Below are 230686 nucleotides of genomic sequence, written 5' to 3'. Positions count from 1 at the left end.
GCCGGCATCCAGTTGCGCCCGGGTGACCCGCGCCAGGCGCGTCCCCAGCGCCCGGGCGAGTTGTTTCTCCTCCTCGCTGAGCGGCAGATCGCTGTCGGGCCCGGCCAGATGGCTGGCCCCGTAGGGCGTGCCGCCGCTGCGCGTGGTGTGCAGGGCGGTTTCACTGTAGGGCAGGCCCACCAGCAGCATGCCGTGATGCAACAGCGGCAGCATCATCGAGGTGAGGGTGGTCTCCTGGCCGCCGTGCATCGAGGCGGTGGAGGTGAACACCGCCGCCGGCTTGCCGACCAGTGCGCCCTGCAGCCAGAGGGCGCTGGTGCTGTCCAGAAAGTATTTGAGCGGCGCGGCCATGTTGCCGAAGCGGGTCGGGCTGCCCAGCGCCAGACCGGCACACTCCTGCAGATCCTCCAGCCGGGCATAGGGGGCGCCGCTGTCAGGCACAGGTGGCTCCACTGCCTCGGGGGTGGGAGAAACCGGTGCCGCACTGCGCAGGCGAGCCTGCATGCCCTCCAGTTGTTCGATGCCCCGGGCGAGTTGACGGGCCAGTTCGGCGGTGGCGCCGTGACGGCTGTAATAGAGCACCAGAATTTCACTCATTCGAGGATCTCCAGCACGTTTTCCGGCGGCCGGCCGATGGCAGCCTTGCCGTTGGCCAGCAGGATGGGCCGTTCGATCAGTTTGGGATGACGCAACATGGCATCGATCAGCGCGTCACGCCCAAGGGATTGATTATCAAGGTTATTTTCCTTGTATTCGGGCTCCTTGCGGCGCATCAGATCGCGCGGTTCCAGTCCCAGCAGATCGAGAATCCTGACCAGGGTGGCCCGTTCCGGGGGCGTTTTGAGGTATTCCACGACCTCGGGCTGGTGGCCGTGCTGTTGAAGCAACTCCAGGGTCTGCCGGGATTTGGAACAGCGGGGATTATGATAGAGCGTAAGCGACATGACTCCCTGACCTTGTATAAAAATGTTTGCAGGCTATTCTACCGGCTGTTGTCTTGACAGCCTATAGGGGCGGGGATACATTCGATGGACTCTGTATTTACCCGAATCTGTTAAATGCGCCTACCCTCTCTGTTTCTGGTTTTTGGCTGGTACGTTGCCCTGGTTCTCACCGGCTGTGCCATCTCTGCGCCTGTTCAGGAAATGAGCAACGCTCGCCAGACCATCCAGGCGGCCAAGGACGTCGGCGCCGGGGAATATGCCCCCGAACTGTTGTCGATTGCGGAAAAACTGCTGGATAAGGCGGCCCGCAAGCTCGAGCAAGGCGACTACGCGGTGGCCCGGGATTTTGCGCTCGAAGCCCAGGAGCAGGCGATGTTGGCCCGGCAAAAAGCGGTGGATAAAAGCGGAAACAGGCCTCAAAACGACTGATCTTCGCTTGCTATATGGGATCAAGTCACTAAACTTGGGTGAAAGCGCCTTGCTTCGAAGTTTAAAAGTTGCTGCCTTGACAGTCATTTACAGCGAATGCTAGGTTGCAATAAGTAAAAATGCCTTTTTTATATGAATTCAAATCAACTGGAGTCCATAACAATGAAAATAGTCAACTCGCTGAAAATCGCAGGACTGCTGATCACTGCGGTCAGTTTTTCTGTCGGTTGTGCGGGCACTACTGAGGAAGCACAGGAACCGGCTCCCACTGAAACCACCTACGAGCCGGAACCCCAACCCACTGAAACGAGTGATTCCGGGCTGCTCGGGCCGGATACCGGCGCCATGTCGGAATACACCGTAGTGCGTGGTGACAACCTGTGGGACATTTCCGGCAAGTCGGAAATCTATGGCAATCCTTACCAGTGGCCGCTGATCTATAAACAGAACAGTAATCAGATCGACGATGCGGATCTGATTCACCCCGGTCAGGTACTGGATATCGACAACGATCCCTCCAGTGCGGAAGTTGACGCGGCTGTACGTCATGCCAGAACCCGCGGCAGCTGGTCTCTGGGTGTGGTCGAGGATTCCGATAAGGATTACCTGGCACGCTAAACCAAGTTCCGGAGTCATTCCGTAACTGCAAAAGGGCCCTTCGGGGCCCTTTTTGTTTGTTCGCTTTCTGCTTAGTTCACTGTTTCGTCTCCCCCCCTTGCCCGTGAGGCCGTTATCCGTTCGGAACCCCCGGCTGTTTTGTTTTACGAATGTTAAAGCTCGCTTGAAGGCGGTTGCCCGCTTTGGTAAATCCGGGAACGGGTTTAAAACTCCGGGAAACGCGATAGAATAGCCGGCGGATAAGTCCTGTCGGGCGAAAAGGGAATTTTTGCGCCTGTCGCGGGTCATACATTGTGGAATCTCAGAGAAGTGGTGTAATCATGCGTAAACTGATTGGTCTTTTTTCCGTCCTGTTGCTGTTATTGCCATCCGTGACGCTTTCGGCGGAGACCCGGGATCCCTACAAGCATTTCTTCAACGAAACCTGGGGAAATTTTCAGGAAGAGCTGGATAATGCCCGGGAACAGGGCAAGCAAGGCGTTCTGATATTTTTCGAAATGGATGAATGTCCGTTCTGCCATTACATGAAGGAAAATGTCCTGAACCGCCCGGAAGTACAGGAATATTATCGTGAGCACTTTCTGAACTTCCCGATCGATATCGAAGGGGATGTCGAAATCACCAACATGCAGGGCGAACAGACAAAACAGAAGGATTTTGCCTTCCGTGAGAATCGGGTACGGGCAACCCCCGTTTTTGCCTTCTTTAACCTGGAAGGGGAACGAATTCACCGTCATACCGGCAAAACCTCGGGTGTCGAGGAGTTTATGTGGATGGGGGAATATGTTGCCGAGGGGATCTACAAGGATACGTCCTTCACCCGTTACAAACGTGATAAACGAAAAGAATAATTGCGCCACATGCTATCAGATACCGCGTTTCGCCAGACCGGCTGGCTGGCTCTGCTGTTGTTTTGCGGGCTGACAACCGGTTTTGCCCAGCAACAGGCTGATGAAAAGCCGGCGCCGTTACCTGAACCCCTGACGCTGGAAAAAGCGCTGGCGCTGGCGGACGAGCCCCATCCCGAGTTGCAAATTGCCGAGGCGCGAATCAGGGCGGCGGAAGCGGAGCTGCAGGGGGCGCGGGCCGGTGATGATACGGCAATCTATGTGGATGGTGCGCTGGCCTATGTGGCGCCCCCTGATTACGCACTGAATCAGGATAATGACGATCATCGCCTGATCCTGAACCTCGACAAGACCCTGTACGACTTCGGGCGTACCCGTTCGGCCAGTGATGCGGCCGCCCGGCAACTGGACAGCAGTAAATTATTGCAGGTCAACACCCGTCAGCAACGGCGGCTGGCGATTATGCAGCGGTTTTTCGACGTGGTACTCGCCGATCTCCAGTACTATCGCTACAACGAAGAGATGGCTGTGGAGTTTGTGGAGCTGGATAAAATGCGCGATCGCCACGAGCTCAAACAGATTTCCGATCTGGAGCTGCTTGAACAGGATGCCGTTTTCCAGCGCGCCCGGCATCTGCGGGCGCAAAGCCAGAACCGTCAGCGCGAAACCCGTGCCCGGCTGGCGCAGGCCCTCAACCGCCCCGGACAACTGCCCCGCAATGTCGTCCCGCCCACCCTGCCGACTATCGAGCAGGAACTGCCGGAAGTGGAATCGCTGCAGACCCTGGCCTTGAGGGAAAATCCGGTGGTCCAGTCCCTGCGCGAACAGGTCGAGGCCACTCGCGCGCGGGTGGCCGAAGCCCGGGCTGGCAATAACCCGACCATCCAGGGCAAGTTGCAGGCGGGCGCCTACTCGCGTGAGCGCAACAGCTACGACGATTTTCGCGCTGAATTGCAATTGACGGTCCCCTTGTATGACGGCAGCCGCACTGATGCCGGCGTAGCCCGGGAAAAGGCCCGGTTGTTCGAGACGCAATCACGCCTGACCCTTGTCGAGCGCGATGTACGCCAGCAGGTGCTGGAACTGTGGTTGCAACTGGATTCGCTCAAAGCCAAGCGGGAACAGCGAGAAACCGAGAAACGGTATCGTGAACTCTATCTGGATCGCAGCCGCGCACTCTACGAACTGGAGGTCAAAGCCGATCTGGGTGACTCCATGGTGCGTTATACAGAGGCGGAACGGAATAGCACCGAAACCGACTATGAAACAGCGCTGGCCTGGGCGCGTCTGAATGCGTTGCTCGGCCGGCTGGATCTGGACAAAGCCTTTGTTCCTCCGAAGAATTTATCGCAGAAGGACGAAACGGATGCACAAGCAGAGTAACTCAATCGCGGCGCCCGGCTGGGCGATCTTGCTGCTGATGATCAGTGGTCAACTGATGGCGGCCGACTACGAGGCGCGACTTGAATGGGAGCGGCGCGTTGAACTCGGTACGCCGGTACAGGGGGTGATCACGGAAGTCAGGGCGCAGACCGGCCAGCGGGTCGAGGCCGGAGACGTACTGGTGCAACTGGATGATCGCGGATTCCGGGCCAATGTGTCCAAGGCGCATACGCGCTTGCAGAGTCTGGAAGCGGTACGTGAGGAAGCCCGGCGCGAACGGGATCGGGCCGAGGAGTTGTATGACCGTACGGTCCTCTCGGATCACGAGCTGCAAGTGGCACTAAACGACGCCAGGCAGACCGAAGCCGACTACGCCGCGGCGCGTGCCGCTTTGGTTCAGGCGCGTCTGAATCTTGAGTACAGCGCGGTACGCGCCCCGTTCGATGCCCTGGTTATCAATGTTCAGGCTGCCCAGGGACAGACGGTGATCAATGATCTGCAGCCGGTCACCCTGGTCACTGTGGCCGATGCCAACTCCATGATTGCCCGTGCCGAACTGAGCGAAGGCCAGGTCGAGCCTCTCGAGCTGGGTCAGGCTGCGACGGTCAGGATTGGGGGGCGCGAGCATATCGGTCGCATTAAAAGTATCGGCCTGGAACCGGTCGAAGGCAGCGATCGCTACGCGGTCGCGGTCAGCTTCCCGCAGGAGGGACAGCGTTACCGGGTCGGACAAACCGCCACCATCGAACTGCCATGAATCTGTGTCGCCAATGCCGGGTTACAGGCCGGGTACAGGGCGTGTTCTTCCGCGACAGCACCCGCCACGAAGCACAGCGCCTGGGCCTGACCGGTTACGCCCGTAACCTGGCAGACGGTTCGGTCGAAGTCTTCGCCTGCGGCTCCGACGCCAAGGTCCGCCAACTCTGCGACTGGCTCCGGGAAGGCCCGCCTATGGCGCAGGTCGACCAGGTCGACTGCCAGACCATCGACACCCCGCCCCCTTCGCATTTCACCACTGAATAGCATTATTCCATCACGTCTCTTTTCGGGAGCATCTGGAACAAACGCGGAGGACGCAGAGCCGCAGAGTCGCGGAGAAGAATAATAAAACTGTGGGAGGGGCTTTCAGCCGCGACACGCTTGCCGCCGATGAAAGCGCCTACCACATGTTAATTAAAATCTTTTTCCTCTGCGCCTCCGCGACTCCGCGACCTCTGCGTTAATTCCCAGTAAACCGGAGAATTAATACCGCCGCCAGCGGTTGTCGAGGGCGGTGTAGATTTTGGTGGTGTAGCGGTGGCTGCCGTAGCTGCCGTTGTAGCGGGCCAGGGCGGGGGTGAGGTTGCCGTTTTCCTTGTCCAGGTAGTACTTGAGAATGGTGCAACCCATGCGCAGGTTGGTACGAATGTCGAACAGGTTGTCGCCGGGCTGACCGATCTCGTCCAGCCAGAAGGGCATCACCTGCATCAGGCCCATGGCGCCGGCACTGGAGATGGCAAAGCGGTCGAAGTTGCTTTCCACCTCGATGACCGCCAGCACCAGTTCGGGCCACAGATCGGCGCGGGTGGCTTCGTAGTGGATCTGTTTGAGCAGGGCAAGGCGGCGCTGCGGATCGGGCACTCGGGCTTTGAGCCGGTGGGACATGTCGACCAGCCACACTTCCGCGTCGAACCGATCCTCGAAACTGTCGTTATCGTTGATGGCCTGCTGTAACAGCTGGCGCAGTTCGGGATCGACATGGCCGTTGTCCGCCGCCAGCGACGGGCCGGTGAACAGACCCGCGACCAGCAGCAGGACGCTCGCCCGGATTATCGATGCAGCATGCAGCATCCTCAGCCTCATGTTGGATCCCTGTATAAGATCGTTATAGCAGATTAGCCGTTCGTCTGGAGTTGCTGTTTAAGCCGCTCGACGATCTGATCGACGGGAATTTCCCCGGCTTCGGTTTCCCGGCGGGTCTTGTATTCGACTACGCCCTTGTCCAGGCTGCGCTCACCGATCACGAGGCGGTGCGGAATCCCGATCAGTTCCATGTCGGCGAACATCACCCCTGGGCGCTCCTTGCGATCATCCACCAGCACATCGATACCGGCTTGCTGTAACTCGCGGTAGAGCTGATCGACCGTGTCGCGCAAACGCTGCGACTTGTGCATGTTCATCGGCAAAATCACCACCTGCCACGGCGCGATGGCGTCGGGCCAGATGATGCCGCGTTCGTCGTGGTTCTGCTCGATGGCGGCGGCGACCACGCGGGAGACGCCAATGCCATAGCAGCCCATGGTCATCACCACCGACTGGCCGTTTTCATCCAGGACGGTCGCTTTCATGGCTTCGCTGTATTTGGTGCCCAGCTGGAAAATGTGCCCGACTTCGATGCCGCGTTTGATAGACAGGGTGCCCTGGCCATCGGGCGAGGGATCGCCCTCCACGACGTTACGAATGTCGACCGTCTGCGGTTGCGGCAAATCGCGGCCCCAGTTGACGCCGGTCAGGTGTTTGTCGGCGAGGTTGGCGCCGCAGACAAAATCGGCGATCAAAGCACCGTGATCCACATGCAACGGTACACTCAGGCCTACCGGACCGAGGGAGCCCACCTCGCAATCACAGGCCTGCCTGATTTCCGCGTCGCTGGCAAAACGCAGCGGCGGAGCCATGCCGTCGAGCTTCTCGACCTTGAGCAGGTTCAGCTCATGATCGCCGCGCAGTACCAGCGCATGGGTCTGCTCTTCGGCATCAACCACCAGCAGGGTCTTCAGACACTGGCTGGCGGGGACGTTGAGAAAGGCGGCCAGCTGTTCGATGGTGTGCTGGCCGGGCGTCTCCGCGGTCTGCATCGCCGCGCCGGCGGACGGCAGGCTGTCGCTGGCCGGCAGCGTGGGCGCCAGTTCCACGTTGGCGGCGTAGTCGCTGTCGCTGCTGAAGGCGATGGCATCCTCGCCCGATTCAGCCAGCACATGAAATTCGTGTGACAGCTTGCCGCCGATAGAGCCGGTGTCGGCCTGGACCGGGCGGTAGTCGAGTCCCAGGCGCGAAAAGATGCGGCAATAGGCCTCGTGCATCTGGTGATAGGTTTCATCCAGCGAGGCGTCGTCCAGATGAAAGGAGTAGGCGTCTTTCATCAGAAATTCCCGCGCCCGCATCACCCCGAAACGGGGGCGAATCTCATCGCGAAACTTGGTCTGGATCTGGTAGAGGTTGGCGGGCAGCTGTTTGTAGCTGCGGATCTCGCGGCGGATGAGATCGGTGATCACCTCTTCATGGGTGGGACCAAAACAGAATTCCCGGCTGTGGCGATCGGTCAGGCGCAGCAGCTCCGGCCCGTACTGTTCCCAGCGGCCCGATTCCTGCCACAGCTCGGCCGGCTGCACCGCCGGCATCAGGACTTCCTGGGCGCCGGCGCGATCCATCTCCTCGCGGATGATGTGCTCTACCTTGCGCAACACCCGCAACCCCATCGGCAGCCAGGTATACAGCCCGGAGGCAAGCTTGCGAATCATCCCGGCGCGCAGCATCAGCTGATGGCTGAGTACCTCGGCATCGGCGGGGGTTTCCTTGAGGGTGGAGAGCAACAAACGGGACGTTCGCATAGTTTTTCGCTTTGTTATGTGATTGAGAACTGGTTGCTAGTTTATCCCAAACTGTCAGTCAGGGACGAGGGCCGAGGGACGAGTTACGAGGAAAACAGCACAAAATCTCACCACCAGGACACAAAGACACCAGGAATAAGTTGTTGATCTGTTTCGCGCGCCTTCGAGGCTGATGGTGATTGTATTGCCGGTTGGCCATCCCTGAACACATCATCATTCCGGGCGGAGCGCAGCGATGACCCGGAGTCCAGCGTTTCCAACCCGATACGGATTCCGGCCTTCGCCGTAATGGTAACAGGCAGTTAATCAAGCTATCTCTAACAAGGAAGAGGAGCTTGGGTCTGCGACATCCACATTAACTTGGTGTCTTCGTGTCTTGGTGGTTAAGGTTTTTGGCGGAAATGGCATCCTGGCCGGAGGCATCTAGTCCTGTTTCTGCTCGGTCAGGTTTTCGGACGGGATGACATTGGTGTCGGGATCGTATTGCAGGGTCTCGTAAGCGGTTCCGACCGGGGGTGGCTGGTCGGTTACCTGCCATTGCCCCTCGGCATCCTGCCAGCGATAGAGACGGTGGGATTGGTCGGCGCCGGTCAGTTTATCGAGCTGCTGACGGGCCTGGCGCTGGAGATCGGGCTCGGTATAGAGATACAGCCCGGCGCCAAGGAGGAGGCCCAGCAGGATAAGCAGGGCCTTTTTCATGCTCGTGACAGCTTAAAAGGTGCCACTGTTCCAGCCCCACATGGCGCGGGGGCGTCGGCGAATTCGATGTAGACCCGTTCGGGATCGATGCCCAGCTGTTCCTGGATGAGGCCGCAGAGGGCCTCGGACAGGGCCGGGGTCTTGTCCTGCGGCAGGCCGATGCTTTTCAGTTCCAGGTAGGCCAGCGGGTCGGTGCTGCCGCCGAAGGACATGGGGACCGGCGGCTCCAGGGCCACCATCACGTAGCGCTCGGGCTTGCCCAGTTGCCCGGCCACCAGGGCGGAGGCGGCACTAACCAGCTGTTCGGCCCGCGCCGGTTCGACGGCTTGATTGCTCTGAATCTTGAGTAGCGGCATGCTAAAACTCCCTCACGCAGGTCAGTCCCCGTAAGTCAGTCACAGAAATCCCGGATCGCCTGTTTGGCTTCGTCGATCTTCTGTTGACGTTCCTCGTCGTCGATACGCACCACCTCGCCCTCTTCATTGCGAATCCGGCGATAGACGGTGTAAATCTCCAGGTTCTTTTTCGCGGCTTCGCAGTTTTCCTCGCGCATCTGTTCGGCCTGTTGCTGCTCCCGGGCGATCGTGTCACTCTGCTCTTCATCCTGCTGCAGCGATGGCGCAGAGCTGGTATTGTTAAGTGGCGGAGAGTCGCTGCCGGGCTTGGCGCGGGAAGGGATATCACCCATCACCTCGTAAGGGATGTCGCGATTTTCGGGCGGATTCTGGGAGTAGACGGTGTTGCCCGACTCATCCTGGTACTTGTAGGTCGCGGCCAGGGCGGCTGGGCTCGCCAGAGCGAGGATCAGAAGCAGGCCGAGTATCTGACTGACTGTTTTCATGACCGTATTATGCGCCGGTTGCGGTTGAGTTGTTGTTAAGCCTATCACAGGAGCGGTTTTTCAACATAGCGTTTCCGAGACCGGTTACCTGGCCCAACAACCATTGCCGGGACCGGGAAATGGCAACATCGGCCAGGTTTCTGCGGCAACTTCGTGTATTTATACCGGTTTACTGATTATAATGGGCGTTTCTGCCCGTTGTGACGGGTATTTTTTTCGTGCCGACGCCAAATTGCTGGAAAGTATCTGGGAGTATATAACGTGAAACTCAGTGGAGCCGAAATCGTAGTCCAGTTCCTGAAGGACGAGGGCGTTGAATACGTCTTCGGCTATCCGGGCGGTGCGGTTCTGCATATCTATGACGCCCTGTTCAATCAGGATGAAGTCAAACACATTCTGGTGCGCCACGAGCAGGGTGCGACCCATGCCGCCGACGGCTATGCCCGCGCCACCGGCAAGCCGGGCGTGGTACTGGTGACCTCCGGACCGGGGGCCACCAACGCGGTGACCGGGATCGCGACTGCCTATATGGACTCCATCCCGATGGTGATCATCACCGGGCAGGTGGCCACTCAGTTCATTGGCAGTGATGCCTTCCAGGAAGTCGATGCGGTCGGCATTACCCGCCCCTGCGTGAAACATAACTTCCTGGTGAAAAATGCCGAAGACCTGGGCGATACCCTGCGCAAGGCATTTCATGTGGCCACCACCGGGCGTCCGGGACCGGTGGTGGTGGATATTCCCAAGGATACGACCGATCCGAATATCAAGATCGACTATGTCTACCCCGGTGAAATCGAGATGCGCTCCTATCAACCGGTGGTCAAGGCGCACCCCGGCGAGATCAGCCGGGCGATGGAACTGATCCTTTCGGCGCGCCGGCCGATGATCTATACCGGCGGCGGGGTGGTGTTGAGCAATGCCGATGCCGAGCTGATCGAATTCACCCGCACCCTGGGCTATCCCATTACCCAGACCCTGATGGGGCTGGGTGCCTATCCGGCCAGCGACAAACAGCACCTGGGCATGCTCGGCATGCACGGCACCTATGAGGCCAACATGGCCATGCACGAGTGCGATGTGCTGATTGCCATCGGCGCGCGCTTCGACGATCGGGTGACCGGCGACGTCAAACAGTTCTGTCCCGATGCGAAGATCATTCACATCGATATCGACCCCTCGTCCATCTCCAAGAACGTGCGGGTGGACGTCCCCATCGTCGGCGACATCAAACATGTGCTGGCGGATATGAACAAGGCGATCAAGGCATCGAAGAAAAAACCGGATGCCAAGCTGCTGGAGCAGTGGTGGCAGCAAATCGATGCCTGGAAGAGCAAAAACTGTCTGCGCTACGATCGAAACAGCGCGCTGATCAAGCCGCAGTTCGTGATCGAAAAGCTGCACGAGGTGACCGGTGGCGATGCCTATGTGACCTCCGATGTGGGGCAGCACCAGATGTTCGCCGCCCAGTTCTATCCGTTCGACAAGCCGCGGCGCTGGATCAACTCCGGCGGCCTGGGCACCATGGGCTTCGGCCTGCCGGCCGCGCTGGGTGTGCAGCTGGCCTATCCCGACAGTCAGGTGGCCTGCGTCACCGGCGAGGCGAGTATCCAGATGTGTATCCAGGAGCTGTCCACCGCGCTGCAATACATGCTGCCGGTCAAGATCGTCAATCTGAACAACCGTTACATGGGCATGGTGCGTCAGTGGCAGGAGTTCTTCTACGACAGCCGCTATTCGCACTCCTATCTGGATGCGCTGCCCGATTTCGTCAAACTGGCGGAAAGCTACGGCCACGTGGGCATGCGCATCGAGCAGCCGGGGGATGTGGAAGGTGCACTCAAGGAAGCCTTCGCCATGAAGGACCGGCTGGTCTTCATGGACTTCATCACCGATCAGACCGAAAATGTCTATCCGATGATTGCCGCCGGCAAGGGGCACCACGAGATGCACCTGTCACCGGAAAGAGAGCTGGCCTGATGCGACATATTATTTCACTGTTGATGGAAAACGAAGCGGGGGCCCTGTCCCGGGTGGCGGGGTTGTTCTCGGCGCGCGGTTACAACATCGAATCATTGACTGTGGCACCGACCGAGGATCCCTCCCTGTCGCGCATGACCGTAGTCACCAGCGGTTCGGAGGAGATCATCGAGCAGATCTTTAAACAACTGAACAAGCTGGTCGACGTGGTCAAGCTGGCGGATATCTCCGAGGGCAACCATATCGAGCGGGAGCTGATGATGGTCAAGGTGGCTACACCAACGGACAAAGTGCGTGCCGAGCTCAAACGCATGGCCGATATTTTTCGCGGCCGGATTCTGGATGTGACCGATGAGACCTACATCATCGAGCTGACCGGCAACGGCTCCAAGCTGGACGCCTTTCTCGGCGCTATTGACGCGGAGCTGATTATCGAAACGGTTCGTTCCGGTGCCACGGGTGTCGCACGCGGCAGCCGGGCACTACGCATTTAATTTTAAATCAATAAACTGGATTGGCAGGTATTACGTATGAATATCTATTACGACAAAGATTGCGATCTCTCCATCATCAAGGGCAAGAAGGTAGCTGTTATCGGTTACGGCTCCCAGGGCCACGCCCATGCCAACAACCTGAAGGATTCCGGCGTCGATGTGACTGTCGGCCTGCGTGAAGGTTCGGCTTCCGCCAAAAAGGCGCAGGAAGCCGGTCTGAGCGTCAAGAATGTACCCGAGGCCGTGGCCGCTGCCGACGTGGTGATGGTGTTGACCCCGGATGAGTACCAGGCCCGGATTTACAAGGATGATATTGAGCCGAGTCTGAAAAAGGGTGCGACCCTGGCGTTTGCCCATGGCTTCAGCATCCATTACAACCAGGTGGTGCCGCGCGAGGATCTCGACGTGATCATGATTGCGCCCAAGGCGCCGGGCCATACCGTGCGCAGTGAATTCGTGCGCGGCGGCGGCATTCCCGATCTGATCGCCGTGTTCCAGGACGCCTCCGGCAAGGCCAAGGAGACCGCCATGTCCTATGCCTCGGCCATCGGCGGCGGTCGCACCGGCATCATCGAAACCAGCTTCAAGGACGAGACCGAAACCGATCTGTTCGGCGAGCAGGCCGTGCTCTGCGGTGGCGCGGTGGAGCTGGTCAAGGCCGGTTTCGAGACCCTGGTGGAAGCCGGTTACGCGCCGGAGATGGCCTACTTCGAATGTCTGCACGAGCTGAAGCTGATCGTGGATCTGATGTACGAAGGCGGCATCGCCAACATGAACTACTCCATCTCCAACAACGCCGAGTACGGCGAGTACGTCACCGGCGCCAAGGTGATCAACGAGGAGAGTCGCTGGGCAATGAAAGAAGCCCTGCACAACATCCAGACCGGTGAGTATGCCAAGAAGTTTATTCTCGAAGGCATGACCAACTATCCGGAAATGACCGCCATGCGCCGGCTCAATGCCGAACATCCGATCGAGCAGGTGGGTGAGAAGCTGCGCGAGATGATGCCCTGGATCAAGGCAAACGCGCTGGTAGACAAGAGCAAGAACTGAGGCGGTCACGCCACCGGGCCCTGACAGACAGGATTGAATGCCAGGGCGATTCTGCAAGGCCGGTTCGGGTAACCGGTCTTGTCATGTCTGGCACCGGGAAAAACGCGACAACGGATCCGGGCAAAGCCCGCTTCACAGCATCGCGGATTACGTTATGATGGCAATCTCACTTTTATTTGTATACACGTAAGCATGACCCGAAAAACCACTACAGACTCACGTCGACGCGGTATCTACCTGCTGCCCAACCTGTTTACCACGGCGGCGCTGTTCTCCGGGTTTTATGCGATCGTGGCCGCCATGCACGGCCGCTTTGAGCCGGCGGCGATTGCCATTTTCGTGGCCATGTTGCTGGATGGCGTCGACGGGCGGGTGGCGCGCATGACCAACACCCAGAGCGACTTCGGCGCCGAGTATGACAGCCTGTCGGACATGGTCTCTTTTGGTCTGGCCCCGTCACTGGTGATCTACGAGTGGGCCCTGTCGGATCTGGGCAAGCTTGGCTGGCTGGCCGCCTTCATCTACACGGCCACCGCCGCGTTGCGTCTGGCCCGTTTCAACACCCAGGTGGAGCATGCCGACAAGCGTTACTTTCAGGGGCTGGCCAGTCCTTCGGCGGCGGCGATCATCGCCGGCAGTGTCTGGGTCGGCGAGACCTACGAGATGGTGCCGGGCCAGCTCAGTTATCTGGCCTGGGGGCTGACGGTGGTAATCGGCCTGCTGATGGTCAGCAATGTGCGCTATTACAGCTTCAAGACCTTCAACCTGCGCGACAAGGTCCCGTTTGTGGCCATTCTGGTGATTGTCCTGATTCTGGTGCTGGTTTCCTCCAACCCGCCGGTGGTGCTGTTCAGTGTCTTCTTCGCCTACGCCCTGTCCGGGCCGGTACTGACCCTGGTGCAACTGCGCCAGCGGCGCGCCGAACGGGATCAGGCCCATCGGCACCCTGATGAAAAAGATGAGCAGGACTTGGAAAATCCCTGATCAGGCGTTATAGTAATTTGTAATGACTGAGCGAAATACCATGACATTGACGGACCCGACTTCTCGCGACATCTCTGTCACTGCACCGGCGGTGCAGGGTATGCCCCTGTTCGCCCGGTTCACCTCCCTCGATTCTCTCCTGAATCTACGACTGCTGCCCTGAGGGGCAAATAACAGCAGACGACGCGCCGGGCTGGGCGCCACAACCTCACAGCCCAACAAGCACAGAATTTTCAGGTTAACTGCCAACCCATGCCATAATGGGTAATCAGGAGAGAGACAATGAGTGACGACAGATTAATCATATTCGATACCACCTTGCGCGATGGCGAACAGAGCCCCGGCGCCTCCATGACCAAGGAGGAGAAGATCCGAATCGCCCGCGCCCTGGAGCGCATGCATGTGGATGTGATCGAGGCCGGTTTCCCCATCGCCAGTACCGGCGACTTCGATGCCGTACGTGCGGTGGCCCGCAGCATCAAGGACAGCACCGTCTGCGGTCTGTCGCGGGCGCTGGACACGGACATCGATCGTGCCGGTGAGGCATTGAAGGAGGCTAACAGCGCGCGCATCCACACCTTCATCGCCACCTCGCCCATCCACATGAAGATGAAGCTGCGCATGGAGCCGGACCAGGTGGTCGAGCAGGCGGTACGCGCGGTCAAGCGCGCGCGCCAGTACACCGACAACGTCGAGTTCTCCGCCGAGGACGCCGGACGTTCCGAGCTGGATTTTCTGTGCCGCATTGTCGAGCAGGTAATCGACGCCGGCGCCACCACCATCAATATTCCCGACACCGTCGGCTATAATGTGCCGCAGCAGTTCGGCGAGACGATTCGCAGCCTGATCGAACGGGTGCCCAACTCGGACAAGGCGGTCTTCTCCGTGCATTGTCATAACGATCTGGGTCTGGCCGTGGCCAACTCCCTCTCCGCGGTGTTGAACGGCGCACGCCAGGTCGAGTGCACCATCAACGGCCTGGGCGAGCGGGCCGGCAACGCCTCGCTGGAAGAGATCGTCATGACGGTCAAGACCCGCAAGGACATCTTCCCCTGCAGTGTCGATCATCTCGATACTCGCGAGATCGTCCCGACCTCCAAGCTGGTCGCCGGCATCACCGGCTTTGCGGTGCAGCCCAACAAGGCGATCGTTGGTGCCAACGCCTTTGCCCATGAGTCGGGTATTCATCAGGACGGTGTGCTCAAAAGCCGCGAGACCTACGAGATCATGAGCGCCGAGGATGTCGGCTGGTCGGCCAACCGCATGGTGCTGGGCAAGCATTCGGGGCGTAACGCCTTCCGTTCGCGGCTCAAGGAGCTGGGCGTGGAATTCGATTCCGAGGACGAGTTGAACGACGCCTTCGCCCGCTTCAAGAATCTGGCCGACAAGAAACACGAGATCTTCGACGAGGATCTGCAGGCGCTGGTGACCGAAACCGGCATTTCCGCCGAGAACGAGCATATCCATCTGGTCGCCATGCGGGTTTGTTCCGAAACCGGCGAGACCCCGCACGCCAACGTCACCCTCAATGTGGATGGTCAGGAACAGCAGGCCGAGGCTGACGGCGGCGGGCCGGTGGACGCGGCCTTTCGGGCGATTGAGCAGGTGATCAACAGCGGTGCCGAGCTACTGCTCTACTCGGTGAACAACATCACCAGCGGTACCGACGCCCAGGGCGAGGTCACCGTGCGCATGGAAAAAGACGGGCGTATCGTCAACGGCCAGGGCGCCGATACCGATATCGTCATCGCCTCCGCCAAGGCCTACATCAACGCGCTGAACAAGATCGTCTCGCCGGTCGAGCGGGAACATCCGCAGGCCGCGGATGTGTAACACATCCGCGGCCAGGGACGAGGTACGAGTGACGAGGGACGAGGAAAAGCGTTAACCACGAAGACCCGAAGACCCGAAGACACGAAGAAAACGAATTGATTGCTTCGTGACTTCGGGTCTTCGTGGTGAATTTTTGTGCTCTTTGCCTCGTTACTCGTCACTCGTACCTCGTCCCTTTTCTGTCGGAGGTGGTAAACTCATCCCATGTCTCCTGTCACGCCACAACAACGCCGCTACCTGGACGCGATGGGGATCGATGTCTGGGTGCGGCGGGATCGGGTGATGCCGGCCGAGGAGATGGCGCCGCTGTCACAACCGGCCACGGAACCGGCGGTGCCCGCGGGCGAGGGGCGGCCCGATGTCAGTGAACTGGACTGGTCGGCGCTGCGCCAGCAGGTGGCGGTCTGTCAGTTGTGCGAGTTGCACCAGAGCCGGACCCAGACGGTATTCGGGGTGGGCAATGAGCAGGCCCGCTGGCTGATCATCGGCGAGGCGCCCGGAGTTGATGAGGATCGCCAGGGCGAGCCGTTCGTCGGCCGGGCCGGCAAGCTGCTCAATGCCATGCTGCAGGCGGTGGGGCTCTCCCGCGAGCAGGTCTATATCGCCAACATTCTCAAATGCCGTCCGCCCAACAACCGGGATCCCCGCCCGGAAGAGGCGGCGGCCTGTTTTCCCTATCTGCGGCGGCAGATTGAGCTGATCCAGCCCGATCTCATTATCGCCCTGGGCCGTGTCGCCGCACAGCGGCTGCTGGATTGCACGACCAGCCTGGCCCGGCTGCGCGGCACGGTACACCGGCTCGAAGCCACCGGCACCCCGGTGGTGGTGACCTATCACCCGGCCTATCTGTTGCGGACCCCGGCGGACAAACGCAAGGCGTGGGAGGATCTGTTGTTTGCCCAGTCACTGACCCGCGACCACTAGGTCGAAACGGAGACGAGCATGAGCGCGGTATTCAAACAGGCTGATGACGGAATACGCTCCATGGGGATCGCCGATCTGGACGCGATCATGGCGATCGAAAAGACGATCTATAACTTTCCCTGGACCCGGGGGATATTCCGCGATTGCCTGAACGTAGGCTACAGCTGCCGGGTGTTGCAAGTCGAGGGGGAAGTACAGGCCTATGCCATTCTCTCGGTGGCCGCCGGCGAGGCGCATATTCTAACTCTCTGCGTCAATCCGGATGCGCACCGTCGCGGTTACGGCCAGCTGATGCTCGATGATCTGCTGCAACTGGCCCGTGAACGCCACGCCGGATCCATCTATCTTGAAGTGCGTCCCTCCAACCAGGGGGCCATTCGTCTGTATGAGAAAACCGGTTTTCAGGAGATCGGCATCCGCCCCGATTACTATCCCGATGCGTTCGGCCGCGAGGATGCGATGGTGATGGCGTTGACGTTCGGCAACTGATTCCTTCTTTTTAACGGATTGGTTTTTATGAATTCAGACACGATGACATCGCTTGTGCGCATTGCCGCGCGCGAGGAACTGATGACCCGCTTTACCCACGTCAAACGCGGCATCAAGGCCGACGGTAGTTTTCTGACCGAGGCCGATCTCGCCATGCAGGAACGGCTCGCCAGTGAATTAAGCAGTCACGAGCCGGATATATTATTCCTGGGTGAGGAGATGCCCGCCGAAGAACAGCAGGGATTGTTGCAAGGTGGCAAGCCGCTATGGGTGCTGGATCCGCTCGATGGCACCAGTAACTATGCTTCGGGCATTCCCTGTTTCTCGGTATCGTTGGCGCTGATCGAGGCGGGCGTGTTGAAACTCGGCCTGGTTTACGATCCGGTGCGTGACGAATGCTTCTTCGCGCAACAGGGCCAGGGCGCCTGGCTCAATGGCGAGCGGCTTGTTCCCTTCGACACCGGTCTGAGTCTGAAACAAAGTACCGGCCTCATCGACTTCAAACGGCTGGCACCAGAGCTGGCAACCCGGCTGGTTAGCGAGATCCCCTATTCATCGCAACGCAGTTTCGGTTCGGTGGCGCTGGACTGGTGCTGGATTGCCATCGGCCGCAGTCATGTCTATCTGCACGGCAAGCAAAATCTGTGGGATTACGCCGCTGGCCACCTGATTCTGGCCGAAGTGGGGGGACGGTCGTGCACCCTGGAGGGGGAGGCCGTGTTTAACAACAGTTTGCAACCGCGCTCGGCGGTGGCGGCACTGGATCCCGCGTTGTTTGCCGCCTGGACCGACTGGCTGGGAATCCACTGCTGAGACAAGGGCTTCGGACACGCATTCCGAGTCCCCTTGCAAACGCTAGCTGATCGACTGTTCGGAACGCTGTTTTGCGCAAAAGCGGGTAACGGATCGTGTTGTGGGTCTACCTTGGCTGTTATAGTCGCCAGGACGAATCATTACCCTTGCCGGTTTCGCCGTTTGGCCAGCAGGAGAGCACTATGTCTTATCTATGGAAGAACGTTTTAAAAGGGCTGGCCACGGTACTGCCGGTGGCATTGACCCTGTATCTGATTTACTGGCTGGGACTGACTATCGAAAACGGGCTGCATCCGGTGATCACCTCGGTTGTGCCGGAGGCGTACTATATTCCGGGGATGGCGCTGGTGGCCGGCGGGGTGGTGCTGTTTTTCCTGGGACTGGCGGTCAATGCCTGGGTGATCCAGCGCTTGATCTGGCTGGTGGAGAAGCTGCTGGAGCGGATTCCGCTGGTCAAATCGATTTACGGTTCGCTGCATGATTTCATGGACTATTTCGCCGCGGGCAAGAGCCGGGGCGGGCTCAAGCAGGTGGTGCTGGTATCGATCGGCGAGGCAAAGTTACTGGGTTTTTTGACCCGGGAGCGGATCGAGGATATCCTCGGCCTGAGCGCCGAAGAGGGGGATGATATTGTGGCCATCTATCTGCCGCTTAGTTACCAGATTGGCGGTTACACCCTCTATCTGCCCCGCTCCAAAGTGGAGCCGGTACCCATGTCGATGGAAGATGCCATGCGCCGGGTGCTCACTGCCGAGTTGTCCAAGTCCGGTGCCACGGCCAAACCGTGAGCTGACAGGCGTTTGACAATCAGGCCGTTTGCAGGCACGGCAGATCCGGTTGATGCCACTTCCGGGCAGAGGCCTCTGCCCAACCCGACCGCTTTTTTGTACAATAGCGCTCTTTTAATAGCTGGACCCTTCATGAGCCGTTATCTCGACGAAACCCACCGCCGGCGCACCTTTGCGATCATCTCCCATCCCGACGCCGGGAAAACCACCGTGACCGAAAAACTGCTGCTGTTCGGCCGCGCCATCCAGCAGGCGGGGACGGTCAAGGGGCGCAAGTCGGATCGCCACGCGACCTCCGACTGGATGGCGCTGGAGAAGCAGCGCGGCATCTCGGTGACCTCGGCGGTGATGCAGTTTCCCTACAAGGAACGCATTATCAACCTGCTGGATACCCCGGGCCATGAGGATTTCTCCGAAGATACCTACCGGGTACTGACCGCGGTGGATTCGGCGCTGATGGTGATCGACAGCGCCAAGGGTGTCGAGGAGCGGACCATCAAGCTGATGGAAGTGTGCCGGCTGCGCGATACGCCGATTCTGACTTTCATCAACAAACTGGACCGGGAAGGCCGCGAGCCCATCGAGCTGATGGACGAGGTGGAGGAGGTGCTGAAAATCCAGTGCGCGCCGATCACCTGGCCGATCGGCATGGGCAAGGGATTCAAGGGGGTCTATCACCTCTATAACGAGAGCATTCATCTTTTCAGTGCCACCCATGGCGGCAAAATCCAGACCGGGGAAGTTATTCAGGGGCTGGATAACCACCGGCTCGATGACCTGCTCGGCAGCGCGGCCGATGAGCTGCGCGAGGAGATCGAACTGGTGCGCGGTGCCAGCCATGAATTTGATCTCGACACCTTTCTGGCCGGCAAGCAAAGCCCGGTGTTCTTCGGCTCGGCGATCAACAACTTCGGTATCCAGGAACTGCTGGATTATTTCGTCGAGATTGCGCCACGGCCCCAGGCGCACGAAACCCGGCAACGGATTGTCGAACCCGAAGAGGAAAAATTCACCGGCTTCGTGTTCAAGATCCAGGCGAATATGGATCCCCAGCATCGCGATCGGGTGGCCTTCCTGCGCGTCTGTTCCGGCACCTACGAAAAGGGCATGAAAGCCCGTCAGGTGCGCCTCGGCAAGGATGTGAAACTGGCCAATGCCATTACCTTCATGGCCAGCGAACGCGAGCATGTGGAAACCGCCTATCCCGGTGACATTATCGGACTGCACAATCATGGCACGATTCAGATCGGTGACACTTTCTCGCAGGGCGAGGATCTCAAGTTTACCGGTATCCCCAACTTCGCCCCGGAACTGTTCCGCCGGGTACGTTTGCGCGATCCCATGAAGAACAAGGCCCTGCAAAAAGGCCTGGATCAGCTAAGCGAGGAGGGCGCCTCGCAGGTCTTTCGCCCGCTCAATAACAACGACATTATTGTCGGCGCGGTGGGCGTGCTGCAGTTTGACGTGGTCGCCTTTCGCCTCAAAGAAGAATATAACGTGGAATGCAGTTTCGAGGCGGTGAATGTGAACACCGCCCGCTGGGTCACCTGCACCGATGAGAAGATGCTCAACGAGTTTCGCAAAAAAGCCGCGGATAACCTGGCACTGGATGCCTCGGGCAGTCTGACTTACCTGGCGCCGACACGGGTCAATCTGGATCTGACCATCGAGCGCTGGCCGGATATCGAGTTCCACGCCACCCGCGAACATTAACAGGCCGTTGAAAAACTGCTTGCGTTGCTGCTGCGGCGTCAACAATGCCCTCAAAATGCTCATTTATTGTCTATAAACGCCGCTTTTTCGGCCATTTTTGTCTTGCATCGGCGGCCTCGCTAACGTTTTTCAACTGCCGGTTAAAAGACAGTACGTAAAGCCCTTTACAAACCGGGCAGTGACCCGGTATCAATAGCGAATGTTAACGCTACTCAAGATCGTTTTCCGCACCTTACTCAGATTGCTCTATCGGGTCGAGGTGCAGGGACTGGAAAACCTGCAGCAGGCCGGTCCGCGCACCCTGCTGATAGCCAACCATACCTCCTTTCTCGACGGTCTTTTGCTGACGGTGTTTCTGCCGCGGGAGTTGAGTTTTGCCATCCATACCCGCATGGTCAATCAATGGTTCATACGTCCGTTCAAGCCGCTGGTGACGCTGTTTGTGATGGACCCGACCAGTCCGTTTTCCCTCAAATCGCTGATTCGCTATATGCAGGACGACCACAGCGTGGTGCTGTTTCCCGAAGGACGGATCACCGTGACCGGGGCGTTGATGAAGATCTATCACGGCCCGGGGCTGGTGGCGGACAAGGTCGATGCCGATGTATTGCCGGTACGCATCGATGGTGCCCAGTATTCGCCGTTCTCCCGCCTGCGCAAGCGGATCCGGGTGCGCTGGTTCCCGCGCATTACCCTGACCGTTTTGCCACCGCGCAAGATCAGGGCGCCGGCCGAGGTGCGTGGGCGCGCGCGACGGATCTACGCCGGCGAGCAGCTGACCGACATTATGACCGAGATGATGTTCGCCACCAGCCATTATCGTTGCACGATTTTCGAGGCATTACTGGATGCGCAGCGCATTCACGGCGGCCGGCACAAGATCGCCGAGGACTTCGAGCGGGTGCCGATTAACTATCGTCAGCTGATCCGGCGCAGTTTTATCCTGGCAGACGCCCTTGCTGCCCGTACCCGGCGAGGCGAGAACGTCGGTATTTTGTTACCCAACACCACCGCGACGCTGATCACCCTGTTTGCACTGCAGATCTATCACCGGGTGCCGGCGCTGCTCAATTATTCCGACGGGGTGAAAAACCTGCTCGAGGCCTGTCGCATCGGGCGCATCAACACGATCTATACCTCGCGCCAGTTTGCCGATTATGTCCGTCTGCATGAGCTGCTCACTGAACTGGGTCGGGAAGTGAAGGTGATTTACCTCGAAGAGGTCGTCAGTGCGCTTCGCTGGCACCATAAACTGCGCGGCATGTTCGCGGCCTGGTTTCCGCGGCTGGGGTATCGCGGTCGTGCCGGCGAGGCCGGGCCGGACGATCCGGCGGTGCTGCTGTTTACCCCCGGCTCCGAAGCCGAGTCCAAAGGCGTGGTGCTGTCGCACGCCAATCTGCTGGCCAACTGTTCGCAGCTGGTCAGCCGCACCGATTTCAGCTCGCGGGATGTGGTACTCAATACCATGCCCATGTTCCATGCTTTCGGCCTGACTTGTGGCACAATATTGCCGGTGATATCCGGAGTGCGGGTCTTTTTCTATCCCAACCCGTTGCACTATCGCATCGTTCCGGAGATCGCCTACGACATCAATGCCACCATCCTGTTCGGTACCGACACGTTTCTGGCCGGCTATGCCCGTTTCGCCCATCCCTATGATTTTTACAGTGTTCGGTATGTGTTTGCCGGCGCGGAAAAACTGCAGGCGACAACCCGCCGGATCTGGAGCGAACGGTTCGGGGTGCGCATTTTCGAAGGTTACGGTACGACAGAGACCAGCTCAATGATTGCCATCAATACCGCAATGGAAAATCGCCCCGGCACGGTCGGTCGACTGCTCCCGGGCATGGAATACCGGCTGGTGGCCGAACCGGGAGTGGAAGTCGGCGAACGCCTGTGGGTGAAAGGGCCCAACGTGATGCGCGGCTATCTGCAACCCGACCAGCCCACAACGGTTCAGCCGCCAGCCACCGCCGCCGGACCGGGCTGGTATGATACCGGCGATATCGTAACTATGAATGAGCGCGGGTTTTTGACCATCATTGGCCGGGCCCGGCGTTTTGCCCGGATCGACGGCGGGACGGTGTCACTGGCGCAGATGGAAGAGTTTGTCAGCCGTGTCTGGCCGCGGGCGACTCATGCCATCATCAGCGTGAGCGATGACCGTGGCGGCGAACAACTGGTACTGGTTACCACACAGTCACGGCCGCAACGCGATGAGCTGCTGGATACCGCGCGCGAGCAGGGTATCCCCGAGGCCGGTGTGCCGCAGAGGCTGGTCTCTGTGACGAAGCTGCCGCAACTGGGCAGCGGCAAGATCGATTATCGGCAATTGCAACAGCAATACGGTCAATCGCCAGCGGCCTGATCGATACCCGCAGGGTATGAGCCCTGCGGGAATAACAACAAACGCACAACGAGACCGGCATGTGGAAGCTGCTTACCGAGAAAAAGGTTCTTTCCTGGGCATTGTATGACTGGGCCAATTCGGCCTTTGCCACGGTCATGCTGGCGGGACTGTTTCCGGTCTTTTTCAAACAGTACTGGAGTGCCGGACAGGCGGCGACCACCAGTACTTTTCACCTGGGAGTGGCCAACTCCGCCGCCGGTATCGTGATTGTCCTGCTGGCACCGATTCTCGGCGCCATCGCCGATGCCGGTCAGGCCCGCAAGCGGCTGTTATTGTCGTTTGCCGCGCTTGGCATGATCATGACCGCGGCACTGTACGGCGTGGAAAAAGGCGCCTGGCTGGCGGCGGCCGTCCTGTATGCGCTGGGTGTGATCGGCTTTATGGGCAGCGTGATCTTCTACGATGCACTGATCGTCAAGGTCACCCGCCCGGAGCATTATGACCTGGTCTCCGGTTACGGTTTTTCCCTGGGGTATCTCGGCGGCGGATTGTTGTTTAGCCTGGATGTGCTGATGACACTCTATCCGGCCTGGTTCGGTTTTGCCGATACCAGCGAGGCGGTGCGCTTTGCCTTTATTACCGTGGCCATCTGGTGGGCACTCTTTACCCTGCCGCTGGCATTCAACGTGCCGGCCGATGAAGGGTTGCGGTTGCCGGTGTTTAAGGCGGTGCGCGGCGGCTTTCGGCAATTGCGCAATACCTTTGCCGAAATTCGCCGACTGAAAGTGGTGTCCCTGTTCCTGGTAGCCTACTGGCTCTATATCGACGGGGTCGATACCGTGGTGCGCATGGCGGTCGATTACGGCATGTCGATCGGCTTTGACAGTAACGATCTGATCGTCGCACTGCTGATCACCCAGTTCGTCGGTTTCCCCGCCGCCTTGTTGTTTGGCATACTGGGACAGAAGATCGGCGCCAAGGCAGGGATTCTGATTGCTTTGTGTGTCTATTTTCTCGTGACCACCTGGGCCTATTTCATGCAAGAGGTGTATGAGTTCTATCTGCTGGCCGTGGTGATCGGTCTGGTGCAGGGGGGCGTGCAGTCACTGAGCCGATCATTGTACGCGCGTATCATCCCGCCAGAGAAATCCGGCGAGTTTTTCGGCTTTTACAACATGATGGGCAAGTTCGCCGCCGTGATCGGCCCGGTGATGATGGGGTCGGTCGCCGTATTGACCGACAGCTCGCGTCTGGCGATTCTTTCGATCACGGTGTTATTCATGATTGGCGGCGGACTGTTACTACTGGTCAACGTCAAGGAAGGCGAGCGCATGGCGCGGCAGTTATGAAATGGATGATATAATCAGACTTCGAATCCAGAATAGTCAAAGAAGGCAGGTGTTGTAGTGGATAAGGATAATAACCAGGCCCCGAGTTTATGGGATGTTGCCAAGAGCGTCATGGCGGGGTTTCTCGGCGTACAGAAAAGCAGTCATTATGAGCGGGACTTTACCCATGGCAAACCCTGGCAGTACATCACCCTGGGTATTGTCGGGGTAGTGATCTTTATCGCCATAATCATCGGCATTGTCAATCTGGTGCTGTCGATGGCCGGAGTGTAAATCAGTGCCGAGTTCTGAGTACTTATTACCAAGTCGGGTAGGTCAGGGTGCGCATAGCGCTCCCTGACAAACTGGCTAAATGATAGCTTGTGGTCAATTAAAAATTAATTTTGTGCCCGGCTCTTAGTACTTAGTACTCAGCACTCAGCACTCAGCACTCAGCACTCAGCACTCAGCACTCAGCACTCGATATGTCCTCCGGGTAATCCACATCCCGCAATACACCCGGATCGTTGACCGGAATCAGCGTCAGATGTTGCCGGTTGGCGTTGAGAATGGAACGGGCGCCGTTGTCCCCGTCCAGGGCCAACAGATCCCGGACATAGGCGCTGCCGAAGCCGACCGGATGGCCGCGGCGATCGCCGTAGAGGGGGGCAACGATATCCCGGGGTTGTTGCACGGCCGTGGCGACCGTGCGGATCGTTTGTTTGTCGATCCAGGGCATGTCGGCGAGGGTGATCAACCAGCCCGGGGCGTCATGGCTGGCGCGGATGGCGCAGGCCAGGCTGCGGCCCATGCCGGCTTCGGGCTGCGGGTTGATCACAATCTGCAGGCCTTCTTTGCTTAATAATTCCGCGGTGCGCGGATCATCGGGGCCGATCACGGCCACGCTTTCGGGTAACACGGCTTTGAGTTTGCGCGCGGCCTGCACCACCATGGGGATCTGATCGGGGAGGGGCTGCAGCAGTTTGTTGCTGCCAAAGCGCCGGCTGAGGCCGGCGGCCAGCAGGATCCCGGTCACGGGGCTCATGCCACGCTGACCGCATCCGGGTTGCGCACGACCGCGGTGGCGGCATTACGCAAGGCGGTGATCTCGGCGAGGATGGCCACGGCGATCTCCGGCGGGGTGTGACTGCCGATGTCCAGTCCGACCGGGGCGTGCAGGCGGCGGATCTGCGTCTTGCTCAGCCCCAGTTCCCGCAGGCGCCGGCGGCGGGCGTCGCAGTTGCGCTGCGAGCCGATGGCGCCGATATAAAAGGCGTTGGAGCTGAGTGCATCGAGCAGGGCCATGTCGTCCAGCCTGGGATCGTGGGTGAGGGCCAGCACGATGCTGCGCTCATGCTCGGCGTATTCGTCGACCGCCTCGTCGGGCATCATGCCGATCAGCCGGGTGCCGGGAACCTGCCAGCCGGCGGCATACTCCTCGCGCGGATCGCAGACGATCACCCGGTAGTCGAGCATCAGGGCCAGTTGCGAGACATAGTGTGACAAATGGCCGGCGCCGATCAGCAGCATCTGCCATTGCGGTCCAAAGACCTTGCTCACCGCGTCCTCGGTGTAACTGAATTCCTGATCGGCGCTGGCCGGCGCCAGGGTGACTTCGCCGCTGGCCAGATCCACCCGACGCGCCATCAGCTCGGCCTGTTCCATGGCACTCAGCAACGGCTGCAGCTGATCCGGATCGTTTAACGGTTCCAGCAACAGCTCCAGCCGCCCGCCGCAGGGCAGGCCGAAGCGGGTCGCCTCCTGGCGATCGACCCCGTAATCGAGTCGAACGGGCAGCTCGCTCAACTCATTCTGCCGATAGCGGGCCAGCAGGTCCTCTTCCACGCAACCGCCGGAGACCGAGCCGGCATGCACGCCGTCCGGGCGCATCACCAGCAGCGAGCCGGGCGGGCGGGGCGAGGAGCCCCAGGTTTTCAATACGGTCACCAGTACCAGCGCATGGCCTTCTTGCAGCCACTGGTGGGCGGTCTGGATGACTTCACGGTCGGTTCCCCAGGTTTCCATGGCTGTTTCTTCCTCAGGCGGACAGTGTCCATGGCCGCCGTTGACGCGCCGGGTTGGACTGGCCATCGCTACCCGGCACCACGTCGTGTTTCTCCCTGACACTCTGCACCGCCTCGGCGACCGGTGAGCTGACTTTTTCGATGGGGGTGATCGACTTGTCCAGCACGGAGGAGGGGCCACAGACCGCGATGGCGCAACCGTATTGGGTGCCGATCAGACCCGGTGCATCGTGCAGTGCCCAGAGCAACGGCATGTCGGCATCGACATTGAGAGAGTGGGTGTCGCCATTAGCGAAAAGTGTGACCAAGGGGAGACTCCTTATCTTCATTGTATGAAGTCCTATTAGCCTAGCATGCCTTTTCGGGATGTCACACCGGGCTCGTCTATACGCTTTGTGACAAATCCGCGACACGTTGCGAGTTTGTGATACACCGGACCAGCCATTAGCCGTATTGAGGGATCAGGACGGGCTGCGCAGGGTGTGCCGGCGTTGAAGTCCGGGGCAGGCTTTCGAGCAGGGATTAAACCGGTGTTTTTTGCTATTTTGTGGTCTGGAGGCTTGTAATGCTGATTTTTGGCTCAATATAGTAAAAATGTGTAGTATATCCGGTTAAATTTCGGTGTATAATACACTCACGCTACATCTCTCTGGTTCTTGTCAGTATTTCTTTCCAAGATAATACCTGTTGAAAACCTCGCAAGACGTGTATCGGACTTTTATTAATAACTTTTGAATAGGTAAATTATCATGGCAACAGGAACCGTTAAATGGTTTAACGAATCCAAGGGCTTCGGCTTTATCGCTCCTTCTGATGGAAGCAATGACGTATTTGTTCACTTTTCGGCTATCACCGGATCAGGCTTCCGTACTCTGACTGAAGGTCAATCAGTGACTTTCAACGTCGAGAACGGCCAGAAGGGCCCGCAAGCGACAGATGTCCAGGCCTAAGCCTTAAACATCTGCTGTCTTAAAAATGCCCCGCGAGAAATCGCGGGGCATTTTTTTTTGACTGTGGAAAACAGGGCTGCTAATCAAAGTTTGGCGATTTTCTCTTTCTGGGATTTGAGCTGTTGCAAAGAGCTCTGGATATCCTGGAGCTTGTCGCGCTCTTTTTGCACCACCACCTCCGGCGCCTTGTCGACAAAACTCGCGTTGCCGAGTTTGCCTTCGACGCGTTTGGCGTCACTTTCCAGCTTGTCGATCTCCTTGTTCAGGCGTGCCAGTTCGGCATCCTTGTCGATCAATCCGGCCATGGGGATGAGGATCTGCATCTCACCGACCAGGGTGGTGGCCGACTCCGGCGCCTCTTTCTCATCGGGCAGCCAGTCGATGGATTCGATCCGGGCCAGGTTTTGCAGGTAATGATGATTGCGTTCGACGCGGGCTTTGTCCTGGTCAGTGTAGTGCTGCAGGATCACCGGCAGCGGTTTGCCCGGCTTGATGTCCATGCCGCTGCGGATCTGGCGAATGCCGACGATGAATTGCTTGACCCACTCCATTTCCTCGACCGCGGGATGATCGATCTTGCTGTCGTCCGCCTCGGGATAGGGCCGGATCATGATGGTCTCGCCTTCGCTGGCGGCCAGCGGCGCGATGCGTTGCCAGATTTCCTCGGTGATGTAGGGCATGATCGGGTGAGCCAGGCGCAGCACGGCTTCCAGCACGCGCACCAGGGTGCGGCGTGTCCCGCGTTTGGCCGCCTCACTGGCGGCGTCGCTCATCAGTACCGGTTTGGACAGCTCCAGATACCAGTCGCAGTATTCATTCCAGGTGAATTCGTACAGGGCGTTGGCGGCACGATCGAAACGGTACTCGCCGATCGCCTTGTTGATCTGCTGCTCGATCTCCTGCAGGCGACTGATGATCCACTTATCGGCGATGGACAGCTCTATCTCGCCACCGTCCTGCCCGCAATCCTGATCCTCGGTGTTCATCAGCACATAACGGGCCGCGTTCCAGAGTTTGTTGCAGAAGTTGCGGTAGCCTTCGATGCGCCCCATGTCGAAGTTGATGTCCCGCCCGGTGGAGGCGAGCGCGGCGAAGGTGAAGCGCAGGGCGTCGGTGCCGAAGGCGGGAATGCCGTCGGGGAAATCCTTGCGGGTCTGTTTGGCGATCTTCTCGGCCAGATGTGGCTGCATCATGCCTTTGGTGCGCTTTTCCACCAGGGTTTCCAGTTCGATGCCGTCGATGAGATCGATCGGATCGAGCACGTTGCCCTTGGACTTGGACATCTTCTGGCCGTGGGCGTCGCGCACCAGACCGTGGATGTAGATTTCACGGAACGGCACATCGTCCATGAACTTGAGCCCCATCATGATCATGCGCGCCACCCAGAAGAAGATGATGTCAAAGCCGGTGACCAGCACGCTGGTGGGATAGAAGGTCTTCAGGCGCTCGCTCTGCTGCGGCCAGCCCAGGGTGGAGAAGGGCCACAGGGCTGAACTGAACCAGGTGTCGAGCACGTCCTCGTCCTGTTGCAGGGCCAGCTCGGCCGGCAGTTTGTGCTGTTCGCGCACTTCCTGTTCGTCGCGACCGACATAAATATTGCCATCCTTGTCGTACCAGGCCGGAATGCGATGGCCCCACCAGATCTGGCGGCTGATGCACCAGTCTTCGATGTTGCGCATCCACTCGAAATAGGTGTTCTTCCAGTTGTCGGGGACGAACTTGATTGCACCGCTTTCCACGACCTGGATGGCCGGCTCGGCCAGCGGTTTGACCTTGACGTACCACTGGTCGGTCAAAAACGGTTCGATGGCCGCGCCGGAGCGATCGCCGCGCGGCACCATCAGCTTGTGCGGTTCGATCTGCTCCAGCAGGTCCTGCGCCTCCAGATCGGCAACGATCCGTTTGCGCGCCTCGAACCGATCCAGGCCGATGTAGGCGGCCGGCAGCAGCTGACCTTCCTCGGGCAGGTTGTCGCGCACGGCGGCGCTGTCGGTGAAGATATTGATCAGCCCGCCATGCGGTTGGTCGGCGATGGGTGTTTCATCGCGATGGCGTTGCCAGACCTGGTAGTCGTTGAAATCGTGGGCTGCGGTGATCTTGACACAACCGGTCCCGAATTCGGGATCGACATAGTCGTCGGCGATGATCGGAATGCGCCGGCCGGTCAACGGCAACTCGACGAATTCGCCGAGCAGGTGCTTGTAGCGCTCATCGCCGGGGTGGATGGCCACCGCACAGTCACCGAGCATCGTCTCCGGACGGGTGGTGGCGACGATCAGGTGGCCGGTGCCGTTGCTCAATGGATAACGCATGTGCCACAGCTGGCCGTTTTCTTCCCCGGAGAGCACTTCGAGATCGGAGACCGCGGTGTGCAGCACCGGGTCCCAGTTGACCAGCCGCTTGCCGCGATAGATCAGTCCCTCTTCATACAGGCGGACAAAGACCTCCTTGACCGCGTCGGAAAGGCCGTCATCCATGGTGAAACGTTCGTGCCGCCAGTCGGGAGATGCGCCCATGCGCCGTAACTGGCGAGTAATGGTGCCGCCGGACTCTTCCTTCCACTCCCAGATCTTCTCGATGAACTTCTCGCGGCCGACGTCGTGGCGGGTCTGGCCTTCGGCGTTGACGATGCGTTCGACCACCATCTGGGTGGCGATGCCGGCGTGGTCGGTGCCCGGCTGCCACAGGGTGTTGTCACCCCGCATGCGATGGTAACGGGTCAGGGCATCCATGATGGTGTCCTGAAAGGCGTGACCCATGTGCAGACTGCCGGTGACATTGGGCGGCGGGATCATGATGCAGAAAGGCTCACCCCTGCCCGAGGGGGCGAAGTAGTCATTCTGTTCCCAGGTGTCGTACCAGCGTTGTTCGATGGCTTGCGGGTTATATGTCTTGTCCACGAAAGATCCGATTCGGTTGCTTGCGAGTTGATGGCCGGAAAACCGGCATTATACCGAATCACGCCGTGCGGCCATATGCTGCGGTGGCCGAAAAGCCCAAAATTTCCGCCGCGGGCTGCGGGCCATGCTAAACTGCGCCGTTATGAATGTGCTGGCTCCCGATTTACACTTCTGGCACACGCGACTGTGGGTGTATCTGCTGCTGACCCTGGTGGCGAAGCTGGTGCTGGCCCATTACCTGCCAATGACCGGGGATGAGGCCTATTTCATTCTCTGGGGTAATTATCCCGATTACGGCTATTACGATCATCCGCCCATGGTGGGCTGGTTGCTCTCCGCCATGTTGGCGGTCAGCGATGCACCACTGTGGCTGCGTCTGCCGCAGATATTGCTCACCAGCTTTATCGGTCTGGCGATTTATCTGTTGCTGCGGCGCACTCATGAGGCGGTCGCCGTGGCGGTGGCGGTGCTCTATCTGGTGGCACCGGTCAATGTGCTGGGTGTGTTGACCACCACGGATACACCGCTGATTTTCTGGTCCTTCCTCTCGGCCGTCAGTTTCTATTTTGCCCGGCGCCGCGATAATTTCTGGTGGTATCTGCTGTGTGGCCTGTTCCTGGGCGCGGCGTTTTTCTCCAAGTTCTTTGCCGGGCTGCTGGGTATTGCCTATTTCCTGTATATCGTGCTGTATACCCGTCGTGGCTTGCGACCCTATCTTGGTCTGCTGCTGATTATCCTCGGCACCTTGCCGTTTATCGGACTGAACCTGTGGTGGAACTATAACAACTGCTGGAACAACTACCTGTTCAACCTGGTCAATCGCACCGCCGGATCAGGAGTCTCACCGGAGCTGACGCTCAAATATCTGGTCTTGCTGGTTTATCTGGTGACACCGCCGATTCTCTATTACCTGATACGCCAGTGGCGGGAGTTCAGGGAGAGTCTGACCAGCCGCCAGAGCGTCTTCGGCGGGCTGTTTTTTATTCCCATCGGGCTGTTCTTTCTGCTGTCATTCTGGAAGTCCATCGGGCTTCACTGGCTGTTGAGTTTCTATCCGTTTCTGTTTCTGGCGCTGGCACCGATTCTGAGCACCCAGCAGCTGCGCAAATGCTTCTATTTCATGTTGCCGTTTACGATCCTGCATCTGGTATTGGTGGGGGCGCTGCTGATATTGGCGCCGGGGGTTTTCAAAGGTTACAGCGAGAATACCTATCGCGATGTGGTGTTGGGTATGCGCACCTCACAAATCCTTGAAGCGGCGGCGGAATATGAGGATTTTGTATTGATGACAGACAGTTACAGCGAGTCGGCGCTGCTGGCCTATCACTCGGGCCGACACATTCCGGTATTCGGTATCAGCTCCTATCATGGCCGGGAAGATGACAAGATTACCGATTTTCGCCGCTTTGATGGCAAGAATATCCTGGTGTTCAGTCATCATTCAAAAGAAGCGTATCGACCCTATTTTCGCGAGTCGACAATCAAGCAGCTCCATATCGAACAAACGCACTATCACCTGTTTGTCGGCAAGGGGTTTGATTACCAGAAATACCGCGAGGAAGTCCTGAGCGATATCGTTCAGCGCTACTACCGCATCCCCGATTACCTGCCGGTGGGCAGTTGCTATATGTACGAACGCTACGGCTTTAAATAATTTTGAATGTTGAATTTTAAATTTTGAATTGCGGGTTGGTACTTAATTCAGCATTCAAAACTCAACATTTAAAATTATCTTTTCATTCCTTGTTGCGGATTTGTTCCCGAATGGTGTCCAGCTGTTCGGCGATGGTTTTTTTGACCTCTTTTTCAATGTTGACCACGGTGCGCATCAGCGTGTTGCGGACCTCTTTTTCCAGGCTTGCCTGCAGATGATCGAGAAACTCCAGCATGGTGTCGCTGTCGGTTTGGGTCGGATTGCTCATGGTCGCAGGTTCTTCACTGTTGGGTGAGAAAGTTCCGTCGTTTGCAATATCGGCTTCGTCGGTAATTTCCGGGATTTCCATCTGCTCGGCCGGCGCTTTATAGGTGCCGGGCTCAATAATATCCTCCAGCACCGGCACGACCGGCTCGTTACCGGTTTGCCGACGGGACTTTTGCAAGTCGCCGGGTTCATTGGCACGTGTGATACTGTCGCGCGCGGCAGTGAGCTTGGTCTCGCTCTGTTCGAGCAGACTCTTGATCGACTCCAGCGCATTGAGCAGGTTATCTTCTGTGGCCGGGTCGCTTTTGTCGTTCTGTTTGCTCATGATGTCTTGTCATCAAGGTTATGGGTGTTAAGTTCATAACCACGGTCACGATAAAACCGAAAACGCTTCCGTCCGGCCTGCCGTGCCTGTTCATCCCCGGCGATGAGTTCGGCCACCCGTTCGAAGCGGCTGAAAAAGGATGGGACCGTTTCGCCAAGATTGATCAACACCTGATTGTGCTCCTGCGGCTCATTGTCATAGCCGATCACAATGGCGGCCTGGGACGCCACTTTATCACTCTGCAGGCTGTGCGGGATGAAACTGCCGTCACGAAACGTCCACAGCAGTTGATCGAGCTGTTCGGCCTGCCGCCGGTCGTCGGCGTGTATATATATAGTATGGTTCATCGCGTAGGCTTTTTCAGCCAGGCGACAGGCCAGGCGCTGGCGGGCCTGAGCGTGATTATCCTCGACGATGTAGAAATCGACCCGGGTCATCAGAGCTGGTATTTCTTGCCGCACTGGTCAAGCAGGTACTGGGTCAGCAGCGGTACCGGACGACCGGTGGAGCCCTTCTCATTGCCGCTTTTCCAGGCGGTGCCGGCGATGTCCAGATGAGCCCACTTGAACTTTTTGGTGAAACGGGAGAGGAAGCAGGCGGCGGTAATGGTGCCGGCCTCGCGGCCGCCGATGTTGGCCATGTCGGCAAAGTTGCTCTTGAGCTGCTCCTGGTATTCCTCCCACAACGGCAATTGCCAGGCGCGATCCTGACTGGTCTGGCCGGCGGCAAGCAGGGCGTCGGCCAGCGGCTGGTCATTGCTCAGTAGCCCGCAGGGGTGGTTGCCCAGGGCAATGATGCAGGCACCGGTCAATGTGGCGGTGTCGATGACGGTTTTGGGTTTGAAGCGCTCGCTGTAGGTGAGGGCGTCGCACAGGATCAGTCGGCCTTCGGCGTCGGTGTTCAGGATTTCGATGGTCTGGCCCGACATGCTGGTGACCACGTCGCCCGGCTTGTTGGCGTTGCCATCGGGCATGTTTTCACAGCTGGGCACGATCGCCACCACATTGATCGGCGGTTGCAGTTCGCCAATGGCCTGCATGGTCCCGATGACCCCGGCGGCCCCGCCCATGTCGTATTTCATCTCGTCCATGGTGGCGGCCGGCTTGATGGAGATGCCACCGGTATCGAAGGTGATGCCCTTGCCGACCAGCACATACGGGTTATCGCCTTTTTTACCCCCGTTATATTCCATGACAATCAGTTTGGGGGGCTGGCGGCTGCCTTTGGCCACCGACAGGAAGGCACCCATCTTCAGCTCCTCAATGGCCTTTTGATTGAGTACCTTTACTTTCATGTTGTTATAGCTTTTGAGCTGCTTGCTGGTCTGGCTGGCCAGATAGGTGGGCGTGCAGATATTGCCGGGCAGATTCCCCAGGTCGCGGGTGAAGTTGGCGCCCTTGCCGATGGCCTCGCCAATCTGCAGCCCGGTGCGGGCCGCTTTGAGCGCCTTGTCCTCTACACACAGCTGCAGTTTGCCTAGCGGGTAATCGGGCTTCTCGGGTTTGCTGAATGTCTGGTGGTAGCGATAAAGTGTCTGGTAGACCAGCTCCGCCGCGCGGCGCACATTCCAGGCGCGCGAGCGATCCTTGACCGGCAGATCGGTCAGATAGCAGGCGGCGTCGCGGGCGCCGGAATCGTGCGCCGCCTTGATGGCGGCGGTGATCGTTTTGGCGTACTGAGCGGCATCGAATTCATCCGCTTTGCCGCAACCGACCAGCAGGACACGGGCGGCCTTGATGCCCGGCAGTTTGTGCAGCATCAGCGTCTGGCCGACCTTGCCGTCCATATCCCCCTGTTTCAGAATACGGTTGATCTCGCCACCACTGGCCTTGTCCAGCGATTTGGCGTGAGGATCGGGCTGGCGTTTGTCAAAGACGCCGACGATGAGGCAACTGCCGGCTTGTTGTTCGACCGGTGTCGATTTGAGCGTGATATTCATACGGATTCCTGTTTTTGCCTGCTTTGAACGGATTTGACGGATCGTAACCCCGTTACTGCCTTGCTGGCCAACCGGTAAAAAAATCGCCAAACACAGGGTTAATTCATCGTGGTGCGCAATATAATACAGTATTGTTTGTGTATATAAAGAACGAACCGGCTTTCAACCCCTGATTCTAACGTGATTATAGCCCGCTATCTGGTCAAGGAAATTTTTATCACGCTGCTGGCCGTGGTGCTGGTGCTGTTGCTGATTGCCCTCAGTGCGCAACTGGTCGGCCTGTTCAGTGACGTGGCCAGCGGCATGCTGCAGGTGGACACGGTGCTGTATATCTTTGCCCTGCGCACTCTCAGTATTCTGGTGTTTATTCTGCCGCTGGCGCTCTATCTGGCGATTCTGCTTGCCCTGAGCCGGCTGTACCGGGACAGTGAAATGACAGCCATCGCCGCCTGCGGCATCGGCACCGGGTATATTCTGCGTGCCGTGTCGGGATTGGCGTTGGTGGTCGCCGTCCTGCAGGGCTTGCTCAGCCTGCAACTGGCGCCCTGGGCCGAGCATCAGGTCCAGTTGCTGACCGCGGCGGCGCAAAGTCGGGGGGATATCCAGGGTATTGCACCCGGCCGCTTCCAGGAAATGCGCGAAGGGGATGGCGTGCTGTATGTCGAAGAGCTGAATCGCGAACAGAACCGGATGCGCAATGTGTTTGTGCAGCAACAACGGGCGCAAGGCAGTTCACTTATCCGTGCGGAATCCGGACACCAGATGCTGGATGAGAAAACCGGGGATCGGTTTATGGTGCTGGAGACGGGTTTTCGTTATGACGGAAAATCGGGGCAGCAGAATTACACTGTGATTGAATTTGAGAAGCACGGCATTCGTATTCAGGAAAAAGCACCGGAAGTGGCCAGTCGCAAGCACAAGGCGATTCCCTCAATCGAGCTCTGGAAGGAAGATAAAAGGGGCTATGCTGCCGAATTGCAATGGCGCATCTCCTCGGCGCTAATGTGTCTGGTGCTGGCGGTTCTGGCGGTACCACTGAGTGTGACCTCGCATCGACAGAATCGTTACGGCAGGCTGGCGATCGCCATCGTTTTGTACATGCTGTTGACCAACCTGTTGACGGTCTCCCGCAACTGGCTGTTTGACGACAAGATTTCACCTTACCTGGGGCTGTGGTGGGTCCACGGCACGGTGCTGGTGATTGCGATTGCATTGCTGCTGCGCCAGAGCGGTATCCGGCATCTGCTGAACAGGAGCACGGCATCTCGATGAAGATCCTCGAACGTTATATCGGACAGGCGATCACTAACGGCGTTTTGTCGGTGCTGGTGGTATTGGTAGCCCTGTTCGCCCTGATCGGTTTTGTGGATGAGCTCGATCAGGTCGGTCGCGGAACCTACTCTCTTTGGCATGCGCTGGTCTATACCCTGCTCAGCATGCCGCGACAGATGTACGAGATCTTCCCCATGGCGACGCTGCTGGGCACCATGCTGGGACTGGGGATGCTGGCCAACAATCGGGAACTGGTGGTGATGCGTACCGCCGGACTCTCTTTGAACCGTATCGTCTGGGCGACGATGAAAACCGCGGCGATGCTGATCCTGCTGGCCATGGTGATCGGTGAGGTGGTGGCACCGCCGGCACTGGAATACGGTTCGCAGAAACGTTTGCAATTGATGGGGGCGAAGATCAGCCTCAATACCCAGTATGGCTTGTGGGCCCGGGACGGGGACACCTATATCAATGTGCGGCGTGTCGACAGTCAGGCGCAATTGCGGGGTATCCACCTGTATACCTTCGAAGGGCAGCGCATGCGCACCCTGCTGCGGGCCAAAAGCGCCCGTTATGACGGTGAGCAGTGGTTGTTAAACAAGGTGACGCGTTATGATTTCGAGGGGCTGGCGGTTCGCCAGGAGACTGTCAAGGAATTACCCTGGCAGACCCTGCTGGATCCGGCCCTGATCAATGTTGTCTCGGTGGACCCCGATACCCTGGCGGTCTGGAAGCTGGAAAGTTATATCGACTATCTCAAAGAGAACGGCCTGGATTCGGGGCAGTATGAGCTGGCGATGTGGGGCAAACTGGTCATGCCGTTTACACTGGCAGCCATGGTCTTGCTCGCGGTGCCGTTCGTGTTCGGCGCACAACGTCACACCAGTATCGGGCAACAGATTCTGATCGGTTTTTTGATTGGTATTGTGTTTTACATCGGCAACCGTCTGGCCGGGCAAATGGGACTGGTCTATAACCTGCCACCGGCCCTGGCGGCGGCCCTGCCGACTGCACTGGTGATCGGCATTACCCTGTTCTGGTTCCGGCGATTACGCTAGACCGCCATTCGCATACTTTTCTCAGATGCTCTGGAAATTAACGCGGAGGACGCAGAGGCGCAGAGTCGCAGAGTCGCAGAGTTTTGATAATGACTTCATTGAGCGACAATGGTACCGGGAAGAACGAAAAACGAGCCGTGAACCGGGCGTTACAAATCATTTTCTCCGCGCCTCTGCGTCTCCGCGAACTCTGCGTTAGTTTTCAGACTTGGCGAAAAGGGGTCAGGATTTGAGTAGGAGAACGACGCGGGTGTGGGTCACGCGTTCCCGCCAACCATTGGGCCAGTTGTCGAATCCCAGCCAGATCAGACCGATCAGGGCCACGCTGCCGTGGGGCAGGCTTTGCAGCCAGTGCAGAAGTCCCGGCAGTTGTAATTGCGGGTTGAAGTACACCGCCAGCCCCAGAATCAACACCAGCCAGCCGGGCAACCCGCTAAGAAAACGCAACAGGGCAGCGCGCCAGTCCAGCGCGCCAGCATGGTCTTGAACCAGTTGCAGACGCCAGGCCCGCATGCCCAGCGTTTGGCCGCCGTGGGTCCAGAACCCGCCAAAAAAGCCGAAGCAGATGAGCAGAAAGTAACCGGTCAATAGCAGATTGTGTCCCTCGATCGCCTCACCACCGGTGAAAATCAGGGGAATGGCCGAGGCGATAAGCAGTACTGCCAAAAGCAGCAGACCGTCGTAGAGCATGGCAAACAGGCGCCGGTAAAGCGGCGCAGGCGAGGGTGTTGATGTGGTCATGGTCAAATCCTGAGCAGCAATAAACGGTGCGGGTCCGACAGCCTGCCGAAAAGCCGCCCTATTTTATAGGGACCTATAAAAAAACTCTATATGGCATTCTCTGTCGGTGTCTGTTATTAATTAAAAAACGGTTGTCATTGATCCATATCAAGCAATGGCAATCAGCCGCAACTTGCCAGGCGGCAACATAACTATAAAACACAAGAGGGGACTGCATGAGCGTCATATCCGATCTGGTGGCGACACCGGGCGTCATCGCAGCAGGCGAGTATACCTACCGGGGCGATCGATTTACCTACGACGGCCAACTCGATTATGAAACCGCACGCATGGCGTCGATCATGTGCCGCGCCACCACCATGGCCGTGCATATGGAAACGGACATGCTCAAACATCTCAAATCCGATTGTGGCTGTGCGCCGGCGCGCGGCTGGGTGGTTCGCGGTGACAAGGTTACGGTCTGTGTCATGGCCAACATCTTCTGCTTCATCGACAATGCTTCCAGTTCACTGAATGAAGTGATGGAGTATATGCGTGAACATGTGGCGGGCCCGGAAGAGATGCTGGTCTGAGCGGCTGCAATAAAATAATAAACCAATCAGTCTTGAAGGAGTTAGCAATGGCCGATCTGGAGAAATTGATCAACCTTGACGGTGCGGTTGCCGCATTCAGTTTCAGCAGCAAAGGGGAGTTACAGGAATCCCGCCTCAGTGCGGACAGTGAAATGAATGACACGATTCTGGATCTGGTCGCGCATGTCTGCGTTGCCAATACCTCGATTGCCACCATGCAGGCCCGTGGCTGGGAGAATGTCACCGGTTCCGGCGGGTTCTATCCGGTCAAGGGTTTTTCATTAATCGGGTTTGACTGGACGGTCATCGCCAACGAAGAGGCCGGGGTGATCATGCCCAATGACAAGGTCGATTACGAAGCAGCTTATGCGGCGCTGGAAGCCTGAGGGGTGCCATGATTAAACAGATCATGATCATTGACGGGGTGATGGCGGTGGCACACTTTCGGGACGACGGTGAGCTGGTCGAAGGCTACGGCATGGGCGGACAGGAACAACTCGCGAGTCTGGCCCATTTCGCCCACGACTACAAACGTCTGGTGCAGGGCAATGCCGATCAACTCTCCATGTTTACCGGCATCCGCGGCTGGACGCCACCCGGCGGTTGGGTGGTTCGCGGCGAACGCTACACGGTCTGCAGTGTCGGCAATGTGGTTTGCCTGTTCGACGGCACTGAAGGTCGTCTCAATGAAGTCATGCAGGAGCTGCGCAGCGCCTCGCAGTGGTAGTTCCCGGGACGCAAAGTCCGCCAGCAAATCACACCACCAGGACACAAAGACACCAAGGGCTAATGAAATCAAACGCCTGTGGTGTTCCGGGTCGTCTTTTTACGCGATTTGATGAGGCTTGCCCGGGACAGTATCAATATCTTTACCTGGCGTCCTGGTGTCTTGGTGGTTGGATTTTTTCTTTAGCACCTCCCTCGGGCTATCTCGATACCTGACCCCGAGATGGTGTATCATTGGCACTCACCGTCAACATCCATCAATTCCGGGATTCACGCGCATGTTGCAACTCCGAGGTGGCTCGGCTCTGTCCTCTTTTCGTCTGGAAAAATGCCTGGTCGCCCTGCGGGCCGAAGTGCCCGAGGTGGCGGATTTGCAGGCGGTCTATCTCCATTTTGTTGACCACGAACGGCGCCTGGATCCCGAGCAGCAACAGCTGCTGGATAGCCTGCTCAATTACGCCGAGGCACCGGCCACACCGCTTGAAGGCCATGAATTTCTGGTCATCCCCCGTCCCGGTACCATCTCGCCCTGGTCCAGCAAGGCCACCGATATCGCGCACAATTGCGGTCTGCAAAATGTGCTGCGGATCGAACGCGGGATTCTCTATACCCTGACACTTACCGACGGCAATGAACTGACCGCGCAACAGGTTCATCGCCTGGGTGCGGCGTTGCATGATCGCATGACCGAATCGGTATTCCGCGACGTCGACGAGGCCCAACGGCTGTTCCGTCACCCGGATCCGGCGCCGCTGACCGAGGTCGATGTGCTCGGTGGCGGGCGCGACGCCCTGCAGCGGGCCAATGCCGAGCTGGGACTGGCGCTGGCCGAAGATGAAATTGATTATCTGCTGGAGAATTTCCAGGCTCTGGGACGCAATCCCAGCGATGTGGAGCTGATGATGTTCGCCCAGGCCAACTCGGAACATTGCCGGCACAAGATTTTCAACGCCGATTGGGTCATCGACGGCCAGGCCCGCGACAAGTCCCTGTTCGGGATGATTCGCAACACCTACCAGCGGCACAGTGACGGTATTCTTTCGGCCTACAGCGATAATTCGGCGGTGATCGAAGGCCATGTGGGTCGACGGTTTTATCCCGAGTCCGGTACCCGCGAGTACGCCTATCATGCCCAGGACATCCACATCCTGATGAAGGTCGAGACCCATAATCATCCCACCGCCATCGCGCCCTTTCCGGGGTCGGCCACCGGGGTCGGCGGCGAGATCCGCGACGAGGGGGCAACCGGCCGCGGCTCAAAGCCCAAGGCCGGCCTGTGCGGTTATTCGGTCTCCAACCTGCGCCTGCCCGATTGCCCCCGGCCGTGGGAGACCGATCACGGCAAGCCGGGACGCATTGTCTCGGCTTTGGAGATCATGCTCGAAGCCCCCATCGGTGCGGCCGCCTTCAATAACGAATTCGGCCGGCCCAACCTGTGTGGCTATTTTCGGACCTACGAGGAGCGGGTGCCCGGGCCGCAGGGCGCGGAAGTGCGCGGTTATCACAAGCCGATCATGCTGGCCGGTGGGCTGGGGAATATCCGTGACGATCATGTCGCCAAGAACGACATTCCCCCCGGCGCGCAGATCGTGGTGCTTGGCGGCCCGGCCATGCTGATCGGCCTGGGGGGCGGGGCGGCCTCGTCCATGGCCACCGGGGTAAGTCTGGAGGATCTCGATTTTGCCTCGGTACAACGCGGCAACCCGGAGATGGAGCGCCGTGCCCAGGAAGTGATCGACCGTTGCTGGCAGCTGGGCGAGGCCAATCCCATCATCAGTATTCACGATGTCGGTGCCGGCGGCCTGTCCAACGCCTTGCCGGAGCTGGTCAATGACAGCGGTCGCGGCGGGCGCTTTGAACTGCGCGCGGTGCCCAACGACGACCCGGGCATGTCGCCCATGGCGATCTGGTGCAACGAGGCCCAGGAGCGGTATGTGCTGGCGGTGGGCCCGGAGGATCTGGAGCACTTTGCCGATATCTGCCAGCGGGAACGCTGCCCCTGGGCCGTGGTCGGCGAGGCCACCGGGGAGCGGCGGCTGGTGCTGGGCGATGGCCATTTTGACAACACGCCGATCGACATGCCGCTGGAAGTTCTGCTGGGCAAGCCGCCGAAGATGTTGCGCGACGTCCATCATGCCCCGTTTACCAAACCGGACTTCGACACCGCCGGGCTGGATCTGGCGGAAGCGGCCGAACGGGTGCTGGCCCTGCCCACGGTCGCCGACAAGGGGTTTTTGATCACCATCGGCGATCGCAGTGTGACCGGGCTGGTGGCGCGGGATCAGATGGTGGGACCCTGGCAGGTGCCGGTGGCCGACGTGGCGGTGACCGCGACCAGTTTCGACAGTGAGTGCGGCGAGGCCATGGCCATGGGCGAGCGCACGCCAGTGGCGCTGCTGCACCACGCCGCCTCGGCGCGCCTGGCCGTGGGCGAAGCACTCACTAACCTGGCGGCCGCCCCGGTCCCCGAATTGTCGCGCGTGGTCCTGTCGGCCAACTGGATGGCCGCCGCCGGCCATCCGGGCGAGGATGCCGGCCTGTACGAGGCCGTGCAGGCGGTGGGCATGGAGCTGTGCCCGGCGCTGGGTATCACTATCCCGGTGGGCAAGGACTCCATGTCGATGCGCACCGTCTGGCAGGAGCAGGGCGAGACTCGCTCGGTGACCGCGCCGCTGTCGCTGATCGTCTCGGCCTTCGCGCCGGTCAGCGATGTGCGCCAGACCCTGACCCCGCAGTTGCGCACCGACCGGGGACCAACGCGGCTGATCCTGATCGATCTGGGCAAGGGCGCCAACCGCCTGGGGGGCTCCTGTCTCGCGCAGGTCTATAAACAGCTCGGCCACCATCCGGCCGATCTCGACGATCCGCTGGCATTGAAACACTTCTTTGATGTTATTCAACGGCTTAACGAACAAGGGCGCTTGCTGGCCTATCATGACCGGGCCGACGGTGGGTTGTTTGCGAGCCTGTGCGAGATGGCCTTTGCCGGGCGCACCGGCCTGCAGATCCGGCTCGACGAGCTGGGCGATGACACCGTTGCCAGCCTGTTCAGCGAGGAGCTGGGCGCGGTCATCCAGGTGCGCGACAGCGAGCTGGCGGCGGTGCAGGAGGCGTTGCATGAAGCCGGCCTGGGCCATTACAGCCATGTGCTTGGCACGCTGCGCGACGATCAGCGGCTGGTTTTCGAACACCGGGGCCAGACGGTACTGACGGCGACACAGACCGACTGGCGGCGTGTCTGGAGCGAAACCAGCTACCGGCTACAGGCACTGCGCGATAATCCCGAGTGTGCCCGGGAAGAGTACGACAATCTGCTGGATGAGTCCGATCCGGGGCTGTCGGTGCAATTGAGTTTCGATCCCCGCGAGGATATTGCCGCACCGTATCTGAACCTGGAGTACCGTCCGCGGGTGGCCGTATTGCGCGAGCAGGGGGTCAACGGCCAGATCGAGATGGCCGCCGCCTTCGATCGGGCCGGCTTTGCGGCGGTGGATGTACACATGAGCGATATCATTGCCGGGCAGGTCTCGCTCAACGACTTTTCCGGGCTGGCCGCCTGTGGTGGTTTCTCTTACGGGGATGTGCTGGGGGCCGGCGGCGGCTGGGCCAGTTCGATTCTGTACAATTCGCGCGCCCGCGACGAGTTCGAGGCGTTTTTCAACCGTCCGGACAGTTTCGGGCTGGGGGTGTGTAACGGTTGCCAGATGCTCTCCCAGTTACGGGATCTGATTCCCGGCGCCGGCCACTGGCCCCGCTTTGTGCGCAATCGCTCCGAACAGTTCGAGGCGCGACTGTCCCTGGTCGAGGTACTCGATTCGCCCTCGATCCTGCTGGCCGGCATGGCCGGCTCGCGGCTGCCGATTGCCGTGGCCCACGGCGAGGGGCTGGCGCATTTTGACAAGCGGGCGCAAATCGGGCGTGTGCAGGCTGAACAACTGGTCGCCTTGCGCTATATTGATAATTACGGTGAGGCTAGTGAACGGTATCCCTTCAACCCCAATGGTTCCCCACAAGGGATTACCGGCCTGACCACCACGGATGGACGCTTCACCATCATGATGCCACACCCGGAGCGCGTGTTTCGCAGCGCTCAGTACTCATGGCATCCTGATGAGTGGGGCGAAGAGGGTCCCTGGCTGCGCTTGTTCCGCAACGCACGCCGCTGGCTGGATTAATACATTGCGACAGACTCATGCCTGTATGCTGAGCAGACTGTTTCGGGGTATGGCGAACGATGAAGGTTAAACTCGATGTCGGCAGTCTCAAGGAGGGGATGTTTGTTAGCGACCTGGATTGCGGTTGGTCACAAACCTCGTTTTTACTCGAGGGCGTGCTGGTTTCCGGTGAAGAGGAGCTGGCCGAGCTCAATCGTTGTTGCACCCATGTTTATGTCGATACCGAACGTTCCCATGAGTCGGTGATCCCCGAGCTGCAAACACTGGCCAGCCGCCCGCCACCGGCGGTAGCCACACCGTCGAAATTCGAGGCGGAAAAGGAAGCCGAACGCGAGGAGAAACATTTTCAGGAAGCGTTAGAGGAAGCCCGGCCGATCCACGGTCGGACCAAAACCTATATCGAAACCCTGATGGAAGATGTGCGCCTGGGAAACAGCCTGGATACCAACACGGCCCGTCATCTGGTTACTGAAATTACCGAAAGCATTACCCACAGCCCCAATGCCATGGCCTGGCTGTCGCATCTCAAACATCGTGATGAATATACCGTCACCCATTGCATGAACACCTGTATTCTGGCGGTTACCTTTGGCCGTTATCTGGGGATGGATAAGGAAGAGCTGGAATTGATGGGGCTGGGTGCGCTGTTACACGATATCGGCAAAATGCGCATTCCACTGGAGATACTCAACAAGCCTGCTCGACTGACGCCGGAAGAGTTCGAGATCGTCAAGACTCATGCACCAAAAGGTCACGAACTGCTGGTGCCCAAGGGGGATATTCCGCAGGAGTCGCTCGACATCGTCCTGCATCACCATGAACGGGTCAGTGGCAAGGGCTATCCGCACGGATTGAATGGGGATCAGGTTAACCAGATGACCAAGATCGTCTCTATCGTCGATGTGTACGACGCTATTACCAGTGATCGTTGTTACCACGACGGCATGCCGCCCTATGAGGCGCTGAAAAACATGTACGAATGGATCAGCGAAGACTTTGAGCAGGAGCTGGTCGAGCAGTTCATCAAATGCCTGGGCATCTATCCCATTGGCAGCATGGTGCAGCTCAATATGGGCCAGACCGGTATCGTGGTCTCCGCCAGTGAGAAAAGTCGCCTGCGCCCCATTGTGCTGCTGGTTATTAACAGCAAGGGCGAGCGCTACGTCAAACCCAAGCTGATCAACCTGGCTCATCCCCGCTGGCGCGAGGGCAAGCAGAAACTCGAAATCCGTAAAATCCTCCACAACGACGAATGCGACATCGACCTGCCGGCCGTCATCCAGGACGAATCGCTGATCTGAAGCCTCACCGCAGAGACGCAGAGAACGCAAAGAAAATATTAACCACGAAGACACCAAGACACGAAGAAAAGATTGTTAATAACAAGGCTATTTCTGGTTGTTTCGTATCGACTCAGATCACTTTATAAAGATAAAGCTCTGCGTCTCTGCGGTAAAATATTTTTTATCCCGGGTATTACGCTGAATTGGGTACTTGTATGTATTCAATGGAATGTCTTTTGCTAGAATACCCGCCGGTTCGGTTTTTCTAGTGAGTTTATGTCCAACGCGCTGACCATCAGAGGTTTGACCAAGACCTATCGCGGCGGGGTGCAGGCCCTCAAGGGGGTCGATCTGGATGTGCGCGAGGGGGATTTTTTTGCACTGCTCGGGCCGAACGGGGCGGGCAAGTCGACCATCATCGGAATTGTCTGTTCGTTGATCAACAAGACGGCGGGTACGGTGGAGGTATTCGGCCACGATATCGATCGCGAACTGGAAGCGGCCAAAAGCTGTATCGGACTGGTGCCGCAGGAATTCAACTTCAACCAGTTTGAACCGGTGGTGGAGATCGTGGTTAACCAGGCGGGTTATTACGGTATCGAGCGCAAGCTGGCCTACGAGCGGGCGGAAATCTATCTGCGCCAGCTGGAGCTGTGGGACAAACGGCATACCATGGCGCGCGAGCTCTCGGGCGGGATGAAGCGCCGGCTGATGATCGCCCGCGCACTGGTGCATGAACCAAAGCTTTTGATACTCGATGAACCGACCGCCGGGGTGGATATCGAGATCCGCCGTTCCATGTGGCAGTTCCTCAGCAAGATCAACGCCCAGGGCACCACGATTATTTTAACCACCCATTACCTGGAAGAAGCCGAACAGCTGTGCCGGCATATCGCCATCACCAATCATGGTGAAGCAGTCGAGCATACCGAGATGAAAGCGCTGCTGATGAAACTGCAAGTGGAAACTTTTGTGCTGGATCTGCGCGAGACCATCGATACGGTGCCGCAGGCGGAAGGTTATAATCTGTCTATGCTCGACAAGAGCACACTTAGTGTCGATATCAGCAAGGTGCAGAGTCTCAATCAGCTGTTCGAAGCATTGAGCCGCCAGGGGCTGCACGTGCTGAGCATGCGTAACAAGACCAATCGCCTGGAAGAGTTATTCGTGCGCATGGTCGAGGAGGACAACGCGTGAAGTTGTCGCAGCAATATGTCGCCTTCAGCACTATTCTCACCAAGGAGTTTCTGCGCTTTATCCGCATCTGGATCCAGACGGTATTGCCGGCGGCGATTACCACCGGGCTCTATTTTATTATCTTCGGTAACCTGATCGGTTCCCAGTTGTCGGACATCGGCGGTTTGACCTACATGGAATATATCGTCCCCGGGATCATTCTGATGGCGATCATCAACAACTCCTACGCCAACGTGGTCTCCTCGTTCTACGGTGCCAAGTTCCAGCGCCACGTGGAGGAGATGCTGATCTCGCCCATGCCCAATTATCTTATCGTGCTTGGCTATGCCGTCGGTGGCATGGCACGCGGTCTGGTAGTGGGGCTGGCCGTCGCGGCTGTCTCCCTGATCTTCGCCGAGCCGCAACTGCATCACCTTCTGGTGACATTGTATGTGGTGCTGATGACCTCACTGTTGTTCGCGCTGGGCGGTTTCGTCAACGCCGTCTATGCCAAAAGCTTCGATGACATCTCCATCATCCCTACCTTCGTGCTGACGCCGCTGACCTATCTGGGCGGGATTTTCTATTCCATCGACATGCTGCCGCAATTCTGGCAGAACGCGTCACTGATCAACCCGATCCTCTACATGATTAACGCCATGCGCTACGGCATGCTGGGTGTCTCCGATATTGAAATCAGCGTGGCCCTGCTGATCATCACCGGCTTCGTCGTGGCGCTCTACCTGTTCTGCCTCTACCTGCTCAACAAGGGCGTCGGCATCCGGACCTGAATGACAAAAGCGTTTTACCGCAGAGGCGCAGAGGACGCAAAGACGCGGAGGAAAATAATTTTGAATTTTAAATGTTGAATTTTGAATTAGATGCCGCGTCGCAATCCAAAATTTAAAATTCAACATTCAAAATTATATCTTTACGTCCTCTGCACCCAAACAACGGGCATAAACGTCTCTGCGGTGAAATTATAGATTCATTCCTAAACTCTTGAGAGCAGTTTGTCCATGAGTCGGGTAGATAGAAAACGCTTGAGGGTGCCGAACAGGTAAGTGGGGAAGGTGACGTAATAGCGCGGTCTGGGGCGGGGGCTTTCCAGGGCGTGGATGGCGCGTTTCAAGACCGCCTCCGGTGGCAGGGTGAAGGGCACCGCGGGCCCTGCTTTTTGCAGGCGTTGTTCCATGGCCAGGTAATGATCCCGGAATGGACTGCTGTCGCGGTCGATGTTCTGCTGATAGGCAACGAAGGAGTTGGCGCGAAAGCGACTTTCGATCGGGCCGGGTTCGATGAGTGAGACATAAATGTCGGTATCACGCAGTTCCAGGCGCAGGGTGTCGGACAGGCCTTCCAGGGCATACTTGCTGGCGTTATAGGCGCCGCGAAACGGCAGGGCGATCAGTCCCAGGATGGAACTGTTTTGAATAATCCGCCCGTAGCCCTGTTGGCGCATGATGGGCAGGATCCGGCAGGTCAGTTCATGCCAGCCAAACAGATTGGTCTCAAACTGTCGACGCAGAACATCACGGCGCAGATCTTCCACCGCCCCGGCCTGACCGTAAGCGCCGTTATTGAACAGGGCATACAACGAGCCGCCGGTGCGCTCCAGGACTTCATCTACCGCGACATTAATCGAATCCGAATCATCCAGATCCAGCCGCAGTGACTCCAGTCCTTCGTTATTGAGACGCTCGACGTCTTCCTGTCGACGCGCCGTGGCAAACACCCGGTAACCGCGTTGTTTTAATCCCCGCGCCACGCACAGGCCTATGCCGGACGAACAGCCGGTAATCAGAACGCTTTTATTGTTCGTATTCATAATCTAACGCCGCATCACTTTATGAAAAAGAACTCTAACGCAGAGGCAAAAAAATATAATGTTGAATGTTGAATTTTAAGTTTCGGCATCACATACCATTCAAAATTCAACATTTAAAATTCAAAATTTTTTCCTCTCTATGCCAGCAGCACGGCGATGATGCCGGTAAAAAATATTCCGTCGAAGGTCCCCGCGCCGCCGATGGAGGCGAGGGGCGCGCCGAGTTTGGGGATGTCCTTGAGTCGCAACAGATCGGCGCCGATCAGCACGCCCAGGGTGCCGCAGATATAGGCCAGTGGCGGGCTGTGTTCCGGCGCGAGCAGCAGGGCAACCACGGCGGCGGTCAGGGGCGCGATGAAGATCGGCATGCCGATGCCCAGCCCGGCAACGGGCCGGCTGAAGCCGTAACTGATGGCGCTGACGATACCAATGGCCAGCAGGACGCTTGGCAGCGGCAGCGGCTGGCTGAGAAACAGATAGAGGGAGAACAGGATCGGCACCATGGCCCCGCCCACGTTGATGGCGATGACGGTATAACCGGTGAACGGCGGCAGTTTGAACGGCCAGTAAGCCGGCGGTTGCGGTGGCGGTTCGGGCGGCTTCTCGGCTTTGACCCTGGCCAGTGGCAAATTGACCGCGCTGCCCAGCAGGGTGGTGATCAATAACAACGCGGCCGAGTGGGGGGACAGCCCGAGCTTGCTCAATACCAGCGAGAAGATCTGGATCTGGATGAACAGGATCACCACCAGGGCGACAAAAAACAGCAGCAGATAATTGCCGGGGGAACGCATAACCTAGTTGAGTATCTCCGTGAAGCTCTCGGCCAGTAGCGGAGCCAGTTGTACCGCATTACTCGGATGCTGGACGCTGTCGCAGCTCCAGATGGTCTCAATCCCGGCCTGTTTTAACATCCGGGCTGCCTCAAGGTCATACAGGGCATGGGTGCACAGGGCGTCGACCTTGCCGGCCCCGGCGCGGTACAGCTGGCCGGCGGTTTCCGCCAGGGTGTGGCCGCTGCTGATCATGTCATCCACCAGCACCACATGCCGCTGCCGGTAATCCAGATCGGGCAGGCGAATCTCCACCTGACGATCGCCGTGGCGCACCTTGTCGGCGACGCCATACTCAAAATCGCCTTCGCTGGCCACCTGTTCCACCCACTGGCGGGACTCTTCGTCCGGACCGAGCAGCAGGGCGTCACGGGTCTGTTCCAACAAAAACTGCCCCAGCCGTGGCGCACCACTGAGATTCCGGGCCTGGGGCAGGGGTATCGCTTCATTCAGGTGAGCAATGCGATGCAAATGGGCATCAACGGTGATCACCCCGTCCACCAGCTCGGCCAGGAAACGACCGATGATTTGCTGACTGACGGCCTCGCCGGGATGAAAGGCCATGTCCTGGCGCATGTAACACAGATAGGGGCAGACCAGGATAATCCGTTCGGCGCCCAGCTGACGGGCGGTTCGGGTTGTCAGTAGCAGCTCGACGAGTTTGGCATCGGGATGATCCAGACTGCGATACAGCAGCACGCTCGGCGGCAGGGCCGGCGGCAGGGTGAGGCGGCTTTCGCCATCGGGAAAACGGTGCAGCTCGATGGTGGCATAATCGAGCTGCAACGCCGCCGCCAGCCGTTGCGCCGGTGCCCCTTCGTCGGGAAAACCGAGGACGAGTGTCATACGTCGATCCCCATCGGGTCAGATTTCCATGTATGTGTGGCTGATCTCATCCGGGTGACCGATCCGGTAGCCACTGTCCTGCTCGGCCAGATGGCGGGCGAAATTGAAGTCGGCGCTGAAGGCGGCGTGGATGCGATACAGCGGCTCGCCCCGGGTCACTGGATCGCCCAGCTTTTTAAGCAGATCCACCCCGGCGGCCCGCTCCATCGGCGCGCCGGCCAGGCTGGCGATTTTGGCCAGTCGGAAATTGTCGATGTCGGTGACCACACCGTCTTTCTCGGCTTTGATCTCGATATTCAGGGGGCCGGCAATAAAGGCGTAGTCGATCTTGCCCTGGGCGACGATGATTTCCTGCATCTTGCGCAGGGCACGGCCGTCCTCGAGGATGTCACGGGCGATGCCGTAGCCCTGGCCGCCGCGCACGTCCGGGTCGAATTCCAGTATCCGGCCCGCCAGGCGCAGCGATTTCTGGCGCAGGTCGCTGGGGGCATCCGAATCGCCTTCGAGCACCTGCATGACATCGCGGGCTTCGAGCATGGGGCCGATGCCGCAGCCGATGGGCTGGCTGCCGTCGCTGATCACCACCTCCAGATGAATACCGATGCGATCGCCGATGTATTCGAACAGTTTGCGCAGGCGCAGCGCCTGACTCATGTGACGCACCTTGGCGGTGGGGCCCACCGGGATATCGATCAATAAATGCGTGGCGCCGGCGGCCAGTTTCTTGGACAGGATGGAGGCGACCATCTGCGCCTCGGAGTCGATGCCCAGCGGCCGTTCCACCGAGATCAGGATGTCGTCGGCCGGGGCCAGATGCGCGCGGCCGCCCCAGGCCAGGCAGGCGCGGGTTTTGTTGACCACCTGGTGCATGCTGCGCGGACTGAGATCGACCCTGGCCAGCACCGACATGGTGTCGGCGGTGCCGGCCGGCGAGGTGATGGCGCGGCTGGACGTTTTTGGCATCAGCAGGCCGTGGGCGGCGACGATCGGGACGATCAGCATGGTGGTGCGGTTCCCGGGCAGGCCGCCGATGCAGTGTTTGTCGGTGACCAGCGGAGCGTCCCAGTGCATATGTTCGCCGGTGTCGGCCATGGCGCGGGTCAGATAGAGCGTCTCCTCGCGATCCAGCCCCGACTGGGTGCAGGCCACCAGAAACGCGGCCATTTCCATCTTGGAATAGCGGCTGGCGGCGATGTCACTGGCGATGTCCTGGTAATCCTCGCGCAACAGCCGCTCACCGCGAATCTTGCGACGGACCGCATCCATCGATTCGACCGGCTCGGCATGGATCACCCAGGCCGGCTCCCCCGGCTGCATGTCCAGCTGGGCGAAGGCCTGTTCGGCCAGGCCGAGTTCCTCGGTGCCGACGATGGCCTCGTCATCCACCACGTTCAGCACGGCGTGGATGCGCCGGCCATTGGCCTGGATGACGATCTTGCTCAGGGCCTGAAAGCCCTCGGCGCGGTAGAGTTCGCAATTGCGGTGCAGGTAGGCGACGTTTTCGTGATAGGTGTCGATGGCCACGCGACGCAGTTTGAGCCGGGCCTTGTCGTCGTTGTCGTCCGGGGAAGGGGATTGTGTCATGCTATAACCGCTTGAAATAAAGGGATTGTGGCACACCGGGCGGCGAATCCCAACTGCCCGGTCGAGCCTTGAATTTGATAAATCCGGCCCTATTTTGAATTAAACAGGTGTGTCCGCCTCAAACCGGTTATATAATAACCTGACTTTGGTCCGTTAATCCGCTTGCGTACGAGGAACTGCCCCATGCCGATTTATGAATACCAGTGTGAGCAATGCGATCACGTTCTGGAAGCGATCCAGAAAATGAGTGATGCCCCACTGAGTGAGTGCCCCGCCTGCGGCAAGCCGGCGCTGAAAAAACTGATCTCCGCTTCCGGTTTCCGGCTCAAGGGCAAAGGCTGGTATGAAACCGATTTCAAATCGGGCAATCGCAAGAATCTGGCCGGCGAGGGTGGCAAAAGCAGCAGCGAAGGCAAGAAAACCGCCTGAAACCCGCCCGGTTGTGCCCCGAACCCGTGCAACCGGGGTGATTCCCCGGTTGCACAGACCCCCGCCAATCCGTAAGATTCCCGCCTTGTCCCAAGCACAAGGCCCCGAATTCTCATGCGTAGCCATTACTGCGGCGAGATCAACGAATCTCATATCGATCAACAAGTCACCGTCTGCGGCTGGGTTCACCGGCGTCGCGATCACGGCGGGGTGATTTTTATTGATCTGCGCGACCGCGAAGGGCTGCTGCAGGTGGTCTACGATCCCGACAAGCCCGACTCCTTCATGCTGGCAGAGAAGGTGCGCAGTGAGTATGTGCTGCGGGTTACCGGTCGGGTGCGCCGCCGTCCCGAGGGGACCGAGAACGCCAACATGCCGACCGGGCAGATCGAGCTGCTGGGCCTGGAGCTGGAGATTCTCAATCACTCGGAAACTCCGCCATTCCAGCTCGATGATGAGGATGTCTCCGAGGAGCACCGCCTGCGCTATCGCTATGTCGATCTGCGCCGGCCCGAGATGCTACAGCGCATGAAGCTGCGCTCGAAGATTACCACCGAGTTTCGCAATTATCTGAACGACAACGGCTTTCTCGAGATCGAGACGCCCATGCTGACCCGGGCGACCCCGGAAGGGGCGCGTGATTACCTGGTACCGAGTCGCACCCACGATGGCGCCTTTTTCGCCCTGCCGCAGTCGCCGCAGCTGTTCAAGCAGCTGCTAATGGTTGCCGGCATGGACCGCTATTACCAGGTTGTCCGCTGCTTCCGCGATGAGGATCTGCGCGCCGATCGCCAGCCCGAATTTACCCAGCTGGATATCGAGACCTCGTTCCTCGACGAGGAGGCCATCATGCAGATGATGGAGGGTATGCTGCGCCACGTCTTCGCCCATGTGCTGGAAATCCCGCTGCACGATCCTTTCCCGCGCATGACCTGGGCCGAGGCGATGCGCCGTTTCGGTTCGGACAAGCCCGATCTGCGCATCCCGCTGGAGCTGGTGGATGTGGCGGATGTGATGCAGAGCGTGGAGTTCAAGGTCTTCAGCGGCCCGGCGAAGGATCCGGCCGGCCGGGTGGTCGCCCTGCGGGTGCCCAAAGGCGGCGAGCTGACTCGCAAGGAGATCGACGATTACACCGATTTTGTCGGCATCTACGGCGCGCGCGGCCTGGCCTATATCAAGATCAACGACATGGACAAAGGCCGCGAAGGGCTGCAATCACCGATCCTCAAATTCCTGCCGGATGAGGCCGTCGAGGCCATATTGCAGCGCACCGGTGCCGGGAACGGCGATCTGATCTTCTTCGGCGCCGACAAGGCCAGCGTGGTCAACGAGGCGCTCGGTGCCCTGCGGGTCAAGCTGGGCCACGACAAGGGGCTTCTGGAGCACGGCTGGCAGCCGCTGTGGGTGGTCGATTTTCCCATGTTCGAGTGGGACGAGGGGACCCGGCGCTGGTATTCCCTGCACCACCCGTTTACCTCCCCTGCAGAGGTCGATCTCGACAAGCTCGAATCGGATCCGGGCAACTGCGGCTCGCGGGCCTTCGACATGGTGCTCAACGGCACCGAGATCGGCGGCGGGTCCATGCGTATCTATCGCGAGGAAGTCCAGCGCAAGGTGTTCTCTGCTCTGGGTATCGGGCAGGCCGAGGCGCAGGAGAAATTCGGCTTTTTGCTGGATGCGCTGCATTACGGCTGTCCGCCCCACGGCGGCATGGCCTTTGGTCTGGACCGGCTGGTGATGCTGATGGTCGGTGCCCAGTCGATCCGCGACGTGATGGCCTTCCCCAAGACCCAGAGCGCCAGCTGCCTGCTGACCCAGGCCCCGTCAGCGGTCAGCGAGGCCCAGTTGCGCGAATTGCACATCAAACTGCGCAATCCGCCCGGGAAGGACAAGCCAACCGGTTAATTCCTGGCCATCGCCGGCGCAGCACCTCTCAAGTTGGTAAATTCCACCTTTATTAATGGGTGCGCTCATGTCATTCTCTTTTCTGCCGATAATCTGTAGAGGCGAGACCCGGCGGCCACGGTGTCGTTCGGCGGGCATAAACAGATAACTAGAAGCCCGAGACACGGAGCGAGAGTGAAGCAAACATCCTACTGGAAAACAGACTGGTTTCTCGGTTTGATCGTGACCGGGCTTTTCCTGCTGGCCAGCCTGGCGGATGTCACGCGCCCGCTGGAAAATGCCGGCTATGACCTTGGCGCCCGGTTTGCCGCCACTCAGCCCGCTAATCGCGATGTGGTCGTCATCGCCATTAATGAGGACGCCATTGAACAGCGCGGGGCCTGGCCCTGGCCACGGGATCTGCTGGCCCGGGCGACCCGTCAACTGTCGGCCATGAAACCCGCCGTCATTGGTTTTGCTCTGCCCTTTGAAAGCGAGCAACGGGCGATCGGTCTGGAGTCACTGCAGGCGCTGAAAGCGGAGTTGGAGAAACAGGGCGGCAGTCGACGTTTGCTGGAGCTGGCCAACCAGACCGAAGATCGCATGCAGACCGATCGGGATTTCGCCAATACCCTGCGTTATGCCGGTCGGGTCGTTCTGGCCATTCCCTATGCGCACAATGGCGCGGCGCGGAAAAACCGCATGCTGGCCGATCACCTGCTCAAATACCAACTGGATGATGTGAGTGGGATACCGGATGAAGAGCTCTGGTATCAGCGGTTTTTGCCCGAACCGGTTCCGGTAATCGATCGCATCTATCCACCTATCGAGACTCTCGCCGAATATGCCAGTGGCGCCGGCGTTATCAATCTGGGTAACGGCAGACAGAAGGCGTTGCGGGCCGAGCCGATGGTATTCCGGTATGGAGAACACTACCTGCCCTCATTCACGCTGATGATGGCGGCACGCACCCAGGATATGAACACCTCACAAATCAGCGTGCATCTGGGCCATGGCGTCGAACTGGCCGATCAGCGAATCAACACCGATAACGACTTGCGTATTTATCCACGTTTTTATCGCGGCAAGGAAGGGAAGCCGGCGTTTAACGTGATCTCCGTTCTAGATCTGCTGGAAGATCAAATCGACAGCGAACTCGTTCGTAATAAAACCGTTCTGATCGGTTTGACCGCCGCGCAATATACCCGTTTTCTGGAGACCCCTATCGGTGAGATGATGCCTCCGGTATTGGCCTCGGCGCACAGTATTTCCAGCCTGTTAAGTGATGATCTGTTTGAAGTACCGCACTGGGCCAATTGGGCGCAATGGTTGCTGATTATCGTGATGGGTCTGTATCTGATGTTTGTTTTGCCGCGGTTTCGTATGAGTACCGGGCTGGCCCTGACTGCGCTGCTGTTAATCGGTCTGCTAAATGCACACTTTATCACCATGCTGGCCAAGTCGAGCTGGTTACCGTTAATGACGCCGCTGGCGGTGCTGCTGGTTGGTCACCTGGTCCTTTCGGCGAAGCATTTTCTCCAGGGTCAAATTCACCATATGCATCTGGAATTGTCCGAGGCCAATCAGGCGCTGGGGCAGCAATATCATACCCAGGGGCAACTGGATCAGGCATTTGAAAAATATCGTCACTGTATCGTTGATGCCTCCCTGCTCAATCAGCTGTATAACCTGGGCCTCGATTACGAACGCAAACGGCAATATAACAAGGCCGTAGCCGTCTTCAAGTATATTGAATCCCATGACGCCAATTTCAGTGATGTTCAGGAAAGGCTGCAACGTAACCGCGAAGTATCCGAACAGTTTGTCGTTGGCAATAACAAGAGTAACGCTCCTGCTGACGGTACACTGATTATCAGCAATCCCGGCGTGCAAAAACCGATGATTGGCCGTTATATGATTGACCGTGAGCTGGGTCGAGGCGCCATGGGGATGGTTTATCTGGGTCATGATCCCAAGATTGGTCGTAGTGTTGCGATCAAAACCATGAGTCTGTCCCAGGAGTTTGAAGGCGACAAGCTGGCGGATGTCAAGGAACGGTTTTTCCGCGAGGCAGAGACTGCCGGGCGTCTGCACCATCCCAATATCGTTACGATTTATGATGTTGGCGAGGACCAGGAACTGTCTTATATTGCCATGGACTATCTTAAGGGTGAAAACCTGCTGGCCTATGCCAAGTCCGACAATCTCCTGCCGGCGCAGGAAACTTTCGATGTCATTGTGCAGATAGCTGAAGCGCTGGATTACGCACATAATGAGAAAGTCGTGCATCGTGACATCAAACCGGCCAATATGATTTACGATCGAGATGGCGGTGTTGTCAAGGTGACTGACTTTGGGGTGGCCTGCCTGACCGACACCAGCAAAACCAAGACCGGGACGATTCTGGGTAGCCCTTCCTATATGTCGCCGGAACAGCTGGCCGGCGCCAAGGTTGATGGTCGCTCCGACTTGTTTTCCCTTGGGGTCATGCTTTATCAAATGTTGACCGGGGAATTACCATTTATTGCTGATTCACTGGCCAGCCTGATGTATAAAATAGCAAATGAAAAACATCCGGATATTCGTATGTTCCGTCCGGATATTCCTTCCTGTGTTAGTCAGGTGGTTAACAAAGCGCTGCACAAGGAGCTGGAACGTCGTTTTCAGAGTGGTTCACAGATGGCCAAGGCCCTGACCCGTTGTCGGGAACGGTTAACCAAGAAGCATTAGGATGATAAAAATGTTGGGTGATTCGGCAAAACTGGTCATCTACGGTGTCTCGGATGTCGGGCGGATGCGCGAACATAACGAGGACCATATTGCCTGGGATAAGGATATGGGCCTGGTAATCGTGGCCGACGGGATGGGCGGGCATAATGCCGGTGAGGTGGCCAGTGAAATCGCCGTTAACAGTATTCGGGAAGCGCTACATGATGTATTGAATCCCGACATGCAAGGCAGCCATAGCATCGCTCTCAGTGATGCTGTGCGCGAGGCAATCTGTTACGCCAATGACGAAATCAATCGGCAGGCAAGAGAAAACCCCGCCTATAATGGCATGGGTACGACAATTGTCCTGAACCTCTTCTATGACGATCGCGTGATCGCCGCCCATGTCGGCGATTCCCGGGGCTACCGGTTGCGGGATGATAAGCTCGAGCAAATCACCACTGACCATTCTCTGGTCCAGGAGATGGTGGATAACGGTTACCTGAGCCAGGAAGAAGCGCAGTTGTCGGCCAGCCGGAATCTGATTACCCGGGCGCTGGGGATTGCCGATACGGTCGATGTGGATGTTACCGAGTCAAAGGTCGATTACGGAGACATATATATCATGTGCACCGATGGTCTGACCGACCTGGTGAGTGATGAGGAAATCGTGGGCCTGCTCAGGGACCATCGCTCCGAGACGAATGGCTGCAATCTCGAAGGGGCGACCGAGGCGTTGATTGCACTTGCAAACGACAAGGGTGGTAAGGACAATATTTCCGTGGTGCTGGTTTGTCTGCAGCAGGCATTTTCAGACTCCAGCGGTATAGAAGATTAATCCTGAGCGGAGTTCTCTGTTAACTATGACAAGAATCATACTGACACATAATGGCACCGTCGTTAAGGAATATCCGCTGACCAAGGAGAGGCTGACTGTCGGACGCAAGCCCAGTAATGACGTGCAGCTGGATGATCCGACCGTAAGTGGTACACATGCCGCGTTTTTAATGTTGCAACATGCCTATATCGAGGATTTGCACAGCACCAACGGCGTGCTGTTAAATGGCAAGAAGGTCAGCAAACGGCAGCTGAATCATGGCGATGTGGTACGTATCGGGCGGCATGAATTCAAGTATGTCGATGACAATGCCGAGGATTTTGAAAGTACCGTGATCATTTCCGCGGACGCCTCCGCCGGCTCCCGAGCCGCGTCGTCACAACCCGCTGCATCGCCCCAAAGCTATGTGGTCAAGGTACTGTCAGGCAATAAGGCCGGCGAGAGTCTGGCGCTGACCAAGCCCTATACCACTGTGGGGACGCCGGGTTCACAGATGGCGGTCATCGCCCGGCGTGGGCAGAACTATTTTCTGATGCGTATGAGCGGCAGTGGCACCGCCAGCCAGCCACCGCTCATCAACGGGGAAGCCCTGAAGAAGGAAAGCCAGCAACTCAATCCCGGCGATACCATCGAAGTGTCCAATACCCGGATGCGTTTCGAGGAAGCCTGAGCGACGGACGAGCAGAGATTATGCCGGCAAAATTGTTACTCAAGCACGAGGGACTGACCCTCAGCAGTTATGAGTTTGATAAGAAGGTGCTGAATATCGGTCGCCAGGGGGATAACGAGATTCAACTCGATGATCCGGCGGTCAGTGGACGTCATGCGCGTCTGGTTCTGAAGCCCAATGACTATCTGGAAAATTATTACGACGTGTATCTGGAAGACCTGGGCAGTACCAACGGCACCATTGTCAACGACAGCAAAATCATCCGCCAGCTACTCAAGCACGGCGATGTTATTCGCATCGGCGGTCACGAGTTCACCTTCGACAGCGGCGCCGACGAGCATTACGAACAGACCGCGATCTATCTTCCCGATAGTTAGTCGTCAGTTTGCAGTCATCAGATGGCAGTTGACAGCAAAAAACTGAATTAGAATTCTACCAACTGCCAACTGCCAACTGCCAACTGCCAACTGCCAACTGCCAACTGCCAACTGCCAACTGCCAACTGCCAACTGCCAACTGCCAACTGCCAACTGCCAACTTTAATGTTAAGATCCCGCTATTGAAAGCTAACGGAACATCAAGAGGTAACCCATGGCCGGACACAGTAAGTGGGCCAATATCCGTCATCGCAAGGCCGCGCAGGACGCCCGTCGCGGCAAGCTGTTCACCAAGCTGATTCGTGAGATCACCGTTTCGGCCCGGGAAGGGGGTGGCGATCCGGAAACCAATCCGCGCCTGCGTACGGCCATCGACAAGGCCCTGTCGTCCAATATGACCAAGGACACCATTGAGCGGGCCATCAAGCGCGGCAGCGGTGACCAGGATGGCGCCAATTATGAAGCGGTCCGCTACGAAGGTTACGGCCCCGGCGGGGTGGCGATCATGGCCGACTGTCTGACCGACAACCGTAACCGGACGGTCTCGGAAGTGCGCCATGCCTTTACCAAAAACGGCGGCAACCTCGGTACCGACGGCTCGGTCGCCTATCTGTTTTCCAAGCTCGGCAGCTTGAGCTATCCCGCCGGCAGCGACGAGGACACCATCATGGAGGCGGCGCTGGAGGCGGGCGCCGAGGACGTGGTTACCAACGAGGACGGTGGTATTGAAGTGACGACCGCCCCGGAAGATTTTCTCGACGTCAAAAGCGCCATGCAGGCGGCGGGTCTGGAGCCGGAAATGGCGGAAGTGACCATGCGCGCTGCCACCAGCGTCGATTTGCCGCTGGAAGAAGCCGAGCAGGTGATGAAACTGGTGGACATGCTCGAGGATCAGGACGACGTGCAGAACGTCTACACCAACGCCGACTTCTCCGACGAAGTCCTCGAACAACTCGGGCAATGAACTTGTAATTTTGAATGTTGAATTTTAAATTGCAAACCCAGATTCCATTCAAAATTCAACATTAAAAATTCAAAATTGCCCGAATATCTCTGCGTTAAAAAGCCGACCTCTGAGCTGCCTCGGACGTCGAAGCAGCCTGAAAACCGTTTTCTCCGCTGCTGGTATCCTGTATCTTTTTGTTATGACACGCATTCTGGGCATTGATCCCGGTTCCCGGCTGACCGGTTTTGGCATCATCGAGATGCAGGGATCGCGCGTCCTGTGGATCGGCAGCGGCTGCATCCGTACCGTGGAGGGCACGCTGGATACTCGCCTGAAGACCATTTGTCAGGGGCTGGATGCCCTGCTTGAGGAACATCAGCCGCAGGAAGTGGCGATCGAGCAGGTGTTCATGCACCGCAATCCCGATTCGGCGCTCAAACTGGGCCAGGCCCGCGGCGCGGCCATCAGTACCGTGGCCCTGCGCTCGCTACCGCTGAGCGAATACAGCCCGACGGAAATCAAAAAAGCCATCGTCGGCAAAGGCAATGCCGCCAAGGCGCAGGTCCAGCATATGGTTCAGCATCTGCTGGGTCTCAACAAACTGCCCCAGGAGGATGCCGCCGATGCCCTCGCCACGGCACTTTGCCATGCCCATTTGCGCCAGACCATGCAACAATTATCGCCCCGGTTGCCGTCGGGGATGCGCCGTTTGCGGCGGCGGCGTTAGAAAAAACTCTGGAAATTAACGCGGAGGACGCAGAGGCGCGGAGCCGCAGAGGAACATGAACCTGTTTCAGGTTTTGACCCGATAAATATGCCTGTGAGGCGGTTCACCGTGTGCCAGATTCAGATATTCTTTTCCTCCGCGTCTCTGCGCCTCCGCGAACTCTGCGTTAATCCCAGCGGTGTGGATAAGTGGTACAGTTAGACAAAATCGAGGCAGGAGTGAACAGGTGATCGGGCGTATTCAGGGGATTCTGGTCAGCAAGCAGCCACCGCAACTGCTGGTGGATGTGCACGGGGTGGGATATGAAATCGAGGCGCCCATGTCGACCTTTTACCAGCTGCCGGAGGTGGCGCAGCCGGTGATCCTGCACACCCATCTGGTGGTGCGCGAGGATGCCCAGCAGCTGTACGGCTTTGCCAGCGAGCACGAGCGACGGCTGTTTCGCAGCCTGATCCGGGTCAACGGGGTCGGAGCGAAGCTGGCGCTGGCGATCCTCTCGGGAATGAGCGCCGATGAATTTGCCCGCTGTGTTCATGATGACGACAGCCGCACTCTGGTGCAGTTGCCGGGGGTCGGCAAAAAGACCGCCGAGCGGTTGATCATGGAGATGCGGGACCGGCTGGCCGACTGGGAGAGCGACAGCCCGGCCCCGGCCGACGGCACTGTGCAGCGGCCGCCGGCGGCCGGTTCACGGGAGGCCGATCGCGAGGCGGTCAGTGCCCTGATCGCCCTGGGCTATAAACCCCCGGAGGCCAGCCGCATGGTGCAGTCGGTGGACAGCGAGGGGCGAAACAGTGAAGATATCATTCGCGCCGCGCTCAAGGCGGCCGTAAGCCGTTGATTATATAAACAAAGACTTATCGCAGCCATGATTGACAACGATCGCCTTATCGCCGCCCGGCAGCAGGGTACCGAGGATGCCCTGGACCGGGCCATCCGGCCGGCCAGGCTGGCCGATTATGTAGGCCAGGCGGCGGTGTGCGAGCAGATGGGGATTTTCATCGAGGCGGCGCGTAGCCGCGGCGAATCGCTGGATCATGTGCTGATCTTCGGCCCGCCCGGGCTGGGCAAGACCACCCTGTCGCACATCATCGCCAACGAGCTGGGTGTGAGCATGAAGCACTCCTCCGGCCCGGTGCTGGAGCGCCCCGGTGACCTGGCGGCGTTGCTGACCAATCTGGAGCCCCATGATGTGCTGTTCGTGGACGAAATTCACCGTCTCAGTCCAGTGGTGGAGGAGATCCTCTATCCGGCCATGGAGGACTACCAGATCGATATCATGATCGGCGAGGGGCCGGCGGCCCGCTCGATCAAGCTGGATCTGCCGCCATTTACCCTGGTCGGTGCCACCACCCGTGCCGGCCTGCTCACCTCGCCGCTACGGGATCGCTTCGGCATCGTGCAGCGGCTGGAATTCTACAGTCCCGAGGATTTGATCCGTATCGTGCGCCGTTCCGCGCAGATTCTGGAGGTGGAGCTCGAACCCGAGGGGGCGCTGGAGATCGCCCGCCGCTCCCGGGGCACGCCGCGGATTACCAACCGGCTATTGCGCCGGGTCCGCGATTACGCCCAGGTCAAGGCTGACGGGCGCATCAGCGCCGCTGTAGCCCATCAGGCGCTGGATATGCTGGATGTGGACAATCACGGTTTTGACATGATGGATCGCAAACTGTTGCTGACCATTATCGAGAAATTCGGCGGCGGTCCGGTGGGTATCGACAATCTGGCGTCGGCCATCGGCGAGGAGCGCGGCACGATCGAGGATGTGCTCGAACCTTATCTGATTCAACAGGGTTTTATGATGCGCACCCCGCGCGGGCGCATAGCGACCCGCCACGCCTATCTCCACTTCGGCCTGCCCGCGCCGACGACAGAGCCTGCGGCCGCCGCCTCCCTGGATATGTTCGACAGTCAAAAGGATTAAGCGAAAAGCTTTTTTACCGCAGAGACGGCAGAATATAATGTTGAATGTTGAATGTTGAATTTTAAATTTTAAATTTTAAATTTTGAATTGCAGAGTCAGATTTAATTCAAAATTCAACATTTAGAATTCAAAATTATTTCTTTCTCTGCGGTGAAATATTTCTGGGAGTAATTGAAGCGTGAACGAGTTCCTATGGCCGGTGCGGGTTTATTACGAAGATACGGATGCCGGCGGCGTGGTGTATTACGCCAATTATCTCAGGTTCATGGAACGGGCCCGTACCGAGTGGTTGCGCAAGCTGGGCTTTGAACAGGATGAACTCATTGCGCAACACAATGTCCTATTTGCTGTGCGTCGGGTACAGGTGGATTACCGGCAGCCGGCGCGGTTTAACGACAGACTCGTGGTCAGCGTCAAGGTGATGGAAACCGGTAAGGCCAGCCTGACCTTTGCACAAGCCATTCGTCGTGAGTCGGACAATATCCTGTTGTGTGACGGTGAAGTTAAAATCGCCAGTCTCGAAGCGAACAGTTTCAAGCCACGTGCTATTCCGGCTCCGCTGCAACAACAACTTTAACCGCCGGGGGATAACAGTTTGCCTGAAATGTCATTAACTCATCTGATTCTTGACGCCAGTTTCGTCGTTCAACTGGTCATGCTGTTACTGCTGGTGGTATCGGTACTATCCTGGACCCTGATCTTTTTCAAATATTCCGTTATAAAACGGGCGCGGGCCGGGGCCGATCAGTTCGAGCGACGCTTCTGGTCCGGCGTCGACCTGGGTGAGTTGTACAAGCGCCTGTCCGGTCGCCGGAATCAACTGGATGGCATGGAACTGATTTTCGAAGCCGGTTTCCGGGAGTTTGCTCACCTGCGCAAAAGCCGTAACGTGGAACTGAGCGCGGTTGTCGAGGGCACGCAACGGGCCATGCGGGTGGCGCTCAATCGCGAAATCGATCGGCTGGAACATCATTTGTCGTTTCTGGCGACGGTGGGTTCCACCAGCCCCTATGTCGGACTGTTCGGCACGGTCTGGGGCATCATGAATGCCTTCATGGGATTGGGTGCTGTCAGGCAGGCCACCATTGCCACGGTCGCGCCGGGTATCGCCGAAGCATTGATTGCCACGGCGATGGGACTGTTTGCCGCCATACCGGCGGTGGTGGCCTATAACCGTTATTCCAATGACGTGGAACGGTTGATCAGCCGCTACGATATTTTCGCCGAGGAATTCTCCTCCATCCTGCAGCGTCAGACCCATACCAGCATGGAAACAGGTCAGTCATGAGGGTTATCGCAGGACGCGTCAAACACAAGCGTATGTCCGAGATCAATGTGGTGCCCTACATTGATGTCATGCTGGTGTTGCTGATTATTTTTATGGTCACCGCACCTCTGCTGAGCCAGGGTGTCGAGGTCAGCCTGCCCCAAAGCGGGGCCAGAACGCTGGAAGAGACGCAGGAAGAACCTCTGGTGGTGTCGGTCAATCGCGAGGGCGATTATTTTCTTAACCTGGGGGAACAAACCGATACGCCGTTGGCAGCCGAGGCGCTGGTACAACGCGTCAGGGCGGTATTGCGCCAGCGCAGCGACAAGACGGTTTATATCAAGGGTGATCGGGATGCCAGTTATGGCCACGTGGTGGCGGTGATGGCAACCTTGCAGGAGGCGGGCGTCAGGGATCTGGGCCTGGTCACCCGCTCGCCGGATGAGTCTGATAACTGAGTATGTGGCAAATTATCAAAAGTTCTCCGCTGGCGGTGCTGGCTGCCGTGCTGGTGCATGTGTTGCTGGTGGTGGTGTTGATGATCAACATCGACTGGCCCACCGAGGAGGCCGCTTCCGGCAAGCAAGAAGAGATAGAGGTCATCGAGGCCAGGGCGGTTAACGAGCGGGAGTTTGAAGCCAGGGAACAACGACTGCGCGAAGCGGAAGAGAAAAAACGCCAGGCCGAGCAGGAACGCCGGCGTCAGGCCGAACTGAAAAAACAGCGTGAAGCAGAAGCAAAAAAACGCCGCGAGGAAGCGGCGCGGCGGCAACGCGAGAAGGCGGAGGAGAAGAAACGCATGGAAGCGGAAGCACAACGTCAGGCCGAACTGAAAAAGCAGCGTGAGGCGGAAGAAGAGCAACGTCGTAAAGAGGAGGAAGCGCGCAAGCAGCGCGAGGCGGAGGAACAAAAGCGGCGCGAGGAAGAGGCGCGTAAACGACGCGAGGCGGAGGAACAAGAACGGCGCGAAGAAGAGGCACGTAAGGCGCGCGAGGCAGAGGAACAGAAACGCCGTGAGCAGGAACTGCAGGCGGAACTGGAAGCGGAAGCCGAGGCCCAGGCACGCCGTGAGTGGCTGGCGCGCCATGGTGATGAAATTAACCGGTATAAAAGCCGGATCAAGGAGAGTATTACCCGGCATTGGCGGATACCCGCCACGGCCGGCAGTGGCATGCGTTGTGAAATTGTGGTGAGATTATTACCCGGGGGCGAAGTGGCCAACGTGAGAATTACCCAAAGGAGCGGCGATGCCGCGTTTGATCGATCGGTGGAAGATGCGGTCTACAGCGCGGCGCCCCTGCCGGTTCCCGGTGTGGATTCGGGACTGTTTGACGAGTTCCGGGAAATCGAATTTGTTTTTGCGCCGGAGGATAAACGCTGATGAACTGGATTAAGCGAGCTTGTCTGTTCACGACACTGTGGCTGTTGATCAGTTTACCGGCCCGGGCTGTCCTGACCATCGAGATCACCCAGGGGGCGGACGATGCCATGCCGATCGCCGTGGTGCCCTTTGCCTGGGGGGGAGAGGGTGAGGCACCCGAGCAGATTGATGGCATTGTTGCCGCCGATCTGCAGCGCAGCGGTTTTTTCCGGCCACTGGATAAAAGTGATCTGATTGCCCGTCCGCATCAGGCGTCGCAAGTCAACTATACCGACTGGCGGGCATTGAAGGTCAATCATCTGGTTGTCGGCAAAGTGTTGCCACGCGAGGACGGCAGTTATACCGTGCAGTTCCAACTGCTGGATGTGAACCGACGACAGCAACTGGCCGGTTACAGCATGCGCACCGGGGAGACGGGACTGCGGCGTACGGCCCATCAGATCAGCGATATCATCTATCAAAAGATTACCGGCAAGCGCGGCGCGTTCGATACCTTTATCGCCTATATCACCGTAACCGGCGATCGGACCGATAAACCGACTTATCAACTGGCCATCGCCGACTCCGACGGGCACAATGAACAGATTGTCTATCAATCCCGTCAGCCGGTGCTTTCGCCAGGCTGGTCCCCGGATGGCAAGCAGCTGGTCTTCGTCTCTTTCGCCCGCGGACGCTCGGAGATCTATATACAGAATATTGTCAGCGGTGAGAATCGGCGGCTTGCGGCGTTTAACGGCCTGAACAGTTCCCCGGCCTGGTCGCCGGATGGCAAATATCTGGCCATGACCCTGTCGCGCGACGGCAATCCGGAAATCTATGTGATGCATATCGAAAGCCGGTCATTGCAGCGGATTACCCGCAACAGGGCGATCGATACCGAACCGGCCTGGCTGCCTGATGGCAAGGGACTGGTATTTACCTCGGATCGCGGCGGCTCACCACAGCTGTACGAGGTGATGCTGAACAACGAGATGCGTCCGACCAATCGGCCCGGGCGGCTGACCTTCCAGGGCCGTTATAATGCGCGCGCCAGTGTCGCGCCGGACGGGCGGCATATCGCCATGGTGCACCGGGAGGAGGGCAATTTCCGGATCGGGGTTCTGGATCGGGACAGCGGACTGTTCCGGGTATTAACCGATTCGCGGCTGGATGAGTCGCCCAGTTTTGCGCCAAATGGTAGTATGATTATCTATGCAACCGAGGCAAATTATCGCGGTATCCTTGCTGCCGTGTCGGTCGACGGGCGTGCTCAGCAGCGACTGAGTTTGCAACAGGGTGATGTGCGCGAACCGGCCTGGTCGCCAATGCGGCCCGAATAATCACGGGAAAACATCCAAGGAGAATATGATGCGCCAGTTTCTGACTTATCTTGTATTGCTTTCAGTCCTGTTGACTCTGGGTGGATGTCGCTTTGGCCCGGTCAAACCCCCCGGCGACGAGGGGGCAGCCGATAGCCGTGACGCGGAAACGACACAGGAGGAGGGTGATCGGCGGTTCGCCGGGGACCTTGGCCGCGGCGCCCGGATGGAAGAGCTGAACGATCCGGACAGTCCGCTCTCCAAACGGGTTCTCTATTTTGATTTTGACAGCAGCAAGATCACTGACGAACAACGCGAAGTGATCGATGCTCATGCGGCTTTTTTGAGCCGTAATCCCGATGTCGATGTGGTTCTGGAAGGGCATGCCGATGAGCGCGGTACCCGGGAATACAATCTGGCGCTGGGCGAACGCCGGGCACAGGCGGTGGAGCAATTGTTGCAAGTGCAGGGTGTGTCATCCGAACAGATCCAGGTGATCAGCTTTGGCGAGGAGCGTCCGGTGGCATTGGAACATAATGAATCGGCCTGGCGTCTGAACCGGCGGGTCGAGATCCTTTACTCCGGGTTTTGATATGAAAACTCTGTATTATCGTGGCTTGTTGTTGCTTCTGGTCGGTGTGATATCGACGCCCGCCCTGGCGCAGGACAGCGGCAATCGATCAACTGAACAACGGTTGGAGCGGCTGGAACGGCTGGTCGACAGCCAGGGGCTGGCGGATATTCTCATCCGCCTGAACAGTCTGGAGCAGGAAGTTCGCGAATTGCGTGGTCAGAACGAGGAACAGACCCATACTATCGAGCAGCTGAAAAAGCGCCAACGTGAATTGTATATCGATCTCGATCGTCGCTTGTTACAGATTGAGCGCGGCGATGCTCGTGAACAGTCCGGGACTCCGCCAGCCGGTTCCGATGGTCGATCCGCCTCCACGCCCAAATCCGTCCCGCGCACTGGCACCGGCATGACGGAGACGCCCCGGCCGGCTGCCGGGGGCGCCCGGGAAGTGCCGCTTTCCGTCAACAAGACAGAACAGGAGGCCTATAAGGAAGCCTTTAACCTGTTGCGCGAGCTGGAATATGACAAGGCCATTGCCGCGTTTGGCAAATTTTTACAGAACTATCCTGACGGGCGTTATGCCCATATCGCCCGCTACTGGTTGGGCGAGGCCAACTACGCGCAGCGCAATTTCCGCGCGGCAATCGGTGATTATAAAAGTCTGATCGAGCATTATCCCGATAGCCCCAAGGTGGCCGAAGCCATGCTCAAGATTGGTTACAGCTATAATCAGTTGCAGGAGTATCAGGCGGCACGGGATATCCTCGAGCAGCTGGCCGACGACTATGCGGGCACCACCGAAGCGAGCCAGGCCCGCAATCTGTTGCAGAAAATCCGTGCCAAACTGAGCAACGGGTAAATGTCACAGAACACGGTCAACGCCGCCGGTGATCGCCTGCGAATCACCGAGATATTCTATTCCCTGCAGGGCGAGGCCTGCCAGGTCGGTCTGCCGACGGTATTCATTCGCCTGACCGGCTGTCCCCTGCGCTGCGGTTATTGCGATACCAGCTACGCCTTCAGCGGCGGGCAATGGTATGAGCTGTCCGATATCCTCGCCGAAGTGCGCCGTTATAACACCCGCCACATCACCGTGACCGGCGGCGAACCCCTGGCACAGAAAAACTGTCCGGCCCTGCTCACCCAACTGTGCGATCACGGTTACAGTGTCAGTCTGGAAACCTCCGGCGCCCTGGATGTCTGCCAGCTGGATCCGCGGGTGATCAAGGTGATGGATCTGAAAACGCCTTCTTCCGGTGAGAATGACAAGAACCTGTATACCAATCTCGACTGCCTGAATCCGCAGGATCAGGTGAAATTCGTCATTGGCGACAGGGCTGATTACGACTGGGCGGTGGAAATGCTGCGCAAGTACAACCTGGCCGGGCGTTGCGAAGTGCTGTTCTCGCCGGTGTTCGAAACTCTCAAGCCCGCCCAACTGGCCGACTGGATCCTGCAGGACCAGCTGCCCGTGCGCTTTCAACTGCAACTGCACAAACTCCTGTGGGGCGACGAGCCGGGACGTTGAAAGAAAATTTTGAATTTTGAATGTTGAATGTTGAATTGGCAATAAATTATAAAGTATCAGATAGCAGGACATGCTTCTGGAAGCGGTTTAATATGTTTGCGTTTCCGAGTCCGACATATGTGAATTGAAAATTCAACATTCAACATTCAAAATTCAAAATTTTCTGAATGCCTCCGCGCCTCTGCGTTGAAATTATTATGAGGATAAGGTTATGAAAAAAGCGGTGGTGCTGGTGTCGGGCGGGCTGGATTCGGCGACGGCGCTGGCGCTGGCCCGCGAGCAGGGGTATGACTGTTATGCGATCAGTTTCGATTACGGCCAGCGCCATAAGTGCGAGCTGGAAGCCGCGCAGCAGGTGGCCCGGTTACTCGGGGCGGTCGAGCACAAGTTGCTGCAGCTGAACATGAACGATCTGGGTGGCTCGGCGCTGACCGATGAGAATATCGATGTGCCGGATGAAGGCGTCGGGGAGGGGATTCCGGTGACCTATGTGCCGGCCCGCAACACGGTGTTTCTCTCCCTGGCGTTGGGCTGGGCTGAGGTACTGGACGCCGAGTCCATTTTTATTGGGGTCAACGCGGTCGATTACTCTGGCTATCCGGATTGTCGGCCCGAGTATATCGACGCCTACCAGCGACTGGCCGATCTGGCTACCCGACGCGGGGTCGAGGGCCGGCCGATTCGGATCGAGGCGCCGTTGATTCGCCTGAGCAAGTCGGAGATTATCCGCGAAGGAGCGCGCCTCGGAGTCGATTACGGCCTGACGATCTCTTGCTATGCGCCTGACGCGCAATGCCGCGCCTGTGGCCGCTGTGACGCCTGCCGTTTGCGCAAGGCCGGCTTTGAGGCCACCGATATCCCGGATCCGACCTGCTACCAGATCTGAATCTTATATAAATCATTCACTTATATTAAGGTGCAAAATGCACCGGTGGTGAAGTGCGGGGTTGTGAAACTGGTCACTTTTGGGGGAAGTCCGTACAATGCCGCCATTTGGTCGGACTTGTGCGGAGGAGGTACCGGTCGGGCCTGGGGCACCCGCGGACTGCGGACAAATAATATCTTGCGTAAATCGAGAGGGTTGTATCATGACATTTGAAAGCTTTGCCGACGCGCACTGGACGATATTGTGGCTGGGCTTTGCCATTGCCTTCATTATGGGCGCGGTCGTCAACAAAACCAATTTCTGCACCATGGGCTCGGTCTCCGACATGGTCAACATGGGCGACAGCGGCCGGTTCCGGGCCTGGCTGCTGGCCATTGCCGTGGCCATGCTTGGTGTGGCTATTATCGAAGGTAGTGGATTGATCAGCGTCGATCAAACCGTGCCGCCGTATCGGGGTAGCAACTTTGCCTGGCTGGAATATATCCTGGGCGGTGTCCTGTTCGGGATCGGTATGACCTATGGCAGCGGCTGTGGCAGCAAGACCCTGATCCGGATCGGCGGCGGCAATATCAAGTCGATTATTGTGTTTGCGGCTATCGCCGTCTGTGCCTATTTCATGCTCAACCCATTCCCGGGCACCGACCAGACCATTTATTCCCTCCTGTTCTACCCCTGGACCAACCCGACTACGGTCTCGCTGGCTTCCCAGCAGGATCTGGGGACGCTGCTCGGTCGTGCCTTTGGCAGCGAAGCCGGTGTCACCCGTGTTGTGGTCGGGTTGTTACTGGTCGCTTTGCTGGCCTGGGTTTTGTTCAAGTCGGCGGATTTTCGCAAGAGTTTCGATAATATCCTGGGCGGCGCGGTTGTCGGCCTGGCCATACTGGGGGCCTGGTATGTGACTGACGCCGCGATCATCGATGTCGGGGGTGAAACCTTCACCTGGTCGGGCTATGCCGAGCCCAATAACTGGAGCTTCATGGAGTCGGGTCAGCCACCGCGCTCGGTCGGGACCCAATCCTATACCTTTATCAATCCTGTCGGCCAGACTCTGGGGTATGCCTCCGAGGGCTTTGCCAGCCGTTACCTGACGTTCGGGGTGATGGCGGTATTCGGCGTGATCCTGGGTTCCCTGTTCTGGGCCATCATTTCCCGGGGGTTCCGGGTTGAATGGTTCGTCAATTTCCGCGACTTTATCAACCACGTGATCGGCGGGGCCCTGATGGGCATCGGCGGCGTACTGGCCCTGGGCTGCACCGTCGGCCAGGCGATTACCGGCGTCTCCACTCTGGCCCTGGGTTCCTTCCTGGCCTTCGGCGGCATCGTGCTGGGCAGCGCCATGACCATGAAGATCCAGTATTACAAGATGGTCTACGAGGATGAAGCCAGCTTCGCCAAGGCGTTCGTGACCGCGCTGGTGGACTTCAAGCTGCTGCCCGAGGGCATGCGCAAACTGGAGGCTGTCTGAGACTGACAGCCGGCCTGTGGTTCACCGGGGACGGGGTTGCCATTCCCGGTGAGTCCGGTAAAATGCGCGCTTCCTGTTACATCCGGCCCTCACAGGGCCTGTGACAGGTTCTCCGGGACGTTAGCTCAGTTGGTAGAGCATCCGGCTTTTAACCGGCTGGTCGAAGGTTCGAGTCCTTCACGTCCCACCATATCAGGGCTATCCCAGCGGGTAGCCCTTTTTTCTTGTCTTCGCGAAGTGCTCAATTTCCCGTTATTTATTTACAGGGGCTAGTTTCTAGGTACTAGGCTAGTGCTGAGTGCTGAGTGCTGAGTGCTGAGACGAGTAGGCAGTTGGCAGCCAGCTACCTCTCGCAGAGTCGCTACGAGGTAGAGAAAACCAGCCCCGTTGGTTTTATTGTTTGCGGTTTAGCGTTGGTCCAGACGTCTACCGGCATAACGAGGACATTCGAACAGTCGGCTATCTGCCAACTGCAAACTGCCTACTTGCACCTCAGCCCTTTAGAACACCAGGTTCAGCATCGGGATCGAGACCAGCAGGAACAGCACGGTCATGATGCCGCCGGCGCGCATGTAGTCGGGTACGCGGTAGCCGCCCGGTCCCATGATCAGGGCGTTGACCTGGTGGGTCGGGATCAAAAACGAGTTGGAGGTGGCGATGGCGACGGTCAGGGCGAATACCGCCGGATCGGCGCCAGCGCCGATGGCGATGTTAACGGCCAGCGGCACCAGCAGGACTGTGGCGCCGACATTCGACATAACCAGGGTAAAGAAAGTCGCCAGAATAGCGATGATGGTTTGCAGCACCCAGGTGGGGACGTCACCCATCACGTTCAGGGTCTGTTCGGCGATCCAGGCGGCCGTGCCGGAGTTTTCCACCGCCGCCCCCAGCGGAATCAGGCTGGCAAGCAGGAACACGGTTTTCCAGCTCACTGAATGATAGGCTTCATCCATGCTCAACACCCCACTGAGGATCATGCCGACCGCGCCGGTCAGCAGGGCGATGGAAAGACGCAAATCGGAAAAAATCACCAGCCCCACGGCGATGCCGAAAAACAGCAATGCCGGCGCCAGCTTGTGCGGGCGCAGCTCTTCATGCGGGTATTCGGTGGTGACCACGACAAAGTTGCGATGATCCTTGGCCACCCGGGCCAGATCGGCCCAGGTGGTGTGCACCAGCAACGTGTCGCCGGCGTGCAGAGGCGTGTTACGTACACCGCCCGCTTCGTAATTGACGATCTCCCCGCCACGGTGGATCGCCAGCAGCGACAACCCGTAGGTTTTGCGCAGCCAGACATCCCGCGCCGTTTTTCCCACCAGTTCGGAGCTGGGGGGAACAACGATTTCCGCGATGCCCGATTTTCCGGCGGAGAGAACGTCGGCAAAGGTGTCCAGATCCGGCTGTATCTCCAGTCGGCTGGCTTCTGCGAGCTGATCAATCAGTTGCTCCGACGCCAGAATCCCAAGACGGGTGCCGGCGGTAATTCCGATGGCCCTATCGATACTGTCTGTTCCGACACGGATGCCATCGCCAATGTCCGCGCACACCACGCGAACATGATATTGTACTTCAAAATCATCGATCGACGTGTCCACCAGCGGGCTTTCAGCCGGGATATTGACTTCGTAAAACCGGTAATCGTGTAGACCATAAGTCTCATTGAAATAGTCCATGGTATTGGCGGGTTCGGCGCCGTCAGTGTCGCGCACCGGCAGCACGAAGCGTCCGGCAATGATGAAATAGAGAATACCGGTGGTGATCAGCGCCAGTCCGATGGGGGTGATGGAAAACAGACCGAAAGTCTCCATCTGTTGATCGGCGGGCAGTGACTGATTGGAGGTCAACAGCAGATCATTGAGCAGAATTACCGGGCTGGAACCGACCATGGTCAGGGTGCCGCCCAGAATCGCACAGAAACCCATCGGCATCAGTAGCCGCGACATGGGCAGGTTGGTGCGCGCCGAAATGCGGCTGACCACCGGCAGGAACAGGGCGGCGGCACCCACGTTCTGCATAAAGCTGGAAATGACACCGACCGTACCGGAAATCAGGGGAATAATCCGTTTTTCGGTGCTGCCGCCCATTTTCAGAATAAGGCCTGCCACGCTGGTCATCAGGCCCGTCTTGTCGAGGCCGGCGCCGATGATCATGACGGCAATAATGGAAATCACCGCGTTACTGCCAAAGCCGAGAAACAGGTTTTTCGGATCCACCAGCGGCTGGCTCAGGCCAAGTCCGGGGGCGATGAGCCCGGTTAGCCCCAGCAGCATCATAATCGATACGGCAGTGACATCCACCGGCACGATTTCGAAAACAAACAGGTAAATGGTCAGCAGCAGAAACGCCATCACCCAGGCGATCTCGGTGCTCGGAACGGTAAAAGCGAGAGCTACCCCGGCGACGAAAAACAGGAACAGAGCCACGAGACGCTTGCTGAGAGTCGACATGCCGGATTAGACCTCTTGTCGCAGTAAGATGATGGGTTATTGGCAGACAGGCGCGGGCGTTACAGGCCGACCAGCCGGAAAAGCCGGTATTATGCCTGAATCACGGCGGGCATCAAAGTTGGCCAGCGAATAGATAGTTGGCAGATGACAGATGGCAGTCGGCAGCAGAAAATCCTGCTCGTTCGGTTGTTCCCTGATTGAAAACAGTCGGGTAACGGGTGACCGAAATATCGGTATCGGTGAGTTCAGTGTGTTCGGTGTCTCGGTGGTTCCCAGGTTACCCCCAGCAGACAAGACACAAGCTAGCGGTCGCTTCAGTATTCGGTGATCTCGCGAAGGCACAGGTTGTATTCGTTTTCCCTTCGTGTCTTCGAGCCTTCGTGGTGAGGATTTTATAAGCAGACAAAAAAAAGCCCGGCAGAGCCGGGCTTTTCTTTTAGCGGTATGTTGCTTGCCGCTTACTGGCGAATAGCCGGACCGTTCAGGCGGATGCCGTTGTTCATGTAAGTATGGAAGTACTCAAGAGCTACATACTCAGGATGCTGTTCATACTTGTATTTCTTCTTGTTGTACCACATCATCGGCAGCGCACGAACCTGCTTGTTGCAGCCGTTGTAACGACGCTGGATGGTACCAAAGCCTTTCACGCCGGACTCATTACCCTTGGCCCACTTGCGGCGCCAGACCGGGAAGTGCGAGGTCTGACCCAGAGCCGGGCTGAGCAGATTACCACGGGCCATCATGCCGGAGTTGTAGATGTGGCAATCGGCACAGGCCATGTTCAGCTGGCCACGCTTGGCGTAGAAGTGCTGCTTACCACGCTCATAAATGGCCAGAGCACGCTCGTCGTTGGGAACCACGACATTCTGCTTCTCACCCCGTGAGGTGTACGCCATGTACGCGGCGATGGCAGCGAAGTTGCCCTTGCCAAAACGCAGGCCTTCGGCTTTCAGATCCACGTTTTTGCGCTTCAGGCAGGCCATCAGGTCGCCTTCGAGGGTACGCACGGTGCCGGACTTCTTGTCGAAGTAGGGGTAGTGCTGTTTGATGCCTTTACCGCCATTTTTGAAGCAGCTGGCCAGGCCATATTTTTCAAACATGGCACGGCCTTTGTTGACACCATCTTCATACGACGGGAATTCTTCCATAAGCTGCCATTCTGCACGGCGGCCCTGGTCGAGGGCATAAATGCCATCGCTGAATTCCTGAAGTTTGATGCCAGGGAACTTCTTGTAGAAGTACTGGCGGAACTCGTTGAGGTCGCTTGCCGGGTCTGTCTTGGCGACTGCCGGAGCAGATGCACCCCCCAGAACCGAAAGCGCTGCAAAAGCGATTATCAGTTTTCTCATTGTTATAACTCCTGTCATCCAGTTGGACTGACTCGTTGATTACTTGATCTGGACCGTCAGGGAATCTTTCTCACCCTTGTTGTCCACCCAGCTGATGGAAACGTCATCACCGGACTTGCCGCCTGTGAACTCGTAAGAGAGATACGGGTTCTTGGAGACAGCCGGCCCCCACTGTGCGAGCACGACTTCGTTGCCGTTGTGCGCACAGGTCACTTCCTGGATGAAGTGAGCCGGGATCTTCTTGCCGGTTTTCTCGTCTTTACGCATACCGGTTTCCATTACATGGGTAATCAACGACTTGACCGTGACGGTGTCCCCCTTGAGGGTCGCCCGGGCGCGGATACTCTTAGCCATAATATTGTTCCTCTTGATCGATTCGTTTCGAGGTCGGGCTTAACCGCCGCAACCGCCGATAGTGACTTTGACCTCTTTGCGAGCCGAGTAGGCCTTGCCGCCGGCTTTGACCACGGCGATCACATTGGAGGTTTTGGCCATCTTGATACGGGTCGAAACAAAGCCCTTGGCATTGCTGGCCAGCTTGAAGTTGGCCGCCAGGGGCGAGCCGTTCTTCTCGGCGATGATGGCGATTTCCTCGATACCGGCGATGCCGGTGGTGACGGAGACCGGGACCACGGCGCCGTTTTCAGCGATGTCCGGGGCCTTGATGCTGATGTCATCACTGGGCTGTGCCTGGGCGCTGCCGAACAGGTCATTCATGGCCGTTTCCATGCTTTCGGTTTCGAAGGCACGCTTGGGCCACGCGGCCATGACCGCGCCGGGGGTCAGCAGACCGGCACCGACAGCGACCGCGACGCTGCTACCGGCCAGGCTACCCTTGAGAAAAGTTCTACGTTGCATTGATAGGTTCCTCCACTTGCCGGAATTAAAGGGTATAGACCCACTCGGTGATGTGATCAATTTCCTCTTCGCTCAGGATGTTGTGCTTGCCGAAGGGAGGCATCATTGAGTTCGGGTTGAACTTGGTCGGATTGGCAATCTGTTCACGCACCCTGTCCTTGTCGGGGAAGCGGGCCTTCATGGCAACCAACGGCGGACCGATGTTACCGGGCAGGTGGGCGCCTTCGTAGCTATGGCAGGCAAAGCAGTTGCCTTTCTTACGATTTTCAGCAAGCTTCTTGCCAGTGTCTGCATCGGCAGCGACTGCTGTGCCGGGTACCACGATAGCCATGGAACCGAGCAACATAGCGACAGTACTGGCGGCAGCTATGAGTTTAGCGGGTTTCCGCATGGTCTCCTCCTCATTGAAGTTAGAGATGGGGTCAGTTTTTAAGGCTGACGGTCTTATTATTGTGGACGCTTACCATACCAGTAAGACTTATACCTCGTTAAGGTTCATAGCATACAGATTGAGAACCTAATAGCAAGTACCCTCAGTGTGTTTCAGTAAATAAGTTAAAGCTAATGTACTGATAAACTGAACGATTTTGCTGACGACAGTGTAGATGAAAACCGGGGTGGTTGTCAGGGGCGATTTTCCAGTGCGGCGATTTCGTTTTTCAATTCCTGCAGGCGGGCTTCGGCCCGTGAGGCGTCATAAAAATCCAGCGCGTCGTTTTTGAGCGCCAGGTTGAACTGGGTGATGGCCTGATGTGAGAGGCCGGTACGGTAATAGTATTCGCCCAGGGCGATCTGGGCCCGGGCCGGGTTGCCGAGCTTCTCTTCCGCTTCGGCCAGCAGTTGATAAAAGCGCGGTTTGCGATCCGGCTCGCGCAGAAAATCGCGCAGTACCTCTCTGGCTGTCCCGGGCTGTTCGGCATCGAGCAGGCTTTCCACATAACCCAGTGTCAGTGCGGGGTTCTGTGGATAGAGTTTGAGTGCAGCGCGGTAGTGCGTCAGTGCTGCATCAATTTCGTCGCGGGCAAACGCCAGCTGGGCCCGGGCCAGTAAAAACGCGATGCGTTGTGGCTGCTCATCGAGCAGCTTGTCCAGAACGGCTTTGGCTCGCGGGTAGTCACCGGTTTCCATCAGGCTCAGCACATAGCCATAACGCTCAGCGGTCTGATTGAGATAACGCCCCGATTGCAGGTTATCGGCGAACTGGTTTCGCAGTTCGGCAGGCTGTTGGCTGGTCAGGACCTTGATACGGTTGCGCATCAGGTGAAAGGTCTCGGCCTGTTCGGTCAATTCGGACGAATACTGACGGGCGCGATCCCGGGCATCAGCGATGCGGGTATCGGTGACCGGATGGGTGCGCAGAAACTCGGGACCTTGCGGGCCGTACAGGCGATTGGCCTTGTGCATCTGTTCGAAGAAGCTCGCCATGCTGTTGGGATCAAACCCCGCCCTGGCGAGCAGTTCGATGCCGTGGTGATCGGCTTCCTTTTCATTGGCGCGGGTAAAGTTGATCCGGCTCTGAATGCTGCCGGCAGTGATGGAGGCGATCGCGGCTTCGCCCATCTCGCCACTTTGTCCGCCCAGCACGATGGCGGCAATCAGCGCGGCCAGTACCGGCAGGCTGCTGCCACTGCCAAAATCGTAGGCGCGGGCATGGTGGCGCTGGGTGACATGCGCGATTTCATGGGCCATGACCGAGGCCAGCTCGCTCTCGGTCCGGGTGGAGAGGATCAGGCCGTAGTGAATACCAATATAGCCACCGGGCAGCGCGAAAGCATTGATGTCGGGGGCGTCGATCAGAAAAAAATGAAAATCGGTCATGTCGCTGTCGCCGGCGGCGATCAGCCGGTAGCCCAGGTGATTCAGATAGCTGTCGATCAGCGGGTCGTTGATGATCCGTCCGCTGCGCTGGATATTGCGCATGACCGATTCGCCGACACGCTTCTCCTCGGTCGGGGTGGCGACACCGGCCGCCGCGTCACCGATATCGGGCAGCGTCGGGGCGGCCGACAGCCGTGCCGGCGAGACAATCAGCAGGAGGATCAGTAACCAGGCAGGGTGTGTCTTGAACAGGTGCAAAATATCGTCCGTCAGATCTCGTGTTTAGCAGGGTACAGCCCATGATACGGCGATTTGGCCGGGATGACGAATCTGGAGACTCAGACCGCTTACTGCTTAATGGGTTCGACTCGTATTCATTTCAATATTTCAGTAGACTATGCCGGTTTTGTTATAACCATGCTTGCCTCATGGTTATAGCGTATCCAAATCAAATCTCATGGGAGAGAGATGATGCAGGTTTTCAAGGAAATCGAGGTTGCGGATCTGGCCAGCATGCTGGAGGATACGGACCACGGCGTCAGCCTGATTGATATTCGCAATCCGGCCGAGGCGCAGCGGGAAAGCATTCCCGGGGCACGGAATGCGCCCATGCACCCAACTGTCCAAACGATTGGATGAGGTACACAAGGCGCAACTGGTGGTGCTGTATTGCCAGCTGGGCCTGCGTTCCGCGCACGCTTGTGCCTATTTGTCCGCCAGCGGGCTCGATAATGTCCATAACTTGCGTGGTGGAATTCAGGCCTGGAAATCCAGTGGTCTGGCAGTAACATGAAGCCCTATCGGCAATAGAGGATTACCACGAAATTCTTGTGTTCTAAATCCAGTTGTCATATAAGTGTAAGATTGATTGCTAATATACAATCAACACCTTTAACCCAAAACCAACTCAGATGACTTGAAGGAGAGATGAAAATGGCTGACTTCGATCAAGAACTGGATGCATCAGGCCTGAATTGCCCGCTGCCCATCTTGCGTGCAAAAAAATCCCTGGCCGGTATGTCCGATGGTCAGGTACTGCACATCATCGCCACCGATCCGGGTTCCGTGAAGGATTTCGAGGCGTTTTCCAAGCAGACCGGCAATGAGCTGATGGAATCCAAGGAAGAAGGCGGTAAGTTTTACTTCCTGATCAAAAAAGCCGGTTAACAATTACTATAATAATTTATAAATAAATACAGCTGTTACCGTGCCCGACATCCGACGGGCAGGTGACAGAAATCGAGGTGCACTATGTCTAAAAAACTTGCCATTATTGCGACGAAGGGCACGCTGGATTGGGGCTATCCACCGTTTATTCTGGCCTCCACCGCGGCCGCACTGGGCTATGAAGTTCAGATCTTCTTTACCTTCTACGGCTTGCAACTGCTGAAGAAGAAAATGAACGTCAAGGTCAGCCCGCTGGGCAATCCCGGTATGCCGATGCCCATGGGTATGGACAAATGGTTCCCGATCATCGGCACGGCCATCCCCGGTATGCAGGCGGTGATGACCAAGATGATGAAAGCCAAGATGAAGTCCAAAGGCGTTGCCAGTCTGGAAGATTTGCGCGATCTATGCGTCGAAGCCGACGTCAAGATCATCGCCTGTCAGATGACCGTCGATTTGTTCGACATGAACCATTCCGATTTCATCGATGGAATCGAGTATGGTGGTGCGGCCATGTTCTTCGAGTTCGCCGGCGATGCGGATATTACGCTGTTCGTCTGAATCGAATTCAAATCATGGGAGAGAAAAAACCCGAAGCATAAGCTTCGGGTTTTTTTATTTGTAAAGAGAAGTTGGCAGTCTTCAGATGGCAGTTGGCAGTAAAAACAGCTGATTCCGACTTTCTGCCAACTGCTATCTGCCGACTGTCAACTTTGTCCTAGAACTCCATACTCATCCCGACGCTGATCAGATCCGAGTCGGATTGGTAGGTGCCGTTATAGGCATCGGTACCATTAGCTTCCGTGCCCGCATAGGGGTCGCTGGAATTGACTTCGCGATCATCCACGTCTACCAGCATGTAAGCCAGTTCCAGATTCCAATTGCCAAAGTCGTGAGTCATACCCAGGCTGTAGAGCTGACGATCGTTATCCGGTACCCGGGCGGAGAAATGCTCGTCCGGTTGCGGGGTCTCGTCGGCGGCATAGCCGAACATCAGCCTGGTCTTGGCGTTCATCTGATAGATGGCGCCCAGACGATAGGCCCAGGTGTCATCCCAGTCGTTGGTGCTGGAGGTCAGCTCATCCCCGTTGCTGTTGACTACCTTGATGGTGTCAAAACTGCTCCAGCCGGTACGCTCCACGTCCAGTTCTACGCCGAAGCTGTCAGTGACCTGATAATGGACACCGGCCTGCAACATATCCGGAAATTCCAGGGTGGCTCGTGCGGCCATAGGCGGGAACCCGAAACCAGGAGGCGCAATGAATACGCCTGATACATCGACTTCCACGGCACTGCGATAGCTGGCTCCGAAGGTCAGTTTGTCCAGCTTCTTCTGGTAGGCGATATTCCAGCCCAGGTCGCCGCCACGGCCTTTCAGTTCGGCACCATGGGTGTTGAATACCAGTTCATCCAGATCGTAATAGTCGAGCCCCACCGCGAAGCTGCTGGTCTCATCAATTTTCCAGGCGATATTGGGATTGATGTTGAACATCTTGATACGGCTCAGTTCCGGTTCGGCAGCGCCAGCGCCAATATCACTGAAACCCGCAAACGTGCCGGCCGGCCACTTGGTTTCCAGGCCGAAGGGCACGTTGATGGCAAGCCCGAAGGAGAGGTTGTCGTGACCATCGACCATGAAATAGGCGTTGGGGATTAAAAACACATCCTCGCCGGTGGAACCGGTTGCGGTGCCGTTGTCCGGGTCGACGCTCGGCTCATAGGTGATCCGGGTCAGGCCGGCATTGATCGCGTTGGCGTCGTGAAACGACATGGCCGCCGGGTTATAGGCCAGCGCACCGGTCTCGCGGGTGTTGGCCACCAGTGCGTTGGAGGTGGCGGTACCGACGGTCGAGACTTCCGGAATCCGAAAGCCCGAGGCAAGTGCGTGTGAACCGATCAGCGTAAGCCCCGTTCCCAGCAGAACAGCGCGGGACAGACGGGAATAATGATAATGTGCGCCCATGAAGGACCTCCCATGAGTTTGGTTGTTACTTGTTGTTCACAATACTGTAGCGGGGAATTATCGGACTGACTATACAGCGCTTATAAATAAGAAAATAATAATATACTAATAATCATAATCAATAGCGTCATAAAAACTGCTTGACACTATTCATGCCCTCATGAAAGATACGGTGCCAGTTGCAAACACCTTTCGTTGCATAAAAATAACTACGAACGTCACTTCGCAACACAATCAAGGCATGTCCGCATGCCGGTGACTTTAAAGAAAATTATAAATACCACACTTCACCTTTCATGGGAGATGAAACAATGAAGAAAACCAACAAACGACTGCTCGCGACAGCCGTTGCCGCTGCACTTGCCCTGCCGACGGCGGCCTTCGCGACCAACGGCTACTTCGCCCACGGCTACGGGACCAAGAACAAGGGCCTCGGCGGCGCCGGCGTGGCCCTGCCGCAGGATTCCCTGGCCGCCGCCACCAACCCGGCCGGCATGGTCTGGGTCGGCGATCGCATGGATCTGGGTGCCGCTATCTTCAGCCCGCAGCGTGAGTACAAAGTAGAAGGCGCGGCGAATGATGGTTTTCCTGCTTTTGAGTTACAGCCGGGAACCGTTGAGAGTGACTCGGAATACTTTCTGATTCCCCATTTCGGCCGTAACTGGATGCTCGATGCCAACAGCGCGGTGGGCGTGAGCGTCTACGGTAACGGCGGCATGAACACCGACTATCCGGATAGCGCAAACGGTGGTGCCGGAACGTATTATGGTGGCATGTTTGGCGGTGAGGCCGGTGCCGGCGTGAACCTGGAGCAGCTTTTCGTTAACACTAGCTACTCGCGCAAGATCGACGACAAGTCCTCCTGGGGCGCCAGTGCCATCCTGGCCTATCAGCGCTTCGAAGCCACTGGCTTGGAAGGCTTTGGACCTGCGGGTTTCAATGCTTCCTCGGATCCGGATAACTTGACCGATAACGGTGTTGACTCAGCCATGGGCTACGGCTTTAAGCTCGGTTATCAGGGCGAAGTTGCGCCGAATCTGACCCTGGCGGCGTCCTATCAGAGTGAAATGGAGATGGGCGAGTTCGACGATTACGCGGGGCTGTTTGCCGAACAGGGGGGCTTTAACATCCCGGCCACCTGGACTCTGGGACTGGCCTACGACATGGCCGACTCCGGTACCGTGGTCTTTGATGTGCAGAAGATCATGTACAGCGATATCAATTCCATCGGCAATCCGATGCTTCCGAATCTCCAGACCGCGCAGCTTGGTGATGACGATGGCGCCGGCTTCGGCTGGGAAGACATCACGGTCTACAAGCTGGGTTATCAGTGGTCCACCAGTGCCGACTATACCTGGCGCGTGGGGTATAACCACGGCGATCAGCCGATTCCCGACTCCGAAGTGTTGTTCAATATCCTGGCGCCGGGTGTCATGGAAGATCACTTCACCTTCGGTATGACCAAGAAGACCGGTGCCGACAGCGAGTTCAACCTGGCGGCCATGTACGCACCCAGCAACTCTGTGAAGGGTGACAACCCGCTCCAGGGGCCAACAGCGCCTAACCAGACCATTGAGCTGGAAATGACCCAGTGGGAACTGGAAGCCAGCTGGGCCTGGAAGTTCTAAGCCATCAGGAATTGCTCTGATGTGACAAGGATGTAAACAGGGCCATGGGTGTGAATCCATGGCCCTTTCTTTTGCATTAGCTTGTCAGACATTACTTGAGAGTATGCACGGCGTGCATGTTTTCATTAACTTGCCAAATTAATTCAGATTCAGGATGGATAATTATGAAACCGATGAAACTTGCCTTCACCGGTCTGCTGGCCCTGTTTTTATCAACAGGTGTTGCGCAGACCGAAACAATGATCAAACCCTTCGTATTGGCCGACAACCAGGGTGCCGAGATGACCACGGCGCTCAGCACCGCCAAACAGAAGCTCACCGATGCGGGTTTTGAGATTGTTGGAGAGTATTCGCCTTACGACAACGCCACCATCGTTGCCATCACCAGTGGGGCACTGAAAAACACCGCGGCCAAAACCGATTACGGTGTGTTTGGTGCCGCGCAGCGGGTGACTTTCTATGACACCGGGGATAATGTTCAGGTGGCCTATACCAACCCGATCTATCTGGCCCATGCCTATCGGCTGGATGGCGATCTGGCGGCGGTCGCCGCACAGCTGGAAGGGGCGCTGGGTAAACAGCAGACCTACGGTTCCAAAAAGGGACTCAGCGGCGAGGATTTGCGTGATTATCAGTACAAGTGGCTGATGCCCTATTTCTATGATCGTCTTAACCTGGCCAGCTATGACTCCTACCAGGAAGCCGTTAACCGTGTCGAGGCGGCGATCTCGGCCGGCAAAGGCGGCGTAAAACCGGTCTATCGTGTCGATCTGCCCGGCCAGGAAGCCACGGTGTTTGGCGTCAATATCCTGGGCAACAGCGACGAGACCGAGTGTGCCGGTGACCAGTACATCATGGAACGCATCGACTTCAAGGAGACCCGATCACTGGGCCATCTGCCGTATGAGATCGTGGTCAAGGGCAAGAAGGCCTATGCGCTACGTGCCGAATTCCGCATTGCCATCAGCTTCCCGGATCTCTCCATGATGGGTAGCAACAGCTTTGCCTCCATCATGTGTGCCCCCTCGGCCATCGAAACGGCCCTGACCCGGGCGGCCGGCGGTAAAACCGGCGGGGATGACTGGTGACAGGGAGGGAAAAATGCTGACAAGGTCGCAGAAAAACGGCTAAACTCTGTACTTATTTGGTACCTCCTCCACGTACCAACTCAGCCCCGGCGAGTTTTTCGTCGGGGTTTTTTTTTGTTCCGGGACAGGCATTTTGACGAAATGGTGGGCCTGAGCACGCACGGAGCAGGCCGCTTTTCGTCATGCCGGGCTCGACCCGGCATCCAGTCCCGGTGCGGGAGCAGACATCGCGATTCATCCCCGCTTGAAAGCGCAGTGATGCTTCTCGCTACACTAAAACCCCTGATCGCCATGAAAAAAATCCCCGGATCGGGTAGAATAGGGCTTCTTTGCGCGAGCTGTGACAGCCCCGGGCGCACCCTGCGCTGGACTGTAATGCTCTGAATTCATTGAATTTTATCTGAACCGGGAGTAATTGATGTTTAAACGTGACATGACCATTGCGGGCTATGACGACGAACTGTGGGCGGCGATGCAGAACGAGGCGCAGCGCCAGGAGGAGCATATCGAGCTGATTGCCTCCGAAAACTACACCAGCCCCCGCGTCATGGAGGCTCAAGGATCAGTACTGACTAACAAATACGCCGAAGGTTACCCCGGCAAGCGCTATTACGGCGGCTGTGAATATGTCGACGTGGCCGAGCGACTGGCCATTGATCGGGTCAAGGAGCTGTTCGGCGCCGATTACGCCAATGTCCAGCCCCATTCCGGCTCGCAGGCCAACGCCGCGGTCTATCTGGCGCTGCTGCAGCCTGGCGACACGATACTGGGTATGAGCCTGGCCCACGGCGGGCATTTGACGCACGGTGCCAAGGTCAATTTCTCCGGCAAGATTTTCAACGCCGTGCAGTACGGCATCGACGAGCAGGGCTTCATCGATTATGACGAGGTCGAACAGCTGGCCAAAGAGCACAAGCCGAAGATGATCGTCGCCGGCTTCAGTGCCTATTCCCAGGTGGTCGACTGGCAGCGTTTTCGCGAGATCGCCGACATGGTCGGTGCCTGGCTGATGGTGGACATGGCCCACGTGGCCGGTCTCATCGCCGCCGGCGTTTATCCCAGTCCGGTCAACATCGCCGATGTGACCACCTCCACCACCCACAAGACCCTGCGCGGGCCACGCGGCGGGATCATCCTGGCCAAATCCAACCCGGATGTTGAAAAGAAGCTCAACTCGCTGGTGTTCCCCGGTACCCAGGGCGGCCCGCTGATGCATGTCATTGCCGCCAAGGCCGTGGCCTTCAAGGAAGCCCTGGAGCCCGAGTTCAAGACCTATCAGCAACAGGTGGTCAAAAACGCCAAGGTGATGGCCGAGGTCTTTCAGCAGCGTGGTTTCGAGGTGATCTCCGGCGGGACCGAAAACCATCTGTTTCTGGTCAGCTTCATCAAGCAGGAACTGACCGGCAAGGATGTCGACGCCTGGCTGGACAGCGCCAACATCACCGTTAACAAAAACGCCGTGCCCAACGATCCGCAATCCCCCTTCGTCACCAGCGGTATCCGCATCGGTACCCCGGCCGCGACCACCCGCGGCTTCGGCGAGCAGGAAAGCCGCGACCTGGCCGGCTGGATGTGCGATGTCATCGACAGCAAGGGCGATGAGAAAGTGATTGCCGAGACCAAGAAGAAAGCCCTGGATCTCTGCCAGCGGTTCCCGGTCTACAAGTAACAGGGACGAGTTACGAGGGACGAGTGACGAGGTGGAAAAATGGTGCTTACAGACTTGATCATTTTTTCTGGCTGCTGCGACGATGTTGATGATTCATGGAACCGGGAAACAGTGATATGACACAGAAATATTTTGTTCCTCGTCCCTCGTCCCTCGTCCCTCGGCACTGAGCGATGCATTGTCCGTTCTGTGGCGCCGAGGATACCAGGGTGATCGACTCGCGCCTGGCGGGCGAGGGGTCTGCCGTGCGTCGGCGGCGCGAGTGCCTCAGTTGCCATGAACGCTTTACTACCTTTGAGACCCCCGAACTGGTGATGCCCCGGCTGGTCAAGAATGACGGCCGGCGCGAGCCATTTGATGAGGATAAATTGCGTGCCGGGATGCAACGAGCGCTGGAGAAGCGGCCGGTCAACACCGACGCCATCGAAGACGCTCTGAACCGTATCCTCAAACAGTTGCGAGCCCTGGGCGAGCGCGAGATCGACTCCAAGCAGGTCGGTGAGCTGGTCATGCAGGAATTGCGCGATCTGGATCAGGTCGCCTATGTGCGCTTCGCCTCGGTGTATCGCAGTTTCGAGGATGTCAGTGCCTTCCAGGAAGAGATCGAAAAGCTCCAGAGCGTCCCCTCACCGGAAATGAAACGCCAGCAACAATCCCTGTTGCCGGATGACGACGACAAGAAACAATAAGCGACTCTTCCCCGATGAGCTTCAGCGCCGATGATCACCGTTACATGGCCCGCGCCCTGCAACTGGCCGAACGGGGTCTGTATACCACCGATCCCAATCCCCGCGTCGGTTGCGTGCTGGTGCGGGCTAACGCCATCATCGGCGAAGGCTGGCATGAACGGGCCGGCGAAGCCCATGCCGAAGTGCATGCCCTGCAGGCGGCCGGCGAGCAGGCCAACGGCAGCACGGCCTATGTCACCCTGGAGCCCTGCTGTCATCACGGGCGGACACCTCCTTGCAGTGAGGCCCTGATCCAGGCCGGTGTCAGCCGCGTGGTGGTGGCGATGCGCGATCCCCATTCGCAGGTCGATGGCGGCGGAATTAGCCAGTTGCAGGCCGCCGGTATTGCCGTGGACAGTGGTCTGATGGAAGCGCAGGCCCGGCAACTCAATCCCGGTTTTATCCGGCGCATGCAGCGCGGTCGCCCCTATGTGCGGTTGAAACTGGCCATGAGCCTGGACGGCCGCACGGCCATGGCCTCGGGCGAGAGCCAGTGGATCACCGGCGCGGCCGCGCGGCAGGATGTGCAACACTGGCGGGCGCGCAGTTCGGCGATCCTCACCGGGGTGGGCACCGTGCTGGCCGATGATCCGTCCATGACCGTGCGCCTTGAACAGGCCGAACGCCAGCCCTTGCGGGTTATCGTAGACACCCACCTGAGCACGCCGGCCAATGCGACGATTTTGCAGCAGCCGGGTAAAACGGTGATCATGACCTGCAGTGAGGAGGAATCCGTCCGCGACGCCCTTCGCAACGCGGGTGCCGAGGTCATCACGGTTCCCGAGGACGCACATAACAACGTCGATCTGGGGGCGGTACTGGATCAACTCGGCGAGATGGAAATCAACGAACTGCACGTGGAAACCGGCGCCACCCTGGCCGGCGCACTGATGCAAGCAGGCCTGGTCGATGAGTTAATCATCTACATGGCCCCGACCCTGCTCGGTGACGCTGCCCGCGGCCTGTTTCACCTGCCGGGGTTGGAGAACATGGCCGATCAGTTGCAGTTGCAGATAAAGGATATTCGTGCCATTGGAGAAGACTGGCGAATCACGGCGGAAGTGAGAAAAAACTAACCACCAAGACGCCAAGACACAAAGTTTATTGATTTAATTTCTTCCTTCGTGTCTTCGCGTCTTGGTGGTGAGCTTTACTGATCTGGACTCGCAGATATACTGTCTGGGAGCGCAAAACCGGGGAAAATGCACAGGCCATGTTTACGGGAATCATACAGTCGGTGGGCAAGATTGCTGCTATCGAATCGAAAGGTTCTGATACGCAAATGTGCATCCAGACCGGCAAATTGCCGCTGGGCGATGTGGCACTCGGTGACAGCATTGCGGTCAACGGCGTCTGCCTGACGGCGGTGGAATTGCCGGGCGACGGATTCCGGGCGGATGTCTCGGGCGAGACGTTGTCGCGCACGACCTTTGCCGATATTCAGAGCGGCAGCAAAGTGAATCTGGAAAAAGCGTTGACGCCAACCACCCATCTGGGCGGTCATCTGGTCAGCGGGCATGTGGACGGTATTGGCGAGGTGATCGAACGATCCGATGCCGGGCGCTCGGTGAAATTCCGCATCCGGGCGCCGGATGAACTGGCCCGTTACATCGCGACCAAAGGGTCGATCTGTGTCGATGGCATCAGCCTGACGGTCAATGCGGTGGAGGGCGCGGTGTTTGATCTGAATATCGTACCGCACACGCTGGTGGAAACCACCATGGGTGATTTTGGAACAGGTCAGCGGGTTAATCTCGAAGTGGATGTGATCGCCCGTTATCTGGAACGTTTACTGTTGGGTGACAAAGCGGCACAATCAGGTCAGGGTGTGACCGAGGCGTTGCTTGCCGAACACGGTTTTATCAAGTAGGACTTATGGCACTGAACAGTACACAAGAGATTATCGAAGACATCCGCCAGGGCAAAATGGTGATCCTGATGGATGACGAGGATCGCGAGAATGAAGGTGATCTGATTATTGCCGCGGAAAAGGTGACGCCCGAGGCGATCAACTTCATGGCCAAATACGGCCGTGGCCTGATTTGCCTGACCCTGAGCAAAGAGCGCTGCGAGCGGCTGCGCCTGCCGCCGATGGTCACGGAGAACCGCGAAGCCCATGCCACGGCATTCACCGTCTCCATCGAAGCGGCGGAAGGCGTCACGACTGGCATTTCCGCTGCGGATCGTTCCGTGACGATCCAGACCGCCGTGGCCCCCGATGCCAAACCGTCGGATCTGGTACAGCCCGGTCACGTGTTTCCCCTGATGGCCCAGCCGGGCGGGGTATTGACCCGGGCAGGGCATACCGAGGCCGGTTGCGATCTGGCGCGCATGGCCGGGCTGGAGTCGGCCTCGGTCATTGTCGAGATCCTCAATGAAGACGGCAGCATGGCCCGGCGCCCGGATCTGGAAAAATTCGCCGCCGAGCACAATCTGAAGATCGGCACGATCGCGGATCTCATCGAATATCGTATGCGCAACGAGAAGACCATCGTGCGCGCTGCCGCGTGTAACATGCCGACCCGTTATGGTGATTTTCATCTGTATGCGTATCGAAACAGCATCGATCGACAGGTCCACCTGGCGCTGGTCAAGGGCGACCTCGATCCGAAAAAATCGGTGCTGGTGCGGGTCCATGTGGAAGATACCCTGTGCGATATATTCGGCAGCCAGCGCGACGATTGTGGCTGGCCACTGAGCGATGCCATGCGGCGCATTGCCGATGAAGGGGAGGGTGTGGTGATTATCCTGCGCCTGGCCGAGGAGTCGGAGACCCTGGTATCGCACATAACACAGTATAATGAGCAGGATCAGGGTCACGATCTGCCACATTACGAATCGGGCGAGGATCTGCGTACCTTCGGGATCGGCGCACAGATTCTGACGGAACTCGGCGTGAAGAAAATGCGTGTACTGAGCGCGCCGAAAAAAATGCATGCCCTTTCCGGCTTTGGCCTGGAAGTGGTGGAATACGTTTACGGGGAATAACAGGAAAGTACAATGACAATGAAAACCGTGGAAGGAGAGCTGGTCGTCAAAGGCGCGCGTTTCGGGCTGGCCGTGGCGCGCTTTAACAGCTTTGTGGTGGAAAGCCTGCTGCAGGGCGCAGTGGACACTATCATCCGCCATGGCGGCAGCGAGAACGATATCGAGATCGTGCGCGTCCCGGGGGCCTATGAATTGCCGCTGGTGGTACAGCGCATGGCGCAGGGCAAAAAGTACGATGCCATCATCGCCCTGGGTGCGGTGATTCGCGGCGGCACGCCCCATTTCGATTATGTCGCCGGCGAATGCGTCAAGGGCATGTCCTCGGTGATGCTGCAACAGGATGTGCCGGTGGCCTTTGGTGTGCTGACCGTGGATACGATCGAACAGGCCATCGAACGGGCCGGCACCAAGGCCGGTAACAAGGGCGCCGAGGCGGCCATATCGGCCATCGAGATGGTCAACCTGCTGAAGAATCTGTAACCTCGATGAAACCCAATCCCCGTAGCCGTGCCCGCCGCCTTGCCATGCAGAGCCTGTATGAATGGCAGATGTCCGGGAACACGATCGACAAGATCATTGGCGACTATGCTGTTGGCGAGCAAATACGTAATGTGGATGAAGCCTATTTTCGCGAGCTGAGCAATGGCGTGGCCGAGCATAGCGAGCAGCTCGATCAATCCATTATGGCCTATATTACGCGCAGCTACGACGAGATCGACCCGGTCGAAAAAGCCGTGCTGCGCCTGGGCGCCTACGAGCTCAAATTCAGGCCGGAAATCCCCTACCGCGTGATCATCAACGAAGCCGTCGAACTGGCCAAAACCTTCGGCGCCGAAGCCAGCCACAAGTTCATCAACGGCGTCATGGACAAACTCGCCGCGGAACTGCGCGGCATAGAAATGCAGGCCCAGAAAAAAAGATAACAGCGTTTCACCGCAGAGACGCGGAGGGCGCAGAGAATAATTATAATAATTTTTTCCGATTTTTGTGTTAGCAATGAAATATCATACCTTATAAAGGTGCACTGTATTTACTGGATTAGGATATAAGTGAACAGCCTGATTAATCTCAGGAACGACAATCAATGTTACTGTTATAAAGTATTTTTCTCCGCGTTCTTTGCGCCTCTGCGGTAAAATTATTTGAATTGATAATAGTCTAATCATGCCGCTTTCCGAATTTGACATCATTACCCGTTATTTCGCCCAGGCTACGCCCGGGCGTGAGGATGTGGTGCTGGGGATTGGCGATGATGCGGCGTTGATCGATCCGCCCGCGGGTCAGCAGCTGGTGGTGGCGATCGATACGCTGGTGGCGGGGGTGCATTTTCCGCTTGATACCGATCCTTATGACATCGGCTGGAAGGCGCTGGCAGTGAATCTCAGTGATCTGGCGGCGATGGGGGCCCAGTCGGCCTGGCTGACGCTGGCGCTGACGCTCGAACAAGGTGATGACCATTGGCTGGCGGCGTTCAGCCGGGGCCTGGCGGATCTGGCCGGGCAATACGGTCTGCAGCTGGTTGGTGGGGATACCACGCGCGGTCCGTTGACGGTCACGGTGCAGGTCGCCGGTTATCTGCCGTCCGGGCAGGCCCTGACACGCGAGGGCGCGGCGCCGGATGATGAGATCTGGGTTTCCGGCACGCTCGGTGATGCCGCGCTGGGTTTGCGGATTGCGCAGGGTCAGCTGCAAGCGGATGATTCAGTGAAGGCGACATTATGCCGTCGGCTCAACCGGCCTCAACCCCGGCTGCCACTGGGCATCGCGCTACGCGGTATTGCCAGTAGCTGTATCGATATCTCTGATGGCTTGCTGGCCGATCTCGGGCATTTGTGCGCGGCGGCCGATTGCGGTGCTGGTCTGCAATACGCCGATTTGCCGTTGTCGTCTGCGGCCCATGACCTGATCGCCGCTGATCCCGCGCTCGGCGATCTGCCGCTGATCGGCGGTGATGATTATGAGCTCTGTTTCACCGCACCGGCCAAACGGCATGGGGATATCCAGGCGCTTGCCGCTCAACTGGCTTGCCCGTTGACCTGTATCGGGCGGATCGAGGCCGAACCCGGAATACGTTGTTTTGAGGAGGATGGCCGACCGAGGCCTGTAACCGGTCAGGGCTATCGCCATTTTAACGAGTCAAATTGATGCGAACCCCGGTTGATCCCCGATTGTTAATGAACCCGGTTCATCTGTTGAGCCTGGGGTTTGGCAGCGGCCTGGCACCGAAAGCGCCGGGCACGGCCGGAACCCTGGTGGCGATTCCGGTTTATCTGTTGATGGCGGGGCTGACGCCGGTCGCCTATTTACTGGTCACGCTATTCCTTTTATATATAGGCATTCATCTTTGTCAGGCCACCGCGCAGCGGCTGGGTGTGCATGATCACCCGGCTATCGTCTGGGACGAGATTGTCGGTTATCTGTTGACCATGGTTGCCGCGCCGTTCGATTGGGTCTGGATTGTGGCGGGATTTGCCCTGTTTCGCCTGTTTGATGTCTGGAAGCCCTGGCCCATCGGTTTTCTGGATCGACGCGTCTCGGGCGGGATCGGTATCATGCTGGATGATCTGCTGGCGGCGGTGTACGCCTCGATCGTATTGCATTTGACCATTTATCTGACAGGAGGCACTTTATGAAAGGAATAATAACAGTCAGCCTGTTTTTTCTGAGTGCCCTGGCGCAGGCGGGGGAGGTGGAAATCGTCAAGGTCGAACTGCTCGAACAGGCGCCACAGAACTGGCGTGCCCACGTGACCCTCAAACATGCGGACACCGGTTGGGACCATTATGCCGACGGCTGGCGGGTGGTGACACCCGAGGGTAAAGAGCTCGGTCATCGCACCCTGCATCATCCGCATGTCAACGAGCAGCCGTTTACCCGGAGCCTGTCGGGGATCGCGATTGCGGATGACATGACGGAAGTGATGGTGGAAGCGCACGACAAGGTACACGGCTGGTCTGCCGATCGGGTACGTATCGATCTGCAACAGGCTAGCGGCGATCGCTATCGGGTAGAACGGCGCTAACGGTGTTTTACTCGTCTCGCCAATGGTTGCTGACAACGCTGATGTTGGCGGGGAGCCTGCTGGCCCACGCCGCCGATTTGCAAATACAGGGACTGTTTCGCGATATGGCGATCCTGGAGGTCGACGGGGTGCAATACACCCTGCGGCCGGGGGATACCACGCCGCAGGGGATCAAGCTGATTCGCGCTGACAGCGAGCAGGCGGTACTGGAAATCGATGGCCGGCAGGAAACGTATCAGCTTGGCAGCGAGATCAGTACGGCTTACTCCCGACCCGAAATGGCCGAGGCGGTCATCTACCGCCGGCAGGATATGTATTTTGGCAGCGGTAGTATTAACAACCAGTCAGTCAGCTTTATAGTGGATACCGGTGCCAGCGCCATCTCCATGAACGAGGCCCAGGCCCGGCGTCTGGGCATCGACTTTCGGGTGGTCGGTGATCCCATCCATGTCTCCACCGCCAATGGACTGGCCCGGGCTTACAAGGTGAATCTGGACCGGGTCAAGGTCGGCGATATCCAGCTGCACAACGTCACCGGTATCGTCCATGAAGGCGGCTCACCCCGGATCATCCTGCTGGGTATGTCCTTCCTCGGCCAGCTTGAAATGCAACGCGACGGCGAGCGGCTGGTGCTGAAAAAGAAATGGTGAGGATAGTGATAATTTTGAATGTTGAATTTTAAATTCTGAATTGCAGTCTTTGTCGTAATTTAAAATTCATCATTCAAAATTCAGCATTGCCTCGCGTGGCGAGGCTCAGGCTTTTTTGTCTTTTTCGATCAGCGCGTAGGCGGAGTGGTTGTGGATGGATTCGAAGTTTTCGGATTCGACCACGTAGTAACTGACGCGCTTGTCGGCGTTCAGGCGTGCGGCGACGTCGCGGACCATATCCTCGACGAACTTGGGATTGTCATAGGCCCGTTCGGTAACGACTTTTTCGTCCGGGCGCTTGAGCAGGCCATAGAGCTCGCAGGAGGCTTCCGACTCGACCAGCTCGATGAGTTCCTCGACCCAGACGAACTCCTCGATGCGCGCGGCAACGGTGACATGGGAACGCTGGTTATGCGCGCCGTAGTCGGAAATATTTTTTGAGCAGGGGCAGAGGCTGGTGACGGGCACGATGACCTTGAGCGTCATCTGGACCTCGCCGTCGTGAATTTCGCCGATGAAGCTGACGTCATAGTCCATCAGGCTTTCCACACCGGAGATGGGCGCCTTCTTGTTGATGAAGTAGGGGAAGGCCATCTCGATGTGGCCTGACTCGGCTTCCAGTTTCTCGGCCATCTCGGCCAGCATTTCCTTGAAGGACTGCACCGAAATTTCGCGTTCGTGGTTATTGAGAATATCCACGAACCGGGACATGTGGGTGCCCTTGAAGTTGTGCGGCAGATTGACGTACATGTTGAACGAGGCCACGGTGTGCTGCTCGCCCTCGTTGCGATCGCGGATACGCACCGGATGACGAATGTCCTTGATGCCGACCTTGTTGATCGGAATCCGGCGGGTGTCGGCGCTGCTTTGTACGTCTTCGATGGGGTCGGTTACGGCATTCATTTCAAGTCTCGTCCTCTGTGTAGGTGACGCAGGCCCGATCGGTTTCCCAGATCGTCACGGCGTTCACTTTCACCACATCGGAATTCAATGATTCCGACAGTTTGCTGTGGAAAAACGCGGCGATGTTCTCGGCGGTCGGGTTAATACGATCGAACGGGGCAATATCGTTCAGATTGTAGTGATCCAGTCCGCCCAGCAACTCGCGGGTCGCATCCTTGATGTCCTTGAAGTCCATGCCCATGCCGACCCGATCCAGGGCGCTGGCCTGCACATGCACTTCCACTTTCCAGTTATGACCATGGAGCCGGTTACAGACACCTTCGTAGTCGCGCAGGTAATGTGCGGCGGCAAAGTCGGTGACAATGGTCATGGTGTAGCGTGGCGCCATGTTAGTACCTGAGTGAAGTAGTCGGACTTTACGCGAGTGTCGCGTGTTTGGCAAGGGGCGCTGCGCCCAGTACCGCGATAATCGCCCGGATTATACCCTCCTCATCCAGCCCCGCCGTTGCCAGCAGCTGCTCCCGGCTGCCATGTTCCAGAAACGCGTCGGCGAGCCCCAGATGCAACACGGGTACGGAGTGGGGTTGTTCGGACAGCCATTGGCTCACCGCGCTGCCGGCGCCGCCGTTAACTGCGTTGTCCTCCAGGGTGACCAGCAGATCGTGGTCGGTGGCCAGTTGTTGCAGCAGATCGGTGTCCAGCGGCTTGATAAAGCGCATATTGGCCACTGTGGCATCCAGTGCTTCGGCGGCGGCCAGGGCGTTGCCCAGCAGGGCGCCGAAGGAGAGTATTGCGACGCGCTTGCCCTGTCGGCGCAGCTCGCCGCGACCCACTTCCAGCGGCGCCAGGTCGGACTCCACAGCCACGCCCATCCCGGTACCACGCGGATAGCGCACGGCTGCCGGGCTCTCCAGCTGGAAGCCGGTGCTCAGCATCTGGCGACACTCATTCTCGTCAGCAGGGGCCATAATGGTCAAGTTGGGGATGGCGCGCAGATAACTCAAGTCGAAACTGCCGGCATGAGTGGCGCCGTCGGGACCGACAATGCCGGCCCGGTCGATGGCGAACAGCACCGGGAGGTTCTGGATCGCGATGTCGTGAATCAGTTGATCATAGGCGCGCTGTAAAAAGGTGGAGTAAATGGCGACCACCGGTTTCATGCCGTCGGCGGCCAGGCCGCCGGCGAGGGTGACCGCATGCTGCTCGGCAATGCCCACGTCAAAATAACGATCCGGGTACTGTTCGGAGAAGGCGACCAGCCCGGAGCCCTCGCGCATGGCCGGGGTGATGCCGACCAGCCGTTCGTCGGCGGCCGCCATGTCGCACAACCATTGGCCGAAGACCTCGGTGTAGGTGGGACCGCTGGCCGGGCTGCCGGCATGGGGCTTGCCGCTGTCGATATCGAACGGCCGTACCCCGTGATAGGTGCAGGGGTTGTCCTCGGCCGGGGCATAGCCCTTGCCCTTTTTGGTGACAATGTGCAAAAACTGCGGCCCCTTGAGCTGGCGCAGGTTGCGCAGGGTCTTGATCAGCGTATTGAGATCGTGACCGTCGACGGGGCCGATGTAATTGAAACCCAGCTCCTCGAACAGGGTGCCGGGAATCATCATGCCTTTCATATGCTCTTCGGCACGACGCGCCAGCTCCCACACCGAGGGCATGACGCTGAGCACTTTTTTACTGCCCTCGCGCATTGAGGCATACAGCCGGCCGGAGAGGATCCGTGCCAGATGGTTGGCCAGCCCGCCCACATTGGGCGAGATGGACATGTCGTTGTCGTTGAGGATCACCAGCAGGTTGGCGTCCATGTCGCCGGCGTGGTTCAGCGCCTCGAAGGCCATGCCGGCGGTCAGCGCGCCGTCGCCGATGACCGCCACGGCGCGGCGATCGCTTTTTTGCTGGCGGGCGGCCAGGGCCATGCCCAGCGCCGCGCTCACCGAGGTGCTGGAGTGACCGACGCCGAAGGTGTCGTATTCACTCTCTTCACGGCGCGGGAATCCGCTGATGCCGTCTTTCTGGCGCAGGGTCGACATGCGCTCGCGGCGGCCGGTGAGGATCTTGTGCGGATAACTCTGGTGACCGACATCCCAGACCAGCCGGTCCTCGGGGGTGTCGTACACATAATGCAGGGCCAGGGTCAGTTCGATGGTGCCGAGGCTGGCGGCCAGATGCCCGCCGGTGCGGCTGACCGATTCGATCAAAAACCGGCGCAGTTCATCGGCCAGGGGCAGCAGCTCCGTCTGTTCGAATTCGCGCAGATCGGCCGGCGTATCGATACGGTGCAACAACGGATAAACGGCGGAATCGGACATCGGGGTCAGGTCATCAGAACAGGTGGCGAATGAAGGGGGTGATTATAGCAACTTGCGCCGGGTTTGTGCCGGTCGTGATGATCAATGTTTGCGCTGCACGATATAACGGGCAATCCAGCGCAATGCTTCGGCCTGGTCATTCCAGGTGGCCAGGCTGCCCAGGGCGTCGTCGACCAGCTCGGCCGCCAGCTCTTTGGCGCCGTCCAGGCCGAGCAGGGCGGGGTAGGTGGGCTTGTTGCGAGCCAGATCAGCCCCGTGGGTCTTGCCCAGCGTCTCGGTATCGCCTTCCACATCCAGCACGTCATCCTGGATCTGAAACGCCAGGCCGATGCACTTGGCATAGTGATCCAGCTGTTTGAGTGTGGGTTTATCGATGCCAGGCCGACACAGGGCGCCGAGCTTGACGCTGGCACGGATCAGGGCCCCGGTCTTGTGGACGTGCATGTTTTCCAGTTCGGCGACATTCAGCTCCCGGCCAACGGCGCCCAGATCGATGGCCTGACCCCCGGCCATGCCGCGCGATCCGCTGGCCAGCGCCAGATCATCGAGCATCTGCAGGCGTTGTTCGGCGGGAATGTGCGGATCGAGATGCCGGGCCAGGACGTAAAAGGCCAGTGATTGCAGGGCATCGCCGCAGAGAATGGCGGTGGCTTCATCGAAGGCCTTGTGCACCGTGGGCTGGCCGCGGCGCAGATCGTCGTCATCCATGGCCGGCAGATCGTCGTGGACCAGGGAATAGGCATGAATCAGCTCCACGGCCGTTGCCGGTGCATCGAGCTGGTCGGATTCAACGCCCAGAGCGCGACCGGCGGCGTAGGTGAGTACCGGGCGAATCCGTTTCCCTCCGTTGAACACGGCATAGCGCATCGCCTGGTGCAGGCTTTGCGGCAGGGTCTCCGCCGCGGGTAGCCAGCGATCCAGCGCGCTGTCGGCGCGCTGGCGCCACTGTTCGATCAGTGCCTCGGTCACGGTTTACTGGTCGTCCGGTTCAAAAGGCGCCAGCTCTTCCTGGCCGTTTTGCTGGAGCAGCTGTTCGACTTTCTGTTCCGCGGTTTTCAGCGCCTGTTGGCAGTTGCGGGTCAGGGCCACGCCGCGTTCGAAATCCTTGAGCGACTGTTCGAGGGTCTGATCCCCCTGTTCCATGCGCTCCACCAGCGCCTCCAGTTCCGCCAGGGATTTTTCGAAATCGGGCGAGGCGGTTTTGGCCGTCGCCTTTTTACTGGTTTTCTTTTTACTATCTTTTTGGCTCACGGCACATATACTCTGAAGTTCGGGTAGTTGCAGCGCATTTCGGGCGCAGGGTCTAATGATAGGGGGATTTATCCGCCGAAAACAGCCCCGTAACAAGGACATTGTCCCGCTACGGTTTAAATCGACGCCGTGCGGCCCCATGCAGCAGGGCAAGGCGCCAGCGCAGGATTTAGACTGAGTCTTGACAGGGGGACCCCGCTGGTCTATTTTAGTATCACGATTTAGACAGAGTCTAAATTTTTGATTTTTCATTAAGTTCTTGATAAATGGAGGAAACGATAATGGCAGAACTGAAAGGCAGCAAGACCGAACAGAGTCTGAAGGACGCCTTCTCTGGCGAATCCCAGGCTAACCGTCGCTACCTGTACTTCGCGGCCAAAGCCGACGTCGAAGGCTACAACGATGTCTCCGCCGTCTTCCGCTCCACTGCGGAAGGTGAAACCGGCCACGCCCATGGTCATCTGGAATACCTGGAAGCCTCCGGCGACCCGGCGACCGGTCTGCCGATCGGCGGTACCGGGGACAACCTGAAAGCCGCGATTGCCGGCGAAACCCACGAATACACCGACATGTATCCGGGGATGGCCAAGACCGCGCGCGACGAAGGCTTCGATGAAGTCGCCGACTGGTTCGAAACCCTGGCCAAGGCGGAACGCTCTCACGCGAACCGTTTCCAGAAGGCCCTGGACAACCTGGATTCCTGATCCGGCGTTGCACTTGAAAAGAGCCGGGATCAGAACCCTGATCCCGGTTTTTCAAATTCCGTTTCACCCAATTTAATAACAACGGGGAGCTCTCATGGCCGGTTCAAACGCTCGTGAAGGTAGTCTCGATGCACCAACCCGTCACCCGCTTGACTGGAAAAGTGAGTCGTTCTATGACGAACAGGCACTCAACGAAGAGCTGGAAAGGGTCTTCGATATCTGCCACGGGTGTCGTCGCTGTGTGAGCCTGTGCCACTCTTTCCCGACGTTGTTCGACCTGGTGGACGAATCCGAGACCATGGAAGTCGATGGTGTCGCCAAGGAAGATTACTGGAAAGTCGTGGAGCACTGTTATCTGTGCGATCTGTGTTACATGACCAAATGTCCTTATGTGCCGCCGCACGAATGGAATGTGGACTTTCCACACCTGATGTTGCGCGCCAAGGCCGTCAAATTCAAAAAAGAGGGTACGAGTTTCCGCAACAAGATACTCTCTTCGACCGATACGGTCGGCAGGATCGCCGGCATCCCGGTGGTCGCCCAGACCGTCAATACCGTGAATAATACCAAGCCGCTGCGCAAGCTGATGCAGCCTGTCACCGGCATTCACGCCGAGGCCACGTTGCCGCGGTTTGAAAGTAAGTCGTATCGCCAGCGCTTCAAGGGCAGCGGCGACATGCAGGCCGATCCCGGCGAGACCACCCGGGGCAAGGTGGCCATGTTTGCGACCTGCTACGGCAATCGCAATGAGCCGGGCATGAATGAAGACATGGTCGCCGTGCTGGAACACAACGGCATCCCGGTGGTGCTGGCCGAGAAAGAACAGTGTTGCGGTATGCCCAAGCTGGAACTGGGCGATCTGGAATCGGTTGCCGCGGCCAAGGAAGCCAATATTCCGGTGCTGGCCAAACTGGTGGATGAAGGTTATGACCTGGTCGCGCCGATTCCCTCTTGCGCGCTGATGTTCAAGCAGGAACTGCCGCTAATGTTTCCCGATGACGAGGATGTCAAAAAAGTCCAGCAGGCCTTTTACGATCCGTTCGAATACCTGATGCTGCGCCACAAGGAAGGCAAACTGAAGACCGAGTTCCCCAACAAACTGGGCAAGGTTGCCTATCACGTGGCCTGTCACCAGCGGGTACAGAACATCGGTCTGAAAACCCGGGACGCTCTGAAGCTGGTGCCGGATACCGAGATTGAAGTCATCGAGCGCTGCTCCGGTCATGATGGTACCTACGCGGTGAAACAGGAGTATCACGAGATTTCCATGAAAATCTGCCGCCCGGTGGTCAACAAGGTCAAACAGGCCGAACCGGACCACTATACCAGCGACTGCGTCATGGCCGGCCACCAGATCGAAAACGGCCTGCGTGACGGTTCGCATCCCGAACACCCGATGACCCTGCTACGGGTTGCTTACGGCATATAAGCAACAGGGCCGAGGGCCGAGGGACGAGTTACGAGGGACGAGGAAAAGCACTCACCACCAAGACGCCAAGACACGAAGATTAATTTTTTGCTTGGTGTCTTTGTGTCTTGGTGGTGAGATTTTAGTTACTTTGTTGTTGACCGAATACACAAGCCGATTCGAGAGGTTCGATAATGGATAAGTTGACACGTGACGATCTGATGTCGCTGGAAGAGTATGCGAAACAACGCAAGGATTTCCGCAATCAGGTGCTGGCGCATAAAACGTATCGCAAGGTTCGTCTGTCGGAGAATGCGACTCTGTACTTCGAGGATCGGCTGACTATCCAGTACCAGATTCAGGAGATGTTGCGGGTTGAGCGCATTTTTGAACAGGAAGGGATCCAGGAAGAGCTGGATGCCTACAATCCGTTAATTCCCGATGGCAGCAACCTCAAAGCCACCTTCATGATCGAATACGAAGATGAACAGGAGCGCAAAAAAGCGCTGACCCAGCTGATCGGTGTGGAAGACAAGGTGTGGGTTCAGATCGAAGGCCACGACAAGGCTTATGCCATTGCCGACGAGGACATGGAACGTGAAGACGAGACCAAGACTTCGTCGGTACACTTTATGCGTTTTGAGTTCGAACCGGCCATGGTCGAAGCGGTCAAGGGCGGCGCCGCCATCAACATGGGAGTCGATCACGAGAACCTGACAACCAGCGTTACGCCGGTCAGCGAAGACACCCGCAAGGCGCTGGTGTCCGACTTCCAGACTGGCGGGCAAAACTGATGCCGATTTCGGTCACTTCCAGGCCGACCAGATCGATCTCCGAATCGATGCCGTTGGTGCCGAGATATCGGACACCGCTGTTGGCCTGGATATAGCGGTTGGCACTGACCGCCCCGGCCCATTTTTCCGCCGAGAAGCCGACATTCAGGGCGCCGTTGCCGATCACATCGAGCCGCTTGCCGTCGGCACGGCTGGCCGCCGCATCCATGCCGGCAAGATCACCGGAATCGTATGCATCGCTGAAGTCCTCGAGGTCCTCCAGCAGATTTTCGTTATCAATCGCCTGCACACCGACACCGGCGGTGAGAGAAAAATCATCCTCGAAGCGCTGGGCGGCGAGCATGGCCGGGTTGGTAAATGGGGCCGAGGCAATGTTGCTGCTGGCCACGCCGGTGGTGCCCATCCCGGCCGAGCGGGCCTCGTAGGTGGCAAAGGGCAGGGCGGCGGCGTTCAGGCTGAATCCCAGCAGGGAGGCAGTGAGTAGCGGGCGTGTCAGTCGCATGGCATCCTCTTTATTCTATTTGGCAAGGGGTCCCGGCGATCCGGTTCCGGGAACAGGTTGGCGAAAAGTGCGTGATTCTGCCGATTTTTTGTTATTATCGGACACTAATCAAATTGCTTTAATAATTAGTATATTACGAGCTATCACCCGTTGCAGCCAGAAATCATCCCACGTAATGCCCATGCGGTCTCCCGCGCCGATATCAGTGAGTATGCTCTCAAGGTGCTGTATCGGTTGAAAAAGGCCGGTTTTGCCGCCTATCTGGTCGGTGGCGGCGTGCGCGATCTATTGTTGCGTCATCAGCCCAAGGATTTCGATGTGGCGACCGACGCCACGCCGGAGGATGTCAAAAAACTGTTTCGCAATTGCCGGCTGATCGGCCGCCGTTTTCGCCTGGCGCATGTCCATTTCGGGCGGGACATCATCGAGGTGGCCACCTTCCGGGCCCAGCATCGGGACGGCGACGAGGACGGGGTGATGACCGATGGGATGATTTTGCGGGATAACGTCTTCGGCACCCTGGAAGAAGATGCCTTTCGTCGCGATTTCACGGTCAATGCGCTGTATTACAACATCGAGGATTTTTCCATCGTCGATTACACCGGCGGCATGGCGGATCTGGAACAACAGCGCTTGCGCATGATTGGGGACCCCGATGTGCGGATTCAGGAGGATCCGGTACGCTTGCTGCGCGCCCTGCGCTTTGCGGCCAAGCTGGACTTCAGCCTCGATCCCGAACTTGAGGGGATGTTTGCCCGCCATGGCGAGCGTCTGCTCGATGTGCCGCCGGCGCGCCTGTTCGAGGAAATGCTGAAACTGTTCATGTCCGGGCATGCGGTGCAGACGTTCGAATTGTTGCTCAAATACGGCCTGTTCCAGTTTCTGTTTCCCCAGACGGCCGAACGGCTGCAAACCGATGGTGGCTATACCCGGCGCTTTATCGAAGCGGGCCTGGCGAATACCGATCGGCGCATTCAGGATGAAAAACCGGTGACCCCGTTCTTTTTGTTCGGGGTACTGTTGTGGCCGCCGGTTCAGCAGCAGGCGGCCCTGTTGCGGGAACAGGATGAATCCGAACTGCAGGCTCTTCACCAGGCGGGACGGGACGTGGTGCAACAGCAGACCCGGCGTATCACCATTCCCAAACGTTTCACCCTGCCGATGAAGGAAACCTGGCAGATGCAGGCGCGTCTGGTCAGACGTCAGGGCAAGCGGGCGGCCCGGCTGCTGGAGCAGTCGCGTTTTCGCGCGGGGTATGATTTTCTGTTGCTGCGTAAACAGGCCGGTGAGCCGCTGGATGAATTATGTGAGTGGTGGACAGAGTTTCAGCAGGCGGATGAAAAAATCCAGCGGGAAATGCTGCAGACCGTGTCGCCGGGTACCAAAAGCCGACGCGGCCGACGGCGCCGGAAAAAACAGACATGATTGACAGCTACATTGCCCTGGGCAGTAATCTCGATGATCCGCTCGCCCAGGTGAGACAGGCAATGTACGAACTGGCACAGCTGCGCGCCTCACGGCTGCGCGCGGCCTCCTCGTTGTATCGTTCGGCGCCGATGGGATCGGCCGATCAGCCGGACTATATCAACGCGGTGGTCGCCCTGGAGACCGAATTGTCACCGCATGCCTTGCTGGATGCCTTGCAGGCGATCGAGCAGGCACATGGACGGGTGCGCGAGGGAGAACGTTGGGGTCCGCGTCCCCTGGATCTGGATGTGTTACTCTATGGCGAGGAAACGATCAACGATCAACGTTTAACCATTCCGCACCCGGGCATGACTGAACGCGCCTTTGTGTTGTTCCCGTTGCAGGAGATCGTCGCGCCCGATTTCACCATTTTGGGCCACGGTTCGCTGCAGGCGCTCCTGTCCCGGATCGCGGCGGATCGGCCGGAGCGTCTGCACGATGCGTGATAGCGGTTCTCTCGGTTATATTGTGGTGGAAGGGCCGATCGGGGTGGGCAAGACCACGCTGGCCCGGCGCCTGGCCGACTCTTTCGGCTCGGATCTGATTCTCGAAGGTGCCGACGAAAACCCCTTTTTGGAACGTTTCTATGAGAACCCCCGTGCCGCCGCCCTGCAGACCCAGCTGTTTTTCCTGTTTCAACGGGTGCGCCAGATCCAAACCCTGCAACAGAGCGATATGTTCGCCCCGGTACGCGTGGCCGATTTTCTGATGGAAAAGGATCGGTTGTTTGCCGAGCTGACCCTGGATGCCGAGGAATTCAAGCTCTATGATCAGGTCTATCAACATATGGCGGTGAGCGGCCCACGTCCCGATCTGGTGGTTTATCTGCAAGCGCCGGTCGAGGTGTTGCGCAAGCGCATTGCCGAACGCGGCCGCGTTTATGAACGCAGTCTGGATCCCAACTATCTGCACCGGCTGAGTGAAAGTTATATGGCGTTTTTTCATGACTATAATGCATCGCCGCTGTTGATCGTCAACGCCGCGGAAATTGACTTTGCCAACAAGGCGCAGGATTATGCGCTGCTGCTGGAGCAGATCAGTAAAATCCGCAGCGGCAGGCACTATTTCAATCCCGGTCCGCTGGAATTATGACTCAGACAGATACCACACCTCCCCCGGATGCCCGCGCGTTGCGCGAGATGAAACAGCGCGGTGAGAAGATCGCGGTGCTGACCGCGTATGACGCGAGTCTGGCCAGTCAGTGCGAACAGGCCGGGGTGGACGTATTACTGGTGGGCGACTCGCTGGGTATGGTGATCCAGGGGCATGATTCGACCTTGCCAGTGAGCATGGCCGATATGATCTATCATACCGGTCATGTCGCACGGGCCCGGCAACGGGCGTTGCTGATCGCCGATATGCCCTATCAAAGTGATACCACGGACGCGTTGGCGCTGGAAAACGGCCGCGCTCTGCTGGCAGCCGGGGCCGACATGGTCAAGCTCGAAGGCGGCGGTGCACTGATACCGCGGGTGAAACATCTGGTTGACAACGGCGTGCCGGTCTGCGGCCATCTCGGGCTGTTGCCCCAGTCGGTGAATGAGCTGGGCGGTTACAAGGTTCAGGGGCGCGATGCCGACGCCGCCCGGCAGATGATCGAGGATGCCGTGGCCCTGGAAGCGGCCGGAGCGGGACTGGTGGTGCTGGAGTGTATCCCGCAACAACTGGCCGCACAGATTACCGCTGCGGTGTCGATTCCCACCATCGGCATCGGCGCGGGCAGCGGCTGCGACGGCCAGGTGCTGGTGATCTATGATCTGCTGGGTATTACCCCGGGTAAACGGCTGCGTTTCGTAAAGGACTTTCTGGGCGAACTGGGCCCGGGCAAGGGCGTTTACGCGGCGATTGCGGAATATGTGCGCCAGGTCAAAGCCGGCGAGTTCCCGCAAGCGGAGCATACCTATCAATAAGCGAACCTTGAGAACACGAAAGGTTCTAAGTAAAACAACGTTTCTCTGGAGAACAGTATGAAAAAACTTCTCGTGGTATTGGCACTGGTGGCCCTGCAGGGTTGTAGCTGGGTCAAGCTGGATCCGGCTGCTGAACAGGTTAAGGTAGTCGAGACGGAACATGTCGAAGGTTGCAAGCTGATGGGCAAGACCACTGTCTCGGTCAAATCCACCGTGGCCGGTGTCGAGCGCAAGGAGGCGACCATGCAGGACGAGTTGGAAACCCTGGCGCGCAACCATGCCGTGGATCTCAAAGGCGATACCATCGTCGCCATCTCCGGTATCGAGAACGGCAAGCGGGTCTATAACGTCTATCGGTGCAAGCAGGCCGACTAAGCGTTCATGCGGATTTTCGATGCCGTACGCGACATGCAGTTGCAAAGCCTGTCGTGGCGGGCCGCCGGCTGGCGCATTGCCTTTGTGCCGACCATGGGCAATTTGCATGAAGGTCACCTGAGCCTGGTGCGCGAGGCTGCGCGCCGGGGCGACAGGGTGGTGGTCAGTATTTTTGTCAACCCGCTGCAATTCAACGACGCCACGGACTACCGGCACTATCCCCGCACGTTTGACCAGGATCGGCAACAGTTGGCGGCGCTGGGTGTGGCGGCCGTATTCGCCCCGGACGAGACGGCCATGTATCCCCAAGGGCGGGAGGCTGTGACCCGGGTGGAGGTGCCGCAGCTGACCTCGGAACTGGAAGGCGCGCATCGCCCCGGTCATTTCACCGGCGTCGCCACGGTAGTGACCAAGCTGTTTCAGGCGGTCTTGCCGGATATCGCCCTGTTCGGCGAGAAGGATTATCAGCAGTTGCTGGTGGTGCGTAAACTGGGGGCCGATCTGAATATGCCCGTGGAAGTGGCCGGCCTGCCGACCTGCCGGGAAGCGGACGGCCTGGCCATGAGCTCGCGTAACGGCGGGCTCAAACCGGCCGAACGCCGGCAGGCACCCGAGTTATACGCCACCCTGCAATGGGTTGGCCAGCAGTGGCGCGCGGGCGAGACCGATTTGAGTGCGCTGGAAGCGGCGGCGATGGCGCGGCTTGCGGATGCCGGGTTCGCCCCCGAATATGTCAGCGTGCGCGATGCGACGACCCTGCGGCCTCCCCGCGCCGGCGCGCCGGCCGTGGTGCTGGGTGCCGCCCGCCTCGGTGAGGTCCGCTTGATCGACAACCTGCGGATCGGCGCCTCGCAGCCGCAAGGCGCCGGCGCTGTCAAGTGATGGCGCTAAAAACACCTTATAAAAGAAGACCTTGTCTGGTAGGAAGCCCCGGGCGGGCATGCTAAAATAAACAGTCCGGAAAAGATTCTCGTATTCAGAGAAGGAAGCGCAGGACCATGATGACCACCATGCTGAAGGCCAAACTGCATCGGGCACGGGTAACCCACTCGGAGCTGGAGTATGAAGGTTCCTGCGCCATCGACGGCAAACTGCTGGAAGTTTCCGGTATCCGCGAATACGAGCAGATCGAAATCTACAACGTCACCAATGGTGAGCGGTTTACCACCTACGCCATCCGCGCCGAAGACGGCTCCGGCATCGTCTCGGTCAACGGCGCCGCCGCGCACAAGGCCAATCCCGGCGATGTGATCATCATCTGCGCCTATGTCGGCCTGGATCAGAAAGAACTGGCCACCTACAAGCCCAAACTCGTCTATCTCGACGAGCACAACAAAATCACCCACACCCGCAATACCATCCCCGTCCAGGTCGCCTGACCTTCGTTCCCGTTTGTTGGCGAGTTTCAGGGTAATGTCTCTTTCCCCTGACGCTCTGGAAAATAACGCAGAGGACGCAAAGGCGCGGAGGACGTAAAGTAATTTTGAATTCTGAATGATGAATTTTGAATTGGTTAGTGAATACCGTCACTCAAAACTCAACATTGAAAATTGTCACTTTAATTAGAAAATGACCTCCTTTGAACCGGCAAGTTCTATAAGGAGGCCATTATGAGAGAGTGGTAGGCCGGACATAGCAACGCGGTGTCCGGCAATCGGCTAAAGACAATCTCGGATGTCGCCAACAGCGCAAAACCCGATTTAGACGAAATAACATGAACTTCCTTACATATTTTCTGCATCTTTTTGTCATACATAAATTTGTTGTGCCCCGAAAAGGCTTTGATCAAAATGCGCCGGGTTGATTTGTTCGCTGGCGGGTTGCATCGGTATTCGCTTATAAGGTAATGTTTTTGTAAAGTGGTAGCTGGATGTTTTACCACCAGAACAACGACGCAGGTTTTCCCGGTGTCGTCTATTAGATAATAACGATATAGATCGAAATATCATAAGAGCTGTAAGGAGAATGAGTATGCATACGGTAACGAATTTTGTAAAAGGCGGACTGGTTTCGGTTGTACTTGCTACTGTCTTTCTGGGGCAGACTGCCCTGGCGGGGCCGATGGATCCGGATCACAAGGTGATTATCCAGGTCAGTACGGATGATGCCCGCACCCAGAAGATTGCCCTGAATAATGCTGCAAACCTGCAAAAAGCGTACGGCATGGATAATGTTGACGTGCAGATTGTTGCCTATGGGCCGGGACTGAGCCTGCTTACCAAAAACGGTGCAAATGCCTCGCGCGTTGAGAGCATGGCCATGCAGAATATCAACTTCAATGCCTGCGCCAATACCATGGCCAAGATCGAGAGCAAAAAAGGTAAAAAGCCGGCCCTGGCCGAAGGTGTTGAAGTGGTTCCCGGCGGCGTTGCCCGGATCACCGAGCTGCAGGAACAGGGTTACACCTACATTCGTCCGTAACCGTGTTTTACGGACAAGCTCGACTGCACAAAGGGCCGGTTTACCGGCCCTTTTCTATTTTTAAAAAGCTCTGTAACGCAGAGGCGCAAAGGCGCAGAGTGTGTGAAAATATAATTTTGAATGTTGAATTCTAGATTTTGAATTTCAGGAACGATTTCCATTCACAATTCAACATTTAAAATTCAAAATTATTTTTTCTCCGCGCCTCTGCGGTGAAGATCTTTTATTAACCAGTGTTGCGCATTCCCGCGGCGATAGCGTTGATGCTGCGCAACAGCGGATTGAGCCAGTGGTTGCGTTCTTCCTCGCTGCACGACTCGTCGCGGAAGCGTTCGATGAGGATGCGCTGGATCTGGTTGAGGGGATCCAGATAGGGATTGCGTCGGGTGAGGGAGAGGGCGAGGTTGGGGGTTTCGGCCATCAACTCCTGCAGCCGGGCGGCCTCGAGTACGCGCAGGCGGGTGCGGTTGTACTCGGCGTTGATCATCTTGTAGATGGTGTCCGCGGTTTTCGGGTCCTTGCACAGATCGGCGTAGTCGCGGGCGATGTGCATGTCGGCCTTGAACAGCGACATCTGGGTATTGCTCAGCAGGGCGCGGAAGAAGGGCCATTGATGGTACATCTCCTGCAGCTTTTGCAGTTTTTCCGGACTGCGACCGACCCATTTTTCCAGTGCCATGCCGATGCCGTACCACGCGGGGATCGTATGGCGCGACTGGGCCCAGCCGAAGACCCAGGCGATGGCGCGCACTGACTCCTTGGAGCGATCGGTTTTCTTGCGGTGCGAGGGACGCGAGCCGATGTTGAGCAGGCCGATTTCCGACACCGGGGTGGCCTCGTAGAAGTAATCCAGAAAGCCGGGCGTGTTGTCGGTCAGTTCGCGATAATGTTGTTCACCGGTTTTGGCCAGTTGCGCCATGATATCCAGGTATTCCGGATTATCCGGCGGCGGTGGTTCGATCAGGTTGCGGCTGGCCTTGAGCAGTCCGGTAATGCCCATGGTCAGCTCGTAAACGGCGGTCTCCTGGTTGCTGTATTTATAGGAGAGCACTTCACCCTGTTCGGTGAACTTGATCTCGCCGTGCACGGTGCCGGTCGGTTGCGACAGGATCGAATCATGGGTCGGACCGCCGCCGCGGCCCATGGTGCCGCCGCGACCGTGGAACAGGCGCAAGCGGATCCCGCGTTGCTGGGTCAGGGCGGTGATCTGCTGCTGGGCCTGATACAGATTCCAGGTGGAGGCGAGAATGCCGCCGTCCTTGCAAGAGTCGGAATAACCCAGCATCACTTCCTGGGTGTTGTCCGCGGCATTGAGCAGTTCGGTATAGGTCGGGATATCCAGCAGTTTGTTCATCACCGGTTCGATATGTGCCAGATCGTTGACCGTCTCGAACAGCGGCGAAATATGAATATGGCAGAACGGCTTGCCGTCACGGTAGCCGGCCAGTCCGGCCAGCCAGCCGAGGAACATCACTTCCAGCACATGGCTGGCCTGATGGGTCATGGAGATAACGTAACTGCCGAAGGTGTGCGGGCTGACTTCTTCGCGTAGACGGGTCATGACCTGGAACACCTCGAAGGTCTCCCGACTCATCTCGCTCAGTTTTTCGGTGTCGATCTCCGCGGGCGACTGGCGAATCAGTTCGGCCAGTTTGTGCAGCCGGCCATCTTCATCCAGTGCGCTATAGTCGCTGCCGTCGATCTGGTGAATGATTTCGCTGACCGTTTCGGTGTGGATGGTCGATTCCTGGCGAATATCCAGATGGGCCAGATAGAACCCGAAGGTTTCCACCAGCCGGGTCAGGTTCTGCAATTCACCGTCGGCGATGACCTTGTCGCCGTGACTGATGAGCGAATCGCGGATCAGATAGAGATCCTTGAGCAGCTCATGTTCGTTGATATAACCGCAACCCAGTCCGACATACTCGGCATCGGCGATGCGTGACTGCAGCTTGTCCAGGGTCGCCTGCAGTCGCTTGTGCATGAGGAACAGCTTGCGCCGATAGGGTTCCTGTTTAAAACGGTGAGGATGGTCGGCAAAGATGTGCGGATAGCGCTGTTCATCCGCTTGCAGGCTGTCGTTAAAGGCCGCGTTGGGTTCACACAGCTGGGAAGAGTGGGTCAGGGTCCGGCTCAGGCGGCGGACGCGCTCGGCGTATTCCTCCACGGCGGCGTGAGCCATCATGTTGACGGCCTTGACGGTGGTTTGCGGTTTGACGAACGGATTACCGTCGCGGTCGCCGCCGATCCAGGAGCCGAAGCGAATGAAACTTGGTACGCTCACCCCATGGTCACGGCCGTAGATGTGGTTAAGGGATTTTTCCAGATTGCGGTAGGTGTCCGGCACCGCGTCGAACAGCGATTCCTTGAAGTAATAGAGCCCGTTTTTGACCTCGTCCAGCACTTGCGGTTTGTCCACCCGGACCTCGTTGGTTTTGTACAGGATCCGGATATGGCGGCGCAGTTTTTCCTGGATTTCCTCACGCTGATTAAGCGTCAGGCCGGGGATGTCCAGCTCTTCGCTGATCACGAAGATGCGCCGCAGGGCCTCAAGGATGGTGCGGCGTTTCGCCTCGGTCGGATGAGCGGTGAAGACGGGAATGTAGGCCAGCCGATCCAGCAGGGTCTGGATCTGCGCCGGTTCGATGCCGTCGCCTTCCAGCTCTTTTAATATGGCGTGGTAGGATCCTTTCCAGGTAGGGCCGGTTTTAGCGGCGTCACGACGGCGCATGCGATGCTGGAAGGACTCTTCGGCGATATTGACCAGACTGAAATAGATGGCGAAGGCGCGCACCACATGCACGAGGGTTTCGGCATCGAGTGTGGCGGTATACTCGGCCAGCTTGTGGCGCTTGTGCGGATTGTCCGTATTGCGCAGGCTGATATGGCCCTTGCGCAAGGTCTCCACGGCGTTGAACACCTGCTCCCCGGCGTGCTCCCGCAGGATCTCGCCAAGGATGTTGCCGAACAGTTTGACCCGGGAACGCAACGGTTTGTCGTGCACAGGCCGACTGCCGGTTTGACGGGACCCGTCTTGCGAGGATTTTTTTTCTGCCGCCATGGTGGTTTGACTGTATCGGTTACAAAATGACCGCACATTATAGCCGCCAAACTGAGGAGTGTGTCCCTTGACGGAATTTTTTCTGTATGATCCGAAAAGGCTGGGAACAATGGTTGCCTTGCCGGGGCAGCGTGTTAGTATCTTTATAAACACCGTAAGTTAATGAATTATGACGGATTAATGAGAGGTATATCAATGGACTCCGCCCCCGTATCCCGTACCGCTCTGCCAGCCTGGCAGGCCCTGCAGCAGCACGCCAAAACCATTGAATCGGTTCACATGCGCGAGCTGTTCGACAGCGAACCGGACCGCTTTGCCCGTTTCTCGCTGACGCTGGATGATCTGCTTCTGGATTATTCCAAGAACCGGATCACCGACGAGACGCGGGCGCAGTTGCTGGAACTGGCCGGGCAGTGCGAATTGCCGGCGTGGATTGAGCGCATGTACAGCGGCGAGGCGATCAACCATACCGAGCAGCGTGCCGTGCTGCACACGGCGCTGCGCGATCCCGAGTCGGGGCCGATCCGGGTCGAGGGGGAGGATGTTCTGCCCCAGGTTCAGGCGGTGCTGGCGCAGATGCGCGAGCTGAGCGACGCCATCCGTTCCCGGCAGTGGCGGGGCTATACCGGCCAGCCGATCACCGATGTGGTGAACATCGGGGTGGGCGGTTCGGATCTGGGGCCGGTAATGGCCTGCGAGGCCCTGCGGCCGTACGCCATCCACGATCTGCGCATGCATTTTGTCTCCAATGTGGACGAGAACCACATTCTCGACACGCTGGAAGCGATCAAGCCCGAAACCACCCTGTTTATTATCGTCTCCAAGAGCTTTACCACGCAGGATACCCTGGTCAACGCCAAAACCGCGCGCAAATGGTTCCGCCAGATCGCCGGGGACGAGAGCGCCATCGATCGCCATTTTATCGCGGTCAGTGATAACGTCCCCGCCGCCGTGGAATTCGGTATTCCCGAGTCCAACATCTTTCGCATGTGGGACTGGGTTGGTGGTCGCTATTCCATGTGGTCGGCGGTGGGGCTGAGTATCGCCATTTCGGTGGGCATGGATCATTTCGAGGCCATGTTGCAGGGCGCCTGCGATATGGATCGCCATTTTCGTAGTGCGCCGCTGGAACAGAATATGCCGGTGATCCTGGGCCTGCTCGGTATCTGGCACAACAATTTTCTCGGTACCCAGACCTATGCCGTATTACCCTATGATCAGCACCTCAAATACCTGCCCGATTATCTGCGCCAGATGGACATGGAGAGCAACGGCAAGAGCGTCGATCGCCAGGGCAACCCCATCACCGATTACGAGACCGGTCCGGTACTGTTCGGTCAGCTGGGGATTACCGGCCAGCACGCCTTCTATCAACTGATGCACCAGGGCACCAAACTGATCCCGGCGGACATCCTCGCCCCGATCACCAGCCTGCACTGCATTCGCGATCACCACCGCACCCTGATGTCCAACGTCTTCGCCCAGACCGAAGCCTTCATGCGCGGCAAGACCGAGACCGAGGCGCGCGCCGACATGCAGGCCCAGGGACTGGACGCGGCGGAGATCGAACGGTTGTTACCCTATCGCGTGTTCCCCGGTAACAAACCGACCAACACCATTTTGTTCCGCACTCTCGATCCCCGTACCCTTGGACGGTTGATTGCCCTCTACGAACACAAGGTGTTCGTGCAGGGTGTGATCTGGGACATCAACTCCTTCGATCAATGGGGCGTGGAACTGGGGAAACAACTGGCGGACAAAATCCTGCCGGAACTGGCCGACAACGACCCGATCGACAGCCACGATACCTCGACCAATGGCCTCATCAACTACTACAAGGCGTTGCGTCCGGATAAATAATAAATAACAGGGCCGAGGGACGAGTTACGAGGGACGAGGAAAGGCGGTTACGTAATTCCGGACTCTGCGCCGTTGCAGCCGGGTTACGCGATTCTATATTGACGGAAAATTAAGGAAGAAATCAGGGTAGGGGGCTTTTCCTCGTCCCTCGGCCCTCGTCACTCGTCCCTGTGTTTAAGTTGGTAGCGCTCCCCGGACTCGAACCGGGACGGGTTGCCCCACGGCATTTTGAGTGCCGCGTGTCTACCAATTCCACCAGAGCGCCATTGCGGCGGCCATTATAGGCAAATCGGGCCTCGGTTGTAAGGGCGTTTGGCGTCGAACGCGTGCAAATCTGCTACTATGCGCCGCCATGCGACGCCAGGATTTTCATTTTGATCTGCCCGAGGAGCTGATTGCCCAGGTTCCCGCCGCACAGCGACGGGACAGCCGTTTGCTGTGCCTGGAAGGCGCGACTGGTGAGATAGCGGATCGGCAGTTTGCCCAGTTGCCGGAGCTGCTACAGCCTGGCGATCTGCTGGTGATGAACGATACCCGGGTGATTCCGGCGCGGCTGTTCGGGCGTAAGGAAACCGGCGGACAGATCGAGGTGCTGGTGGAACGCTTGCTCGATGACCATGCCTTACTGGCTCACGTGCGTGCCAGTAAAAGCCCGAAGGCGGGCACCACCCTGTACCTGAACGATACCGTGAGCGCGACAGTACTGGGACGTGAGGGGGATCTGTTTCGCCTGCGGCTCGCCGATCGCGACGATCCCCAGCGCCCCTTGCTGACGATACTGGATGAGCTGGGACACATGCCGCTGCCACCCTATATTCGTCGCGCCGATGACAGGGCAGACCGGGAGCGTTATCAGACCGTCTTTGCCCGCCGCCCCGGCGCGGTGGCCGCGCCCACCGCCGGACTCCATTTTGATGAGGCCATGCTGGCCCAGCTGGCGGCGCAGGGGATCGAGACCGCCTGGGTCACGCTGCATGTCGGTGCCGGTACCTTTCAGCCGGTGCGGGTGGAGGAAATTCGCGAACACCACATGCACGCCGAATGGGTCGAGGTGAACGAGACCGTTTGCCAGCAGGTTGAACAGACCCGCCAGCGAGGCGGGCGGGTGATTGCGGTGGGCACGACCAGCGTGCGCTGCCTGGAATCGGCGGCACGCGACGGCCACCTGCGGCCGTTTACTGGCGATACTGACATCTTTATCTATCCGGGCTACGAGTTTCAGATCGTCGACGGGCTGATCACCAACTTCCATCTGCCCGAATCGACCCTGCTGATGCTGGTCTGCGCCTTCGCCGGTTACGACAACGTCATGCGCGCCTACCGCCACGCCGTCGAACAGCGCTACCGCTTCTTCAGCTACGGCGATGCGATGTACCTGATCCGGAAGTAGAACATTTTTACCGCAGAGGCGCAGAGGGCGCAAAGATACAATGTTGAATGTTGAATGTTGAATGTTGAATTTTAGAGCCGGGTTCCATTCACAATTCAACATTTAAAATTCAAAATTATTTCTTTCTCCGCGTTCTCTGCGTCTCTGCGGTGAATCAAATATAAAATTAAGGCTAAACAGTGAAATTTGAGTTATTACAATCCGATGGCGAGGCCCGGCGCGGGCGGTTGACGTTTGATCGGGGAACCGTGGAGACGCCGGCTTTCATGCCGGTGGGGACGTACGGCACGGTCAAGGCGATGACACCGGAGGAGTTGCGCGAACTGGGTGCGGAGATCGTGCTGGGCAATACCTTCCATCTGATGCTGCGCCCCGGTACCGAAGTGATCGAGGCGCATGGCGATCTGCATGACTTCATGCACTGGGACGGGCCGATTCTGACCGATTCGGGCGGCTTTCAGGTCTGGAGCCTGGGCAAGTTGCGCAAGATTTCCGAGGCGGGGGTCGATTTTGCCTCGCCGGTGGACGGCAGCAGGATCTTCATGGGGCCGGAGGAGTCGATGGCGGTACAACGGGTGCTGGGCTCGGATATCGTGATGGTCTTTGATGAATGCACCCCTTATCCGGCGGCCGAAGAGGAAGCGCGGGTTTCGATGGAACTGTCGTTGCGCTGGGCCGCGCGCTGCAAGACGGCCCATGGGAGCCATCCCGCGGCGTTGTTCGGCATTGTGCAGGGCGGCATGTACGAATCGCTGCGCCGGGAATCACTCGACGGCCTGATGCAGATTGGCTTTGATGGCTATGCCATCGGCGGGTTGTCGGTGGGCGAGCCCAAGGAGGATATGCTGCGGATTCTGGACTATCTGGGCCCGCGGATGCCGGTCGATACGCCCCGTTATCTGATGGGGGTGGGCAAGCCGGAGGACCTGGTCGAAGGGGTGCGCCGGGGTATCGATATGTTCGATTGCGTGATGCCGACCCGCAACGCCCGCAACGGTTTTTTGTTCACCTCTACGGGGCTGCTGCGCATTCGCAACAGCCAGTTTCGCCCCGACACCCGGCCGCTGGACGAGACATGTGACTGCTATACCTGTCGCCATTACAGCCGGGCCTATCTGCGCCATCTGGACAAGACCGGCGAGATCCTCGGTGCCCGGCTCAATACCCTGCACAACCTGCACTACTATCAGCAGCTTATGGCACAGCTGCGCGCGGCGATCGCGGCGGAGGATCTGGCCGGATTCGTGGCCGATTTCTATGACAAACGCTCGCAAGCGGTGCCGGCTATGTCATAATAGCGGCCCTCTAACTTCCAAAACGCAAGGGACAGATTATGAGCTTTTTCATCTCCGATGCCATGGCCCAGGCGGCGCCGGCAGCCCAGGAACCCAACATCATGTCGCAGCTGATCTTCTTTGTCGGGATTTTCGTGATTTTCTATTTTTTGCTGATCCGCCCGCAGCAAAAACGCGCCAAGGAACATCGTAACCTCGTGTCCGCGCTGTCCAGGGGTGACGAGGTGGTGACCAATGGCGGCCTGGCGGGTAAAGTGACCGAAGTGGGCGACGAATATGTCAACCTGGAACTGGCCGATAACATCGAGGTCAAATTGCAAAAGCAATCTGTGGTCAACGTGTTGCCCAAAGGTACCCTGAAGACCATCAACAAAGAATAACGACAAACACAGCGCGCGGCGGCGTTTTAGCCGGCCGCGAACTCAATCCGGGAACGTGTTTCATGCTCAATCAGTACCCACTCTGGAAATACCTTCTGATCCTGTTGATTCTGCTGACAGGCCTTGTTTACGCCTTGCCCAATGTTTATGGCACCGACCCGTCGATCCAGATCTCCGCCACCGGCGAAAATCAGATCGACAGCGCGGCGCAGCACCGGGTTCGGGAATTGCTGGAAGGCAATGAGATTCCCTACAGCCGAATTACACTGGATGAACAGGGTTTGTTGGTACGGTTTGGTGGTGTCGAGGAGCAGCTCAAGGCGAACGACATTCTTCGCTCGGGACTGGGCGACAATTATGTTGCGGCGATGAACCTGGCACCGGCGGCGCCGTCCTGGCTGACCGGGCTTGGCGCGTTGCCGATGTATCTGGGACTGGACTTGCGCGGCGGTTTGCACTTTCTGATGGAAGTGGATACCGACACGGTGATGGAGCAGACTTACGAGGATCTGAGCAATGAGCTGCGCACTGTTCTGCGTGAGGCGAAAGTTCGCTATCAGTCGGTAATACAAAAAGACGAGGCACTGGAACTGCGCTTTCCCGGTGCCGAAGAGCGTGAGGCGGGCGAGGCCGCCATCAGTGCCGAACGGCGCGACCTGCAGCTGATCGAAGAGGAACGTGGCGGTGCTTTTTATCTTCTCGCCAGCCTGACGGACAGTGCGATAACGGAGATCAAAAAAGCAGCGGTCAAGCAGAACATCACAACCCTGCGTAACCGTATCAACGAACTGGGCGTGGCCGAACCGATTGTCCAGCGTCAGGGTGATGAGCGGGTCGTTATTCAGTTGCCGGGGGTACAGGACAGTGCCCAGGTCAAGACTGTCATCAGTGCTACCGCAACACTGGAGTTCCGGCTCGTCGATGTGGAAAATGACGTGCGTGCGGCGCAGCGGGGCCGGGTTCCCTTTGGTTCACGACTCTATGAAGAGCGTAGCGGCGATCCGGTTTTGCTCAAAAAGCGGGTGATCATTACCGGCGAGCGCATCACCAATGCCACCTCCGGGTTCGATCAGGAGACCGGTTCCCCGGCGGTGTTTGTCAATCTGGACGGCGCCGGTGCCAGCCGCATGGCCAGCGTCACCAAGCAGAACATCGGTAAGCCGATGGCGGTGGTCTTCATCGAATACAAGCCCGAAACGGTCCTTGAGGATGGTGAAGAGAAAGTCGTTACCCGCAAGGTCGAGGAAGTGATCAATGTGGCGACCATCCAGGGCGTGTTCAGCAAGCGTTTTCAGATTACCGGTCTTGAGCCGAATGAATCCAGCAATCTGGCCCTGCTGCTGCGCGCCGGGGCGTTGGCCGCACCGATCCGGATCATCGAAGAGCGCACCATCGGTCCCAGCCTGGGTAAAGACAATATCGAGAAGGGCACCAGCTCGGTCATCATCGGCATGATCCTGGTACTGGCCTTCATGGCCTTCTGGTATCGCGGCTTCGGCCTGGTCGCCAATGTAGCGCTGGTGGTGAACCTGGTGCTGATCGTGGCGGTGCTGTCCATGTTGCAGGCCACGCTGACCCTGCCGGGGATCGCCGGGATTGTGTTGACCGTGGGGATGGCGGTCGATGCCAATGTGTTAATCTTCGAGCGTATCCGCGAGGAGTTACAAAATGGCAATTCGCCCCAGGCCTCGATCAGTGCCGGCTATGCCAAGGCGCTGTCGACCATTGCCGATGCCAATATCACGACCCTGATCGCCGCTGTGGTGCTGTTTGTCTTTGGTACCGGTCCGATCAAGGGGTTTGCCATTACCCTGTCGATCGGGATCTTGACCTCCATGTTTACCGCCATCATGGGGACCCGGGCCATCGTCAATCTGGCGGTTGCGGGCAAGAAACTGCGCAAACTGTCTATTTAGGACAACAGGATTCGCGTTATGCAGATTTTCCAGAACACGAACTATGACTTTACCGGCAAGCGCCGCTACGCGGTATTTCTGTCGGCGGCACTGCTTATTCTTGCCATTGCCTCACTGGCGACACGCGGACTGAATTTCGGTCTCGATTTTACCGGCGGTACGCTGTTGGAAGTCGGCTATAGTGAACCGGTGGAACTCGGCGAAGTCCGTAGCGCGATTGAGCGCGCCGGCTACGATAATGCCGTGGTGCAGCACTTTGGCAGTTCCCGCGATGTCATGATTCGTCTGGCCCCGGAAGAGGGGCAGCTCAATGCGACCCTGAGTGACGATATTCTCAAGGCATTAAAAGCGGAGAATGAGTCGGTCGAGATGCGCCGTCAGGAATTTGTCGGTCCCCAGGTCGGCGAAGAGCTGCGCGATGACGGCGGGCTGGCGATGTTGATCGCGCTGGCCTTTATTCTGATCTATGTCATGGCCCGTTTTGAATGGCGCTTTGCAGTCGGTTCCATTGCCGCACTGATTCACGATGTGGTGATCGTGATCGGTTTTTTCTCTATCACCCAGATGGACTTCGATTTGACTGTGCTGGCGGCAGTGCTTGCCGTGATCGGCTACTCGCTGAACGATACCATCGTGGTATTTGATCGTATCCGGGAAAATTTCCTGCGCATGCGCAAGAGCCAGCCGACGGAAGTCATCAATACCTCGCTGAACCAGACCCTGTCACGTACCATTATTACCTCATTGACGACGTTGCTGGTGGTGCTGGCGATGTTTTTCCTCGGCGGCGAATTGATCCACTCCTTTGCCACGGCACTGCTGGTGGGTATTATTATCGGAACCTACTCTTCAATCTATGTCGCCAGCAGCGTTGCTCTGGCGCTCAATGTCAACAGCGCCAACCTGATTCCGGTGGAAAAAGAGGGCGCCGATCAACCCGGCCAGCAATTGTAATTCAATGTTGAATGTTGAATTTTGAATGCTGAATTTCAGTGTCCTGCGGACCAGCTGTTTGAAAGATCCGCATCCACAATTCAAAATCTAACATTAAAAATTCAACATTAACCAAAAGCCCGCGATAGCGGGCTTTTGGTTTTAGCGGGACTGGAATTTTTTCACTTCGTCCATCGGGTCCGAGTCATCGGCGCGGGGACGGACCATGCGACAGACCGTGCTGCTGCGGGTTTCGCATTCGGGATCGTTTTCATCCTCTTCCACGTTCCTGATGACTGTTTCCGCCCAGACGGCGGCAATGCCCCACAGGGCCGCGCCCAGTGCCAGGGTGCCGAGGCTGATGCCCTCAACGCCAAGCGGGCCGCCGAAAAATGCGTAAATGATGCTGATGATGCCGGCGATCCAGAATACCGCGATCGGCGCGGCGCAACAGGTGGCGCAGCCGTAGCGGCAGACTGCCACCGGCGGTGCGATTAAAGCGAAAGCACTACGTTTCACCATCCCCTCCTTATAAATATTCGGGCAGAATATTCTGGTGATGTGTACGGTTACTGACTAGTAAGCATGAATTTTTGATCTCGGTCAAATGAATTTTGCCCCCGATGTGTATTGGCGACGAACAAAAAAACACCACAGAATTGATGGCTGAACCGGCGCAGCGGATCCCGACGTTGCCGGGGATCAGCCGCAGGTCAGTTCGCCCGCAGCGACCGGACATCCCTCTTGCAGGTGAGCGTCACTGTCCCAATAGCGGACCCGTTGCGGGATAGTGAAGGGGGGAGAGGATAAAATGTTGAATGTTGAATGTTGAATGTTGAATGTTGAGTTAATGCGGCCGGAAAAATCTCAACGCCGGAGCGCGGTATAATGTTGAATACTTGATTTTGAATGGGATCACTCCTCAATTCAAAATTCAAAATTCAACATTCAACATTCAAATGAGGTCGTCGGGGACGAAGGGGCGAATTTTCTGCAGCATGGCCTTGAACAGGCGGGGGTTGGCGGCGACGATATTGCCGTTTTTCATATGGTTGGCATTGCCGTTGAAATCGCTGACCAATCCGCCGGCCTCCTCGATGAGCAGCACGCCGGCGGCCATGTCCCAGCTGTTAAGACCGAATTCCCAGAAACCGTCCAGGCGACCGGCGGCCACATAAGCCAGATCCAGCGCGGCCGAGCCGGCGCGCCGGATGCCGGCGCTGCCGGGGATCAGCGCCTGCATCATCTGCAGATAGGCGTCCATGTAGGGCATATGCTCGTCCCGAAAGGGAATGCCGGTGCCGAACAGGGCGCCTTCGATCCCGCGTCGGGGCGTGACCCGGATACGTTTGCCGTTGAGCTGGGCACCTTCACCCCGGCTGGCGGTGAACAGCTCCTCGCGCAGGGGATCGTAGACGACCGCCTGCTCCAGCCGGTTTTTATGGCGCAGGGCGATGGAGACCGCGTATTGCGGGAAGTTGTGCACAAAGTTGGTGGTGCCGTCGAGCGGATCGATAACCCATTCGTAGTCGTTGCCGGCATGGCTGCCGCTTTCCTCGGCCAGGATACTGTGGTCCGGATAGGCCTTGTGCAGGGTACGGATGATCGCCTGTTCGGCACGTCGATCCACCTCGCTGACAAAATCGTTGTCGGCTTTTTCGGTAATGGTCAGGGTGTCGACCTTGTCCGCGTTACGGGCGATGATAAAACCGGCATCACGCGCCGCGCGGACCGCGATATTCAACATCGGGTGCACAAGTTTTTCCTTAATCCGGTTGCCAAAGAACAAAACGCCGGCACGAGCGCCGGACGTCAAGGTGCGCTATTGTAGCAGGCTGGAATCAAACTGACAGGATGATTTGTGATGTCGGCAAAGCAGGACGATGCGCTCAACACCCGCCTGTCGCGGGTACGGGTGGTGCTGGTCAGCACCAGCCATCCGGGTAACATCGGTGCCGTGGCCCGGGCGATGAAAAATATGGGGCTGACGCAACTGGTACTGGTCAACCCGGCCGAATTCCCCAGCGGCGAGGCCCGGGCGCGGGCCTCGGGGGCGACCGATATTCTGGAACAGGCCCGGGTGGTGACCTCGATGGAGGCGGCCGTGGCCGGTTGTGCCGTGGTGCTGGGCGCCAGCGCCCGGCTGCGCAGTATTCCCTGGCCCAGCCTGGATCCGCGGGCCGCCGCCGACAAGGTCCTGGATGTGGTCGAGTCGGCGGATGCCGCGCTGGTGTTCGGACGCGAGAATAACGGCCTGAGTAATGACGAGCTGGATCGTTGCAACTACCTGGTGCATATCCCGGCCAATCCGGATTACAGCTCGCTGAACATCGCCGCCGCCACCCAGGTGCTGGTGTATGAACTGCGTATGAGTCTGCTGGAACAGGCGGGGCGGCGGGATAACCGCTTCCACAGCGATCAGCCGCGGGCCACGGCCGACGAACTGGAGCGGCTCTACAAGCATTTGCAACAGACCCTGACCGAGCTCGATTTTCTCAAGCCCAGTGCGCCACGGCAGATCATGCGCCGTCTGCGGCGGCTGTTTGGCCGGGCCGAGCTGGATCGCATGGAGATCAACATCCTGCGCGGCATTCTGAGCGCCATCCAGTCCCGAAGTCGCGGCGAAAAGACTGAAGAATCAGAGCGTTAATGGTAAAGTCTTTAACTCAAGATGACGATCAGACAAGGCCGGTCTCGGTAACAGATTATGTTCAGACGGATTAAAGAAGACATTCAGTGCGTGTTCGAGCGGGATCCCGCTGCGCGCAATACCTTCGAGATACTGACCACCTACCCGGGAGTGCACGCGGTGCTGTTGCACCGTCTGAGCCATGCGCTGTGGAACTATCATCTCAAGTGGCTGGCGCGGGTGCTCTCCAATCTGGGCCGCTGGGTGACCGGGATCGAGATTCATCCCGGGGCGCAGATCGGCCGCCGTTTTTTTATCGATCACGGCATGGGGGTGGTGATTGGCGAGACCGCCCAAATCGGTGATGATTGCACCCTGTATCACGGCGTGACCCTGGGCGGCACGACCTGGCGGAAGGGTAAGCGCCATCCCACCCTGGCCAACAACGTGGTCGTCGGCGCCGGTGCCAAGGTGATCGGACCGATCACCCTGGCCGAGGGGGTACGGGTCGGTTCCAACGCGGTGGTGGTCAAGGACGTTCCGGCCGGGGCGACCGTCGTCGGTATTCCGGGACGGGTCGTGGCCAAGGCCAAACCGGGTCCTCAGGACGAGCGCCGCAAGGCCTTTGCCGCCAAAATCGGCTTCGACGCCTATGGCACCACCCAGGACATGCCCGATCCGGTTGCCAACGCCATCGATTGCATGCTGGACCACATTCACGCCATGGATCAGCAGATGGAGACCATGTGCAAGTCACTCAAGGCGCTCGGTATGGAGATCGAGGTCCCCGAGCTGCCCGATCTCGAGGTTTGCGATATCAGCAGCAAGGATCTGAAAGGCCCCGACGAGATCGGAGTTGCGGACGAACCGGGCGAACCAGAGAAGTCATGACTATAATAGGGTTAAAATCCGCCCGGAATAATCTTGACTAAAATAGTAGGGCTTGCTAGATTAACCGTAAGTTAAATCGGTAAATCCAAATTTTACGATACAGGACAGTGCAATGAGACTGACTACCAAGGGTCGCTACGCAGTCACCGCCATGCTGGATCTGGCGCTGCATTACAAAGAAGGGCCGATCACGCTGGCCGACATTTCCCAGCGCCAGGGGATCTCCCTTTCCTATCTGGAACAGCTGTTCTCCAAGCTGCGCAAGAACGGTCTGGTCGACAGCACCCGCGGACCGGGCGGCGGTTATCGCCTGAGCCGCGATACACACGAAGTGGCCGTGGCCGACGTCATCACCGCCGTTGATGAGAAGGTCGAAACCACCCGTTGCGGCGGTCTGTCGAACTGCCAGGATGATCAGCAGTGCCTGACGCATGACTTGTGGACCGATCTGAGTCATCAGATTCACGACTTTCTCAAAGGCATCAGCCTGGGCCAGCTGGTCGAACGCCAGGGTGTCCAGGAAGTGGCCGCCCGCCAGGAACGCCAGCAACAGGCCAGTTTCCAGTCCCCGCAAGGCAAAGTCGCGGTCGAATCCTGATGCCCAATCACCCTTGCCCCGTTCGCACGGGGCAAGGGGATGTTTTGGTTCAGGGCCTCGGCGGTGGTCGTCGACGCCTGCTCGCCCGGCCGGGCGGTTTAATTCCCTCCATGCTCCAGGAAATCGGCCTTGCTGATTGCCTGCTACCCCGGTGTGGGGATAAAATTCCCTATTAACATTTGTGGTATAAACCCGCGCCATGGTGCGGGTTTATGCTATCTTACTAACCTGATCCAGGAGTCATTTTGCATGGCCGTTGAACGTACTCTTTCCATTATCAAGCCCGACGCGGTTGCCAGGAATGTGATTGGCGAGATCTACAGCCGTTTTGAAAAGGCGGGCCTGAAAATTATCGCCGCTCGTATGCTGCATCTGAGCAAGGAGCAGGCGGGGGAGTTCTACGCTGTGCACAAGGAGCGTCCCTTTTATAATGAACTGGTCGAGTTCATGACCTCCGGGCCGGTGATGGTCCAGGTGCTCGAAGGCGACGAGGCCATCGCCAAAAACCGCGAAGTGATGGGCGCCACCAATCCGGCGGAGGCCGCGCCGGGCACCATTCGCGCCGATTTTGCCAAGACCGTCGATGAAAACGCGGTACACGGCTCCGACGCCCCGGAAACCGCCAGCGCCGAAATCGCGTTTTTCTTCAAAGACGACGAAATCTGTCCGCGCACCCGCTAGGGCATCACAGGAGCATTTCTCACCTTGAGCGAGCACGACAAAGTCAATCTGCTGAATCTGGATCAAAGCGGCTTGCAGGCCTTCTTTGCCGAGCAGGGCGAGAAGGCCTTTCGTGCCACCCAGGTGATGAAATGGATCTATCAGTTTGGCGTCGACGAGTTCGACGCCATGACCAATCTGGGCAAAGGGTTGCGCGAGAAGCTCGATCAGGTCGCACAAATCCGGCCGCCGGAAGTGGTCAGCGAACAGCACTCCAGCGACGGCACCATCAAGTGGTTGCTGCGGGTGGACAACGGCAACTGCATCGAAACGGTGTTTATCCCCGAGGAGCATCGCGGCACTCTCTGTATCTCCTCGCAGGTCGGCTGCGCTTTGGACTGTACGTTCTGTTCCACTGCCCAGCAGGGCTTCAATCGCAATCTCTCCGCCGCCGAGATCATCGGCCAGCTGTGGGTGGCCAACCAGCGCCTGCACAGTATTCCGCGCCTGGCGCGCAGCATCAGTAACGTGGTGTTGATGGGCATGGGCGAACCCTTGCTCAATTTCGACAATGTCGTGTGCGCCATGAATATCATGATGGAAGACAATGCCTATGGCCTGTCCAAGCGACGCGTGACCCTGAGCACCTCCGGCGTGATTCCGGCGCTGGATCGGCTCAAGCAGGTTAGCGACGTGAGCCTGGCCGTGTCATTGCATGCGCCGACCGATGAATTGCGCGATCAGCTGGTACCGATCAACCGCAAATACCCGATCAAGGAACTGATCGCGGCCTGTCTGCGTTATATTGACGGCGACTCGCGACGCAAGATTACCTTTGAGTACGTGATGCTGGAAGGGATTAACGACAAACCCGAACATGCCCGCGCGCTGATCAAGCTGTTACGTCAGGTGCCGTCCAAGATCAATCTGATTCCGTTTAACCCGTTTCCCGGGACCGACTATCGCTGCTCCGATGCGGCAACCATCAACCGGTTTCGTGATATCTTGATGGAGGCCGGTCTGATGACCGTGACCCGCAAGACTCGCGGCGATGATATCGATGCCGCTTGCGGTCAGTTGGCCGGCCAGGTGCTGGACAAGACCAAACGCAAATTACGGCGGACCGCCGAACAGATGCCAATCAACAGGGTGGGAACATGAACCGATATCTGCCTTTTGTATTGCTGATTGTCTCGACGCTGATGCTGGGGGCCTGTACTACCACCAGCAGCAAACCGGACTTGTCAGACGAACGCCTGCGAGAAGCCTCTGAACTGAATGCCGAGCTGGGCGTGAAGTACATGCAACAGGGCGATAACGAACGGGCGATGGGCAAGCTGCAAAAGGCGATCAACTACAACGATGACAACGCCAGGGCACACCACTACCTGGGCGAACTCTATCGCCGCGTCGACAGACCCGATGAGGCCGAACAGCATTTCAAGGCAGCGCTGGATATTACCCCCAGGGATCCCTCGCTGTTGAACAATTATGCCGTGCTGTTATGTGACCTGGAGAAGTATGACGCGTCCGATCGCTATTTCGAAAAAGCACTGGATGATCCGGTTTATTCCGGCAAGGCGGGCATCTACCAGAACATGGCCCAGTGCGCCGAGAGTCAGAACAATCTTAAGCAGGCGGAGGAGTATTACCTCAAGGCCCTGCGGCTGGATCCCCGGCTGCCCAACGCCAATCTGGGTATGGCCCGGCTGACCTTCGACATGAGCCTGTATACCCAGTCCCGCCAGTATCTGGAGCGGTTTCTGGAGCGCCGCAAGCACAATGCCCAGAGCCTGTGGCTCGGTATTTTGCTGGAACGTCGAGCAGGTAACAGAAATCGGGTGGCCAGCTATGCCATGTTACTCAAAGGACGGTTTCCCGATTCCGAGGAAGCCCGGAAACTGAGAAAACTGGAACGCCAGGGTAAACTTTAGGGGACGCATATGGAACGGGAGGCATTACAACAACCGGAAATGCCCCCCGCCGAACCGCGTATGTGGCCCGGCAAGCGTTTGCGCGAAGCCCGTGAAGCCAGGAACCTGAGTCGCGAGCAGGTCGCTCACCAGCTGCATCAGGAAGTGAGCACCATTGTGGCCCTGGAAGAGGATGACTACGCCCGCTTGCCGGGCAAAACTTATGTACTGGGTTATCTGCGCAGCTACGCCCGTTTGCTGCAGCTGCCCGAGAGTGAGATTATCGCCGCCGTCCAGATCGACCATGTCGAAACCAGCGATCTGCTCCCCGAACATATCGACTATGACAAACCGGTCCGCCTGACCCCGCGCAGTGCCCGGCCGCTGCTGTATATCGTGTTGATTCTGTTGATTGTCGCCGGACTCGTTGGCCTGTTTTTCGGTATGCCCTCCCTGCCGTTCGGTTTGGGGTAGAACGCCTGACCGGCGCGGCTTCCCGCAATAGTAGACCTTCGCCGATAGTCGTCTCCTCGGGTCGGCATCGGGCTTCGTCGCTGAACCTGTTTTGCTGAAATTGCGCCCCGATCCTCCACCTCATCGCCGTCTGAATCGCGTATAATGGCGGCTATTTTTTAGCGCCGGGACAAAGCGGTCCCCGCGCCTCGAACACAGGATATCAACGTGGCAAACGCAGTCCAGGCAATCCGGGGCATGAACGACATTCTGCCGGCAGAGACGCCGCGCTGGCAGTTCGTGGAACAGGCATTTCGTGAGTTGATGGCCGGTTACGCTTATCAGCAGATCCGCCTACCCATTGTCGAGAAAACCGAGCTGTTCAAACGCTCCATCGGCGAGGTGACCGACATTGTCGAAAAGGAGATGTATACCTTCGAGGATCGCAACGGCGACAGCCTGAGTCTGCGCCCGGAGGGGACCGCCGGTTGTGTCCGCGCCGCCATTCAGAACGGCCTGTTGAACCAGGGGGCGCAGAAGCTGTGGTACGCCGGCCCCATGTTCCGCCACGAGCGGCCGCAAAAGGGGCGTTATCGCCAGTTTTACCAGCTCGGGGTCGAGGTGTTTGGCCTGACCGGGCCGGACATCGACGCCGAGTTGATCGTACTTACGGCCCGGCTGTGGCAGCGACTCGGGCTGGCGCAGGATGTTTGCCTGGAGATCAACACCCTGGGTACCAGCGAGGCGCGTCGCGCCTATCGGGAAGTCCTGGTTGAGTACTTCAACGCCCACCTCGATCAACTCGACGAGGACAGTCAGCGCCGCCTGCACAGCAATCCGTTGCGTATTCTTGACAGCAAGACCCCCGACATGCAGGCACTGATCGAGGCCGCACCGCGCCTGCAGGACCACCTGGACGACGAATCGGCCGCGCACTTTGCCCGTTTGCGGGAACTGCTGGAAGCGGTCGGTATCCAATACCGGGTTAACCCGCGACTGGTGCGCGGCCTCGATTATTACGCCAAAACCGTGTTTGAATGGGTCACCGACAAGCTCGGTGCCCAGGGTACTGTCTGTGCCGGTGGCCGTTTCGACGGCCTGGTCGAACAGCTGGGCGGCAAGCCCACCCCGGCGATGGGCTTCGCCCTGGGCATGGAGCGGCTGGTGGCACTGCTCGACGAGCGGCCGTTCGACGAAACGCCGTATCGCCCGCACGCCTATCTGCTGCCGGCCGGCGAGCAGGCCGAAACCGCGGGGCTGCAGCTGGCCGAACAGCTGCGTGATCGTTTGCCGGCGTTGCGTCTGCAGGTTCATTGCGGCGGCGGCAGCATCAAGAGCCAGATGAAAAAAGCCGATCGTAGCGGCGCCGCTTACGCCCTGATTCTGGGTGAGCAGGAGCTGGCCGAACAGCGTGTGACGGTGAAGGATTTACGCGGTGACAGGCCGCAGCAACAAGTGGCGCAGGATGAACTCGACGGCTTTTTGGCCCGCGAATTCGATCTGGCCGGGAACTGAGCTGATGCCCGAGGGAATCGGGGTGCTGGCACTTAATTATTAATAAAGACTGGATAAAACGATGGCACAGTTTGAACGTAGTGAAGAAGAGACCATCCAGGCGATCAAGGACTGGTGGAAGGAGAACGGGCGCGCCGTGATTGCCGGTGTCGTGCTGGGGATCGGCGGCATCGTGGGGGTCCGTTACTGGTTTGATCACCAGCAGCAGAGCCAGCACGAGGCATCCCAGGCCTACAGCAATGTTCAGATGGCGTTGCAATCCGGTAACCGGGAACGGGCCGCCAGGGCGGTCGACGCCCTGATGGAAGAGTACGATTCCACGGCGTATGCCGTGCTCGGCGCGCTGGGTATGGGCCGGCTGGAGCTGGAAGCCGGCCAGCCCGAGTCAGCCGAGCGCTATTTGCGCTGGGCGTTGGTCAACAGCGACACCGGGGAATACCGGCATCTGGCCCGCCAGCGTCTGGCGCGTCTGCTGCTGGCCGGGGGGCAGCCCGAACAGGCAGCCGAACTGCTCGACGGGGTGGATGAAGCCGGTTACGGATCGATCTATGCCGAAATCCGCGGCGACATCGCCCAGGCACGGGAAGAGCCAGGCGAGGCGCGCAGCCACTATCAGCAGGCGCTGCTGGGCGCTGAAAATGCCCTGCGTCGACAGTTGCTGGAGATGAAACTGGCCGAGTTGTCAGCAGTGGCCGGGGCGCCGGACAGTGAGGTCATGCCGTGAGACAGTTTGGATTACTGAGTGTGGTGTTGCTGCTCAGCGCCTGCGGTTCTTCGCCCAACCTGCAGCCCCCCCGGGAGCTGCAACCGATTGACAAGCCGTTGCGGATCGATACCGTGTGGTCGGGCCAGGCCGGCCGGGGCGCCGGAGAGCAGTATCTGCAGTTACCGGTGCGCCATCATGGGGATATGGCTTATGCGGCAGATTATCAGGGCTATGTGAAAGCCTTCGCGCTCGACAGCGGCAAAGCGCACTGGGAACGGCAGACCGGTTTGCAACTGGCCACCGGCGCGGCCTATCACAACGGCAGGCTCTATTTCGGAACCCGGCAGGGCGAAGTGGTGGCACTGTCGGCTGAGGACGGGCGCGAACTGTGGCGCAGCGAACTCTCCAGTGAGGTGATCGCCCGCCCGGCGGTAGCCGATGAGATTCTGGTCGCAAAAACCCATGACGGCAAACTGTTTGCGTTGGAGACGGCCGGCGGCGAGCGTCGCTGGGTGTATGATCGCAGTGTCCCGGCCCTGACCCTGCGTGGCAACAGCGCCCCGATCATTGTCAATGATCTGGTCATTGCCGGCTTCGATAACGGTCGCCTGACGGCACTGGTGCTCAATAATGGTTCGATCTTCTGGGAGACGGCGATCAGTCATCCCTCGGGCAAGACCGAGCTGGAACGGATGATCGATATCGATGCCGATCCGGTAGTGGTCGATGATGTGGTCTATGCCGTGACCTATCAGGGCCGGCTGGCCGCGGTGGATATCCGTTCCGGCCGGATCCAGTGGGCACGCGACATGTCCTCCTATACCGGTATGGTGGCGGATGATTACCGGATTTATCTGAGTGACAGCGAAGGTCAGGTTCTGGCATTGAATCGGCGCAACGGCGCCACCTTGTGGCGACAGGACAAGCTGTTGCGGCGCGATTTGACCCGGCCGCAACTGGACGGTCCCTATCTGGTGGTGGCCGATTACGATGGTTATCTGCACTGGCTGTTGCGCGAGAGCGGTCGGCTGAAGGGGCGGGCCCGGATCAATGCCGGCTTCTATCTGTTTACCGATGAGTATGACGGCTACGAGCTGGCCTTTCGCAAGGAGAATAACGTGCTCACCCCGCCACTGGTCACGGATGAACGGGTCATTGCGGTGGATCGCCACGGTTCGCTGGATGCGTTTCGGCGCATCGAATAGCCGGCCTTTTTCGATCTAATGCGAGTAGCCTGATCAGGATATCCCATGCAACCGGTCATCGCCCTTGTGGGGCGCCCCAATGTCGGCAAATCGACCCTGTTCAACAGGCTGACACGCTCGCGTGACGCGCTGGTGGCGGATCAGCCGGGCCTGACCCGGGATCGGCAATTCGGCGAGGGCAAGTTGGGTGACAAGCCCTATATCGTGGTGGATACCGGTGGACTCAGCGGCGAGGATGCGGAGCTCGACAGCCTGATGGCCAGCCAGGCCTGGCTGGCGGTGGAGCAGGCCGATATCGTGCTGTTTATGGTCGATGCCCGGGCCGGTCTGTTACCGGATGATCACTACATCGCCGAGCGCTTGCGCCAGAGCGGCAAGACACTGTTTCTGGTGGTCAACAAGGTGGATGGTACGGAGGCCGCGCTGGCCACCGCCGAGTTCCATGCGCTGGGACTGGGGGAACCCCACGCCATCGCCGCCAGTCAGGGACGCGGGATCAAGTCGCTGATGACGCAGGTTCTGGTCTCCCTGCCGGATGTCGACGAGTCGGCGCAGGAGGTGCCGCCGGGCATCAAGGTGGCGATCATCGGACGGCCCAATGTCGGCAAATCGACCCTGGTCAACCGCATCCTCGGTGAAGAGCGGGTGCTGGCTTATGACATGCCGGGCACCACCCGCGACAGCATCTACCTGCCGTTCGAGCGTGATGATCAACACTATGTGTTGATCGATACCGCCGGGGTGCGGCGCCGCAGCCGGATCCATGAAACCATCGAAAAATTTAGTGTCATCAAGACGTTACAGGCAGTTAAGGATGCGCATGTGGTGCTGATGTTACTCGATGCCCATCAGGGGATCAGCGATCAGGATGCCAGCCTGCTCGGGTTTGTGCTGGAGAGCGGGCGCGCGCTGGTGCTGGCGGTGAATAAATGGGACGGCCTGGAAAAAGATCAGCGCGACTGGATACGCCGGGAGATCGACGCCAAGCTGCCGTTTTTGAGTTTTGCCGAGGTCCATTTTATCTCCGCCTTGCACGGCACCAACGTCGGTCATCTGTTCGCTTCGATCGTTACCGCCTATGAATCCGCCACACAGACGCTTTCCACGGCCAGGTTAACCCGTCTGTTACAGTATCTGGTCGAGGCTCATCCGCCGCCGCTGGTCCACGGTCGTCGCATCAAGTTGCGCTTCGCGCATCAGGGTGGGCAGAACCCGCCGGTGATCATCATCCACGGTAATCAGACCGCCGCCGTCCCCGACGGCTATCGGCGCTATTTGATCAACGGGTTTCAGAAGCATCTCGGCCTGGAAGGTACGCCGGTGCAGGTGGAATTTCGCAGTGGCGAGAATCCGTTTGCCGGCAAGAAGAACAAGCTGACCGCCCGCCAGGTACAAAAGCGCCAACGCCTGCGCCGTTTTGTCAGCAAACGCGGCAAGTAGCCCTGCACCTATCCCCGTGACGGCTTAGGGAAAACCCTAAGGAGGCTGATCTTATTAATCTATTCAACCGCCTGCATCGGCGGTGATATACAGCTGCTCGGCCCCTGGGTAGGCCTGCTTGCCCATCGAACTCCACCAACGCCTGATCGAGGCAACTGCAAAGGCCGGTGTATCGTGATCACGGCCAATATTCACCCACGCCTCATTTCTGGCCATATCGTAAATGCCGTAGGGAATGGCCTTGCCTGTCGCATCCTGAGGAAAATCATGTACCAGTGATTTCTCAGGTTGCCCCTTGGGCTGCCACTCCCGCCCATTGTTCTTAAAATCCCCGACCAACTCCTTCTTCTTCGTGTCCACTGAGATCACCGGCGGATCAACCAGGTTTTCCAGGGCATCTTTGATGCCAGGTTGCGAGGTTTCGATTCCAGGCCTTCCGGTAAACTGCGCTTTACCGAAATCTCGTTGCAGGTGGTGAGGCAGAAATACGGCGTTAATCTGGAGGAGGTATTCGGTGAACTTGTTCGGGTGTTGAAAAAGCTGGGCTATCTGGCGCGGGAAGGGGATGTGTTGAGAATGACTCCGGAAGCCAGTTATTACAATAATATTATTCCCATGCTGTTTGCTCCCGACGAGTTCAAATCCCGCCTGCTGGATCTGCCCTCGGAATATCTGGAGCAGTTTCCGCTGCCGCGCATTCTGACACAACTGGGCAAGACCCAGAGCCGGTCCATCGAGGTCAAAGGCGCGGAGCAGCCGGCCAGCGGGTCTCGCCGCGAATGTCGTCAGCGTGTGGAGCGGCGCCAGAGCAGCCGGCCCGATTACCGGCAGCTGACCGGCGGTATAGAACGCCGCCGCGGTCACGGGTGACGACTGGAGGACTACCAGAGAGGCAAGTCATTTTTGGGAGAATTTCTCTAAACGAGATCCCGCAACGGTTATATCAGGCCACTAATTTGTAGGCCCGATATAGCGCAGCGGTATCTAAAATACAGTGCCCAGGGACGAGTGACGAGGTACGAGTAAAATACCCTGAACCGATGGCTTGCAGGAGCGCCTTCGGCGCGATAGATCGTGCTGCGTGACAAGGCTTATCGTGGCGCAGCACTCCTGCGATCGATGGGAAGGCTCGGGTTTTGATCTGCCTCGTAACTCGTCACTCGTACCTCGTCCCTCGTCCCTTCCCTGTGGCAATCACGGCAGCGCCGCTTACCTGTATTGATATTCGGAACGCTTGTTTAATTTTCGAGCTGGCTCATGAAGAGTTTGGGATCGACCTTGAACTGGTTGAGGAACACGGCCCAGTGCAGATGCGGGCCGCTGACCCGGCCGGTCATGCCGACTTCGCCCAGTTTCTGGCTCTGGTTGATGTACTGCCCTTCCTCGACGTCGAACCTGTCCAGATGGCAATACATGGTGACCAGCCCCTGGCCGTGGTCGATAAACACGGTATTGCCGGTAAAAAAGTAGTCACCGGTGCGGATCACCGTCCCGGAAGCCGGGGCGAGAATGGGCGTGCCCACGGGTGCGGCGATATCCAGGCCGGTGTGGCGGCGGATACGATCCTGGTTGTTGTAGATCCGCTTGAGGCCAAAGGGGCTGCTGAAACGGCCCTCTACCGGCGTGATGAAACTGGTGTCCACGTTGTCACGCTCGCTCCAGCTGTGAATGGCCGCGATGATCTGTTTCTTTTCCCGATAATGACGCTCGATGTCTTCCTTGGTGGGGGAGACCATGCGCTGGTTGGTGATCGTGATATGGGTGGTTTCATAATCCTTGTCCACCACGCGAAATTCCTTGTGGTATTCGCTTTGACCGTTATCAACCTTGAGGCGATGGATGCCGGCTTTGGCGGACAGGGGAATTCCGACGACGGCTTCCCAGTGCGTGTTATTGGCGCGTACCATCACTTTTTTCTTGAGATAGGTGGCGCCGGGTCTGGCTTTATCAATCTCGTTCAGAGTAATAACGGCGACGCCACCGGGAATGGCCTGATGACGGGGCATAACGTTGGCGGACAAAGCGGTGCTATAAAACAGTACGGCTACAGCAAGCGTCTGTAAAAAAAGACTAGTTTTCTTCATCTTCGATCCCATCGATTAAGGCGGTAAAACGACCCCGGTGCAAGCGTGCCCGGATACGGCTGTGTAATGTGATCTGCTTCACATCGGTAATGACTTTATCCTCGGCTTCGGTACTGACAATAGCATATCCGCGACTCAAGGTGGCCAGCGGACTGACGGTCTCCAGTGCCCTGGCCAGATATTGCAGGCGCTGTCCACTGTCGTCCAACTGGCGACGCATGACGCGCATCAGTCGACTCGTCAGTTGCTGGCGCCGGGATTCAAGGTGACGCAGGTTGTGCCGGGGATTGTGTTGTTGCAATCGTTCGCGCACGGTGCTGAGCCGGGCGGCGCGCTCGCGCAATTGATAACGCCAGGCGTTGTTGCGCCGGATCTCCAGTTCATCCAGCCGCTGGGCGACCGATTGCAGATAGCGCTGTGGATGGGGCAGTTGTCGGGCCAGCCAGGCCAGTTGTTGTTCCCGCTGACGCAGCTGCTGCTGCATGACGCGGATCAGGCGTTGCGTCAGTTGTGAGAAGCTCTGTTGCCATTCGAGCCGGCTGGGGCTGACCAGTTCCGCGGCGGCGGTGGGGGTGGGAGCGCGGACATCGGCGACAAAATCGGCGATGGTGACGTCCGTTTCATGGCCCACGCCGCTGACCACCGGGATCGGGCAGTCATGGAGGGCGCGGGCAACCTGCTCCTCGTTGAAGGGCCACAGATCCTCCAGCGAACCGCCACCGCGGGCCAGAATCAGCACATCGCACTCGGCGCGCCGGGCGGCAGTCCGCAGAGCCGCGACGATGGCCGGGGCGGCGTTCTCGCCCTGGACCGGCACCGGATAGACCACCACGGGCAGGCCCGGAAAACGCCGCCGCAGGGTGGTAACAATATCGCGGATAGCCGCGCCGCTGGGGGAGGTGATCACCCCGATGCACTGCGGAAAACGGGGCAGAGGCTGTTTGTGCTCGGGGGCAAACAGCCCGGCCGCCTCCAGTTTGACCTTGAGTTCGTCAAAGGCGCGGCGCAGGGCGCCGTCGCCGGCCTCTTCCATATGTTCGACAATCAGCTGGTAGTCGCCGCGTGCTTCGTACAGGCTGACCCGGGCGCGGACCATCACCTGCAGGCCGTTTTCCGGCCGGAATTTGAGCAGCAGGTTGCGATTGCGGAACATGGCGCAACGCACCTGGGCGGCTTCGTCCTTGAGGGAAAAATAGAGATGGCCGGAGGCGGGCCGCGCCAGGTTGGAGAGCTCGCCTTCCAGCCAGATGGCCGGGAAGCCGGTCTCCAGCAGGGCGCGGATCTCACGGTTGAGTCGCGAGACGCTGTAGATATCGCGTTGTCCGGGGCTGAGCTGATTCATCCGGGGGAGGATACCGCAATCGCGCTCGGTTGTGTCATCGGCAGGACAGTGCCGTCTCGGTGGACGGGGCAATAAAAAAGGCCGGGGAAGTCCCCGGCCTTTTTGCTCAGTTATCGCGAGTATTTAGAAACGCGGTTCAGAGTTCAGGTTTTCGCTGTACTGTTTCTGAGCAAGTTCGCTCTGCATCCTGGCTTCGTTGGCCAGATCCACCGCCTTGCCATATTCGCCTTCTTTGGCGGCTTTTTCGGCGGCCTTGATCATCTTGCCAGTATCGCGCCATGCATAGTCGATGTTTTTGGCTTTGCTCAGCTCGCTTTTCGCGGCACTGATGGCATTGTTGGCTTGCTGTTCAGTCATGCTCGGACCGGTTGCACACGCGGCCAGAGTCAGGGCTGCAGTCATCGCCATAATCACAATCTTCTTCATGGGCTCCTCCGATGGAATCACTTGTTATGAGTTTATCAGGGTTTGTTATTTACGATCCTTGCCGGACCTTGATTGTTATTCAGATTTGGCCGGAGCGAAAATGCCACCAGGCCGTACTTGAAACCCATTATGCGGGGTCAGAATCCAGATGGCAACCGCTGATTTTTGCTAAAATCCACGTGCGTGCCGATTTACCGGTCCCGTAAAAATCTTTATAATTCGGCGATTTACCTCAACCGGGACCCCACAATGCTGCGAATTGCTCAAGAAGCCCTCACATTCGATGACGTCCTGCTCCTGCCGGCCCATTCCAATGTTTTGCCCCGGGAGGTCCAGCTGAAGACCCGCCTGACGCGGGAGATCGAGCTGAATATTCCCCTGGCGGCGGCGGCCATGGATACCGTGACCGAGGCCCGGCTGGCCATTGCCATGGCCCAGGAAGGGGGCATCGGGATCGTCCACAAGAATATGGACACCCGGACCCAGGCTGAACAGGTGCGCCTGGTCAAGAAATTCGAAAGCGGTGTGATCAAGGATCCGACCACGGTCACGCCCGAGACCAGCATCCGCGACGTGCTGGCCCTGACCCGGGCGCAGAACATCTCCGGCGTGCCAGTGGTCAAGGGCGGTGAACTGGTAGGCATTGTCACCAGCCGCGATTTGCGCTTTGAAACCCACCACGACTCCCCGGTCTCCAGCATCATGACGCCCAAGGAGAGCCTGGTGACGGTCAAGGAAGGCGCGGCCCGGGACGAGATTCTGAATTTGCTGCACGAACACCGCATCGAGAAGGTGCTGGTGGTGAACGACAACTTCGATCTGCGCGGTCTGGTGACGGTCAAGGATATCCAGAAAGCGAGCGAATACCCTGCTGCATGTAAGGATAAATATGGCCAGCTGCGTGTCGGCGCGGCGGTGGGCGTCGGCGAAGGGACCGAGGAGCGGATCGCGGCACTGGTCGAGGCCGGTGTGGATGTGATTGTGGTGGATACCGCCCATGGCCATTCCCAGGGGGTGCTGGATCGGGTCGCCTGGACCAAGCAGCATTTCCCGGAAGTCCAGGTGATTGGGGGCAACATCGCCACCGGCGCGGCGGCACTCGCGCTGCTCGAGGCCGGTGCCGATGGCGTCAAGGTCGGGATCGGACCGGGCTCGATCTGCACCACCCGGATTGTGGCCGGGGTGGGGGTGCCACAGATCACCGCCGTCGCCAATGTGGCCGAAGCGCTGGAGGGCACGGGTGTGCCGCTGATCGCCGATGGCGGGATCCGCTATTCGGGCGATATCGCCAAGGCGCTGGTGGCCGGCGCCTATTGCGTGATGCTCGGTTCCATGTTCGCCGGCACCGAAGAGTCGCCCGGTGAAGTCGAATTGTTCCAGGGACGCTCCTACAAATCCTACCGTGGCATGGGCTCGCTCGGGGCCATGGGCTCCCGGCACGGCTCCTCGGATCGCTATTTCCAGGAGGGCGGCGAGGCCGAGAAGCTGGTTCCCGAAGGGATCGAGGGGCGGGTACCGTTCAAAGGCCCCTTGAGCCCGGTGATTCACCAGTTACTGGGCGGCATCCGCGCCAGCATGGGGTATACCGGTTGTCGCAGCATCGATGAAATGCGGACCCGTCCCGAGTTTGTCCGGGTGACCGGCGCCGGGATGCGGGAAAGCCACGTTCATGATGTTCAAATCACCAAAGAATCCCCCAACTATCGGGTCTAAAACGGCAACCGTGTTGATTATTGAATATCGATATATAGCGATGAGCGGTGCAACGGCTTGTCATTCAGCAGAAATACCAGGTTGTAGCGTCCTTCCTGCATTTCATTGATCGGTAATAACAGGTTATCGAAATACTTGCCCTCCTGATTTTCGAGAGTCAGGGTTTTATGGGCCATGGCGACTCTCTCCGTTTTTTCCATGAGGTAGGCCTCTATCCGATTTTGTTCTTGCGGAAGATTCTTGTAGGCAAAGCCGAAATAGAGATTTCGAATCGGCTTGAGCACGGAAGGTTTGCTGATATTGAGCGATGTTATTTCCAGATCACTATAAGCCACATCGGAGATCTTCGGTTGTGAATCCTCGATGGCGCTTAATAGCGTTTCCCAGGAGTGACGGATCGGTTCTGTCTTGCCAAACCAGCTCTCCAGATTAGTGAGCATTGTTTCAGCCTGTTCAAAACGCTTCTCGCGAATCTCGAACTGGATTTTCAGCAACTTGTTTTGCTGGATTTTCTGCAGTCCTTCGCTGGCCGATGGATTGTCGGCTTGCAGCTTGAGTGCCTGCTGATAATAGTGAAAAGCACTGCGGTTTTTCGGTTGTAACAGGTTGCCTTGTTCAAAGGCGGCCTCGCCTTTTTTGTTCAACGCTGCAACCTTGCTTCGGGTCTCGATCGCTTCTTGAAGTTGCTGTTGCATAGCCTGTAGTTCAGGATCATCGGCGTGGACAGTCAGTCCTGCTTTGACATTGTCCAGTGCCGCCTCCAGTTCACCACGTCCCTGATGCCGGATTGCCCGGTTGTGAAAGATATCGGTGATGTGTTTAATCCCGGCCAGTGCTTTAGGGTGCTCGGGGGCCAGCTGCAAGACGGATCGATAGGCTGCCAGGGCGTTGGCGCCGGCCGGTTCGATCACTGCCCCCTGTTCCAGATATTGTGCCGCCTTGTCGAGATAGATATGGACCGACTCGGCCTGTTCCAGCCGGTTTCGGATTTGCGTAAAACGGGCTGTCTCGGTCAGGCGCGGAAAGCTCACTTGCATGGCTTCCACCAGTTGGCGGGCGCGTTTGACATCATGGTTATCAAAGGCGATTTGCAATTGTTCGGTAAACCAGTCATGCATCAGGGTCATGAGATGACGCGCTTTGGGATCAGGTTGTTCCCCGCTCAGGCGAGCCCGGTAGGTCTGTGCCAGAATTTTGGCGTTGTCCGGATCGGCCTCGAGTTGTTCGTACATATAATGAATCGGATCGGCCGTCCGGGTGAGTTCGGCCTCGCTGCTTGCAGGAATGGTCTTTATGGCTGCCGCCCCGGGACTATCCACTACGGCCGGTGATTCACCGGTTATACTGGCAACGATCTCGTTTAATGGTGGCAGTTCCAGACTTTGCCATATCCGGCTGATTTCAGCCCGGCCATACCAGATTCCGGCACCGATCCCCCCCAGAACAACGATGGACAGGAATAATGCCAAACCATTGGAACGGCGTTTGCGACGGGGTATTTTCTGGCCGCCGGTCGTAACCTGGGTAGGGGTATATCCTGTTGTGGGCGTGGAGTGGGTGCCCGAGAGGCTGTTGCCCGGAATTGATGTGGCCGCGGGATAATCGACCTCCGCAAGAGTTGCCGCATCGGTTGCATGCGCTGCGGGACGGGTTGCCGGCGATCTGCCTTCGATGGCCTGAATCGCCTGGGGGGGGATGGCATCGAGTGCAGCGATCAGTTCGCCGGCAGTCTGATAGCGATGTTCCGGGTTCTTCGACAGGCAGGTATTGATAATACCCTGGAAAATTCGCATGTCGGGTGGCAGTGCCGGTATGGGTGACGAGAGGTGCTTGATCCCCACCGCAATTGCCGAGTCGGCATCATAGGGCACATGGCCGGACAAGAGTAAAAACAGCACTACACCCAGACTATAGATATCCGAGCGTGGATCGACATGCAACCCCTTGGTCTGTTCCGGACTCATGTAATGGGGTGTACCGATAGCCCGGCCGGTCTGGGTCATGCCTCTGGTGACATCATCACCCCGGGCGATTCCGAAGTCAGTGAGCACAACATGGCCATCGGCCTTGCGGATCATGATGTTCTCGGGTTTGACGTCACGGTGGACGTAGCCTTTATTGCCCGCAAAATCGAGAGCCCGGGCGACATCTTTTATGATGCGCAATTTGTCCTGGAGTGACAGCTCGGGGAGGGCCTCTTTCAGGTTATGGCCCTCCACATATTCCATCGAGTAATAGTGATAACCTTCATGGATACCGGCGTCATAGACTGTGACGATATGGGGGTGTGACAGGCGGCTGACAATCTTGGCCTCGCGCAAAAAACGCTCCGAGAAGCTCTCGGTCTCGGCCTGACCCGGTTCCAGCACCTTGATGGCCACCTCGCGGCCAAAGCTTTCCTGGATTGCCAGGTAGACGGACGCCATCCCGCCGCGTCCCAGCAACCGTTCAAAACGGTAGCCCGGTATGTGCAATTGCGGTTTGCCGGACGCGGTCGGGTTTTCCTGATCCGTTGACTCTGTCACTTAAAATCCTTTAAAAACAATTAGTTATTATAATCTCGTGATGATGTCGTCAGGTTAGGGAAGACCTTGAGTATATCGGCAATTATGAATGATAAATTAGCCAGATTCACGGCCAATCGCCTTATTACTGGAAGGTTCGACACAGCCATGACTTGTGCCGTCCACGCAATTGCAACGGAATACTGACCCAGGCCTGGTTTTAGCGTGCGGGTGAGGGGCAAATAGTTTTTCAGGTAACCTGTTTTGCGCCGTGTTAACAGGCATTTTACTGCTCAGTTTATCTTGTTACCCTGCGCCTGGAGATACGTGGACATTCCTGTCACAAGCGGCAGTTTTTTTGTAGACTCGAATGGAAGATGCATAATCATTTAGCGAACCTTGTCCACCGGTCAAATCTGAAAGTCGATAACCATGTTTAACCTTGTGACGCCAACACATGATGCCCGGCACCTGATCGATCAGGTGGTGCAGCGGGCTCGCGACAAGTTTCCCGCTCAAGAGCACGAGAATATCGAGGCCTTTATCCGGCAGTATTTTGCGGGTGTCGCTATGGAAGACCTGACGGAGCGCCGGCCGGAGGATCTGTACGGCGCGGTGATTTCGCACTGGAATTTCGTTCAGCGGCGTGACCCGCAGCAATCCCTTGTCAGGGTGCAAAACCCCAATATTGAAGATCATGGGTGGCAATCTACCCATACGGTGGTTGAGGTGATTCAGCGGGATATGCCGTTTCTGGTGGATTCGGTTCGGATGGCGTTGAACCGCCATGGCTTGACGGTTCATCTCATTATTCATCCGGTGATGCGTATTGAGCGCGATGCGGAGGGGCTCCTGAGCAAGGTGTTCAATGTGGAGGAAATTGGTGATGAGACCGCCAATGAAGCCTGCATGTATTTTGAAGTGGATCACCAGAGCGATCCGGTTGTACTACAGGAGCTGCATGATGATATCGCCCGTGTGTTGGCGGATATCGAAGCCTGTGTTCAGGACTGGCAACCGATGCGTGAACATTTGCGAACCATTATTGAAGAAGTCAGGGCAACCCCGCCACCGCTGGATGACGAGCAACTGGAGGAAGACCTGGCTTTTCTGGAATGGCTGGATCAGGACCATTTTACCTTTATCGGTTATCGCGAATATCAACTCGAACGTTGCAAAGGGAATGACTCTTTAAAAATCATTCCTGACAGTGGGCTGGGGATTTTGCGTAATGCAGAGGATAATACCTATTCGCGCAGTTTTGAGCAGTTACATCCCCAGGCAAAACAAAAGGCCCACGAACCGGTTTTGTTGATTCTGACCAAGAGTAATTCCCGGGCGACTGTTCATCGGCCAGGCTATCTGGACTATGTCGGTATCAAGCGATTCGATGCCGATGGCAATGTGACTGGTGAATGGCGCTTTCTCGGGCTTTATACTTCCGCCGCCTATATTCGCCGCGCCACGGACATTCCGATGCTGCGGCGCAAGGTGCAGTACGTAATGCGCCGCTCAGGTTTTCGACCGCACAGCCATTCCCAAAAAGCGTTGTTAAATATCGTTGAAACCCTGCCGCGCGACGAGCTGTTTCAGTGTACCTATGACGAGCTGTATGAGATTGCGCACAGTATTCTGCAACTGCAGGAGCGCCAGCGAGTCAGGGTGATTGTGCGTCCCGATGCCTATGGACGGTTTGTCTCCAGCCTGATTTATATACCGCGGGATCGCTTCAATACCGACATCCGGCTCAAGGTCCAGGATATTCTCGCCAATTTGTTCAATGCCCGGGAAATGGATTTTACCGTCTGGCTGACTGATTCGGCACTGGCCCGCTTGCATCTGATACTGCATCTGCCACCCGGCGAATTACCCCAGTATGATATTGCCGAAATTGAAAAACGGATAGCTGCCACCATTCGCAGCTGGAGTGACGATCTGCATGACGCGCTGATTCATGAATATGGCGAGGAGCAGGGCAACAGACTGTTGCAGGAATATAATACCGCCTTTCCGGTATCTTATCAGGGGGACTATTCGGCGGAAGTCGCCGCGCTCGATATCCACAAGCTGGAAGCGCTGGCCGGTGGCCTGGATCTGGGGATGGGACTGTATCATCCGGTGGAGGCGCCACCGGAAAAAATCCGTTTCAAATTGTTTCATAAGGATGAACCGCTGTCGCTGTCACTGTTGTTACCCATTCTGGAAAACATGGGACTGAGAGTGATCGATGAGCGGCCACACCGGCTTTATCCTGGCGGGCGATCCGTGGTCTGGTTGCATGATGTCGGTATGGTGTATGCGCATAAAGGGCAGCTGGACACCGAACAAGTCAGCCACATTTTTCAGAATGCCTTTGTTCGCATCTGGTACGGCGTGGTGGAAAATGACGGGTTAAATGCCCTGGTATTGCGTGCCCGGCTTGACTGGCGTGAAGTCGTGGTGATTCGAAGCTGCGTCAAATATCTTAAACAGACCGGTTTCCCGTTCAGTCAGAAGTATATGGAACAGGCACTGGTCGATCACCCCCAGATTGCCCGAATGCTGGTGGATCTGTTTCTCGTGCGCTTCGATCCCGACAGTCAGACGCAAGCCGCCGAGCGCAGCGAGCGGATCAATGATGCGATTCAACGCTCGCTGGACGAGGTTCCGACGCTTGATGCGGACCGGATATTACGCCGCCTGTTTGTCCTGATTCAGGCCATGCTGCGAACCAACTATTTTCAGACCATGGGTCAGCAGGTGCCACGGTCCTATCTGTCGTTCAAACTGGATCCGCACAAAGTCCCCGATCTGCCCAATCCTCAACCCCAATTCGAGATATTTGTTTACTCGCCGCAAACCGAGGGAGTCCACCTTCGGGGGGGTAAGGTCGCGCGCGGCGGCATTCGCTGGTCCGATCGCCAGGAAGATTTTCGTACCGAGGTCTTTGGGCTTATGAAGGCTCAGATGGTGAAAAATGCCGTAATTATCCCCGTTGGCGCGAAGGGCGGTTTCATTGTTAAACAGAAGTTACGTGAACTGGAACGCGATGAGATAAACCAGCGGGTTGTCAGTTGTTACAAAACCTTTATTCGGGGCTTGCTGGATTTAACCGATAACCTGGTCGATGACAAACCGGTCCCGCCGCCCCGGGTGGTCAGCTATGATGATCCGGATCCCTATCTGGTGGTCGCGGCCGACAAGGGAACCGCGTCTTTCTCGGATACTGCCAATGCCATCGCCCGGGAGTATAACTTCTGGCTGGATGATGCCTTTGCTTCCGGCGGTTCGACCGGTTACGACCACAAGAAAATGGGGATTACCGCACGCGGTGCCTGGGAATCGGTCAAGCGTCATTTTCGGGAAATCGGCAAGGATATTCAGCAGGAAGACTTTACCGTGGTCGGGATCGGGGATATGGCCGGTGACGTCTTTGGCAACGGCATGTTGTTATCCCGTCATATCCGGCTGATAGCGGCTTTCAATCACAAGGAGATTTTTCTGGATCCCGAGCCGGACGCCGAGAGCAGCTTCAGGGAACGCGAGCGTCTGTTCAACCTGCCACATTCCAACTGGTCGGATTATGATCCGGCACTTATCTCCAAAGGCGGTGGCGTTTATTCGCGTTCGGCAAAATCCATTATCCTTTCACCACAGGTAAAAAAAGCGCTGCAGGTGGAAGTCGCGTCACTCACGCCGAATGAACTTATAACCGCGATACTCAAGGCACCGGTCGAACTGTTCTGGAATGGCGGTATCGGGACTTTTGTTAAAGCCAGCGATGAAAGTCATGATGATGCGGATGATCGGGTTAATGACGCGCTGCGGATTAATGCCGATGAGCTGCGCTGTCAGGTGATTGGTGAAGGGGGTAATCTGGGGCTGACGCAACATGCCCGCATCGAGTTTGCCCGGCAGGGTGGGCGTCTGAATACCGACTTTATTGACAACTCTGGCGGAGTCGACTGTTCTGACCATGAGGTAAATATTAAAATTCTGCTCAACAAAGCCATGCGCGAGGGGCTGCTTGACGAGCCCCGGCGTAACCAGCTGCTTGGCAGTATGACCGAGGATGTTGCGCGGCTGGTTCTGATAAATAATTACCAACAAAGCGAGGCGCTCTCGCTCAGCGAGTACCTGGCACCAACATTGCTCGATGAACACATCCGGTTGCTGCGAGCGATGGAGCGCAAGGAATTGTTACAACGCCAGACCTGGAACTTGCCCGATGATGAAAATCTGTCGGCACGCCGCAGTACCGAACAGGGATTGAGTCGGCCTGAGCTGGCCGTATTGCAGGCGTTTAGCAAGATCGATCTTTATCAGGAATTACTGGCTTCCGATGCGGTTGACGAGTCGTACCTGGTTAATGAGTTGCCGATTTATTTTCCCGAGGCCATTGCCCGGGAATATGCCCAATATATGAACAATCATCCGTTGCGCCGGGAGATTATCGCCACATTCATTGCCAACAGCATGATCAACCGGATGGGTATGGCTTTTGCGTTTCGTTTGTATGAACATACCGGCGCCCCGATTCCCGAGATCGCCTGTGCCTATCTGGTAACCCGCAAGATCTTTGATTTACCCGGCTTGTGGCAACAAATCGCGCTACTGGATAACCAGGTCAAGGCCTCTGTACAGCTCGAGATGTTAAGCACTATCCGTCGCCTGGCCAATCAATCCACATTGTGGTTGTTGCAAAATGTTCCACGTCCGCTGGATATTGGCGCCACCATCGACAAGTATATGGACAGTGTGACTTCACTGGTTGATGCCATGCCGGGCCAGGTTGTCGATGCCGATAGTGAGGTCCTGGCAAAAGTCGCACAGGATTATCAGGAAAAGGGTGTTCCCGAATCCTTTGCCTGGCGTATAGCGGGGCTGCCCTACCTGTTTCCGGCGCTGGATATGGTCGAAGTCACCCTGCAGACGGGGCAAAGTCCGGTGTTTGTTGCCCAGGTGTTCAACCGGGTTGGCGCGGAACTGGAATTGCACTGGTTGCGGGATCAGATCGATCAGTTATCGCGTAAAGAGCACTGGACACGCCTGGCGCGTTCTGCCCTGCGCGATGAGTTGTATCGCCTGCAGCGTCTTTTGACCGCCGGTGTTCTGGGCAGCGACGGTACAAATAATGCCGATGCGAAACGACTGCTCGAAAACTGGCGGGAGGCTCACAAATCGGTGCTGGAACGCTACACTCGACGTTTTGTGGAATTTAAATCCGCGCATGTGGATCTGGCCCTGCTCGATGTAGCGCGGAATGAACTGCAGAAATTGATTCGGAATCTTGGTGAGTACAGGAATTCCTGAACTGGGCGGTTTAAGACGGTTCCTTCCCCACGTGTAATTACCGAACTGTCACCAACAGACAAAAAAAGCCCGGCGCATGGCCGGGCTTTTTCTTTCACAGGGCTTATGCCGTTTATGCCTCGGCAACTGCTGCGGCATAGTCGGCCTGTTGTTTCTTGTGCTCGCCTATCCCCTTGACCAGGGCCCCCAGAATGGCCAGGGCACCGGCGAGCAGGGCCAGAGCCAGTGTGCCGAAACTGATGTTGCTCAGCAGGCTGCTGGTGCTTTGGGAAATGGTGCTGATCAGTTCCAGATCGGACAGATAAACTGGCATTTCGAACAGGCGGCTGAACAGCACAATGATCATGATCATGCCCATGATCATCTTGACCGTGTAGTCGCGGACATAGGTGGTGCCGATGGCACCGATCTGCACGCCGAACAGGGAACCGGCCAGGATGATCATCGCCAGACGAATGTCCACGAAACCTTCCCAGGCATATAACAGACTGCCACCCATGCCCATGACAAAGGCCACGACCAGTTCGGTGGCGGAGGCCATGATGGCCGGGACACCCAGCACATACATCATGGCCGGCACGCCGATGAAGCCACCGACCGCAATCGAGGCGGCCAGCAGACCGGTCGCGAAGCCCAGCGGGGCGATGAACAGCACGGAGACCCGCTTGCCGCCGATGGAGCGGAAGCGCATCATGGTGCCGGGAATGTTGACCGACTGCACCCATTTGGCCAGACGCGGCGTGATATGTTCCGCGCCTTCCACATCGCCACCTTCGCGTTTGCACCTGAAAGCATCGCGCAATACGTAACCACCCACTAGGGCCAGGACAACGATAAACACCACCGAGACGTACAAGTCGGTGCCGGTGTCGCCAAAGTTGTTGCGAATGTCGGTCATGAACTCCTTGCCGACAAACACGCCGACCTCGGCGAAGATCCCCATGATGATTCCCAGCTTGATATCAACCTGACCATACTTGTTTCGCTTGATGGCGGCGACCAGGGCCTTGGGGAATTTGTGGGTCATGTTACTGGCTACGGCGACGACACCCGGGGCACCCAGACTCATCATGGCGGGGGTCAGGACAAAGGCGCCACCGGAGCCGATGAACCCGCTGACCATGCCGCCGATGAAGCCGACCAGAAACAGCAGAAAGACCGTGGTCGAATTCAGATCAAGAAAATTGACAGCTTCCACGAATGTTCTCCTGTTAGTGGCTCCTGGCCTTGAGCCCCAGCGCTTCCCAGAAAGTGCCGGTGAAGGCGCCGTGCACGATGGAAAAAATAAATGCGATAATAATTGGTATGAAAAACAGGGTCTTATCGCCACGGCTGATGGCTTCGGCCATCTGGCGGATTTCGTTGTTGAATAAAAACAGAATGAAATAGAGCCCGATGCTGGCGATGCCATACAAAATAGCGTTACGGGCCGCCGGGCTCATCGTTGCGCGGCGATCCGGGTTGTTTGTGATTCGGTCGGTCATGCTCTACTCCCTGGACGGTATTAATTGACCCCCGGCCTCCGATACCCGACTATTACCTGGCGGAATGTTAAAATCTGCCGGGTGCCTGGGGGAATCAGTTCGGAGCTTCTGCGGTGGACAAAAACTTACGTAAAAATAGCTGGTTACGCTCAATAATGGCCGCTATTATCAGCTAGTAGTTAAGCATTTACTAATGAAATTCTTTACCAGGATATTCTTGTATGGAATATAAAGATTTGCCGGACATCAATGGCTGGGCGACCTTGCGGGCGGTGGTGGAAAAAGGCGGTGTCTCGGCGGCGGCCGAGGCCATGAATATTGGCCAGCCCGCGGTCACCAAGCGGCTGCGGGCCCTGGAGGCAAGCTATGGTACCCGGCTTATGGAGCGGATCAGCGGCCGCTTGCGACTGACCCCGGCCGGGGAGAAGGTCTATCTGCTGGCGGTGCAGACGTTGGATCGTCAGCGCGCTCTGCAGGAAGAGCTGCTGCATATGGGACGGGGGCAGGATTCCATGCGCCTGGAGGTAACCTTTTCCATCGGCGAACACCTGCTTTCGGATCTGCTGTACCGTTTTGCCGAACAATATCCCCGCTACCGGGTCGAAAGTCGCATGGCCTACGGCCGCAACATACAGTCGCATCTGGCGACCGGTCTGACGGATCTGGCCCTGATGGAAGGTGCGCCGGATCATCCCGATGTACTGGTGCAAAAATGGGCCGAGGACGAGCTGTGGCTGGTCTGCGGTCATCGCCACCCCCTGGCCGGCACGGATCTGTTGCCGGTGGAGGAGCTGACTCGTCTGAAGTTCGTGCTGCGGGAGAAAAACGCCTCGAGCCGTGAATCGCTGGATCAGGCCCTGCGACGGATTGGGATCGAGGAGTTGAACGTCGCACTGGAGGTGGGCTCCACCGATACCATTATGGAAATGCTGGAACACGGCAAGCATGTCAGTTTTTTGCCGCGTTTTGCGGTAGAGGAGAAGGTCGCCGAAGGCGAACTGTTTCATATCAAGGTGACCGGCTTTCGGATTTTGCGGACCCTCTGGATTGCCCGCAATCGCTCGCGCCTGGATCATCCCGTCGCCGAGGCGTTTATCGAAATGTTGCGCCAGTCATCGGTCGGCCCGCGTGTAGATCGGGGTCTCAGTTCTGATGAACAAACGCCTGTTCCACGGTGAAGTTGCCCACGCCCTTGTAATTGGTCATGGTCCAGCCGTGTTGTTCCAGGTGTTCGCTCATGTCCCGGTTCATTTGCGGATTGCCGCAGAGCATGACCCGATCCTGCTTCGGATCCACCGGTGGCAGATCCAGTTGTTCGGTCAGCTGGCCTGAACGAAACAGATCGGCGCCACGTGCCGTGTTGGGAAAGTCTTCCCGGGTGACTGTCGGGACATACAGGAACTCGTCGCCATGGCGGGCTTCCAGCTCATCCCGGTAGGCCAGTGCCGGAGTATGGCGTACACTGTGGATCAATATGACCCGTTCGAATTGCTCGAATGCCTCGCTGGAGCGGATTAACGACATAAACGGGGCCAGTCCGGTACCGGTCGCCAGCATATATAAATGGCGTCCCGGTTGAACATGGTTCACAGTCAATGAGCCGGTGCTTTTGGTGTTGATCCAGATGGAGCTGCCGGTATCCACCTGGGCCAGATGGCTGGTCAGCGGACCGTCCGGCACCGCGATGCTCAGAAATTCCAGCTGGTCATCGTCATTGGTGGAGACGATCGAATAGGCACGCGGTATCAGCTTGCCTTCCGGGCGCAGGCCCAGGGTCACAAACTCGCCGTTTTTGAATTCAAAGCCTTCCGGTCGGGTGGTGGTGAAGGTAAAGATATTCTCCGCCCAGGGGCGTTTGGACGTAATCGTCTGTTCTGAATAAGGCATACTGAAATCCGTTTAACCTGAGAGATACCTATTATGTCAGGTCTGACGGGGGGCGAATCAACCCCTGTCGGGAGGGGGTATAAGAAAGTTGGCAGTCGGCAGTCGGCAGTTGGCGGTCGGGAAGCCGGGATACTGTGTGGTTACTGCCAGCTGTACAGCAATTCGATCTCATGCGCCCAGTTATCCGGATCGGGTGTTTCCAGGACCATGGGAACAGCGTCGAACCGCTTGTCCTGCATGATGTAGTGAAACACGGCCAGTCCCAGTTTGCCTTTCTCCAGCGATTCATGCCGATCGACCCGATCGCCCAGATCCGGCTTGGAGCCGTTAAGATGCAGACCGCGCAGAGTGTCAAAACCGACGATCCGATCGAATTCTTCAAAGGTGGCTTCACAGGTGTCTGGGGTACGCAGATCGTAACCGGCGGTGAAGGTATGACAGGTATCAATACAGACCCCGACCCGGGACTTATCTTCAACCTGCTCGATGATTTCGGCCAGATGCTCAAAGCGGTAGCCGAGGTTGGTGCCCTGGCCGGCGGTGTTTTCGATCACGGCGGTGACGCCCCGGGTCTGTTCCAGCGCCAGGTTAATGGACTCCGCTACGATGGCCAGGCTCTGGCTTTCACTGATCTTGTTCAGGTGGGAGCCGGGATGAAAATTCAGCAGTTTCAGGCCCAGCTGTTCACAACGCTGCATCTCGTCGACAAATGCGGCGCGGGATTTTTCCAGCGCGGCTTTCTCCGGATGACCGAGATTGATCAGATAACTGTCGTGTGGCAGGACGTGCTCGGCGGCGATACCGACCTGTTGCAAATGGGTTTTAAACGCGTCGATCGCCTCGCGGGTCAGCGGTTTGGCCTGCCACTGGCGCTGGTTTTTGGTGAACAGGGCAAAGGCGCGCGCGCCGATGGTCTGCGCATTGAGCGGGGCGTTCTGCACGCCGCCGGCGGCACTGACATGGGCTCCGATATATTTCATCCTTACATTATATAGAGTGTGGCAGGGCCGGGACCAGAGACCGTCTTGGTGTATAAGTGACTGATTTTAGTAAAAATACTTGAAATTTCAGGCGATTTCCGGGATCATCGCCGCTCTATTGTCCATCCCGGCCCATTTTGAGAGTTTGCCCATGTCCCAGGATATCCATTCGGATCGCGTCTTGATCCTCGATTTCGGTTCCCAGTACAGCCAGTTGATTGCCCGCCGGGTGCGTGAGGCCGGCGTCTATTGCGAGCTGCACCCCTGGGACATGGCCGAGGCCGAGATTCGCGACTTCAGGCCCAATGGCATCATCCTCTCCGGCGGCCCGGAGAGCACGACCGCCGAGGATGCGCCCCTGGCCTGGCCGCTGATCTTCGAGCTGGGTGTACCGGTACTGGGAATCTGTTACGGCATGCAGACCATGGCCCGGCAACTGGGCGGCAAGGTGGAGACCAGCGATCGCCATGAATACGGCTATGCGCAGGTGCGTGCCCACGGGCATACCCCGCTGCTCAAGGATATCGAGGATCATGCCAGTCCCGAAGGCTATGGGCTGCTGGATGTGTGGATGAGTCACGGCGATCGGGTGATCGACCTGCCAGCGGGTTTCAAACTGATGGCCTCCACCGACAGCGCGCCCATCGCCGGCATCGCCGATGTGCAGCGGCATTTTTATGGCCTGCAGTTTCATCCCGAGGTGACCCACACCAACCAGGGTCAGCGGATTATCGAACGCTTCGTGCACGAGATCTGTGGCTGCCGCCGGCTGTGGACGCCGGAGAACATCATCGATCAGAGTATCGACGACATTCGTGCGCAGATCGGCGAGGACGAAGTGATACTCGGTCTTTCCGGGGGGGTCGATTCCTCGGTGGTGGCGGCCTTGCTGCACAAGGCGATCGGGGATCAGCTGACCTGTGTGTTTGTGGACAATGGCCTGTTGCGTCACCTTGAAGGCGAGCAGGTGATGGCCACCTTTGCCGAACACATGGGCATCCGGGTCATCTGCGTGGATGCCGAGGACCTCTTTCTGGGCAAGTTGGAAGGTGTCAGTGATCCGGAAGAGAAACGCAAGATCATCGGCAACACGTTTATCGATGTCTTCGATGATGAAGCGAGCAAGCTGACCAATGCGACGTCCACGGATGGACTAATGCGCCGGGAGCCAGGGACGGCGAAAGGGGCGACCTGGCTGGCGCAGGGTACCATCTATCCCGATGTCATCGAATCGGCCGGCGCCAAAACCGGCAAGGCGCATCTGATCAAATCCCACCATAACGTGGGCGGTCTGCCGGAGAACATGAAACTCAAGCTCTGCGAGCCCCTGCGCGAGCTGTTCAAGGACGAGGTGCGAAGGATCGGCGTGGAACTCGGACTGCCCTTCGATATGGTTTATCGGCATCCGTTTCCCGGTCCCGGTCTGGGGGTGCGCATTCTCGGTGAAGTGAAAAAAAAGTACGCCGATCTGCTGCGCCTGGCCGATGCTATTTATATCGAGGAACTGCGCAAACATGATCTCTACGATCAGATCAGCCAGGCCTTTACCGTCTTTATGCCGGTCAAGTCGGTCGGGGTCACCGGCGACGGCCGTCGTTACCAGTACGTGGTGGCGTTGCGCGCGGTCGAGACCATCGACTTTATGACCGCCCGCTGGGCGCATCTGCCCTATGAATTTCTGGATCACGTTTCCCGGCGTATCGTCAACGAAATCGACGGCATCTCCCGCGTGGTCTATGACATTACCGGCAAGCCCCCCGGCACCATCGAGTGGGAATAACATGAGTGAAGTGGTTCTGATTAATGTCACCGGCCGCGACCGGCCGGGACTCACGGCCCGCTTGACCGGCGTACTGGCCGATTACGATATTCCGGTGCTGGATATCGATCAGTCCGTGACCCATAACAGCCTGGCGCTCGGGTTGTTGATCGAGGCGCCGGACGAGAATAAAAACTGTTCCCTGTTCAAGGATCTGTTGTTCAGCGCCCATGAGCTGGATCTCGATATCCGTTTTACCCCCATCAATGAACAGGATTACGAGCAGTGGGTAGCCCGCCAGGGCCAGGCCCGGCATATCGTAACCCTGCTGGGACGGCAGATTACCGCCCGCCATATTGCCCGCGTCACCAAAGTGGTGGGGGAAAACGGGTTTAATATCGAGGACGTCAGCCGGCTTTCCGGAAGGCTTTCCCTGCATCGCGCCGAGAAACAGAGCGGGGCGGCGGCCGTGCAATTGACCCTGACCGGGGAAGTCGAGGATATCCCGGGGATGCATGCCCGGTTTTTACAGATCGCCCAGGATATGGAAATCGATGTGGCCGTGCAGGAAGATAACCTGTATCGGCGCAGTCGCCGCCTGGTCTGCTTTGATATGGACTCGACCCTGATTCAGACCGAAGTGATCGACGAGCTGGCCAGAGTGGCTGGCATCGGCGATCAGGTGGCCGCCATTACCGAATCTGCCATGCGCGGTGAGATCGATTTCTCCGAAAGCTTTCGCCAGCGCATGGCGTTGCTGGAAGGCCTTGAAGAGTCGACTTTGCAACAGATTGCCGAGGACCTGCCGATTACCGAAGGCGCCGAACGGCTTATCTCCACACTCCGACACTTTGGCTACAAGGTGGCCATCCTCTCGGGCGGGTTTACCTATTTTGCCAATTACCTGAAAGAGAAACTGGGCGTGGACTATGTCTATGCCAACCAGCTGGATTTTGAAAATGGCAAACTGACCGGCAAGGTCAGTGGCGAGATCATCGACGGCCAGATGAAGGCAAAATTGTTGCAGCAACTGGCCGAACAGGAAGGCATCAGCACCGAACAGGTGATTGCCGTCGGCGACGGCGCCAACGACTTGCCCATGCTGTCCATCGCCGGGCTGGGCATCGCCTTTCACGCCAAGCCCCTGGTGCGTGAACAGGCGCAACACTCCATCGCCACGCTGGGCCTGGATGCGATTTTGTACCTGCTGGGCATGCGCGATCGCGAACTGCAATCACTCGGTAGTCGATAGGCTCTGGAAGATAACGCAGAGGGTCGCTCTCGTCATCCTGACTCCCGCGACACTAGTACTTCCCTGTACGTCGCGCGGAGACGTTTATGCCCGTTGTGTGGGGGCAGAGGACGCAAAGTAATATTTTTAGATTTTGTGTTCGCATTCAATTCAAAATTCAACATTAAGAATTCAAAATTCCTTTATGCTCTGCGTCTCTGTGGTAAAAATGATTTGAACGACCATGAATGATGAACTACAACAACTTGAAACCGATGCGCTGGATGCGTTCTGGATGCAGCGGGCGCTGGAACTGGCGCGCCAGGCCGAGGCGGCCGGGGAGGTGCCGGTAGGGGCGCTCCTGGTTCGGGATGAACAGGCCATTGGTGAGGGCTGGAATCAGCCGATTGGCAGCCATGATCCCAGTGCCCATGCCGAGATGTGCGCCCTGCGCGACGCGGCGCAACGGTTGGGGAATTATCGACTGTCGGGTACGACGCTATACGTGACCCTGGAGCCGTGCGTCATGTGCGCCGGTGCGATCATTCATGCCCGTGTCAAACGGGTGGTGTTCGGTGCCCGGGATCCCAAAACCGGTGCCGCCGGGAGTGTTTTCGATATTCTGAACTCCGACCAGCATAACCATCGGGTAGAGATATGCGGGGGTGTGATGGCGGAAGAGTGTGGCGCGTTGTTACGTCGCTTTTTTAAACAAAAACGCGACGCCGGCAGACAGGAATAAATTCGAGCCTGGACCGGGTTTATAAAACCGGTGATGAATAAGCGAGAATCGAATTTAGCGTGTTGCCGGGTGCCGGACTGTCCTGGCGAATATGCCAGCGCAGAATATCGTAATAACTGCGAATATTATCAACGTATTTGACCGGTTCATTACCGCGAGCGTAGCCGTAGCGGGTCTGGCGATACCATTTTGGCTGGGTTAGCAAGGGCAGGTTGGCTTTCACGTCGGTCCATTTTTTTGGATTTCCGCCACGCTGGCGGGTAATCTTCTGGACATCGCGGACATGACCAAAGCCGACATTATAGGCGGCCAGACTGAACCACATCCGATCGTCTTCGGGAATAGCGTCGAATTTTTTGTGCAGTCCCTGTAAATAGCGTGCCCCACCCTGAACGCTTTCTTCGGGATCGGTGCGATCCAGCACGCCCAGTTGACTGGCGGTTCTGTTGGTTAACATCATCAAACCCCGAACGCCGGTGGGGGAGACCGCCAGGGGGTCCCAATGGGATTCCTGATAAGAAACAGCTGCGATCAAGCGCCAGTCAAGACCGGTCTGATCGGCGGCTGCCTTGAATAAGCGGCGATAGTTCGGCATGCGGCTGCGTACGTGATGCATGAAGACCGGCGTACTGAAGTAGTTGTAGTTGCGCACATATTCGTAGTGCTGCTTGATCAGATGGGTGAGTTCACCGGATTCGCGCAAGCCCTCAAAGAAATGCTCGACCTCGTTATAGAGCGAGGTGTCCTCGCTTTGTGGCATTGCCCAGGCAAGATTTTTCGGATCCGAGATGTCGAACGCGATGCGCAGTTCGGGGAAGTAACGTCGATTTACCGCCATCTCATTGGAATCGGCGACGGTATAGTCAACGATGTTCTCGGCGACCAGCGTCAGTAGTTCGGTGCTGTCTGTCCTGGCGTTTTCGTGCCACTGGAGATCGGCGTGCGATTCTTGCAGTTGACGCAACTGTTCGGCGTGACTGCTGTCGGCAACCACCTCGATATGCCCCTGGTCAAGCTCATCGAGATTCCGGGGTCTGGGGGTACTGTTGTGGCGATAAATCAGCTGCTGGGTGATGGACTGGTAAGCCGGGGCAAAACGAATATGTTGCTGGTGTTGATCGGTGACGGTCAGACCGGCAGCGGCCAGATCGGCGCGCCCTTTGCGCAGTCCCGCGAAGATCTCTTCAAGATTCTCGGCGACAACCAGTTTCAGACGTACCCCGAGTCGATCGGCAAAGCTTCGGGCCAGCTCATATTCGAGACCGGCAGGTCCCTCCGGACTCTGGTAATACGTGGTCGGTGCATAACGGGTGTATACACGCAACTCTCCGCTGTTCAGGACCTGCTCCAGGGCACTGCGTTGGGGTGTGCAGGCATTGAGTGCCACCACGCCCCCCAGGGCGGCCGCGCCCAACACGGCAGTAATAACCCGTCGTTGCATTACGTATTGACCCTCCAATTCTGTGAACTGGTTATCGTTTTATGATCTCAAGTCTGGAGTAAAATTTAAAAACCGTAAGTCCGTCTGTGCGGTATCTCACACCGAATAAAAAACATAAATATTATAACATTCTAATATTGTTCGATCACTCACCAAATGACACCCAGTCCCCATTGGCGCTGCTTTAACCTTTAATTTTGAAAGGATATTGGCGGGGCGCCCGTTACCGCGAGAACCCGGGCGAGAACATGGCGCCGGATTGGCGTTGCACCGCCCGGGCATCTGGTTTAACCTTGCGCGCTTTCTTGAGTGCTGAGTGCTGAGTGCTTTTGCAGTTACTAGCTCCTAGCAGCTAGAACCTAGAAACTGTTTTGGAGAGGTGTCCGAGTGGCTGAAGGAGCACGCTTGGAAAGCGTGTATACGGTAACCCCGTATCGAGGGTTCGAATCCCTCCCTCTCCGCCAAATAAAAAAACGGGCCCTTGTGGCCCGTTTTTTTATTTGGGGATGGGGGAGGTTTTGATGAGAACCCTTCGGTTCGACAAATTCGCCGGGAGCGAATTTGAACAGCGGCGCATCGCGCCGCTGGCCCCGTAGGGGCGAGGCGCAGGGAGGCGCCGAGTAATCCCTCCCTCGACTCTCTGTTCCTGACAGAGTCTACCGCCTACTTCCCTGTAGGCGTCTCCGCCAAATAAAAAAGGCCCCGTTGGGGCCTTTTTTAGTTTCAAGGGGCTGGGTAGCAGGGGCTAGAAACTGAAAACGGTCTGCGGGGGCCGCTATTTATTTGGTGAGAAAATATCTAAAGACAGGTAGCAGTAGACTCTATCGCAACAACGACTCACGAATCATAAACGCCAGGATACTAGCCCTGGCTTCTAAATAGGTGCTCCGAACACCCGATCACTTTGTTCAAAAGATTGCTTCGCTCCGCTCGCAATGACCGTAAATAGAGAGGTCATTGCGAGGAATAACGTGACGAAGCAATCTCTCTGGACTGGCATTCGGAACACTTATTTAGTTCTCCTCTTCAATCTTTCCAGTTAACCAGTAGCGGATCCGCCTCGGGTGTTCGCGAATGTAATTCTGCACGGCGGTCTCGACGTCGCTTTGCTGGGTCTCGAGCAGCAACGCGGCCATCTCGTCATCGTTGAGATAGAGCCGGGTGAAGAAGGCGGTGATCGCCGGTGGATGATCCTGCTGGAAGCCCTGGCGGGCAATGGCGTGGATGCGTTCGCGACCGCCGAGGATCTGCTGGGGATCTTGCAAAAAACGGAGATCGTAGCGGGCGAAGATCCAGTGCGGTTGCCAGGCGGTGACCACCACCCACTCTTTGTTGCGATAGGCGCGATCCAGTACGGCGGTCATGGCGGCGCCGCTGGCGGCGACCAGTTTGTAGTGGTCGTTGAGTTGATAGGCCTTCATCGCAGCTTCCGAGGATTGCATCAGTCCGGAGCCGGGATCGATGCCCTGGATGCGCCGGCCGAGTCGTTTGGCCACCTCGGGCTGCCGGAGATCGGCGATGGAAGCCAGTTGCGCCTCGGAGACATAGGCGGGCACCACCCAGCCGAGCCGGCCGGTGTAGATCGGTCCCAGGTTGGTGACCCGGTGCTGGACTTTTTGCCAGTAATGGCGATGGGTCTGGGGCAGCCAGCCCATGAGCATGATATCCAGATCGCCGTCGGCCACGGCCTGGTACTGGATGCCGATGTCGGTCATCACCCGCTCGACCTGGTAGTCGAGATGCTGCTCCAGCAGGGTTTCGGCCAGCGTGGTGATCACTTCGGCATCGGCCCACGCGGTCCAGCCGATGCGCAGGGTCCGATCGTCGGTGTGCTCGGGCAGGGTGACATCGACTTGCTCACCCGCCGGGCGGCCGGCCGGGGTCGACAGGGGTGTGCCGTAGAAATAGATATAGGCGAACAACCCGAGCGCGATGAGCGCCGCCAGCAGTAACGTGATGCCGCGTCGCAGGCTCATGGGTCACCTGCCGACTTGCTGCCGCGGGCGTTATTCCCCGAGAGGCCGAACAGCTCGCGCAGCCGCTCGAGCATCCCGGCGCGCCGGCGCTGGCCGAAACTCTGGGTGATGCGATCGAGAATGATCGCCAGCACCACCACGCCGATGCCGCCTTCAAAGCCGAGGCCGACATCCAGGCGCTGGATGCCGCGCAGCACCACGTCGCCGAGGCCGCCGGCGCCGATCATCGAGGCGATGACCACCATCGACAGGGCCAGCATGATGTTCTGGTTCACTCCGGCCATGATCGAGGGCAGGGCGGCGGGGATCTGTACCTTGAACAGCAGCTGTCTCGGCGTACAGCCGAAGGCGAGTCCCGCCTCGACCATCTCCCGCGAGACCTGGCGGATCCCCAGGTTGGTGAGTCGTACCGCCGGCGGCATGGCGAAGATGATGGTGGCGATGGTGCCGGGCACTTTGCCGGTGCTGAAGAACATCACCGCCGGGATCAGATAGACGAAGGCCGGCATGGTCTGCATGAAATCGAGCACCGGGCGCACCACGTTCCAGACCCGGTCGCTGCGTGCTGCCCAGATGCCGACAGGCACGCCGATCACCAGGCTGACCACCGTGGCGGCCAGGACCAGCGCCAGGGTGGAGAGGGTATCGCGCCACAACTCGAGTCCCAGCACCAGCGCCAGGGCGGCCAGGGCAAACAGGGCGAAACGCCAGTTCACCCGCCAGGCGGCCAGCGCCACGATCAGCGCCGCCAGCAGCCAGGCCGGCGGGGCCAGCAGCAGGATCTCCAGCGAGGTGGTCAGTCCATCGATCAGCCAGACGATCACATCGAACAACCACTGGGCATGGGCCAGCAGCCAGTCGACGAGGGCGCTAATCCATTCGCCCAGCGGAATGCGGCCCTCGGCCAGGGCCGGGCGCAGGGGGTGGAGCAATCTGGCGAGGGCCTCCATCATGTGTCGCTCTTCTCCAGGGTTTCCAGCAAGTGCGCCCGCGACACCACGCCGAGAAACTGATCGTTGCGCCCCAGCACCGGCACCGGATAGGGAGTGCCGGCAACCCGTCCGAGGACGTTGTTCAGCCGAGTGGTGTGCCGCAGGGTGCGTGGCCGTTGCAGACAGGCCGATTCGATCGGTCCGTCGCTGTGTTGCAGCGTCTTGCGGGAGGCGATGCCCAAAAAGCGCTGTTCACTGTCGATCAGATAGGCGTATTCGTGTTGCTGTCGCGCCAGGGCCTGCAACAGCTGTTGGGCATCATGCTGTTCCTCCAGCCGGAACAGGGTCTCGGGCGCCCGGGCGATATCGCCGGCGGTGTAGACCTGGGCCAGATCCACATCCTGGAAGAAGTTGCGAATGTACTCGGTGGCGGGGTTATCGAGGATTTCCCGAGGTGTTCCCACCTGCACCACCTGGCCGCCTTCCATCATCGCGATGCGATCGCCGATGCGCATCGCCTCGTCCAGATCGTGGGAGATGAAGACCACGGTGCGGGCCTGTTGCTGTTGCAGTTTCAGCAGCTCTTCCTGCATCTCGCGCCGGATCAGCGGATCCAGCGCCGAGAACGCCTCGTCCATTAATAAAATAGTGGGTTCGGTGGCCAGGGCCCGGGCCAGCCCGACCCGTTGCTGCATGCCGCCGGAGAGCTCATCGGGATAGCTGTTGGCGTTGCCGTGCAGGCCCACCTGTTCCAGGGCGTCCATGGCCCGCTTGTCACGTTCGCTCTGATTGGCGCCGGCGATCTCGAGTCCGAATGCGGCGTTTTCGAGCACGCTCAGGTGGGGCAGCAGGGCAAAGGACTGGAAAACCATGGCGATATCGCGGCGGCGCAGATCGATCAGTTCCGCCCGGTTCATCTGCACGATATCCCGATCGTTGATCAACACCTCGCCGGAGGTGGGCTCGATCAGCCGGTTGAGCATGCGCACCAGGGTCGATTTGCCGGAACCGGAGAGCCCCATGATGACAAACACTTCGCCGGCGCGGATGCTGAAGCTGGCGTCGCGAACCCCCACGGTAGAACCGGTCCGTTCGAAGATCGCGTCCTTGTCCAGGCCCTCTTCGATCAGTTGTCGGGCGCGCTCGGGTTGCGGGCCGAAGATCTTGTACAGGTTTTTGACGACGATCTGATCGGTCATGACTACATCCTGTGGCTGACACCGGCTGCCGGGAGGCGGTGCCAAAAATGTCGGTTCATTATGCCCCCGAAATTCCGCACTCAACAAGCTGGCATGAACTCTCTATAACAGAGATTGGGCACCGGGGAAGCCGCGTGCCCTACAAATTCCGGGTCAGACGTGCTAGTTTTGCGCTCCGAAACGACGACGCGGTGGCAGGTGGCATGAGCGAACGGGTTCTACACGGCGTGCGCCTTGAATGTATTCAGGGCGATATTGCCAGCCAGTCCGACATGGACGCGGTGGTCAACGCGGCCAATGCCGAGCTGCGCATCGGCGGCGGCGTGGCCGGGGCGCTGCACCGGGCCGCGGGGCCGGGGCTGGAAGACGAGGGCCGCCCGCTGGCGCCGATTCGCCCGGGGCAGGCGGTGATCACCGGGGCCCATAATCTGCCCAACCGCTATGTGATCCATTGTCTGGGCCCGGTGTACGGAATGGACGAACCGGCCGAGGAATTGCTGGCGGCCTGTTACCGCAACGCCCTGGCCCTGGCCGAGGAACACGGCATCGCCTCCGTGGCCTTTCCGGCTATCTCCACCGGGGCGTTCGGTTATCCGCTGGAGGCGGCGACCCGGGTGGCGCTGACCACTGTGGCCGGGCAACTGCCGCAGCTGAGCACCGTGCAGCACATCCGTTTCGTGTTGCACGAGCCGCACAGCCTGCAGGTGCACGAGCAGGCGCTGGCCTCCCTGCCCGGGGCGTGAGCCGGGACCCTGTCCCGGGTGTGTGAATCCGGCGGCATTCGCCCGCCGATTACCGCAGGCGTATTATGAGTTTGACCGGTTGCTTCGGTAACCGGGCAAGAAAGTTGTAGTGTATTTGACAGACGTGATGATGATTCAGACCGAAGCCGACGAACAGGCCCATCTTGAAGAAGTAAAAACCCGCCTGCACCGCGCCCTGGCCGATATCGATGCCCGGGTGCAACGCTATGCCGAGGAGATCCAGACCCAGAAGGAATATTCCTGGGAACATCGCGCCGAGATGGATCACGTGGAGAAAATCGCCAACCGCGAATCCATCGCCCAGGCGATGTTCACCGGCGAGGCGGCGCTGGACAAGAAAAAGCGCATCCAGAAGCTGCTCGCCTCGCCCTATTTCGGCCGCATCGATTTTATCGAGCAGGGCGGGGACAACCCGTTGCCGATCTATATCGGCATGCATTCCTTTTTTGATGAGGAGCTCAAACGTAACCGGGTGTTCGACTGGCGCGCGCCCATCGCCAGTCTGTTTTACGACTATGAACTGGGTGAAGCCCGTTACGAAGCCCCCGAAGGCGAGGTTGCCGGCGAGATCGCCCTCAAGCGCCAGTACCGGATCCGCCACGGTAAAATGGAGTTCATGCTCGATACCGAGCTGAATATCGTCGATGACGTGCTGCAGGAAGCGCTGGGCCAGGCTGCCGACGATCGGATGAAGAACATCGTCGCCACCATCCAGCGGGATCAGAACGCCATCATCCGCAACGAACACTCCTCGGTGCTGATCATCCAGGGGGTGGCCGGCTCGGGCAAGACGTCTATCGCCCTGCATCGCATCGCCTACCTGCTGTACCGCTTCAAGGAGTCGTTAAGTTCCGAGGATATTCTGATCATCTCGCCCAACCGGGTGTTTGCCGATTACATCTCCAACGTGCTGCCCGAGCTGGGCGAGGAGCAGGTGGCCGAAACCGAGATCGAGACCCTGGCGGCGGAACTGCTCGAACACCAGTACAAATTCGAAAGCTTTCATGAACAAAATGCCCGGCTGCTGAAAAACGACGACCCGGCACTGCCGCAGCGCATTCGTGCCAAGGCCTCGCTCGATTTTCTCAAACAGCTGGATAAATATATCGCCCACCTGGAAGATAATCGCTTCACACCGCACGAACTGCGCATCAACACCAAGCCGGTGCCGGTCTGGTTTCTGGAAGAGTCCTACGAGAAACATCGCGCCTCGCCGGTGGCCGAGCGCATTAACCGCATTGCCCGCGATGTCGAGAGCAAGGTGGGGATTTACTACAACTACACCCTGAGCACCCGGGAGCGGCGCGATCTCAAAGAGTCCCTCAAAGGCATGATGCAGACCACCACGTTACGCAATGCCTACAAGGACTTTTTTACCTGGCTGGGCGAGCCGGACCTGTTTCAGCCGGCAAAGAACGCGCGCCTGGAATACTCGGACGTGTTTCCGCTGATCTATATGAAGATGCGCCTGGAGGGGATCCGCAAGAATTACCGCAACGTCAAACACCTGCTGGTGGATGAGATGCAGGATTACACCCCGGTGCAGTATGCGGTACTCTCGCGCCTGTTTCCGTGCAAGAAAACCATCCTCGGCGACGCCAGCCAGTCGGTGAATCCGTTCAGCTCCACCACGGCCGAGGGGATCCGCGAGGTCTTCACCCATGCCTTTTGCGCCAGTCTGAACAAGAGCTATCGCTCGACTTACGAAATTATCCAGTTCGTACAGCGTATCGCTCCCAACGCGGCGATCGAACCGATCGAGCGCCATGGCGAGGCGCCACAGGTACTCGGTTTTGCCAGTCGCAACAAAGAGCTGGAACAGATCCGCGCCCTGATGCAGGAATTCGACGCCTCCGATCATCATACCCTGGGGATCATCTGCAAGACCCAGCAGCAGGCCGATCGGTTATACAAGGCGGTACAGGATGAGCTGCCCAACGTGTACCGGTTGAACCTGCAAAGCAGCCATTTCTCCCAGGGCGTGGTAATCTGTCCGGCGTCCCTGGCCAAGGGGCTGGAGTTCGACCGGGTGATCGTGCCCCAGGCCGATACCGACAACTATGCCGCCGAGATGGATCGAAGCCTGCTGTATATCGCCTGCACCCGCGCCATGCACCGGCTTACGTTGACGCACGTCGGTGAAGCCAGCCCGTTTATCGCCACAGCGTAACCGGCATGTACCATTACGATTTATATTCAACCTTGAGATCGCGTATTGATGGACATTGATTCACTGACGGCCCCGTCGATGATGGGCCGCATGACCCCGTTGCACGAGACCCGGCTGGATCAGGTACTGCGCCGTCTCAAGGGCAGCGGCGCGCGCCGGGTGCTGGATCTCGGTTGCGGTTCGGGGCACCTGCTTTATCGCCTGGCCGGCGAGCCACAGTTCGAGCAGATCGTCGGGCTGGAGACCTGCGCGCGCTCGCTGCGACAGGCCAGGGAGTTGCTGGCCGATCATCTGCAGGGTGACTCACCCCGGCTGGATCTGATCAACGGCTCCTATACCGAATCGCAGCATAACCTTGAGGGTTATGATGCCGCCGCCATGGTGGAGACCATCGAACATCTCAAGCCGGGTGCGCTCTCGGCGGCCGAGCAGGTGGTGTTTGGCCAGATGCGCCCGGCCGTGGTGTACATGACCACGCCCAATCGGGAATACAATCCGCTGTATGGTTTACGCCCCGGGGAATTTCGCGAAGCCGATCATGAATTTGAATGGGATCGCGACAAGTTCCGGCACTGGTCGCAGGGCGTCGCCCGGCGCAACGGCTATCGCGTTACCCTGGGCGGCATCGGCGAGGCCGATCCGGAATTCGGCCAACCGACCCAGACAGCCTGGTTTACGCGCCTTGATTAACTCTCGCGGCGCAGCCGCTCCTACACATTTATATGGAATCTGTAGGAGCGCCTCTGGCGCGATTGCCGAAATTTATCGTGATCTTATTTTCTGTTATCACGGTACCCGGATGTGATCGGGTACACGCAAGACCTGTTCAGGCGTCGTTCAATCGCGCCATTTTTTAACTGTTAACCCGGGGAGCTCATTCCATGCTCGAAGAACTCAACCAACGCTTTGCCCATCCCGATGTTCGTTTCAGCCAAAAAGATCAACTGATCATGATCGAGCTGAACAATCGCCACGGTTCGGCCACACTCACCACCCATGGCGGGACCTTGCTCAGTTATCAGCCCGCCGGCGGCGAGGAGGTGATCTGGCTCAGCGAGACGGCGATCTATGACGGCAGCAAGCCGGTGCGCGGCGGCGTGCCGATCTGCTGGCCGTGGTTTGGCCCGTATGATCCCGACACCCTGGGCGCGGATCCGACCGATGCAGCCAAAAAAGGCCACGGCGTCGCCCGGTATGAACTGTGGGAGGTGGCCGGCGTGCGCAGCGTGGATAACGAGGCCACCGAACTGGTATTGCAGCTCGAACCCAATGACTCGATTCGCCAGGCCTGGCCGCTGCCGTTCATGCTCAAACTGATCGTGACCCTGGGCGAAAAACTGACCCTGGAACTGGTCGGCGAGAACCGCAGCGAACGTGACTGGGTGGTTTCCGAAGCGTTTCATACCTACTTCAATGTCGCCCGGGCCGACGGGCTGACCATCGAGGGACTGGACAATACCGCGTATATCGACAAGGGCCGGGACGGCCAGCGTTTCACCCAGGAAGGGCCCTTGCCGCTGACCCTGCCGATGGAATGCATTTTTGTCGATCATAACAACGACGTGGTCATCGACGACGAGGGCCACGGGCGGCGGATCGTGATGGAAAAAATTAACAGCGCGAGTACCGTGGTCTGGAACCCGGGCCCCGAAGGGGCGAAAGGTTTCGCCGACATGCCCGACGATCAATACGACCACATGGTCTGCGTCGAGGCCGCCAATGCCCTGGACAACGCCTATACCCTCAAGGCCGGGGAATCGCATTCGATGAAAATGACGATCGCCGTGAACTGAAGCGAATGATCCCGCTGTGTGCTAGCCACCCGGCGGGCTTTGCATTCCGGCGTGCGGGGTATATGCTCTGATCGTGACGTCCGGTCACGCAGGGAAGGTCCCCGACTTATGAGCCTGATTGCGGCCAGCGGACTGGTCAAAACCTATCGCGCCGGGGATGTCGATGTCCCGGCGGTGTGCGGGGTCGACTTTACCATCGAGGCGGGGGCTTTCGTTGCCTTCGTCGGGCCCTCCGGCAGCGGCAAGAGTACCTTGCTGAACATGATCGGCGGCCTGGATCATCCGACCGGGGGCACGCTCAAGGTGCTCGATACCGATATCGCGCAACTGGATCGCAGCGCCGCGGCGGCATTTCGCGGTGCGAATCTTGGTTTTATCTTTCAGGATTTTAATCTGATCCCGGTGCTCTCGGCCTGCGAGAACATCGAATACCCGTTGCTGATGGTGCAGGACTGGCCGGCGGACAAACGCGCGGCGCGGGTCAACGAACTGCTCGAGGCGGTGGGCATGGCCGACCAGGCGAACAAGCGGCCCGATCAGCTTTCCGGGGGACAGAAACAGCGCGTCGCCGTGGCGCGCGCGCTGGCCACCCATCCCAAACTGGTGCTGGCCGACGAGCCCACCGCCAATCTCGATCACGATACCGCCTTTCGCATTATCGATCTGATGAAAAAAATGCGCGACGAGTTCGGCACCACGTTCATCTTCTCCACCCACGATCCCAAGATCATGGACGCCGCCGAGATCACCTTCACCCTGGAAGACGGCCATCTGAGTGATCATCCGGGAGGTGCGCAATGATCCGCATCTTCAAACTCGCTGCGCGCAACCTGGCCCGTTACTGGCGGCGCACGCTGCTGACCTCGGGGTTGATCATCCTGGGCATTGTTGCGGTGCTGTCGTTCGTCGCGGTGTCCGGCTCGTTCAAGAACATCATGGTGGGGCAGATTACCGACTCGATGCTCGGCCACCTGCAGGTGCACCGCAAGGGCTATGTCGCCTCCATCGAGAACCTGCCGCTGAATCTCAACATCAAGCCCGCCGCGCTGGCGAAGATCGAACAGGCGCTGGACATGCCCGAGGTCGAGGCGATCTCGCCGCGGCTCAAGTTCGGCGCCATGTTCAGCAACTTCACCGAGACCACCAGTATTCGCCTCAACGGCATCGTGCCGCAGCGCGAGGCCGCCGCCATGCCGGCGCTGGCCGAACGGCTGGTGGACGGCACGCTGGCCAACGGACTGATCGAGCCGGGCAAGCTGCTGATCCCGGAATTGCTGGCGAAGGGCATGAAGATCAAACCGGGTGACACCGTGGTACTGGTGGCGACCAACGTCGACGGCTCGGTCAACGGCCAGACCTTCGAGGTGCAGGGTATACTCGAGGCGGTCACCGGCCCCGGCGGGCGCGACGGTTATCTGCACATGGACGATGCGCGCACGCTGCTGCGCATTACCGATTATGAAGTCAACGAGATCGCTGTGCGTCTGAAGGACATCGACAGGGTAGAGCAGGTCGCGGCACAACTGCGCAAGGCCCTGGCTGAGATTAAAAATCCCAAAGGCGAGGCGATGCTGGACGTGCACAGCTGGGATCAGCTCTCACCGTTCGCCAACATCGCGCGCATGATCGATCTGCTGGATCTGTTCATTCGCATCATGCTGGTGGGCATCGTGCTTATCGCCATCATGAACGTGATGATCATGGCAGTCTACGAACGCATCCGCGAGATCGGGACCATCGCCGCCATCGGCACGCCGCCGAGGCGTATCCTCGGCCTGTTCGTCGCCGAGGGCCTGCTGCTCGGGCTGGTGGGTACGGTGATCGGTACCGTGCTGAGCCTGTTGCTGGTCTGGGTGCTCAACCTGTGGCCGGTGAGTTTCAATTTCGGTCGCCAGGTGATCGAACTGGCGCCGGCGATCGCGCTGAGCGAGGTATTGTGGATCGGCGCCATCGTGATCCTGGTGGCGGTCATCGCCAGCCTGCAACCGGCCTGGAAAGCAGCGCGCATGGATCCCATTACGGCTTTACGCCATGTATAAAGAACAGGGGCGAGGGACGAGGAACGAGGTTCGAGGTTCGAGGGAGGAACCGCACAGTGATTTATCATCGAACAGGTGTCGAATGAAACGTCTATCGGGAATGCAATTTGTTATTCTGTTCATGTCTCTGGCAATGGCGGTACCCGCGCATGCCGGGTTCGACGCTACCGCCATCCTCAAGGAAGTCGACGAACGCATGGCGCCGGCGTCCTATGAAATGTACCGCAAGCTGATCAACATCGAGCCCGATGGCAAGCGCAAGGAGTTTGTGCTCTACACGGTGAAAAAGGGCACGGACAAGATGGTCGCGCTGTTTCTCGATCCGCCCAGCGAGAAGGGCCGCAGTACCCTGCGCCTGGGCGATAACCTGTGGCTGTACATTCCCAACGTGGGCAAGCCGATCCGGATCACCAGTCTGCAATCGGTGGTGGGCGGCGTGTTCAACAACGCTGATATCATGCGCCTGGACTTCAGCGACGAGTACACTGCCAGCGCCGCCGGCGAGGAAGACGGCCGGTACATTCTCGAACTCAAGGCGCGCGGCCCGGCGGTGGCCTACGACCGGCTGAAGATGTGGGTGGACAAACAGACCCGCGTGCCGCTGACCATCGAGGCCTACGCCGCCAGCGGGCTGCTGATCAAGACCCTGCACTACAGCGACATCAAGGACTTTGGCCACGGCATCGTGCGCCCGGCGAAACTGATCACCGACAGCCCGTTATACAAAGGCTATCAATCGGTGATGCTGTTCGACGGGATCCGCCCGCGCGAATTCGCCGACGAGGTGTTCACCCTCGATTACCTGCCACGGGTGGGCGAGCTGCGTCAATGAAGCGCTTATGCTGAGAGGGGCGTGGTTGGCGTTCTGGATCGCGGCGATGCCGGCCATGAACGTATCGGCCGCCGACGAGTTCAGTTTCGATCTCAGCCAGTACGGGAAAAAAGCGTACGAGTTCGGCGGCTACCTGCAGGGCAGTGCCGAGCACATCGAGGTCGACAGAGATGCCGCGCTCAGTGCCCTGAGTTTTCCCGACGGCGCCCCGGACAGTTATCAACGCTATCGCGGCGTACTGGAACTGACCGGCAAGTACCGCTGGGACAGCGCGAGCCTCAACACCCTGTGGCACGGCGAGACCCTCGACGAGTACACCGGCAACCGCCACGACACGCGCTTCTACGAACTCTACGTTGATGCTGATCCCGGCGAACGCTGGACGCTGCTGGCCGGCAAGCGCGCACTGCGCTGGGGCAAGGGCTACGCCTTCAATCCCGTCGGCTTCCTCGAGCGGCCCAAGGACGCCACCGATCCGGAGCTGTCGCGCGAGGGTTTTGTGCTGGCCTCCGCCGAGTATGTGCGCAGTTTCGACGGGCCGCTGCAGACCGTCTCGTTCACACCGGTGATCGTCCCGGTCAGTGATGATATCAATGACGACTTCGGCAGCGAGAAAGACACCAATTTCGCGGCACGTCTCTACCTGCTCTACCGCGATACCGACATCGATATCCTGCTGCGCAGCGGTGACAGTCGAGCCGATGCGTTCGGAGTCGACTTCGCCCGCAACCTTACCACCAACTTCGAGATCCACGGCGAGCTGGCCTGGTTCGGCGATCGGACCCAATCCGTGCTCGATGCCGGCAACACCCTGGTGACGCGCGAGACCGAAGCCTTTGACTGGCTGCTCGGCCTGCGTTATCTCACCGCGGCCGAGACCACCTGGATCGCCGAGGTCTACCACAACGGCGCCGGTTACACCCGGGACGAGATGCAGCGCTTCTATGATCTGGCACGCGCGACGCCGACCACGCCCGCCCTGCGCCCCGCCGCGCTGGCCGCGCGCCAGGCAGGTTACGGCACACCCCAGCCCATGCGCGATTATTTATATATAAAGGTGTCACAAAAAGAGCCCTTCGAAGCCCTGTACTGGAACGCCGGCGCCACCTCGATCATCAACCTGCACGACAGCAGCTATACCCTGATCCCCGAAGTCAGCTACTCCGGCATCACCAATCTGGAACTGCGCGGGCGCCTGGCCCTGCTCGGCGGCGGGCGTGATACCGACGTCGGCGAACGGCCCAATGACTGGCGGGCGGAGTTGCGGTTGCGTTATTTTTTCTGAGCCGGCCTCGGCGAAGCCGCGCTGTTCAACAATCCCGGCTTGCCGCAATCCAGTGCGGGCTTTTGCGCTGGTATTCAGTGCAAGCCGATCGAGCAAGGAGTGATGCTATCGACAGCCTGATCTATACCTTTCCCGTCTCCGGTGTGCAGACTGCACTGTGGCTGCCGCCGTTGGTGGCGTTTGTCATCAGCTTTTTCACCTCCATGGTGGGCATTTCCGGGGCCTTTTTGCTGCTGCCGTTTCAGATGAGTGTGCTGCATTACACCGCCCCCTCGGTCAGCGCTACGAATATGGTGTTCAACCTGGTTGCCATCCCCGGTGGTGTGTACCGCTATCTGCGCGAAGGGCGCGTGCTCTGGTCGCTGACGGCGGCAATCGCCCTCGGCACCCTGCCCGGGATCGCCATCGGCTATGTTGTGCGTGTCCGCTACCTGCCCGATCCGGTGGCGTTCAAGCTGTTTGTCGGCGGCGTGCTGCTGTATATCGCCTACCGTGTCTTCGCGGACCTCATGTCCTGGCGCCGGGTCCGTGCTGGTGTCAGTAACGGCAGCCCGGCACGGTCTGCCGGGCCGGCAATGGCAATGAAGACCCTGGCGGTTTCACCTGCGCGGGTGTGTTTCCGTTATCAGGATCAGTCCTTTTCATTTAGTGTCCCCGCGATGGTATTGCTGGCCTTCGTGGTCGGCATCATCGGCGGCATTTATGGCATCGGCGGCGGGGCGATCATCGCGCCGTTTTGCATTACCCTGTTCGGCTTGCCGGTGTACACGGTGGCCGGTGCGGCGCTGGCGGCTACCTTGCTGACCTCGGTATTCGGGGTGTTGTTTTACAGCGTGTTGCCTGCACCGGCGGGACTATCCACCCAGCCTGACTGGGCGCTGGGCGTGCTGTTCGGCCTCGGGGGCCTCGCCGGCATGTACCTTGGCGCTCGGGCGCAGAAATACATCCCCCAATCCGCCCTCAAGCTGATGCTGGGCGTCTTCATGCTACTGATCGCCGGACGCTATATCGCCGCCTTTTTTGTTTCCTGACACAATGCGTGGCCCGACAAAAGAAGGCTTCTTCCGCGTTGTGGTTTATGAAAGCTTTTCTATCACCGAGCGAATCCTCTGGCGGATCTTTTTATAGGTATTCCTTGACCACGCCTCCAGCGCGGGAAGATAACGGGGATCGCCGCTTGACTCGATACGCGCCAGCAGCGACAGCACCACCTCGCGGTTGATGTCGTTGAGCCAGGTGAGATCGGGCGGGGTGTCGGTAACGGTGATGAGGGCATCGACCCTTGCGAGCATTTCAGCGGTGTAAGTCTCCCGCTCGATTGCCCAGCCACGGGCGGTGTAGACCAGCAGTGGCAGGCGGCCGTCGTACTGGATGGCGAGATAGTCATTGAGGATGAGCCAGTCGATGCGAGTGAGAATATCATCCATCGTTAGCCTGGCCAGCGCGCCGTAGGCGGGGGAGTGGTCCAGTTCCAGCTCGATGAGTTTTTTCTCGCGCGATCCCTTGAGCACCTTGGCCAGCAGGGTGCGTCCGCCGCGCATGATAAGCTCATCCGCGCCGCGCAGAATGAGGACGATTTCATCTTGCGCCAATGACTGGACACCCCTTGCGTCCAGCGTGACGGGAAAGCGTCGTTTATTTCGGCTCATGAGCGTCGTGTTGTAGTCGATTGATGCTGCCTATTTCCCAGGACAGAGGGTTGCCCCGTCAATCTGTACTATCCCCTCATCCTGCATCCGGCGCAGAGTCCGGTAAAGCGATTCATGGGAGAGTCCCAGCTCGGCGGCCCAGGCCTTGCGTGACATACTTAAAGTCACTATGCCGTTGTCGCCCTCGGTTTCCAGGTAATGCAGGATGCGTTCGGCGGCGCTGTTGAGACAGAGCCGCTCGGCGCGGGCGCGCTGGCGGCGCACCTCGGATGCCAGCAGCGTGATCCAGGCGCGGTTGAAGGCGGCGTCGTTTTGCAGTGCGTCGGCAAATGCCTTGCGGGGAAAGGCCAGCAGTGCGCCATCATCGGCGGCAACCACGTCGCAGTGGTAATGTCGGGCGTCCAGGCTCGCCTCGGCGATAAAACCACCCCGTGAACGTTGCAGGATGATTTCCTCACCACCGGCGCTGCGCCGCAGCAGGCGGAGCTCGCCACGTAATACGAACAGTATGAAGCGGGGTTTGTCACCCTGATGGTAAAGCGTTTGCCCGCGGGCAAACTGATCCAGCCGGGCAGCATTCCGCAATACAACGGGGATGGCCGACAACGCCGGGTGTTGCGGGTCGATGGTTTTCCAGTCTATAGCCATGGGGTGCTTTGTTTGTCGCGGTATTCCAGTGTAGAAAGTCGAATATGATTATAATCATACACATACATACGCGGCCATGAGACGGTATTTTAGTCGATCAGGTGCGTCGTAACTGCCACAAGAGGATAGGTATTATGAAGCTGAGATTCGCGGAATTGGTAGTGTTGACCCTGGCGGCAGCGATTATCACGGGATACCCGGCCGCGGCGGAGACGGCGGCAAAACCCGGTGCGGCAATGCCCGGGGATACGCGTGAACTGCTGCCCATCCCGTTCACCACAAGGGACAAGCTGCTGCACAAAATGAACCAGGATAATCTGGGCGCGCTGGGCCGCATGCTGGATGCCCTGTCCCGGGATGACCTGGCGCAAGTCGCTCGCATCGCCAATGATTTGAGTTATACGGACAAGACGGAGAAATTTTCCCGGCGCCGCGGAAGCAAGACCTTCGCCGTCATGGCTACCGACTTTCACGGCCAGAAGATGCCAGCGATCCGCGAGGCTGCCGAACAGGGCGATCGCCAGCAAGTCCTGCGGCGCATGAGTGAGGCCGTGCAGTCCTGCATGGGGTGCCATTCGGCGGTACGAATGGTGGAGTGGCCAAACGAACGGCAGTACACGACACCGGCACCGGTCAGCCTGCCGGATGCGATTCCTGTGCCGCAGCGCCGGATCCCGGACTATCAGTATTCGACGAATGCAGAATCCCAACCCTGAACTGCAGCGATATATGATTTGAATCATACCCGCTGTCCCGGCTGCCGGCTAGCATACCGGGAAAATGTGACAGGAGTGGATCCGATGTTCAAACCAATCCGATGGGGGTTGATGGCCGCCGGTCTGCTGGCCGTCGTGATGCTCGCTGCCCGGGCCGAGCCGACACACCAGCACACCATGCATGATCAGCACGAAGGCGACGCGGAGGTCACGGACAACCGTGCGCTGGTAACCTTGCCACAGCAGATGCGTATCCACACCCTGGCCAACATGCGCGATCATCTGCTCAGCCTGCAGGAGATTCAGACGGCCCTGGCCGAGGGCCGGTTCGACCAGGCCGGCGAGATCGCCGAGCAGCGGCTGGGGATGACCTCGCTCGAATCGCACGGCGCCCATGAAGTGGGGCAGTTCATGCCCGAAAAGATGCGCCAACTGGGTACCGAGATGCATCGCGCCGCCAGCCGCTTTGCCGTGGTGGCCAGAGATGCCGGCGTGGAGGATGATGTGAAACCGGCACTGGCGGCGCTGTCGCGGGTCACCCGATCGTGCGTGGCCTGTCACAGCGCGTTTCGTTATCAATGAGGGAGAGTATATGAAAGTCTTCAATCGGATGGGGCGTGTTGTCGGGCTGTTTTGTCTGCTCGCACTTGGCGGCACGGGGGTACAGGCCAACGAGGCTCCATTGCGCCTGCAGCAGGTCAATGATCACGTTTATGCCATCGTCGGCCCCTTCGGCAATCGCACGCCGGAGAACCTGGGTAACAACGCCACCTTTGGCTTCGTGGTGACGAAAGATGGCGTGGTGCTGATCGATTCCGGCGGCAGTTATCAAGGTGCGGCCGCCATCAAGACACTGATCAAACAGGTTACCGACCAGCCGGTGAAGCTCGTGATCAACACCGGCGGGCAGGATCACCGCTGGCTGGGTAACGGCTACTTCAAGGAACGGGGCGCGCGCATTATCGCCAGTGCGGCGGCGGTGGCCGATCAGAAGGCTCGCCTGCAGGACCAGATGTTTATGCTGGGTAACCTGATGGGCAAAGCGGCATTGGACGGTACCGAAGCCGTGTACGCCGATGAGACCTTCACCGACAAACACATGTTGACGTTTGGCGGCGTGACCTTCGAGCTTCGCAAGGTTGGCCCGGCCCATACCCCCGGCGATACCCTTGTCTGGCTGCCCGGTGAGCGTATCGTATTTGCCGGCGATGTGGTGTTCGTGGAGCGGATGTTGGGAGTTTTACCCTATTCCGATAGTCAGGGCTGGATCGAGGCCTTTAACGCGATGGCGGCGTTGGAGCCGAAAGTGGTGGTCCCCGGTCACGGTCCGGCCACCGACCTGAGCCTCGCGCGCCGGGATACCCTGGACTATCTGGTTTTCCTGCGCGAGAAGGTGGGGACGTTCATGGACAGCGGCGGAGACATTACCCGGATCGGTACCCTGGATCAGTCCCGTTTCGAGTATCTTGTAGATTACGACGTGCTCAAGGGACGCAACGCCCAGCAGGTCTATCAGCAAATGGAATGGGAGTAATAGAGGCAGGCAGCGTTTCCGCTGCCTGCCTGTTTGCTACATCCTTCTTTTGACGTTATTGCCCCCGTAATCGCGATTTTGTCGGTGCCCATACGGGCTCGCCGTTGGCGAGAGCGGTGAGATAGAGTTCCATCTCGGTATATTCCCGCGAGCCCAGATCCAGCGGAAAGGTACGGGTGACGACCTGGCAATGGCGAATCCGCTGTTGCAGGCTGATCTGCCCCAGGTCGTGGCCGGCGATAAAGTGTTTCGGCCAGTCCCCGGCGGTGTTATCCAGCGAATTCAGCGGTTGTCCGCGTAGCCATTGGCCCTTCGCCGCCGTATGGCAGTCTGCGCAGGAGAAGTTGAGCTGACCGGCCTTGCGCCGGAAGCGCTGCTCGCCCCGCTCGATGGCCTGCGCGGCCGGCCCGTCGGTGGCCACCTGGATGGGGACATCGCGACTCAGATACTTGATATAGCTGGTCAATACATTCAACCGGGCACTGCCGCGTTTTAACGGATCGCTGTTCATGTGGGTGTCACGGCACCGGTTGATGCGATCCTGAATGGCAACGATCCGTCCGGCGTCGGCATCGAATTTCGGGTAGGTGGCAGCCACACCCTCGAGATCCGGACCATCCTTACCGGCGCTATGGCACGAGGTGCAGGAACGGCCGTTGTTACCCACCTGATGGAATGCCGCCTTGCCCGCCTCGATATAGTCGTCGGCGTCGGTCAGATCCACACCGGCGATGAACACCTTCTCCCGCCGGCTTCGGCGCGGCGAGCTTGTTCTGTCGGGATCGTCAACGGGCCGGGTCAATGTCGCCAGGTAGGCGGTGATATGCGCCACTTCATGGGCGCTCAGCAATTCGTTGGTGCCGAACGGCGGCATCAACGACTGCCGATTGTGCACCCGCGCATCCCAGATATGTTGAAAGGTATACGCCCGGGACCGTTCCGAGTTGCCGTAATCGCTGAGATTGGGCCCGACATTCCCCGGCTGGGTGCTGTCGGGACCGAGCACGTGACAGCTCAGGCAGCGTCCCCTGGAACGGTTGTAGGCCAGCTGCTTGCCAATCTCGGGATTACCCGCCATGTCAGGGGCGGCCTTGCGCTGGGGTGGACGGATTGATTTGGTTTCATCGTCGGCAACGGAGGGGAAATGTTTGGCTTCCTCAGCAACCATGCCGTGACCGCCACCGTGACCGCCGCCGTGTCCACCGCCATGTCCCCCACCCTGATGTTGGGACTGGGCGAAGGCTTGCTCGAGGTTCGGGGCAACGAGTGCCCCGAGAAACAGACACAGGCCGGTAAGACCGGCTATTCGCCACATGCGTATGCGTCTTGCCCCCTTGTCGGTCACGCAACGGCGACCGCCTGGTGATTTGTCGTTGACTGGATTATGAATCATGTCCTGCTCCGTAATTCGTGATTAATACAATACTTTCCAATACAGGGCGACAAGATCGTTGTCCGCATCGGAGGCGGCATTTTTCTCGTCGTACAATGTGTATTCCACGCCAATTTCATTCTTGATCGGACGGGCCCGGGTCGGTAGGCGGAAATTGATACCCACGGTGGTTTCGGTACCCGGCGGCAGGAACCCGCGTATCCGATCGGGATCCCCCATGGCACCGCTTTCGCTGCTGGTATCGAACTGCTCGTAGCGGATCTTGGGCGAGAACCGTTTGGAAAACCCGTCATAACGCATGGCGACGTACCAGTCGTCGATTTCACCCTTGCCGCTTCGGATCAGGGTGCCGCTACTTTGCGGGACGATCATCTGATCGATCTCGGAGTGATTGTATTCGGCGGTAACCCAGAGCGGTCCGTGCTGGTAGCGCAGATCCACGCCCCAGTGTTTTTCATCGGTGATGCCGCCCGTGGCCAGATAGTTGCTGGCCGGATCACCGTTGTAACCCTGAAAGCCTTTATAATAAGAGGCACCGAGGCTCAGTCCCTGAACCGGTGTGGCCCAGACCAGGCGGGCGGCGATATCTTTCTTGTCGTTATTGTCGTTGGCAAGACGAAACTCAAGCGGACCGCTTCCACTCTCGCTCAGCGAACCCCCGATACCGGTTCCCTGAAGAATTCCCACGGCATACAGCAAGTTGCCTGATTCGTTTTGCCCGAATGCCTGGAGCTGCATATCGCGAATCAGCCTTGTTCTGGCGAACACCTGGCGTGTCCAGACGGGCCGGTCGTTGAAACTCATCAGCGCCACCGGGGTGCGCATGTTCAGGCCATACGGAACCACATCCTGGCCGGCCCTGACACGAAGATGTCGATTAAAGCTGTATTCGATCCACGCATCGGCAACAGTATTTTCAGTGACCCGCTTGAGACCGTTGTTGGTCGTGGCATCGCCGGTGGGGGGACCGAAGCGGTCATTGAAGCCGTCGAAATTCAACCGCAGCATCGCCAGCGTGTTGTCGGACAACGCGCCCCACAGGGCGAAGCGGGCATTTTTTAGCTCGAGTGAACTGTTGTTGGCCTCTATCTCGGAATCAGTATAAACAGGTTTGAGGAACAACCTGTTTTTGAATTTTTGTCCCGGTCCGAATTTTCTCGCATGCGGGCCGGCCAGCAGCCAGAACGCATCGGATTCTCTATGCAGGTAAGTGCCTTCCGACTGATCCGCGGCGACATCGCCGATCGCCATACAGCAAACCAGCAGGCAGGTGACTTTTCGTAATGTTGAGTGATACATGGCTCTCTCCCCTTTTATATTGCGATGTCATGGGTCCCCATACTTCCCATGCCAGCAGCCCGGACGGCTGATGTTGTCGATCAGGCCATGACCATGTAACCCGGGTATTTCCGGGAGAGAGAGTTTTGTATCAAATTGTTTCAGCGTGTAAATCCGGGCTTTAATCCGGGAAAAAATGGATGTATTCTTAATAAGTTGTACGCCCGTACAATATATAAAGAGCGAGCGCCCGATTGGTCCGACCATGACTGAATCACACAAGCAGATACTGATTGTGGACGACGATCCCGAGATCTGTGAGCTGCTGGGTAATTATTTGTCTCGCAATGACTTTTCTCCTCATATGGCACATGATTGCCAGTCCGCGCGGTTGCTGTTCGAGCAGCAGCCGTTTGATCTGATTCTTCTGGATATCATGTTGCCCGGGGAAGACGGCCTGTCGATGTGCCGCGAATTGCGCGCAAAACACGATATCCCGATCATTATGCTGACGGCGCTGGCCGAGGAGGTGGATCGCGTGGCCGGGCTGGAAACCGGCGCCGATGATTATCTGGTCAAGCCGTTCAGCGTTCGCGAATTGCTTGCCAGGGTGCGCGCGGTGTTGCGGCGGGTTCATCACGCGCAGGATTCGGAACAGAACGAACCTGTCCGCTTTCATTTTGCCGGCTGGATACTGGATCTTTATCTGCGCAGGTTGCAGTCACACGAAGGTGTGGTTGTGCCACTGTCCAGTGCCGAATTCCGGCTGCTTTCGGTGTTTATGACGCATCCCCATCGTGTCCTGAGCCGTGATCAACTGCTCGATATAACCTGTGGACGCGAGGCGGGACCGTTCGATCGCTCGATAGATGTCCAGATCAGCCGACTCAGACGGCGCCTGAATGATACGGGCCATGATCCCCGAATTATCAAAACCATTCGCAATGAAGGTTACATGCTGGTTGCCAAAGTGGAACAGGAATACGATTAATGGTGCGATGGCCTGCGACCCTGGCCGGGCGCCTGATGCTTATTCTGCTGAGTGGCCTGCTGGTTGCACAGCTCGTAGCCGGGTTGATTTTGCTCAGTCATCGCGGCGAGACGCTGTACCAGGCCGGCGGAATTTACGCGACCCAGCGAATCGCCAGTATTGTCCAGGCGCTTGAAACACTCCGACCGGGTGATCGGGAGTACATTCTGTCGGTGATGAACACACCCTCGCTTCATATTACCCTGGAAAACGCCGAACCGGTAAAGCATGGTACAGCCAATCCGGCGGTAACCGACCATTCACAACATATTAAAAATCTACTTGATAATGCGCTGGTGGGATCAAGAAAAACACACGTCAGTATGTCCGATTATTACCGCCGTGATGCCAATACAGACGGCAGTTCCGTCAATGACGGGGACTTCGATGGCGCGTTTACCGCCTGGGTTCAGCTTGATGACGGTAGCTGGGTACGTTTCGATCACCGACTGGGCGTTGAACCCTACGCGGTTCCAAAACGGCTTTTGCTGACACTCATCGTATTGTTGATTCCCGTGGTCCTGCTGTCCTGGTTTGCCGTACGCTGGCTCACGAAACCGCTCAGAATGCTTTCCCATGCCGCTATCAAGCTTCGCAGTGACCTGCAACGGCCGCCCTTGCCGGAAGAGGGGCCACGCGAGGTACGTGACGCGGCATCAGCGTTTAATGTCATGCAGACCCATCTGTTACATATGATGCGCGACCGCGAGCACCTTCTTGCGGCGATTTCACATGATCTCAGGACGCCCATTACACGCTTACGTCTGCGTAGCCAGCAGATTGAGGATGATGAATTAAGAAACAAATTTGAGCGAGATATCGATCAAATGCAAGAACTTGCCATCTCAACGCTCGATTTTGTACGCGATGTCGATTCCAGCGAACAAAGAGAGCCGCTCGATATCGTGGCCCTGCTCGAGACAATCCAGCATGATCGCGAAGAGATGGGGCAGAAAATTACCGTGGAGGGATCGGCCGATCCCTATCCGGTCAACTTCAGCGCATTTCGCCGATGCATGGAGAACCTGATTGATAATGCGGTTAACTATGGTTATGAGGCCCGGGTGTCGGTTCACGATGAACCGGGATGTCTGGTCCTGCGTGTGGTCGATTCGGGGCCGGGGATACCGGAGGCACAACTGCAACATGTTACAGAACCTTTCTATCGCGTCGAAAAATCCCGTTCGCGCGAAACGGGCGGGGTCGGTCTGGGGCTTTCAATTGCCCGGAATATTGTCGATTCCCATGGGGGCGAGATGACACTGCGTAACCACCCGAAAGGCGGGCTGGAAATCGTCATTCGGCTGCCCCGGGAATCCGGAAACGGTGTGTAGCCAAGCGTGGCATTTTGCCAGTGTCCTTGCAATTTGCCAGAGGCGTGGGCTGTTCCAGAGGCTTTATCCCCCATAAATTATTGATTCTCTAATTGGCATGGGTTTTGTAAAGGATTGTTCTGCAAACAGCAAATCAGGGAATTTCTCCTGATCCTGACAACAAAGAGAGTTAAAGAATGGCCCAGCCCATGCCTCAGAAATTACTCAATGAACTGCCGGGCTATTTTCCCGAAAGTCTGGCACAGCGTGGCAGGATCGTTCGCCTCAACCGCGATGAAGGTGCCAACACTTACGATACATTCACGGTTGGGTTGAATGCCAAGTTCGGCTATTGATGAACCGGGCATTTTCCTGACCGCCAATGCGGTCTCCCATGAGCGGTGCGGCATTCTGTCGCGCCGTTTTTTATTGCAGCACAGGGAAGATCATGGTTTTATGGAAAATGTAGTCATGATAATTAACTGGAGGTAACGAATAATGCTTTCTGGCGGTGCTCGTTTAATGCTCGGTGTTTTGCTTTTCGCATTGGCCTCGCTTTCTCATGCCGAACGCGACTTTCTGGTCGATTCGGTCTGGCTTGAATCAAAAATCGACGATCCGGATATGGTCTTGCTGGAGGTGCGTTATCACCCGCATCGTTATTATACGGTAGGCCACATTCCCGGGGCGGTACAGGTGCAGCGTTTCAAGGACCTGGGTGACAATCGTGCGGTTCCCCTGATGCGGTTTCCCTCAAAAGCCGATTTTCAGTCAACATTGCGTGGCTGGGGCGTGAATAACGACTCGCGGGTGGTTATCTACGACGATTCGCGCACGGCGTTGGCCTCCAGAGTCTATTTTCTGCTCGAGCTGTACGGTTTTGATATGTCCAGGGTGAAAATCCTGCAAGGCGGGACCATCGAATGGACGGCATTTAATGAGCTGAGCAAGGACAAAGCCAAAGTCAATCCAGGCAATGTGACACTCAAACCCGCCAATCCGCGACTTTTCGTGGAATGGGAAGATGTTTATGAAGATGTTCTCTCGCGCCGTGATCCCGATGTGGTGTTGCTGGATGCCCGCCCGCAGGATATGTACACCGGCGAGGTGATTCGCCATACGGTTCGCGGCGGACATATCCCCGGCGCTGTCAATATCGTCAGTCTGGAGGGTACCGACGGTCAGAGCCAGAAATGGCTTTCAAACGAAAAACTGGCATACCTGTATCGATCCATTCCAAAAGACAAGCGGGTTTATGTCTATTGCCATGATGGTTTTCGCATGAGCCTGGCGTATATGCAGCTCAAGAAACTGGGGTATAAGGATGTGAGGCTCTACAATGGCGGCTGGTCGCATTGGGGGAATGAGCTGACTTTGCCCGTAGTGGAAGGGGAGGAGCCTTACGACGCCGAGTATGCCCTGTAGGCTAATATCGAACCATAGGCTGATTGCCGGACACCGCTCGCGCTTTGTCCGGCCTACGCCCTGCTTGTCAGGTAGGCCCGATTGAGCGCAGCGGTATCGGGCAGATTGCCGGACACCGTCTGCGGCGCTCTGTCCGGCCTACGCCCCGTTCCAAGCCCCGGCCGAGCCTGGAAGTACCGATGGCTTTATCTTATTCTTGTTGACGGGAAACCTCTTGCTTTTAAGGTATTATGTTTACGTTCTTGCACAAGGGCCAAAAGCGTGAGTCGCGATGCGGTGGATTAAACGCCTGACAGTGATATCGCTGGCAACCGTCCTGATCGGTTGTGGCGACGAGACAGCCCCGCCGGTGAATGTCGGGGAGGTTTCTTCCCAGGCTGATCCGTCGGCCCTGGTCTTGATCGTGCATCCCTATGATACTCCGAGCCGCATCATCAGTCGTTTTCAACCGCTGGCCGATTATCTTCAACAGCAGACGGGTCGCCAGGTAATAATCGAGGTGGCGCTGTCCTACCGGGATCAGATCCGTCGGCTTGCCCGCAACGAGGCGGATCTGGCCTATATCGGTCCCACGCCCTATCTGCGGGCACACGATCACTATCTGAAGGGCGCCGAGCGCAATCTTCAGCTGATAGCGGCCGAGGCCGGTGAAGACAAAACCGGCTACCACAGCGTGCTTGTCGTTCGCTCCGGCAGTGAGATCCGCGCGGTGGATGATGTGCGCCATCATACCGTGGCTTTTGGATCGCCCCATTCATTCAGCAGTCACTATGTGCCACGCGTGATGCTGGCCCGAGCCGGTATACAGCTCAGTGATCTGAAGGATTATGCCTTTTTGCGTCGCCATGAGCGGGTTGCCCTGGCGGTGTTGCATGGCGATTTTGACATGGGCGGATTGCGCAAGGCGATTGCCGAACGTTACCTGGATCGGGGGTTGCGTATCGTGGAAGAGTCCCCGAGCCTGCCCGCCCATGTGATTGCCGCCGCGCCGGATTTTGATACAGAACTGGCAAAGCGCCTGCGGGAAATACTGATTTCGGCAAGCGAGGATATTGCAAAGGATTTTCAGCCCTTCGGTCAGCCGGTCCGGTTTATTCCTGTCGAGGACAGCGACTTTTCCCTGGCGCGCGCGGTGGTGCGTACCGTTGAAGACGGTTGCCCACAGGAGGCCTTGCCGTGGTAAGGCAACGCCGCATCACTTTGTCCGGGCTGATCAGCCTCTATGCGGGCGGGGCACTGGTGGTTCTGGCCCTGATTCTGGGCGTGGTGATGCAACAAAGCATCAGCCGCGTACTGGACGATGCCTTGCGTGACAAGGCCGGCGCCCTGGCCCGGCAACTGGCGATCGTCTCCCTGGATTCGGTGCTGACCTACGATTACGGTACCCTCGAACGTTATGTCAAGGATCTCGGTGCCGGGCGGGACATGGTTTATGTCCGGGTGCAACGCGAGGACGGTGAGTTGCTGGCCGAGGCAGGCAACCGTGAGCGGGCGGGGGATAGTTCGGTTATCACGATTGCCGAACCCGTCAACCTGGCCGGGCGCGATATTGGTGAAGTGCTGGTGGCCTATGATCGCCGGGCAGTCGATCAGACTGTCGGGCTGCTGACCCTGGCCGGTCTTGTCGGCTTGCTGGTGCTGACGGTGATTCTGTTTTACCTGCTACGCCAGCTGCTGCGTGCGCGGCTGGTCGAACCGGTCCGCGCCCTGGCCAACAGTGTCAATCCAATGTACACCGATGCACCCTTGGCCATGCCGTTGAAACAAAATGTGCCCGAGGAGATCGAGCAACTGGCGGAAATGTTTTCGCGCCTGCAAAATGACATTCACCGTCATATTGACGAACTGGAACAGGCCAACCGCCTGGCCCGCAGCGCCACGGCGCGCTTGTGCCAGGAACAGCGGCTGGCCACTATCGGGCAGATGGCGGCCGGGCTGGCCCACGGGTTGAATACCCCGCTGGGTAATATCATCGGCTATGCCCAGCAGGGCAGCCGGGAAATTCCGGATGAACGCGGCGCGCATCGTTTCCAGGTCATCGAGCGTCAGGCGCGTAAATGCTCGCAAATCGTGGGCGATCTGCTGGCCTCCGCCCGGGCACCCAGGACGGTGATTCAGCGGCTGGATCTGGATAACCTGGTGCGTTCCACCGTCACTTTGATACGCCCGGTGATCCGCGATCACGGGGTGACCTCCGTCGAGATCAACAGCTGGGGGCCATGCTGGGTCTATGGGGATGTCAGCGGGCTGGAGCAGATTCTTTTCAATTTATTTAACAATGCGGCCCAGGCCGGTGCCACGGCATTGCAGCTCACACTGCAGTGTAGCGAAGACGAAGGGGTACTACTGGTGCAGGATAACGGTTCGGGCATTGACAACGCGCACCGTAAAAAAATATTCGAGCCCTTTTTTACCACCAAGGAGGCCGGCACCGGTACCGGCCTCGGTCTGTATCTGTGCCGGACCCTGCTGCAATCCATGAACGGGCATATTGAACTGGTCGAGGATGCCGCCGGCCAGACGCTGTTTCGTTTACAATTGCCTGCCGCCGAAGCACAAATTAGCGAGAAGGCACATCAGGTATGAAATTCGATATTCTTATTGCCGAAGATGATCCGGATATGGCCGACTTGCTGGAGGAACTGGCCAGTGAAGCCGGGTTTCGTGTCACTGTCTTGTATACCGGCAGCGAGGCGCGACAGCGTTTGCACCGTGATCTGCCCGATGTGTTGTTTACCGATTTGCGCCTGCCACAACCCGACGGCCTGCAGTTACTGAACGAGGCGCGTGGATTGAATCCCGGCATGCCGGTGGTGATGATCACCGGCTATGCCACGGTTCAGGATGCTGTTGAGGGATTTCGTAATGGTTTGTTTGATCTGATCACCAAACCGTTTGATACCGAACAGGTGCGCGGCCTGCTGGAGCGAGTGCGAAACCTGCTGACCCACGAACGGCGTATCGAGCAGCTGGATGCCCGGCTGGCACAGCTGGACGAGGAACCCGCGCCGGTCATCGAGAGTCGCGCCGCGCAACGCATGCTGGAGCTGGCCGAACAGGTGGCGCCGCTCGAACTGCCCGTGCTGCTGAGCGGCGAGACCGGCACCGGCAAGGGCGTGCTCGCCCGCTGGATTCACGATGCCAGTCCACGTTGCGAGGGCCCGTATCTGGCGCTCAATTGCGCGGCGGTGCCGGAAACCCTGATCGAGAATGAACTGTTCGGTCATGAAAAAGGCGCATTTACCGGTGCCACGTCGCGTAAACGCGGCCTGCTGGAACTGGCCGACGGCGGCACCCTGCTGCTGGATGAGATCAACAGTACCCGTCCCGAAGTGCAGGCCCGCCTGCTGCAATTCGTCCAGGAGCGCACCCTGTTGCGGGTGGGCGGGGAGCGGCCGGTCGACGTGGATGTCCGGCTGGTTGTCGCGGCCAATGAGGATCTGGCCAAACTGGTGGAAGAGGGCCGTTTTCGGCGGGATCTCTTCTATCGGCTGAATGTGTATCCCATTGAATTGCCCCCCCTGCGCGAGCGGCGCGAGGATATCGCGCCGCTGGCCGAGCGTTTCATGCTGCGCTACGCGCGTGAGCTGGCGCGCGACGTGCGCGGTTTTTCCGCCGGGACGCTCGACGCCCTGCAGGGTTATGACTGGCCGGGGAATGTCCGGGAACTGGAGAATATTGTTCAGCGTGCCGTGGTCCTGGCCAACGGTGAACATATCGAGCGCCATCATTTGCCGCGGGAGTTGATAGCCGGTTCCAGCGCCAGTCCGTCTGATCCCTGGCCGATTCCACCGGATGCCACACTGCTCGAAGTCGAGCGTTACTGGATGGAGCACATGCTCAGGCGTTGCCAGGGGAACAAAACCGAAGCCGCCCGGCGGCTGGGGATCGACCCTTCCACCTTGCACCGACGGCTACGGGATTAGCGGCAGTCGTACAGAATGCGGCAGTTCCCAGGTACCAATATAATATTACGCTCGGGCAGATAAAAAAGCCTGATCCAACTGGACCAGGCAATGCTATTCTCACTTACAATGAGGAGCGTGTTTTTAAATATACCGTCTGCGCTTGAACGAGACATTCTTCTTGTAGTCTGGCATTGTTGAGACCTTTTGAATGTTGGCCCACGTTCCCTTGTAGAACGGAACCACGTTTCGATCTGTCCAGTCAGTAACAACGTCGCCAACGTTACCGTTATAATAACCAAACATCATAAAGGTATGACCGCGTTTCATGTCTGGTTCAACATAGGCCATGGCGAAGGTTGAGCCATAGTCGTTATAAACCTCAACGACGTCACCAGACTTGATACCGAGGTCCGCGGCGTCATTCGGGTTGATCTCAATTGGCGCCATCGGATAGCGATTGGTTCGAAAGTCAATATGTCGATCATGGTATGCGGTTTGCCATATGTGATTGGTGCGGCCGTTGTTGATCCAGAAGCGGTATTTCCTGCGTTGTTCGGCTACGGTTTCAGGGAATCCGTTCCATGGGGCGGGAAGGAAATGCGCCTTGCCATCACCGGTATTGAATTTATTGTCACTGTAGATAATTGCAGTGCCAATCAGTTTGTTATCCCTGTATTCCTTGACGGGTAGTTGCACGCCGTTATTGCCCATGTTGCGAAGTCGGGAATAGGTTACCAGATGACCGGTGGCGCCACCCTGACTATCGATCTCCTTTTTGTGCGCCATGCGGAAACCATCGTTGAAAGCATCTTCCTCTGTTTTCCAATCATAGCCTGAAAAACGCTCGGCCATTTTTTTGTTGCCTTCCTTTTCATACATGGCTTTGAGAGTGTTGGCAATATCAGCGGCAATCAAACAATCCGGTTTGGCTACACCCGGTGGTGACATGAATTTTTCTGACAGGCGCATCCTGCGTTCACCATTCATTGACGTCAGGTTCATTTCCCCCGGATGCGCGGCGGGTAACATAAGAAGAGATGCTTCGGCGAATTTCGTCGGGTAGAGATCCACGGTAGTTGTAAACAGCCCACCATGGTTTCTTACTGCGTCGTAAATCGCGTCGACAAGCCGTTCCATTGAACCGCCGCGGACTCGGGACATGGCCTCACGAACGATATTTGCCCGGCGATATAATGTAGCCCGATATTCCTGTGCGTTGAGCGTTGTCTGAAAAGCATTGCAACCCCAGACTGTCAGGCTTTGTCCGTTATTGTTCATGATTTCCTGATCAATGAACGGTGCAGGGCGCGGTCCGGGATAAGGCGGGCGTGTGTAACCTTCCTGATGTCCGCCAAGTCGGCAAACGCCGGTGCCACGACGGCCAACATTATGAGTGGCGAGTACCAGATCGACCAATGCTGACTGGATTCGATAATTGTCATTGCCCCAGATGATGCCCTTCTCGTATAAATGGGCTGTACGAGGGCGGTGGCCGGAAGGCTTCGGTTTGTAGGCCCATTCGGCGACTTTTTTCAAATCCTCAACGGATATGCCCGTGATCCGGCTGCATTCAGACAGACTCATTCGATTGGCTTCCAGTGCCTCGTCAAAGCCCGATGTATGATTGGCGATAAACTCTTTATCATGCCAGCCTTGATCCACGACATAAGTCAGTAGGCCATTGAACAATGCGGTGTCCGTACCAGGTTCGATGCGCAAATGCATGACTCTGTCTTTCCCGACGGTCTCCTCACATACGGCGACAGTCAGGGAGCGGCGTGGGTCAATGAAAATAAACCGGCCTGGCGCGGCGGTTTCACCCTTGAACCACTGTTTTTTCTTGTCCACGGTGGCACCCCGGAGATTGGGCAAGGCGTGCGCAAGAAAGAAGTTGCTCTGGGTCTCGTAAGCGTTGGCGCCGATAAAAACAATGGTATCTGCGACTTCGCTGTCTTCATAGCTGTTGTTCAGCTCGCCAATACCCATGTCACGGGTTGCATGGCACTCCGAGTTGTATGCGGGGCGATTATGCATTCTGACCATCTTGGTGCCGATTGACGAGAACATCAACTTACCGGTTCCCCAGGTGTTTTCAAATCCGCCCCCCGCGCCGCCATGGTCGAACATGTTAAACATGATTTGATCCGGACCATCCTGATCGAGAATGCGCTTTGTTACTCCGGCATAGATCTGCAGTGCCTGTTCCCAACTGATGTCGACCCAATCGTCGCCGGTAAACAGGCGGGGATATTTAAGCCGATCACGCGTGGCACCATCGGCTCGATACATGGCTGTTGCCATCTGTCCCCCTCGCGTGGAGGATAACCCCTGATTAACGACGCACTTCTTGTCGGGAACAATCATGATATTGTAGGTTCTGTTGTTTTCCTCGATCTGATTGACCATCGCTGGTGTTAACGTGGCCTCAAGGGGTGCCAACTGGCGACGAAAGTCGATGCCCAGTGCATTTTGATCGGGTGCCCGGCCGCCCTCATGATTGGCCGGCCATTTGTAGACATGGTAACCACAGCCCACGATACAGAAGTGACAGGTCATATTGGTTTTTTGGGCACCGACTGGCGGTAGCGGTATGCGATCAGTGAATTTGCTCATGAAACTTTCCCCTCATTGAATTCTAGATGGTGTTTGCCTGACGACCATAGATCAGACCGTCGACCCCGACGGCCTTGATGTCTCCGGTCGCAACATCATGGCTTAACAGGATACGCGGCAGATTTTCTGTTGCCTGGCCGGTTACCATTTGCCCGGTTTTTTCACTGTCAAACACACTGAAGTGGCAAGGGCATTTAAAGTTTCGGCTGTCCGTGTCGTAGCTCACCTGGCAGCCCATGTGGGTGCACAGAGTGCTGTAGGCGACAATGTCCTTGCCGGGTCCGACACCGCCCGGTACCGCATGCCCAATTCGTACCAGCATGCATGGCGAGGCCTTGTCCGGATAGGTGAAACTGACGGGTTTGTTGACCGCCAATTTGTTGGCATTGGCTACCGTGGTAATTGGATAATCCAGGGTGGTACCACCCGGCTGAACAGCCAGGGCGTCTTCAGACGGGGCCATACACCCCCCGGCCATGGTTGCTGTTCCGGCAGTCACCGCCCCGGCGCCGCCCAGTTTGAGGAATTCACGTCTGCTGAATTTTGACATAATTGATGACTCCCTGGGTTGGTGATGAATTACCTGATGAGGCCGGCATCGAACTTGTAAACCACGCCGATCGAGATCGAGGACGGATCATTTCCGAGGGCAGGGTTGACCGCCTGGCCGTGGCCGTAGTTATTGGCGGTGAAGTTCGCCTGCGGATCGTTGTCGGTACTGGCGTAGGCCAGATACAGCGTGGTTGCCTTGTCGAGGGCGTGGTCGTAACCCACGGCGATCTGACTGGCATCGCTGTTGGCCGCATCCGCATCGCTGCCGACATACTGGACCTTGAATACCCCGGTGCTCGTGGCCTGGTAACTGAGGCCGAGCGTGTAGCTGTCGCGATCACTGCCTGCCGTTCCCCCCATATCCGACTCGGTCTGATAGCCGCCGCCCAGGGTGAGATTACCCATGTGGTAACTGGCGGTGAGTGCGGTCGCGGTATGCTCCGGATTGCCGGGTCCCGTGCCCAGGCTGGTGTGCGCCGCGCCGAGCCTCAGGCCGCCATCAGAGGCATAGTTGAGTTTTACAATCAAGTGATCCTGATTGTCAATGCCGCTTTCGGGAACATACGCCACCAGGGCATCGACGCCGTTGCCCAGATCGGGGGTGGCATAGGCCAGTACGCCGTTGGCGCGCCCGGGAATGCCGGTGCCGCCCCAGATGTTGCCCAGATCACCGACCTGGTCGGCAAACAGGTTGAAGTCATATACCCACTGGTTCAGTACGCCCAGGCGCCCGGCCAGGACAGTGCCGCCACTGCCGGACAACCCGACGTAGGAATCGCGCGCGGTGCTGAACAGGTTATCGCTAGTGCCCGGGCCGTTGCCGTCATTCTCGCCCCGCCCGGTCAGATCGACGCCGGCCTCATACTGAAAGAGCAGGGTCAAATCGTTGCCCACGCCGTGCTGGCCCCTGAAGCCGAGTCGGGATGAATTGCTGGCCACATAGAGGTGGCTGTCGGCCCCGTTATCGTTGCTGTCCACCGAGAGATGGCCGACGCCGTAGATATCCAGTTCCAGTGCCAGGGCCGAAGCCGGGGCCAGGCATAACGCGGCCAGCACCGCGCCGCTAATCGGTCCGCGAAACATTGTGGTATGCATAAGAGGGATCCCCCTGTTGTTGTTCAGACAAAATTTTTTATCAGCGTGTTTGACTCAACGATTTGTTATAAAAATCGATCCGCCGGGTCACATCATTCCGGCTAGCAAGAGATAAACCAGAGAAAAACAGGCGGGAATTTGGCGGGGTGTTATCGTTGCGCAGCTTATTGATAGCTAACGATAAATCTGTCAATCGTAAATCTCTGGCAGAAACCGGTCAGTTACAGCGGTGCCTGTTCGCGAAGGAAATATCACCTGTTTGTCACATTGAAAAAGGCAGCAGGTTACCGACGGGTAATGCGTGAGCCGGATGTACGGTCTTGTTGCATCACGTCGGGTTGGCGGACCGGCGGGTTTTTACGGATGATAGACGAAGTGTCGACGCTTAAAGATCGTATTTCTTGCGTTTTTGCCACAGGGACTTGCGGCTGATGCCGAGCAGTCGGGCGGCATCGCCGATACAGCCGTCGGATTCGGTCAATGCCGTGGCGATACGACGCTTTTCCTCCTGTTCCCGGCCCTGTCGTAAACTGTTTGTGGTTTTGTTCGGGTGAGGTTCGTTGTCCAGGCCGAGATGCTCGACGTCGATGACCGGGGCGTCCGAAAGAATACAGAGGCGTTCGATGTGATGTTTGAGTTCGCGGACATTGCCGGGCCAGTTTCGCGCGGCCAGCACGGCCAGCGCGGCGTCACTCAGCTGGCGCGGCGGTTCGTTATGGCGCTCGCCGGCCTGTTGCAGAAACCGTTCGGCCAGCCAGACGATATCTTCCGGCCGTTCGCTCAGGGGCGGAATAGTGATTTGAATAACATTGATCCGGTAATAGAGATCCTCGCGAAACTCGCCACTTTGCACCCGGGCGTGCAAATCCTGGTTGGTGGCGCAGACCACGCGGGCCCGAAACGGGCTGGCGGTTTCACTGCCGACCGGGCTGAAAGTGCGTTCCTGCAGGGCGCGCAGCAGTTGCGCTTGTAGTTCCCGCGGCATATCGCCGATCTCGTCCAGAAACAGGATACCGTCGCCGGCGCGCTCGAAGGCGCCGCTATGGCTTTTGATGGCGCCGGTGAACGCGCCGCGCTCGTGGCCGAACAGTTCGGAGGCGGCCAGCGCCTCCGGCAGAGCCGCGCAGTTAACCGCCTCGAAGGGGGCATCGGGGCACTGTTGCGCGTGCAGCAGCCGCGCGGCGATCTCCTTGCCCACCCCCGATTCGCCCTGCAACAGCACGCTCGCTTCCGGGTAGCGCGCCACCCGGCTCAGGGTCGATTCGATCTCGCGCATTGCGCGGGACAGTCCCAGCTGCGGTTCGCCATCCCGTGGCGAGGCCGGCTGGCGGCAGACGGCGGCCAGTTTGTCGAGAAAACGGGGGATGTCTAAAGGCTTGGTCAGATAGTCGGCGGCGCCGAGGCGCAGCAACTCCACCGCCTGATCGATAGTGCCGTAGGCGGTGATGAAAATGGCGGGTGGTATCGGTTTTAATCGTTGCGCGAGCTGGCGATACAGATCGGCGCCATTGATGTCCGGCAGCCGGATATCGCTGACCAGGGCATCGCAGGGCTGTTCGGTGAGCCCTTCCAGTGCCGCCTTGCCGCTGGTGTACAGAGTCACCTCATACCCTTCCAGTTTCAGGCGTTCGACCAGGGACTCGCCCATGATCGGGTCATCTTCGATCAGGCAGATGCGGGCCATCTTCAGGCCACCTCCTTGCGGGTTTTTGTCAGGGGCAGGCGGACCCGGAAGCGGGTCAGGCGTGCCTGGCTTTCCACATCGATCTCGCCACCGAGCTGTGTCACTGTCTGATACGTCACCCACAGTCCCAGACCGGTGCCGTGGGGACGCTGGCTTTGAAACGGTTCAAACAGATGGGCGAGTACCGCTGCGGGAATGGGTTCTCCCGGATTGCTGACCAGAATCTGCAGCGCGTCATCATCGGCAGTCAGTTCGATGGTAATTTTATTTTTGGGAGGAGTGGCCTGGACGGCGTTCAACGTCAGGTTGAGCAGGATCTGGCGCACGGCGTTGGCCGGCAAGGGGAGTTCCCGGGGTAACTGGTTGTCCCAGTGGATGGCTTTGTTGACCGTGGCCGCATCGGCCTGTACCAGGGTGGCCACGTCGTCGATGTCCTGCTGGGTCAGCGGGCGGGTTTCCAGCCGGCTTTCCACCAGCAGGGCGGAGACCACGGTATGGATCTGTTGCAGGCCGCGTTCGATCAGGGCGAGGGTCCTGTCCGGGTCCCGTTGTCGGGACGGGGTGTGACGATAGGTATCGATCGCGGCAAATAATCCCCCCAGCGGATTGTTGACCTCGTGAGCGACGCCCGCCGCCATGCGGCCGATGGCAGCCAGGCGTTCCTGGGTTTTCGCCTGTTCTTCCAGCGCCTGCTTGTTGCGCAGATCCTCGAGCAGGAGTTTGAAACGTTGTCCGAGTTGCCCGATTTCGTCGCTGCCGGCATAAGTGGGGCATTGCAGGCGGGTGATATCGTCCCGGCCGATGCGTTCCATACAATGGCTCAGGCTGGTCAGTGGCGCGATAATGCGTTGCCCCCAGACCCAGCCGATTCCGATCAGTGCCAGTAACACCAGGCCGATCACCGGTGCTGCGCCGATCAGAATTTCCCGGAAGCGGTTCCAGAAGACACCCGTGGAAAAGCCGAGCATCAGGGTACCCACCTGGGCATCGGCCGAATGCACAGGGGCGATCAATAGTTGCCCGTCACGCCACTGGACGACCGGATTTTCCCTGTTCGACTCACTGTCGAGCCGGGCAAGCTCGCTGTCGATGTCGGCCAGGGCCACGCCCAGTGGAAAATGTTCCGGCTGGTTACTGGCAAAGATATGCCGCTGTTCATCCAGCAGCACGAGAAACGGGGCGGGAAAACCGGTCTTTGTTTTTCCGGCACCGGAGGGTTCACGCAACAGACTATAGGCCAGCCAGATATCATCGTGCCGGATGGCACGCGCCAGTACCGGTTCCATGGCGTGCGCCAGGCGATAGCCGGTGCGTTGCTGTTCTATCTGAATATTGCGGTAGGTCTGGTAGGCGACCGCGAGCGAGAATGCCAAGGCCGTGATAATGGCGACCACGGCCAGGCTCAGGGGAATCCGGAACCGGTAACTGGTGAGATTCATGCCGGCGAGACCAGTTCCAGTCGGCGCAATTTCTTCAGCATCCGGTGGATGCCGGCATACTGATCCGGTTGGCCTGCCACGAACCGATCCAGTGCGAGCTGTTCGAGCAGGACGCGACCCTCGTCATCCTCGTGCATGCGTAACAGAACCTCGGCGAGGCGCTGATGGATTTGCGGCGGTGTATCGACGTGGGTTACCAGTGGCGGAAATCCGAAAGCCGGGGATCGTTCCACTACGACGGCCTGTTCCGCATATTCAGGGTGACGCCGTTGCAGGGTCTCCCACACATAACTGTCCACCGCCCCGGCGTCGGCCAGGCCGGCGGCGACCGCCTCGATGGTATTGCGATGGCCCCAGGTAAAAAAAGTGCGCCGGAAAAAGTCCGGCTGGCGGGTGAGTGCCTCGCGCAGTCGGTACATTGGATAGAGGTACCCCGAGTTGGAATCGGGATCGGAGAAGGCAAACGAGAATCCGGCCAGGTCCTCGGCACGCTTGATCGAGTCGTGTTGCCGGCCCCGGATGATCAGCGAGTGATAACGGGGTTCGCCCCGGTAGACGGGAACGGCAAGCAGGCGCAGTTGCTCGGCATGCGCGATATAGGGATAACCGCAGACCCAGGCCGCATCCAGTTCGTGGCGCAGTAATAACCCGGTGATATCCCGATAGCGCGGTCGCTGCACGAATTGCACTTCACGGGTGAACTGTTGTTCCAGCCAGTCGCGCCAGCGGCGCAGGAAACGGCTTTGATCATCGAGGATCACCGGGGTCAGGCCGATACGAATCGGCGCGGGGTTGCCCGGTGCCGCTCGCGCGCCGGTAGTGGCCAGCAGCAGCCCGGCCGTGCGGATCAGAAATTGTCGGCGCGACGCTGGCATCCGTTTTTGTCCCTCCCCAGTCCCGGTGAATCGATGTTACCAAAACGTAACCCTCCTCAGTGTAGCAGAGACAATCCGGATTTCCCGGTGGCTAGCAGGTTTATTTTTGTCCGCGACAAGGGTGTTACCAAAGGGTAATACCTGGCTTCCCATGACGTTACCAGCCGGTGACTTCGCCGCTTTGCCAGACGATTAAGTTATTGAAATAAAAGATAACTTTTGTATGGCATGGTTTTTGTGAACGGTCTGGGCAGGTTGCATCAATGCCATTGGACAAATGGCGACAATCTCAAGGTGCGGCCGGCGAGATAACAACAAATCAAGTCAGAAAAGGGGGACGCGATCAGGTGAATTTGCAGGCGACATTCCCCGGGCAGCAGGAGACCCGCCGGCCGGCGGTGATCTGGCGGCGGTTGCACCCGCGTCACGGTTTGCGTCATGCCCAGGCCGTTTGTCAGGCCCTGCGCAGTCGTGCCGGCGAGTGTCAGGCGTGCCGCAGCGCCTGTCCGGTGGAGGCGATACAGCCGGGGTCCGTCACGCTGGAACTGGGCGATCAATGCCTGGGGTGTGGTCGCTGTGTCCCCGCCTGCCCGATGGGCGCGCTGGCGTTACCCGTTCTGCCGGAGCAGCCCGTGACCGGTCGCGATGCCCTGGAGATCGATTGCCGGCGTGTCCCGTCACAGCGGCAGGGCGGCCAGACCAACCGGATTCCCTGTCTGGGGGCGCTCGCTGTGGCGGATCTGCTCGAACTGTTTACCCGTGCCGACGGTCGCCCGTTGCGCTTGCTGGATCGGGGCTGGTGCGCGGCTTGTCCCGCCGGCGGGGCGGGGGCCCATCCCGCGCAGGCGGCGCTCGATACCGCCCGGCAATGGTTGACCCGGATGGGCGTGCCCGCGGCCCGCCAGCCTCAACTTGTGAATGCCCCTTTGAATCAATCCCGGGCCCTGCCGGCCACGGCGGAGGTGCTTGGCGAAGTGGTGCTGTCGCGGCGGGGTTTTTTTCGTGAGATCGCCCGTACGGCCCAGGACAAAAGTCAGCCGCCACCCCGGCAAGCTCCCGCGGCGCAGGTAGCGGCGCAGGCCTCGCTGGCTCGCGAACGCCAGCTGGCCGCGATCGAGCGGGTCGCCGGCATGACGGGCCAGGTGCCCCCCGCGACCGCCTGGCCACGGCTCGCCGTCAGGGCGGATCGCTGTGGCAATCACCAGGGCTGCGTGCGGATCTGTCCGACCGGGGCGTTGCGCGCCTATCGCACCGCGCACGCATCGGGCGTGCGGTTCAATGCCGCCGCCTGTATCGCCTGCGATCGTTGTGTCGAACATTGCCCCCGGCAAGCCCTGCACTGGACGGCGGAAAACAGGGCTGACGAGCCGGGGACAATCCCTACCCTGACATCACACAGCCGGCGCGAATGCGCCGGGTGCGGCGCCGAATTCAGTCCGCTTCCGGACGACACCAGCGGCGCCTATTGCCAGCCCTGCCAGCGGTCACGCCGGTTGGCGGCGGATGCCTTTACCCAATTGTTCGGTGCCCGGGAATGAACGCCGGCACCCGGTACAAACCGGCACAGCGGGCGATACCTGTGCCAATAAAACCAACCAGAGGAGAGAGCAAGCGTCATGAATATTTTTCAGAGTCTGATTAGCCGCCGGCGCTTTCTGCAGGCGACCGGCACCACGGCCGCCGCCGGCGCGGTCAGCAGCAGCGGCATGCTGTCGGGACTGCTCACCGAGGCGCAGGCCCAGGATACTGCCGGGGCCGCGACCGCGTCGGGTAAGGCGGTGATTACCAAAAACATCTGCCATCAGTGTCCGGCCCGCTGCGGGATCGATGTGTACACCACCGACGGGCGGGTACATGCGATCTGGGGGAGTTCGGAGCACCCCATCTCCAATGGCAAGCTGTGTCCCAAGGGGCCGCTTGGCACTTACATTCTTTATGACCCGGATCGTTACAAGGGTCCGATGAAACGGACCAATCCGAAAAAGGGCCGTAACGAGGATCCGAAATTCGTGCCCATCAGCTGGGAGGAGGCGCTGGACACGGTCGCGGCGCGCCTCAACAAGCTGCGTGACGCCGGTGAATCGCATCGCTTTTCGCTCTGTTTCGGTCGCGGCTGGGGGGCCGCCGACGCCGGTATCCTCGGGACGTTTGCCGAACTGTATGGCTCACCGAATGTGGGGATCGGCCATTCATCCATGTGTTCCGACGGCAGCGAGCTGAGCAAATACGCGACCGATGGCAACAATTCCTACAGCGCTTATGACTATAAGAATTCTAACATGCTGCTCATGTTTGGCGTGGGCTTTCTCGAGGCGTTCCGCCCTTATAACAACAATATGCAGGTCTGGGGGTATATCCGCGGGGAAAAGGTCCCCAAGACACGCATCACGGCGATCGATGTGCATATGAATACCACCCTGGCCGGCGCCGATCGTGCCCTGCTGGTCAAGCCCGGGACGGATGGCGCGCTGGCTCTGGCGATTGCCCACGTGATTCTGACCGAAGGGCTGTGGGAAAAATCGTTTGTCGGGGATTTTTATGACGGCGTCAACCGGTTCAAGCCGGGACAATACGTCGATCCCGGCAGCTTCAATGAAAAATGGGTGCGGGGTCTGGTCGACTGGTGGAACACCGAATTGAAGGATCGGACCGTCGTCTGGGCGGCCGAGGTTACCACCCTGTACGAACGCGACATTCTCGCCACCGCGCGCGAGTTCGGCAGCACGCGTCCCGCCATCGCTCTGTTCGAACGCGGCGTACACGCACATTCCAATGGCATCCTCAACGGCATGGCGGTGCACAGTCTCAATGCCCTGGTCGGCTCGCTGTTCGCCGAGGGCGGGTTGATGTACCAGATGGGACCGAGCTACGGCGCCCCGCCGGCCGATGCCGCCGATTACCTGGACGAGTATGCCAAAAACGGTCCGTGGCGCGACAAACCGCGTATCGATCTGCAGGGTCATGAAGACGGCTATCTGATGGCCAAGAACATGTTGCAGGAGCTGGGGCCCAATTCCCTGGCCGGCAAGCCCTACAAGCTCGATACCATCATGTTCTATCTGACCAATCCGATCTGGACCGCACCCAATGGCAAGGTCTGGGAGGATGCGCTGCGCGAGCTGTTCGTGATCGAGACCTCCCCGTTCCCCAGCGAGACGGCCATGTTCGCCGATCTGATTCTGCCCGAACACACTTACCTCGAGCGCCTGCAAGATGCGCCGACCTATCCGTTTCAGGGCTGGCCGATGGCGCAATTGCGGGTCCCGGCGATCAAGCCGCTGTACGACACCAGGTTCTTTGGCGATATGGTGTTTGAGATCGGCAAACGCATCAAAGGACCGATGGGTGACTATTACAAGGCGATGGATAGCTCGGAAAATCTGTTGCGCCATCTGGCCAAGGGGTTCGAGCAGGACCCGGGCGACAATGGTGTCAATTCCTTCGAGAGCTGGAAGGAAAAGGGAGTCTGGTACAAGAAGCGTTATCTGTGGCGTCAGATCGATGGCGATTTTTTCGAATGGGACGGCAGCGGTTACAACAAACCGATGCGCCCCGAAGCGGTCAAGGCGGAGTTGTTCAAAACCGTCTCGGGCCGGTTTGAGTTCCGTTCCTCCTGGCTGGAGCAACACGGCGACTGGATTGCCGACAAGACCGGACGCGATCAAAACAAGTTGATGTTCCCGCACTGGGAAGAACCAAAGCATCCCGGCGGCGGCGATCTGTATATGGTCACCCCCAAGGTCGCCCTGCATGCCGAGGGACGCGGCGGTAATCTGCCGGTGGCCATCGCCAACATGCAGCCGGCACTGGGGGGTCGCAATACCGTGTATATCGAAATCAATCCGGTGACCGCCAGGGAGCGGGGCATCGACGACGGCGATCGGGTCCGCATCAAATCGGCGATCGGCAGCATCGAAGGTTTTTGCAAGTACTTCGAGGGCGTACGCCCCGACACGCTGGTCTTCCCGATGGAACACGGGCACTGGGCACACGGTCGCTGGGCCAAGGGGCGTCTCCCCGGTCACAGTGGCGAGATTACGGTCAACCAGTCCGACCGCATTACCGGCCAGTGCAACTACTACACCACCAAGGTCAGCATCGAGCGGGCCTGACAAGTTAAGGAGATATGACGATGGCAAAATGGGGAATGGTCATTGACCTGGATAAATGTACCGGTTGCCAGGCCTGCACCACGGCGTGCGCCATGGAAAACAACCGGTTGCCCGGCGAAAACTGGCAGGACGTGCTGTTCTATACCGAGGGGACTTATCCGAACGTCAGCATGAAGTGGTTTCCGCGCCCGTGTTTTCATTGCGAAAACCCGTCCTGTGTCTCGGTCTGTCCGACCAGGGCGACCTACAAGGATCCGGAGGGCGGCTTCGTGCTGATCGACTGGAACAAGTGCATCGGTTGCAAATATTGCCAGGTTGCCTGTCCGTACGGCGTACGCTTCTTTACCGACGAGAAAGCCGTGGTCCAGCCGGATATTCGCGACGTGTTTCCGGCGAAGGACGATCGGCAATGGGATCCGCCGTATAAAGGACCGCAGGACGATCCCTCGCGGGGTATTGGTATTCAGCCGCATGGCGTGGTGTCCAAGTGCACGTTCTGTTATCACAAGGTGTCCAAAGCGCCCGAGGGCGTGGCCGATCTCGATGAGGATATTCCCGAGCTGAAAGAATATGTTCCCGGCTGCGTGCGGGTCTGTGCGCCCAAGGCGCGGTTCTTCGGCGATCTGGATAATCCGGAAAGCTACGTCAACAAGCTGATCGCCGATAAACGCGGAGTGCGTTTGAAAGAAGAGACCGGCAACAAGCCCCAGGTGTATTACCTGAGTGGCGGGGCGGCCGCTGCCGTGCCCGGTCTGCGCAGCATGAAAGACAAATCCTGAGGGGCGTTATCATGATCAATACAAGCAAATCCAATCTTGTTTTCATCGTTGCGATTATCGGCCTGATCGTGACGGCCGCGCTGGTGCTGTTCAATCTGGTCAGCCAGGGGCACGCGGCCTTCAATGGCAGTAATCTGGGTCTGCACTGGACCTTTCCGATCGTGGTGTATGACTACTTTCTGCTGACCTCAACCGGACTGGCCATGATTGCCAGTCTGATGCTGATCTTCGGCGGCGCGCATTGCCAGCCACTGGTACGCCGCTGTCTGTGGCTGGCGGTGGCCGGGCTGGTCGGCGGTGTTTCGGTGCTGGCGCTGGAGCTGGGTTACCCCGTGCGCGCGATCTGGGCAATTCCCACCAGTTTTGCCGTCACTTCGCCGTTGTGGTGGAAGGTGATGTTTGTTATCGCCTATGTGGTGGTGTTGCTCATCACGGTCAATCTGTTGCGCAAACCCGGCGAGTGGCCGGCGGCAGCGCGCACTTCGGCGATTCTGTTGTTACTGGCCGCGCTGGGTGTGACCGGGATTGCCGGTGTAGTGTATGGCTCGATGACCATGCGTCCGTTCTGGTCCAGCGGGGATGTGCCGGTGGCGTTCATTTTCGAATCGTTGCTCGGCGGCCTGGCCTTTGCGATCTTTTTTTCCTATCTCGCGCACGGATTCAGTCAGGAGCGCATGAGCGCGCCGCTGCGTGATGTGCTGACCGGTATGTTGCCCAAAGTGTTTGCCCTGGCGATTTTCGTGCACCTGATGTTCGTCGGGGCGCGGGCGCTCATCGGCCTCTATAGCAATGCCGAGGGGCTGCAGGTCTGGCAATACCTGGCCGGGACATCGCTGTTTCATATCGAGCTGTGGGCCGGGCTGGTGCTGCCGCTGCTGTTGATGCTGAGCCCGGGGCTGCGCAGCAATGCGGGCAGCCAGACACTGGCGGCCTTGCTGGTGATGATCTCGCTGTTTATCGCCCGTTATGACTACATCATCGGCGGCCAGCTGGTGCCCATGTTCAAGGGCGCCTGGGCGCCGGAGCTGCTGAGCTATGCACCGTCGTTCACTGAGTGGATGCTGCTGTTAATGGCGATTTTCCTGGCCAATGCTATCTACGTGTGGGGTGAGAAGAAATTTGATCTTTCCTGGTGCAAACAGGCCTGAGCATCAACAGTTGAGATTTGAGGAGGGAATTGAATGAGTATAACCCATGCCGAATTCTGGCTGTGTCTGGCGCGCGCGTTTCTGCCCCCGACGGACAGAGCGTTTCAAACCGCGTTGCGGGAGGAACTGGTCGACGATCTGGCCGCCCTGGCCGGCGAGCTGGATTACCCGCTCGACGAGGAACTGGCCGCGCTGCGCCACAGCCTGGCCGGTGTCGACGGCCCCGAGTTGCTGGTGAGTTACAGTCGCCTGTTTCTGGTGCCGGGCGAGGAGCACCCCAACATTAATGCCGGGGTCTATATCGACGGCACTCTGCACGGTGACACGGTGCGTCGTCTCACCGAACGTTACCGCGCGTTCGGCCTGGCCAGGGACGAGGCCTTCGCCGATCTGCCCGACCATGTGGCGGTGCAGCTGGAATTCGTGGCGCGGTTGTATGCCGGCGACGGCGATGGCGATGCGCCCGGGTTTCTCGCTGACTTTGTTCAGCGCTGGGCTCCGTTGCTGCACGAGGATCTGCGCCAGGCCGAAAGCCGCTTCGAGCTGGCGGCCAATCCCTGGTTGGCGCTGGCGCAGGTGATCGACAAGGTCGTAGCCCTCGAAGCACCGGCACCGCAGCCCGCGCCGGTGGAGGAAGAGGACGAGATCCTGCGCCTGCGTCGCCAGTATGCCGGGCGCAGTCCGGATGCCGCCGATCTGGAGACCATCCGCGCGGCGCTCGAGGCCCAGGGTCTGGATACGGCGCATCTGGCGGTGCCGGTGGCGGAGCGTGATGCGCAGGAGGGGTTGGCGCGATTACAGGTCCCGGAAGTGCCGCAACACAAGATCCGTTCTGGCGGAGCAAGACGCTAACCGTCGTGATGACCCGGGGGGCATGCGCCCTGCTGGTCTGGTTATGCAGTCCCGTGCCGGTACTGGCCGAGATGGATGCGGAGCAGTACCAGTCACGCGAGGGGGCGCCAACGGCCGAAGAACGGGAACGCCTGCGGGCTGAAATCGCGGCCGAACGGGAGGCGGCCCGCCGGCGGGAAGCCGCCGAACAGGCCGAGCGGGAAGCGGCCCGGCAACGTCGCCAGGCAATAGAAGCGGCGCAACCCGCGGGGCGGCGCCTGTATGAGCGCCGTTGCCTGGGGTGTCATGCGCCGGAGGCGCTGGCGCAGACACGGCATACCCGTCCCGGCTGGTATCTGACTATCGCGCGCATGCGCTGGCTGAACGGCGCGGCGGTGAGCGGTAAGGAAGCCCGGGTGATCAGTGGCTATCTGACCAAACAGCAGCCGCTTGAGGGCTGGCAACGGCCGGGGGAATACGGATTGATCGCCCTGTTGCCGCTGGGCCTGGCGGGGGTTGGTTATGGCGGTTATCGCTGGTACCGGCGGCGCGTCAACCGGCACAGGGCAGCAACAACATCAACATAACGGGACAGCGATGAGTGAGACATTTCTGGAGGACAATTTTGGCAGGCGGATTGATTATCTGCGCCTGTCGGTGACCGATCGTTGCGATCTGCGCTGCAGCTATTGTCTGCCGAAAGGCTTCAGGGACTTCGGGGAACCCGATCACTGGCTGAATTTCGAGGAGATGACCCGCGTTGTGCAGGCTTTCACCGAACTGGGCGTGCAGCGGGTCCGCCTGACCGGTGGCGAGCCGCTGGTGCGCCGCGATCTGCCGCTGCTGGCGGGGCAACTGGCGCAACTGCCGGGGCTGACGGATCTGTCGTTATCGAGCAATTGCACGCGCATGGACAAACTGGCGGGCCCGCTGTATGAGGCCGGGGTGCGGCGCCTCAATGTCAGCCTGGACAGCCTGCGCGAGGAGGTCTTCGCGCGTGTGACCGGCGGCGGCAAATTGCACAAGGTGCTGCGGGGCATCGAGGCGGCGCAGCAGGCGGGGTTTGCGCCCATCCGGATCAATACCGTGGCCATGCGCGGCGTCAACGACCAGGAGATCGAAACCCTGCTCGATTTTTGTGCCGCCCGCGGCTTCACCCTGCGCCTGATCGAGACCATGCCCGTGGGGTCGACCGGGCGCGACGCGCTCGAGGATTTCGTCGATCTGCAAACGGTCAAGCGGCGCCTCGAGCAGCGCTTTACCCTGACCCCGGATGTGCAGCCGGGCGGGGGCCCGGCACGCTATTATCGGGTGGCCGGCAGCGACACCCGCATCGGGCTGATCACGCCCCTGTCGCAACATTTTTGCGACACCTGCAACCGGGTCCGCCTGAACGCCGAGGGGACCCTGCACCTGTGTCTCGGCCAGGAGCACAACTACCCGTTACGCGACGTGTTGCGCCGGGGCGCGGGTGTGGAGGACCTGAAAGACCATCTGCGTACCGCGATTACCCTCAAGCCGCAGCGCCATGAATTTCGCGAAAAACCGTCCCAGGTGGTCCGGTTCATGGCGATGACCGGCGGTTGAGCCGGCTGGCACATTGGCACTGATCCTGTCGGGATCACGAAGACCATACACCATTGCCGGCAGCCGCTTCGCCGCGGGCCGGGACCTCCACCCCGGCGCCCACCACTGTACTGGTTTCGCATCACTTACTTTATATCCTCAATCAGGCATGTCAGGTGGATTACCTGTGAACCCCATTCGGACTCTCGAAATCTATGACATAAATCAGTAATATATGGTTGACAGAATATATGATTGGCCGTATATTCTGACCATGTCCATTGACGCCGACACCCTGTTCAACGCCCTGGCCCACCCCCTGCGGTTGCGCGCGCTCCTGCTGCTGCAGCAGGAAGGGGAGTTGTGCGTGTGCGAATTGACCCATGCGCTGGGCGTGTCGCAACCGATGATTTCCCGCCACCTGGCCCAGTTGCGCCAGGCCGGGGTGGTCAGCGACCGCCGCCGGGGGCTGTGGGTTTATTACCGGTTGCATGACGCCTTGCCTGAGTGGGCGCAGCAGGTGTTGACGGCGACCAGCGAGGGGATTGCCGGGCAGGGGATTTATGCGGCGGATCGCGCGGCCCTGGCGGCCATGCCCGATCGTCCGGAGATTGCCTGCTGCGGTTGATCCTGATCCTTTCCACTTTTGTTTTGCCAGGGAGAACTGAATGAATCTGTTGTTTCTGTGTACCGGCAATTCCTGCCGTTCCCAAATCGCCGAAGGCTGGGCGAAACACCTTGCGCCTGAAGGGTGGTCCGTCGAGTCGGCCGGCATCGAGGCGCATGGCAAGAACCCGCGCGCCATCGCGGTCATGGCCGAGGCGGGGATCGATATAGCCGCGCAGGAATCCACCAAACTGATCTCCGGGATGCTGGAGCGTGCCGATTACCTGGTGACGGTCTGCGGCCACGCCGACGAACACTGCCCCGTTGTACCGGCCGATACGCGTAAAGAACACTGGCCGCTGGATGATCCGGCCAAAGCCACCGGCAGCGAGGATGAAATCATGTCGGTATTTCGCGCGACTCGTGACGATATTCGCCAGCGGGTCGAAGAACTGATTCAACGTCTCAAGGCGGAACAATGAGTGCACAATGCGAAACCACCGCGAAACAATCCGCCGGCGCCGGGATGGGTTTTTTCGAACGTTATCTGACCGCCTGGGTGTTTCTGTGTATTGTGGTCGGCATCAGTCTGGGCCACTTTTTCACCGACACGTTTCAGGCCATCGGCGCGCTGGAGATCGCCCGGGTCAATCTGCCCGTGGCGGTGCTGGTCTGGTTGATGATCATCCCCATGCTGTTGAAAGTCGATTTGCGAGCTCTCAAGGGCGTGACGCAACACTGGCGCGGCGTGGGCGTGACGTTGTTCGTCAACTGGGCGGTGAAGCCGTTTTCCATGGCCTTGCTCGGCTGGTTGTTCATCGGCTGGTTATTTCGTGACTGGCTGCCGGCGGATCAGATCGACAGTTATATCGCCGGGCTGATCATCCTGGCGGCGGCGCCCTGCACCGCGATGGTGTTTGTCTGGAGCAATCTTTCCGACGGCGAGCCGCACTTTACGCTGTCGCAGGTGGCGCTGAACGATGTGATCATGATCGTCGCCTTCGCGCCGATCGTTGCGCTGTTGCTCGGCCTGTCCGCGATCACAGTGCCGTGGGAGACATTGTTGCTGTCGGTGCTGGTTTATATCGTTATTCCGTTGATTATTGCCAACCTGTGGCGCAGCTGGCTGCTGAACCATGAACACGGCTATCTGCGTCTGCAGCGGGTGCTCAATATTATGCATCCGGTCTCACTTGTTGCATTGCTTGCAACGCTGGTATTGCTGTTCGGCTTTCAGGGGGAGCAGATTCTGGCGCAGCCGTTGATCATCGCACTGCTGGCGGTGCCGATTTTGATTCAGGTGTTTTTCAATTCGGGGCTCGCCTATCTGCTCAACCGCGCGGTGCGTTCGCCACACTGTGTGGCCGGGCCCTCGGCGTTGATCGGCGCGAGCAATTTCTTCGAACTGGCCGTGGCCACCGCGATTGCCTTATTCGGCTTTCAGTCGGGTGCCGCCCTGGCCACCGTGGTGGGCGTGTTGATCGAGGTACCGGTGATGCTGCTGGTGGTCAAGGTGGTCAACCGCAGCCGCCACTGGTACGAGTCGCGCGAAGGGGTGGTCCCGCATGAGCAGTGTTGCCCGGCCGGCCTGCATACGCACGGAGGGCACTGATACCGATGTTTAATGCACTTGCTGATTTGATTGTTTACCAATGGTTCGGCCTGAGTGCCGACAGCCATGCCGGTGCGGCGCTGCATTTTTTCGTCATGGATACGACGAAGATCTTCGCCATGCTGATGATCATCATCTATATCATGGGCCTGCTGCGCGCGCTGATGTCGCCGGAAAAGGTGCGTGACTACGTGCGTGGCAAGCCCAAATGGATGGCGCGTTCCTCGGCGGTGGGCCTGGGCGCGGTGACGCCGTTTTGTTCCTGCTCCTCGGTGCCGCTGTTTATCGGTTTCGTCGAGGCGGGTGTGCCCCTGGGGGTAACTTTCTCGTTTCTGATCGCCAGCCCGATGATCAACGAGGTCGCCGTGGTGATCCTGATCGGTATTCTCGGCTGGAAACTGACGCTGATGTACGTGGCAGCGGGGCTCACGGTCGCCTATGTCGGCGGCATGATCATGGAACGCTTCAAACCCGAACGCTGGGTGGAAGACTATGTCTGGAAGATCCAGATGGGCGAGACTGCGGAGGTCGAAGCCGAGACCTCACTTGCGGGTCGTCATCGCTATGCCTGGAGCGAGGTAAAAGAGATCGTCGGCCGCCTGTGGAAATGGGTGGTGGCGGGGATTGCCGTGGGCGCGCTGTTCCACGGTTACGTGCCCGAAGGCTGGGTCACCGAACATCTGGGCGGCAAGGACAACTGGCTGGCCGTGCCCGGCGCGGTGTTGCTGGGTGTGCCCTTGTATTCCAACGCCACCGGCGTGATCCCGGTAGCCGAGGCGATGCTCGGCAAGGGCGTGGCCATCGGTACCACCCTGGCCTTTATGATGAGTATTGCCGCGTTGTCGCTGCCGGAGATGATCATCCTGCGCAAGGTGATCCGGTGGCCGGCGCTGGCGCTGTATGCCGGCGTGCTGGCCATCGCCTTCATGCTGGTGGGCTGGGGCTTCAACCTGTTCGCACACTGATCAAACAAGGAGCGTACCATGCGTTACACGGATCGACGCGCTGGCCACGCACAAGTGAACACGACATTCTGATTCAAGCAAGCAAGAGGAAACCCAAATGCAAGAGGAAACCCAAATGCAAGAACAACCGCAATTGCACTCATCCATCGTCGCCATGGTCTCGCTGGCGTCCGGTATCGCGTCCAATCACCCGGCCATGGGCCAGTGTCAGTTGCAGCGGCTGCGTGATATAGGCGTGCCGGAACACCAGATCGACGCCGTGATCGAGATCGCCCGACATATACGCGACGAGGCGGTCGAGAAACTCGATACCGCGTTCGACGAGCAATCCGCCCAGGCTAAAACCGCTGTTATAGCAGAGTCCGAAGAGAGTTGCGGCTGCACCCCGACTGCCAGTGGCCAGTCCTGCTGCTGAACGGGGCGCAAGATGATCGACGTCACTGCGGCATGGGAAAACCACCGGGAAACTGTCGTACAGTTCCTGCGGCGCCGCCTCGCCAGCGAGGCCGATGCCGAGGATCTGGCTCAGAAGACCTTTTTGCGTCTTTTTCGCTGCCATACCGTTTCATGAGATGAATCAACTTACAATGGAGACAGATTATGTCAGACAACAATCATGATGCGATTCGCAGCACAGTACGCGAGGCCTACGCAAGTGTGGCGGAGGGCGGCAGCGGTTGCTGCAGCGGCGACAATGGCTGCGGTTCGCAGCCCGAGTCGGTTGCCTCCCAACGCCTCGGCTATTCGGACGAGGAGTTGGACGCGGCTCCCGACGGGGCCGACCTTGGGCTCGGCTGCGGCAATCCCCAGGCCATCGCCGCCTTGCAGGCCGGGGAGACGGTCCTGGATCTGGGCAGCGGGGCCGGTTTCGACTGTTTCCTCGCCGCCCGGGCCGTCGGCGACTCCGGCCGCGTGATCGGCGTGGACATGACACCGGAAATGCTGGCAAAGGCACGGGAAAATGCCCGCAAGGGTGGCTATCGCAACGTGGATTTCCGCCTCGGCGAGATCGAACATCTGCCGCTGGCTGACGCCAGCGTGGAGGTGATCATTTCCAACTGCGTGATCAATCTTTCGCCTGGCAAGGCGCAGGTGTTCCGCGAAGCCTACCGTGTGCTCAAGCCGGGTGGGCGTCTGGCCATCAGTGATGTGGTGGCAACGGCGGAGCTGCCCGAGGAGGTTCGTCGCGATCTGGCCCTGTACACCGGTTGCATGGCCGGTGCCTCGTCTATCGACGAGCTGGAGAGGACGCTGCGCGAGGCCGGCTTCGAAGCTGTTCGTATCGCGCCAAAAGACGAGAGCCGGGAGTTCATCCGTGATTGGGCACCGGGACGCGGTGTCGAGGCATATGTTGCTTCGGCGGTGATTGAAGCCAGCAAGCCTTGAAGTCCGGTTCCCCGGGGCAGGGAAGCCCGATAATCTGCGCGGCGCACTTTCCGGGTGTTGTGCGTTCGTATAACGTCATCAATCAATCAGAGGAAACGCAATTATGAAAAATATCAAGGTACTCGGCACCGGCTGCGCCAACTGCAAGCGCACTCTGGCGCTGATCGAAGACACGGCCAAAGCCAAAGGTGTCGAGGTGGAGCTGGAAAAGGTCGAGGAGATCGGCGCGATCATGGGCTACGGCGTCATGTCGACCCCCGGCGTGGTGATCGACGGCAAGGTGGTGCATGCCGGCGGTGTGCCGGATCGCAAGACCGTCGAGGGCTGGCTGGGTTGAGTGCTGTCGGAACAACAAGGAATCTATCATGAACAATCCCGTTCGCGTGTTATTCGTTTGTGACGGCGGCTCGGCCCGCTCGCGGATGGCCGAAGGCCTGTTGCGCGCCGCCGGCGATGAGTTCGAGCCCTGCAGCGCGGGGATCGAAGCCGAAGCAGTCCCATCGGAGGCCGGCGAGGTGATGAACGAGATCGGTATTGATATCGGTACGGAACCGACGCCGGCGCTCAATGACTTCGAGGAGAAGCAATTCGATTATGTGATCGCGTTGTGTGACGAGGCAAACACCGCCTGCCTGTCGTTCTCGCGCGACGCCCATAATCTGCACTGGACCTGTCCCGATCCGACTCTGATGCAGGGCGGTCGGGAACAACAGCTGGCGGCCTGGCGCGCTGCGCGTGATGCGCTCAAACGTCAGATCGACAACTGGCTGGCGGAAGTCAGGCAATAATACCCTGCCCCCAGACGGCAAAGGAGAAGCAGATGCTGGAATACGAAATCACCGCCACACGCATCGACGCCCACGGCAGCACGGTGCACTGCAAGGACGTCGAGCTGGTCATCGATACCGATCTCAAGGGCCGGGCCGATGCGTTGAATCCGGCCGAATTGTTGCTGGCCGCCGTCGCCGCCTGCATCCTGAAGAACATGGAGCGCATTGCGCCCATGATCGAGTTCGAGTACCGGAGCGTGACCGTCAGGGTGCACGGCGTGCGTCAGGACTCGCCGCCGAAGATGCAACGCATCGACTACACGATCGAGATCGACACGGAGGAAAGCGACCGCCGACTCGAACTGATGCACGAGAACATCCGCAAGTACGGTACCGTCTACAATACCGTGGCGCCGGGTACCGAACTGTCCGGCACGCTGCAGCGCGCGGGGGAGGCGATGTGATGCTGCACATCGTGCGCTTCGAGGGCCGTTGACCATGTTCACAATGCCATCATCGATTTGGAAATCCAGAGTAGGGGGCTGGATGTTGCTGCTGGTGCTGGTCGCCCTGCCCGGAACCGGCGCAGCCGGCCCGTGGCATGCCGCCGAACAGAACACCAGTGGTTGGTACTACATGACGCCCGATGAGCGTATCGAACACCAGCGTCGCATGCGTGGTTTTAAAACCTACGAGGAATGCAAGAGCTACCAGACCGAGCAGCACGCGAAAATGGCGCGGCGCGCATTGAAAGAAGGTGTCGTATTGCAGCCCAGGCCGGATTCCGGTTGTGAACAACTGCGGCAGCGGGGCCGGTTTGAATGAACAAGGGGCCTGGCGTGCAGTGGCGCAGGCGCTTCACGACACTGGCGCTGACATTGATCTTGCCGCTGGCGGTGGTGTGGTGGGCCTTCCCCGAGGGGCTGACGCCGTGGCGCAGCGCTGCCATCGTCACCGCCTGGGCGGGCACGGCCCTGTTGGTGGTGAACCTGCTGCTGATGGTGCGCCAGCCGCACCTGGCGCGCTTGCTCGGCGGGCTGGAGCCGGCGTATTTATGGCATCACCGCAGCGGCATGGCCGCGTATCTGTTGTTATTGAGCCATCCTCTGACCCTGGCTGTGGATGGTTGGTTCGAGGCGCCGCATCGGGCCTGGGAAATTCTCGCTCCCTGGGCGCAGTCGTGGCCGGTATGGCTGGGCTGGCTGGCCTTGGTGCTGCTGATGTTCGGCCTCGCCACCACCTTTGCGCTGCGCCTGCCTTACCGTCGCTGGCGTGGTTTTCACTTCGCCCTGGGCCTGGGCGTGGTGTTCGGTCTGGCGCATGTCTATGTGCTGTTGGGCGAAGTGATCCTGCTGCTGCTGTTGATCGTGCTGGCGCTGCTGGCCCTGGGCTGGCGGCTGATCGCCAGCGACCTGGGTGTCGCGTCCTTGCCGTATCGGGTGTCACAGGTCACGCGGCAGGTTCCCGGCATGATCGAGGCCACGCTGACGCCGGCGGCCACCGCGCTGGCGGTCACGCCTGGGCAATTCGTGCTGGTCGCCTTTGGCGATGGCACGCACTTTCGCGGCTGCGGCGAATATCACCCCTTCACCGTGAGTGGTGTCGCCGAGGATGGCACGATCAGCCTGGCCATCAAGTCGCTCGGCCCCTGCTCGCAGCACATCCAGGCAATGGAGCCAGGCGTGCGTGTGCGCCTACAGGGGCCGTTCGGCACTTTTTTACAGGAGAGCGCAATGGCACCGCAATTGTGGGTCGCCGGCGGCATCGGCATCACGCCGTTTATCGCGGCGCTGCGGGCGCAACCCCGCACCCGGCACACCACCCTTATTTATCTGTTTCGCCGGGCCGCGGATGCCGCCTTTCTCGAAGAGTTGACAGATTACGCTAACAACGATCCGCACTTTATCCTGCACGCGGTAGAGACCGGCAAGATGCCGGCGGATTTTCCTCACCTGCTGCAACAGGTCGATGAGCTCGCGCAACACGAGGTCAATATATGTGGGCCGGCGCCCATGGTCAACGCGCTGCTGCCGCACTTGGGCAAGAGCGGCGTCGATCCAGAAATGATTCATTATGAGAGATTCGATTTCCGATGATGCGTAAACTGTTTATCGTGTCCACCCTGTTGTTCTGGATCGCTGTGGCCGGCTTCTGGGCGGCCGATGTCTGGTTGCCCGAACCAATGGGGGAGGGAACGAGTGCGACGGCCGCCGGCAAGCACTACACGCTTGCGGAACTGGCCGGGCACGATCAGGCCGATGACTGCTGGATGGCCATCGACGGCGTGGTCTACGACTTCAGCGCCTACCTGCCACAGCATCCCGCCGCCCCGGCCGTCATGCTCGCGTGGTGCGGCAAGGAAGCCAGCCAGGCCTTTCACACCAAAACCAAAGGGCGGCCGCATTCCAATTATGCGAGCCAACTGTTGCCGCAATACCGCTTGGGGTTGTTGCGCGGGGAGTGAATTCATCGCCATGAAACAAGGCGACAATGCATTGCTGCAACTGCGCGACATCACCCTGGCGCTGGGTGGTCACGCGCGGCTGAACGGTCACGTTTGCGGATTAATCGTTTGTGACGACGTGTCGGTCATGTCAATCCGCATCACCGATCTGATCCTCCGGTGCTTCCAGCAGCCAGACCAGCAGCGCGGTCATCTCTTCAATGGATAACGGGTTGTCCAGCGACGTGGCCGGCACGCCACGCACGCCGCCATACAGACGCGCGGCGAAGATTTCGCGCGGCTCGTTGCGGGCCTGCCGGAACAGGTTGTAGGCGGGGTTTTCCCGATCCTGATACGGGTGATGATGACAGGCCAGACACAGGGTCTCGTACAGCTTGCGACCGGCGGCGAGGCGGGCCGGGGTGATCGCGGGATCGTCCCATTCGGGCAGGGACAGGGGATAGTCCCGCATCAGCGTGCGCAGGTTATCCCGCAGTCGTTCCAGGTTGTCCTGGCGGTAAGCGTCTCTCAGCGTGGCGACCCGGGCCAGCAACCGCGCCGGTGCCACGCCGCGTTCCTGCGCCTGCTGGCGGGCCAGCATCCCCAGCAGGCTCAGGCTGCTTTCGAGTCGCGCCCGCAGACCGCGGCGGTGCAACGGCCGGGTATCGGCCGCCCGCAACTGTTCCACATCGCCCCGCATCACGGCGATCTCCGCGGCGAAGCGCCGGCCGTGTTCCCCCACGGCGTGGGCCGGCGCAAGGCCGATCAGCAGCAGGCAGGCCAGCAGACAACGGCACCACATCGGCTCAGATCACGATCGCCCGATCGGCGCTCAACAGCTCGTCGACGATCTGATCCCAGTCATCGCGCGTCAGCGTCGGGTCGGTCAGGTTCCAGCGATAGAAGTTGTAATGGGGTTCGAAGTAATTGACTGCCTCGTCCATAGTGGTGCGATCGGGAAACAGTCCGCTATCGAGTATGGCGATATTCATGGGTAAGACCTCACAGGCTGATGACGGCGTCGGCTTCCACCATGGCCAGCGCCAGGGCGCCGGGCTCCAGATGCGGCAGTTCCTGGTCGGCGACGGTGGTTTCCGGGGTAATATCGGACAGTTCCAGCATTTCCGCTTCTTCGGCGTTCTCCGGTGTGTCGGCGACCGGGCCGGTCATGAACACCAGGCGCACCGCGTGGCCGAAGATGGTCAGACCGGCGGCGACGCGCATCGCTTCGGTGTGATCGCGGCGGGCCAGTAACAGTAATGCTTTCTTTCCTTCACTCATAAGATGCGTCTCCTACAGGCCGATGATGCGAGCGGCCGAGGCGGCCAGCATGCTGTGATTGGTCTGGCTGCCGAGGGTGACGGGGCATTCGGCATCGCCCCTGTAACGCTCCCAGGAAAACTCGCAGGCCACGGCCTGTTCGGCCAGGTGCATCAGGCCGGCCAGTTGCGTGTCATCGAGCGCCTTGACGCCGTCGTTGGTGAAAAAAATTGCCCACTCGCTGCCGCGCCGGTGCAGCGCCTGCAGCAGCGGCACCAGTACGGGGGCCGCGTCGGGGGTGGATACGTCGATCAAGAGGTCCATCGGTGGCTCCTTCGGCTAATAACAATAAACAGGGTGAGTAATGCAATGATCAGGGCGATCACCGGCAAGAGCTGTTGAATCAGTCCCGGTCCGGCAGTTGCCGCTGATGTGGGCATCGCACGGGGACTGACCGGTTCGGGCAGGGTTTCGTGGTCGACCGGCAGTTCGCCGCGGGCGGCCCAGTCACGCCAGCCCTGGATATAGACGCGCGCCTCGAAGCCGGCGCCGGCCCGCAGCAGGGTGAAATAGGCCAGCGATTCCAGCGGATCATGCGCGTAGCCGACAAGCCCGGCCGGCGTCGGACGCGGCTCGGCGGTCAACGACGCCCGCAGTTCGCCGGCGGGCAGGAGGATCGCGCCGGGCAGTCGACCGCCGCGCTGCGCGCGGACCCGCTCGCCGCGATATTCCGCATCGCCGCGGCCGTCGAACAGGGCAGGGGGCGCCGCGTCCTGCAGTTCGGACCACAACTCGCGGCGCAAAACGATAAGGTGTTCCCGCAGGCTTGCCCGGTAGATGGGATCGCGGATCATGCCGCGCGGCTCACCCGGCGCCGCGGCGGCGCCGGCCGCGAGCAGACGTGGCAGCGGCTCGGTGAGCACCACGATTTCGCGCTGGCCGGCCAGATACAGCAGGGCGGCGACAAAATCCCGTTCCCGGGGATCGGAACCCGCCACGATGAGGGTCTCATCGCCGCGCAACCCGGCGGTCCCGAACACCCACAGGATGTCGCGGAAGCTTGGCAGGCGCCGGTGCGGACCGAGCAGGTCGGTGGCCGGCAGGCAACGCGCGCCGGCCAGGCTCATCGTTTGACACTGTTCCTGCGCGCGCGTGTCGATCACCTGTCCCTCATCGGGTAACGCGGATGAATAGCGAAACTCCGCCGCAATGCCGCTGCCGGGCGCCAGCAGGATCAATCCGAGCGCGAGCCGTGACAAGCCCGCCATCAGCAACCGCCGAAACGGTCTTCTTCGATTACCCTGGCGGCGGTGTCGGCGTCGGGCGGATTGCTGATGTAATAGTCCACCAGTTCGGTGACCTTGACCTTGCCAAAGTAACCGCCCAGATCGATTTCCCCCAGCGACTCGGCCGGCTGGGGGGTATCCAGGCGAGCACGCTGCGTATCGGTCATGGTTGCCTGTGGAAACAGCAGGGCTGCCAGGCCGAGAGCAATGGCGAGCGAGATGCCGCAGAACAGCAGAATTTGTGAGTTGCTCATCGGCGCCTCCTCAGAACGGATCTTTGGTAAAACTGACGTACATCAGATAGAACGCCAGGAAGAACATGCCGATGTGGATCAGCGTTTTGAGATCGAAAGCTTCCATGGTTGTGCCTCGTCTAGTAATAAATACTCGATTGGTTGTCCAGCTCGCCCTTGTAATGCCTGATCAGCATGTCGATCTCAAGCGGCTCACCGGTTTGCGGATGTTTCACCTGGGGCATCAAATGCGGCACGCCGTGACGCGACTGGTTCAGATAATTCGGGGTGGCGGTAAACGCAAAGATCAACGTTCCGATCGTGACCGCGCCCACCAGGATCGAAAACACCGAAAGTTGTAATTGGCCGGAAGTCATGGTGTCGCCCTCAATTCTTGCGCACGATGACACGCCAGTAGCGGCCGTCTTTCACCGTGCCCAGATGGGTGCTCTTTACCTCCGGCATCATCGGCGGGATTGCCGCCATCGAGGTGGGGTTGTCGATGCGTACTTCGATTACCATCCCCGGATCTGATTCCTTCAGCGCTTTCTTGGTCTTGAGCTGCGGACGTGGACAGGAGTCGCCGAGCGCGTCGACCACGCGGCTCACCTCAACGGTGCTGCCGTCCTCCAGGGTGACGCTGCTGCCGGCCTCGGTGGCGGCTGTTTCGTTTTTCTTGCTGAAAAGTCCCATTTGCGTTCTCCATAATCAGGGCCCGGGTATCCGGGCGGTTAGAGGTAATACATGTCTTCCCGCGGCAAGGCGTTTAATACCTTAGCCGCCGCTTTCTTCGGCCACCTGGCGTTCCTTGCGCAGCACGGCGCGGTAAATGGCATAGAGGACGACCGCCTGGATAATGCCGAAGACGATGGCCGGAATCCCCAGTTTCTCCTGCAGGGTTGCCGCATTGGACAGGCCGAGTTGCAGGCCGGCCAGGTTGGGCTCGCCGGTCATGGTGGCGGGCGCGGGCGGCCAGTAGCTGAAGGACCACACCAGGGAAAACAGGAACATGCCGATGAAGGTGAACAGCAACGCCCATACCGCACCGATATTGCCTTCGCCGGCCTTGACCCAGGTGGAGACGGTACAGGCGCCGGCCAGCACCATGCCGATACCGAAAATGAACAGACCGATCAGGGTGTTGAGCCCGACATCGAAACGCAACGGCTTGCCGTCGCCGAAACTCATGAACAGCGTGAAACCCAGAGTCATCACGATCATGCCGGCAAGCAGCGCCTTGGTGTTGCGATAACTTTTAAACAACATCGCATCGCGCAGCGCGGCCACATTGCAGAAGCGCGAACGCTGTACCAGCACGCCGACGAGGCAGCCGAAAATAAAACCAATCAAACATTGGCCAACAATACTCATCTCAACCCTCCAGGACGCGTTTGTAGATCAGGGAGCCGACCCAGGTGCCGGCGATAATGCCGGAAATGGCCAGATAACCGCCAAGATTCATCTGGTTGGACAGCCCGAAGAAAGTGCTGACATTGCAGACGAAGGCCAGGCGGATGCCGATGCCCATCATCAGGCCGCCGACGGTGATCATCAGCCACTCCGACAGACTGCGCGGCAGTCGCAGATAGAATTCTTTCGATAACATCGCGGCGACAAAGGCGCCGCTTAACATGCCGAGGCTGAGATAAATGCGCCAGTCACCGATGAAGGGCTGGAATACCAGCTCCCAGAACGGTACGCGATTCAATTCCTCGCCCAGCACGGATTGCGCCATGAGGCCGGTCATCATGGTTTCACCGCCGCCCACGGTCCAGGCTCCGACAACGAGGAACAGGAATACATTGGCGATGCCGATCAGGATCAGCGCGGTAACAGGATCGATAGTCTTCTTGAACAGTTCCATGGCGGCTCCGTCGTTTTTATGCTTGTCCGGAATTCTGTGTTCCGGGATCGGATGACTTTGTCGACAACCTCTTTACTCGACAACTTGTTTCTCGACAACCTGTAGCAAAGCTGATGCCAATCTTTCCCTGCACATAAAAACTCCCTGCCAGACAGTGTGCTGTATGCATTCGCGGCCATTCTGACCGGTGCCTATTCGTCTCGCAAAAGCCTTGCAAATTGCGAGACTCTGGTACTTTGCAACGGTTCGTGGTGTGTTTTCCCTGTTTCCTGTTTTGTCTGTCCCACAGCCAACGCCTTGCGCCACAGGGCTTGCGGAACGAAAACGTCAGTCACCGGTACTGTGGCACGATGCTTGCGATTGGTAGCGGGCAGGTCGCGCGTCTTGCGCAACCTGCTGACAACCAAAATGACCGAGGAGAACATCGCTATGAATACCATCAAGAAACTGTTATCCGTGGCGACGCTGCTGGTCGGCGTCGTTTCGGCAGCCCATGCCGCCAAAGTGCCCGGCCCGCTGGTCAGCACCGACTGGCTGCAGAACAATCTGCAAGATGTTGTCATCCTGGATGTGCGCAAGAGCCACGAGGGCGTGAAATTTGTGCCCGGCTCGGTGCAGGTGCCATGGAAGCAGGTTCGTACCAACAACCAGGTGGACAAGGATGGAGAAACCCATGACAAGCTGCTTCCGTCCAAACAGGCCTTCGAGACATTGATGCAGGAACGCGGCGTCAACAACAACAGCGCCGTGGTTATCGTCACCCCCGGCACCGGTGCTGGCGACGTCACCTGGGGCACCCGTCTCTACTGGACGCTCAAATACTACGGTCACGACAACATGGCCCTGCTTGACGGCGGCGCTGCCAAATGGACCAAGGAAAAACGTCCGCTGGTACCCAACGCCCGAAACCCCGGCAAAGGGAATTTCACTGCCAGTGCCGAGCGTCGTGAACTGCTGGCGACCTCAAAGGACGTGGCCGAGGCGCTTGCCCGTGGCGACACCCAGCTTATCGATGGTCGTGACGAAGCCCAGTATCTGGGCCTGGGTCGACGGCCCTATGTTTCCGCTAAAGGTCATATCAAGGGGGCCATCAATCTGCAGCCTTACATGCTGGTGCTCAACCCGAAAAACGGTGCCAAGTCCGCTCCGTTCCACGATGCCAAAACCCTGAAGGCGGTGGCGCAGGCCAAAGGAATTTCCATCGATAAGCCGACCATCACCTACTGCGACAGTGGTCACCTGAGTAGCGGTCACTGGTTTGTCATGTCCGAGATCCTGGGTAACAAGAACGCCGCGGTGTACGACGGCTCCATGCATGCCTGGACCAAGGATCCCGCCCGTAACAAAAATGTGGTCTCCCTTACTGAAAACTGAGGGTGTATGTGAAGCTGCCGGGCCTGTCGCTTGCGCGCGGGCCCGGCTTCCTTGTGTACCTTGTTAGCCGCCTGTGGGCGGTTTTTTTTGCATGATCAGGCAAAGAGATAAAGATTGGCCGTTTTCGACCACTACAGCGGCCTCGGTGGCCCGGGACCGATATGATCTGGATCATAGTCATAATAGAGTGAGTATGTTATTTATGACTGAGTTTTATCAGGACATGCCACGTGCCCCGGAGCGTGGATCATGCAAGTGGTCGGGGTATGAAAGATCTGCCGCCAAATAATATCAACATGCCACAGATACCTGTTGTGGAGATGTTTCCGGATTATTTTCCGGAGGAACTTGTTAAACGCGCCCGGCTCTTGTCGTTACGTACTGGAGAAGCGCTTTTCTCCAATAATGAACCAATCCATGCGCTCTATCGGGTGATCAAGGGCCGTTTGTCGCTGGTACATCATACCTTCGATGGGGATGAGATCGTCCTGATGCGAGCGTATGCAGGGGAATTCATCGCCGAGTGCAGTGTCTGTTGCGATATCTATACCTGCCACGCACGGGCCGACGTCGACAGCCAGATTGCCAGTCTGCCGCTCGCTGATTTTGACCGCTGGCTGTATGAGGACAGCAGTTTCACCCGTGCCTGGGCGCTTGATATGGCCCGTCGCTTGAAAGAGCAGTTCATGCGTTATGAGCGGCTGAGTATCCGTGGCGCCCGTGAGCGCATCCTGCATTACCTCTATGCCGAAGCACGCGCCGATGGCGTGCTCGATCTGGCCGGCAGTTATGTTGAATTGGCTACCGAGCTTGGTCTGACCAAAGAGACCGTCTATCGGACGCTGGCGGCTCTCGAGGCCGAAGGCGTGATTACACGCCGGGGGCGTCATATCCATATTTCCCGGGGCCCCCGGCAAATGTGATGCCAGGCAATATGACGTCAATCATATTTATTCCGTGTATCTTCTGTAATTATCTGGCCTTCACTACCTGTGTTGAGGCGCAGGATTACTCAGTATCCCGACACATTGCCCGCAGGCGCTTCCGCGATCCTGCGGTTCTCCCGACGGTGCAGGCAAATGCAGCAGTCTCCGAATGATACCCGACAACATCAGGATGAGGAGCTCGACTGTCGCAAGTATTTCGACTGCGCAAATGAAGCGTGCGAGGTTTACCGGACCTTGTTCCGGAACACGCAGCCCGAAATATCGCTGACCCAGGAACTCTGGAACCCTGCTGCCAGTGTCGTCGAGGCCGGATTGCATTCCTGCGCCAGCTGTGAGCGCCTGGAAGCACTTGCCGCGGTGGAGCCGCGTCGCGCGTATGACTACCTGCGCTGCGTTACGCAACGCCAGAAACTGTATCTGGAAACCACGCTGAAACAGTATTCCAGCCAGATGAACGTCCTGGTGCAGATCATCGAGACTTCCCCGGATATGCTCATCGCCACCGATATGAATCTGTGCATCACCCTGTGGAACGAGGCCGGCAGCGCGCTTACGGGGTTTCGCCGCGAGGAGATTCTCGGCCAGAGTGTCGCTGTCCTGTTCGATGAGACCGACATCGAGCAGATGATGGAATTGCTGCTCGAGCGCGGCTTCTTCAGAGGCCTGCGCACCAGGATTCGCTGCCACGATAATAGTGTTGTTCCGCTGGACATGTCGGCCTCGCTGCTGCGCGATGCCGCGGGAGAGCCGTTCTGCACGGTAGGCGCGAGCCGTGATATCCGGGAGCTGCTCGAAAAGGAGCAGGCCCTGAAGGTGATGGCGGAAACAGACGCGCTGACCGGCCTGCACAACAGGCGCTATTTCGACCACCGCCTCGTGGAGGCGGTGCAAAATGCCGCGCGTTACGGGCAGCCGTTTGGCCTGATGATCATCGATGTGGACAGATTCAAGCAATACAACGACCGGTACGGGCACCCGGCAGGCGATACATTGCTGCGCGAGGTGGCCGGCCTGATGCAGAAGCTGGTCAGGATGACCGATACCCTGGCGCGGATTGGGGGCGAGGAATTCGCGCTGATCACCCCGAACACGGACCGCGAGGGTGCCGTGCTCCTGGCACAGAGGATGCTGGCGCAGATCCAGGCACGGACACCGGTCACGGTCAGCATCGGGCTGGCGCTGTATGAAGACGGGGATGATGAATCGGTGCTGTACCACCAGGCCGACAAGGCCTTGTACAGCGCAAAACGGGAAGGCCGTAACCGGCTGTATGTCGCCCGCCGCTGAAGGCGTCCGCCACGTGACCGTCTTGCCCGGAGAAATCTCCTGTGTATGATTATAATCATCACACTCGGACGCTGGCGGCTCTTGAGGCCGAAGGCGTGATTACACGCCGGGGGCGTCATATCCATATTTCCCGGGGCCCCCGGCAAATGTGATACCAGGCAATATGACGTCAATCATATTTATTCCGTGTATCTTCTGTAACTATCTGAATACAATCAATAAATAAACTTTCTCTTTGCTGCGCGTCAGCATATCGCGTGGTGCAGCGCCCTATTACCATTCCCCGCAGAATAGGTCGTGGCCAATACGGCCATGTGTGGTCTGTTACACAAAGTTCCAGGGGGGATGCATGATCAGGTCTGGTTTTGTCCGTACCGCTATCAGCGGGTTGACGCTATTATCGATGTCGGTGCTGTTTGCCGGCATTGCCGAGGCAATGGTTACCGGTCAGGTGACTGACGCGGCAACCGGAAAGCCGGTTGCCGGTGCGGTGGTAAAGGTACAGGGCACGGATCACAGCGCCCGCAGTGATGCTGAAGGTCATTTTCAGCTCGATACCGCCGATGCGGATCTTTCCACCCGGCATATCACAGCCTGGGATGAGGGATACAGCATCGCCTCCGTAATGGCGTCCCGGGGTGATGAGGTCACATTGTCTCTGGAAGTCCTGCCGCCTGACGATCACACCTATCAATATCAATCCAACCAGTCTTGCGGCGCCTGTCACACCGATATTTACCAGCAATATCAAGATACCACCATGGGGCGGGCCGTCGACGAGAAATTGCCGCAAAAACAGCAGTTCTACCTGGGGGTGGATGAGGACGGTAAATTCGACGGGCTGGGTTTTGGCTGGAAATATTTTGCCCCCATGCTGGGCATTTCCCAGGGCATGCACGCCATGGACATGGATCATTATGTCGGCACTTGCGTCAATTGCCACGCCCGCGGCGCCACCTGGAAGGAGGGGGTAACCGAGCCGCATCGCAAACTCCATCCGGGGACCGGCGAAGTCTTTATCGATGGCCAACTCCAGGTCTACCGTTTCGACAAGCTCGAGGAACTGACTATCGGGCAGGGCCGCGAAGGCATCAGTTGCGAGGTCTGTCATTCGGTTCAGGACGTACGAATACACGAGGATCAGTTTGGCAAGCTCGAAACCGTCAAGATCGACCGCATGGAGATTATCCGCCGCGGCGATGTCAAGTTTGGCCCTTATAAGGATGCGGTCAGTCCGGCCCACAAGACAGCCTACAGTCCGATTTTCGAGAAGTCCGAGTTCTGTGCCATGTGTCATATGGAACGTGCCGATGACCTGGAAGGCGTTGGGGTGCCGAGCATGATGACGCTGGATGAGTATCCGCGCTGGAAAGCCAACTTCGATGCCGGCAAGACGGACAAGCAATGCCAGTCCTGCCATATGTATACCGGCGGTCAAGGTGCCTGGAGCACGAACAAGGCCGCTACGATCGGTGTGGAACGCGATCCCAACACACTGGCCGGACATCACTGGCGTGGCAGTTATTTCGATGGGGAGATGCCGCGTCGTGCTTCCAATCTCAAGATTCGTGCGCAACGCAATGACGACGGTGAAATCGCAGTTGCAGCCGAAGTCGCGAACGTTGGCGCCGCGCACAAGATGCCGGGTGGCCCCCCTTTCCGGCAGATGTTGTTGCTTATCGAGGCGACGGATGCCAATGGCAAGAAACTGGAGCCGCTGAATCCGGCAAGGGACGATCCCAATGATGCCGCACATGCCAACCGCATTATCGACGTCGGTGGTGGTTACCGCAAATACGGTTTCTTCAAATGGTGGGAAATATATCACGGTGAGTCATTCCCGGACATGCCCTATGTTGGCCAGGTTGGCAAGGTTTATAACGGTTCCTGGGTGACGCCCGGGTTTTTTCCGATGGGCTGGATGTTCAGTTATTTGTGGATCGGCCTGATACCCCTGCTGATTGGCGTGATCGGCTGGTCGCCATTGCGTGCCATGTTCAGTGACGGGAAGAAAGACGATTCCGCCAGTCAGAAACCGGGTTTCTTCAGCGTCAACGTCGGCACGATCGACCGGCTGGCGCGTATGCTGGTGGGAGCGCTCGTCCTGATCTTTGTGCCAGCCCCCTGGAACCTGGTCGGGTTGATTCCGCTTGTAAGCGGTTTGCTCGGTTGGTGTCCGACCTACCACCTTATCGGGCAGATCGATACCCGCGAGCAGGGCGGTTTCTTCCCGCCCAATGTCGGAGCGCTGGATCGCTTCCTGCGGATTGTGGTGGGCATCGTGATCCTGATGATGATCGACTCACCCTGGGGTTGGGTTGGCCTGATTCCGCTTGTAAGCGGGGTGATTGGCTGGTGTCCGACCTATCGCCTGGCGGGCAATCTGGATACCCGGGGAGCGGGGATCAAGGGCCTGTTTGCCCCTAATGTGGGCACTCCGGACCGGATACTGCGGGCGCTGATCGGGCTTGCCCTGCTGTCATTGCTGTTCTGGGGACCGCAAACAGCCTGGGGTGCGCTGGGACTGATTCCCCTGTTTACCGCCGTGATGGGCAATTGTATTCCGTATCGGCTGGCGGGGATCGATACGCGCGGCAAGCAGGAGCGTACGAGCGATGGTCCCGTCTGGATGAACCTTAACTTTGGTGAGCGGCGTTCACGCATGCTCGTTGGACTGGTTCTGATTGCCATGGCGACAGTGCTGCCGAGCGTCGGCGCGATGCATGTTTGGCCCGTGGGCGGATTCGCGGCCGAGCGTGTCTACTACGATACACGCATCGGCTACAAGGAATCCGATACCACGCACTATCGTTTTCGTGCGCCTGCCTCCGGGCCTGCCAATATCGAGGCCAAACTCATTTACTTGCGTCACTGGTACTTCATGGAGCCTATCAAAGGCGAAAAATACTGGGGCACGGATAAATGGAAGTATCTGCTTCACGACCTTGCCGTCGAAGTGCCGCCGAAGGACGGGGCAGTGGTGATGGCGGATGCCGGTAACCATGACGGCAGTCTCGAAAATATGCCACCTGTTCCGTCCAAACCGGGTACCGGTGCCTGGACGGTGTCTGACGCCGATGAGCTCAAGCAACTCGCTGAGACACTTGAACTGGCGTCCGGTTCACCAGAGAAGCCGTCCGCGGAGGGTGTTAATGCAACGATGACAGGGGATGAATAGCCATGGGCTGGATCATCGGAGGCGGTTTGCTTGTGTGCTGTATCGCGGTGCCTTTGTTGATCCGCTTCGCGAAACAGCGCCGTGCCAGGTTATTACCCGAGGACGGGCAACAAGGCAAGGACAAGGATGAAGAGTGAAAAAGGATTTGATAATGGAAATTTAAAAAACATTCGATGTGTGAATGTCAACGTATCGATGCCGGTATGACGCACCGGCAGTGTTCAATCATCATTACGATAATCAGGAGAATACCATGAACAGTCTGACATTTCGGTGGATGGGGATAACGGTATTCGGTGTTGCCAGTCTTATGGGCGCATCGGCCCAGGCCAATATCGGTATGGAGAACGTGGGGTTCAGTGCACGCAGTATCGGTATGGGCGGCACCAGTATTGCCGTCGGCGAGGATACCTCCGTGATGAACACCAACCCGGCGGCACTGTCGCGCGTGAATTTGGGGCGGATCGATCTGAACGCGGGGATGATGGTGCCGGATTTCGGCTTCCGTAACGGCGTCAACAGCAGCGAGGGCCAGGACAAGATCTACATGTTGATGTCGGCCAGCTTCGCCAAGCGGATCAATGACCGGATCACGCTCGGGATAGGCATGTTCAACGAGGGTGGCCAGGGGACCGATTACGGGATCCTCAATGTGAACAGCAACTTCCTGGAAGGTGGCGCGTTGGGTTGCGGTACTGCCTGCCCCGCTGAATATTCCTCCGAATTCGGCTACATGGTCCTCACCCCGAGCCTGGCCTATCAGGTCAACCGGGAACTCTCGGTGGGTCTCTCGGCGCAGGTCGGCTACGGCATGATGCGCATGAAGATGCCGTTTTTCATGAACATGAACACCAACCCCCAGCCGGATGTATTGCAGGCCGCCGACATGGACGGTAATGACACCAATTTCAGGGCCAAGCTGGGTGTTTTATACGATGCCGGCGGCTGGGGTGTCGGTGCCGCCTATACTTCCAAGGCGGACCTGGATCTGTCCGGTGACGCCACCCTGGTCAATCTGGACAACAATTCGATTTCCCGGATGCCCGTCGAGATGAGGCTGGGCTGGCCCTCGTCCTTCAAGATCGGTGGCTACATGGACATGAGGGCCATGAACATGCCGCTGGTCACCTTCGAGGTGCAGAGGACGAACTGGAGCGAATATCTCGATAGCGTGCCGGTATCGATGGGCGGCATGGCGATGGCGATGAATACCGATTGGGAAGACCAGACGGCCTATCGGTTGGGGCTGGAGTATGGCATCACCAATGATTGGGATGCGCGCATGGGCTTCACCTACGGCAAGAACCCGGTCCCCGACGCCGGAATCCTGCCGATCATGAATCCGATCGTCGAGAAGCACATCACCATGGGCGTGGGCTACCACGGCTTGAAGAATCTGGACTTCAATGCCGCTATGGAATTTGGCCTAGATGAAACACAGACCGGGGACATGCCCCACAATATCGCCCCGGATGTGATGAACGCCGAGGTCGACATGGGCTATTGGGCCATGATGATGCAGGTGGGGTACACTTGGTAAGCGCTTGTAGCGGCCGACGCCATCTCCGGTGTCGGCCGTGATGCGTAAAACCCGGGTATCATGGAGTTCAATGCACAGAAGGGGGTTTTCTATGATCGATTTCAGAGCTATGGGCCGGGGTATCCGGCGGATGGGGCGGTGGATCGGAGCCAGCGCGGCACTACTGGGGGTGGCGCTGTTTCTGCCGTGGACGTCGGGTGCCATCGCGGCGGAGACGTTGCAGCCGTTTGTGCTGGCGAAGACCGTTTCCGGGCCTTTGGATGCCGCCGTTGAACAAGCGCGTTCGGCGCTGGAGCGGGGCGGTTTTCGCATCATCGCGCAGACTCAGCCTTACCGGCAGGAGGAATCGCATGTTGATGCCGCCACGGTTATAGTGTTCACACGCAGTGATGTGCTCAAGGTAGCCGGGAAACAGGCGACGGGCGGTTTCATTGCGCCGCTGCGGCTGTCGGTCACCGAGGTCGATGGTCAGGTTCAGGTCGCCTATGTCAACCCGACCTACTTCGCGCACGCCTACCGGCTGGATGACGATCTTGCGCAGGTAAGCAGTGATCTTGAAGATGCCTTTCCAGGCGGGCAGGGCTTCGGCAGCGAGAAGGGCATGGCGCCGGGCAAGCTGCGCAAGTACCACTACAGCTTCGGCATGCACTATTTCGATGAACCCTATGAGCTCGCGACCTTTGGCTCACACGGTCAGGCCGTGGAAAAGGTCAGGGAACACCTGAGCAACAACACCGTGGGCATCAGCCAGGTGTATGAGTTGGCCGTGCCGAACAGTGAACAGGTTGTGTTTGGCGTTCTGCGCCGGCCGACCCAGAACACGCACAGCGACATGGATGATACCTGGATCATGTCGATCGCGGATTTCGAGGCAAGGAAGAAAACCGCTTATCTTCCCTATGAAATCCTGGTCACCGGCAATAAAGTCATCGCCATGCATGCGCAGTTCCGCATGGCCGTGCATTTCCCGGATATGCCCATGTTCAGTGTCGGGATGCGTTTGATGAATGCCATGAACGTCATCGGTGATGGGCTCGAGGCGGCGGTCAAGGACGAGTAAGCCGACCGCTGTTGCTGTTCCCGCGGAGCGCAATGTCTGATCCGGCGACCGACCCGCCGCGCCCGTCACCGGCGGCGGGTCGGATGCGGTATTGGGGCGACTCCAGGCAGGTGCGACGTACCACAGGCCGTGCCTGACTGACGTGCCGGGAATATGACGTAAGGCAGGGAATGCCCCGGATGCCTGAAACCACCACCCCGCCCCCGCTTTTGCCTGAAGCGCTGCTTGCGCAGGAGGGAGCAGCACCTGTCTGTCCCCAGACTCGGGTACGTGTTCCGCTACGGTGACAGGGTGGAATATCTGTATCGGGTCGATGCCGGCCAGGCCTGCCTTCAACACCACCGACCGACGGGACAGCTGGTGGTGTTTCAGTGCGTGGGTCGGGGGGGGGCTTTCTGGGGGAATGCAGTCTTTCGATGGACACCTACGGCTGCGATGCCAGATGCTCCAGCAGCAGCGACGGGATTTTTTTTTATGTCATTCAACGAAGAGCTGGACCAAACAGCACAATGGTCACCCGAGTCACTTAGCACTTTTCAACGCGACATTCCCAGCGCGTAGATAGAAACGGCCCTTGAAGCCACCGGTATGGCCAGTATTCGCCGCCGTCTCCCCGCCGAGCAAGTCATGTGGCTGGTACTGGGGATCGGTCTATACCGTGACCGCTCAATTCAGGACGTCGGTGACAAGCTGGATCTGGCGATGCCGGACAGTCAAGGTCGCCCGGTGGTGGCGACCAGCGCCCTGGCCCAGGCCCGTGAGCGCTTGGTTGCCGAGCCCCTGCGCTACCTGTTCCTCAGCAGCGCCGAGGCATGGAGCCGCCAAGAGGCGCACGATGACTTTCACGGCCTGAAGCTGCTCAGCGTGGATGGCACTGTATTCGATACGCCGGATTCAGCGGAAAATGGCGAGGCCTTCGGCTTTATCGAATCACGCAAGGGCCACATCAGCGCGTTCCCCAGCGTACGCCTGACAGCGCTGATGTCGTTGCGCACTCACCTGGTATGGGAAGCGGCCTTCGGCCCCTGCACGCAGGAGGAAATCAACTACGCCCGGGAATTGGTCAGTGCGGCACCGGCCTACTCGCTGACCCTGTTTGACCGGTGCTATTTTTCCGCCGAACTACTGCTCTGCTGGCAACAGAGCCAGCCGCAGAGCCACTGGCTGACACCGGTCAAACGCAAGATGCGCTATGAAGTGATTGAGCGCTTTAGTGAGTATGACTGTCTGGTGGAGATGCCCATCTCCCCCCAGGCCCGTCAGCAATACCCTCACCTGCCGGCCACCTGGCAGGCCCGCATGGTCAGCTATGCCAACCCCACGGGGGGAAATCACCGGTTTTCTCACTTCCCTGACAGACCCTCAGCGCTATTCGGCCGATGAGCTGTTGCGCATCTATTGGGAGCGTTGGGAGATTGAACAGGGTTACGGGGAGCTCAAGCGGCGGCAACTGCGTAGCGAGTTGCTGCTGCGCAGTCAAAAGCCCGGAGGGATCCGTCAGGAGCTGTGGGGGATCCTGCTGGCCTACAACCTGGTGCGTCTGGAAATCAGCCATATTGCCGAGGAAGCAGCGGTGCCGCCACTGCGGATCAGCTTTATGATGGCCATGCGCTATATTCAGGATGAGTTTCTCTGGTGTGCCGTGGCTTCACCGGGGACGATCCCAAAGAAGCTCCGCGCACTGAGGGCCAACGTGAAGGCGTTTATTCTGCCAGAACGAAAATGGCCCTCGGTACCGAGGGCCGTTCGAAAAAGCCGAACCTCTTTTCCGGTCTCAGAAAAGCCCCCGAGAAAGACCCGGGGGCTTGAGTGAGCGGCATTAGCCAGTGAGCCAGCTTTCTTTCAGGTCTGCGCTGAGGCGCAGGATTACTCAGTGTTTGGACACATTGCCCGCAGGCGCTTCCGCGATCCTGCGGTTCTCCCCGACGGTACAGGCAAATGCAGCAGTCTCCGAATGATACCCGACAACATCAGGATGAGGAGCTCGACTGTCGCAAGTATTTCGACTGCGCAAATGAAGCGTGCGAGGTTTACCGGGCATTGTTCCGGAACACGCAGCCCGACAAGGCCTTGTACAGCGCAAAACGGGAAGGCCGTAACCGGCTGTATGTCGCCCGCCGCTGAAGGCGTCCGCCACGTGACCGTCTTGCCCGGAGAAATCTCCTGTGTATGATTATAATCATTACACTCGGACGCTGGCGGCTCTTGAGGCCGAAGGCGTGATTACACGCCGGGGGCGTCATATCCATATTTCCCGGGGCCCCCGGCAAATGTGATACCAGGCAATATGACGTCAATCATATTTATTCCGTGTATCTTCTGTAACTATCTGAATACAATCAATAAATAAACTTTCTCTTTGCTGCGCGTCAGCATATCGCGTGGTGCAACGCCCTATTACCATCCCCGCAGAATAGGTCGTGGCCAATACGGCTATATCTGGTCTGTGACACAAAGTTCCAGGGGGGATGCATGATCAGGTCTGGTTTTGTCCGCACCGCTATCAGCGGGTTGACGCTATTATCGATGTCGGTGCTGTTTGCCGGCATTGCCGATGCGATGAACGCGGAGGTCGATATGGGTTATCGGGCGATGATGATGCAGGTCTCGTATCAATGGTGAGTGTTTTCGGGTGAGGCTCATCGTACTCCCCCGTCATTTCTGGCGCGGTTACACTCCCGTCCGCGCCAGTTCTTTTTTTTCTGGTTGCGGTAAGGCGATCCCGGCAGTGATAGCAACAGGCAGTGTGCGAAACAGGGTCGATTTGCGTGGAGGGCGATGAACATGGTGGAGCATGTTATTCTGACCCCGACCGGTGCCCATGCACTGCTGTACAGGGATTCAGCAGTGGTAAGCGGGCGCGAGCGATCGGTGCTGGTCTTGCTTTACCGCCAGCCGCGTTACGAAGATTGGCTGCAACAAGTGGAGCATTGGGAGGCAGGACGACAGGCGTTTGATAGTCTGCTTGCAAAGGGCCTGGTGCGGGTGAGTGAGCCACAACCACCAGACTGGCAACGTTCCGAGGAAATTGATTTCACGATGGACTGTATTATTTCCAATCTTGCCACCGCTATGCCGGAGGGAGAAGCTGTGGAGATAACACGCAATGTCGCCAGGGAGGCTGGAGTGTACTTCGTCACCGGCGTTACGTATCCACCCGAGAGCTTTCGGCGCGTGGTCGAGCACCTGCATTCTGTTCAGCATCCCCCGTTTGCATCCCTGCTCGCAACGTCGATGATGATGCAAATAATCCAGAACGAAACCCCTACGCAGGAGAAGTGATTATGACTGGCATCCAGGATACTGTCTCGAATGGAACAGCTCCGACCGTTGACTCGAATTTGAATTTCCGCCTACGCTGGACTCGCAAGACATGGCCGGTATTTGTGTTGCTGTCGGCACTCTGGATCCTGATTTCGCTTGCACTGTGGTGGGTGGCGGCACATTATCTGATGCCGCTGGTTCTGCCGGACCAGCAGCAAGAGTTTCAGGTATACCTTTTGATTCTTGCGTTTGCCGCGAGTTTTGCCGGTATGATGATTATGTTCGTGGCCTCGTTGCAGATTGCGAACCATATGTCCCGGAGTCTGGTTCGGGTCGCGAACGGTGATCTGTCGTTCACGACGTACCCAGTGTGGTGCCCGGTGAATTCCAATATCGCACTCGCAAGCGATGCCATTACCGCCCGTATAAGGCGTCAGATTTTGACGCTCAACAATCTGCTCGTCGAACAGGGCGCGATTGCTGACAGACTGCTCAAGCTTGTGCAATCCGGGGAAGACAAGACCGATAGAAAAGTGCTTGTCGACCAGGTCGAAACCGAGATACACAAGATGGTAGAGGTCAGCGGGCAATTGTCGCGGCTTTCAGCATATTTTCGATGTTGAGAGGCGAAAACGTGAAAAAAATGATCAGGTAGAAGACGTTGCCTATCGGTCGAGTGTGTTGAAAACACGATCCTGTTCAATACCCCGTAATTTGTGGTTGTCGCGTGTTCAGGATTTAATCTGGCCGCGCAACGCCACGGCGGCCAGCACGGCGGCCACAAGGATGCCACCGCCGATCCCGGCGGCGAGCATTTCGGTGCCCAGGCCCCGATCCAGCAGGACGCCGAGCAGCGGCGGGCCGATGGCGGTGGCGAGGATCATCAACGCCTGCAGCAGGGCGCGGATGGCGCCCAGGTGGGCCAGGCCATAGCGTTCGGCCAGTAACGGGGTCAGGGCGGTCGAGTTCAAACCCAGTCCCAGCCCCAGCAGCGCGGGCCACAGCAGTGCCGCCCAGGTGCTGTCGAACAGGGCCAGCACGGCCATCGATCCGATCAACGGCAGCAGCGAGGGAACGAACAGGCGGGTGGCGGTGAGCCGATCCACCAGTGGCCCGGCGCCGAGCAGCCCGCTGACATGGCCCACCGCGAACAGCGCCAGCCCCGAGGCGACCAGTTCGGTACTCCAGCCCTTGGCCTCGGCCAGCGGGATCTGGTGAAAAAAGGCGATGGTCACGGTAAACGGCGCCGCCACGGCGGCGGGCATCAGCAGGGCGAAGCGCCAGTCCCGCACCACCTCGCGCCGGGTCCAGTCCCGGGCAACCTGGCGACCTGTCGAGGTGTCGGCGAGGGTACCGCCGTGGGCCCCCTGCAGCAGCCACAACAGCAGGAGCAGAAACAGCAGCACCACACCGCTGCCCAGCAGCCAGAGATCGCGCCAGCCCAGCCAGGCCAGCGCCGCCACGGCGGTGGCGGGGAACACGGCCTCGGCCAGCGGCAGGCCCATGGCGGTGATGGAGACCGCCTTGCCCCGTCCGCCGTGAAAGCGCTGGGCCATGGTGGTCAGGGCAATGTGGGTCATCAGCCCCTGGCCCCCCAGGCGCAGTAAAAACAGCGCCGCCAGCAGCGCGAGCACGCCGCTGCTGGTGCCCAGCAACAGGCCGCCGAGGATCAGCAGCAGCGCCGCGCCGCTTAAAAACAGCCGCAGGTCCGCGCGATCATAGAGCTTGCCCAGCCAGGTCAGCAGCGAGGCGCTGGCCAGGGTGGCGCCGCCGTAGACCAGGCCCAGTTCAGCATGGCCCAGATCGAAGTCGGCGCGCAGCTGGGGATTGAACAGGCCGATATAAAAGGTCTGGCCGAAACCGGAGAGCATGGCGGTCAGCAGGCCGAAGGCCAGCAGACGGCGGTGGTCCCATAAAAAGGTCAGATAGTCGCGGGGCAGGAGGCGTGTTGGCATGGCGCGCAGTCTAGCAGAACCGCCGGCGGTCGATGCTATACTCCGCGCCTGTGAAAACACCTGCTACCAATCCATCCGATTCCCTGGCCTGCCCGTTATGCGGTCATCCGGCCGAGCCGTTTTGCGCGGATCGGCGCCGGCGGTTTTTCCGTTGTCCCCAGTGTGAACTGATCAGTGCCGACCCTGCCGCGCATCTGGATCGTGCCGAAGAAAAGGCGGTTTATGATCAACATGACAACGATCCGGGCGATCCCCGCTATCGGCGGTTTCTGGCGCAACTGGCTGACCCGTTGCTGGAACGGTTGAGTCCCGGCATGCAAGGGCTGGATTACGGTTGCGGCCCGGGGCCGACCCTGAGCGGCATGCTGCGCGAGGCGGGGATGGTGATGCATGACTACGATCCCCTCTATGCGCCGAATACGGCGCTGCTGGATCGCCAGTACGATTTTGTCACCTGCACCGAGGTGGTGGAGCATTTCAACGATCCGGCCACGGCCTGGCCGCAACTGGTTGAACGGGTGCGCCCGGGTGGCTGGCTCGGCATCATGACCTGGCTGGTGTCGGATCCCGATCCGCAAGCCTTTCGCAGCTGGGGCTACAAGGGGGATCCGACCCATGTCAGTTTTTACCGGCCCGCCACCTTCGAGTGGCTGGGGCGGACGCTCGGGTTCGAGGTCGAATTCGCGGCTACCCGGGTGATCCTGATGCACAAACCGGTCGGCTGATGTGGTAACATTCTTCGCCTGACGAAAGACAAAGGGCCGCGGGCCCTTTTTGTTTTTTGCAGGCCATTTCAGTTCAATGGCAGCTTGTGCCGGTCCCCCCGCGACGACAAGCCGTGAACCCGGTCAGGCCCGGAAGGGAGCAGCCGTAGCGGTGGACTCGGGCGCCGGGGTGTGGCTGGTACGAGCTGTCACCCAATTCCAGTGACGAGGGACGAGGTACGAGTGACGAGGAAGATCAAAAGCCCACTCCACGGATTGTAGGAGCGGCTGCGCCGCGACCGGGCTTGCCAGTGCGCAAAGGGGTATCGCGCCGAAGGCGCTCCTACCGGCCAGTGGCCTTGCGGTTTTCCTCGTTACTCGTCCCTCGGCCCTTTTTTCCGATTGATGCACCGCCTCCCGCGGACAGGTAGAATGGCTTTTCCATGAAACTTCGGATGGGTTCGGAAAAAGCATGAGCTATCAGGTCCTGGCACGTAAATGGAGGCCGCGCACGTTTGACAAGCTGGTGGGGCAGGAACATGTCTCGCGGGCGCTGATCAATGCGCTGGATAACGACCGCGTGCATCATGCCTTTTTGTTCACCGGCACGCGCGGGGTGGGCAAGACCACCATTGCGCGGATTTTCGCCAAGTCGCTCAACTGCGAGCAGGGCGTCAGCTCCCAGCCCTGCGGGGTGTGCAGCGCCTGTACCGAGATCGACGAAGGCCGCTTCGTGGATCTGCTGGAGGTGGATGCCGCCTCACGCACCAAGGTCGAGGATACCCGGGACCTGCTGGACAACGTGCAGTACGCGCCGACCCGGGGACGTTACAAGGTGTACCTGATCGACGAGGTACACATGCTCACCAATCACAGTTTCAATGCGCTGCTCAAGACCCTGGAAGAGCCGCCGCCGCATGTGAAGTTTTTGCTGGCGACGACCGATCCGCAAAAACTGCCGGTCACCATTTTATCCCGCTGTTTGCAGTTCAACCTGCGCCGCCTGCCGGCGGAGCTGATCCTGAGTTACCTGGAAAGCGTCTTGCAGGAAGAGGGCATCGAGTTTGAAACCCCGGCGCTGCAGCAACTGGCGCGGGCTGCCGACGGCAGCATGCGCGATGCATTGAGTGTGCTGGATCAGGCCATTGCCTACGGCGGCGGGGCGGTGCGCGAGGCGGATGTGCGCGCCATGCTCGGCAAGCTCGATCAGCAGCCGGTCACGGCACTGCTGGATGCCCTGGCCGACGGCGACGGTCAAAAAGTACTGGCCATCGTCGAACAGGCGATGGATATCATTCCTGATTATAGTGAAGTGCTGGTCGAGTTGATCAACCTGTTGCATTCGCTGGCGCTGTTGCAGCAGTTGCCGGAGGCGTACCATGAGGGGATGGGCGATCAGGCGACGCTGCAGGCCCTGGTGCAAAAACTGAGCGCGGAAGATATCCAGCTCTATTACCAGATTGCCCTCAACGGGCGGCGGGATCTGCCCCTGGCGCCGGATCCGCGCAGTGGCCTGGAGATGGTGTTGTTGCGTATGCTGGCGTTTCGCCCGCTGCCGGCGGACAGCGGGGGCACACCCCCGGCAAAAAAGCCTGAGGCGGACGCGAAACGTCCGCAGCCCAACAACGCAAAAAGTGAACCACCGCCGGTCGCCGCCGCGCCGGCGATTGATACGGCGCCGCAACCCGCCCAGGACTGGTCGGCGATTGTCGCCGGCCTGTCCCTGGGCGGCGCGGTCAAACAACTGGCCGCCCATTCGGTGCTGCTCAGCCATGAGGGCAACCGGATCAAACTGGCACTGGATCAGGGCGGCGCGCCGTTGTATACCAAAGAGCGCGAAGCGCAGTTGCAACAACAGTTGAGCGAATATTTTGGTCAACCGGTCAAGTTGACGACTGAAGTACGCCAGGTGGCAGGGGCGGAGACCCCGGCACGCCGCGAGGCGCGTGAGCGTGACGAGCGGCAGAGCGCCGCGGTGACGGCGATTGAAAACGACGCCAATGTGAAAAACCTGATTGAGACCTTCGATGCCCGGATCAATACGGGCAGCGTGGAACCGATCGATTAAAGCGACAGCATGAGTTGAGGTAAACATTATGAAAGGTGGATTAGGTAATCTGATGAAGCAGGCCCAGCAGATGCAGGCCAACATGCAAAAGGCCCAGGAAGAGATGGCCAAGATCGAAGTCACCGGTCAGTCCGGCGGCGGCATGGTCAAGGTCACCATGACCTGCAAGCATGATGTCAAGCGCGTCGAGATCGACGACAGCCTGGTGGGTGACGACAAGGAGATGCTCGAAGATCTCGTGGCCGCGGCCATGAACGATGCCGTGCGCCAGGTGGAAAAAACCGTCCAGGAACGCTTTGCCGGCATGACCGACGGGATGAATCTGCCGGAAGGGTTCAAACTGCCGTTCTGAGGCGGGGCATGTTGATTGCCTGGTTAACTATTCTCAGCATAGAAAATAACCACCGATGACACCGGGGTCACCGAACTGCACCGAAAGATCCTTCAGGAAAGATTGGCTCGCTTTTTCGGTGTTTACAGTGTCCTCAGTGCTTCGGTGGTTTTAATCGACAGTCGACGTTGTGAATACCCTGACGAGATATTATCCACCAATATCAGTTACGGGAACGGTGATTTCCGTAAACTTTCACCAGGCAGGTAAGGTGCCGTTATGTCCTACAGTCCCCTGATTAACCAGTTGGTCGAGGCACTGCGCTGTCTGCCCGGCGTGGGGCCGAAGTCGGCGCAACGCATGGCATTTTATCTGCTGGATCGGGAGCGCGAGGGCGGACGCCATCTGGCGAACACGTTACTGGAGGCGATCGACAATGTCGGCCATTGTGAGCAGTGCCGCAACCTGAGCGAACAAACCATTTGTCAGCTGTGCAGCAGTGATCAACGGGATCGCAGTCTGTTGTGTGTGGTGGAAACACCGGCCGATGTGCACGCCATTGCCCAGGCGACCGACTACAAGGGACTGTTTTTCGTGCTGATGGGGCACCTGTCGCCGCTGGACGGCATCGGGCCGCTGGATATCGGTCTGGACAAACTGGGTGAGCGCCTGGATAGCGGTGAGGTAACTGAAGTGATTCTCGCGACCAACGCCACGGTCGAAGGCGAAGCCACCGCCCACTACATTGCCGAGATGGCGGCCCGGCGCGAAGGTATCAACGTCTCGCGCATCGCCCAGGGCGTGCCCATGGGCGGTGAACTGGAATACCTCAACAGCAGCACATTGTCCCGCGCGTTCCTGGAACGCCATCGTGTCTGAAGAAAGCGTTTGTGCCCAATGCTTTCCCCTTATCGGATTGACTTATACATAAAGAACAACAGCATGGAAATAACAAATAATTCTCCGCGTTCTTTGCGTTATGTTTGGACAGTCCGCTAAGTGACGGTCAGTTGTTGTTTTGTTCCACTGATTCCAGCAGCTTGAGATAACTGTCATAGCGTTGGTCGTTGACGGCGCCCCGGGTGACGGCCTCGCGTACGGCGCAGCCGGGTTCCTGGCGATGCAGGCAGTCGCGGAATTTGCACTTTTCGCGATAGTCGTCGAACTCCCGAAAGCCGAGCGCCACTTCATCGGCCCGGATCTGCCACAGGCCGAATTCGCGAATGCCGGGTGAGTCGATGATCGTGCCGTCGTGATCGGGCAGATGGTAGAGCATCGCGGTGGTGGTGGTGTGGGTACCCTTGTTAGTGGCGTCGGAAACATCCCCGACCCGGGCATCAACGCCCGGCAGCAGGCCATTGATCAGTGAGGACTTGCCGACCCCGGACTGCCCGACCACGATACTGCTGCGCTCGCGCAATACCGGCCGAAGCTGGTCGAGACCGTGTGCCAGCTCGGCGCTGACGGGGATCACCTGATAACCGATCTGCGCATAGATTCCCAGACGCTGCATCAATGCCTCACGCGTTGTCTCGTCCAGCAGATCGGTTTTGTTCAGTACAATGACCGGGACCATCCGGCTCAGTTCGGCGGCCACCAGATAGCGATCGATCAATGCCTCCTTGAAGGCGGGGCGGGGAGCAATGACGATCAGCAATTGATCGATATTGGCGGCGATGATTCGGGGGTTGCCCCGGCTGTCGGGGCGGGAGAGGGCCGAGTGGCGTGGTAAACGCCGGGTTACGACCGTGTCGCGTTCACCGAACTCCAGCGTTACCCGGTCGCCGGTGACCAGCGGGCCGGCGTTTTTACGACAGTGACATTCGTGCTGCTGGCCGTCGTCGGTTTCGACACGCAGGCGCGCACCATAATTGGCGATGACCGTGCCGCTGCGTTCCGGCGTGCTTTTGTCCGCGGCGGGGCGATCGCGTTCGGAACCCGTCGCCCCTGTCATAGCCGGTTAATGACGCTGTGCTCAGTCAAACAGGGCGTCGACCCGGGCGGCGCAGATAAAATCATTTTCAGACAGTCCCCGGACCGAGTGGGTGGTGAAGGTGATCTGACAACGATTATAACTGACCGCGAGATCCGGGTGATGGTCCTGTTGATTGGCGATCCAGGCCACGGCGTTGACGAATTCGATGGTCTGGTAAAAGTTCTTGAACTTGAATTCCCGCGTCAGGGTCTGTTCGGCCTCATTCAATGCCCAGTCGCTGATCTCCTTGTGCAGGTCTGTGGTCTGTTGCTTGTCCAGTGGCGGGCTGCCCTTGGGCAGTGACTGGCATGCTTTGTCGGCGAGTCCCATAACTTTTACTCCTCGAACTTGTAGAAGTTCTGGTTGAGATAGGTGACCACGTCCTCGATTTGATTCTCCGGCCAGGAGACGCCCAGGCTGGTCTTGCAGCGGCGGACCTGTTTGTGCAGGGCGGCCAGCGATTCGATACGCCGATTCTCGCGGGTATAGATGCCGGTGCCGTCGTGACCGTATATGCCGCCTTTCATTGCTGCGTGACATTGTATGCAGCTCTCCTGATGCAGTTCCCGGCCCTGCCCGGGATCACCGGCCCAGGCCGTGGCGGCTAACAGGAAAAGAAACAAACCGGCTGTGCAGTTGTGTCGCAACATCGGGTTTAACCTCGTGCGCTGTGCAGAAATGGACTTAACTCATTTTACTCGACAAATGGGCAATGCGCACGGGGGCCGGCGGGTGCGAATCGTGAAAGGCGGAATAAACCGGGTCAGGTGTAAGGGTACTGGCATTTTCCTTGTACAACTTGACCAGTGCCTCAATCAATGTCCCGGCATCACTCTGCTCGGCGGCAAAATCGTCGGCCTCGAATTCGTGTTTACGGCTGAAGGCGGCCATCAACGGTTGCAAATAGAGGCTGAAGACCGGCATCACCAGCATGAACAGCAGCAGGGCGATATAGGTCGACGGCTCTGACACCCCCAGCCCGTAATAGAACGGCGGATAATCCAGCAGCCAGGCCAACAACGCCAGTCCGACCAGGCTCATAACGGCGACCACGCCGATCCGTTTTTGAATATGCCGGCGCTTGAAGTGCCCCAGTTCGTGGGCCAGGACCGCCTCCACTTCATCGGGCGTCAGCGATTTGAGCAGGGTGTCAAAAAAGACGATGCGCTTGTTGTCGCCCAGCCCGGTAAAATAGGCATTGCCGTGACTGGAGCGGCGCGAACCGTCCATGACAAAGATGCCGTTGCTGCGAAAACCACAACGTGCTAGCAGGTTTTCGATGCGCTCGCGCAGCGCACCGTCATCCAGCGGCGAAAACTTGTTGAACAGCGGGGCGATAAATGCGGGATAAGCCCACATCATCAGCAGGCTGAAGCCCATCCAGATGGCCCACACATACAGCCACCACCACGGCGAGGCATCCTGCATCAACCAGAGAATCAACCACAGCAGCGGCCCGCCGATGAGTACGGCAAGCAGCATGTTTTTGGCAAAATCGGCGATAAACAGTTTGCCGGTCATGCGGTTGAAGCCGAAGCGTTCCTCCAGACGAAAGGTACGATAGAGACTGAGGGGAATATCCAGAATCGTACTGATCAGCATGAAGCTGAAAATCACCGCCAGGCCGGTGAGGATCGGCGACAGCGACATGGCGCGCCACAACTGATCCAGCAGGTTCAGCCCGCCGCCCAGGGTCCAGATCAACAGCAGGGCGGTGCCCAGCAGCAATTCGATTTTACCAAAGCGCAGTTTGGCCAGCGTGTAATCGGCGGCTTTTTGATGGGCCTCCAGGGAGATATGATCGCGGAACGCGGCGGGCACCGCATCACGGTGTTGACGGACAAAGCGGAACTGCCGCTGTCCCAGCCACAGCTGCAGGGCGACCGACAGCACCACCGCCAGCAGAAAGATCATTGTCACCGTATTCATCATGGAATTCCCCGTTCAGAGCGCAGCATCGCAGGTTAGCCTCTGATAGAATGGATGGCAAGTCACGCGCGATGGAAGCTGTTTATGGCACAAGATAACAATAACCTGATCTGGATCGACCTGGAGATGACCGGGCTGGATACCTTCAATGACATGATCATCGAGATCGCCACCGTGGTCACCGACAATCAGCTTAACATTCTGGCCGAAGGGCCGATGCTGGCGATTCACCAGAGTGATCCGATCCTGGCCAGGATGGACGAATGGAACACCCGCCAGCACGGCCAGTCGGGCCTGGTGGAGCGGGTACGCAACAGCACGGTCAACGAGGCCGAGGCCGAAGCCCGCACCCTAGAGTTTCTGCGCGAGTACGTGCCCGCCGGCACCTCGCCCATGTGCGGCAACAGCATCTGTCAGGATCGCCGTTTTCTGGCCCGCTGCATGCCGGAACTGGAACGCTATTTTCACTACCGCAATCTCGACGTCAGCACCTTGAAAGAGCTGGCCAACCGCTGGGCCCCGTCGATCACCGCCGGATTCAGCAAAGCCTCCAGCCACCTGGCGCTGGATGATATTCGCGACTCCATCAACGAGCTGCGCTATTACCGCGAGCATCTGTTCAAACCTTTCTCGACCGATGCCTGAGGGCCGACTGCTATGCTTATTTATAAGTGGCGTCAGCGGGGCGGAAGTTTAAACGCCCAGTCTCTATAGGGAGTAAAACCGCGCGAAGTGTGAATTTGGTCACAATATTGGTGTATTATTGGCCTGGGGCAGCAAAGTAGGACAAACAGACCTCACTGGCGGTTTTTTGTGTAATATGCTGTACAGAATGGCACAAGCGGGACGTTGACGAGATAATTACCCAAGTGATGGATCGACTTCTGGATGTAATGCGTGGCGCCACGGGATGCGCCGCCACCGGCGAACTGGGGATCATGACGATCCACCAACCGCGTGCGCTTATCGATCTGTTTGCTGGCAACCCGGCGGAGGTCATGGCGTGAGTGGTATCGCCGTCTATGCCGCCAATCAGCCCAGGTTGCACGAGGATCTGGTTGAACAGCATGCACCGCTGGTCAAGCGTATTGCCTGTCACCTGATTAACCGGCTGCCCGCCAGCGTGCAGCTGGAAGATCTGATCCAGGCCGGCATGATCGGTCTGCTCGAAGCCTCCCGCAATTACGACGAAACCCAGGGCGCCAGTTTCGAAACCTACGCCGGCATCCGCATTCGCGGCTCGATGCTGGATGAAATCCGTAAAAACGACTGGGCACCGCGCTCGGTGCATCGCAAGGCGCGCATGGTGGCTGAGGCGGTGCGCGAGATCGAAAACGATCGCGGCCGCGATGCGCGCGATGTGGAGATCGCCGAGTCGCTGGAGATGTCGCTGGAGGACTATTACAAGATCCTGCAGGACAACAGTTATCACAAAGTGATGAGCTTCGAGGACATGGGCACGGGTGAAGACTCGATGCTCGACAACATGTCCGACCATGCTCCCGGCATTGTCGACGGCCTGCAGAACGAGGATGTGCAGCGGGTTGTCTCCGAGGCGATCGCCAGTCTGCCGGAGCGCGAGCGGCTGGTCATGGCGTTGTATTATGATGAAGAGCTTAACCTGCGTGAGATCGGCGCGATCATGGGGGTGAGTGAATCGCGAGTGAGTCAGATCCACAGTCAGGCGGTGATTCGGTTGCAGGCACGGATGGAGAGTCGGTTCAAGGATACCTGATATAGCTTGATTGTTCTGGTTTAGATAGTTTTT

Annotated in this window: 230 protein-coding genes, 3 tRNA genes, 1 other RNA gene and 3 pseudogenes (1 of these 237 running past the window's edge); 163 read left to right on the top strand and 74 right to left on the bottom strand. The window is 58.4% G+C overall.

The window, feature by feature from the left end; all coding sequences use genetic code 11:
* Together wrbA and arsC (U5J94_RS14180) are read right to left on the bottom strand one after the other, a co-directional pair.
* A protein-coding gene (wrbA, locus tag U5J94_RS14185) for an NAD(P)H:quinone oxidoreductase (protein WP_322566274.1) crosses the window boundary here: on the bottom strand, positions 1–597 show its 5' portion. 15 nt of this gene lie to the left of the window's left edge; only the first 597 of its 612 coding nucleotides appear in the window; it begins with the start codon at positions 595–597; its stop codon lies off the left edge, out of view.
* On the bottom strand, positions 594–944 hold the full coding sequence (gene arsC / locus U5J94_RS14180; RefSeq protein ID WP_322566273.1) for an arsenate reductase (glutaredoxin): 351 nt from the start codon (positions 942–944) through the stop codon (positions 594–596). Before arsC (U5J94_RS14180) ends, wrbA begins: the two co-directional genes overlap by 4 nt.
* 114 nt (positions 945–1058) lie before the next feature.
* Between arsC (U5J94_RS14180) and U5J94_RS14175 the strand changes: the two genes are divergently transcribed.
* The 6 genes from U5J94_RS14175 to yccX all read left to right on the top strand — a co-directional run bounded on the left by U5J94_RS14175 (position 1059) and on the right by yccX (position 5245).
* Entirely contained in the window at positions 1059–1373 is a 315-nt protein-coding gene (locus tag U5J94_RS14175; RefSeq protein ID WP_322566272.1) for a DUF4398 domain-containing protein, read from the top strand.
* 162 nt (positions 1374–1535) lie between these two features.
* The gene (locus U5J94_RS14170; RefSeq protein WP_322566271.1) at positions 1536–1991 is read left to right on the top strand and encodes a LysM peptidoglycan-binding domain-containing protein; all 456 of its coding nucleotides are present in this window, start codon (positions 1536–1538) and stop codon (positions 1989–1991) included.
* Positions 1992–2311: 320 nt separating this feature from the next.
* On the top strand, positions 2312–2842 hold the full coding sequence (locus U5J94_RS14165; RefSeq protein ID WP_322566270.1) for a thioredoxin family protein: 531 nt from the start codon (positions 2312–2314) through the stop codon (positions 2840–2842).
* Between the two features lie 9 nt (positions 2843–2851).
* Positions 2852–4222: a TolC family protein gene (locus U5J94_RS14160; RefSeq protein ID WP_322566269.1), complete on the top strand. Its 1371-nt coding sequence runs from the start codon at positions 2852–2854 to the stop codon at positions 4220–4222.
* Positions 4206–4979: an efflux RND transporter periplasmic adaptor subunit gene (locus U5J94_RS14155; RefSeq protein WP_322566268.1), complete on the top strand. Its 774-nt coding sequence runs from the start codon at positions 4206–4208 to the stop codon at positions 4977–4979. Before U5J94_RS14160 ends, U5J94_RS14155 begins: the two co-directional genes overlap by 17 nt.
* Positions 4976–5245: an acylphosphatase gene (yccX, locus tag U5J94_RS14150; protein ID WP_322566267.1), complete on the top strand. Its 270-nt coding sequence runs from the start codon at positions 4976–4978 to the stop codon at positions 5243–5245. The genes U5J94_RS14155 and yccX overlap by 4 nt, the downstream gene beginning before the upstream one ends.
* 219 nt (positions 5246–5464) lie before the next feature.
* Here yccX and U5J94_RS14145 read toward each other — a convergent pair whose 3' ends face one another.
* From U5J94_RS14145 to U5J94_RS14125, 5 genes and pseudogenes are all read right to left on the bottom strand, one after another.
* On the bottom strand, positions 5465–6052 hold the full coding sequence (locus U5J94_RS14145; RefSeq protein ID WP_322566266.1) for a lytic transglycosylase domain-containing protein: 588 nt from the start codon (positions 6050–6052) through the stop codon (positions 5465–5467).
* A gap of 44 nt (positions 6053–6096) precedes the next feature.
* A complete protein-coding gene (locus tag U5J94_RS14140; RefSeq protein ID WP_322566265.1) occupies positions 6097–7809 on the bottom strand; it encodes a proline--tRNA ligase in 1713 nt (570 codons plus the stop codon).
* 423 nt (positions 7810–8232) lie between these two features.
* Positions 8233–8508: a DUF4124 domain-containing protein gene (locus tag U5J94_RS14135; RefSeq protein ID WP_322566264.1), complete on the bottom strand. Its 276-nt coding sequence runs from the start codon at positions 8506–8508 to the stop codon at positions 8233–8235.
* Between the two features lie 12 nt (positions 8509–8520).
* Positions 8521–8864 (bottom strand): annotated as a pseudogene (locus U5J94_RS14130) (phenylpyruvate tautomerase MIF-related protein).
* A gap of 35 nt (positions 8865–8899) precedes the next feature.
* Entirely contained in the window at positions 8900–9349 is a 450-nt protein-coding gene (locus U5J94_RS14125; RefSeq protein WP_322566262.1) for a DUF4124 domain-containing protein, read from the bottom strand.
* 261 nt (positions 9350–9610) lie between these two features.
* Here U5J94_RS14125 and U5J94_RS14120 point away from each other — a divergent pair, with 261 nt between their 5' ends.
* From U5J94_RS14120 to U5J94_RS14060, 13 genes are all read left to right on the top strand, one after another.
* On the top strand, positions 9611–11329 hold the full coding sequence (locus U5J94_RS14120; protein WP_322566261.1) for an acetolactate synthase 3 large subunit: 1719 nt from the start codon (positions 9611–9613) through the stop codon (positions 11327–11329).
* Positions 11329–11823, top strand: a complete 495-nt coding sequence (gene ilvN, locus U5J94_RS14115) for an acetolactate synthase small subunit (RefSeq protein WP_322566260.1) — start codon at positions 11329–11331, stop codon at positions 11821–11823. The genes U5J94_RS14120 and ilvN overlap by 1 nt, the downstream gene beginning before the upstream one ends.
* A gap of 36 nt (positions 11824–11859) precedes the next feature.
* Positions 11860–12876, top strand: a complete 1017-nt coding sequence (gene ilvC / locus U5J94_RS14110) for a ketol-acid reductoisomerase (protein ID WP_322566259.1) — start codon at positions 11860–11862, stop codon at positions 12874–12876.
* A gap of 192 nt (positions 12877–13068) precedes the next feature.
* Positions 13069–13860, top strand: coding sequence for a CDP-diacylglycerol--serine O-phosphatidyltransferase (gene pssA / locus U5J94_RS14105; protein WP_322566258.1), 792 nt, complete (start codon positions 13069–13071; stop codon positions 13858–13860).
* A 282-nt stretch (positions 13861–14142) separates the two neighbouring features.
* Positions 14143–15693, top strand: a complete 1551-nt coding sequence (locus U5J94_RS14100; protein WP_322566257.1) for a 2-isopropylmalate synthase — start codon at positions 14143–14145, stop codon at positions 15691–15693.
* A 204-nt stretch (positions 15694–15897) separates the two neighbouring features.
* On the top strand, positions 15898–16617 hold the full coding sequence (locus U5J94_RS14095) for a uracil-DNA glycosylase (RefSeq protein WP_322566256.1): 720 nt from the start codon (positions 15898–15900) through the stop codon (positions 16615–16617).
* Positions 16618–16635: 18 nt separating this feature from the next.
* The gene (gene rimI, locus U5J94_RS14090) at positions 16636–17106 is read left to right on the top strand and encodes a ribosomal protein S18-alanine N-acetyltransferase (RefSeq protein WP_322566255.1); all 471 of its coding nucleotides are present in this window, start codon (positions 16636–16638) and stop codon (positions 17104–17106) included.
* 27 nt (positions 17107–17133) lie between these two features.
* The gene (locus tag U5J94_RS14085) at positions 17134–17919 is read left to right on the top strand and encodes an inositol monophosphatase family protein (RefSeq protein WP_322566254.1); all 786 of its coding nucleotides are present in this window, start codon (positions 17134–17136) and stop codon (positions 17917–17919) included.
* Between the two features lie 182 nt (positions 17920–18101).
* Entirely contained in the window at positions 18102–18707 is a 606-nt protein-coding gene (locus tag U5J94_RS14080; RefSeq protein WP_322566253.1) for a DUF502 domain-containing protein, read from the top strand.
* 132 nt (positions 18708–18839) lie between these two features.
* Positions 18840–20420, top strand: a complete 1581-nt coding sequence (locus tag U5J94_RS14075) for a peptide chain release factor 3 (protein WP_322566252.1) — start codon at positions 18840–18842, stop codon at positions 20418–20420.
* Between the two features lie 199 nt (positions 20421–20619).
* The gene (locus U5J94_RS14070) at positions 20620–22788 is read left to right on the top strand and encodes an AMP-binding protein (protein ID WP_322566251.1); all 2169 of its coding nucleotides are present in this window, start codon (positions 20620–20622) and stop codon (positions 22786–22788) included.
* A 59-nt stretch (positions 22789–22847) separates the two neighbouring features.
* Entirely contained in the window at positions 22848–24119 is a 1272-nt protein-coding gene (locus tag U5J94_RS14065) for an MFS transporter (protein WP_322566250.1), read from the top strand.
* Between the two features lie 57 nt (positions 24120–24176).
* Entirely contained in the window at positions 24177–24392 is a 216-nt protein-coding gene (locus U5J94_RS14060; protein WP_322566249.1) for a DUF2970 domain-containing protein, read from the top strand.
* 172 nt (positions 24393–24564) lie between these two features.
* Here the strand turns inward: U5J94_RS14060 and U5J94_RS14055 are convergent, their stop codons facing one another.
* The 3 genes from U5J94_RS14055 to U5J94_RS14045 are packed head-to-tail and all read right to left on the bottom strand — an operon-like array spanning position 24565 to position 26430.
* Positions 24565–25143 (bottom strand): nucleotidyltransferase family protein, encoded by a 579-nt coding sequence (locus tag U5J94_RS14055; RefSeq protein ID WP_322566248.1) that lies wholly within the window; start codon positions 25141–25143, stop codon positions 24565–24567.
* Complete coding sequence (locus U5J94_RS14050; RefSeq protein ID WP_322566247.1) at positions 25140–26123, bottom strand: XdhC family protein; 984 nt, start codon at positions 26121–26123, stop codon at positions 25140–25142. Before U5J94_RS14050 ends, U5J94_RS14055 begins: the two co-directional genes overlap by 4 nt.
* A gap of 13 nt (positions 26124–26136) precedes the next feature.
* Complete coding sequence (locus tag U5J94_RS14045) at positions 26137–26430, bottom strand: hypothetical protein (protein ID WP_322566246.1); 294 nt, start codon at positions 26428–26430, stop codon at positions 26137–26139.
* A gap of 441 nt (positions 26431–26871) precedes the next feature.
* Here U5J94_RS14045 and U5J94_RS14040 point away from each other — a divergent pair, with 441 nt between their 5' ends.
* Positions 26872–27072 (top strand): cold-shock protein, encoded by a 201-nt coding sequence (locus tag U5J94_RS14040; protein WP_322566245.1) that lies wholly within the window; start codon positions 26872–26874, stop codon positions 27070–27072.
* Between the two features lie 83 nt (positions 27073–27155).
* Here the strand turns inward: U5J94_RS14040 and U5J94_RS14035 are convergent, their stop codons facing one another.
* On the bottom strand, positions 27156–29972 hold the full coding sequence (locus U5J94_RS14035; RefSeq protein WP_322566244.1) for a valine--tRNA ligase: 2817 nt from the start codon (positions 29970–29972) through the stop codon (positions 27156–27158).
* A 124-nt stretch (positions 29973–30096) separates the two neighbouring features.
* On the opposite strand from U5J94_RS14035, the gene U5J94_RS14030 reads away from it, so the two are divergent.
* Entirely contained in the window at positions 30097–31626 is a 1530-nt protein-coding gene (locus tag U5J94_RS14030; RefSeq protein WP_322566243.1) for an ArnT family glycosyltransferase, read from the top strand.
* An 82-nt stretch (positions 31627–31708) separates the two neighbouring features.
* On the opposite strand, the gene U5J94_RS14025 is transcribed toward U5J94_RS14030, so the two are convergent.
* The 3 genes from U5J94_RS14025 to U5J94_RS14015 are packed head-to-tail and all read right to left on the bottom strand — an operon-like array spanning position 31709 to position 34157.
* Positions 31709–32218 (bottom strand): hypothetical protein, encoded by a 510-nt coding sequence (locus tag U5J94_RS14025; protein ID WP_322566242.1) that lies wholly within the window; start codon positions 32216–32218, stop codon positions 31709–31711.
* The gene (locus tag U5J94_RS14020) at positions 32215–32655 is read right to left on the bottom strand and encodes a DNA polymerase III subunit chi (RefSeq protein ID WP_322566241.1); all 441 of its coding nucleotides are present in this window, start codon (positions 32653–32655) and stop codon (positions 32215–32217) included. Before U5J94_RS14020 ends, U5J94_RS14025 begins: the two co-directional genes overlap by 4 nt.
* Positions 32655–34157 carry a leucyl aminopeptidase gene (locus U5J94_RS14015; protein WP_322566240.1) on the bottom strand — a complete coding sequence of 501 codons (1503 nt, stop codon included), beginning with the start codon at positions 34155–34157 and terminating at the stop codon, positions 32655–32657. The genes U5J94_RS14020 and U5J94_RS14015 overlap by 1 nt, the downstream gene beginning before the upstream one ends.
* A 180-nt stretch (positions 34158–34337) precedes the next feature.
* Between U5J94_RS14015 and lptF the strand changes: the two genes are divergently transcribed.
* Both lptF and lptG read left to right on the top strand, forming a co-directional pair.
* Complete coding sequence (gene lptF / locus U5J94_RS14010; protein ID WP_322566239.1) at positions 34338–35429, top strand: LPS export ABC transporter permease LptF; 1092 nt, start codon at positions 34338–34340, stop codon at positions 35427–35429.
* Positions 35426–36487, top strand: a complete 1062-nt coding sequence (lptG, locus tag U5J94_RS14005; RefSeq protein WP_322566238.1) for an LPS export ABC transporter permease LptG — start codon at positions 35426–35428, stop codon at positions 36485–36487. The genes lptF and lptG overlap by 4 nt, the downstream gene beginning before the upstream one ends.
* 222 nt (positions 36488–36709) lie before the next feature.
* Here the strand turns inward: lptG and U5J94_RS14000 are convergent, their stop codons facing one another.
* Positions 36710–37228: an RDD family protein gene (locus tag U5J94_RS14000; protein ID WP_322566237.1), complete on the bottom strand. Its 519-nt coding sequence runs from the start codon at positions 37226–37228 to the stop codon at positions 36710–36712.
* Positions 37229–37443: 215 nt separating this feature from the next.
* Here U5J94_RS14000 and U5J94_RS13995 point away from each other — a divergent pair, with 215 nt between their 5' ends.
* The 7 genes from U5J94_RS13995 (at position 37444) to U5J94_RS13965 (ending at position 45951) form a co-directional block, all read left to right on the top strand.
* Positions 37444–37800, top strand: coding sequence for a DUF2173 family protein (locus U5J94_RS13995; RefSeq protein ID WP_322566236.1), 357 nt, complete (start codon positions 37444–37446; stop codon positions 37798–37800).
* A 47-nt stretch (positions 37801–37847) separates the two neighbouring features.
* The gene (locus U5J94_RS13990; protein ID WP_322566235.1) at positions 37848–38186 is read left to right on the top strand and encodes a DUF2173 family protein; all 339 of its coding nucleotides are present in this window, start codon (positions 37848–37850) and stop codon (positions 38184–38186) included.
* A gap of 8 nt (positions 38187–38194) precedes the next feature.
* The gene (locus U5J94_RS13985; protein WP_322566234.1) at positions 38195–38527 is read left to right on the top strand and encodes a DUF2173 family protein; all 333 of its coding nucleotides are present in this window, start codon (positions 38195–38197) and stop codon (positions 38525–38527) included.
* A 277-nt stretch (positions 38528–38804) separates the two neighbouring features.
* Positions 38805–42701, top strand: coding sequence for a phosphoribosylformylglycinamidine synthase (purL, locus tag U5J94_RS13980; protein ID WP_322566233.1), 3897 nt, complete (start codon positions 38805–38807; stop codon positions 42699–42701).
* A gap of 59 nt (positions 42702–42760) precedes the next feature.
* The gene (locus U5J94_RS13975) at positions 42761–44002 is read left to right on the top strand and encodes an HD-GYP domain-containing protein (RefSeq protein ID WP_322566232.1); all 1242 of its coding nucleotides are present in this window, start codon (positions 42761–42763) and stop codon (positions 44000–44002) included.
* 258 nt (positions 44003–44260) lie between these two features.
* Positions 44261–45181: an ABC transporter ATP-binding protein gene (locus tag U5J94_RS13970; protein WP_322566231.1), complete on the top strand. Its 921-nt coding sequence runs from the start codon at positions 44261–44263 to the stop codon at positions 45179–45181.
* Positions 45178–45951: an ABC transporter permease gene (locus tag U5J94_RS13965; RefSeq protein WP_322566230.1), complete on the top strand. Its 774-nt coding sequence runs from the start codon at positions 45178–45180 to the stop codon at positions 45949–45951. The genes U5J94_RS13970 and U5J94_RS13965 overlap by 4 nt, the downstream gene beginning before the upstream one ends.
* 203 nt (positions 45952–46154) lie before the next feature.
* Here the strand turns inward: U5J94_RS13965 and U5J94_RS13960 are convergent, their stop codons facing one another.
* The 4 genes from U5J94_RS13960 to U5J94_RS13945 all read right to left on the bottom strand — a co-directional run bounded on the left by U5J94_RS13960 (position 46155) and on the right by U5J94_RS13945 (position 50248).
* Positions 46155–46988, bottom strand: a complete 834-nt coding sequence (locus U5J94_RS13960; protein WP_322566229.1) for an SDR family oxidoreductase — start codon at positions 46986–46988, stop codon at positions 46155–46157.
* 137 nt (positions 46989–47125) lie between these two features.
* Entirely contained in the window at positions 47126–47779 is a 654-nt protein-coding gene (locus U5J94_RS13955) for a DUF1614 domain-containing protein (protein WP_322566228.1), read from the bottom strand.
* 3 nt (positions 47780–47782) lie between these two features.
* Entirely contained in the window at positions 47783–48664 is an 882-nt protein-coding gene (locus U5J94_RS13950; RefSeq protein WP_322566227.1) for a ribose-phosphate diphosphokinase, read from the bottom strand.
* An 18-nt stretch (positions 48665–48682) separates the two neighbouring features.
* Positions 48683–50248, bottom strand: coding sequence for a thymidine phosphorylase family protein (locus tag U5J94_RS13945; RefSeq protein ID WP_322566226.1), 1566 nt, complete (start codon positions 50246–50248; stop codon positions 48683–48685).
* A 183-nt stretch (positions 50249–50431) separates the two neighbouring features.
* On the opposite strand from U5J94_RS13945, the gene U5J94_RS13940 reads away from it, so the two are divergent.
* The 21 genes from U5J94_RS13940 to U5J94_RS13840 all read left to right on the top strand — a co-directional run bounded on the left by U5J94_RS13940 (position 50432) and on the right by U5J94_RS13840 (position 69341).
* Positions 50432–50677, top strand: coding sequence for a zinc ribbon domain-containing protein (locus tag U5J94_RS13940; RefSeq protein ID WP_322566225.1), 246 nt, complete (start codon positions 50432–50434; stop codon positions 50675–50677).
* A 114-nt stretch (positions 50678–50791) separates the two neighbouring features.
* Complete coding sequence (gene aspS / locus U5J94_RS13935; RefSeq protein ID WP_322566224.1) at positions 50792–52582, top strand: aspartate--tRNA ligase; 1791 nt, start codon at positions 50792–50794, stop codon at positions 52580–52582.
* A gap of 174 nt (positions 52583–52756) precedes the next feature.
* Entirely contained in the window at positions 52757–55291 is a 2535-nt protein-coding gene (locus tag U5J94_RS13930; RefSeq protein ID WP_322566223.1) for a serine/threonine-protein kinase, read from the top strand.
* 1 nt (position 55292) lies between these two features.
* On the top strand, positions 55293–56108 hold the full coding sequence (locus U5J94_RS13925) for a Stp1/IreP family PP2C-type Ser/Thr phosphatase (RefSeq protein ID WP_322566222.1): 816 nt from the start codon (positions 55293–55295) through the stop codon (positions 56106–56108).
* Between the two features lie 25 nt (positions 56109–56133).
* A complete protein-coding gene (locus tag U5J94_RS13920; RefSeq protein WP_322566221.1) occupies positions 56134–56778 on the top strand; it encodes an FHA domain-containing protein in 645 nt (214 codons plus the stop codon).
* Between the two features lie 20 nt (positions 56779–56798).
* A complete protein-coding gene (locus tag U5J94_RS13915; protein ID WP_322566220.1) occupies positions 56799–57155 on the top strand; it encodes an FHA domain-containing protein in 357 nt (118 codons plus the stop codon).
* Positions 57156–57369: 214 nt separating this feature from the next.
* Positions 57370–58119, top strand: coding sequence for a YebC/PmpR family DNA-binding transcriptional regulator (locus U5J94_RS13910; RefSeq protein ID WP_322566219.1), 750 nt, complete (start codon positions 57370–57372; stop codon positions 58117–58119).
* Between the two features lie 181 nt (positions 58120–58300).
* A complete protein-coding gene (gene ruvC, locus U5J94_RS13905; protein ID WP_322566218.1) occupies positions 58301–58828 on the top strand; it encodes a crossover junction endodeoxyribonuclease RuvC in 528 nt (175 codons plus the stop codon).
* A gap of 226 nt (positions 58829–59054) precedes the next feature.
* Complete coding sequence (gene ruvA, locus U5J94_RS13900; RefSeq protein ID WP_322566217.1) at positions 59055–59669, top strand: Holliday junction branch migration protein RuvA; 615 nt, start codon at positions 59055–59057, stop codon at positions 59667–59669.
* Positions 59670–59696: 27 nt separating this feature from the next.
* On the top strand, positions 59697–60752 hold the full coding sequence (gene ruvB / locus U5J94_RS13895) for a Holliday junction branch migration DNA helicase RuvB (RefSeq protein WP_322566216.1): 1056 nt from the start codon (positions 59697–59699) through the stop codon (positions 60750–60752).
* A gap of 178 nt (positions 60753–60930) precedes the next feature.
* A complete protein-coding gene (ybgC, locus tag U5J94_RS13890; RefSeq protein WP_322566215.1) occupies positions 60931–61329 on the top strand; it encodes a tol-pal system-associated acyl-CoA thioesterase in 399 nt (132 codons plus the stop codon).
* 27 nt (positions 61330–61356) lie between these two features.
* Positions 61357–62040: a protein TolQ gene (gene tolQ, locus U5J94_RS13885; RefSeq protein ID WP_322566214.1), complete on the top strand. Its 684-nt coding sequence runs from the start codon at positions 61357–61359 to the stop codon at positions 62038–62040.
* The gene (tolR, locus tag U5J94_RS13880; RefSeq protein ID WP_322566213.1) at positions 62037–62477 is read left to right on the top strand and encodes a protein TolR; all 441 of its coding nucleotides are present in this window, start codon (positions 62037–62039) and stop codon (positions 62475–62477) included. Before tolQ ends, tolR begins: the two co-directional genes overlap by 4 nt.
* 2 nt (positions 62478–62479) lie before the next feature.
* The gene (gene tolA, locus U5J94_RS13875; protein ID WP_322566212.1) at positions 62480–63400 is read left to right on the top strand and encodes a cell envelope integrity protein TolA; all 921 of its coding nucleotides are present in this window, start codon (positions 62480–62482) and stop codon (positions 63398–63400) included.
* Positions 63400–64719, top strand: coding sequence for a Tol-Pal system beta propeller repeat protein TolB (tolB, locus tag U5J94_RS13870; protein ID WP_322566211.1), 1320 nt, complete (start codon positions 63400–63402; stop codon positions 64717–64719). The genes tolA and tolB overlap by 1 nt, the downstream gene beginning before the upstream one ends.
* A gap of 25 nt (positions 64720–64744) precedes the next feature.
* Positions 64745–65290, top strand: a complete 546-nt coding sequence (pal, locus tag U5J94_RS13865) for a peptidoglycan-associated lipoprotein Pal (RefSeq protein ID WP_322566210.1) — start codon at positions 64745–64747, stop codon at positions 65288–65290.
* A gap of 1 nt (position 65291) precedes the next feature.
* The gene (gene ybgF, locus U5J94_RS13860) at positions 65292–66131 is read left to right on the top strand and encodes a tol-pal system protein YbgF (protein WP_322566209.1); all 840 of its coding nucleotides are present in this window, start codon (positions 65292–65294) and stop codon (positions 66129–66131) included.
* Complete coding sequence (gene queE / locus U5J94_RS13855; protein ID WP_322566208.1) at positions 66132–66800, top strand: 7-carboxy-7-deazaguanine synthase QueE; 669 nt, start codon at positions 66132–66134, stop codon at positions 66798–66800. It abuts the gene before it with no gap.
* 211 nt (positions 66801–67011) lie between these two features.
* Positions 67012–67686, top strand: coding sequence for a 7-cyano-7-deazaguanine synthase QueC (gene queC / locus U5J94_RS13850; RefSeq protein WP_322566207.1), 675 nt, complete (start codon positions 67012–67014; stop codon positions 67684–67686).
* Positions 67687–67888: 202 nt separating this feature from the next.
* A complete protein-coding gene (locus U5J94_RS13845) occupies positions 67889–69151 on the top strand; it encodes a YeeE/YedE family protein (RefSeq protein ID WP_322566206.1) in 1263 nt (420 codons plus the stop codon).
* A gap of 114 nt (positions 69152–69265) precedes the next feature.
* Positions 69266–69341: transfer RNA gene (locus U5J94_RS13840), tRNA-Lys, on the top strand.
* Between the two features lie 310 nt (positions 69342–69651).
* Here U5J94_RS13840 and U5J94_RS13835 read toward each other — a convergent pair.
* From U5J94_RS13835 to U5J94_RS13810, 6 genes are all read right to left on the bottom strand, one after another.
* Positions 69652–71598: an SLC13 family permease gene (locus U5J94_RS13835; RefSeq protein WP_322566205.1), complete on the bottom strand. Its 1947-nt coding sequence runs from the start codon at positions 71596–71598 to the stop codon at positions 69652–69654.
* Between the two features lie 458 nt (positions 71599–72056).
* A complete protein-coding gene (gene soxA / locus U5J94_RS13830) occupies positions 72057–72947 on the bottom strand; it encodes a sulfur oxidation c-type cytochrome SoxA (RefSeq protein WP_322566204.1) in 891 nt (296 codons plus the stop codon).
* A gap of 39 nt (positions 72948–72986) precedes the next feature.
* Positions 72987–73301 (bottom strand): thiosulfate oxidation carrier complex protein SoxZ, encoded by a 315-nt coding sequence (soxZ, locus tag U5J94_RS13825; protein WP_322564372.1) that lies wholly within the window; start codon positions 73299–73301, stop codon positions 72987–72989.
* 39 nt (positions 73302–73340) lie between these two features.
* Positions 73341–73805, bottom strand: a complete 465-nt coding sequence (gene soxY / locus U5J94_RS13820) for a thiosulfate oxidation carrier protein SoxY (RefSeq protein WP_322566203.1) — start codon at positions 73803–73805, stop codon at positions 73341–73343.
* 25 nt (positions 73806–73830) lie between these two features.
* Entirely contained in the window at positions 73831–74196 is a 366-nt protein-coding gene (soxX, locus tag U5J94_RS13815; RefSeq protein WP_322566202.1) for a sulfur oxidation c-type cytochrome SoxX, read from the bottom strand.
* Positions 74197–74429: 233 nt separating this feature from the next.
* Entirely contained in the window at positions 74430–75881 is a 1452-nt protein-coding gene (locus U5J94_RS13810) for a M48 family metalloprotease (RefSeq protein WP_322566201.1), read from the bottom strand.
* A gap of 210 nt (positions 75882–76091) precedes the next feature.
* Here U5J94_RS13810 and U5J94_RS13805 point away from each other — a divergent pair, with 210 nt between their 5' ends.
* The 4 genes from U5J94_RS13805 to dsrE2 all read left to right on the top strand — a co-directional run bounded on the left by U5J94_RS13805 (position 76092) and on the right by dsrE2 (position 77351).
* A complete protein-coding gene (locus U5J94_RS13805) occupies positions 76092–76262 on the top strand; it encodes a rhodanese-like domain-containing protein (protein ID WP_322566200.1) in 171 nt (56 codons plus the stop codon).
* Positions 76225–76416 (top strand): rhodanese-like domain-containing protein, encoded by a 192-nt coding sequence (locus U5J94_RS13800; RefSeq protein ID WP_322566199.1) that lies wholly within the window; start codon positions 76225–76227, stop codon positions 76414–76416. Before U5J94_RS13805 ends, U5J94_RS13800 begins: the two co-directional genes overlap by 38 nt.
* Before the next feature lie 140 nt (positions 76417–76556).
* Positions 76557–76790, top strand: a complete 234-nt coding sequence (locus U5J94_RS13795) for a sulfurtransferase TusA family protein (RefSeq protein ID WP_322566198.1) — start codon at positions 76557–76559, stop codon at positions 76788–76790.
* 84 nt (positions 76791–76874) lie between these two features.
* Positions 76875–77351: a sulfur carrier protein DsrE2 gene (dsrE2, locus tag U5J94_RS13790; protein ID WP_322566197.1), complete on the top strand. Its 477-nt coding sequence runs from the start codon at positions 76875–76877 to the stop codon at positions 77349–77351.
* A gap of 157 nt (positions 77352–77508) precedes the next feature.
* Here the strand turns inward: dsrE2 and U5J94_RS13785 are convergent, their stop codons facing one another.
* Positions 77509–78753 carry an OmpP1/FadL family transporter gene (locus U5J94_RS13785; RefSeq protein ID WP_322566196.1) on the bottom strand — a complete coding sequence of 415 codons (1245 nt, stop codon included), beginning with the start codon at positions 78751–78753 and terminating at the stop codon, positions 77509–77511.
* A 311-nt stretch (positions 78754–79064) separates the two neighbouring features.
* On the opposite strand from U5J94_RS13785, the gene U5J94_RS13780 reads away from it, so the two are divergent.
* The 13 genes from U5J94_RS13780 (at position 79065) to U5J94_RS13720 (ending at position 90526) form a co-directional block, all read left to right on the top strand.
* Positions 79065–80381: an OmpP1/FadL family transporter gene (locus tag U5J94_RS13780; RefSeq protein WP_322566195.1), complete on the top strand. Its 1317-nt coding sequence runs from the start codon at positions 79065–79067 to the stop codon at positions 80379–80381.
* A 164-nt stretch (positions 80382–80545) separates the two neighbouring features.
* Complete coding sequence (locus U5J94_RS13775) at positions 80546–81469, top strand: hypothetical protein (protein ID WP_322566194.1); 924 nt, start codon at positions 80546–80548, stop codon at positions 81467–81469.
* A gap of 418 nt (positions 81470–81887) precedes the next feature.
* Positions 81888–83138 carry a serine hydroxymethyltransferase gene (glyA, locus tag U5J94_RS13770; RefSeq protein ID WP_322566193.1) on the top strand — a complete coding sequence of 417 codons (1251 nt, stop codon included), beginning with the start codon at positions 81888–81890 and terminating at the stop codon, positions 83136–83138.
* Between the two features lie 173 nt (positions 83139–83311).
* Entirely contained in the window at positions 83312–83827 is a 516-nt protein-coding gene (gene nrdR / locus U5J94_RS13765) for a transcriptional regulator NrdR (RefSeq protein ID WP_322566192.1), read from the top strand.
* A 14-nt stretch (positions 83828–83841) separates the two neighbouring features.
* On the top strand, positions 83842–84942 hold the full coding sequence (gene ribD / locus U5J94_RS13760; protein ID WP_322566191.1) for a bifunctional diaminohydroxyphosphoribosylaminopyrimidine deaminase/5-amino-6-(5-phosphoribosylamino)uracil reductase RibD: 1101 nt from the start codon (positions 83842–83844) through the stop codon (positions 84940–84942).
* 137 nt (positions 84943–85079) lie between these two features.
* On the top strand, positions 85080–85736 hold the full coding sequence (locus U5J94_RS13755) for a riboflavin synthase (RefSeq protein WP_322566190.1): 657 nt from the start codon (positions 85080–85082) through the stop codon (positions 85734–85736).
* 5 nt (positions 85737–85741) lie between these two features.
* Positions 85742–86854, top strand: coding sequence for a bifunctional 3,4-dihydroxy-2-butanone-4-phosphate synthase/GTP cyclohydrolase II (gene ribBA, locus U5J94_RS13750; protein ID WP_322566189.1), 1113 nt, complete (start codon positions 85742–85744; stop codon positions 86852–86854).
* Positions 86855–86866: 12 nt separating this feature from the next.
* Positions 86867–87334 (top strand): 6,7-dimethyl-8-ribityllumazine synthase, encoded by a 468-nt coding sequence (gene ribE, locus U5J94_RS13745; RefSeq protein WP_322566188.1) that lies wholly within the window; start codon positions 86867–86869, stop codon positions 87332–87334.
* Positions 87335–87339: 5 nt separating this feature from the next.
* Positions 87340–87777 (top strand): transcription antitermination factor NusB, encoded by a 438-nt coding sequence (gene nusB, locus U5J94_RS13740; protein WP_322566187.1) that lies wholly within the window; start codon positions 87340–87342, stop codon positions 87775–87777.
* Between the two features lie 241 nt (positions 87778–88018).
* Positions 88019–88999 carry a thiamine-phosphate kinase gene (gene thiL, locus U5J94_RS13735; RefSeq protein ID WP_322566186.1) on the top strand — a complete coding sequence of 327 codons (981 nt, stop codon included), beginning with the start codon at positions 88019–88021 and terminating at the stop codon, positions 88997–88999.
* Positions 88999–89487 carry a phosphatidylglycerophosphatase A gene (locus tag U5J94_RS13730; protein WP_322566185.1) on the top strand — a complete coding sequence of 163 codons (489 nt, stop codon included), beginning with the start codon at positions 88999–89001 and terminating at the stop codon, positions 89485–89487. The genes thiL and U5J94_RS13730 overlap by 1 nt, the downstream gene beginning before the upstream one ends.
* Positions 89484–89876: a hypothetical protein gene (locus U5J94_RS13725; RefSeq protein ID WP_322566184.1), complete on the top strand. Its 393-nt coding sequence runs from the start codon at positions 89484–89486 to the stop codon at positions 89874–89876. The genes U5J94_RS13730 and U5J94_RS13725 overlap by 4 nt, the downstream gene beginning before the upstream one ends.
* Positions 89877–89878: 2 nt before the next feature.
* Positions 89879–90526, top strand: coding sequence for a retropepsin-like aspartic protease family protein (locus U5J94_RS13720; RefSeq protein ID WP_322566183.1), 648 nt, complete (start codon positions 89879–89881; stop codon positions 90524–90526).
* 105 nt (positions 90527–90631) lie between these two features.
* On the opposite strand, the gene folE2 is transcribed toward U5J94_RS13720, so the two are convergent.
* From folE2 to U5J94_RS13695, 5 genes are all read right to left on the bottom strand, one after another.
* Positions 90632–91429, bottom strand: coding sequence for a GTP cyclohydrolase FolE2 (gene folE2 / locus U5J94_RS13715; RefSeq protein ID WP_322566182.1), 798 nt, complete (start codon positions 91427–91429; stop codon positions 90632–90634).
* 1 nt (position 91430) lies between these two features.
* On the bottom strand, positions 91431–91817 hold the full coding sequence (gene queD, locus U5J94_RS13710; RefSeq protein WP_322566181.1) for a 6-carboxytetrahydropterin synthase QueD: 387 nt from the start codon (positions 91815–91817) through the stop codon (positions 91431–91433).
* A gap of 28 nt (positions 91818–91845) precedes the next feature.
* On the bottom strand, positions 91846–93741 hold the full coding sequence (dxs, locus tag U5J94_RS13705) for a 1-deoxy-D-xylulose-5-phosphate synthase (protein ID WP_322566180.1): 1896 nt from the start codon (positions 93739–93741) through the stop codon (positions 91846–91848).
* An 81-nt stretch (positions 93742–93822) separates the two neighbouring features.
* Positions 93823–94710 (bottom strand): (2E,6E)-farnesyl diphosphate synthase, encoded by an 888-nt coding sequence (gene ispA, locus U5J94_RS13700; protein WP_322566179.1) that lies wholly within the window; start codon positions 94708–94710, stop codon positions 93823–93825.
* A gap of 3 nt (positions 94711–94713) precedes the next feature.
* Positions 94714–94992 (bottom strand): exodeoxyribonuclease VII small subunit, encoded by a 279-nt coding sequence (locus tag U5J94_RS13695; protein ID WP_322566178.1) that lies wholly within the window; start codon positions 94990–94992, stop codon positions 94714–94716.
* Positions 94993–95273: 281 nt separating this feature from the next.
* Here U5J94_RS13695 and U5J94_RS13690 point away from each other — a divergent pair, with 281 nt between their 5' ends.
* The 3 genes from U5J94_RS13690 (at position 95274) to U5J94_RS13680 (ending at position 97898) form a co-directional block, all read left to right on the top strand.
* Entirely contained in the window at positions 95274–95696 is a 423-nt protein-coding gene (locus U5J94_RS13690; RefSeq protein WP_322566177.1) for a rubrerythrin family protein, read from the top strand.
* Positions 95697–95790: 94 nt separating this feature from the next.
* Positions 95791–97125: a heterodisulfide reductase-related iron-sulfur binding cluster gene (locus U5J94_RS13685; protein ID WP_322566176.1), complete on the top strand. Its 1335-nt coding sequence runs from the start codon at positions 95791–95793 to the stop codon at positions 97123–97125.
* Between the two features lie 173 nt (positions 97126–97298).
* Positions 97299–97898, top strand: a complete 600-nt coding sequence (locus U5J94_RS13680; RefSeq protein ID WP_322566175.1) for a DUF3501 family protein — start codon at positions 97299–97301, stop codon at positions 97896–97898.
* On the opposite strand, the gene traF is transcribed toward U5J94_RS13680, so the two are convergent.
* Entirely contained in the window at positions 97840–98400 is a 561-nt protein-coding gene (gene traF / locus U5J94_RS13675) for a conjugal transfer protein TraF (protein ID WP_322566174.1), read from the bottom strand. The two genes, U5J94_RS13680 and traF, sit on opposite strands and share 59 nt — an antisense overlap.
* Positions 98401–98550: 150 nt before the next feature.
* Between traF and pcnB the strand changes: the two genes are divergently transcribed.
* The 8 genes from pcnB to U5J94_RS13635 all read left to right on the top strand — a co-directional run bounded on the left by pcnB (position 98551) and on the right by U5J94_RS13635 (position 104573).
* A complete protein-coding gene (pcnB, locus tag U5J94_RS13670) occupies positions 98551–99825 on the top strand; it encodes a polynucleotide adenylyltransferase PcnB (protein WP_322566173.1) in 1275 nt (424 codons plus the stop codon).
* Entirely contained in the window at positions 99822–100313 is a 492-nt protein-coding gene (folK, locus tag U5J94_RS13665; RefSeq protein WP_322566172.1) for a 2-amino-4-hydroxy-6-hydroxymethyldihydropteridine diphosphokinase, read from the top strand. The genes pcnB and folK overlap by 4 nt, the downstream gene beginning before the upstream one ends.
* Entirely contained in the window at positions 100306–100959 is a 654-nt protein-coding gene (locus U5J94_RS13660) for a deoxynucleoside kinase (RefSeq protein WP_322566171.1), read from the top strand. Before folK ends, U5J94_RS13660 begins: the two co-directional genes overlap by 8 nt.
* Positions 100956–101777, top strand: a complete 822-nt coding sequence (gene panB / locus U5J94_RS13655) for a 3-methyl-2-oxobutanoate hydroxymethyltransferase (protein WP_322566170.1) — start codon at positions 100956–100958, stop codon at positions 101775–101777. Before U5J94_RS13660 ends, panB begins: the two co-directional genes overlap by 4 nt.
* Positions 101778–101834: 57 nt before the next feature.
* Entirely contained in the window at positions 101835–102152 is a 318-nt protein-coding gene (locus U5J94_RS13650) for a DUF4156 domain-containing protein (protein WP_322566169.1), read from the top strand.
* Positions 102153–102158: 6 nt separating this feature from the next.
* Positions 102159–103034, top strand: a complete 876-nt coding sequence (gene panC / locus U5J94_RS13645) for a pantoate--beta-alanine ligase (RefSeq protein WP_322566168.1) — start codon at positions 102159–102161, stop codon at positions 103032–103034.
* 116 nt (positions 103035–103150) lie between these two features.
* Positions 103151–103531, top strand: coding sequence for an aspartate 1-decarboxylase (gene panD / locus U5J94_RS13640; RefSeq protein WP_322566167.1), 381 nt, complete (start codon positions 103151–103153; stop codon positions 103529–103531).
* 592 nt (positions 103532–104123) lie between these two features.
* Positions 104124–104573, top strand: a complete 450-nt coding sequence (locus tag U5J94_RS13635; protein WP_322566166.1) for a DsrE family protein — start codon at positions 104124–104126, stop codon at positions 104571–104573.
* 226 nt (positions 104574–104799) lie between these two features.
* Here the strand turns inward: U5J94_RS13635 and ppc are convergent, their stop codons facing one another.
* Positions 104800–107634 (bottom strand): phosphoenolpyruvate carboxylase, encoded by a 2835-nt coding sequence (gene ppc, locus U5J94_RS13630; RefSeq protein WP_322566165.1) that lies wholly within the window; start codon positions 107632–107634, stop codon positions 104800–104802.
* Between the two features lie 195 nt (positions 107635–107829).
* Between ppc and pgi the strand changes: the two genes are divergently transcribed.
* Positions 107830–109494 carry a glucose-6-phosphate isomerase gene (gene pgi / locus U5J94_RS13625; RefSeq protein ID WP_322566164.1) on the top strand — a complete coding sequence of 555 codons (1665 nt, stop codon included), beginning with the start codon at positions 107830–107832 and terminating at the stop codon, positions 109492–109494.
* A gap of 180 nt (positions 109495–109674) precedes the next feature.
* Here the strand turns inward: pgi and U5J94_RS13620 are convergent.
* A tRNA-Leu gene (locus tag U5J94_RS13620) sits at positions 109675–109759 on the bottom strand.
* Positions 109760–109846: 87 nt separating this feature from the next.
* Between U5J94_RS13620 and queA the strand changes: the two genes are divergently transcribed.
* The 5 genes from queA to secF all read left to right on the top strand — a co-directional run bounded on the left by queA (position 109847) and on the right by secF (position 115429).
* Entirely contained in the window at positions 109847–110884 is a 1038-nt protein-coding gene (gene queA, locus U5J94_RS13615; protein ID WP_322566163.1) for a tRNA preQ1(34) S-adenosylmethionine ribosyltransferase-isomerase QueA, read from the top strand.
* Positions 110885–111063: 179 nt separating this feature from the next.
* Positions 111064–112179 carry a tRNA guanosine(34) transglycosylase Tgt gene (tgt, locus tag U5J94_RS13610; protein ID WP_322566162.1) on the top strand — a complete coding sequence of 372 codons (1116 nt, stop codon included), beginning with the start codon at positions 111064–111066 and terminating at the stop codon, positions 112177–112179.
* A gap of 38 nt (positions 112180–112217) precedes the next feature.
* Positions 112218–112559 carry a preprotein translocase subunit YajC gene (yajC, locus tag U5J94_RS13605; RefSeq protein WP_322566161.1) on the top strand — a complete coding sequence of 114 codons (342 nt, stop codon included), beginning with the start codon at positions 112218–112220 and terminating at the stop codon, positions 112557–112559.
* 62 nt (positions 112560–112621) lie between these two features.
* Entirely contained in the window at positions 112622–114475 is a 1854-nt protein-coding gene (gene secD / locus U5J94_RS13600; RefSeq protein WP_322566160.1) for a protein translocase subunit SecD, read from the top strand.
* An 18-nt stretch (positions 114476–114493) separates the two neighbouring features.
* On the top strand, positions 114494–115429 hold the full coding sequence (gene secF, locus U5J94_RS13595) for a protein translocase subunit SecF (RefSeq protein WP_322566159.1): 936 nt from the start codon (positions 114494–114496) through the stop codon (positions 115427–115429).
* A 141-nt stretch (positions 115430–115570) separates the two neighbouring features.
* On the opposite strand, the gene U5J94_RS13590 is transcribed toward secF, so the two are convergent.
* Both U5J94_RS13590 and suhB read right to left on the bottom strand, forming a co-directional pair.
* On the bottom strand, positions 115571–115930 hold the full coding sequence (locus tag U5J94_RS13590; RefSeq protein WP_322566158.1) for a hypothetical protein: 360 nt from the start codon (positions 115928–115930) through the stop codon (positions 115571–115573).
* A 433-nt stretch (positions 115931–116363) separates the two neighbouring features.
* Positions 116364–117164: an inositol-1-monophosphatase gene (gene suhB, locus U5J94_RS13585; protein WP_416224181.1), complete on the bottom strand. Its 801-nt coding sequence runs from the start codon at positions 117162–117164 to the stop codon at positions 116364–116366.
* A gap of 108 nt (positions 117165–117272) precedes the next feature.
* Between suhB and trmJ the strand changes: the two genes are divergently transcribed.
* The 11 genes from trmJ (at position 117273) to der (ending at position 127418) form a co-directional block, all read left to right on the top strand.
* Positions 117273–118058: a tRNA (cytosine(32)/uridine(32)-2'-O)-methyltransferase TrmJ gene (trmJ, locus tag U5J94_RS13580; RefSeq protein ID WP_322566157.1), complete on the top strand. Its 786-nt coding sequence runs from the start codon at positions 117273–117275 to the stop codon at positions 118056–118058.
* A 57-nt stretch (positions 118059–118115) separates the two neighbouring features.
* Positions 118116–118928: a serine O-acetyltransferase gene (gene cysE / locus U5J94_RS13575; RefSeq protein WP_322566156.1), complete on the top strand. Its 813-nt coding sequence runs from the start codon at positions 118116–118118 to the stop codon at positions 118926–118928.
* Between the two features lie 112 nt (positions 118929–119040).
* On the top strand, positions 119041–119526 hold the full coding sequence (iscR, locus tag U5J94_RS13570) for a Fe-S cluster assembly transcriptional regulator IscR (RefSeq protein WP_322566155.1): 486 nt from the start codon (positions 119041–119043) through the stop codon (positions 119524–119526).
* A gap of 249 nt (positions 119527–119775) precedes the next feature.
* A complete protein-coding gene (ndk, locus tag U5J94_RS13565) occupies positions 119776–120207 on the top strand; it encodes a nucleoside-diphosphate kinase (RefSeq protein WP_322566154.1) in 432 nt (143 codons plus the stop codon).
* Between the two features lie 24 nt (positions 120208–120231).
* Positions 120232–121347, top strand: a complete 1116-nt coding sequence (gene rlmN / locus U5J94_RS13560) for a 23S rRNA (adenine(2503)-C(2))-methyltransferase RlmN (protein ID WP_322566153.1) — start codon at positions 120232–120234, stop codon at positions 121345–121347.
* Complete coding sequence (gene pilW / locus U5J94_RS13555; RefSeq protein ID WP_322566152.1) at positions 121344–122120, top strand: type IV pilus biogenesis/stability protein PilW; 777 nt, start codon at positions 121344–121346, stop codon at positions 122118–122120. The genes rlmN and pilW overlap by 4 nt, the downstream gene beginning before the upstream one ends.
* A gap of 9 nt (positions 122121–122129) precedes the next feature.
* On the top strand, positions 122130–122573 hold the full coding sequence (locus U5J94_RS13550) for a helix-turn-helix domain-containing protein (protein WP_322566151.1): 444 nt from the start codon (positions 122130–122132) through the stop codon (positions 122571–122573).
* Positions 122574–122780: 207 nt separating this feature from the next.
* The gene (hisS, locus tag U5J94_RS13545; RefSeq protein WP_322566150.1) at positions 122781–124067 is read left to right on the top strand and encodes a histidine--tRNA ligase; all 1287 of its coding nucleotides are present in this window, start codon (positions 122781–122783) and stop codon (positions 124065–124067) included.
* Positions 124068–124128: 61 nt separating this feature from the next.
* Positions 124129–124791 carry a tetratricopeptide repeat protein gene (locus tag U5J94_RS13540; RefSeq protein ID WP_322566149.1) on the top strand — a complete coding sequence of 221 codons (663 nt, stop codon included), beginning with the start codon at positions 124129–124131 and terminating at the stop codon, positions 124789–124791.
* Positions 124788–125978 carry an outer membrane protein assembly factor BamB gene (bamB, locus tag U5J94_RS13535; protein ID WP_322566148.1) on the top strand — a complete coding sequence of 397 codons (1191 nt, stop codon included), beginning with the start codon at positions 124788–124790 and terminating at the stop codon, positions 125976–125978. The genes U5J94_RS13540 and bamB overlap by 4 nt, the downstream gene beginning before the upstream one ends.
* A gap of 45 nt (positions 125979–126023) precedes the next feature.
* A complete protein-coding gene (gene der / locus U5J94_RS13530) occupies positions 126024–127418 on the top strand; it encodes a ribosome biogenesis GTPase Der (protein ID WP_322566147.1) in 1395 nt (464 codons plus the stop codon).
* Between the two features lie 66 nt (positions 127419–127484).
* Here the strand turns inward: der and U5J94_RS13525 are convergent.
* Positions 127485–127790, bottom strand: a pseudogene (locus U5J94_RS13525) (ISAzo13-like element transposase-related protein); the annotation flags it as partial.
* 39 nt (positions 127791–127829) lie between these two features.
* On the opposite strand from U5J94_RS13525, the gene U5J94_RS13520 reads away from it, so the two are divergent.
* Positions 127830–128288, top strand: coding sequence for a hypothetical protein (locus tag U5J94_RS13520; protein ID WP_322566508.1), 459 nt, complete (start codon positions 127830–127832; stop codon positions 128286–128288).
* Positions 128289–128656: 368 nt separating this feature from the next.
* Here U5J94_RS13520 and U5J94_RS13515 read toward each other — a convergent pair whose 3' ends face one another.
* The 3 genes from U5J94_RS13515 to U5J94_RS13505 form a co-directional block, all read right to left on the bottom strand.
* Positions 128657–129424 carry a peptidoglycan DD-metalloendopeptidase family protein gene (locus U5J94_RS13515; RefSeq protein WP_322566146.1) on the bottom strand — a complete coding sequence of 256 codons (768 nt, stop codon included), beginning with the start codon at positions 129422–129424 and terminating at the stop codon, positions 128657–128659.
* Between the two features lie 64 nt (positions 129425–129488).
* Positions 129489–130844 (bottom strand): exodeoxyribonuclease VII large subunit, encoded by a 1356-nt coding sequence (gene xseA / locus U5J94_RS13510; protein WP_322566145.1) that lies wholly within the window; start codon positions 130842–130844, stop codon positions 129489–129491.
* Positions 130845–130967: 123 nt separating this feature from the next.
* Complete coding sequence (locus tag U5J94_RS13505; RefSeq protein ID WP_322566144.1) at positions 130968–131270, bottom strand: hypothetical protein; 303 nt, start codon at positions 131268–131270, stop codon at positions 130968–130970.
* Positions 131271–131522: 252 nt separating this feature from the next.
* Here U5J94_RS13505 and guaB point away from each other — a divergent pair, with 252 nt between their 5' ends.
* Positions 131523–132983, top strand: coding sequence for an IMP dehydrogenase (guaB, locus tag U5J94_RS13500; RefSeq protein ID WP_416224232.1), 1461 nt, complete (start codon positions 131523–131525; stop codon positions 132981–132983).
* A gap of 17 nt (positions 132984–133000) precedes the next feature.
* Here the strand turns inward: guaB and U5J94_RS13495 are convergent, their stop codons facing one another.
* Positions 133001–135508, bottom strand: coding sequence for a serine/threonine protein kinase (locus U5J94_RS13495; RefSeq protein ID WP_322566142.1), 2508 nt, complete (start codon positions 135506–135508; stop codon positions 133001–133003).
* A 411-nt stretch (positions 135509–135919) separates the two neighbouring features.
* Between U5J94_RS13495 and U5J94_RS13490 the strand changes: the two genes are divergently transcribed.
* Entirely contained in the window at positions 135920–140779 is a 4860-nt protein-coding gene (locus tag U5J94_RS13490; protein WP_322566141.1) for an NAD-glutamate dehydrogenase, read from the top strand.
* Between the two features lie 112 nt (positions 140780–140891).
* On the opposite strand, the gene U5J94_RS13485 is transcribed toward U5J94_RS13490, so the two are convergent.
* Positions 140892–141977: a sulfite exporter TauE/SafE family protein gene (locus tag U5J94_RS13485; protein WP_322566140.1), complete on the bottom strand. Its 1086-nt coding sequence runs from the start codon at positions 141975–141977 to the stop codon at positions 140892–140894.
* A gap of 13 nt (positions 141978–141990) precedes the next feature.
* Positions 141991–142263, bottom strand: coding sequence for a hypothetical protein (locus U5J94_RS13480; RefSeq protein WP_322566139.1), 273 nt, complete (start codon positions 142261–142263; stop codon positions 141991–141993).
* 221 nt (positions 142264–142484) lie between these two features.
* Here U5J94_RS13480 and U5J94_RS13475 point away from each other — a divergent pair, with 221 nt between their 5' ends.
* Positions 142485–143441, top strand: coding sequence for a LysR family transcriptional regulator (locus U5J94_RS13475; protein WP_322566138.1), 957 nt, complete (start codon positions 142485–142487; stop codon positions 143439–143441).
* Here U5J94_RS13475 and U5J94_RS13470 read toward each other — a convergent pair.
* Both U5J94_RS13470 and nfo read right to left on the bottom strand, forming a co-directional pair.
* The gene (locus tag U5J94_RS13470; protein ID WP_322566137.1) at positions 143407–144150 is read right to left on the bottom strand and encodes a ferredoxin--NADP reductase; all 744 of its coding nucleotides are present in this window, start codon (positions 144148–144150) and stop codon (positions 143407–143409) included. The genes U5J94_RS13475 and U5J94_RS13470 overlap by 35 nt on opposite strands.
* A 140-nt stretch (positions 144151–144290) precedes the next feature.
* On the bottom strand, positions 144291–145130 hold the full coding sequence (nfo, locus tag U5J94_RS13465; protein WP_322566136.1) for a deoxyribonuclease IV: 840 nt from the start codon (positions 145128–145130) through the stop codon (positions 144291–144293).
* Between the two features lie 151 nt (positions 145131–145281).
* Between nfo and guaA the strand changes: the two genes are divergently transcribed.
* The 3 genes from guaA to tadA all read left to right on the top strand — a co-directional run bounded on the left by guaA (position 145282) and on the right by tadA (position 148862).
* Entirely contained in the window at positions 145282–146910 is a 1629-nt protein-coding gene (gene guaA / locus U5J94_RS13460) for a glutamine-hydrolyzing GMP synthase (protein ID WP_322566503.1), read from the top strand.
* Between the two features lies 1 nt (position 146911).
* The gene (serB, locus tag U5J94_RS13455) at positions 146912–148141 is read left to right on the top strand and encodes a phosphoserine phosphatase SerB (RefSeq protein ID WP_322566135.1); all 1230 of its coding nucleotides are present in this window, start codon (positions 146912–146914) and stop codon (positions 148139–148141) included.
* 223 nt (positions 148142–148364) lie between these two features.
* On the top strand, positions 148365–148862 hold the full coding sequence (gene tadA / locus U5J94_RS13450) for a tRNA adenosine(34) deaminase TadA (RefSeq protein WP_322566134.1): 498 nt from the start codon (positions 148365–148367) through the stop codon (positions 148860–148862).
* A gap of 19 nt (positions 148863–148881) precedes the next feature.
* On the opposite strand, the gene mltF is transcribed toward tadA, so the two are convergent.
* Entirely contained in the window at positions 148882–150303 is a 1422-nt protein-coding gene (gene mltF / locus U5J94_RS13445) for a membrane-bound lytic murein transglycosylase MltF (RefSeq protein ID WP_322566133.1), read from the bottom strand.
* A gap of 373 nt (positions 150304–150676) precedes the next feature.
* On the opposite strand from mltF, the gene U5J94_RS13440 reads away from it, so the two are divergent.
* A tRNA-Ser gene (locus U5J94_RS13440) sits at positions 150677–150767 on the top strand.
* A 549-nt stretch (positions 150768–151316) separates the two neighbouring features.
* Here U5J94_RS13440 and U5J94_RS13435 read toward each other — a convergent pair.
* The 3 genes from U5J94_RS13435 to proV are packed head-to-tail and all read right to left on the bottom strand — an operon-like array spanning position 151317 to position 154410.
* Complete coding sequence (locus tag U5J94_RS13435; protein WP_322566132.1) at positions 151317–152279, bottom strand: glycine betaine ABC transporter substrate-binding protein; 963 nt, start codon at positions 152277–152279, stop codon at positions 151317–151319.
* Positions 152276–153232, bottom strand: coding sequence for a proline/glycine betaine ABC transporter permease (locus tag U5J94_RS13430; RefSeq protein ID WP_322566131.1), 957 nt, complete (start codon positions 153230–153232; stop codon positions 152276–152278). Before U5J94_RS13430 ends, U5J94_RS13435 begins: the two co-directional genes overlap by 4 nt.
* Positions 153229–154410 (bottom strand): glycine betaine/L-proline ABC transporter ATP-binding protein ProV, encoded by a 1182-nt coding sequence (proV, locus tag U5J94_RS13425; protein ID WP_322566130.1) that lies wholly within the window; start codon positions 154408–154410, stop codon positions 153229–153231. Before proV ends, U5J94_RS13430 begins: the two co-directional genes overlap by 4 nt.
* A 203-nt stretch (positions 154411–154613) precedes the next feature.
* Between proV and U5J94_RS13420 the strand changes: the two genes are divergently transcribed.
* The 9 genes from U5J94_RS13420 (at position 154614) to U5J94_RS13380 (ending at position 164324) form a co-directional block, all read left to right on the top strand.
* Positions 154614–155153: a macro domain-containing protein gene (locus U5J94_RS13420; RefSeq protein ID WP_322566129.1), complete on the top strand. Its 540-nt coding sequence runs from the start codon at positions 154614–154616 to the stop codon at positions 155151–155153.
* 124 nt (positions 155154–155277) lie between these two features.
* Entirely contained in the window at positions 155278–157344 is a 2067-nt protein-coding gene (locus tag U5J94_RS13415; RefSeq protein WP_416224231.1) for a HelD family protein, read from the top strand.
* Between the two features lie 48 nt (positions 157345–157392).
* Positions 157393–158034 carry a methyltransferase domain-containing protein gene (locus U5J94_RS13410; protein ID WP_322566127.1) on the top strand — a complete coding sequence of 214 codons (642 nt, stop codon included), beginning with the start codon at positions 157393–157395 and terminating at the stop codon, positions 158032–158034.
* A gap of 191 nt (positions 158035–158225) precedes the next feature.
* Complete coding sequence (locus U5J94_RS13405; protein WP_322566126.1) at positions 158226–159137, top strand: D-hexose-6-phosphate mutarotase; 912 nt, start codon at positions 158226–158228, stop codon at positions 159135–159137.
* 108 nt (positions 159138–159245) lie between these two features.
* Complete coding sequence (locus U5J94_RS13400; protein WP_322566125.1) at positions 159246–159938, top strand: ABC transporter ATP-binding protein; 693 nt, start codon at positions 159246–159248, stop codon at positions 159936–159938.
* Entirely contained in the window at positions 159935–161176 is a 1242-nt protein-coding gene (locus tag U5J94_RS13395) for an ABC transporter permease (RefSeq protein WP_322566124.1), read from the top strand. Before U5J94_RS13400 ends, U5J94_RS13395 begins: the two co-directional genes overlap by 4 nt.
* Before the next feature lie 100 nt (positions 161177–161276).
* Complete coding sequence (locus U5J94_RS13390) at positions 161277–162008, top strand: outer membrane lipoprotein-sorting protein (protein ID WP_322566123.1); 732 nt, start codon at positions 161277–161279, stop codon at positions 162006–162008.
* A gap of 7 nt (positions 162009–162015) precedes the next feature.
* Entirely contained in the window at positions 162016–163293 is a 1278-nt protein-coding gene (locus U5J94_RS13385) for a hypothetical protein (RefSeq protein ID WP_322566122.1), read from the top strand.
* 107 nt (positions 163294–163400) lie between these two features.
* Positions 163401–164324, top strand: a complete 924-nt coding sequence (locus U5J94_RS13380; protein ID WP_416224230.1) for a TSUP family transporter — start codon at positions 163401–163403, stop codon at positions 164322–164324.
* Between the two features lie 45 nt (positions 164325–164369).
* Here U5J94_RS13380 and U5J94_RS13375 read toward each other — a convergent pair whose 3' ends face one another.
* Positions 164370–164942 (bottom strand): RQC-minor-1 family DNA-binding protein, encoded by a 573-nt coding sequence (locus U5J94_RS13375; protein ID WP_322566120.1) that lies wholly within the window; start codon positions 164940–164942, stop codon positions 164370–164372.
* Positions 164943–164972: 30 nt separating this feature from the next.
* Positions 164973–165590: a Crp/Fnr family transcriptional regulator gene (locus U5J94_RS13370; protein ID WP_322566119.1), complete on the bottom strand. Its 618-nt coding sequence runs from the start codon at positions 165588–165590 to the stop codon at positions 164973–164975.
* A gap of 134 nt (positions 165591–165724) precedes the next feature.
* Between U5J94_RS13370 and U5J94_RS13365 the strand changes: the two genes are divergently transcribed.
* The 3 genes from U5J94_RS13365 to U5J94_RS13355 all read left to right on the top strand — a co-directional run bounded on the left by U5J94_RS13365 (position 165725) and on the right by U5J94_RS13355 (position 167840).
* Positions 165725–166306 carry a hypothetical protein gene (locus U5J94_RS13365; protein ID WP_322566118.1) on the top strand — a complete coding sequence of 194 codons (582 nt, stop codon included), beginning with the start codon at positions 165725–165727 and terminating at the stop codon, positions 166304–166306.
* An 84-nt stretch (positions 166307–166390) separates the two neighbouring features.
* A complete protein-coding gene (locus tag U5J94_RS13360) occupies positions 166391–166888 on the top strand; it encodes a hypothetical protein (RefSeq protein WP_322566117.1) in 498 nt (165 codons plus the stop codon).
* A gap of 10 nt (positions 166889–166898) precedes the next feature.
* Entirely contained in the window at positions 166899–167840 is a 942-nt protein-coding gene (locus U5J94_RS13355; RefSeq protein ID WP_322566116.1) for an MBL fold metallo-hydrolase, read from the top strand.
* 55 nt (positions 167841–167895) lie between these two features.
* Here U5J94_RS13355 and soxA (U5J94_RS13350) read toward each other — a convergent pair whose 3' ends face one another.
* Together soxA (U5J94_RS13350) and U5J94_RS13345 are read right to left on the bottom strand one after the other, a co-directional pair.
* Positions 167896–169233: a sulfur oxidation c-type cytochrome SoxA gene (gene soxA, locus U5J94_RS13350; protein WP_322566115.1), complete on the bottom strand. Its 1338-nt coding sequence runs from the start codon at positions 169231–169233 to the stop codon at positions 167896–167898.
* A gap of 21 nt (positions 169234–169254) precedes the next feature.
* On the bottom strand, positions 169255–170532 hold the full coding sequence (locus U5J94_RS13345; RefSeq protein ID WP_322566114.1) for a porin: 1278 nt from the start codon (positions 170530–170532) through the stop codon (positions 169255–169257).
* Between the two features lie 244 nt (positions 170533–170776).
* Between U5J94_RS13345 and U5J94_RS13340 the strand changes: the two genes are divergently transcribed.
* The 7 genes from U5J94_RS13340 to U5J94_RS13310 all read left to right on the top strand — a co-directional run bounded on the left by U5J94_RS13340 (position 170777) and on the right by U5J94_RS13310 (position 178205).
* Positions 170777–171502 (top strand): response regulator, encoded by a 726-nt coding sequence (locus tag U5J94_RS13340; protein ID WP_322566113.1) that lies wholly within the window; start codon positions 170777–170779, stop codon positions 171500–171502.
* Positions 171502–172875 (top strand): ATP-binding protein, encoded by a 1374-nt coding sequence (locus U5J94_RS13335; protein ID WP_322566112.1) that lies wholly within the window; start codon positions 171502–171504, stop codon positions 172873–172875. The genes U5J94_RS13340 and U5J94_RS13335 overlap by 1 nt, the downstream gene beginning before the upstream one ends.
* 188 nt (positions 172876–173063) lie before the next feature.
* Positions 173064–173210, top strand: coding sequence for a hypothetical protein (locus U5J94_RS13330; RefSeq protein WP_322566111.1), 147 nt, complete (start codon positions 173064–173066; stop codon positions 173208–173210).
* Positions 173211–173376: 166 nt separating this feature from the next.
* The gene (locus tag U5J94_RS13325) at positions 173377–174279 is read left to right on the top strand and encodes a sulfurtransferase (protein WP_322566110.1); all 903 of its coding nucleotides are present in this window, start codon (positions 173377–173379) and stop codon (positions 174277–174279) included.
* Positions 174280–174550: 271 nt separating this feature from the next.
* A complete protein-coding gene (phnD, locus tag U5J94_RS13320; protein ID WP_322566109.1) occupies positions 174551–175462 on the top strand; it encodes a phosphate/phosphite/phosphonate ABC transporter substrate-binding protein in 912 nt (303 codons plus the stop codon).
* On the top strand, positions 175456–176865 hold the full coding sequence (locus tag U5J94_RS13315) for a sensor histidine kinase (RefSeq protein ID WP_322566108.1): 1410 nt from the start codon (positions 175456–175458) through the stop codon (positions 176863–176865). Before phnD ends, U5J94_RS13315 begins: the two co-directional genes overlap by 7 nt.
* Positions 176862–178205 carry a sigma-54 dependent transcriptional regulator gene (locus U5J94_RS13310; RefSeq protein ID WP_322566107.1) on the top strand — a complete coding sequence of 448 codons (1344 nt, stop codon included), beginning with the start codon at positions 176862–176864 and terminating at the stop codon, positions 178203–178205. Before U5J94_RS13315 ends, U5J94_RS13310 begins: the two co-directional genes overlap by 4 nt.
* A 123-nt stretch (positions 178206–178328) precedes the next feature.
* Here the strand turns inward: U5J94_RS13310 and U5J94_RS13305 are convergent, their stop codons facing one another.
* The 6 genes from U5J94_RS13305 to U5J94_RS13280 form a co-directional block, all read right to left on the bottom strand.
* A complete protein-coding gene (locus tag U5J94_RS13305; RefSeq protein WP_322566106.1) occupies positions 178329–180800 on the bottom strand; it encodes an arsenate reductase (azurin) large subunit in 2472 nt (823 codons plus the stop codon).
* Between the two features lie 22 nt (positions 180801–180822).
* Positions 180823–181350 (bottom strand): arsenate reductase (azurin) small subunit, encoded by a 528-nt coding sequence (locus U5J94_RS13300; protein WP_322566105.1) that lies wholly within the window; start codon positions 181348–181350, stop codon positions 180823–180825.
* A 29-nt stretch (positions 181351–181379) separates the two neighbouring features.
* The gene (locus U5J94_RS13295) at positions 181380–182447 is read right to left on the bottom strand and encodes a porin (protein WP_322566104.1); all 1068 of its coding nucleotides are present in this window, start codon (positions 182445–182447) and stop codon (positions 181380–181382) included.
* Between the two features lie 385 nt (positions 182448–182832).
* Entirely contained in the window at positions 182833–184131 is a 1299-nt protein-coding gene (locus tag U5J94_RS13290) for a sigma-54 dependent transcriptional regulator (RefSeq protein WP_322566103.1), read from the bottom strand.
* A 2-nt stretch (positions 184132–184133) separates the two neighbouring features.
* Positions 184134–185570, bottom strand: coding sequence for a HAMP domain-containing sensor histidine kinase (locus U5J94_RS13285; RefSeq protein WP_322566102.1), 1437 nt, complete (start codon positions 185568–185570; stop codon positions 184134–184136).
* On the bottom strand, positions 185567–186445 hold the full coding sequence (locus tag U5J94_RS13280; RefSeq protein ID WP_322566101.1) for a PhnD/SsuA/transferrin family substrate-binding protein: 879 nt from the start codon (positions 186443–186445) through the stop codon (positions 185567–185569). Before U5J94_RS13280 ends, U5J94_RS13285 begins: the two co-directional genes overlap by 4 nt.
* 263 nt (positions 186446–186708) lie before the next feature.
* Here U5J94_RS13280 and U5J94_RS13275 point away from each other — a divergent pair, with 263 nt between their 5' ends.
* The 20 genes from U5J94_RS13275 (at position 186709) to U5J94_RS13180 (ending at position 202684) form a co-directional block, all read left to right on the top strand.
* Positions 186709–187983 (top strand): 4Fe-4S binding protein, encoded by a 1275-nt coding sequence (locus U5J94_RS13275; protein ID WP_322566100.1) that lies wholly within the window; start codon positions 186709–186711, stop codon positions 187981–187983.
* A 78-nt stretch (positions 187984–188061) separates the two neighbouring features.
* A complete protein-coding gene (locus U5J94_RS13270) occupies positions 188062–190557 on the top strand; it encodes a molybdopterin-dependent oxidoreductase (RefSeq protein WP_322566099.1) in 2496 nt (831 codons plus the stop codon).
* Between the two features lie 20 nt (positions 190558–190577).
* Entirely contained in the window at positions 190578–191336 is a 759-nt protein-coding gene (locus U5J94_RS13265; protein ID WP_322566098.1) for a 4Fe-4S dicluster domain-containing protein, read from the top strand.
* Positions 191337–191347: 11 nt separating this feature from the next.
* Positions 191348–192484, top strand: coding sequence for an NrfD/PsrC family molybdoenzyme membrane anchor subunit (gene nrfD, locus U5J94_RS13260; protein WP_322566097.1), 1137 nt, complete (start codon positions 191348–191350; stop codon positions 192482–192484).
* A gap of 33 nt (positions 192485–192517) precedes the next feature.
* A complete protein-coding gene (locus U5J94_RS13255) occupies positions 192518–193336 on the top strand; it encodes a molecular chaperone TorD family protein (RefSeq protein WP_322566096.1) in 819 nt (272 codons plus the stop codon).
* 8 nt (positions 193337–193344) lie between these two features.
* Entirely contained in the window at positions 193345–193902 is a 558-nt protein-coding gene (locus tag U5J94_RS13250; RefSeq protein ID WP_322566095.1) for a hypothetical protein, read from the top strand.
* A 10-nt stretch (positions 193903–193912) separates the two neighbouring features.
* The gene (moaA, locus tag U5J94_RS13245) at positions 193913–194902 is read left to right on the top strand and encodes a GTP 3',8-cyclase MoaA (RefSeq protein ID WP_322566094.1); all 990 of its coding nucleotides are present in this window, start codon (positions 193913–193915) and stop codon (positions 194900–194902) included.
* Positions 194903–195116: 214 nt separating this feature from the next.
* Positions 195117–195509 carry a metalloregulator ArsR/SmtB family transcription factor gene (locus U5J94_RS13240; RefSeq protein WP_322566093.1) on the top strand — a complete coding sequence of 131 codons (393 nt, stop codon included), beginning with the start codon at positions 195117–195119 and terminating at the stop codon, positions 195507–195509.
* A 40-nt stretch (positions 195510–195549) separates the two neighbouring features.
* Complete coding sequence (gene arsC, locus U5J94_RS13235; protein ID WP_322566092.1) at positions 195550–195969, top strand: arsenate reductase (thioredoxin); 420 nt, start codon at positions 195550–195552, stop codon at positions 195967–195969.
* A 44-nt stretch (positions 195970–196013) separates the two neighbouring features.
* Positions 196014–197099 carry an ACR3 family arsenite efflux transporter gene (gene arsB / locus U5J94_RS13230; RefSeq protein WP_416224229.1) on the top strand — a complete coding sequence of 362 codons (1086 nt, stop codon included), beginning with the start codon at positions 196014–196016 and terminating at the stop codon, positions 197097–197099.
* 5 nt (positions 197100–197104) lie between these two features.
* Entirely contained in the window at positions 197105–198064 is a 960-nt protein-coding gene (locus U5J94_RS13225) for a permease (RefSeq protein ID WP_322566090.1), read from the top strand.
* 115 nt (positions 198065–198179) lie between these two features.
* Positions 198180–198479, top strand: coding sequence for a hypothetical protein (locus tag U5J94_RS13220; RefSeq protein ID WP_322566089.1), 300 nt, complete (start codon positions 198180–198182; stop codon positions 198477–198479).
* A 12-nt stretch (positions 198480–198491) separates the two neighbouring features.
* Positions 198492–198635 (top strand): sigma factor, encoded by a 144-nt coding sequence (locus tag U5J94_RS13215; protein ID WP_322566088.1) that lies wholly within the window; start codon positions 198492–198494, stop codon positions 198633–198635.
* A 29-nt stretch (positions 198636–198664) separates the two neighbouring features.
* A complete protein-coding gene (locus U5J94_RS13210) occupies positions 198665–199450 on the top strand; it encodes an arsenite methyltransferase (RefSeq protein ID WP_322566087.1) in 786 nt (261 codons plus the stop codon).
* 103 nt (positions 199451–199553) lie between these two features.
* Positions 199554–199787 carry a thioredoxin family protein gene (locus U5J94_RS13205; RefSeq protein ID WP_322566086.1) on the top strand — a complete coding sequence of 78 codons (234 nt, stop codon included), beginning with the start codon at positions 199554–199556 and terminating at the stop codon, positions 199785–199787.
* Between the two features lie 28 nt (positions 199788–199815).
* On the top strand, positions 199816–200238 hold the full coding sequence (locus U5J94_RS13200; RefSeq protein WP_322566085.1) for an arsenate reductase ArsC: 423 nt from the start codon (positions 199816–199818) through the stop codon (positions 200236–200238).
* Between the two features lie 32 nt (positions 200239–200270).
* Positions 200271–200684: an OsmC family protein gene (locus tag U5J94_RS13195; RefSeq protein WP_322566084.1), complete on the top strand. Its 414-nt coding sequence runs from the start codon at positions 200271–200273 to the stop codon at positions 200682–200684.
* A gap of 43 nt (positions 200685–200727) precedes the next feature.
* The gene (locus U5J94_RS13190) at positions 200728–201045 is read left to right on the top strand and encodes a hypothetical protein (protein WP_322566083.1); all 318 of its coding nucleotides are present in this window, start codon (positions 200728–200730) and stop codon (positions 201043–201045) included.
* The gene (locus tag U5J94_RS13185) at positions 201042–202316 is read left to right on the top strand and encodes a ferredoxin reductase family protein (RefSeq protein ID WP_322566082.1); all 1275 of its coding nucleotides are present in this window, start codon (positions 201042–201044) and stop codon (positions 202314–202316) included. Before U5J94_RS13190 ends, U5J94_RS13185 begins: the two co-directional genes overlap by 4 nt.
* A complete protein-coding gene (locus U5J94_RS13180; protein ID WP_322566081.1) occupies positions 202313–202684 on the top strand; it encodes a cytochrome b5-like heme/steroid binding domain-containing protein in 372 nt (123 codons plus the stop codon). Before U5J94_RS13185 ends, U5J94_RS13180 begins: the two co-directional genes overlap by 4 nt.
* 130 nt (positions 202685–202814) lie before the next feature.
* Here U5J94_RS13180 and U5J94_RS13175 read toward each other — a convergent pair whose 3' ends face one another.
* The 10 genes from U5J94_RS13175 to U5J94_RS13130 all read right to left on the bottom strand — a co-directional run bounded on the left by U5J94_RS13175 (position 202815) and on the right by U5J94_RS13130 (position 207339).
* Complete coding sequence (locus U5J94_RS13175; protein WP_322566080.1) at positions 202815–203465, bottom strand: cytochrome c; 651 nt, start codon at positions 203463–203465, stop codon at positions 202815–202817.
* A gap of 4 nt (positions 203466–203469) precedes the next feature.
* On the bottom strand, positions 203470–203655 hold the full coding sequence (locus U5J94_RS13170) for a hypothetical protein (protein ID WP_322566079.1): 186 nt from the start codon (positions 203653–203655) through the stop codon (positions 203470–203472).
* Between the two features lie 10 nt (positions 203656–203665).
* Positions 203666–203944, bottom strand: coding sequence for a hypothetical protein (locus tag U5J94_RS13165; RefSeq protein WP_322566078.1), 279 nt, complete (start codon positions 203942–203944; stop codon positions 203666–203668).
* Between the two features lie 12 nt (positions 203945–203956).
* Positions 203957–204247: a hypothetical protein gene (locus U5J94_RS13160; RefSeq protein ID WP_322566077.1), complete on the bottom strand. Its 291-nt coding sequence runs from the start codon at positions 204245–204247 to the stop codon at positions 203957–203959.
* A complete protein-coding gene (locus U5J94_RS13155; RefSeq protein ID WP_322566076.1) occupies positions 204235–205191 on the bottom strand; it encodes a hypothetical protein in 957 nt (318 codons plus the stop codon). Before U5J94_RS13155 ends, U5J94_RS13160 begins: the two co-directional genes overlap by 13 nt.
* Positions 205191–205463 (bottom strand): hypothetical protein, encoded by a 273-nt coding sequence (locus U5J94_RS13150; RefSeq protein WP_322566075.1) that lies wholly within the window; start codon positions 205461–205463, stop codon positions 205191–205193. Before U5J94_RS13150 ends, U5J94_RS13155 begins: the two co-directional genes overlap by 1 nt.
* Before the next feature lie 119 nt (positions 205464–205582).
* Positions 205583–205819, bottom strand: coding sequence for a hypothetical protein (locus U5J94_RS13145; RefSeq protein ID WP_322566074.1), 237 nt, complete (start codon positions 205817–205819; stop codon positions 205583–205585).
* A 10-nt stretch (positions 205820–205829) separates the two neighbouring features.
* Complete coding sequence (locus U5J94_RS13140) at positions 205830–206135, bottom strand: sulfurtransferase TusA family protein (RefSeq protein WP_322566073.1); 306 nt, start codon at positions 206133–206135, stop codon at positions 205830–205832.
* Positions 206136–206216: 81 nt separating this feature from the next.
* Positions 206217–206813 carry a YeeE/YedE thiosulfate transporter family protein gene (locus tag U5J94_RS13135; protein ID WP_322566072.1) on the bottom strand — a complete coding sequence of 199 codons (597 nt, stop codon included), beginning with the start codon at positions 206811–206813 and terminating at the stop codon, positions 206217–206219.
* A gap of 1 nt (position 206814) precedes the next feature.
* A complete protein-coding gene (locus U5J94_RS13130; protein WP_322566502.1) occupies positions 206815–207339 on the bottom strand; it encodes a YeeE/YedE thiosulfate transporter family protein in 525 nt (174 codons plus the stop codon).
* Between the two features lie 396 nt (positions 207340–207735).
* Here U5J94_RS13130 and U5J94_RS13125 point away from each other — a divergent pair, with 396 nt between their 5' ends.
* The 12 genes and pseudogenes from U5J94_RS13125 (at position 207736) to U5J94_RS13070 (ending at position 220579) form a co-directional block, all read left to right on the top strand.
* Positions 207736–208680 carry a sulfurtransferase gene (locus U5J94_RS13125; protein WP_322566071.1) on the top strand — a complete coding sequence of 315 codons (945 nt, stop codon included), beginning with the start codon at positions 207736–207738 and terminating at the stop codon, positions 208678–208680.
* Between the two features lie 266 nt (positions 208681–208946).
* Entirely contained in the window at positions 208947–209603 is a 657-nt protein-coding gene (locus tag U5J94_RS13120; protein WP_322566070.1) for a Crp/Fnr family transcriptional regulator, read from the top strand.
* 156 nt (positions 209604–209759) lie between these two features.
* Positions 209760–210914 (top strand): sensor domain-containing diguanylate cyclase, encoded by a 1155-nt coding sequence (locus tag U5J94_RS13115; protein ID WP_322566069.1) that lies wholly within the window; start codon positions 209760–209762, stop codon positions 210912–210914.
* Positions 210915–211263: 349 nt separating this feature from the next.
* Positions 211264–214092 (top strand): YgaP-like transmembrane domain, encoded by a 2829-nt coding sequence (locus tag U5J94_RS13110; RefSeq protein ID WP_322566068.1) that lies wholly within the window; start codon positions 211264–211266, stop codon positions 214090–214092.
* Positions 214093–214094: 2 nt separating this feature from the next.
* The gene (locus tag U5J94_RS13105) at positions 214095–214229 is read left to right on the top strand and encodes a hypothetical protein (protein WP_322566067.1); all 135 of its coding nucleotides are present in this window, start codon (positions 214095–214097) and stop codon (positions 214227–214229) included.
* Between the two features lie 116 nt (positions 214230–214345).
* A complete protein-coding gene (locus tag U5J94_RS13100; RefSeq protein WP_322566066.1) occupies positions 214346–215632 on the top strand; it encodes an OmpP1/FadL family transporter in 1287 nt (428 codons plus the stop codon).
* A 130-nt stretch (positions 215633–215762) separates the two neighbouring features.
* Complete coding sequence (locus U5J94_RS13095) at positions 215763–216692, top strand: hypothetical protein (protein WP_322566065.1); 930 nt, start codon at positions 215763–215765, stop codon at positions 216690–216692.
* 474 nt (positions 216693–217166) lie between these two features.
* Positions 217167–218505: pseudogene (locus tag U5J94_RS13090) on the top strand (IS4 family transposase).
* A 125-nt stretch (positions 218506–218630) separates the two neighbouring features.
* Positions 218631–218816: a hypothetical protein gene (locus U5J94_RS13085; protein WP_322566064.1), complete on the top strand. Its 186-nt coding sequence runs from the start codon at positions 218631–218633 to the stop codon at positions 218814–218816.
* A 348-nt stretch (positions 218817–219164) separates the two neighbouring features.
* Positions 219165–219314 carry a hypothetical protein gene (locus tag U5J94_RS13080; RefSeq protein WP_322566063.1) on the top strand — a complete coding sequence of 50 codons (150 nt, stop codon included), beginning with the start codon at positions 219165–219167 and terminating at the stop codon, positions 219312–219314.
* A gap of 156 nt (positions 219315–219470) precedes the next feature.
* Positions 219471–219974 (top strand): hypothetical protein, encoded by a 504-nt coding sequence (locus U5J94_RS13075; RefSeq protein WP_322566062.1) that lies wholly within the window; start codon positions 219471–219473, stop codon positions 219972–219974.
* Positions 219975–219976: 2 nt separating this feature from the next.
* Positions 219977–220579, top strand: a complete 603-nt coding sequence (locus U5J94_RS13070; protein ID WP_322566061.1) for a hypothetical protein — start codon at positions 219977–219979, stop codon at positions 220577–220579.
* 108 nt (positions 220580–220687) lie between these two features.
* On the opposite strand, the gene U5J94_RS13065 is transcribed toward U5J94_RS13070, so the two are convergent.
* Complete coding sequence (locus tag U5J94_RS13065; RefSeq protein ID WP_322566060.1) at positions 220688–221911, bottom strand: MFS transporter; 1224 nt, start codon at positions 221909–221911, stop codon at positions 220688–220690.
* Positions 221912–221943: 32 nt separating this feature from the next.
* Here U5J94_RS13065 and U5J94_RS13060 point away from each other — a divergent pair, with 32 nt between their 5' ends.
* From U5J94_RS13060 to recR, 5 genes are all read left to right on the top strand, one after another.
* The gene (locus tag U5J94_RS13060) at positions 221944–222636 is read left to right on the top strand and encodes a class I SAM-dependent methyltransferase (RefSeq protein WP_322566059.1); all 693 of its coding nucleotides are present in this window, start codon (positions 221944–221946) and stop codon (positions 222634–222636) included.
* A gap of 87 nt (positions 222637–222723) precedes the next feature.
* Positions 222724–222820: signal recognition particle sRNA small type (ffs, locus tag U5J94_RS13055), an RNA gene on the top strand.
* Between the two features lie 267 nt (positions 222821–223087).
* On the top strand, positions 223088–224683 hold the full coding sequence (gene dnaX, locus U5J94_RS13050; protein WP_322566058.1) for a DNA polymerase III subunit gamma/tau: 1596 nt from the start codon (positions 223088–223090) through the stop codon (positions 224681–224683).
* A gap of 25 nt (positions 224684–224708) precedes the next feature.
* The gene (locus tag U5J94_RS13045) at positions 224709–225035 is read left to right on the top strand and encodes a YbaB/EbfC family nucleoid-associated protein (protein ID WP_322566501.1); all 327 of its coding nucleotides are present in this window, start codon (positions 224709–224711) and stop codon (positions 225033–225035) included.
* A 258-nt stretch (positions 225036–225293) separates the two neighbouring features.
* Entirely contained in the window at positions 225294–225893 is a 600-nt protein-coding gene (gene recR / locus U5J94_RS13040) for a recombination mediator RecR (RefSeq protein WP_322566057.1), read from the top strand.
* A gap of 127 nt (positions 225894–226020) precedes the next feature.
* On the opposite strand, the gene rsgA is transcribed toward recR, so the two are convergent.
* From rsgA to U5J94_RS13020, 4 genes are read right to left on the bottom strand one after another with little or no spacing between them, the layout of a single operon-like run.
* The gene (gene rsgA / locus U5J94_RS13035; protein WP_322566056.1) at positions 226021–226968 is read right to left on the bottom strand and encodes a small ribosomal subunit biogenesis GTPase RsgA; all 948 of its coding nucleotides are present in this window, start codon (positions 226966–226968) and stop codon (positions 226021–226023) included.
* Positions 226969–226989: 21 nt separating this feature from the next.
* The gene (locus tag U5J94_RS13030) at positions 226990–227319 is read right to left on the bottom strand and encodes a 4a-hydroxytetrahydrobiopterin dehydratase (protein ID WP_322566055.1); all 330 of its coding nucleotides are present in this window, start codon (positions 227317–227319) and stop codon (positions 226990–226992) included.
* A gap of 5 nt (positions 227320–227324) precedes the next feature.
* A complete protein-coding gene (locus U5J94_RS13025) occupies positions 227325–227639 on the bottom strand; it encodes a cytochrome c (protein ID WP_322566054.1) in 315 nt (104 codons plus the stop codon).
* A 34-nt stretch (positions 227640–227673) separates the two neighbouring features.
* Entirely contained in the window at positions 227674–228918 is a 1245-nt protein-coding gene (locus U5J94_RS13020; RefSeq protein ID WP_322566053.1) for a M48 family metallopeptidase, read from the bottom strand.
* A gap of 84 nt (positions 228919–229002) precedes the next feature.
* Between U5J94_RS13020 and orn the strand changes: the two genes are divergently transcribed.
* The 3 genes from orn to U5J94_RS13005 all read left to right on the top strand — a co-directional run bounded on the left by orn (position 229003) and on the right by U5J94_RS13005 (position 230653).
* Complete coding sequence (gene orn, locus U5J94_RS13015) at positions 229003–229563, top strand: oligoribonuclease (RefSeq protein ID WP_322566052.1); 561 nt, start codon at positions 229003–229005, stop codon at positions 229561–229563.
* Positions 229564–229787: 224 nt separating this feature from the next.
* On the top strand, positions 229788–229925 hold the full coding sequence (locus tag U5J94_RS13010; protein WP_322566051.1) for a hypothetical protein: 138 nt from the start codon (positions 229788–229790) through the stop codon (positions 229923–229925).
* On the top strand, positions 229922–230653 hold the full coding sequence (locus U5J94_RS13005) for an RNA polymerase sigma factor FliA (protein WP_322566050.1): 732 nt from the start codon (positions 229922–229924) through the stop codon (positions 230651–230653). Before U5J94_RS13010 ends, U5J94_RS13005 begins: the two co-directional genes overlap by 4 nt.
* The last annotated feature ends 33 nt before the right edge of the window (positions 230654–230686 follow it).

This window comes from Thiohalophilus sp., assembly GCF_034522235.1.
Taxonomy (GTDB): domain Bacteria; phylum Pseudomonadota; class Gammaproteobacteria; order UBA6429; family Thiohalophilaceae; genus Thiohalophilus.
This window is presented reverse-complemented; position numbering and strand designations above follow the sequence as displayed.

Coding starts and splice junctions, on each gene's coding strand:
- arsC (WP_322566273.1), bottom strand. CDS start 944: ATGTCGCTTACGCTCTATCATAATCCCCGCTGTTCCAAATCCCGGCAG.
- U5J94_RS14175 (WP_322566272.1), top strand. CDS start 1,059: ATGCGCCTACCCTCTCTGTTTCTGGTTTTTGGCTGGTACGTTGCCCTG.
- U5J94_RS14170 (WP_322566271.1), top strand. CDS start 1,536: ATGAAAATAGTCAACTCGCTGAAAATCGCAGGACTGCTGATCACTGCG.
- U5J94_RS14165 (WP_322566270.1), top strand. CDS start 2,312: ATGCGTAAACTGATTGGTCTTTTTTCCGTCCTGTTGCTGTTATTGCCA.
- U5J94_RS14160 (WP_322566269.1), top strand. CDS start 2,852: ATGCTATCAGATACCGCGTTTCGCCAGACCGGCTGGCTGGCTCTGCTG.
- U5J94_RS14155 (WP_322566268.1), top strand. CDS start 4,206: ATGCACAAGCAGAGTAACTCAATCGCGGCGCCCGGCTGGGCGATCTTG.
- yccX (WP_322566267.1), top strand. CDS start 4,976: ATGAATCTGTGTCGCCAATGCCGGGTTACAGGCCGGGTACAGGGCGTG.
- U5J94_RS14145 (WP_322566266.1), bottom strand. CDS start 6,052: ATGCTGCATGCTGCATCGATAATCCGGGCGAGCGTCCTGCTGCTGGTC.
- U5J94_RS14140 (WP_322566265.1), bottom strand. CDS start 7,809: ATGCGAACGTCCCGTTTGTTGCTCTCCACCCTCAAGGAAACCCCCGCC.
- U5J94_RS14135 (WP_322566264.1), bottom strand. CDS start 8,508: ATGAAAAAGGCCCTGCTTATCCTGCTGGGCCTCCTCCTTGGCGCCGGG.
- U5J94_RS14125 (WP_322566262.1), bottom strand. CDS start 9,349: ATGAAAACAGTCAGTCAGATACTCGGCCTGCTTCTGATCCTCGCTCTG.
- ilvN (WP_322566260.1), top strand. CDS start 11,329: ATGCGACATATTATTTCACTGTTGATGGAAAACGAAGCGGGGGCCCTG.
- ilvC (WP_322566259.1), top strand. CDS start 11,860: ATGAATATCTATTACGACAAAGATTGCGATCTCTCCATCATCAAGGGC.
- pssA (WP_322566258.1), top strand. CDS start 13,069: ATGACCCGAAAAACCACTACAGACTCACGTCGACGCGGTATCTACCTG.
- U5J94_RS14100 (WP_322566257.1), top strand. CDS start 14,143: ATGAGTGACGACAGATTAATCATATTCGATACCACCTTGCGCGATGGC.
- U5J94_RS14095 (WP_322566256.1), top strand. CDS start 15,898: ATGTCTCCTGTCACGCCACAACAACGCCGCTACCTGGACGCGATGGGG.
- rimI (WP_322566255.1), top strand. CDS start 16,636: ATGAGCGCGGTATTCAAACAGGCTGATGACGGAATACGCTCCATGGGG.
- U5J94_RS14085 (WP_322566254.1), top strand. CDS start 17,134: ATGAATTCAGACACGATGACATCGCTTGTGCGCATTGCCGCGCGCGAG.
- U5J94_RS14080 (WP_322566253.1), top strand. CDS start 18,102: ATGTCTTATCTATGGAAGAACGTTTTAAAAGGGCTGGCCACGGTACTG.
- U5J94_RS14075 (WP_322566252.1), top strand. CDS start 18,840: ATGAGCCGTTATCTCGACGAAACCCACCGCCGGCGCACCTTTGCGATC.
- U5J94_RS14070 (WP_322566251.1), top strand. CDS start 20,620: ATGTTAACGCTACTCAAGATCGTTTTCCGCACCTTACTCAGATTGCTC.
- U5J94_RS14065 (WP_322566250.1), top strand. CDS start 22,848: ATGTGGAAGCTGCTTACCGAGAAAAAGGTTCTTTCCTGGGCATTGTAT.
- U5J94_RS14055 (WP_322566248.1), bottom strand. CDS start 25,143: ATGAGCCCCGTGACCGGGATCCTGCTGGCCGCCGGCCTCAGCCGGCGC.
- U5J94_RS14050 (WP_322566247.1), bottom strand. CDS start 26,123: ATGGAAACCTGGGGAACCGACCGTGAAGTCATCCAGACCGCCCACCAG.
- U5J94_RS14040 (WP_322566245.1), top strand. CDS start 26,872: ATGGCAACAGGAACCGTTAAATGGTTTAACGAATCCAAGGGCTTCGGC.
- U5J94_RS14030 (WP_322566243.1), top strand. CDS start 30,097: ATGCTAAACTGCGCCGTTATGAATGTGCTGGCTCCCGATTTACACTTC.
- U5J94_RS14025 (WP_322566242.1), bottom strand. CDS start 32,218: ATGAGCAAACAGAACGACAAAAGCGACCCGGCCACAGAAGATAACCTG.
- U5J94_RS14020 (WP_322566241.1), bottom strand. CDS start 32,655: ATGACCCGGGTCGATTTCTACATCGTCGAGGATAATCACGCTCAGGCC.
- U5J94_RS14015 (WP_322566240.1), bottom strand. CDS start 34,157: ATGAATATCACGCTCAAATCGACACCGGTCGAACAACAAGCCGGCAGT.
- lptG (WP_322566238.1), top strand. CDS start 35,426: ATGAAGATCCTCGAACGTTATATCGGACAGGCGATCACTAACGGCGTT.
- U5J94_RS14000 (WP_322566237.1), bottom strand. CDS start 37,228: ATGACCACATCAACACCCTCGCCTGCGCCGCTTTACCGGCGCCTGTTT.
- U5J94_RS13995 (WP_322566236.1), top strand. CDS start 37,444: ATGAGCGTCATATCCGATCTGGTGGCGACACCGGGCGTCATCGCAGCA.
- U5J94_RS13990 (WP_322566235.1), top strand. CDS start 37,848: ATGGCCGATCTGGAGAAATTGATCAACCTTGACGGTGCGGTTGCCGCA.
- U5J94_RS13985 (WP_322566234.1), top strand. CDS start 38,195: ATGATTAAACAGATCATGATCATTGACGGGGTGATGGCGGTGGCACAC.
- purL (WP_322566233.1), top strand. CDS start 38,805: ATGTTGCAACTCCGAGGTGGCTCGGCTCTGTCCTCTTTTCGTCTGGAA.
- U5J94_RS13975 (WP_322566232.1), top strand. CDS start 42,761: ATGAAGGTTAAACTCGATGTCGGCAGTCTCAAGGAGGGGATGTTTGTT.
- U5J94_RS13970 (WP_322566231.1), top strand. CDS start 44,261: ATGTCCAACGCGCTGACCATCAGAGGTTTGACCAAGACCTATCGCGGC.
- U5J94_RS13960 (WP_322566229.1), bottom strand. CDS start 46,988: ATGAATACGAACAATAAAAGCGTTCTGATTACCGGCTGTTCGTCCGGC.
- U5J94_RS13955 (WP_322566228.1), bottom strand. CDS start 47,779: ATGCGTTCCCCCGGCAATTATCTGCTGCTGTTTTTTGTCGCCCTGGTG.
- U5J94_RS13950 (WP_322566227.1), bottom strand. CDS start 48,664: ATGACACTCGTCCTCGGTTTTCCCGACGAAGGGGCACCGGCGCAACGG.
- U5J94_RS13945 (WP_322566226.1), bottom strand. CDS start 50,248: ATGACACAATCCCCTTCCCCGGACGACAACGACGACAAGGCCCGGCTC.
- U5J94_RS13940 (WP_322566225.1), top strand. CDS start 50,432: ATGCCGATTTATGAATACCAGTGTGAGCAATGCGATCACGTTCTGGAA.
- aspS (WP_322566224.1), top strand. CDS start 50,792: ATGCGTAGCCATTACTGCGGCGAGATCAACGAATCTCATATCGATCAA.
- U5J94_RS13925 (WP_322566222.1), top strand. CDS start 55,293: ATGATAAAAATGTTGGGTGATTCGGCAAAACTGGTCATCTACGGTGTC.
- U5J94_RS13920 (WP_322566221.1), top strand. CDS start 56,134: ATGACAAGAATCATACTGACACATAATGGCACCGTCGTTAAGGAATAT.
- U5J94_RS13915 (WP_322566220.1), top strand. CDS start 56,799: ATGCCGGCAAAATTGTTACTCAAGCACGAGGGACTGACCCTCAGCAGT.
- U5J94_RS13910 (WP_322566219.1), top strand. CDS start 57,370: ATGGCCGGACACAGTAAGTGGGCCAATATCCGTCATCGCAAGGCCGCG.
- ruvC (WP_322566218.1), top strand. CDS start 58,301: ATGACACGCATTCTGGGCATTGATCCCGGTTCCCGGCTGACCGGTTTT.
- ruvB (WP_322566216.1), top strand. CDS start 59,697: ATGATTGACAACGATCGCCTTATCGCCGCCCGGCAGCAGGGTACCGAG.
- tolQ (WP_322566214.1), top strand. CDS start 61,357: ATGTCATTAACTCATCTGATTCTTGACGCCAGTTTCGTCGTTCAACTG.
- tolR (WP_322566213.1), top strand. CDS start 62,037: ATGAGGGTTATCGCAGGACGCGTCAAACACAAGCGTATGTCCGAGATC.
- tolA (WP_322566212.1), top strand. CDS start 62,480: ATGTGGCAAATTATCAAAAGTTCTCCGCTGGCGGTGCTGGCTGCCGTG.
- tolB (WP_322566211.1), top strand. CDS start 63,400: ATGAACTGGATTAAGCGAGCTTGTCTGTTCACGACACTGTGGCTGTTG.
- pal (WP_322566210.1), top strand. CDS start 64,745: ATGATGCGCCAGTTTCTGACTTATCTTGTATTGCTTTCAGTCCTGTTG.
- ybgF (WP_322566209.1), top strand. CDS start 65,292: ATGAAAACTCTGTATTATCGTGGCTTGTTGTTGCTTCTGGTCGGTGTG.
- queE (WP_322566208.1), top strand. CDS start 66,132: ATGTCACAGAACACGGTCAACGCCGCCGGTGATCGCCTGCGAATCACC.
- queC (WP_322566207.1), top strand. CDS start 67,012: ATGAAAAAAGCGGTGGTGCTGGTGTCGGGCGGGCTGGATTCGGCGACG.
- U5J94_RS13845 (WP_322566206.1), top strand. CDS start 67,889: ATGACATTTGAAAGCTTTGCCGACGCGCACTGGACGATATTGTGGCTG.
- U5J94_RS13835 (WP_322566205.1), bottom strand. CDS start 71,598: ATGTCGACTCTCAGCAAGCGTCTCGTGGCTCTGTTCCTGTTTTTCGTC.
- soxA (WP_322566204.1), bottom strand. CDS start 72,947: ATGAGAAAACTGATAATCGCTTTTGCAGCGCTTTCGGTTCTGGGGGGT.
- soxZ (WP_322564372.1), bottom strand. CDS start 73,301: ATGGCTAAGAGTATCCGCGCCCGGGCGACCCTCAAGGGGGACACCGTC.
- soxY (WP_322566203.1), bottom strand. CDS start 73,805: ATGCAACGTAGAACTTTTCTCAAGGGTAGCCTGGCCGGTAGCAGCGTC.
- soxX (WP_322566202.1), bottom strand. CDS start 74,196: ATGCGGAAACCCGCTAAACTCATAGCTGCCGCCAGTACTGTCGCTATG.
- U5J94_RS13805 (WP_322566200.1), top strand. CDS start 76,092: ATGATGCAGGTTTTCAAGGAAATCGAGGTTGCGGATCTGGCCAGCATG.
- U5J94_RS13800 (WP_322566199.1), top strand. CDS start 76,225: ATGCGCCCATGCACCCAACTGTCCAAACGATTGGATGAGGTACACAAG.
- U5J94_RS13795 (WP_322566198.1), top strand. CDS start 76,557: ATGGCTGACTTCGATCAAGAACTGGATGCATCAGGCCTGAATTGCCCG.
- dsrE2 (WP_322566197.1), top strand. CDS start 76,875: ATGTCTAAAAAACTTGCCATTATTGCGACGAAGGGCACGCTGGATTGG.
- U5J94_RS13785 (WP_322566196.1), bottom strand. CDS start 78,753: ATGGGCGCACATTATCATTATTCCCGTCTGTCCCGCGCTGTTCTGCTG.
- U5J94_RS13780 (WP_322566195.1), top strand. CDS start 79,065: ATGAAGAAAACCAACAAACGACTGCTCGCGACAGCCGTTGCCGCTGCA.
- U5J94_RS13775 (WP_322566194.1), top strand. CDS start 80,546: ATGAAACCGATGAAACTTGCCTTCACCGGTCTGCTGGCCCTGTTTTTA.
- glyA (WP_322566193.1), top strand. CDS start 81,888: ATGTTTAAACGTGACATGACCATTGCGGGCTATGACGACGAACTGTGG.
- nrdR (WP_322566192.1), top strand. CDS start 83,312: ATGCATTGTCCGTTCTGTGGCGCCGAGGATACCAGGGTGATCGACTCG.
- ribD (WP_322566191.1), top strand. CDS start 83,842: ATGAGCTTCAGCGCCGATGATCACCGTTACATGGCCCGCGCCCTGCAA.
- U5J94_RS13755 (WP_322566190.1), top strand. CDS start 85,080: ATGTTTACGGGAATCATACAGTCGGTGGGCAAGATTGCTGCTATCGAA.
- ribBA (WP_322566189.1), top strand. CDS start 85,742: ATGGCACTGAACAGTACACAAGAGATTATCGAAGACATCCGCCAGGGC.
- ribE (WP_322566188.1), top strand. CDS start 86,867: ATGACAATGAAAACCGTGGAAGGAGAGCTGGTCGTCAAAGGCGCGCGT.
- nusB (WP_322566187.1), top strand. CDS start 87,340: ATGAAACCCAATCCCCGTAGCCGTGCCCGCCGCCTTGCCATGCAGAGC.
- thiL (WP_322566186.1), top strand. CDS start 88,019: ATGCCGCTTTCCGAATTTGACATCATTACCCGTTATTTCGCCCAGGCT.
- U5J94_RS13730 (WP_322566185.1), top strand. CDS start 88,999: ATGCGAACCCCGGTTGATCCCCGATTGTTAATGAACCCGGTTCATCTG.
- U5J94_RS13725 (WP_322566184.1), top strand. CDS start 89,484: ATGAAAGGAATAATAACAGTCAGCCTGTTTTTTCTGAGTGCCCTGGCG.
- folE2 (WP_322566182.1), bottom strand. CDS start 91,429: ATGAATGCCGTAACCGACCCCATCGAAGACGTACAAAGCAGCGCCGAC.
- queD (WP_322566181.1), bottom strand. CDS start 91,817: ATGGCGCCACGCTACACCATGACCATTGTCACCGACTTTGCCGCCGCA.
- dxs (WP_322566180.1), bottom strand. CDS start 93,741: ATGTCCGATTCCGCCGTTTATCCGTTGTTGCACCGTATCGATACGCCG.
- U5J94_RS13690 (WP_322566177.1), top strand. CDS start 95,274: ATGGCAGAACTGAAAGGCAGCAAGACCGAACAGAGTCTGAAGGACGCC.
- U5J94_RS13685 (WP_322566176.1), top strand. CDS start 95,791: ATGGCCGGTTCAAACGCTCGTGAAGGTAGTCTCGATGCACCAACCCGT.
- U5J94_RS13680 (WP_322566175.1), top strand. CDS start 97,299: ATGGATAAGTTGACACGTGACGATCTGATGTCGCTGGAAGAGTATGCG.
- traF (WP_322566174.1), bottom strand. CDS start 98,400: ATGCGACTGACACGCCCGCTACTCACTGCCTCCCTGCTGGGATTCAGC.
- folK (WP_322566172.1), top strand. CDS start 99,822: ATGATTGACAGCTACATTGCCCTGGGCAGTAATCTCGATGATCCGCTC.
- U5J94_RS13660 (WP_322566171.1), top strand. CDS start 100,306: ATGCGTGATAGCGGTTCTCTCGGTTATATTGTGGTGGAAGGGCCGATC.
- panB (WP_322566170.1), top strand. CDS start 100,956: ATGACTCAGACAGATACCACACCTCCCCCGGATGCCCGCGCGTTGCGC.
- U5J94_RS13650 (WP_322566169.1), top strand. CDS start 101,835: ATGAAAAAACTTCTCGTGGTATTGGCACTGGTGGCCCTGCAGGGTTGT.
- panC (WP_322566168.1), top strand. CDS start 102,159: ATGCGGATTTTCGATGCCGTACGCGACATGCAGTTGCAAAGCCTGTCG.
- panD (WP_322566167.1), top strand. CDS start 103,151: ATGATGACCACCATGCTGAAGGCCAAACTGCATCGGGCACGGGTAACC.
- U5J94_RS13635 (WP_322566166.1), top strand. CDS start 104,124: ATGCATACGGTAACGAATTTTGTAAAAGGCGGACTGGTTTCGGTTGTA.
- ppc (WP_322566165.1), bottom strand. CDS start 107,634: ATGGCGGCAGAAAAAAAATCCTCGCAAGACGGGTCCCGTCAAACCGGC.
- pgi (WP_322566164.1), top strand. CDS start 107,830: ATGGACTCCGCCCCCGTATCCCGTACCGCTCTGCCAGCCTGGCAGGCC.
- queA (WP_322566163.1), top strand. CDS start 109,847: ATGCGACGCCAGGATTTTCATTTTGATCTGCCCGAGGAGCTGATTGCC.
- yajC (WP_322566161.1), top strand. CDS start 112,218: ATGAGCTTTTTCATCTCCGATGCCATGGCCCAGGCGGCGCCGGCAGCC.
- secD (WP_322566160.1), top strand. CDS start 112,622: ATGCTCAATCAGTACCCACTCTGGAAATACCTTCTGATCCTGTTGATT.
- secF (WP_322566159.1), top strand. CDS start 114,494: ATGCAGATTTTCCAGAACACGAACTATGACTTTACCGGCAAGCGCCGC.
- U5J94_RS13590 (WP_322566158.1), bottom strand. CDS start 115,930: ATGGTGAAACGTAGTGCTTTCGCTTTAATCGCACCGCCGGTGGCAGTC.
- trmJ (WP_322566157.1), top strand. CDS start 117,273: ATGTCGGCAAAGCAGGACGATGCGCTCAACACCCGCCTGTCGCGGGTA.
- cysE (WP_322566156.1), top strand. CDS start 118,116: ATGTTCAGACGGATTAAAGAAGACATTCAGTGCGTGTTCGAGCGGGAT.
- iscR (WP_322566155.1), top strand. CDS start 119,041: ATGAGACTGACTACCAAGGGTCGCTACGCAGTCACCGCCATGCTGGAT.
- ndk (WP_322566154.1), top strand. CDS start 119,776: ATGGCCGTTGAACGTACTCTTTCCATTATCAAGCCCGACGCGGTTGCC.
- pilW (WP_322566152.1), top strand. CDS start 121,344: ATGAACCGATATCTGCCTTTTGTATTGCTGATTGTCTCGACGCTGATG.
- U5J94_RS13550 (WP_322566151.1), top strand. CDS start 122,130: ATGGAACGGGAGGCATTACAACAACCGGAAATGCCCCCCGCCGAACCG.
- U5J94_RS13540 (WP_322566149.1), top strand. CDS start 124,129: ATGGCACAGTTTGAACGTAGTGAAGAAGAGACCATCCAGGCGATCAAG.
- der (WP_322566147.1), top strand. CDS start 126,024: ATGCAACCGGTCATCGCCCTTGTGGGGCGCCCCAATGTCGGCAAATCG.
- U5J94_RS13515 (WP_322566146.1), bottom strand. CDS start 129,424: ATGCCCCGTCATCAGGCCATTCCCGGTGGCGTCGCCGTTATTACTCTG.
- xseA (WP_322566145.1), bottom strand. CDS start 130,844: ATGAATCAGCTCAGCCCCGGACAACGCGATATCTACAGCGTCTCGCGA.
- U5J94_RS13505 (WP_322566144.1), bottom strand. CDS start 131,270: ATGAAGAAGATTGTGATTATGGCGATGACTGCAGCCCTGACTCTGGCC.
- U5J94_RS13490 (WP_322566141.1), top strand. CDS start 135,920: ATGTTTAACCTTGTGACGCCAACACATGATGCCCGGCACCTGATCGAT.
- U5J94_RS13480 (WP_322566139.1), bottom strand. CDS start 142,263: ATGACCGACCGAATCACAAACAACCCGGATCGCCGCGCAACGATGAGC.
- U5J94_RS13475 (WP_322566138.1), top strand. CDS start 142,485: ATGGAATATAAAGATTTGCCGGACATCAATGGCTGGGCGACCTTGCGG.
- U5J94_RS13470 (WP_322566137.1), bottom strand. CDS start 144,150: ATGCCTTATTCAGAACAGACGATTACGTCCAAACGCCCCTGGGCGGAG.
- nfo (WP_322566136.1), bottom strand. CDS start 145,130: ATGAAATATATCGGAGCCCATGTCAGTGCCGCCGGCGGCGTGCAGAAC.
- guaA (WP_322566503.1), top strand. CDS start 145,282: ATGTCCCAGGATATCCATTCGGATCGCGTCTTGATCCTCGATTTCGGT.
- serB (WP_322566135.1), top strand. CDS start 146,912: ATGAGTGAAGTGGTTCTGATTAATGTCACCGGCCGCGACCGGCCGGGA.
- tadA (WP_322566134.1), top strand. CDS start 148,365: ATGAATGATGAACTACAACAACTTGAAACCGATGCGCTGGATGCGTTC.
- mltF (WP_322566133.1), bottom strand. CDS start 150,303: ATGCAACGACGGGTTATTACTGCCGTGTTGGGCGCGGCCGCCCTGGGG.
- U5J94_RS13435 (WP_322566132.1), bottom strand. CDS start 152,279: ATGAGCCTGCGACGCGGCATCACGTTACTGCTGGCGGCGCTCATCGCG.
- U5J94_RS13430 (WP_322566131.1), bottom strand. CDS start 153,232: ATGATGGAGGCCCTCGCCAGATTGCTCCACCCCCTGCGCCCGGCCCTG.
- proV (WP_322566130.1), bottom strand. CDS start 154,410: ATGACCGATCAGATCGTCGTCAAAAACCTGTACAAGATCTTCGGCCCG.
- U5J94_RS13420 (WP_322566129.1), top strand. CDS start 154,614: ATGAGCGAACGGGTTCTACACGGCGTGCGCCTTGAATGTATTCAGGGC.
- U5J94_RS13410 (WP_322566127.1), top strand. CDS start 157,393: ATGGACATTGATTCACTGACGGCCCCGTCGATGATGGGCCGCATGACC.
- U5J94_RS13405 (WP_322566126.1), top strand. CDS start 158,226: ATGCTCGAAGAACTCAACCAACGCTTTGCCCATCCCGATGTTCGTTTC.
- U5J94_RS13400 (WP_322566125.1), top strand. CDS start 159,246: ATGAGCCTGATTGCGGCCAGCGGACTGGTCAAAACCTATCGCGCCGGG.
- U5J94_RS13395 (WP_322566124.1), top strand. CDS start 159,935: ATGATCCGCATCTTCAAACTCGCTGCGCGCAACCTGGCCCGTTACTGG.
- U5J94_RS13390 (WP_322566123.1), top strand. CDS start 161,277: ATGCAATTTGTTATTCTGTTCATGTCTCTGGCAATGGCGGTACCCGCG.
- U5J94_RS13385 (WP_322566122.1), top strand. CDS start 162,016: ATGCTGAGAGGGGCGTGGTTGGCGTTCTGGATCGCGGCGATGCCGGCC.
- U5J94_RS13375 (WP_322566120.1), bottom strand. CDS start 164,942: ATGAGCCGAAATAAACGACGCTTTCCCGTCACGCTGGACGCAAGGGGT.
- U5J94_RS13370 (WP_322566119.1), bottom strand. CDS start 165,590: ATGGCTATAGACTGGAAAACCATCGACCCGCAACACCCGGCGTTGTCG.
- U5J94_RS13365 (WP_322566118.1), top strand. CDS start 165,725: ATGAAGCTGAGATTCGCGGAATTGGTAGTGTTGACCCTGGCGGCAGCG.
- U5J94_RS13360 (WP_322566117.1), top strand. CDS start 166,391: ATGTTCAAACCAATCCGATGGGGGTTGATGGCCGCCGGTCTGCTGGCC.
- U5J94_RS13355 (WP_322566116.1), top strand. CDS start 166,899: ATGAAAGTCTTCAATCGGATGGGGCGTGTTGTCGGGCTGTTTTGTCTG.
- soxA (WP_322566115.1), bottom strand. CDS start 169,233: ATGATTCATAATCCAGTCAACGACAAATCACCAGGCGGTCGCCGTTGC.
- U5J94_RS13345 (WP_322566114.1), bottom strand. CDS start 170,532: ATGTATCACTCAACATTACGAAAAGTCACCTGCCTGCTGGTTTGCTGT.
- U5J94_RS13340 (WP_322566113.1), top strand. CDS start 170,777: ATGACTGAATCACACAAGCAGATACTGATTGTGGACGACGATCCCGAG.
- U5J94_RS13335 (WP_322566112.1), top strand. CDS start 171,502: ATGGTGCGATGGCCTGCGACCCTGGCCGGGCGCCTGATGCTTATTCTG.
- U5J94_RS13330 (WP_322566111.1), top strand. CDS start 173,064: ATGCCTCAGAAATTACTCAATGAACTGCCGGGCTATTTTCCCGAAAGT.
- U5J94_RS13325 (WP_322566110.1), top strand. CDS start 173,377: ATGCTCGGTGTTTTGCTTTTCGCATTGGCCTCGCTTTCTCATGCCGAA.
- phnD (WP_322566109.1), top strand. CDS start 174,551: ATGCGGTGGATTAAACGCCTGACAGTGATATCGCTGGCAACCGTCCTG.
- U5J94_RS13310 (WP_322566107.1), top strand. CDS start 176,862: ATGAAATTCGATATTCTTATTGCCGAAGATGATCCGGATATGGCCGAC.
- U5J94_RS13305 (WP_322566106.1), bottom strand. CDS start 180,800: ATGAGCAAATTCACTGATCGCATACCGCTACCGCCAGTCGGTGCCCAA.
- U5J94_RS13300 (WP_322566105.1), bottom strand. CDS start 181,350: ATGTCAAAATTCAGCAGACGTGAATTCCTCAAACTGGGCGGCGCCGGG.
- U5J94_RS13295 (WP_322566104.1), bottom strand. CDS start 182,447: ATGCATACCACAATGTTTCGCGGACCGATTAGCGGCGCGGTGCTGGCC.
- U5J94_RS13290 (WP_322566103.1), bottom strand. CDS start 184,131: ATGGCCCGCATCTGCCTGATCGAAGATGACCCGATCATGGGCGAGTCC.
- U5J94_RS13285 (WP_322566102.1), bottom strand. CDS start 185,570: ATGAATCTCACCAGTTACCGGTTCCGGATTCCCCTGAGCCTGGCCGTG.
- U5J94_RS13280 (WP_322566101.1), bottom strand. CDS start 186,445: ATGCCAGCGTCGCGCCGACAATTTCTGATCCGCACGGCCGGGCTGCTG.
- U5J94_RS13275 (WP_322566100.1), top strand. CDS start 186,709: ATGCCATTGGACAAATGGCGACAATCTCAAGGTGCGGCCGGCGAGATA.
- U5J94_RS13270 (WP_322566099.1), top strand. CDS start 188,062: ATGAATATTTTTCAGAGTCTGATTAGCCGCCGGCGCTTTCTGCAGGCG.
- U5J94_RS13265 (WP_322566098.1), top strand. CDS start 190,578: ATGGCAAAATGGGGAATGGTCATTGACCTGGATAAATGTACCGGTTGC.
- nrfD (WP_322566097.1), top strand. CDS start 191,348: ATGATCAATACAAGCAAATCCAATCTTGTTTTCATCGTTGCGATTATC.
- U5J94_RS13255 (WP_322566096.1), top strand. CDS start 192,518: ATGAGTATAACCCATGCCGAATTCTGGCTGTGTCTGGCGCGCGCGTTT.
- U5J94_RS13250 (WP_322566095.1), top strand. CDS start 193,345: ATGACCCGGGGGGCATGCGCCCTGCTGGTCTGGTTATGCAGTCCCGTG.
- moaA (WP_322566094.1), top strand. CDS start 193,913: ATGAGTGAGACATTTCTGGAGGACAATTTTGGCAGGCGGATTGATTAT.
- U5J94_RS13240 (WP_322566093.1), top strand. CDS start 195,117: ATGGTTGACAGAATATATGATTGGCCGTATATTCTGACCATGTCCATT.
- arsC (WP_322566092.1), top strand. CDS start 195,550: ATGAATCTGTTGTTTCTGTGTACCGGCAATTCCTGCCGTTCCCAAATC.
- arsB (WP_416224229.1), top strand. CDS start 196,014: ATGGGTTTTTTCGAACGTTATCTGACCGCCTGGGTGTTTCTGTGTATT.
- U5J94_RS13225 (WP_322566090.1), top strand. CDS start 197,105: ATGTTTAATGCACTTGCTGATTTGATTGTTTACCAATGGTTCGGCCTG.
- U5J94_RS13220 (WP_322566089.1), top strand. CDS start 198,180: ATGCAAGAACAACCGCAATTGCACTCATCCATCGTCGCCATGGTCTCG.
- U5J94_RS13215 (WP_322566088.1), top strand. CDS start 198,492: ATGATCGACGTCACTGCGGCATGGGAAAACCACCGGGAAACTGTCGTA.
- U5J94_RS13210 (WP_322566087.1), top strand. CDS start 198,665: ATGTCAGACAACAATCATGATGCGATTCGCAGCACAGTACGCGAGGCC.
- U5J94_RS13205 (WP_322566086.1), top strand. CDS start 199,554: ATGAAAAATATCAAGGTACTCGGCACCGGCTGCGCCAACTGCAAGCGC.
- U5J94_RS13200 (WP_322566085.1), top strand. CDS start 199,816: ATGAACAATCCCGTTCGCGTGTTATTCGTTTGTGACGGCGGCTCGGCC.
- U5J94_RS13195 (WP_322566084.1), top strand. CDS start 200,271: ATGCTGGAATACGAAATCACCGCCACACGCATCGACGCCCACGGCAGC.
- U5J94_RS13190 (WP_322566083.1), top strand. CDS start 200,728: ATGCCATCATCGATTTGGAAATCCAGAGTAGGGGGCTGGATGTTGCTG.
- U5J94_RS13185 (WP_322566082.1), top strand. CDS start 201,042: ATGAACAAGGGGCCTGGCGTGCAGTGGCGCAGGCGCTTCACGACACTG.
- U5J94_RS13180 (WP_322566081.1), top strand. CDS start 202,313: ATGATGCGTAAACTGTTTATCGTGTCCACCCTGTTGTTCTGGATCGCT.
- U5J94_RS13175 (WP_322566080.1), bottom strand. CDS start 203,465: ATGTGGTGCCGTTGTCTGCTGGCCTGCCTGCTGCTGATCGGCCTTGCG.
- U5J94_RS13170 (WP_322566079.1), bottom strand. CDS start 203,655: ATGAATATCGCCATACTCGATAGCGGACTGTTTCCCGATCGCACCACT.
- U5J94_RS13165 (WP_322566078.1), bottom strand. CDS start 203,944: ATGAGTGAAGGAAAGAAAGCATTACTGTTACTGGCCCGCCGCGATCAC.
- U5J94_RS13160 (WP_322566077.1), bottom strand. CDS start 204,247: ATGGACCTCTTGATCGACGTATCCACCCCCGACGCGGCCCCCGTACTG.
- U5J94_RS13155 (WP_322566076.1), bottom strand. CDS start 205,191: ATGGCGGGCTTGTCACGGCTCGCGCTCGGATTGATCCTGCTGGCGCCC.
- U5J94_RS13150 (WP_322566075.1), bottom strand. CDS start 205,463: ATGAGCAACTCACAAATTCTGCTGTTCTGCGGCATCTCGCTCGCCATT.
- U5J94_RS13145 (WP_322566074.1), bottom strand. CDS start 205,819: ATGACTTCCGGCCAATTACAACTTTCGGTGTTTTCGATCCTGGTGGGC.
- U5J94_RS13140 (WP_322566073.1), bottom strand. CDS start 206,135: ATGGGACTTTTCAGCAAGAAAAACGAAACAGCCGCCACCGAGGCCGGC.
- U5J94_RS13135 (WP_322566072.1), bottom strand. CDS start 206,813: ATGAGTATTGTTGGCCAATGTTTGATTGGTTTTATTTTCGGCTGCCTC.
- U5J94_RS13125 (WP_322566071.1), top strand. CDS start 207,736: ATGAATACCATCAAGAAACTGTTATCCGTGGCGACGCTGCTGGTCGGC.
- U5J94_RS13120 (WP_322566070.1), top strand. CDS start 208,947: ATGAAAGATCTGCCGCCAAATAATATCAACATGCCACAGATACCTGTT.
- U5J94_RS13115 (WP_322566069.1), top strand. CDS start 209,760: ATGCAGCAGTCTCCGAATGATACCCGACAACATCAGGATGAGGAGCTC.
- U5J94_RS13110 (WP_322566068.1), top strand. CDS start 211,264: ATGATCAGGTCTGGTTTTGTCCGTACCGCTATCAGCGGGTTGACGCTA.
- U5J94_RS13105 (WP_322566067.1), top strand. CDS start 214,095: ATGGGCTGGATCATCGGAGGCGGTTTGCTTGTGTGCTGTATCGCGGTG.
- U5J94_RS13100 (WP_322566066.1), top strand. CDS start 214,346: ATGAACAGTCTGACATTTCGGTGGATGGGGATAACGGTATTCGGTGTT.
- U5J94_RS13095 (WP_322566065.1), top strand. CDS start 215,763: ATGGGGCGGTGGATCGGAGCCAGCGCGGCACTACTGGGGGTGGCGCTG.
- U5J94_RS13085 (WP_322566064.1), top strand. CDS start 218,631: ATGCAGCAGTCTCCGAATGATACCCGACAACATCAGGATGAGGAGCTC.
- U5J94_RS13080 (WP_322566063.1), top strand. CDS start 219,165: ATGATCAGGTCTGGTTTTGTCCGCACCGCTATCAGCGGGTTGACGCTA.
- U5J94_RS13075 (WP_322566062.1), top strand. CDS start 219,471: ATGAACATGGTGGAGCATGTTATTCTGACCCCGACCGGTGCCCATGCA.
- U5J94_RS13070 (WP_322566061.1), top strand. CDS start 219,977: ATGACTGGCATCCAGGATACTGTCTCGAATGGAACAGCTCCGACCGTT.
- U5J94_RS13065 (WP_322566060.1), bottom strand. CDS start 221,911: ATGCCAACACGCCTCCTGCCCCGCGACTATCTGACCTTTTTATGGGAC.
- U5J94_RS13060 (WP_322566059.1), top strand. CDS start 221,944: ATGCTATACTCCGCGCCTGTGAAAACACCTGCTACCAATCCATCCGAT.
- dnaX (WP_322566058.1), top strand. CDS start 223,088: ATGAGCTATCAGGTCCTGGCACGTAAATGGAGGCCGCGCACGTTTGAC.
- recR (WP_322566057.1), top strand. CDS start 225,294: ATGTCCTACAGTCCCCTGATTAACCAGTTGGTCGAGGCACTGCGCTGT.
- rsgA (WP_322566056.1), bottom strand. CDS start 226,968: ATGACAGGGGCGACGGGTTCCGAACGCGATCGCCCCGCCGCGGACAAA.
- U5J94_RS13030 (WP_322566055.1), bottom strand. CDS start 227,319: ATGGGACTCGCCGACAAAGCATGCCAGTCACTGCCCAAGGGCAGCCCG.
- U5J94_RS13025 (WP_322566054.1), bottom strand. CDS start 227,639: ATGTTGCGACACAACTGCACAGCCGGTTTGTTTCTTTTCCTGTTAGCC.
- U5J94_RS13020 (WP_322566053.1), bottom strand. CDS start 228,918: ATGAATACGGTGACAATGATCTTTCTGCTGGCGGTGGTGCTGTCGGTC.
- orn (WP_322566052.1), top strand. CDS start 229,003: ATGGCACAAGATAACAATAACCTGATCTGGATCGACCTGGAGATGACC.